The 230686-nt window shown below is 63.0% G+C and carries 206 protein-coding genes, 1 other RNA gene and 1 pseudogene (1 of these 208 cut by a window edge); 93 read left to right on the top strand and 115 right to left on the bottom strand.

The genetic code is table 11. From position 1 onward, the window contains the following. The 4 genes in view from acnD to HB675_RS08705 are tightly spaced (at most 59 nt apart) and all read right to left on the bottom strand, a layout consistent with a single transcriptional unit that may run on beyond the window. Window positions 1–1273, bottom strand: the beginning of a protein-coding gene (gene acnD, locus HB675_RS08720) for a Fe/S-dependent 2-methylisocitrate dehydratase AcnD (protein WP_213877729.1). The gene continues 1319 nt to the left of window position 1, outside the view; only the first 1273 of its 2592 coding nucleotides appear in the window; its start codon is at window positions 1271–1273; its stop codon lies beyond the left edge, outside the window. Between the two features lie 59 nt (window positions 1274–1332). Continuing rightward, complete coding sequence (prpC, locus tag HB675_RS08715) at window positions 1333–2463, bottom strand: 2-methylcitrate synthase (protein WP_213877727.1); 1131 nt, start codon at window positions 2461–2463, stop codon at window positions 1333–1335. A 54-nt stretch (window positions 2464–2517) separates the two neighbouring features. Beyond that, window positions 2518–3408, bottom strand: coding sequence for a methylisocitrate lyase (gene prpB / locus HB675_RS08710; protein ID WP_213877725.1), 891 nt, complete (start codon window positions 3406–3408; stop codon window positions 2518–2520). Then, window positions 3405–4127, bottom strand: coding sequence for a GntR family transcriptional regulator (locus HB675_RS08705; RefSeq protein WP_213877723.1), 723 nt, complete (start codon window positions 4125–4127; stop codon window positions 3405–3407). Before HB675_RS08705 ends, prpB begins: the two co-directional genes overlap by 4 nt. 208 nt (window positions 4128–4335) lie before the next feature. Between HB675_RS08705 and HB675_RS08700 the strand changes: the two genes are divergently transcribed. The 5 genes from HB675_RS08700 (at window position 4336) to HB675_RS08680 (ending at window position 9571) form a co-directional block, all read left to right on the top strand. Further along, a complete protein-coding gene (locus HB675_RS08700) occupies window positions 4336–4866 on the top strand; it encodes an ATP-dependent zinc protease (protein ID WP_213877722.1) in 531 nt (176 codons plus the stop codon). Window positions 4867–4870: 4 nt separating this feature from the next. Next, window positions 4871–6403: an inactive transglutaminase family protein gene (locus HB675_RS08695; RefSeq protein WP_213877720.1), complete on the top strand. Its 1533-nt coding sequence runs from the start codon at window positions 4871–4873 to the stop codon at window positions 6401–6403. Beyond that, entirely contained in the window at window positions 6403–7386 is a 984-nt protein-coding gene (locus HB675_RS08690) for an alpha-L-glutamate ligase-like protein (protein WP_213877718.1), read from the top strand. Before HB675_RS08695 ends, HB675_RS08690 begins: the two co-directional genes overlap by 1 nt. 23 nt (window positions 7387–7409) lie before the next feature. Further along, window positions 7410–8762, top strand: coding sequence for an aminodeoxychorismate synthase component I (gene pabB, locus HB675_RS08685; RefSeq protein WP_213877716.1), 1353 nt, complete (start codon window positions 7410–7412; stop codon window positions 8760–8762). 74 nt (window positions 8763–8836) lie between these two features. Then, on the top strand, window positions 8837–9571 hold the full coding sequence (locus HB675_RS08680; RefSeq protein ID WP_213877714.1) for a phosphoadenylyl-sulfate reductase: 735 nt from the start codon (window positions 8837–8839) through the stop codon (window positions 9569–9571). 32 nt (window positions 9572–9603) lie between these two features. Here HB675_RS08680 and cysB read toward each other — a convergent pair whose 3' ends face one another. The 3 genes from cysB to HB675_RS08665 all read right to left on the bottom strand — a co-directional run bounded on the left by cysB (window position 9604) and on the right by HB675_RS08665 (window position 12170). Beyond that, window positions 9604–10578, bottom strand: a complete 975-nt coding sequence (gene cysB, locus HB675_RS08675; RefSeq protein ID WP_213877712.1) for an HTH-type transcriptional regulator CysB — start codon at window positions 10576–10578, stop codon at window positions 9604–9606. Between the two features lie 117 nt (window positions 10579–10695). Further along, on the bottom strand, window positions 10696–11196 hold the full coding sequence (locus tag HB675_RS08670) for a universal stress protein (protein WP_213877704.1): 501 nt from the start codon (window positions 11194–11196) through the stop codon (window positions 10696–10698). Window positions 11197–11276: 80 nt separating this feature from the next. Continuing rightward, window positions 11277–12170 carry a 5'-nucleotidase gene (locus tag HB675_RS08665; RefSeq protein ID WP_213877701.1) on the bottom strand — a complete coding sequence of 298 codons (894 nt, stop codon included), beginning with the start codon at window positions 12168–12170 and terminating at the stop codon, window positions 11277–11279. A gap of 200 nt (window positions 12171–12370) precedes the next feature. On the opposite strand from HB675_RS08665, the gene HB675_RS08660 reads away from it, so the two are divergent. Beyond that, window positions 12371–13459 carry a 3-deoxy-7-phosphoheptulonate synthase gene (locus HB675_RS08660; RefSeq protein WP_213877918.1) on the top strand — a complete coding sequence of 363 codons (1089 nt, stop codon included), beginning with the start codon at window positions 12371–12373 and terminating at the stop codon, window positions 13457–13459. Window positions 13460–13524: 65 nt separating this feature from the next. Here the strand turns inward: HB675_RS08660 and HB675_RS08655 are convergent, their stop codons facing one another. After that, window positions 13525–13806, bottom strand: a complete 282-nt coding sequence (locus HB675_RS08655) for a GNAT family N-acetyltransferase (RefSeq protein ID WP_213877700.1) — start codon at window positions 13804–13806, stop codon at window positions 13525–13527. Window positions 13807–14232: 426 nt separating this feature from the next. On the opposite strand from HB675_RS08655, the gene HB675_RS08650 reads away from it, so the two are divergent. Then, window positions 14233–14484 (top strand): Lpp/OprI family alanine-zipper lipoprotein, encoded by a 252-nt coding sequence (locus HB675_RS08650; RefSeq protein ID WP_213877698.1) that lies wholly within the window; start codon window positions 14233–14235, stop codon window positions 14482–14484. Window positions 14485–14551: 67 nt separating this feature from the next. Here HB675_RS08650 and tusA read toward each other — a convergent pair whose 3' ends face one another. Next, on the bottom strand, window positions 14552–14806 hold the full coding sequence (gene tusA / locus HB675_RS08645; protein ID WP_213877696.1) for a sulfurtransferase TusA: 255 nt from the start codon (window positions 14804–14806) through the stop codon (window positions 14552–14554). A 17-nt stretch (window positions 14807–14823) separates the two neighbouring features. Beyond that, complete coding sequence (gene rlmM, locus HB675_RS08640) at window positions 14824–15888, bottom strand: 23S rRNA (cytidine(2498)-2'-O)-methyltransferase RlmM (protein ID WP_213877694.1); 1065 nt, start codon at window positions 15886–15888, stop codon at window positions 14824–14826. 133 nt (window positions 15889–16021) lie between these two features. On the opposite strand from rlmM, the gene acnA reads away from it, so the two are divergent. Together acnA and HB675_RS08630 are read left to right on the top strand one after the other, a co-directional pair. Further along, window positions 16022–18763, top strand: a complete 2742-nt coding sequence (acnA, locus tag HB675_RS08635) for an aconitate hydratase AcnA (protein ID WP_213877692.1) — start codon at window positions 16022–16024, stop codon at window positions 18761–18763. Window positions 18764–18961: 198 nt separating this feature from the next. Continuing rightward, a complete protein-coding gene (locus HB675_RS08630; RefSeq protein ID WP_213877690.1) occupies window positions 18962–20527 on the top strand; it encodes a PAS domain-containing methyl-accepting chemotaxis protein in 1566 nt (521 codons plus the stop codon). A gap of 80 nt (window positions 20528–20607) precedes the next feature. Here the strand turns inward: HB675_RS08630 and HB675_RS08625 are convergent, their stop codons facing one another. Then, the gene (locus tag HB675_RS08625; RefSeq protein WP_213877687.1) at window positions 20608–21297 is read right to left on the bottom strand and encodes an alpha/beta family hydrolase; all 690 of its coding nucleotides are present in this window, start codon (window positions 21295–21297) and stop codon (window positions 20608–20610) included. Between the two features lie 269 nt (window positions 21298–21566). Here HB675_RS08625 and ccoN point away from each other — a divergent pair, with 269 nt between their 5' ends. From ccoN to HB675_RS08570, 11 genes are all read left to right on the top strand, one after another. Next, window positions 21567–23009, top strand: coding sequence for a cytochrome-c oxidase, cbb3-type subunit I (ccoN, locus tag HB675_RS08620; RefSeq protein WP_213877685.1), 1443 nt, complete (start codon window positions 21567–21569; stop codon window positions 23007–23009). Next, complete coding sequence (ccoO, locus tag HB675_RS08615; RefSeq protein ID WP_213877916.1) at window positions 23006–23617, top strand: cytochrome-c oxidase, cbb3-type subunit II; 612 nt, start codon at window positions 23006–23008, stop codon at window positions 23615–23617. Before ccoN ends, ccoO begins: the two co-directional genes overlap by 4 nt. 5 nt (window positions 23618–23622) lie before the next feature. After that, complete coding sequence (locus HB675_RS08610) at window positions 23623–23829, top strand: cbb3-type cytochrome c oxidase subunit 3 (RefSeq protein ID WP_213877684.1); 207 nt, start codon at window positions 23623–23625, stop codon at window positions 23827–23829. Then, window positions 23826–24809: a cytochrome-c oxidase, cbb3-type subunit III gene (gene ccoP / locus HB675_RS08605; RefSeq protein WP_213877678.1), complete on the top strand. Its 984-nt coding sequence runs from the start codon at window positions 23826–23828 to the stop codon at window positions 24807–24809. Before HB675_RS08610 ends, ccoP begins: the two co-directional genes overlap by 4 nt. Window position 24810: 1 nt before the next feature. Further along, window positions 24811–26187, top strand: a complete 1377-nt coding sequence (gene ccoG / locus HB675_RS08600) for a cytochrome c oxidase accessory protein CcoG (protein WP_213877676.1) — start codon at window positions 24811–24813, stop codon at window positions 26185–26187. Between the two features lie 24 nt (window positions 26188–26211). Then, a complete protein-coding gene (locus HB675_RS08595; RefSeq protein ID WP_213877674.1) occupies window positions 26212–26745 on the top strand; it encodes a FixH family protein in 534 nt (177 codons plus the stop codon). A 2-nt stretch (window positions 26746–26747) separates the two neighbouring features. Next, on the top strand, window positions 26748–29159 hold the full coding sequence (locus HB675_RS08590; protein ID WP_213877914.1) for a heavy metal translocating P-type ATPase: 2412 nt from the start codon (window positions 26748–26750) through the stop codon (window positions 29157–29159). After that, a complete protein-coding gene (gene ccoS / locus HB675_RS08585) occupies window positions 29159–29350 on the top strand; it encodes a cbb3-type cytochrome oxidase assembly protein CcoS (RefSeq protein WP_213877672.1) in 192 nt (63 codons plus the stop codon). The genes HB675_RS08590 and ccoS overlap by 1 nt, the downstream gene beginning before the upstream one ends. Beyond that, window positions 29343–30026 carry a sulfite exporter TauE/SafE family protein gene (locus HB675_RS08580; RefSeq protein WP_213877670.1) on the top strand — a complete coding sequence of 228 codons (684 nt, stop codon included), beginning with the start codon at window positions 29343–29345 and terminating at the stop codon, window positions 30024–30026. Before ccoS ends, HB675_RS08580 begins: the two co-directional genes overlap by 8 nt. A gap of 99 nt (window positions 30027–30125) precedes the next feature. Next, the gene (gene fnr / locus HB675_RS08575) at window positions 30126–30860 is read left to right on the top strand and encodes a fumarate/nitrate reduction transcriptional regulator Fnr (protein WP_213877668.1); all 735 of its coding nucleotides are present in this window, start codon (window positions 30126–30128) and stop codon (window positions 30858–30860) included. 66 nt (window positions 30861–30926) lie between these two features. Beyond that, window positions 30927–31475, top strand: coding sequence for an adenine phosphoribosyltransferase (locus HB675_RS08570; protein ID WP_213877665.1), 549 nt, complete (start codon window positions 30927–30929; stop codon window positions 31473–31475). A gap of 80 nt (window positions 31476–31555) precedes the next feature. On the opposite strand, the gene recR is transcribed toward HB675_RS08570, so the two are convergent. From recR to dnaX, 3 genes are all read right to left on the bottom strand, one after another. Beyond that, complete coding sequence (gene recR, locus HB675_RS08565; protein ID WP_213877663.1) at window positions 31556–32158, bottom strand: recombination mediator RecR; 603 nt, start codon at window positions 32156–32158, stop codon at window positions 31556–31558. Window positions 32159–32306: 148 nt separating this feature from the next. After that, window positions 32307–32633: a YbaB/EbfC family nucleoid-associated protein gene (locus HB675_RS08560; protein WP_213877661.1), complete on the bottom strand. Its 327-nt coding sequence runs from the start codon at window positions 32631–32633 to the stop codon at window positions 32307–32309. Window positions 32634–32696: 63 nt separating this feature from the next. Continuing rightward, window positions 32697–34751 carry a DNA polymerase III subunit gamma/tau gene (gene dnaX / locus HB675_RS08555; protein ID WP_213877659.1) on the bottom strand — a complete coding sequence of 685 codons (2055 nt, stop codon included), beginning with the start codon at window positions 34749–34751 and terminating at the stop codon, window positions 32697–32699. A gap of 131 nt (window positions 34752–34882) precedes the next feature. On the opposite strand from dnaX, the gene HB675_RS08550 reads away from it, so the two are divergent. Next, window positions 34883–35638 carry a transporter substrate-binding domain-containing protein gene (locus HB675_RS08550; RefSeq protein WP_213877657.1) on the top strand — a complete coding sequence of 252 codons (756 nt, stop codon included), beginning with the start codon at window positions 34883–34885 and terminating at the stop codon, window positions 35636–35638. Window positions 35639–35642: 4 nt separating this feature from the next. Here HB675_RS08550 and HB675_RS08545 read toward each other — a convergent pair whose 3' ends face one another. Further along, complete coding sequence (locus tag HB675_RS08545) at window positions 35643–35981, bottom strand: hypothetical protein (RefSeq protein WP_213877655.1); 339 nt, start codon at window positions 35979–35981, stop codon at window positions 35643–35645. Between the two features lie 366 nt (window positions 35982–36347). Between HB675_RS08545 and HB675_RS08540 the strand changes: the two genes are divergently transcribed. Further along, window positions 36348–37190: a sugar phosphate isomerase/epimerase family protein gene (locus HB675_RS08540; RefSeq protein WP_213877653.1), complete on the top strand. Its 843-nt coding sequence runs from the start codon at window positions 36348–36350 to the stop codon at window positions 37188–37190. Window positions 37191–37193: 3 nt separating this feature from the next. Here HB675_RS08540 and aroD read toward each other — a convergent pair whose 3' ends face one another. Continuing rightward, the gene (aroD, locus tag HB675_RS08535; RefSeq protein WP_213877651.1) at window positions 37194–38078 is read right to left on the bottom strand and encodes a type I 3-dehydroquinate dehydratase; all 885 of its coding nucleotides are present in this window, start codon (window positions 38076–38078) and stop codon (window positions 37194–37196) included. Window positions 38079–38200: 122 nt separating this feature from the next. Between aroD and HB675_RS26110 the strand changes: the two genes are divergently transcribed. After that, window positions 38201–38356 carry a hypothetical protein gene (locus HB675_RS26110; protein ID WP_345945755.1) on the top strand — a complete coding sequence of 52 codons (156 nt, stop codon included), beginning with the start codon at window positions 38201–38203 and terminating at the stop codon, window positions 38354–38356. 79 nt (window positions 38357–38435) lie between these two features. On the opposite strand, the gene ffs is transcribed toward HB675_RS26110, so the two are convergent. The 6 genes from ffs to HB675_RS08505 form a co-directional block, all read right to left on the bottom strand. Continuing rightward, window positions 38436–38532: signal recognition particle sRNA small type (gene ffs, locus HB675_RS08530), an RNA gene on the bottom strand. A 144-nt stretch (window positions 38533–38676) separates the two neighbouring features. Next, complete coding sequence (locus HB675_RS08525) at window positions 38677–39843, bottom strand: putative zinc-binding metallopeptidase (protein ID WP_213877650.1); 1167 nt, start codon at window positions 39841–39843, stop codon at window positions 38677–38679. A 270-nt stretch (window positions 39844–40113) separates the two neighbouring features. Next, window positions 40114–42462 (bottom strand): NAD-dependent DNA ligase LigA, encoded by a 2349-nt coding sequence (gene ligA / locus HB675_RS08520; RefSeq protein WP_213877648.1) that lies wholly within the window; start codon window positions 42460–42462, stop codon window positions 40114–40116. Window positions 42463–42591: 129 nt separating this feature from the next. After that, window positions 42592–43467: a cell division protein ZipA gene (gene zipA, locus HB675_RS08515; RefSeq protein ID WP_213877646.1), complete on the bottom strand. Its 876-nt coding sequence runs from the start codon at window positions 43465–43467 to the stop codon at window positions 42592–42594. 206 nt (window positions 43468–43673) lie between these two features. Next, window positions 43674–47162 carry a chromosome segregation protein SMC gene (gene smc, locus HB675_RS08510; RefSeq protein WP_213877644.1) on the bottom strand — a complete coding sequence of 1163 codons (3489 nt, stop codon included), beginning with the start codon at window positions 47160–47162 and terminating at the stop codon, window positions 43674–43676. Between the two features lie 3 nt (window positions 47163–47165). Next, window positions 47166–47825, bottom strand: a complete 660-nt coding sequence (locus tag HB675_RS08505) for a GntR family transcriptional regulator (RefSeq protein ID WP_213877642.1) — start codon at window positions 47823–47825, stop codon at window positions 47166–47168. Between the two features lie 280 nt (window positions 47826–48105). Here HB675_RS08505 and xdhA point away from each other — a divergent pair, with 280 nt between their 5' ends. From xdhA to guaD, 4 genes are read left to right on the top strand one after another with little or no spacing between them, the layout of a single operon-like run. Beyond that, the gene (xdhA, locus tag HB675_RS08500; protein ID WP_213877640.1) at window positions 48106–49554 is read left to right on the top strand and encodes a xanthine dehydrogenase small subunit; all 1449 of its coding nucleotides are present in this window, start codon (window positions 48106–48108) and stop codon (window positions 49552–49554) included. Then, complete coding sequence (gene xdhB, locus HB675_RS08495; protein WP_213877638.1) at window positions 49547–51934, top strand: xanthine dehydrogenase molybdopterin binding subunit; 2388 nt, start codon at window positions 49547–49549, stop codon at window positions 51932–51934. Before xdhA ends, xdhB begins: the two co-directional genes overlap by 8 nt. 32 nt (window positions 51935–51966) lie before the next feature. Continuing rightward, window positions 51967–52809 (top strand): xanthine dehydrogenase accessory protein XdhC, encoded by an 843-nt coding sequence (gene xdhC, locus HB675_RS08490; protein WP_213877636.1) that lies wholly within the window; start codon window positions 51967–51969, stop codon window positions 52807–52809. Between the two features lie 15 nt (window positions 52810–52824). Beyond that, window positions 52825–54129 (top strand): guanine deaminase, encoded by a 1305-nt coding sequence (gene guaD / locus HB675_RS08485; protein WP_213877634.1) that lies wholly within the window; start codon window positions 52825–52827, stop codon window positions 54127–54129. 47 nt (window positions 54130–54176) lie between these two features. On the opposite strand, the gene HB675_RS08480 is transcribed toward guaD, so the two are convergent. From HB675_RS08480 to rutR, 6 genes are all read right to left on the bottom strand, one after another. Continuing rightward, a complete protein-coding gene (locus HB675_RS08480; RefSeq protein ID WP_213877632.1) occupies window positions 54177–55214 on the bottom strand; it encodes a purine nucleoside permease in 1038 nt (345 codons plus the stop codon). A gap of 30 nt (window positions 55215–55244) precedes the next feature. Next, window positions 55245–56555, bottom strand: a complete 1311-nt coding sequence (gene deoA / locus HB675_RS08475) for a thymidine phosphorylase (protein ID WP_213877630.1) — start codon at window positions 56553–56555, stop codon at window positions 55245–55247. Between the two features lie 15 nt (window positions 56556–56570). Next, complete coding sequence (locus HB675_RS08470) at window positions 56571–57836, bottom strand: NupC/NupG family nucleoside CNT transporter (RefSeq protein ID WP_213877628.1); 1266 nt, start codon at window positions 57834–57836, stop codon at window positions 56571–56573. Window positions 57837–57858: 22 nt separating this feature from the next. Next, window positions 57859–58266, bottom strand: a complete 408-nt coding sequence (locus HB675_RS08465; protein ID WP_213877626.1) for a cytidine deaminase — start codon at window positions 58264–58266, stop codon at window positions 57859–57861. A 25-nt stretch (window positions 58267–58291) separates the two neighbouring features. Next, window positions 58292–59245: a nucleoside-specific channel-forming protein Tsx gene (locus tag HB675_RS08460; protein WP_213877624.1), complete on the bottom strand. Its 954-nt coding sequence runs from the start codon at window positions 59243–59245 to the stop codon at window positions 58292–58294. Between the two features lie 337 nt (window positions 59246–59582). Next, window positions 59583–60251: an HTH-type transcriptional regulator RutR gene (rutR, locus tag HB675_RS08455; RefSeq protein WP_213877623.1), complete on the bottom strand. Its 669-nt coding sequence runs from the start codon at window positions 60249–60251 to the stop codon at window positions 59583–59585. A 226-nt stretch (window positions 60252–60477) separates the two neighbouring features. Here rutR and rutA point away from each other — a divergent pair, with 226 nt between their 5' ends. The 4 genes from rutA to rutD are packed head-to-tail and all read left to right on the top strand — an operon-like array spanning window position 60478 to window position 63477. Further along, entirely contained in the window at window positions 60478–61560 is a 1083-nt protein-coding gene (rutA, locus tag HB675_RS08450) for a pyrimidine utilization protein A (protein WP_213877621.1), read from the top strand. After that, a complete protein-coding gene (rutB, locus tag HB675_RS08445) occupies window positions 61560–62288 on the top strand; it encodes a pyrimidine utilization protein B (protein ID WP_213877619.1) in 729 nt (242 codons plus the stop codon). The genes rutA and rutB overlap by 1 nt, the downstream gene beginning before the upstream one ends. Window positions 62289–62297: 9 nt before the next feature. Further along, window positions 62298–62681, top strand: coding sequence for a pyrimidine utilization protein C (rutC, locus tag HB675_RS08440; protein ID WP_213877618.1), 384 nt, complete (start codon window positions 62298–62300; stop codon window positions 62679–62681). A gap of 16 nt (window positions 62682–62697) precedes the next feature. After that, entirely contained in the window at window positions 62698–63477 is a 780-nt protein-coding gene (rutD, locus tag HB675_RS08435) for a pyrimidine utilization protein D (RefSeq protein WP_213877616.1), read from the top strand. Window positions 63478–63540: 63 nt separating this feature from the next. On the opposite strand, the gene HB675_RS08430 is transcribed toward rutD, so the two are convergent. Beyond that, window positions 63541–64293, bottom strand: a complete 753-nt coding sequence (locus HB675_RS08430; protein WP_213877614.1) for a GntR family transcriptional regulator — start codon at window positions 64291–64293, stop codon at window positions 63541–63543. A gap of 274 nt (window positions 64294–64567) precedes the next feature. Between HB675_RS08430 and HB675_RS08425 the strand changes: the two genes are divergently transcribed. After that, window positions 64568–65914 (top strand): NCS2 family permease, encoded by a 1347-nt coding sequence (locus HB675_RS08425; protein ID WP_213877612.1) that lies wholly within the window; start codon window positions 64568–64570, stop codon window positions 65912–65914. A gap of 66 nt (window positions 65915–65980) precedes the next feature. Further along, on the top strand, window positions 65981–66607 hold the full coding sequence (locus HB675_RS08420) for a LysE family translocator (protein ID WP_213877610.1): 627 nt from the start codon (window positions 65981–65983) through the stop codon (window positions 66605–66607). 41 nt (window positions 66608–66648) lie between these two features. On the opposite strand, the gene HB675_RS08415 is transcribed toward HB675_RS08420, so the two are convergent. Beyond that, on the bottom strand, window positions 66649–68145 hold the full coding sequence (locus HB675_RS08415; protein ID WP_213877608.1) for a YdgA family protein: 1497 nt from the start codon (window positions 68143–68145) through the stop codon (window positions 66649–66651). A gap of 275 nt (window positions 68146–68420) precedes the next feature. Then, complete coding sequence (uraH, locus tag HB675_RS08410) at window positions 68421–68774, bottom strand: hydroxyisourate hydrolase (RefSeq protein WP_213877606.1); 354 nt, start codon at window positions 68772–68774, stop codon at window positions 68421–68423. A 386-nt stretch (window positions 68775–69160) separates the two neighbouring features. On the opposite strand from uraH, the gene puuE reads away from it, so the two are divergent. From puuE to HB675_RS08375, 7 genes are all read left to right on the top strand, one after another. Beyond that, complete coding sequence (puuE, locus tag HB675_RS08405) at window positions 69161–70090, top strand: allantoinase PuuE (protein ID WP_213877604.1); 930 nt, start codon at window positions 69161–69163, stop codon at window positions 70088–70090. Continuing rightward, entirely contained in the window at window positions 70087–70602 is a 516-nt protein-coding gene (gene uraD / locus HB675_RS08400) for a 2-oxo-4-hydroxy-4-carboxy-5-ureidoimidazoline decarboxylase (RefSeq protein WP_213877602.1), read from the top strand. The genes puuE and uraD overlap by 4 nt, the downstream gene beginning before the upstream one ends. 56 nt (window positions 70603–70658) lie before the next feature. Next, a complete protein-coding gene (alc, locus tag HB675_RS08395; RefSeq protein ID WP_213877600.1) occupies window positions 70659–71654 on the top strand; it encodes an allantoicase in 996 nt (331 codons plus the stop codon). Window positions 71655–71818: 164 nt separating this feature from the next. Further along, window positions 71819–72322: an ureidoglycolate lyase gene (locus HB675_RS08390; protein ID WP_213877598.1), complete on the top strand. Its 504-nt coding sequence runs from the start codon at window positions 71819–71821 to the stop codon at window positions 72320–72322. A 48-nt stretch (window positions 72323–72370) separates the two neighbouring features. Continuing rightward, the gene (locus tag HB675_RS08385) at window positions 72371–73690 is read left to right on the top strand and encodes a urate hydroxylase PuuD (protein WP_213877596.1); all 1320 of its coding nucleotides are present in this window, start codon (window positions 72371–72373) and stop codon (window positions 73688–73690) included. Between the two features lie 98 nt (window positions 73691–73788). After that, window positions 73789–75141 carry a nucleobase:cation symporter-2 family protein gene (locus HB675_RS08380; protein WP_213877594.1) on the top strand — a complete coding sequence of 451 codons (1353 nt, stop codon included), beginning with the start codon at window positions 73789–73791 and terminating at the stop codon, window positions 75139–75141. Window positions 75142–75460: 319 nt separating this feature from the next. After that, complete coding sequence (locus HB675_RS08375) at window positions 75461–76249, top strand: outer membrane protein OmpK (RefSeq protein ID WP_213877592.1); 789 nt, start codon at window positions 75461–75463, stop codon at window positions 76247–76249. 107 nt (window positions 76250–76356) lie between these two features. Here the strand turns inward: HB675_RS08375 and HB675_RS08370 are convergent, their stop codons facing one another. From HB675_RS08370 to HB675_RS08350, 5 genes are all read right to left on the bottom strand, one after another. After that, on the bottom strand, window positions 76357–77088 hold the full coding sequence (locus HB675_RS08370; protein WP_213877590.1) for a hypothetical protein: 732 nt from the start codon (window positions 77086–77088) through the stop codon (window positions 76357–76359). Further along, window positions 77085–77360 carry a type VI secretion system tube protein Hcp gene (locus HB675_RS08365; protein ID WP_213877588.1) on the bottom strand — a complete coding sequence of 92 codons (276 nt, stop codon included), beginning with the start codon at window positions 77358–77360 and terminating at the stop codon, window positions 77085–77087. Before HB675_RS08365 ends, HB675_RS08370 begins: the two co-directional genes overlap by 4 nt. A 408-nt stretch (window positions 77361–77768) precedes the next feature. Continuing rightward, entirely contained in the window at window positions 77769–78968 is a 1200-nt protein-coding gene (locus HB675_RS08360) for a PLP-dependent aminotransferase family protein (protein WP_213877586.1), read from the bottom strand. 110 nt (window positions 78969–79078) lie between these two features. Further along, window positions 79079–79258: a hypothetical protein gene (locus HB675_RS08355; protein WP_213877584.1), complete on the bottom strand. Its 180-nt coding sequence runs from the start codon at window positions 79256–79258 to the stop codon at window positions 79079–79081. Window positions 79259–79377: 119 nt separating this feature from the next. Next, window positions 79378–80154 (bottom strand): MipA/OmpV family protein, encoded by a 777-nt coding sequence (locus HB675_RS08350; RefSeq protein WP_213877582.1) that lies wholly within the window; start codon window positions 80152–80154, stop codon window positions 79378–79380. Between the two features lie 281 nt (window positions 80155–80435). Here HB675_RS08350 and HB675_RS08345 point away from each other — a divergent pair, with 281 nt between their 5' ends. From HB675_RS08345 to HB675_RS08325, 5 genes are read left to right on the top strand one after another with little or no spacing between them, the layout of a single operon-like run. Beyond that, on the top strand, window positions 80436–81134 hold the full coding sequence (locus HB675_RS08345; protein ID WP_213877580.1) for an MtnX-like HAD-IB family phosphatase: 699 nt from the start codon (window positions 80436–80438) through the stop codon (window positions 81132–81134). Then, window positions 81127–82524 carry an aminotransferase class III-fold pyridoxal phosphate-dependent enzyme gene (locus HB675_RS08340; RefSeq protein ID WP_213877578.1) on the top strand — a complete coding sequence of 466 codons (1398 nt, stop codon included), beginning with the start codon at window positions 81127–81129 and terminating at the stop codon, window positions 82522–82524. The genes HB675_RS08345 and HB675_RS08340 overlap by 8 nt, the downstream gene beginning before the upstream one ends. Then, window positions 82521–83387 (top strand): alpha/beta fold hydrolase, encoded by an 867-nt coding sequence (locus HB675_RS08335; protein WP_213877576.1) that lies wholly within the window; start codon window positions 82521–82523, stop codon window positions 83385–83387. Before HB675_RS08340 ends, HB675_RS08335 begins: the two co-directional genes overlap by 4 nt. 59 nt (window positions 83388–83446) lie before the next feature. Continuing rightward, entirely contained in the window at window positions 83447–85165 is a 1719-nt protein-coding gene (locus tag HB675_RS08330; protein ID WP_345945754.1) for an ATP-binding protein, read from the top strand. Beyond that, entirely contained in the window at window positions 85162–86559 is a 1398-nt protein-coding gene (locus HB675_RS08325; protein ID WP_213877572.1) for a sigma-54 dependent transcriptional regulator, read from the top strand. Before HB675_RS08330 ends, HB675_RS08325 begins: the two co-directional genes overlap by 4 nt. Before the next feature lie 51 nt (window positions 86560–86610). On the opposite strand, the gene HB675_RS08320 is transcribed toward HB675_RS08325, so the two are convergent. From HB675_RS08320 to HB675_RS08310, 3 genes are all read right to left on the bottom strand, one after another. Beyond that, window positions 86611–87558, bottom strand: coding sequence for a L,D-transpeptidase family protein (locus HB675_RS08320; protein WP_213877570.1), 948 nt, complete (start codon window positions 87556–87558; stop codon window positions 86611–86613). A 124-nt stretch (window positions 87559–87682) separates the two neighbouring features. Beyond that, complete coding sequence (locus HB675_RS08315; protein WP_213877568.1) at window positions 87683–87964, bottom strand: hypothetical protein; 282 nt, start codon at window positions 87962–87964, stop codon at window positions 87683–87685. A gap of 56 nt (window positions 87965–88020) precedes the next feature. Then, the gene (locus tag HB675_RS08310) at window positions 88021–88626 is read right to left on the bottom strand and encodes an arylesterase (protein ID WP_213877566.1); all 606 of its coding nucleotides are present in this window, start codon (window positions 88624–88626) and stop codon (window positions 88021–88023) included. 10 nt (window positions 88627–88636) lie between these two features. Between HB675_RS08310 and HB675_RS08305 the strand changes: the two genes are divergently transcribed. The 3 genes from HB675_RS08305 to HB675_RS08295 all read left to right on the top strand — a co-directional run bounded on the left by HB675_RS08305 (window position 88637) and on the right by HB675_RS08295 (window position 92243). Further along, window positions 88637–89320 carry an ABC transporter ATP-binding protein gene (locus HB675_RS08305; protein WP_213877564.1) on the top strand — a complete coding sequence of 228 codons (684 nt, stop codon included), beginning with the start codon at window positions 88637–88639 and terminating at the stop codon, window positions 89318–89320. Then, a complete protein-coding gene (locus HB675_RS08300; protein WP_213877562.1) occupies window positions 89320–91827 on the top strand; it encodes an ABC transporter permease in 2508 nt (835 codons plus the stop codon). Before HB675_RS08305 ends, HB675_RS08300 begins: the two co-directional genes overlap by 1 nt. Window positions 91828–91916: 89 nt before the next feature. Beyond that, window positions 91917–92243, top strand: a complete 327-nt coding sequence (locus HB675_RS08295) for a hypothetical protein (RefSeq protein WP_213877560.1) — start codon at window positions 91917–91919, stop codon at window positions 92241–92243. A gap of 15 nt (window positions 92244–92258) precedes the next feature. On the opposite strand, the gene greB is transcribed toward HB675_RS08295, so the two are convergent. The 3 genes from greB to HB675_RS08280 all read right to left on the bottom strand — a co-directional run bounded on the left by greB (window position 92259) and on the right by HB675_RS08280 (window position 94686). Then, a complete protein-coding gene (greB, locus tag HB675_RS08290) occupies window positions 92259–92732 on the bottom strand; it encodes a transcription elongation factor GreB (protein ID WP_213877912.1) in 474 nt (157 codons plus the stop codon). A gap of 49 nt (window positions 92733–92781) precedes the next feature. After that, complete coding sequence (locus HB675_RS08285) at window positions 92782–93090, bottom strand: hypothetical protein (RefSeq protein ID WP_213877558.1); 309 nt, start codon at window positions 93088–93090, stop codon at window positions 92782–92784. A 165-nt stretch (window positions 93091–93255) separates the two neighbouring features. Then, window positions 93256–94686: a transglycosylase SLT domain-containing protein gene (locus HB675_RS08280; protein WP_213877557.1), complete on the bottom strand. Its 1431-nt coding sequence runs from the start codon at window positions 94684–94686 to the stop codon at window positions 93256–93258. A 123-nt stretch (window positions 94687–94809) separates the two neighbouring features. On the opposite strand from HB675_RS08280, the gene HB675_RS08275 reads away from it, so the two are divergent. Together HB675_RS08275 and HB675_RS08270 are read left to right on the top strand one after the other, a co-directional pair. Beyond that, window positions 94810–95616, top strand: coding sequence for a TatD family hydrolase (locus HB675_RS08275; protein ID WP_213877555.1), 807 nt, complete (start codon window positions 94810–94812; stop codon window positions 95614–95616). 104 nt (window positions 95617–95720) lie between these two features. Then, window positions 95721–95936: a hypothetical protein gene (locus HB675_RS08270; protein WP_213877553.1), complete on the top strand. Its 216-nt coding sequence runs from the start codon at window positions 95721–95723 to the stop codon at window positions 95934–95936. Here the strand turns inward: HB675_RS08270 and HB675_RS08265 are convergent. The 6 genes from HB675_RS08265 to HB675_RS08240 form a co-directional block, all read right to left on the bottom strand. Beyond that, window positions 95905–96702 (bottom strand): thioesterase family protein, encoded by a 798-nt coding sequence (locus HB675_RS08265; RefSeq protein WP_213877551.1) that lies wholly within the window; start codon window positions 96700–96702, stop codon window positions 95905–95907. The genes HB675_RS08270 and HB675_RS08265 overlap by 32 nt on opposite strands. Window positions 96703–96761: 59 nt before the next feature. After that, window positions 96762–97526 carry a CHAD domain-containing protein gene (locus HB675_RS08260; RefSeq protein WP_213877549.1) on the bottom strand — a complete coding sequence of 255 codons (765 nt, stop codon included), beginning with the start codon at window positions 97524–97526 and terminating at the stop codon, window positions 96762–96764. A 5-nt stretch (window positions 97527–97531) separates the two neighbouring features. Beyond that, window positions 97532–99496, bottom strand: a complete 1965-nt coding sequence (locus HB675_RS08255; protein WP_213877547.1) for a DUF3488 and transglutaminase-like domain-containing protein — start codon at window positions 99494–99496, stop codon at window positions 97532–97534. Further along, window positions 99493–100470 (bottom strand): DUF58 domain-containing protein, encoded by a 978-nt coding sequence (locus HB675_RS08250; protein WP_213877545.1) that lies wholly within the window; start codon window positions 100468–100470, stop codon window positions 99493–99495. Before HB675_RS08250 ends, HB675_RS08255 begins: the two co-directional genes overlap by 4 nt. Beyond that, window positions 100440–101357, bottom strand: coding sequence for a MoxR family ATPase (locus HB675_RS08245; protein ID WP_213877543.1), 918 nt, complete (start codon window positions 101355–101357; stop codon window positions 100440–100442). The genes HB675_RS08250 and HB675_RS08245 overlap by 31 nt, the downstream gene beginning before the upstream one ends. Before the next feature lie 63 nt (window positions 101358–101420). Beyond that, entirely contained in the window at window positions 101421–101699 is a 279-nt protein-coding gene (locus HB675_RS08240) for a hypothetical protein (RefSeq protein ID WP_213877542.1), read from the bottom strand. 128 nt (window positions 101700–101827) lie between these two features. Between HB675_RS08240 and HB675_RS08235 the strand changes: the two genes are divergently transcribed. Beyond that, window positions 101828–102853, top strand: a complete 1026-nt coding sequence (locus HB675_RS08235) for a patatin-like phospholipase family protein (protein ID WP_213877539.1) — start codon at window positions 101828–101830, stop codon at window positions 102851–102853. A gap of 5 nt (window positions 102854–102858) precedes the next feature. On the opposite strand, the gene HB675_RS08230 is transcribed toward HB675_RS08235, so the two are convergent. Genes HB675_RS08230 through kdpF form a run of 6 tightly spaced genes read right to left on the bottom strand, consistent with a single transcriptional unit; the run spans window position 102859 to window position 110685 of the window. After that, on the bottom strand, window positions 102859–103569 hold the full coding sequence (locus HB675_RS08230; RefSeq protein WP_213877538.1) for a response regulator: 711 nt from the start codon (window positions 103567–103569) through the stop codon (window positions 102859–102861). Beyond that, window positions 103570–106221: a sensor histidine kinase KdpD gene (locus HB675_RS08225; RefSeq protein WP_213877537.1), complete on the bottom strand. Its 2652-nt coding sequence runs from the start codon at window positions 106219–106221 to the stop codon at window positions 103570–103572. Between the two features lie 45 nt (window positions 106222–106266). Further along, on the bottom strand, window positions 106267–106815 hold the full coding sequence (kdpC, locus tag HB675_RS08220; protein ID WP_213877536.1) for a potassium-transporting ATPase subunit KdpC: 549 nt from the start codon (window positions 106813–106815) through the stop codon (window positions 106267–106269). Between the two features lie 10 nt (window positions 106816–106825). Then, on the bottom strand, window positions 106826–108883 hold the full coding sequence (gene kdpB / locus HB675_RS08215) for a potassium-transporting ATPase subunit KdpB (protein WP_213877534.1): 2058 nt from the start codon (window positions 108881–108883) through the stop codon (window positions 106826–106828). 10 nt (window positions 108884–108893) lie between these two features. Next, window positions 108894–110588, bottom strand: coding sequence for a potassium-transporting ATPase subunit KdpA (gene kdpA / locus HB675_RS08210; RefSeq protein ID WP_213877532.1), 1695 nt, complete (start codon window positions 110586–110588; stop codon window positions 108894–108896). A gap of 1 nt (window position 110589) precedes the next feature. Further along, entirely contained in the window at window positions 110590–110685 is a 96-nt protein-coding gene (gene kdpF, locus HB675_RS08205; protein ID WP_213877530.1) for a K(+)-transporting ATPase subunit F, read from the bottom strand. Between the two features lie 230 nt (window positions 110686–110915). On the opposite strand from kdpF, the gene HB675_RS08200 reads away from it, so the two are divergent. The 3 genes from HB675_RS08200 (at window position 110916) to xopAW (ending at window position 113754) form a co-directional block, all read left to right on the top strand. After that, on the top strand, window positions 110916–111677 hold the full coding sequence (locus tag HB675_RS08200; RefSeq protein WP_213877528.1) for a response regulator: 762 nt from the start codon (window positions 110916–110918) through the stop codon (window positions 111675–111677). Next, on the top strand, window positions 111677–112777 hold the full coding sequence (locus HB675_RS08195) for an ATP-binding protein (protein ID WP_213877526.1): 1101 nt from the start codon (window positions 111677–111679) through the stop codon (window positions 112775–112777). The genes HB675_RS08200 and HB675_RS08195 overlap by 1 nt, the downstream gene beginning before the upstream one ends. Window positions 112778–112884: 107 nt before the next feature. After that, a complete protein-coding gene (gene xopAW / locus HB675_RS08190) occupies window positions 112885–113754 on the top strand; it encodes a XopAW family type III secretion system calcium-binding effector (protein WP_213877524.1) in 870 nt (289 codons plus the stop codon). Between the two features lie 88 nt (window positions 113755–113842). Here xopAW and HB675_RS08185 read toward each other — a convergent pair whose 3' ends face one another. The 7 genes from HB675_RS08185 to HB675_RS08155 form a co-directional block, all read right to left on the bottom strand. Beyond that, window positions 113843–114880 carry an AI-2E family transporter gene (locus HB675_RS08185; RefSeq protein WP_213877522.1) on the bottom strand — a complete coding sequence of 346 codons (1038 nt, stop codon included), beginning with the start codon at window positions 114878–114880 and terminating at the stop codon, window positions 113843–113845. 25 nt (window positions 114881–114905) lie between these two features. Then, window positions 114906–115697: a DUF4892 domain-containing protein gene (locus HB675_RS08180; RefSeq protein ID WP_213877520.1), complete on the bottom strand. Its 792-nt coding sequence runs from the start codon at window positions 115695–115697 to the stop codon at window positions 114906–114908. Window positions 115698–115787: 90 nt separating this feature from the next. Further along, window positions 115788–116642 carry an alpha/beta hydrolase gene (locus HB675_RS08175; RefSeq protein WP_213877518.1) on the bottom strand — a complete coding sequence of 285 codons (855 nt, stop codon included), beginning with the start codon at window positions 116640–116642 and terminating at the stop codon, window positions 115788–115790. After that, window positions 116642–117463 carry an alpha/beta hydrolase gene (locus HB675_RS08170; protein ID WP_213877516.1) on the bottom strand — a complete coding sequence of 274 codons (822 nt, stop codon included), beginning with the start codon at window positions 117461–117463 and terminating at the stop codon, window positions 116642–116644. Before HB675_RS08170 ends, HB675_RS08175 begins: the two co-directional genes overlap by 1 nt. Before the next feature lie 130 nt (window positions 117464–117593). Beyond that, a complete protein-coding gene (sixA, locus tag HB675_RS08165) occupies window positions 117594–118049 on the bottom strand; it encodes a phosphohistidine phosphatase SixA (RefSeq protein WP_213877514.1) in 456 nt (151 codons plus the stop codon). Beyond that, a complete protein-coding gene (locus tag HB675_RS08160) occupies window positions 118046–118393 on the bottom strand; it encodes a DUF4389 domain-containing protein (protein ID WP_213877512.1) in 348 nt (115 codons plus the stop codon). The genes sixA and HB675_RS08160 overlap by 4 nt, the downstream gene beginning before the upstream one ends. Before the next feature lie 46 nt (window positions 118394–118439). Further along, window positions 118440–119450: an NAD(P)H-dependent glycerol-3-phosphate dehydrogenase gene (locus HB675_RS08155; RefSeq protein ID WP_213877510.1), complete on the bottom strand. Its 1011-nt coding sequence runs from the start codon at window positions 119448–119450 to the stop codon at window positions 118440–118442. 183 nt (window positions 119451–119633) lie between these two features. Between HB675_RS08155 and HB675_RS08150 the strand changes: the two genes are divergently transcribed. The 5 genes from HB675_RS08150 to HB675_RS08130 all read left to right on the top strand — a co-directional run bounded on the left by HB675_RS08150 (window position 119634) and on the right by HB675_RS08130 (window position 125026). After that, on the top strand, window positions 119634–121535 hold the full coding sequence (locus HB675_RS08150) for an ATP-binding protein (protein ID WP_213877508.1): 1902 nt from the start codon (window positions 119634–119636) through the stop codon (window positions 121533–121535). A gap of 291 nt (window positions 121536–121826) precedes the next feature. Continuing rightward, window positions 121827–122342, top strand: coding sequence for a 3-hydroxyacyl-[acyl-carrier-protein] dehydratase FabA (gene fabA, locus HB675_RS08145; RefSeq protein ID WP_213877506.1), 516 nt, complete (start codon window positions 121827–121829; stop codon window positions 122340–122342). Between the two features lie 10 nt (window positions 122343–122352). Beyond that, window positions 122353–123573: a beta-ketoacyl-ACP synthase I gene (fabB, locus tag HB675_RS08140; protein WP_213877504.1), complete on the top strand. Its 1221-nt coding sequence runs from the start codon at window positions 122353–122355 to the stop codon at window positions 123571–123573. Between the two features lie 135 nt (window positions 123574–123708). After that, on the top strand, window positions 123709–124119 hold the full coding sequence (locus tag HB675_RS08135; RefSeq protein WP_213877503.1) for an OsmC family protein: 411 nt from the start codon (window positions 123709–123711) through the stop codon (window positions 124117–124119). Window positions 124120–124165: 46 nt separating this feature from the next. After that, window positions 124166–125026 (top strand): pirin family protein, encoded by an 861-nt coding sequence (locus HB675_RS08130; protein ID WP_213877501.1) that lies wholly within the window; start codon window positions 124166–124168, stop codon window positions 125024–125026. Between the two features lie 66 nt (window positions 125027–125092). On the opposite strand, the gene HB675_RS08125 is transcribed toward HB675_RS08130, so the two are convergent. Together HB675_RS08125 and htpG are read right to left on the bottom strand one after the other, a co-directional pair. Further along, window positions 125093–125818: a dienelactone hydrolase family protein gene (locus tag HB675_RS08125; RefSeq protein ID WP_213877499.1), complete on the bottom strand. Its 726-nt coding sequence runs from the start codon at window positions 125816–125818 to the stop codon at window positions 125093–125095. Window positions 125819–125892: 74 nt separating this feature from the next. Continuing rightward, the gene (htpG, locus tag HB675_RS08120) at window positions 125893–127797 is read right to left on the bottom strand and encodes a molecular chaperone HtpG (RefSeq protein WP_213877497.1); all 1905 of its coding nucleotides are present in this window, start codon (window positions 127795–127797) and stop codon (window positions 125893–125895) included. A 228-nt stretch (window positions 127798–128025) separates the two neighbouring features. Between htpG and HB675_RS08115 the strand changes: the two genes are divergently transcribed. Further along, window positions 128026–128325, top strand: coding sequence for a hypothetical protein (locus tag HB675_RS08115; RefSeq protein ID WP_213877495.1), 300 nt, complete (start codon window positions 128026–128028; stop codon window positions 128323–128325). Between the two features lie 64 nt (window positions 128326–128389). Here HB675_RS08115 and brnQ read toward each other — a convergent pair whose 3' ends face one another. Then, entirely contained in the window at window positions 128390–129703 is a 1314-nt protein-coding gene (brnQ, locus tag HB675_RS08110) for a branched-chain amino acid transport system II carrier protein (protein ID WP_213877493.1), read from the bottom strand. Between the two features lie 314 nt (window positions 129704–130017). On the opposite strand from brnQ, the gene HB675_RS08105 reads away from it, so the two are divergent. Continuing rightward, window positions 130018–130575, top strand: a complete 558-nt coding sequence (locus HB675_RS08105) for a GNAT family N-acetyltransferase (RefSeq protein ID WP_213877491.1) — start codon at window positions 130018–130020, stop codon at window positions 130573–130575. A 136-nt stretch (window positions 130576–130711) separates the two neighbouring features. On the opposite strand, the gene sucD is transcribed toward HB675_RS08105, so the two are convergent. The 9 genes from sucD to sdhC all read right to left on the bottom strand — a co-directional run bounded on the left by sucD (window position 130712) and on the right by sdhC (window position 142129). Further along, window positions 130712–131599, bottom strand: coding sequence for a succinate--CoA ligase subunit alpha (sucD, locus tag HB675_RS08100; RefSeq protein WP_213877489.1), 888 nt, complete (start codon window positions 131597–131599; stop codon window positions 130712–130714). Then, entirely contained in the window at window positions 131599–132765 is a 1167-nt protein-coding gene (gene sucC, locus HB675_RS08095; RefSeq protein WP_213877487.1) for an ADP-forming succinate--CoA ligase subunit beta, read from the bottom strand. The genes sucD and sucC overlap by 1 nt, the downstream gene beginning before the upstream one ends. Window positions 132766–132976: 211 nt before the next feature. Beyond that, a complete protein-coding gene (gene lpdA, locus HB675_RS08090) occupies window positions 132977–134413 on the bottom strand; it encodes a dihydrolipoyl dehydrogenase (protein ID WP_213877485.1) in 1437 nt (478 codons plus the stop codon). A 112-nt stretch (window positions 134414–134525) separates the two neighbouring features. Then, window positions 134526–135749 carry a 2-oxoglutarate dehydrogenase complex dihydrolipoyllysine-residue succinyltransferase gene (gene odhB / locus HB675_RS08085; RefSeq protein WP_213877483.1) on the bottom strand — a complete coding sequence of 408 codons (1224 nt, stop codon included), beginning with the start codon at window positions 135747–135749 and terminating at the stop codon, window positions 134526–134528. A gap of 42 nt (window positions 135750–135791) precedes the next feature. Beyond that, window positions 135792–138623, bottom strand: coding sequence for a 2-oxoglutarate dehydrogenase E1 component (locus tag HB675_RS08080; RefSeq protein ID WP_213877481.1), 2832 nt, complete (start codon window positions 138621–138623; stop codon window positions 135792–135794). A gap of 268 nt (window positions 138624–138891) precedes the next feature. After that, complete coding sequence (locus tag HB675_RS08075) at window positions 138892–139596, bottom strand: succinate dehydrogenase iron-sulfur subunit (protein WP_213877479.1); 705 nt, start codon at window positions 139594–139596, stop codon at window positions 138892–138894. Between the two features lie 11 nt (window positions 139597–139607). Beyond that, entirely contained in the window at window positions 139608–141377 is a 1770-nt protein-coding gene (gene sdhA, locus HB675_RS08070) for a succinate dehydrogenase flavoprotein subunit (RefSeq protein ID WP_213877477.1), read from the bottom strand. A gap of 3 nt (window positions 141378–141380) precedes the next feature. Continuing rightward, complete coding sequence (gene sdhD / locus HB675_RS08065; protein ID WP_213877475.1) at window positions 141381–141749, bottom strand: succinate dehydrogenase, hydrophobic membrane anchor protein; 369 nt, start codon at window positions 141747–141749, stop codon at window positions 141381–141383. Next, window positions 141743–142129: a succinate dehydrogenase, cytochrome b556 subunit gene (sdhC, locus tag HB675_RS08060; protein ID WP_213877473.1), complete on the bottom strand. Its 387-nt coding sequence runs from the start codon at window positions 142127–142129 to the stop codon at window positions 141743–141745. Before sdhC ends, sdhD begins: the two co-directional genes overlap by 7 nt. Before the next feature lie 361 nt (window positions 142130–142490). Here sdhC and gltA point away from each other — a divergent pair, with 361 nt between their 5' ends. Beyond that, window positions 142491–143780, top strand: coding sequence for a citrate synthase (gene gltA / locus HB675_RS08055; RefSeq protein ID WP_213877471.1), 1290 nt, complete (start codon window positions 142491–142493; stop codon window positions 143778–143780). Between the two features lie 57 nt (window positions 143781–143837). On the opposite strand, the gene HB675_RS08050 is transcribed toward gltA, so the two are convergent. The 6 genes from HB675_RS08050 to HB675_RS08025 all read right to left on the bottom strand — a co-directional run bounded on the left by HB675_RS08050 (window position 143838) and on the right by HB675_RS08025 (window position 149043). After that, window positions 143838–144449 carry an START domain-containing protein gene (locus tag HB675_RS08050; RefSeq protein ID WP_213877469.1) on the bottom strand — a complete coding sequence of 204 codons (612 nt, stop codon included), beginning with the start codon at window positions 144447–144449 and terminating at the stop codon, window positions 143838–143840. 33 nt (window positions 144450–144482) lie between these two features. Next, entirely contained in the window at window positions 144483–144734 is a 252-nt protein-coding gene (locus HB675_RS08045) for a YkgJ family cysteine cluster protein (protein WP_213877467.1), read from the bottom strand. Window positions 144735–144833: 99 nt separating this feature from the next. After that, window positions 144834–145292: a translation initiation factor 2 gene (locus tag HB675_RS08040; protein ID WP_213877465.1), complete on the bottom strand. Its 459-nt coding sequence runs from the start codon at window positions 145290–145292 to the stop codon at window positions 144834–144836. A 112-nt stretch (window positions 145293–145404) separates the two neighbouring features. Beyond that, entirely contained in the window at window positions 145405–146853 is a 1449-nt protein-coding gene (locus HB675_RS08035; RefSeq protein WP_213877463.1) for a PLP-dependent aminotransferase family protein, read from the bottom strand. 493 nt (window positions 146854–147346) lie between these two features. Continuing rightward, window positions 147347–148291: an FAD-binding protein gene (locus tag HB675_RS08030; protein ID WP_213877461.1), complete on the bottom strand. Its 945-nt coding sequence runs from the start codon at window positions 148289–148291 to the stop codon at window positions 147347–147349. A gap of 2 nt (window positions 148292–148293) precedes the next feature. After that, entirely contained in the window at window positions 148294–149043 is a 750-nt protein-coding gene (locus tag HB675_RS08025; RefSeq protein WP_213877459.1) for an electron transfer flavoprotein subunit beta/FixA family protein, read from the bottom strand. Window positions 149044–149490: 447 nt separating this feature from the next. On the opposite strand from HB675_RS08025, the gene HB675_RS08020 reads away from it, so the two are divergent. Continuing rightward, window positions 149491–151155, top strand: coding sequence for a 4Fe-4S dicluster domain-containing protein (locus HB675_RS08020; RefSeq protein WP_213877457.1), 1665 nt, complete (start codon window positions 149491–149493; stop codon window positions 151153–151155). A gap of 101 nt (window positions 151156–151256) precedes the next feature. Here the strand turns inward: HB675_RS08020 and HB675_RS08015 are convergent, their stop codons facing one another. The 6 genes from HB675_RS08015 to HB675_RS07990 form a co-directional block, all read right to left on the bottom strand. Beyond that, window positions 151257–152027 (bottom strand): IclR family transcriptional regulator, encoded by a 771-nt coding sequence (locus HB675_RS08015; RefSeq protein ID WP_213877455.1) that lies wholly within the window; start codon window positions 152025–152027, stop codon window positions 151257–151259. 44 nt (window positions 152028–152071) lie between these two features. Then, window positions 152072–153382 (bottom strand): MFS transporter, encoded by a 1311-nt coding sequence (locus HB675_RS08010; protein ID WP_213877453.1) that lies wholly within the window; start codon window positions 153380–153382, stop codon window positions 152072–152074. Window positions 153383–153428: 46 nt separating this feature from the next. After that, complete coding sequence (dgoD, locus tag HB675_RS08005; protein ID WP_213877451.1) at window positions 153429–154577, bottom strand: galactonate dehydratase; 1149 nt, start codon at window positions 154575–154577, stop codon at window positions 153429–153431. Between the two features lie 22 nt (window positions 154578–154599). Next, window positions 154600–155223, bottom strand: a complete 624-nt coding sequence (locus HB675_RS08000) for a 2-dehydro-3-deoxy-6-phosphogalactonate aldolase (RefSeq protein WP_213877449.1) — start codon at window positions 155221–155223, stop codon at window positions 154600–154602. Window positions 155224–155244: 21 nt separating this feature from the next. Beyond that, window positions 155245–156225 (bottom strand): 2-dehydro-3-deoxygalactonokinase, encoded by a 981-nt coding sequence (locus HB675_RS07995; RefSeq protein ID WP_213877447.1) that lies wholly within the window; start codon window positions 156223–156225, stop codon window positions 155245–155247. Window positions 156226–156429: 204 nt separating this feature from the next. After that, window positions 156430–157719: an MFS transporter gene (locus tag HB675_RS07990; protein WP_213877445.1), complete on the bottom strand. Its 1290-nt coding sequence runs from the start codon at window positions 157717–157719 to the stop codon at window positions 156430–156432. A gap of 109 nt (window positions 157720–157828) precedes the next feature. Between HB675_RS07990 and HB675_RS07985 the strand changes: the two genes are divergently transcribed. Further along, window positions 157829–158359, top strand: a complete 531-nt coding sequence (locus HB675_RS07985; RefSeq protein WP_213877443.1) for a PaaI family thioesterase — start codon at window positions 157829–157831, stop codon at window positions 158357–158359. A 50-nt stretch (window positions 158360–158409) separates the two neighbouring features. On the opposite strand, the gene HB675_RS07980 is transcribed toward HB675_RS07985, so the two are convergent. Continuing rightward, window positions 158410–158877, bottom strand: a complete 468-nt coding sequence (locus tag HB675_RS07980; protein WP_213877441.1) for a hypothetical protein — start codon at window positions 158875–158877, stop codon at window positions 158410–158412. A 137-nt stretch (window positions 158878–159014) separates the two neighbouring features. Next, entirely contained in the window at window positions 159015–163871 is a 4857-nt protein-coding gene (locus HB675_RS07975) for an NAD-glutamate dehydrogenase (RefSeq protein ID WP_213877440.1), read from the bottom strand. 348 nt (window positions 163872–164219) lie between these two features. On the opposite strand from HB675_RS07975, the gene HB675_RS07970 reads away from it, so the two are divergent. Continuing rightward, window positions 164220–164582 (top strand): hypothetical protein, encoded by a 363-nt coding sequence (locus tag HB675_RS07970; protein WP_213877438.1) that lies wholly within the window; start codon window positions 164220–164222, stop codon window positions 164580–164582. Between the two features lie 44 nt (window positions 164583–164626). Here the strand turns inward: HB675_RS07970 and HB675_RS07965 are convergent, their stop codons facing one another. Continuing rightward, entirely contained in the window at window positions 164627–165586 is a 960-nt protein-coding gene (locus HB675_RS07965) for a hypothetical protein (RefSeq protein WP_213877436.1), read from the bottom strand. Window positions 165587–166407: 821 nt separating this feature from the next. Here HB675_RS07965 and HB675_RS07960 point away from each other — a divergent pair. The 9 genes from HB675_RS07960 to HB675_RS07920 all read left to right on the top strand — a co-directional run bounded on the left by HB675_RS07960 (window position 166408) and on the right by HB675_RS07920 (window position 178784). Beyond that, a complete protein-coding gene (locus HB675_RS07960; protein WP_213877435.1) occupies window positions 166408–166737 on the top strand; it encodes a hypothetical protein in 330 nt (109 codons plus the stop codon). 258 nt (window positions 166738–166995) lie between these two features. Beyond that, entirely contained in the window at window positions 166996–167955 is a 960-nt protein-coding gene (locus tag HB675_RS07955) for a MoxR family ATPase (protein ID WP_213877434.1), read from the top strand. A gap of 3 nt (window positions 167956–167958) precedes the next feature. Next, window positions 167959–168909: a DUF58 domain-containing protein gene (locus HB675_RS07950; protein WP_213877433.1), complete on the top strand. Its 951-nt coding sequence runs from the start codon at window positions 167959–167961 to the stop codon at window positions 168907–168909. Continuing rightward, window positions 168906–169403: a DUF4381 domain-containing protein gene (locus HB675_RS07945; RefSeq protein WP_213877432.1), complete on the top strand. Its 498-nt coding sequence runs from the start codon at window positions 168906–168908 to the stop codon at window positions 169401–169403. Before HB675_RS07950 ends, HB675_RS07945 begins: the two co-directional genes overlap by 4 nt. Beyond that, window positions 169396–170496 carry a VWA domain-containing protein gene (locus HB675_RS07940; RefSeq protein ID WP_213877430.1) on the top strand — a complete coding sequence of 367 codons (1101 nt, stop codon included), beginning with the start codon at window positions 169396–169398 and terminating at the stop codon, window positions 170494–170496. The genes HB675_RS07945 and HB675_RS07940 overlap by 8 nt, the downstream gene beginning before the upstream one ends. Continuing rightward, complete coding sequence (locus HB675_RS07935; protein WP_213877428.1) at window positions 170493–172253, top strand: VWA domain-containing protein; 1761 nt, start codon at window positions 170493–170495, stop codon at window positions 172251–172253. The genes HB675_RS07940 and HB675_RS07935 overlap by 4 nt, the downstream gene beginning before the upstream one ends. Continuing rightward, complete coding sequence (locus HB675_RS07930) at window positions 172250–173881, top strand: BatD family protein (protein WP_213877426.1); 1632 nt, start codon at window positions 172250–172252, stop codon at window positions 173879–173881. Before HB675_RS07935 ends, HB675_RS07930 begins: the two co-directional genes overlap by 4 nt. 23 nt (window positions 173882–173904) lie before the next feature. Then, entirely contained in the window at window positions 173905–175146 is a 1242-nt protein-coding gene (locus tag HB675_RS07925) for an exonuclease SbcCD subunit D C-terminal domain-containing protein (RefSeq protein ID WP_213877424.1), read from the top strand. Beyond that, window positions 175143–178784, top strand: coding sequence for an AAA family ATPase (locus HB675_RS07920; protein ID WP_213877422.1), 3642 nt, complete (start codon window positions 175143–175145; stop codon window positions 178782–178784). The genes HB675_RS07925 and HB675_RS07920 overlap by 4 nt, the downstream gene beginning before the upstream one ends. A 116-nt stretch (window positions 178785–178900) precedes the next feature. Here the strand turns inward: HB675_RS07920 and HB675_RS07915 are convergent, their stop codons facing one another. The 5 genes from HB675_RS07915 to HB675_RS07895 all read right to left on the bottom strand — a co-directional run bounded on the left by HB675_RS07915 (window position 178901) and on the right by HB675_RS07895 (window position 183264). Continuing rightward, entirely contained in the window at window positions 178901–179080 is a 180-nt protein-coding gene (locus HB675_RS07915; protein ID WP_213877420.1) for a hypothetical protein, read from the bottom strand. 136 nt (window positions 179081–179216) lie between these two features. Next, entirely contained in the window at window positions 179217–180368 is a 1152-nt protein-coding gene (locus HB675_RS07910; RefSeq protein WP_213877418.1) for a lactonase family protein, read from the bottom strand. A gap of 60 nt (window positions 180369–180428) precedes the next feature. Further along, window positions 180429–180713, bottom strand: a complete 285-nt coding sequence (locus tag HB675_RS07905; protein ID WP_213877417.1) for a DUF5629 family protein — start codon at window positions 180711–180713, stop codon at window positions 180429–180431. A 205-nt stretch (window positions 180714–180918) separates the two neighbouring features. Further along, window positions 180919–181911: an AraD1 family protein gene (gene araD1 / locus HB675_RS07900; protein WP_213877415.1), complete on the bottom strand. Its 993-nt coding sequence runs from the start codon at window positions 181909–181911 to the stop codon at window positions 180919–180921. Window positions 181912–181926: 15 nt separating this feature from the next. Then, on the bottom strand, window positions 181927–183264 hold the full coding sequence (locus HB675_RS07895) for an MFS transporter (RefSeq protein ID WP_213877910.1): 1338 nt from the start codon (window positions 183262–183264) through the stop codon (window positions 181927–181929). A gap of 185 nt (window positions 183265–183449) precedes the next feature. Between HB675_RS07895 and HB675_RS07890 the strand changes: the two genes are divergently transcribed. Continuing rightward, on the top strand, window positions 183450–185186 hold the full coding sequence (locus HB675_RS07890) for an IlvD/Edd family dehydratase (RefSeq protein WP_213877413.1): 1737 nt from the start codon (window positions 183450–183452) through the stop codon (window positions 185184–185186). Between the two features lie 218 nt (window positions 185187–185404). Beyond that, a complete protein-coding gene (locus HB675_RS07885; protein ID WP_213877411.1) occupies window positions 185405–186127 on the top strand; it encodes a FadR/GntR family transcriptional regulator in 723 nt (240 codons plus the stop codon). Here the strand turns inward: HB675_RS07885 and pap are convergent. Further along, complete coding sequence (gene pap, locus HB675_RS07880) at window positions 186124–187620, bottom strand: polyphosphate:AMP phosphotransferase (RefSeq protein WP_213877409.1); 1497 nt, start codon at window positions 187618–187620, stop codon at window positions 186124–186126. The genes HB675_RS07885 and pap overlap by 4 nt on opposite strands. Before the next feature lie 106 nt (window positions 187621–187726). Between pap and mnmC the strand changes: the two genes are divergently transcribed. From mnmC to HB675_RS07860, 4 genes are read left to right on the top strand one after another with little or no spacing between them, the layout of a single operon-like run. Then, window positions 187727–189688, top strand: coding sequence for a bifunctional tRNA (5-methylaminomethyl-2-thiouridine)(34)-methyltransferase MnmD/FAD-dependent 5-carboxymethylaminomethyl-2-thiouridine(34) oxidoreductase MnmC (gene mnmC / locus HB675_RS07875; protein ID WP_213877407.1), 1962 nt, complete (start codon window positions 187727–187729; stop codon window positions 189686–189688). A 3-nt stretch (window positions 189689–189691) separates the two neighbouring features. Continuing rightward, window positions 189692–190360, top strand: a complete 669-nt coding sequence (locus tag HB675_RS07870; protein WP_213877405.1) for an ABC transporter ATP-binding protein — start codon at window positions 189692–189694, stop codon at window positions 190358–190360. Window position 190361: 1 nt separating this feature from the next. Further along, window positions 190362–192836, top strand: a complete 2475-nt coding sequence (locus tag HB675_RS07865) for an ABC transporter permease (RefSeq protein ID WP_213877403.1) — start codon at window positions 190362–190364, stop codon at window positions 192834–192836. Then, the gene (locus HB675_RS07860) at window positions 192826–193899 is read left to right on the top strand and encodes a lipocalin-like domain-containing protein (RefSeq protein WP_213877401.1); all 1074 of its coding nucleotides are present in this window, start codon (window positions 192826–192828) and stop codon (window positions 193897–193899) included. Before HB675_RS07865 ends, HB675_RS07860 begins: the two co-directional genes overlap by 11 nt. Before the next feature lie 9 nt (window positions 193900–193908). Here the strand turns inward: HB675_RS07860 and HB675_RS07855 are convergent, their stop codons facing one another. Beyond that, complete coding sequence (locus HB675_RS07855; protein ID WP_213877399.1) at window positions 193909–194109, bottom strand: helix-turn-helix transcriptional regulator; 201 nt, start codon at window positions 194107–194109, stop codon at window positions 193909–193911. 233 nt (window positions 194110–194342) lie between these two features. On the opposite strand from HB675_RS07855, the gene HB675_RS07850 reads away from it, so the two are divergent. Then, window positions 194343–194729, top strand: a complete 387-nt coding sequence (locus HB675_RS07850) for a VOC family protein (RefSeq protein WP_213877397.1) — start codon at window positions 194343–194345, stop codon at window positions 194727–194729. A gap of 15 nt (window positions 194730–194744) precedes the next feature. Here HB675_RS07850 and HB675_RS07845 read toward each other — a convergent pair whose 3' ends face one another. Further along, the gene (locus HB675_RS07845) at window positions 194745–195110 is read right to left on the bottom strand and encodes a hypothetical protein (protein ID WP_213877395.1); all 366 of its coding nucleotides are present in this window, start codon (window positions 195108–195110) and stop codon (window positions 194745–194747) included. A gap of 276 nt (window positions 195111–195386) precedes the next feature. On the opposite strand from HB675_RS07845, the gene HB675_RS07840 reads away from it, so the two are divergent. The 3 genes from HB675_RS07840 to HB675_RS07830 are packed head-to-tail and all read left to right on the top strand — an operon-like array spanning window position 195387 to window position 200117. Beyond that, window positions 195387–197159, top strand: coding sequence for an N-acetylglutaminylglutamine amidotransferase (locus HB675_RS07840; protein ID WP_213877393.1), 1773 nt, complete (start codon window positions 195387–195389; stop codon window positions 197157–197159). A gap of 3 nt (window positions 197160–197162) precedes the next feature. Continuing rightward, on the top strand, window positions 197163–198908 hold the full coding sequence (gene ngg / locus HB675_RS07835) for an N-acetylglutaminylglutamine synthetase (protein ID WP_213877392.1): 1746 nt from the start codon (window positions 197163–197165) through the stop codon (window positions 198906–198908). Window positions 198909–198935: 27 nt separating this feature from the next. After that, on the top strand, window positions 198936–200117 hold the full coding sequence (locus HB675_RS07830; protein ID WP_213877390.1) for an osmoprotectant NAGGN system M42 family peptidase: 1182 nt from the start codon (window positions 198936–198938) through the stop codon (window positions 200115–200117). A 53-nt stretch (window positions 200118–200170) separates the two neighbouring features. Here HB675_RS07830 and HB675_RS07825 read toward each other — a convergent pair whose 3' ends face one another. The 5 genes from HB675_RS07825 to HB675_RS07805 are packed head-to-tail and all read right to left on the bottom strand — an operon-like array spanning window position 200171 to window position 204826. Then, window positions 200171–201094 (bottom strand): tetratricopeptide repeat protein, encoded by a 924-nt coding sequence (locus tag HB675_RS07825; RefSeq protein ID WP_213877388.1) that lies wholly within the window; start codon window positions 201092–201094, stop codon window positions 200171–200173. Then, window positions 201094–201579 (bottom strand): hypothetical protein, encoded by a 486-nt coding sequence (locus tag HB675_RS07820; RefSeq protein WP_213877387.1) that lies wholly within the window; start codon window positions 201577–201579, stop codon window positions 201094–201096. The genes HB675_RS07825 and HB675_RS07820 overlap by 1 nt, the downstream gene beginning before the upstream one ends. Then, window positions 201579–202928 (bottom strand): ATP-binding protein, encoded by a 1350-nt coding sequence (locus tag HB675_RS07815; RefSeq protein WP_213877385.1) that lies wholly within the window; start codon window positions 202926–202928, stop codon window positions 201579–201581. Before HB675_RS07815 ends, HB675_RS07820 begins: the two co-directional genes overlap by 1 nt. Window positions 202929–202964: 36 nt before the next feature. Continuing rightward, window positions 202965–203936: a metallophosphoesterase gene (locus HB675_RS07810; protein ID WP_213877383.1), complete on the bottom strand. Its 972-nt coding sequence runs from the start codon at window positions 203934–203936 to the stop codon at window positions 202965–202967. Beyond that, on the bottom strand, window positions 203936–204826 hold the full coding sequence (locus tag HB675_RS07805) for an NAD(+) kinase (protein ID WP_213877381.1): 891 nt from the start codon (window positions 204824–204826) through the stop codon (window positions 203936–203938). Before HB675_RS07805 ends, HB675_RS07810 begins: the two co-directional genes overlap by 1 nt. 118 nt (window positions 204827–204944) lie before the next feature. Between HB675_RS07805 and HB675_RS07800 the strand changes: the two genes are divergently transcribed. Further along, on the top strand, window positions 204945–205916 hold the full coding sequence (locus tag HB675_RS07800; protein WP_256737501.1) for a DUF1853 family protein: 972 nt from the start codon (window positions 204945–204947) through the stop codon (window positions 205914–205916). A 48-nt stretch (window positions 205917–205964) separates the two neighbouring features. Then, on the top strand, window positions 205965–206513 hold the full coding sequence (locus HB675_RS07795) for a cytochrome b (protein WP_213877377.1): 549 nt from the start codon (window positions 205965–205967) through the stop codon (window positions 206511–206513). Between the two features lie 14 nt (window positions 206514–206527). Here the strand turns inward: HB675_RS07795 and HB675_RS07790 are convergent, their stop codons facing one another. Further along, entirely contained in the window at window positions 206528–207418 is an 891-nt protein-coding gene (locus tag HB675_RS07790) for a 1-aminocyclopropane-1-carboxylate deaminase (protein ID WP_213877375.1), read from the bottom strand. A 30-nt stretch (window positions 207419–207448) separates the two neighbouring features. Next, window positions 207449–209485, bottom strand: coding sequence for an NADPH-dependent 2,4-dienoyl-CoA reductase (locus HB675_RS07785; protein ID WP_213877373.1), 2037 nt, complete (start codon window positions 209483–209485; stop codon window positions 207449–207451). Window positions 209486–209711: 226 nt separating this feature from the next. Here HB675_RS07785 and HB675_RS07780 point away from each other — a divergent pair, with 226 nt between their 5' ends. Then, the gene (locus HB675_RS07780; RefSeq protein WP_213877372.1) at window positions 209712–210716 is read left to right on the top strand and encodes a carbon-nitrogen hydrolase family protein; all 1005 of its coding nucleotides are present in this window, start codon (window positions 209712–209714) and stop codon (window positions 210714–210716) included. After that, window positions 210713–211759, top strand: a complete 1047-nt coding sequence (locus HB675_RS07775; protein WP_213877370.1) for an AraC family transcriptional regulator ligand-binding domain-containing protein — start codon at window positions 210713–210715, stop codon at window positions 211757–211759. The genes HB675_RS07780 and HB675_RS07775 overlap by 4 nt, the downstream gene beginning before the upstream one ends. A gap of 167 nt (window positions 211760–211926) precedes the next feature. Here the strand turns inward: HB675_RS07775 and HB675_RS07770 are convergent, their stop codons facing one another. After that, window positions 211927–212736, bottom strand: a complete 810-nt coding sequence (locus HB675_RS07770) for a DUF2242 domain-containing protein (RefSeq protein ID WP_213877368.1) — start codon at window positions 212734–212736, stop codon at window positions 211927–211929. A 139-nt stretch (window positions 212737–212875) separates the two neighbouring features. On the opposite strand from HB675_RS07770, the gene HB675_RS07765 reads away from it, so the two are divergent. The 4 genes from HB675_RS07765 to HB675_RS07750 all read left to right on the top strand — a co-directional run bounded on the left by HB675_RS07765 (window position 212876) and on the right by HB675_RS07750 (window position 216683). Then, window positions 212876–213361 carry a DUF2938 family protein gene (locus tag HB675_RS07765; protein ID WP_213877366.1) on the top strand — a complete coding sequence of 162 codons (486 nt, stop codon included), beginning with the start codon at window positions 212876–212878 and terminating at the stop codon, window positions 213359–213361. Between the two features lie 131 nt (window positions 213362–213492). Further along, window positions 213493–214362, top strand: a complete 870-nt coding sequence (locus HB675_RS07760; protein ID WP_213877364.1) for an oxaloacetate decarboxylase — start codon at window positions 213493–213495, stop codon at window positions 214360–214362. Between the two features lie 24 nt (window positions 214363–214386). Further along, the gene (locus tag HB675_RS07755) at window positions 214387–215796 is read left to right on the top strand and encodes a DUF2252 domain-containing protein (protein WP_213877362.1); all 1410 of its coding nucleotides are present in this window, start codon (window positions 214387–214389) and stop codon (window positions 215794–215796) included. A 65-nt stretch (window positions 215797–215861) separates the two neighbouring features. After that, window positions 215862–216683, top strand: a complete 822-nt coding sequence (locus tag HB675_RS07750; RefSeq protein ID WP_213877360.1) for a helix-turn-helix transcriptional regulator — start codon at window positions 215862–215864, stop codon at window positions 216681–216683. 155 nt (window positions 216684–216838) lie between these two features. Here the strand turns inward: HB675_RS07750 and tssE are convergent, their stop codons facing one another. Genes tssE through HB675_RS07715 form a run of 7 tightly spaced genes read right to left on the bottom strand, consistent with a single transcriptional unit; the run spans window position 216839 to window position 226768 of the window. Further along, complete coding sequence (gene tssE, locus HB675_RS07745; RefSeq protein WP_213877358.1) at window positions 216839–217279, bottom strand: type VI secretion system baseplate subunit TssE; 441 nt, start codon at window positions 217277–217279, stop codon at window positions 216839–216841. Beyond that, complete coding sequence (gene tssJ, locus HB675_RS07740) at window positions 217276–217815, bottom strand: type VI secretion system lipoprotein TssJ (RefSeq protein ID WP_213877356.1); 540 nt, start codon at window positions 217813–217815, stop codon at window positions 217276–217278. The genes tssE and tssJ overlap by 4 nt, the downstream gene beginning before the upstream one ends. Beyond that, on the bottom strand, window positions 217796–218896 hold the full coding sequence (gene tssG / locus HB675_RS07735; RefSeq protein WP_213877354.1) for a type VI secretion system baseplate subunit TssG: 1101 nt from the start codon (window positions 218894–218896) through the stop codon (window positions 217796–217798). Before tssG ends, tssJ begins: the two co-directional genes overlap by 20 nt. After that, window positions 218860–220629 (bottom strand): type VI secretion system baseplate subunit TssF, encoded by a 1770-nt coding sequence (tssF, locus tag HB675_RS07730; protein ID WP_213877352.1) that lies wholly within the window; start codon window positions 220627–220629, stop codon window positions 218860–218862. Before tssF ends, tssG begins: the two co-directional genes overlap by 37 nt. A gap of 22 nt (window positions 220630–220651) precedes the next feature. Beyond that, window positions 220652–222211, bottom strand: a complete 1560-nt coding sequence (gene tssA / locus HB675_RS07725; protein WP_213877350.1) for a type VI secretion system protein TssA — start codon at window positions 222209–222211, stop codon at window positions 220652–220654. Beyond that, window positions 222211–225555, bottom strand: a complete 3345-nt coding sequence (locus tag HB675_RS07720) for an ImcF-related family protein (protein WP_213877343.1) — start codon at window positions 225553–225555, stop codon at window positions 222211–222213. The genes tssA and HB675_RS07720 overlap by 1 nt, the downstream gene beginning before the upstream one ends. Window positions 225556–225577: 22 nt before the next feature. Further along, window positions 225578–226768, bottom strand: coding sequence for a hypothetical protein (locus HB675_RS07715; RefSeq protein WP_213877341.1), 1191 nt, complete (start codon window positions 226766–226768; stop codon window positions 225578–225580). Between the two features lie 73 nt (window positions 226769–226841). Here HB675_RS07715 and HB675_RS07710 point away from each other — a divergent pair, with 73 nt between their 5' ends. Beyond that, a complete protein-coding gene (locus HB675_RS07710; protein WP_213877340.1) occupies window positions 226842–227063 on the top strand; it encodes a hypothetical protein in 222 nt (73 codons plus the stop codon). A gap of 265 nt (window positions 227064–227328) precedes the next feature. Here HB675_RS07710 and HB675_RS07705 read toward each other — a convergent pair whose 3' ends face one another. The 4 genes and pseudogenes from HB675_RS07705 to HB675_RS07690 all read right to left on the bottom strand — a co-directional run. Further along, window positions 227329–228189 carry a DUF6396 domain-containing protein gene (locus HB675_RS07705; RefSeq protein ID WP_213877338.1) on the bottom strand — a complete coding sequence of 287 codons (861 nt, stop codon included), beginning with the start codon at window positions 228187–228189 and terminating at the stop codon, window positions 227329–227331. Continuing rightward, complete coding sequence (locus HB675_RS07700; protein ID WP_213877336.1) at window positions 228174–228548, bottom strand: hypothetical protein; 375 nt, start codon at window positions 228546–228548, stop codon at window positions 228174–228176. Before HB675_RS07700 ends, HB675_RS07705 begins: the two co-directional genes overlap by 16 nt. Beyond that, window positions 228548–230305 (bottom strand): phospholipase D-like domain-containing protein, encoded by a 1758-nt coding sequence (locus HB675_RS07695; protein ID WP_213877334.1) that lies wholly within the window; start codon window positions 230303–230305, stop codon window positions 228548–228550. The genes HB675_RS07700 and HB675_RS07695 overlap by 1 nt, the downstream gene beginning before the upstream one ends. Further along, window positions 230302–230686, bottom strand: a pseudogene (locus HB675_RS07690) (type VI secretion system tip protein VgrG); the annotation flags it as partial. The gene HB675_RS07695 and the pseudogene HB675_RS07690, both read right to left, overlap by 4 nt.

The following is a 230686-nucleotide window of genomic DNA, read 5'->3' as shown; positions in this document are numbered from 1 at the left end:
CATTGCGTGCCAGCAGGCCAGCGGCGATGACGTTGCGCGGGTTGCTGGTGTTGGTGCAGCTGGTGATGGCCGCGATAATCACCGCGCCATCAGGCATCTGCCCCGCCACCTCGTCCCAGTGACCGGCAATGCCTTTGGCGGCGAGGTCCGCAGTGGCCAGCCGTGCATGGGGGTTGCTGGGCCCGGCCATGTTGCGCACCACCGAGGACAGATCGAAATGCAGCTCGCGCTCATACTCCACCTCGACCAGGTCATCGGCCCACAATCCGGTCAGCCGCGCGTAAGCTTCCACCAGTTGCACTTGCTGGTCTTCGCGACCGGTCAGCCTGAGGTAGTCGATGGTCTGTGCGTCGATGGCGAACATGGCAGCGGTGGCGCCGTACTCGGGTGCCATGTTGGCAATGGTGGCGCGATCGCCCAGGGTCAGGCGCGCGGCACCTTCGCCCTGGAATTCCAGCCAGGCGCCGACGACTTTCTGCTGGCGCAGGAACTGGGTCAGCGCCAGCACCATGTCGGTGGCGGTGATGCCTGGCTGCAGTCGACCACTGAGCTGGACACCGATGATGTCAGGCAGGCGCATCCACGACGCCCGGCCCAGCATCACGCTTTCGGCCTCCAGGCCGCCGACGCCGATGGCGATCACCCCAAGGGCATCGATGTGGGGGGTATGGCTGTCGGTGCCCACGCAGGTGTCAGGAAACGCCACACCCTCGCGCACCTGGATCACCGGCGACATTTTTTCCAGGTTGATCTGATGCATGATCCCGTTGCCGGGCGGAATTACATCGACATTCTTGAAAGCCTTTTTCGTCCAGTTGATGAAATGGAAACGGTCTTCGTTGCGGCGATCCTCGATAGCGCGGTTTTTCTCGAACGCCTGAGGGTCGAAGCCAGCACTTTCCACGGCCAGGGAGTGGTCGACGATCAACTGGGTCGGCACCACCGGATTGACTTGGGCCGGGTCGCCGCCTTGCAGGGCAATGGCATCACGCAGGCCTGCGAGATCCACCAGCGCGGTCTGGCCAAGGATGTCGTGGCACACCACCCGGGCCGGATACCAGGGGAAGTCGAGGTCACGCTTGCGCTGGATCAGCTGCAGCAGGCAGGCGTCGAGGCTGGCCGGGGCGCAGCGGCGAACGAGGTTTTCCGCCAGCACGCGGGAGGTGTAGGGCAATGTGGCGTAAGCGCCCGCTTCGAGGGTATCGACGGCGGCGCGGGCATCGAAATAATCCAGCGGTGTGCCCGGCAGGTTCTTGCGGTATTGACTGTTCATGGAAGGCTCGACTCGATCACGGGGGGTCGCATGAAGGCCGGGCGCACCCCGGCCTTCGTTCAGCGGCGCTCGTTTATGGGCACGAACTGGCGCTGTTCCACGCCGACGTACTCGGCACTGGGACGAATAATGCGGTTGTTGGCACGCTGCTCGAAGACATGAGCGGCCCAGCCCGTGACCCGCGAGCAGACAAATATCGGCGTGAACAGCGGTGTCGGAACGCCCATGAAGTGATAAGCCGAGGCGTGATAGAAGTCGGCGTTGGGGAACAGTTTCTTCTGCTCCCACATGGTCTTGTCGATGGCCTCGGACACAGGGTACAGCACGGTGTCGCCCACTTCATCGGCCAACTGCCTGGCCCAGCCCTTGATCACTTCGTTGCGCGGGTCGCTGTCCTTGTAGATGGCATGGCCAAACCCCATGATCTTGTCCTTGCGCGCCAGCATCGCCAGGGTGCCCTGCGCAGCCTCTTCAGCCGAGGCAAACCTCTCTATCATCGCCATGGCTGCCTCGTTGGCGCCGCCATGCAGCGGGCCGCGCAACGAGCCGATGGCCGCGGTGACGCAGGAATGCAGATCCGAGAGGGTCGAGGCGCAGACCCGTGCGGTAAAGGTCGAGGCGTTGAACTCGTGCTCGGCATAGAGGATCAGCGACACGTCCATGACCTTGCGGTGCAGTTCACTGGGCGTCTTGCCGTGGAGCAGGTGGAGAAAGTGGCCACCCAGGGAGGGCTCGGTGCTGGTGCATTCGATGCGCACGCCGTCATGGGCGAAGCGGTACCAGTAGCACATGATCGCCGGGAAAGCAGCCAGGAGCCGGTCGGTGGCATCGAGCTGCCTGGAAAAATCGGCTTCCGGCTCCAGATTGCCGAGAAACGATGCCCCGGTGCGCATCACATCCATGGGGTGCGCTGTGGCCGGAATCCGCTCCAGCACTTCCTTGAGAGGCTGGGGCAGGTCACGCAGCCCGGTGAGGCGCGCGAGATAGGCATCAAGCTGGGCCTGAGTTGGCAGTTCGCCATAAAGCAGCAGGAAGGCCACTTCCTCGAACCGGGCCTGGGCGGCCAGTTCGCGTACGTCATAGCCTCGATACGTCAGCCCGGCACCGGCCTGGCCCACGGTGGACAATGCGGTCTGCCCGGCGACCTGGCCGCGCAGGCCGGCACCGCTGAGTACTTTTGCTTCGGCCATGGTTTTTCTCCATTTGAATTTATTATTGGGTTTCAGCTGTGGCGGGCCCCAGGTTCACCCGCGCTTCTGGGCAAACAATGCATCCAGTTTCTGCTCGAACGCGTGGTAATCGATCGCCTCGTACAATTCCATGCGAGTCTGCATGGTGTCGATGACATTTTGTTGCGTGCCGTCGCGGCGGATCGCGGTGTAGACATTCTCCGCTGCCTTGTTCATCGCCCGGAAAGCCGACAGCGGATACAGCACCAGCGCCACTTCGGCGCTGCGCAGCTGGTCGACGGTGTAAAGCGGCGTGGCGCCGAACTCGGTGATGTTGGCCAGAACCGGCGCCTTGACCCGCTGGGTGAACCGTGTGTACATCTCGAGTTCGGTGATCGCTTCAGGGAAAATCATGTCGGCACCTGCCTCGATGCAAGCGGCCGCGCGCTCCAGGGCCGATTCCAGGCCCTCGACCGCCAGCGCATCGGTGCGGGCCATGATCACGAAGTGCTCATCGGTGCGGGCATCCACCGCCGCCTTGATGCGATCGACCATTTCCTGCTGGGAGACGATTTCCTTGTTCGGCCGGTGCCCACAACGCTTGGCGCCGACCTGGTCTTCAATGTGCATGGCCGCCGCACCTGCCTTGATCATCGAGCGCACGGTACGGGCCACGTTAAAGGCCGACGAGCCGAAGCCGGTGTCGACATCCACCAGCAACGGCAGGTCGCAGACGTCGGTAATGCGCCGCACATCGGTCAGCACATCATCCAGCCCCGAGATGCCCAGGTCAGGCAAGCCCAGCGAGCCCGCCGCCACACCGCCGCCAGAAAGGTAGATGGCCTTGAAGCCTGCACGCTGGGCCAGCAGGGCATGGTTGGCGTTGATCGCGCCGACCACCTGCAAGGGCTGCTCGCTGGCCACTGCCTCGCGAAAACGCTGACCTGGGCTGCTTTTCGAACTCATGACTCACCTCGTTCATTGTTGTGGGGGTGCGAAGCGTCCGCCATGTGACGCTCGACGTTGCGCCGCGAGGCGCCGATGTGGCGGCGCATCAGCAGCTCCGCCAGTTCGCCGTCGCGGTCGGCGATGGCGTCAAGAATGCGATGGTGCTCGGCAAAGGCCTGGCGCGGGCGATTGGGCGTGGCCGAGAACTGGATGCGGTACATACGCACCCGTTGGTAGAGCTCGCCGCAGAGCATCTGGGTCAGGGTGCCGTTGCCGCTGCCCTGGATGATCCGGTAGTGAAAATCGTAGTCACCTTCCTGCTGGTAATAGCCCAGACCGGCCTGAAAGGCGGCGTCCTGTTCGTGGGTGTCGAGGACCCCGCGCAGCTCGTCGATCTGCTCCACGGTCATGCGTTGCGCAGCGAGGCGACAGGCCATGCCTTCCAGGGACTCGCGAATTTCATACAGCTCGATCAGCTCGGCGTGACTCAGGGAGACCACCCGAGCGCCGACATGGGGCACCCGCACCAGCAGGCGCTGGCCTTCGAGCCGGTGGATGGCCTCGCGCAACGGACCGCGGCTGATGCCGTAGACCCGGGCCAGCTCCGGTTCGGAAATCTTGCTGCCAGGGGCGATTTCACCTTTGACGATGGCAGCCTGAATTCGACGGAAGACGTTTTCCGAAAGTGTTTCAGAATCCTCTGAAAACACCAGCTTTGGTTCGGCTGCATCTAGCATATTGTCGACACATGGTAATTATATTTGCCTTCAAAATAGCCATAAAGTCCAGTTTCGTCAAAGTGATCTGGATAACTGTCGACAATATGCAAGATTGCCACCTATCACGTCCGGGACGCTCACTGGCCCCGCAGGAACCCCATGGTAGAATGCGTGCCGCTCCAGTCACGGGCCTTGCAGCGATGCGGCAGGCCTTTACCGGGAAATCATGAACCTCAAGCCTTACCTGACAGCACTGTGCCTGTGTGTCCTGCCGGGACTGTGCCTGGCGGCCGACAAGACCGTTTACGGCCTCTCGGAGCATGTGCGGGTCAGCGACCTCGACCTGCCCGTGGAAGCCAAGCTCGACACGGGTGCCAGCACGGCATCGCTCAGCGCCCGCGACATCACCCGCTTCAGACGCCACGGGCAATCCTGGGTGCGTTTCCGCCTGGCCATCGACCAGGCCCACCAACAGTCCATCGAACGGCCACTGTTGCGGATCAGCCATATCAAGCGTCGGGCGGGGGACACCACAGGTACCGAGGGCAAGGCCGCCACCCCACGTCCGGTGGTGGCGTTGAGAGTCTGCATTGGCCGGGTGTCGCGCGTCATCGAGGTCAACCTCACCGACCGCAGTGCCTTCCAATATCCCTTGCTGATCGGCGCCCAGGCGCTGAAGGATTTTTCTGCCGTGGTCGACCCCAGCCTGGCATTCACCGCCGGCCAGCCTGCCTGCGCCCCCGTCGAACCCGAGTGATCCCATGCGCGCCCTGACCCTGCATCTGAAACTCCTGATCCTGATTCTGGTGACCTTGGGCGCGGGCATCACCGGCTATCAGATCTACGGGCTCGGCATTCCCGTGAGCGAGAACGAAACCGACGACCTGTGGAACATCGATGCCAAGGTCGAGTTTTTGGCCAACGCCAATGAATCGGTCAAGGTGCAGATGTTCGTGCCGCCCCTGGGCCAAGGCTACGTCAGCGTCAATGAAAGCTTCATCTCCAACAACTACGGGGTCAACGTCAATCGGGTGGACGCCAACCGCCGGGTCACCTGGTCCGCGCGACGGGCCAGCGGCCAGCAGACGCTCTACTACCGGCTGGTGCTGACACGGCGCTACAGCGCTGCCAAGGTCGCCGACAAAGGCCCGGTCTACCGGGACAGCCTGATCGTGCAGGGCCCGGAAAAGGTCGCCGCTGAAGCCTTGATCGCACCTATCCGCCAGCACTCGGCCGACGTGGAGACCTTCATCAGCGAAACCATCAAGCGGGTGAACAATCCCGACGACCACAACGTCAGGCTGCTGCTGGGCGGCGACCCCTCGCCGGCCAGCAAGGCGCGGGTGGTTGACCTGCTGCTTTCCATCGCCCATGTACCGATAGAGAATGTGCACACCCTGCGCCTGGTCGCTGACCAGCCGCAGCAACCGGAGCTATGGCTGCGCAGTTACAATGGCCGCAACTGGCTGTATTTCGACCCGCAGAGCGGCGCTCAAGGCCTGCCCGGTGACCGCCTGCTGTGGTGGATTGGCGATGAAAACCTGATCAGTGTCGACGGCGGGCGCAAGGCGGCGGTGACCTTCAGCCTGGACAACAGCGAAATGAACGCCCTGCGCCTGGCGCGCCTGAGCGACGAAACCTCCGACTCGGGTTTTCTGGCCTACTCGCTCTACACCTTGCCGCTGCAGACCCAGCAAACCTTCATGATCATGGTGATGATCCCCATCGGCGTGCTGGTCATCCTGGTCCTGCGCAACCTGGTGGGGCTGCAGACTCTGGGCACATTCACCCCGGTGCTGATCGCCCTGGCCTTTCGCGAAACCCGACTGGGCTTCGGCATTGCCTTGTTCGTCGTCATCACCGGCCTTGGCCTGTCGCTGCGCTCCTACCTCGAACACCTCAAGTTGCAAATGCTGCCGCGGCTGTCGGTGGTGCTGACCTTCGTCGTGGTGCTGATCGCGGTCATCAGCCTGTTCAGCCACAAGCTGGGCCTGGAACGCGGTCTTTCGGTGGCCCTGTTCCCGATGGTGATCCTGACCATGACCATCGAACGCCTGTCGGTCACCTGGGAGGAGCGCGGCGCCGGCCAGGCCTTGCAGGTCGCCGCAGGGACCCTGTTCGCCGCCACCCTCGCCCACCTGTTGATGGCGGTGCAGCCGCTGGTGTACTTCGTCTTCACCTTCCCGGCGGTATTGCTGATCCTGGTGGGCTTCATGCTGGCCATGGGGCGCTATCGGGGCTATCGCCTGAGCGAACTGATACGGTTTCGCGCCGCGCTCAAGGAAGGGCTGTAATGTTTGCCCTGATCAAGACCTGGAAAGCCTTGCAGGCCCGAGGCATCATGGGCATCAACCGGCGCAACGCCGACTATGTGCTCAAGTACAACAAGCGCAGCCTCTACCCCATCGTCGACGACAAGATCATCACCAAGGCACGGGCTCTGGCGGCCGGCATCCAGGTGCCGGAACAGTACGGCATCATCGCCACCGAAAAAGGCATCGGCCGGTTCGACGAAATAATCGATGGCCGCACGGACTTCGTCATCAAGCCCGCCCAGGGCGCGGGTGGCGACGGCATCCTGGTGGTGGCCGACCGCTTTGAAGGCGGCCGCTTTCGCACGGTATCGGGGCGCATCATCAGCCGCGCGTACCTGGACTATCAGCTGTCCAATACCCTCACTGGCCTCTACTCGCTGGGCGGCCATCGCGATCGCGCCTTGATCGAATACCGGGTCAGGCCAGATCCGGTGTTTCTGCCCATCAGTCACGAAGGCGTACCGGACATCCGCATCATCGTCCTGCTGGGGTATCCGGTCATGGCCATGCTGCGCCTGCCTACCCGTCAGTCCCAAGGCAAGGCCAACCTGCATCAGGGCGCCATTGGCGTCGGTGTCGACCTCGCCAGCGGCGTGACCTTGCGCGGCAGCTGGATGAACAGCAAGATCAGTCGCCACCCGGATACCGCCCAGCCTGTCGATGGCGTGCAATTGCCGCACTGGGACCGCTTCATGGAGTTGGCCGCGCGCTCGTTCGATCTGTGCGGGCTGGGTTATATTGGCGTGGACCTGGTGCTGGACGAGACTCGCGGGCCGCTGATGCTGGAGCTCAACGCCCGCCCTGGCCTGAATATTCAGCTGGCCAACGACCGTGGCCTTACTCATCGCACTCAGGCAGTGGAAGACCATGTGGCTACTTTGGCCGGCAGCGGGGTCAGCGAAACCCCGCCCGAGCGTGTGCGCTTTTCTCAACATCTTTTCAGGCAGGCTCCGGCCGCCTGACTCTGCCCCAAGACGATCACGCCATGACCCCCTCACCCGTCTGCACCTTGTACCCCCTGCCTTATGCAGCCGACCCGGCCGCCTACTTTGCCGCCATTCGCAGCGCCCCCGGGGCCGTGCTGCTCGACAGCGCCCGGCCGCTGGCCGAGCGCGGACGCTTCGATCTGCTCAGCGCCTGGCCATTGCGCGAACTGCAGGCCGCTGAGGGCGAGCAGGGTGAGGCCTTCCTGCAGCGCCTGCGCGACAGCCTCGCCTGGCTGGGTTCGGCCGTATTGCCCGAGGGCAATGAGCTGCCGTTTGCCGGAGGCCTGATCGGCTACCTGAGCTACGATTTTGGCCGACGCCTGGAGCGCCTGCCCGCAGGCGCCGGCGACGACCTGGGCTGGCCGGACGCTCGGCTGGGCCTGTACGCCTGGGCGCTGATCAGCGATCATCAGACACAGACCACTCAACTGATGTTCCATCCCCATTTGGAGGAGGCCGAGCAGACACGGCTGATCGAGCTGTTCAGCAGGCCGACGGCCGCCGAGCCAGGCCTCTTCAAACTGTCACGTCCCATGGCCAGCGACCTGACACCCGCCCGGTACCAGGCGGCCTTTCAGCGTGTGCAGCATTACATTGCCGCCGGCGATTGCTATCAGGTCAACCTGACCCAGCGCTTTCGCGCGCCCTGCACGGGCGACCCGTGGACCGCCTACCAGGCGCTGCGCCGGGCCTGCTCGACGCCCTTTTCCGCGTATCAGCAGTGGGCCGATGGCAGCGCGCTGCTGAGCCTGTCGCCCGAGCGTTTTGTGCGGGTGCACGATGGGATTGTCGAGACACGGCCCATCAAGGGCACGCGCGAACGGGGTGCGACCCCGGCCGAAGACGCGGCCAATGCCGAGCAACTGCTGGCCAGCCCCAAGGATCGCGCAGAAAACCTGATGATCGTCGACCTGCTGCGCAATGACCTGGGCCGCAGCTGCCGGGTCGGCTCGGTGCGCGTGCCGGAGTTGTTCGCCCTGGAAAGTTACCCCAATGTGCACCATCTGGTCAGCAGCATCACCGGCGAACTGGCCCCCGGCAAGGATTGCCTCGACCTGCTCGGCGGCAGCTTTCCCGGTGGCTCGATCACCGGCGCACCGAAGATTCGCGCCATGCAGATCATCGATGAAGTGGAGCCCAGCCGCCGAGCACTGTATTGCGGCTCGGTACTGTACCTGGACGTGCGCGGGCAGATGGATAGCTCCATCGCCATCCGCAGTCTGCTGATCAAGGATGGCCAGATCAATTGCTGGGGCGGCGGCGGGATTGTTGCCGATTCCCGGTGGGAAGCGGAATATGAAGAGTCGATCTTCAAGGTGCGGATTCTGCTGGATACGCTGGCAGGGCTGTGATGCAAGGTCGGGGTTTTTGATACCATCGCCGACCTAGAGCGCCAAGCGCCATTTTTCGACCAGGAAGCCGCCTGATGAGCCAAACCCTAGACGTCGCTGCCCTCGCCGCGACTTACGCCAACAAATCCCCCCAGGACATTCTGAAACTGGCCTTCGAGCATTTCAGTGATGACCTGTGGATTTCCTTCAGCGGCGCCGAAGACGTGGTGCTGGTGGACATGGCCTGGAAGCTGAACAAGCAGGTCAAGGTGTTCAGCCTCGACACCGGCCGTCTGCACCCGGAAACCTACCGATTCATCGATCAAGTACGCGAGCAGTACCAGATTCCCATCGAGCTGCTCTCGCCGGAACGCGAGCCGCTGGAAGCACTGGTACGGGAAAAGGGTCTGTTCAGTTTTTACCGCGATGGCCACGGCGAGTGCTGCGGCGTGCGCAAGATTGCCCCGCTGCGACGCAAGCTCTCGGGTGTCAGCGCCTGGGCTACCGGCCAGCGCCGCGACCAGAGCCCGAGCACTCGCAGTGAAGTGGCCGCACTGGAAATCGACAGCGCCTTCTCGACGCCCGAGCGCCCGCTGTACAAGTTCAACCCCTTGGCCCAGATGAGCAGCAGCGAAGTATGGGCCTACATCCGCATGCTCGAGCTGCCGTTCAATCCGCTCCATGAGCGTGGCTTCATCAGCATCGGCTGCGAGCCCTGCACTCGCCCGGTATTGCCGAACCAGCACGAGCGCGAAGGGCGCTGGTGGTGGGAGGAAGCGACCCAAAAGGAATGCGGACTGCACGCCGGGAATATCATCAGCAAGGCTTGAGCTCGTGATGCAGGTTTGCTCGGAAACAGCGATCAATGCACCGGCAGTTCCACCCCATCGAACAACGCTTCCAGCTCCTGCTTGTTATGGCACTGGATGGCCTTGGCCATGACCTCGCGGGTCAGGTGGGGGGCGAATTTCTCGATGAAGTCGCACATGAAGCCGCGCAGGAAGGTGCCGCGACGGAAACCGATCTTGGTAATGCTCGACTCGAACAGATGATCCGCATCGATCACCACCAGGTCACTGTCCAGCTTCTCGTCCACGGCCATGCGCGCGACAATACCCACGCCCAGGCCCAGTCGCACGTAGGTCTTGATGACGTCGGCGTCGGCGGCGGTGAACACCACCTTGGGTTCCAGCCCACGACGGCTGAAGGCTTCGTCCAGCTTCGAACGGCCGGTGAAACCGAACACGTAGGTCACAATCGGGTATTCGGCAAGGGTTTCCAGCGTCAGCTTGGGCACCTTGGTCAACGGGTGGCCATGGGGCACCACCACGCAGCGGTTCCAGCGGTAGCACGGCATCATGATCAAGTCGCCGAACAACTCCAGCGCCTCGGTGGCGATGGCGAAATCCACGGTACCGTCAGCGGCCATTTCAGCGATCTGCATCGGCGAGCCCTGGTGCATGTGCAGGGCCACGTCCGGGTATTGCTTGATGAAATTGCTGATCACCGGCGGTAACGCATAACGCGCCTGGGTGTGGGTAGTGGCGATGGACAACGTGCCTTTTTTCTCGTTGGAAAATTCCTGCGCGATCTGCTTGATGCTTTCGACCTTGCGCAAAATCTCGCCGGCCGTGGTGATGATGCGTTCGCCCGCGGGGGTTACGCGAGTCAGGTGCTTGCCGCTGCGGGCGAACACTTCCACACCCAGTTCGTCTTCGAGCAGGCGAATCTGCTTGCTGATCCCCGGTTGCGATGTATACAGGCTCTGTGCGGTTGCCGACACGTTGAGGTCGTGGTGCGCCACTTCCCAGATGTAGCGCAGTTGTTGAAGCTTCATAGGGTTTCCTCAAGGCAGTGGACCGCACGGATAAAAGCGAGCAGCGATATAACTATATTAAAGGTGCCTTACGGAAATCTAGAACTTTTTATAAATATTGCCATCTCGACCCCGGGGTCAATTTTTCACGGCGCCCGGCTGCTGGGACAGAGGCACCATGTAGACCGGCACCGCTGCCAGTTGGAGCACGCGAACCGCCGTACGCCCTAGTGGCACATCTTTGCCGCCGACGTGGCTGTGGCTGCCGAGCACCATCAGGTCGACCCCAAGGGTTTCGGCCTGCTCCAGAATGACCTGCCACGGATCACCCTGGCGCACCCGCAAGGCGCTGATCAAGGCGAGATCGGGATTTCCCGAGCCAAGGTCCTGGCGCAAAGTGTCGAAGACGCGATTTTCGATGGTGGCCATGACTGTATTGAGGCCTTGCTCATGCAAGGCGTCGAGGGTGGCCTGGTCCAGATAGCTTTCCAGCACTGACTGGGCCAACTGGCCCATGGGTTCGACCACATGCAGGACATACAGGTTGGCATTGAACGTGCGTGCCATGGACAGCGCGTGTTGCAACACCAATGGGGCATACAGACCGAGGTCCGTGGCATACAACATCGAACGGATCATGAGATCTCCTCGACTGCCAGAACGGCAGAGCTTGCATCAGCTTAGCAGCGCCCCAACACCGTTGCCGCCCGCCTGGCGCGTTACTGTTTCAGCTCGTTGCTGATGCCGTGGGGTACGTGCCCCGTCGCGACAAATTCCATGGCCAGCTCGCAATGCCCCGCCTGGTCGTCGAAAAAGACGTCGGCGGCAAAGGCTTCGAGAAACGCCGACTTGCGCAAGCCACCGAGAAACAACGACTCGTCCAGGCGAATATCCCACTCGCGCAGGGTGCGAATCACCCGCTCATGGGCCGGAGCCGAGCGGGCAGTAACCAAGGCGGTACGAATTGGGCACTGGCCCTCGGCAAACTCGCGCTGCAGCACATTCAAGGCCGCCAGAAACGGCTTGAACGGCCCGCCGGGCAACGGCAACCGCGCCGCCTCGCGCTCATTGGCCTGGAAGGCTGCCAACCCGCCGGCCTGATAGACCCGCTCCGACTCATCGGAAAACAGCACGGCGTCGCCGTCGAAAGCAATGCGCAGTTCATTGCTGGCTTCGCGCCGGGCTCCCCCGGAGAGAATGGTCGCCGCAGCAAACCCGGCCTCCAGCGCGTTACGCACGTCCTCGGCATGGGTGGACAGAAATAAATGGCAACCAAACGCTGCCAGATACGGATAAGGGCTGCGCCCGCCAACAAAGGCCGCACGTGAAATCGCCAGGCCATGGTGCTCGATGGAGTTGAACACCCGCAGGCCGGTGTCGGCGCTGTTACGGGAAATCAGCACCACCTCGACCCGCTCCTGCCCCAGCGCGGCATTCAGGCCCAGCAGCTTCTGCACCAGCAAAAAGGCATCGCCCGGTTCAAGGATTTCGTCTTCATGTTCAATCTGGTATTGGCGATAGGCTTCAACGCCGTCCTTCAGATACACCTGATGGCTTTCGCCCAGATCGAACAAGGCCCGCGATGAAATCGCGACCACCAGTTTCTCCTTCATGCCCCACACTCCTTCGTAAACTCGCCTTGCACCGTAACCGTAACATCAGGTCGCAGCAACCGGACGCGTTGCGGTTGTCCCGCGCGGGTGTTCGCGCTAAGGTTCCGCTCCCCGCTGCGTTGAACCAGGCCTGCATTGCCGAGCAAGTCTCGCTGGCGGGCGACAGCCGTGACCCGACCCCGCAACAAGACGAGACCAAGATGGCCGATCTACCGCTGAACGTACCGATCAACGACCTGAACGTCGCCTCCAACGAGACGCTCATCACACCTGACCAGTTGAAGCAGGATATCCCCCTGACCGACGCAGCGCTGCAGACGGTGGCCAAGGGGCGGGAAGTGGTGCGCAACATTCTCGACGGCACCGATCCCCGCCTGTTCGTGGTGATCGGCCCGTGCTCGATCCACGACATCAAGGCCGCACACGAATATGCCCAACGCCTGAAGGCATTGGCCGCCGAGGTCAGCGATACCTTGTATCTGGTGATGCGTGTGTACTTCGAAAAACCGCGCACCACCGTGGGCTGGAAGGGGCTGATCAACGACCCATACCTGGATGACTCGTTCAAGATCCAGGACGGCCTGCACATCGGTCGGCAGCTGCTGCTGGATCTGGCCGAAATGGGCCTGCCCACCGCCACCGAGGCCCTGGACCCGATCTCCCCGCAATACCTGCAGGACCTGATCAGCTGGTCGGCCATCGGCGCGCGCACCACCGAGTCCCAGACCCACCGGGAGATGGCTTCCGGGCTGTCGTCCGCCGTCGGCTTCAAGAACGGTACCGACGGCGGCCTGACCGTGGCAATCAACGCCTTGCAATCGGTGTCCAGCCCTCACCGTTTCCTGGGCATCAACCAGGAAGGTGGCGTCTCGATCGTCACCACCAAGGGCAATGCCTATGGTCATGTGGTATTGCGCGGCGGCAATGGCAAGCCCAACTATGACTCGGTCAGCGTGGCCCTCTGCGAACAGGCGCTGGCCAAGGCCGGGGTCAAGGCCAACGTGATGGTCGATTGCAGCCACGCCAACTCCAACAAGGACCCTGCCCTGCAACCTCTGGTCATGGAGAACGTCGCCAACCAGATCGTCGAAGGCAACCAGTCGATCATCGGGCTCATGGTCGAGAGCCACCTGAACTGGGGTGCCCAGGCCATCCCGAAAAATCTCGACGAGTTGCAATACGGGGTGTCAGTGACCGATGCCTGTATCGACTGGGCAACCACCGAGAAAACCTTGCGCGGCATGCACGCCAAACTCAAGGATGTACTGCCCAGACGCAAGCGCGGGTAATGGACGTGGGCAGGTGCCGCCATGCGGCGCCTGTCAACGGGAACGGTGTGGCAGTGTGCAGCGATTTACAGCTTCGCGCTGTGCCGCTGATGACGCTCCATGTAACGTTCGACATAGGAGCAGGAAGGAATAACGCTGTAGCCCATTTCTTCGGCGTATTGCAGCGCCTCTTCGGTCAATGCGGCCGCTATACCCCGACCGCGCAGAGCGTTAGGCACGAAAGTACGGTAGATATCCAGTGTCTGCTTACCCAGGTCCATGTAAGTCAGGTAGGCACGGTGGCCGTCGATATTGATTTCAAACTGATGACCGGCCTGGTCATGGTGGATGGACAACGCCTCGCTCATCACTACTCCTCGCGGGTCTTGGAATTTGACCCTTACCTTACCGATCTTTGTTCGGCGAAGGAACCTCTACGCCTCCTCGTGCCGTTTGGACACCGAGAGGAGCGCTGGCGTTCTCCAAAATGAGCACCCAACCATAGTAGGACCTCGCCTTGACCTGCTCAAGTCATCAAACGGAAAAACAACCCTGGCAACCTGAACAGACACCCCATCGGCCTTCGTGGCGATCGGTCGACTTGAGAAGGCAGACAGACCTTCGAAGTCACCACTTGTTCCCGAGAAGCCTTGCAGTTGGCGGCTTGCAGTGGATTTTCCAGTTCTTGCGCTCAGTCCGTTTACTTACTACAAGTAATGGGTACTATGTACGCCGGCTATCGTCTCACTCACGAGAGATGGTCATTAAAATTGAAAGTCCTTGAGGGGATCACGATGAACAACGCTCTGAAATTTTCTGCTCTGGCGCTGGCCGCCATCCTGGCCACCGGTTGCAGCAGCAACTCGAAAGAAAGCGACGCTCGCCTGACCGCTACCGAAGACGCCTCGGCTCGTGCCCAGGCCCGTGCTGACGAAGCCTACCGCAAAGCCGACGAAGCACTGGCTGCCGCTCAAAAAGCCCAGCAGACTGCCGACGAAGCCAACGAGCGCGCCCTGCGCATGCTCGACAAGGCAAGCCGCAAGTAAGCGTTCTTCGCAACTGTTACGCACAAAAAAGCCGACCCCATGGGGTCGGCTTTTTTGTGGGCGAGCCTTATTCCACTTTCTTGCGAATCCAGTACAGGAAGGTGCCGGCCTCTTCAGCCTTGCCCACCAGCTCATGATCGAGAAAAACACAGAATTTCGGGATGTCCCGCTGGGTCGACGGGTCGGTGGCAATCACCTTCAGCAGGCCACCGGGCACCAGGTCGCGGATGTGCTGGTGCAGCATCATCACCGGCTCCGGGCAGTTGAGTCCGGTGGCGTCGAGCACGCCGTCGACCGGCGTGGCTTGGTTGATTTCGCTCATGTTCACTCCAGGCGTATTCAGCGTTTTTTCAGGTCAAGGCGGCGCAAGTGGCAGGTCACCTCTTCGCGGTCGTGATACAGCTGCTTGCAGCCGATCGCCACCTTCACGCCCCGCACTTTGAACCCGTCTTCGATGCGCTCCAGCAAGCGCTGCACTTCGGCGTACCGCTGTTTCATCGGCAGTTTCAAGTTGACCACGGCCTCGCGGCACAAGCCCTCCCCCAGCCAGGTCTCGAGCAACGCCGCGTTGCGGGCCGGCTTTTCGACAATGTCGCAGACCATCCAGTCCACCGGTTGTTTGGGCTTGTAGGTAAAACCGTCGGCCATCAAGTGCTCGACCAACCCGGTCTCCATCAGGCTCTCGGCCATGGGCCCGTTGTCGATGGCGGTGACCAGCATGCCACGGCGGACCAGTTGATAGGTCCAGCCACCCGGGGCGGCGCCCAGGTCAACCCCGGTCATGTCGCCCGACAGGCGCTCGTCCCACTGGTCCCGGGGAATGAAGTGGTGCCAGGCCTCTTCCAGCTTCAGGGTCGAACGACTGGGCGCCTCGCGGGGAAACTTCAGGCGCGGGATACCCATGGGCCACATGGCCGAGTTGTCACTGTCCGCCAGCCCGAGAAACACCTCACGGCCGCTCCTGAAGGTCAGCAACAGGCGTGGCAGTGCCGGGTTGTCCTGCAAGCGACCGGCCTTTTCCAGGGCCTTGCGCAGCGGCGCTTCGAACTTCTTGCAGAAGTTGGACAGTTCCTTGCCATCGTTGGTGTCCATCACCTCCAGCCAGAGGCTGCCGAACACTGGGTAATCCGCCAGGTGCTCCAGCAACACGCTGATGCGATCAGTCTCGGGCAGGTCGATATGGCTGCCCCGCGCCCACTGCCGGGGGAAAATCAGCTGCTTGAAGCGCAACTCGCTCATCAACCGGGCCGGGCCCTGGGGCTCATGGCAGATGAACTCGGCACAGGCGCTGGCCGGCTTGGCCCGCGCGTAACCCGCGACGCCCAAGCGCGCCGCATGATCGGCGATTTCGGAGCAGACCTCGCCCTCGAAACCCGGTCGGCAGTGCATAAACAACGTATTCATCTAATGCTCACAGGCGTGTTGCCCAAATCGGCGCATGATAAAGGAAATCGGAACCCCAGACATGCGAGACAGTCCCTAACTACAAACACTGCAACCTGGCCCGTGCCGTGCGGGCCGATCAAGGAGCACCACGATGCCCTCCCTCGATAGCCTGAACACGCTCAAGACATTGCAAGTCGACGACCGCCAGTATCACTATTTCAGCCTGCCCGACGCCGCTCGAGCCTTGGGCGATCTGCAGAAACTGCCCATGTCCCTCAAGGTCTTGCTGGAAAACCTGCTGCGCTGGGAAGACGGACAGACGGTCACCGGCGATGACCTCAAAGCCTTGGCCGCGTGGCTGCACGAGCGCCGCTCGGACCGTGAAATCCAGTACCGCCCGGCCCGGGTGCTGATGCAGGATTTCACCGGGGTGCCCGCCGTGGTCGATCTGGCGGCCATGCGCGCCGCGGTGGCCAAGGCCGGTGGCGACCCGCAGCGGATCAACCCGCTGTCGCCAGTGGACCTGGTGATCGACCACTCGGTGATGGTCGATCACTATGGCAATGCCGATTCGTTCGGCGAAAACGTCGATATCGAGATGCAGCGCAACGGCGAGCGCTACGCCTTTCTGCGCTGGGGCCAGAGTGCCTTTGACAACTTCAGCGTCGTGCCACCGGGTACCGGTATCTGCCATCAGGTCAACCTCGAATACTTGGGCCGTACGGTCTGGACCAAAGAGGAAGACGGTCGCACCTACGCTTTTCCCGATACGTTGGTCGGCACTGACTCCCACACCACCATGATTAACGGGCTCGGCGTGCTGGGCTGGGGCGTGGGTGGCATCGAGGCGGAAGCGGCCATGCTCGGCCAACCGGTGTCGATGCTGATTCCCGAAGTGATCGGTTTCAAATTGACCGGCAAGCTGCAAGAAGGTATTACCGCCACCGACCTGGTGCTGACCGTCACACAAATGCTGCGCAAACACGGCGTGGTAGGCAAATTCGTCGAGTTCTACGGCGACGGCCTGGCCGACCTGCCGCTGGCCGACCGCGCTACCATTGCCAACATGGCCCCGGAATATGGTGCCACTTGCGGCTTTTTCCCGGTGGACGATATCACCCTGGGTTACCTGCGCTTGTCCGGCCGGCCCGACGCCACGGTGAAACTGGTGGAGGCCTACTGCAAAGCCCAGGGCCTGTGGCGCCTGCCTGGCCAGGAGCCGGAATTCACCGACACCCTGGCGCTGGACATGGACAGCGTCGAAGCCAGCCTCGCCGGCCCGAAACGCCCACAGGACCGGGTCTCGCTGGCCAAGGTGAAGCAGACCTTCGACGATTTCCGTGGCCTGCAACTGCACCCCTCGGGCCATGACGAAGGCCGTCTTGAAAGCGAGGGCGGTGGCGGCGTGGCCGTAGGCAACGCCGATCAGGCCGGGGATGTGGCCTACACCTGGGGCGGCGAAACCCATCACCTGCGTCATGGCGCCGTGGTGATTGCAGCGATCACTTCCTGTACCAACACCTCTAACCCCAGCGTGATGATGGCGGCAGGCCTGGTGGCGAAAAAAGCCATCGAGAAAGGCCTGCAACGCAAACCCTGGGTCAAGACATCGCTGGCACCGGGCTCCAAAGTGGTGACCGACTACTATAAGGCCGCCGGCCTCACCCGTTACCTGGATGAGCTGGGTTTTGACCTGGTCGGCTACGGCTGCACCACCTGTATCGGCAACTCCGGCCCGCTGGACGAGCCCATCGAAAAGGCCATCCAGAACGGCGACCTGGCCGTAGCCTCGGTGCTGTCGGGCAACCGCAACTTCGAAGGTCGAGTGCACCCGCTGGTGAAAACCAACTGGCTGGCCTCGCCGCCGCTGGTGGTGGCCTACGCCTTGGCCGGGACCGTGCGCATCGACATCAGCAGCGAGCCGCTGGGCACCGGCAGCGATGGCGAGCCGGTCTACCTGCGGGATATCTGGCCCAGCCAGCAAGAGATCGCCGACGCGGTGGCAAAGGTCGACACCGCCATGTTCCATAAGGAATACGCTGAAGTCTTCGCTGGCGATGCGCAGTGGCAGGCCATTGAAGTGCCCCAGGCCGCCACCTACGTCTGGCAGGACGACTCCACCTATATTCAGCACCCGCCATTTTTCGACGGCATCGCCGGTCCTCTGCCCGTCATCGCCGACATCACCGGTGCCCGCACCCTCGCCCTGCTGGGCGACTCGGTGACCACCGACCACATCTCTCCCGCCGGCAACATCAAGGCCGACAGCCCTGCTGGCCGCTATCTGCGGGAAAAAGGTGTGGAGCCGCGGGACTTCAACTCCTACGGCTCGCGGCGCGGCAACCATGAAGTGATGATGCGCGGCACCTTCGCCAATATCCGTATCCGCAACGAGATGCTCGGCGGCGAAGAAGGCGGCAACACGCTCTATGTGCCAACCGGCGAGAAAATGCCCATTTATGATGCGGCCATGCGCTATCAACAGGATGGCACCCCGCTGGTGGTCATCGCCGGGCAAGAGTACGGCACCGGCTCAAGCCGCGATTGGGCGGCCAAGGGCACCAATCTGCTGGGGGTCAAGGCGGTCATCGCCGAGAGCTTCGAGCGGATTCACCGCTCCAACCTGGTGGGCATGGGGGTCTTGCCCCTGCAGTTCACCGACGGGCAAAGCCGCAAGATCTTGAAGCTGACAGGCCGGGAAACCCTGGATGTGTTGGACGTAAGCGAGGCCGTGCGCCACCCCCATGCGAGCCTGAAACTGCGCATCACCCGTGAAGATGGCTCGGTGGAAACCGTATCGCTGCTGTGCCGCATCGATACCTTGAATGAAATCGAGTACTTCAAGGCCGGGGGCATCCTGCATTACGTATTACGCCAGTTGATCGCCGCCTGAGCCGCGCCGCAAGGCACCGTGAAGACAACCGCCAGCCAGCCGTTCAAGCTGCGCGGTTGTTCGACTACCCAATCACGTGTATAAAAAATCCCGGTTTTAATTGACTCGCGTCAATAAAACCCGTCAAACACAAAAATCATTCTCAACTCCAGACGCCGGGGGCCGACACTCTGTCAAAGCCTTCCGGAATCATGAGCCATGCGCAACAACCAACCCATTACCCAGCGTGAACGGACTTTCCCGGCAGAGCAGCGGTTGATCTCGACCACTGACGCCAAGGGTATGATCACTTACTGCAACGATGACTTCGTGGAGATCAGCGGGTTTACCCGTGACGAGTTGATTCATGCGCCGCACAACACTGTGCGCCACCCGGACGTGCCCCCGGCCATCTTCGAGCACATGTGGAGCACCCTCAAACAGGGCAAGGCCTGGATGGGCATCGTCAAAAACCGTTGCAAGGACGGCGGCTTTTACTGGGTAAATGCCTACGTCACGCCAATTTTCGAAAACCGTCAGGTGGTGGGTTACGAATCGGTCCGCGTCAAACCGACCGCCGAACAGGTTGCCCGCGCCCAGGCGCTGTACCAGCGCCTCAATCGCGGCAAACCGGCGATTCGCGCGTCCGATCGCTGGCTGCCAGTGGTGCAGAACTGGCTGCCATTCATTCTGGTCAGCCAGATCGGCTTTCTTATCGGGCTATGGCTCGACAGCGTCTGGGGCTTCGCCTTGGCCGCACTGCTCTCCGTGCCCTTGGGCCTGCTGGGCCTGAGCTGGCAACAACGGGGTATCAAACGCCTGCTCCTGCTGGCCGACCAGACTACGTCCGACCCGCTGCTGGCACAAATGTACACCGACAGCGGTGGTGCATTGGGGCGCCTGGAAATGTCGCTGCTCAGCCAGGAAGCCCGCATGAAAACCTGCCTGACCCGCCTGCAGGACACTGCCGAGCACTTGACCGGCCAGGCCAGGCAGTCCGACACCCTGGCCCAGAAAAGCTCGGTGGGCCTGGAACGTCAGCGCGTGGAAACCGAACAGGTCGCCGCCGCCATCAATGAAATGGCGGCTACCACCGTGGACGTGGCCAGTCACGTGCAGCGCACTGCCGAGGCGACCCAAGAGGCTAACCGCCTGACCCGTCAGGGCCGTGATATTGCCGGCGAAACCCGCACCGCCATTCAGAAGCTGTCTGACGCGGTGGGCGAAACCGGGCGCACCGTGACCCAGTTGGCCAAGGACAGCAACGAGATCGGCGGGGTGGTGGACGTGATCAAAGGGATTGCCGATCAGACCAACCTGCTGGCCCTGAACGCCGCGATCGAAGCCGCGCGCGCCGGCGAAATGGGTCGTGGCTTTGCCGTGGTGGCCGATGAGGTTCGTCAGTTGGCGCAACGCACCACCGAGTCCACCGGGCAGATCCACGGCCTGATCGCCAAACTCCAGCACACCGCCACCGCCGCCGTGCAGACCATGGACGCCGGCCACCGCCAGGCCGAAGAAGGCGTGACACGGGTACAGCAAGCCGATGAAGCCCTGCAGGGCATCAGCCAGGCCGTCGCCCATATCACCGACATGGCCACTCAGATCGCTGCCGCCACCGAACAACAAAGTGCCGTGGCCGAAGAGATCAGCCGCAATATCAGCACTATCTCGATCCTGGCCGATGAAACCAGCGAACAGGCGCAGAGCTCGGCCATGCTCAGTGAAGCGCTGACTCGCACGGCCAACAGCCAGTATTCCTTGGTGGAGCGGTTCAATCGGTAGATGAAGTTCGCCCCGTGGCAAGGCTTGCCTGCGGGCAACGGGGCCCAACGGCAGAGCGCATGGGTTTTGCGGCCTCTGCCTCAGGCCAGGAAGGCGGCGATCCGATCCACTGCCGTCTGCAGGTGATCAGCATGCCGATAACCCGAAGCCTTCAGCGGCTTGAGGTCATGGTCACCCGAGGCCAGCCAGAACACCTCGATCCCCTCGCTCAGCTCATACTGGGCGACCGCCTCGGCATTCCCCAGCGCATCCCGCTCACCCTGCACGATCAAGGCTGGGGTGCGCAGTTCAGCGAGGTGTTCGACCCGGGGTTTTTCCGGTTTGCCGACTGCGTAGAACGGGTAGCCCAGGCTCACCAGCGCATCGGCCCTTAACTCGTCGGCCACCAGACTGGCCATGCGCCCGCCCATGGATTTGCCGCCGATGGCCAGCTTGCCGCCCACCAGCGGTCGCACCAGACTGTAGACCTGCCGCCAGCTCTCCAGCAATGTGGGCTGGCGATCAGGCGGGCGCTTTCCGCCTTGCTCGCGGCGCAGCGCCATGTACGGGAACTCGAAGCGCAGTACACTCACGCCGCCCACTGCCAGGCGTTCAGCCATGGTCTGCATGAAGTCACTGTCCATGGGCGCGCCGGCGCCATGGGCGAGGATCAGGCAGGGTGGCTCGCTGCCGTCGCTGCGAGCGGGTGCCGGGTTCCAGAGCCAGCCGTTATCGGCGACACGTTGCTGCCATTGATCGTCCTGTCGGGCGGGAAGAGGATGCTGTTTCATAAGCCACTCGGTCAGCTTGAGGTAAAATTCCCGGCGTTTTTCAACCGATCTCTGGAAACATCATGAAAACATTCGCCAAGGCTCTAAATCAAGGTTCATAGAAACAGCCTGCGCAACCGAACCACCGCTATTGCTGACCACTTGGTCAGCTTTTTCTTGACAGCCCCACAGCTCCGGCGCCTATGATCGCGCGCTGCTTGTACGGGCACCGTCCCGGCGCATGGCGCCCGGCGTCAAAAAACAACAACATCTGAACCGTGGACATTAGCATGAGCACAGTAATCAGTCCGACCGCCTACAACTACAAGGTGGTGCGTCAGTTCGCCATCATGACGGTTGTGTGGGGCATTGTCGGTATGGCCGTTGGAGTGTGGATCGCCTCGCAATTGGTCTGGCCGCAGCTGAACCTCGACCTGCCCTGGACCACCTTTGGCCGCCTGCGGCCCCTGCACACCAACCTGGTGATCTTTGCCTTCGGTGGCTGCGCGCTGTTCGGCACCTCTTACTATGTGGTGCAGCGCACCTGCCAGGTGCGGCTGATCCACGACGGCCTGGCCGCCTTTACCTTCTGGGGCTGGCAGGCGGTGATCATCGGCGCGCTGATCAGCCTGCCCATGGGCTACACCACCACCAAGGAATATGCCGAACTGGAATGGCCCATCGCGATTTTGCTGGCCGTGGTGTGGGTCGCTTACGCCATGGTGTTCTTCGGCACGATCATGGCGCGCAAAACCCGCCACATCTATGTGGCCAACTGGTTTTACGGCGCCTTCATCGTGGTCACGCTGATGCTGCACATCGTCAACCATGTGTCGCTGCCGGTCAGCCTGACCAAGTCCTACTCCGCCTATGCCGGCGCCACCGACGCGATGATCGAATGGTGGTACGGTCACAACGCCGTGGGCTTTTTCCTTACCACCGGTTTTCTCGGCATGATGTATTACTTCGTGCCCAAGCAGGCCGAACGCCCGGTGTATTCCTATCGGCTGTCCATCGTGCATTTCTGGGCGCTGATCACGCTGTACATCTGGGCCGGCCCCCACCACCTGCACTACACGGCGCTGCCGGACTGGGCGCAATCACTGGGCATGGTGATGTCGATCATCCTGTTGGTGCCCAGCTGGGGCGGCATGATCAACGGCATGATGACCCTCTCCGGCGCCTGGCATAAGCTGCGCACCGACCCGATCCTGCGCTTTCTGGTGCTGTCGCTGGCGTTCTATGGCATGTCGACCTTCGAAGGCCCGATGATGGCCATCAAGACGGTGAACTCGCTGTCCCATTACACCGACTGGACCATTGGCCATGTGCATGCCGGCGCCCTGGGCTGGGTGGCGATGATCACCATCGGCTCCCTGTACCATATGATCCCGCGGCTCTGGGGTCGCGACCATATGCATAGCATCAAGCTGATCAACCTGCACTTCTGGCTGGCCACTGTCGGTACCGTGCTGTACATCTGCGCCATGTGGGTCAACGGCATCACCCAGGGCCTGATGTGGCGGGCGATCAACGAAGACGGCACCCTCACCTATTCCTTCGTCGAATCGCTGCAGGCGAGCATGCCCGGCTACATCGTGCGGGTGATCGGCGGGGCGATCTATGCCAGCGGCATGCTGGTGATGGCCTATAACGTCTGGCGCACCGTGCGCGGTGCCAACGCTGAACAGGCGCAAGCCGCCGCGCAGATTGCCGTTGCGGGGGCGCACTGATGAACCACGAGATCATTGAAAAGAACATCGGCCTGATGGCCCTGCTGATGGTGGTCGCAGTAGCCGTCGGCGGCCTGACCCAGATCGTCCCGCTGTTTTTCGAAGACGTCACCAATCAGCCTATCGTCGGCATGAAGCCGCGCCCGGCGCTGGAGGTCGAAGGCCGTGACGTGTTCATCGCCAACGGCTGCGTGCAGTGCCACTCGCAGATGATCCGACCGTTTCGCGCCGAGACCGAACGCTACGGCCATTATTCGGTGGCCGGTGAAAGCGTCTGGGACCATCCGTTTCTCTGGGGCTCCAAGCGCACCGGGCCGGACCTGGCGCGTGTCGGCGGCCGCTACTCGGATGACTGGCACCGCGCGCACCTGATGAACCCGCGCGATGTGGTGCCCGAGTCGATCATGCCGGCCTACCCCTTCCTGGCGACGACGCCGGTGGACAGCAGCCTGACCGCGAAAAAACTCAAGGTCCTGCGCGAACTGGGCGTGCCCTACACCGACGCCGACCTCACCGGCGCGGCGGCGGCCGTCCAGGGCAAGACCGAAATGGACGCACTGGTGGCCTACCTGCAAGGCCTGGGCACTCTGATCAAAAGCAAACGGTGATTGCCATGGACATCGGAACCATTCGAGGCCTGGGTACCGTGGTGGTATTCATCGCCTTCATCGGCTTGGCCCTCTGGGTTTTCAGCGGTCGACGCAAGTCGGATTTCGACGAGGCCAACCTGCTGCCGTTCGCCGACGACCCGGAGGCCATGGCCCAGATGATCAGACAAAAACAACAACAAGAAGAAGATAACAAGGGCCCCAAGCCATGAGCACTTTCTGGAGTGTGTACGTCACCGTCCTGACCTTGGGCACGCTGGTGGCCATGGTCTGGCTGCTGTTCTCCACCCGCCGCGGCCAGCGCAAGGAAACCACCGAACAGACCGTGGGCCATACCTACGATGGCATCGAGGAATATGACAACCCGCTGCCGCGCTGGTGGTTTCTGCTGTTCATCGCCACGATCATCTTTGCCCTCTGCTACCTGGCGCTGTACCCCGGCCTGGGCAATTTCAAAGGCCTGCTGCCGGGCTACGACTACCTCGACGCCGACAAGAAAATCCAGTTTGCCAACGGCAAGACCGGCTGGAGCAGCGTCCACGAGTGGGAAAAGGAAATGCATCAGGCCGACCTGCAGTACGGGCCGATCTTCGCCAAATTCGCCGCCATGCCCGTGGAAGAAGCGGCCAAGGATCCGCAGGCGTTGAAGATGGGCGGCCGCCTGTTCGCCTCCAACTGCGCCGTGTGCCACGGCAGCGATGCCCGTGGTCAGTTCGGCTACCCCGACCTCACCGATGCCGACTGGCGCTGGGGTGGGGAACCCGCAACAATCAAGACCACCCTCATGAACGGCCGACATGCCATCATGCCGGGCTGGACGGCGGTGATCGGCGAGCAAGGCGTAGCCGATGTCTCGGCCTATATCATCAAGGGGCTCAACAACCGCCCACTGCCTGCCGATATCAAGGCTGACCCGGTCAACGGCGCCAAGGTCTTCGGCACTGCCTGCGTCGCGTGCCACGGTGCAAACGGCCAAGGCAACCCCCTGATGGGCGCGCCCAACCTCGCCCACGCGGCGGCCTTCATCTATGGGTCGAGCTTTGCCCAATTGCAGCAGACCATCCGTTACGGCCGCCAAGGCGTGATGCCGGCCCAGGCACAGTTGCAAGGTAACGACCGGGTCCATCTGCTGGCGGCCTATGTGTACAGCCTGTCTCATCCCGCCGACCCCGCTACCCACGAAGCCCAGTGACATGAGCGAGCTGATCCCCCACCAGGACCTGACCGTCGAGCTGTACGCCGCACGCCGGCACGTCTACACCCGGGCTTTCACCGGCCTGTTTCGCAACGTGCGTCGGGCCGTGGGTGCGATGCTGCTGTTGCTGTTTTTCGCCACGGGCTGGCTGAACATGGACGGCCGCCAGGCGGTGTGGTGGGACCTGCCGGCGCGCAAGTTCTACGTACTCGGCGCGACCTTCTGGCCCCAGGACTTCATCCTGTTGTCAGGGCTGCTGATCGTCGGCGCCTTCGGCCTGTTCTTCGTCACGGTCTGGGCCGGGCGGTTGTGGTGCGGGTACGCCTGCCCGCAAAGCGTGTGGACCTGGATATTCATGTGGTGCGAGAAAATCACCGAAGGCGATCGCCATCAGCGCATCCGCCTGGACCAGGCGCCCATGGGCCTGGGCAAGTTCACCCGCAAGTTCATCAAGCATGGCCTGTGGCTGTTGCTGGCACTGGCGACGGCCTTGACCTTTGTGGGTTATTTCAGCCCGATACGCGCCTTGGCAGTCGAGTTTTTCCAGGGCCAGGCCGATGCCTGGGCCTACGTCTGGGTCGGTTTGCTGACCGTGGCCACCTACGGCAACGCCGGCTGGCTGCGCGAACAGGTGTGCATCTATATGTGCCCCTACGCGCGGTTCCAGAGCGTGATGCTGGACAAGGACACGCTGATCGTTTCCTACGACGCGGCGCGCGGTGAACAACGCGGCCCTCGGCGCAAGGACGCTGCCCGTGGCGCCGACGGCCTGGGCGACTGCATCGATTGCACGATGTGCGTGCAGGTCTGCCCCACCGGCATCGATATTCGCCAAGGCCTGCAGATCGAATGCATCGGCTGCGCGGCCTGTGTCGATGCCTGCGACAGTGTGATGGACAAGATGGACTACCCCCGCGGCCTGATCCGCTACACCACCGAACAGCAACTGGCCGGGCAGCCGACCCGCACCCTGCGCCCGCGCCTGCTGGGCTATGCCGCCGTGCTGGTGGTCATGCTGATGCTGCTCGCCAGCGCTTTTGTCCTGCGTCCGCTGGCCGGGCTGGACGTCAGCAAGGACCGCATGCTCTACCGCGAGAACAGCGCCGGGCGCATCGAAAACGTCTACACCCTCAAGGTCATCAACAAGGACCAGCACGCCCACACTTACACCCTGGCCGCCGAAGGCCCCGATGACTTGCAATGGCAGGGGCAGCGACAAGTGCGGCTGGCGGGCGGCGACATGGCCACGCTGGTGGTGCAGTTGTCGGTCGCGTCGGCCCCGCAGACCACCCAGAAGCTGACCTTCACCCTGCGCAACGAACAGGGTGCCACCGTCAACGCTGCCAGCCGCTTCACTGGCCCGGCCGCGCGCTGAGCATTTATTTCAGGAGTCACCGCCATGCCCGTCGCCACCGCCGACAGCCCTTGGTACCACCACCTCTGGCCCTGGATCATCATTGCCGTGCTCAGTACCTCGGTGACCTTGACGTTGATCATGGTCACCATCGCGGTGCGCAACCCCGACAACCTCGTCACCGATAACTATTACGAAGCCGGCAAGGGCATCAACCGCTCTTTGGACCGCGAGCTGCTGGCTCAGGACCTCGGCGCCCGCGCCACAGTGCGCCTGGACGAACTGAACGGTGAAGTCGACCTGCGCCTGCACGGCCGCAGCCAGCCGGACACCCTGGAGTTCAACCTGATCTCGCCGACCCAGCCGGAAAAGGACCGCAAGGTCACCCTGCGCCGCAGCGAAGCCGAGCCCGGCCGCTATGTCGGCACCCTGGTGGACATCGTCGAAGGACGCCGCTTTGTCGAGCTGCTCGGACAACAGGACGGCCAGACATGGCGCTTGTTCGAGGAAGAGCAGGTCAGCAAGGACCATCCACTGGAACTGGGCGACGAGCCGTTGCAGGGTGTGCAGAAGCCGTGAACCTGAGCGCCCTTCTACCCTGTTACCACTGCGCGCTGCCTGTGCCGGCCGGCCAGCGGTTCCGTGGGTCAGTGCTGGGCGAACAGCGCGACTTTTGCTGCCCCGGCTGCCAGGCCGTGGCCGAGGCCATCGTCAACGGCGGGCTGGATCACTACTACCGGCACCGCAGCGAGAAATCGCTCAATCCCCAGGAACTGCCGGCACAGTTGCCCGACGAACTGGCCCTCTATGACCGCGCCGACGTACAGGCGCCGTTCGTGCATCACCAGGCGCAGTCGAGCGAGATCACCCTGATGGTCGAGGGCATCAGTTGCGCCGCGTGCGGCTGGTTGATCGAAAAACACCTGCGCAGCTTGCCTGCTGTGGTCGAGGCGCGCCTGAACCTGTCCAACCATCGCTTGCTGGTGCGCTGGCAGACTGCCGAGTTGCCCTTGAGCCAGTTGCTAGGCGAGCTGCGCCAGATCGGCTATGCCGCGCACCCTTGGCAAGCCGACCGTGCGGCCCGGCAACAGGCCGCTGACAATCGTACGGCGCTGCGCCAATTGGGCGTGGCGGGGCTGCTGTGGTTTCAGGCGATGATGGCAACCATGGCCACCTGGCCCCAGTTCAATCTCGACCTCAGCCCGCAGTTGCACGAAATACTGCCCTGGGTGGCGATGTTTCTGACCACGCCGATTGTCTTCTACAGTTGCCGGCCGTTCTTCAAAGCGGCGGCCCGGGGCCTGCGTCAGGGGCAGTTGAGTATGGATCTGTCGGTGTCTCTGGCCATCGGCGGCGCATACGGCGCCGGGATCTGGACCGCCATCAGCGGCCAAGGCGACCTGTATTTCGATGCTGTGGGCATGTTTGCCCTGTTTCTGCTCAGCGGCCGCTACCTGGAGCGCCGCGCCCGCGAGCGCACAGCACAGGCCACTGCGCAACTGGTCAACGTGTTGCCCGTGTCGTGCCTGCGGCTCGACAAGCAGGACCAGGCCGAGCGGATCCTGCTCGGCGAATTGCAGCTGGGCGAACGGGTGCTGGTGCCGCCTGGCGCCGTGATCACCGTGGACGGGCGCGTTCTGAGCGGGCACTCCAGCGTCGACGAGTCGTTGCTGACCGGTGAATACCTGCCCCTCAAGCGCGGGCCGGGCGACGAGGTGACCGCCGGAACCCTCAATGTCGAAGGTCCGTTGACCCTTGAAGCGCTGGCCTTGGGCGCCGACACTCGACTGTCGGCCATCGTGCGCCTGCTGGAACGCGCCCAGGCGCAAAAGCCGGCCATGGGCCGCCTGGCTGACCGCGCCGCTCAGGCTTTTGTGCTGATCTCGCTGGTGCTGGCAGCGGTAGTCGGGCTGGTCTGGTGGCAGATGGAGCCGGGGCGGGCCTTTTGGGTGGTGCTGGCGATGCTGGTTGCCACCTGCCCTTGCGCGCTGTCCCTCGCCACCCCCACCGCGCTTACGGCCGCCACCGGCAGCCTGCACCGCCTGGGCCTGCTGTTGACCCGGGGCCATGTGTTGGAAGGGTTGCAACAGATCGACACAGTGGTGTTCGACAAGACCGGCACTTTGACCGAAGGTCGCCTGAGCCTGCGCGCCGTGCAACCTTTGGGCACACTGTCGGCAGACGCTTGCCTGATGCTCGCCGCCGCCCTGGAAAACCGTTCCGAGCACCCCATTGCCCGAGCGTTCGGCCGCGCCGAGCGGCCCGCGCAGTCGGTCCAAAGCGTCCCGGGAAGGGGCTTGCAGGGTGAGGTGGATGGCCGTCTGCTACGTATCGGTGACGCCGATTTTGTCACCGACCTGAGCGCCGGACCCGCGCCAGCCGTACCGGACAACAGCGGCTTGTGGTTGATGCTCGGAGATGCCGATGGCGCCCTCGCCTGGCTGGTGCTGGATGACCCGGTGCGCAGCGATGCCGGCCTGCTGCTGGACCGTTGCCGCGCGCGGGGCTGGCAGACGGTGTTGCTGTCCGGCGACCGCTCCGCACGGGTCGCCCAGGTGGCCATGGAATTGGGCATTGGCGACGCCCGTCGAGGCCTGAGCGCCGAGGCGAAACTGGCGGCGGTGCGCGAATTGCAGGCTCAAGGCCACAAGGTGCTGATGATCGGTGACGGGGTCAACGATGTGCCGGTGCTGGCGGCCGCCGACATCAGCGTGGCCATGGGCTCGGCCAGTGACCTGGCGCGCATCGGCGCTGACGCCGTGCTGCTGTGCAACCGCCTCGGTGCGCTGGCCCAGGCCCTGGACGTGGCTGCGCGTACGCGTCGGGTGATCCTGCAGAATCTGGTCTGGGCGGCGCTGTACAACGGCTTGATGCTACCCTTCGCGGCGCTGGGCTGGATTACCCCGATCTGGGCGGCAGCGGGCATGTCCCTCAGCTCGCTGACCGTGGTTCTCAACGCCCTGCGCCTCACGCGCCTGAAGGAAACCCGCTGATGCCTGCGCTGTACGTCATGATTCCCGCCGCGGTGCTGCTGGTGGGCATCGCCCTCTATATCTTTTTCAAGGCCGTGGACGGCGGCCAGTACGACGACCTCGACAGCCCGGCCCACAGCATCCTGTTCGATGACCAGGACCCCAACCACACCGATGCGGTGAAGCCCCCTCCCCGTGACCCCCATGATTGAATTCGCCCCCCTGCTGACGTCGGCGCTGGTCCTCGGCCTGCTGGGCGGCGGCCATTGCCTGGGCATGTGCGGCGGCCTGATGGGCGCGCTGACCTTGGCCATTCCGGCCGAGCAGCGTCAACGCCGCTGGCGGCTGCTGCTGGCCTACAACCTTGGCCGGGTCGCCAGCTACGTACTGGCCGGCCTGTTGCTGGGCAGCGCCGGCTGGGCCGTGGCCAACAGCCCGGCCGCGATGTTGTTGCGGGTTGTCGCCGCCTTGCTGCTGATCGCCATGGGCCTGTACCTGGCCGGCTGGTGGAGCGGCCTGACCCGCATCGAGTCGCTGGGCCGTGGGTTGTGGCGGCATCTGCAACCCCTGGGCCGTCGCATCCTGCCGGTCACCAGCTTGCCTCGTGCCCTGCTACTGGGCGCCCTCTGGGGCTGGCTGCCCTGCGGGCTGGTGTACAGCAGCCTGCTGTGGGCCGCCAGCCAAGGCAACGCCTGGCACAGTGCAGCGCTGATGCTCGCGTTCGGCATCGGCACCTGGCCGGTGCTGATCGCCACGGGCCTGGCCGCCGAGCGCACCCGTGCAGTGCTGCAACGCCGGGGGGTGCGCCAGGTCGGCGGCGTCCTGGTCATGCTGTTCGGCCTGTGGACGCTGCCAGGGCCCCATCAGCACTGGTTGATGGGACATTGATCTGGATCAATGTTTGGCGAACTACACCGACGGGCGCCCCTACGGTTTGATCTGCAACCAGTTAAGCTGTGCAGCAATATGTTTAAGGAAATCGATGCCATGACCGAGCCCGTCAAATCGCGCGCCAGCCATCAAACCCACTGCAAGGATTGCAGCCTCGCCCCCCTCTGCCTGCCACTGTCCCTGGAACTGGCCGACATGGACGCCCTGGACAACATCGTCAAGCGCGGCCGGCCGCTGCACAAGGGCGAGCTGTTGTTCCGTCAGGGGGATACCTTCAGTTCGGTGTACGCCGTGCGTTCCGGCGCCTTGAAGACCTTGAGCCTGAGCAACGGCGGCGAAGAGCAGATCACCGGCTTCCACCTGCCCAGCGAGCTGGTGGGATTGTCCGGCATCGACAACGAGATCTATCCGGTGTCGGCCCAGGCGCTGGAAACCACCACCGTGTGCGAGATCCCCTTCGAGCGGCTGGACGAACTGGCCGCGCAACTGCCACAGCTACGTCGACAGTTGATGCGGGTCATGAGCCGGGAGATCCGCGATGACCAGCAAATGATGCTCCTGTTATCGAAAAAGGCGGCGAACGAACGCATCGCCAGCTTTCTCGTCAACCTGTCCACGCGCTTCAGCGCACGGGGCTTTTCTTCCCAGCACTTCCGGCTGAACATGTCGCGCAATGACATCGGTAATTTCCTGGGCCTGGCGGTGGAAACCGTGTCGCGGGTATTCACGCGCTTTCAGCAAGACCAGTTGATTACCGCCGGAGGCAAGGAAGTGCACATTCTCCAGCCGGCGGCCCTGTGCGCTGTGGCCGGCGGTTCGCTGGACGGCTGATGACGGCACGGGCGTTCTGGCAGGTATAATGCCGCCCATTCAATTGCCTGCCAGGACACCCTTCGAATGGTCTTCGACGAACCGAGCTTCAAATCCCTGATCCGCCCCGTGGTGGACTTCCCCAAGCCGGGGGTGATCTTTCGCGACATCACGCCGCTGTTCCAGTCGCCCAAGGCCATGCGCCTGGTGGTCGACAGCTTCGTGCACCGCTACATCGATGCCGACTTCAGCCACATCGGCGTAATGGATGCACGGGGGTTTCTGATCGGCTCCATCGTTGCCCACGAACTGAACAAGCCGCTGATCCTGTTCCGCAAGCAAGGCAAACTGCCGGCTGACGTGCTGAGCGAAAGCTACCAGACCGAATACGGCGAAGCCTTCCTGGAAGTGCACGCCGACAGCCTCTGCGAAGGCGACGCCATGGTGCTGTTCGACGACCTGATCGCCACCGGTGGTACCCTCATCGCCGCCGCCAACCTGGCGCGCCGCATGGGCGCCCGCGTCTACGAAGCCGCCGCCATTATCGACCTGCCCGAGTTGGGCGGCTCACAGCGCCTGGTGGAGTTGGGGATTCCTGCGTTTACCTTGACGAAGTTTTCGTTGACAGAGTATTGAGGGGCTGGTGTGTGTCTTGAGATTTCATGCAGGGTGGCCAGTACTGCCGCTGGATGAGATCTCAAGCCATACACTCCCCCTCACAACGCAATCGGCTTGCGCCCCGCAAACGAATGCGCCAGCGTCCCGCCATCTACCAGCTCCAGCTCGCCGCCCAAGGGCACGCCGTGGGCGATGCGCGAGGCTATCAGGCCTTTGCTGGCCAGCAACTGGGCGATGTAATGGGCGGTGGCCTCGCCTTCGACGGTCGGGTTGGTGGCCAGGATAACTTCGGCAAAAGTGCCCTGTTCTTCGATGCGTGCCATCAGTTGCGGGATACCGATGGCGTCCGGCCCCAGGCCATCAAGCGGCGAGAGGTGGCCCTTGAGCACGAAGTAACGGCCACGGTAGCCGGTCTGTTCCACTGCGTACACATCCATCGGGCCTTCCACCACGCACAGCAGGGTGTCGTCCCGACGGGTGTCGGCGCATTGCGGGCAGAGTACTTCTTCGGTCAGGGTCCGGCACTGGCGGCAGTGGCCGACACCCTCCATGGCCTGGCCAAGCGCCTGCGCCAAGCGGCTGCCACCACTGCGGTCGCGTTCGAGCAACTGCAAGGCCATGCGCTGGGCAGTTTTCTGGCCGACGCCGGGCAGAATGCGCAGGGCGTCGATCAGTTGGCGGATCAGGGGGCTGAAACTCATGCTGCTCTCCACGGTGAAGCGTCGGCCAAGGCCCGCAAGAACGCGGTTTATACGCGCGCGACCCAACAGGGTCAAGGCACCCAGGGTCAAGGCGCTGAAAAAGCAAAAAACCGGGCGCCTGGCCCGGTTTCAACCTTGCATCACGGCCCTAGAACGGCAGCTTCATGCCCGGTGGCAATTGCATGCCGGCGGTCATGCCGGACATCTTCTCGGTGCTGCTGGCTTCGATCTTGCGCACCGCGTCGTTGACGGCTGCGGCGATCAGGTCTTCGAGCACGTCCTTGTCTTCCTGCATCAGACTGTCGTCCAGGCTCACGCGCTTGACGTCATGGCGACCGGTCATTACCACGCTGACCAGGCCTGCGCCCGATTGCCCGGTCACTTCGGCGTTGGCCAGCTCTTCCTGCGCCTTGGCCATTTTTTCCTGCATCTGCTGAGCCTGCTTCATCAGGCCGGCCATGCCACCTTTCATCATGGGGATCACCTCATCGGTTGATTGGTCTTGCACCGGGCGCGGGAATGTCCGGCGCCCGCTCGGTTATAGGGTTTGGCTGGCCATGGCTTCGACCGGTTCAATCGTGTCGTCACGAATCACGGCGCCAAATTGTTGCATCATTTGTAAGATAAAAGGATCGGCGTGGATAGAGGCCTCGGCGCCCTTCTGACGCTCGGCACGCAGCCGCGCAGCCGCCTGGGCCGGAGTTTCCTGCTCGGGACGGACCAGTTCGATATCGATGGTCAGGGTGCGCCCGAAGTGCTGGTTCAACGCATCATTCAAACGCCGCTGCTGCGTGGCGTTGAACAAGGCGCTGTGGGCCGGGTCCAGGTGCAGCAACCAGTGATCGCCCTCCATGGCCATCAGCGTGCAGTTGGCGGCGATGCTGCCGGTCATGCCGGAAATCGGCAACTTCGGGAACAGCTCCAGCCACTGCAGAGCCAGGCCGGTAGCCGGTGCGGCGGCCGGCAGCACTTCAGGTGGCGCAGCGGCCGGGGACGAGGCTTCGCTGGCCAATTCGTCCAGGTAGCTGTAACTGCCCGCGTCCAGATCCGCCTCGTAATAGTCTTCATCCAGCGGCGGCTCATCGTCGCGGTCCATGCCGGCGGGCATGGAGTCGACGGGCGCAACGCTGGCGGGCGGCAGCTCGGCGGGCAGCGGCACCTCGACCTCGGGCGCGTCCGGCACCGCGCTGGCGGGGACTGGCGTCGGCATCGGGGTCAGGGCAGGTTGTTCGGCGACCGTTCCCAGAATAGGTTCCGGGATCTCGGTCGCCGCGGGCTCGGACTCTGATTCTGCTGCTGGCGCGGCGTCATTCCAAGGCAGGTCGACAGCGTCCACCGGCGCTTTTTCGACCACGACGGCCGCAGCGGGAGCCGGCGCTACTGCTGCCATCGGTGCCGGCGCCGCAAGCACAGGTGCACTCGACGGCACCGCCACGGGGGAGGCGGAATCAGCTGTGGCCGGGCTGATCCCCTCTGTCTTTAGCACCCGCCTCGGCGCGTCGTCGGTGTCGGCCGGGCGGAAGGCGAGCATGCGCAGCATGACCATTTCAAAGCCACTGCGCGGGTCAGGCGCCAGCGGCAGGTCGCGTCGGCCGATCAGGCCCATCTGGTAGTAGAACTGCACGTCCTCCGCCGGCAACGCCTGCGCCACTGCCAACACACGGTCGCGGTCGCCCTGGCCGTTGTCCACCGCTTCCGGCAAGGCCTGAGCCACCGCCACGCGGTGCAGCACATTGAGCATTTCCGCCAGTACGCCGTTCCAATCCGGCCCTTGTTCGGCCAGGTGCCGGACCGCTTCCAGCAAACCGCGTGCATCGCCCTCGAGCAACGCCTGCAGCACGCCGTAGACCTGGCCATGATCCAGGGTCCCGAGCATGGCCCGCACATCCGCCGCCAGCACCTTGCCTTCACCAAAGGCGATGGCCTGGTCGGTCAGGCTCATGGCGTCGCGCATCGAACCATCGGCAGCGCGGCCCAGCAACCATAGGGCATCATCCTCGAACGGCACGTTTTCCACACTCAGGACGTTAGTCAGGTGTTCAACGACCCGTTCGGGTGTCATATTCTTCAAGGAGAACTGCAGGCAGCGCGACAGGATGGTCGCCGGCAACTTCTGCGGGTCGGTGGTGGCCAGAATGAATTTGACGTAGGGCGGCGGCTCTTCCAGAGTTTTCAACAGGGCGTTGAAAGAATGAGTGGAAAGCATGTGCACTTCGTCGATCAGGTAGACCTTGAAGCGCCCGCGGCTGGGGGCGTACTGCACATTGTCGAGCAATTCGCGGGTGTCTTCGACCTTGGTCCGGCTCGCGGCGTCGATCTCGATGAGGTCGACAAAACGCCCCTCGTCGATCTCGCTGCACACCGAGCACACGCCGCAGGGTGTCGAGGTGATACCGGTTTCACAATTCACGCATTTGGCGATAATACGTGCGATGGTGGTCTTGCCCACACCACGGGTGCCGGTGAACAGATAGGCGTGATGCAGGCGCTGGTTGTCCAGCGCGTTGATCAGGGCCTTGAGCACATGGGTCTGGCCAATCATTTCGCGAAACGAGCGCGGACGCCATTTACGTGCAAGAACCTGATAACTCATGAAAAACCGTCGCAACTGGGAAGCGGAAGACCGCTAATCGTAGCGGAGCAGGCGCAAAATTGCATCCGGTGGCACCGCGATATATGGCGGACCCGGATGATTACCGACAAAAACCGTCTGAGAGACCTTGCATGCGTTTAGCTTTGGGCGCTCTCGCGCTGCTGTGCATGGGCCAGGTACTGGGCGCCGAGGCCCCGCTGCGTTTTTCCATTGCGCAAAGCTGGAGCATGCCGCTGGTGCAAGTCGATAACGGCGAAACCACCGGCGGCATTCTCTACGACATGATGGCCAGCCTCGCCCGGCAGGTCGGGTTGCCGGCGCAGTTCACCCTCATCCCGCGCAAACGCCTGCAGGCGGCCATGGAAAACGGCCACATCGACGTGCGCTGCTACGCCGCACAATCCTGGCTGCCGAACCTTTCGGGCGACTACATCTGGAGCATTCCAGTGATGGAGCAGCGTGATGTGCTGGTGGCATTGTCGGATGACAGCCAACCGGTGGACCTCGGCCAACTGCGCAACGAGAAGATCGGTACCGTACTGGGGTTCGAGTATCCACTGCTGGACAAGGCATTCAACGACGGGACCTTGCAACGGGACGATGCCCGCAATCAGCAGCAGGTGCTGGAAAAACTGCTGGCCCACCGCTACCGCTATGCCGCCAGCAACGCCCTTACGGTCAACTGGCTCAACCACCAGTTGCCCGCCGACCAGCAGCTGCATGAAGTGGCCGAGATCCAGGACCTGCAACTGGGCTGCTACGTGCGCGACGACCCGGCGATCCCGGTGCAGCGTATTTTGCGCACCCTGCTGCGGATGAAGATGTCCGGGGAAGTGGACGCCCTGGTACGTAGGTATAACGGCCTGCCGGTGCGCCGGGACAAATGACCCTCTACTGAGCCTGATGCTCGGCCAACACCGCCATCAACGCCGCCACCGCCTCGTCGAACATCCCCAGCGGATGGGCCTTGCAGTACTCCTCCAGCCAGTGCTGGCGGCTGGCGGGGGTGGTATCGGCAAAATAGTCGATGCTCGTCTGGGCGCTGGCCAGGCTGGCGTAGCCGCTGAACCACATCATGAAACTGTCGACACTGGGGTTGCCACCCTGCTTGGCCTGAGCGGCGATCAGGAACAGCGCACAGCTGGCGCCGCCGTTGCCGTAGACGGTGGAAGCGGCCTGGGCGGACAGACTGAATGACAGCAGTGATATAGCCAATACACGGTGGATCATGGCGGTGTCCCGAGTGGTCCTTGATCAGCTTGCTCGATAGCGAGTCTACAGCATGCCCGCAGTCCTTCGTGCTCGCTAGGTCGCAGGGCCACCAGTCCGGGTCCCGTACGAGACAGCCTGATCAAGAAAGGCATGATCTATAGCCCGGAGTACGCACACATCGCATTCACGGTTCCTCTTTTTGATGAATTCGTCGGACGCATCCTTGCACCGCCGCCGTAAAGTTGAGCGTGACCCAAGTGCAGGCCCGCAATTATCTTGAACCCCGACTCTGGAGCGTGATCTCAATAACTTGAGCCATTTTGAGCCCGGCAGGCGGCTTCATGCGTCACCGTTGCCAAGCCTGCCTCCCTGTAGAGGTATCCCATGCACACCCTGGCCATCAGCCAAATCACCACCACCCCCCTCAGCCTCGCCGAAGACCTGGAGCTGTGCCAGCGCCTGGGCTGCGCCATGGAGATCACCGAAAAAAAACTCGCCTCGGACCGCGCGCAAGCTCGCGATCAACTGGCCATGATCCAGGACAGCGGCGTGCGCATCACCTCCATCCAGCCGCGCACCCTGACCATCTTCCCATCGGCCTCGGACCCGCACCCCGAGGCGCCGCAAGCGCGGCTGGACAACCTGATCGCCTCGGTGGACCTGTTCAGCGAATTCTGGCCGGGACTGGCGCTGGTCAGCAACACCGGCGCCGATCCCCAAGGCAATGAAGCCCGCGTCTGGGACGGCTGCGTCGAGCATTACCGCACCCTCGCCGAGCATGCCAAGGCCAAAGGCATGCGCATCGCCCTGGAGGCGCTGGGCCCATCCCTGATGAACCGCAACTCGATTCTGTTCACCTTCAGCCAGGCCCGGGAAATGGTCGCCGCCGTGGACCGGGACAGTTTCGGCCTGTGCCTGGACCTGTACAACAGCTGGCAGGACAGCTCCTTGCTATCCACCATCAGCGCCGACAAGCTGTTCATCGTGCAACTGGCCGACTGGCGCCGCCCGCAGTCGCTGCATGATCGCCGCGCTTTAGGCGAAGGCGAAATTCCTCTGGCGCCGCTGCTGGGCGACCTGGTGGACGCCGGCTACACCGGGGATTACGTGCTGGAGATCTTCTCCGACGCGGTCGCCGACTCGCTGTGGAAAGATCACGCCACCATCGTCGATACCATCGAGCGCAGCGCGACCTTCTTCAACGACCTGGTGCACAAGGTCGGCTGAACCTCACGCCTTGGCCCCTTGGTCGATCACCCCCAGCACCGAGCGCACCGCATCAGCCTTCAACTGACCCGGTGCCGAGGCGGCCCCCAGGCTGGCAAAGGTCAGCGCCGAACCGGTGAGCTGGCCGGCCAGCCGCGAGGTCACTCCCAACGGGCCCATGGACAGGGTCAGCAATGGCCGGTCGGCAAAGCGCGTGAACATCTCCTGACTCGCGGCCATCAAGGTCAGCACGTCCGCCGGCGACTGCGGCATCACCGCGATTTTCAGAACGTCCGCCCCTAGCGCTTGCTGTCGGCGCAAACGCTCGACGATCACGACTTGCTGCGGGGTGGCATGAAAGTCGTGATTGGAGAGAATCACCGCGACGTTCTTGCCATGGGCCGAATCGATCAGCGAGGTCACGCCTGCCTGGGGCTTCATCATTTCCACATCGATCAGATCCACTCCCGTGCTTTCCACCAGGGTCGTGTAGAGGCCGAAGTAATCGGCATCGGCCAGAGAGCGCTGGCCGCCCTCCTCCTGACTGCGAAAGGTCGCCAGCAAGGGCTTGCCTTGCAGGCTGTAGATAACCTGATTGACCAGATCGGCCATGGCCTTGGGCGTGGTGTCGGCAGGCAGGTGGTCCATTCGCAGCTCGCAGATGTCGACCTGGGGCGACTGGCCGATGGCGGTGGCTTGCTGCAGGGCCTGATCGGAAGTGGTGCCGGTGATCGAGGCGATGATCTTGGGGGCGCCGCTGCCGATGTGCAGGTCCTTGATCTGCAGGATGGTCGGGGTGGGTCGGGCAGGCGTCGGTGTCACCGGCTCGGTGGCAGCGTGCAGAACGTCGGACAGCGGGACGGTGGCGGCGGCGAGACCGGTCTTGATGAGGAACTCTCGGCGTTGCATGGGTAGGCTTCCAAGGCGTGGGTATGTGCAATGGAGGGGTGGCAAGTGGAGGGAGTTCAGGGATTTTGGGGTGTGTGAAGGTTGTTTAATCGGCCGTGGGCGTCGACGTGCTGCGCTCGTTCATGGAAGAGCACCCAATCACCCAAGGAGAACTGCCGGAATCGGGGAATCAATCAACGGTTTCGCAGCTTTTGGCGGGGAAACGCAAACTGAGCGTTCGACAAGTTCAGGCTCTGGCCAAACGGTTTGGCGTCTGGGCCGAAACTTCTCTCGGCTGAGATCGTGCGATTGCAACGTGGTCGGAAGATTTTGGCGCGAAAAACTCATCATGGCTTGATGAATTTGAAATGGAGGCAACCCCACCAGCCACACCCCGGCACACAATGTCCCCGCTGTGGCTGCTCCCTTCCGGGCCTGACCAGGTTAACGGGTAATCGTTGCGGGGGGACCGATGGGGTCACCATGACAACACTCGCCTGGCAGCGAGCGGGGCCATTGTACCGGTCTTGAGCGAAGATACAACCCGTTACTGAAGATAAAAAATTTGATAGGGGTCAAGCACTTGAGCCAGCGCCTTGGCTCCGACCCAGGCACCTTTTCATCCCACCTGCAACACCTCGTCGGCCCGGCCGCCCTTCTCCTGGATCACCAGATGAATGAAGTGCAGCTTGGCGATCACCGCCGGTGGCAGCACGAAGGGATAAAAATCCGGTTGCCCCATGGCCCGGGACAGTTCGTTCAACATCCCCGCCAGTTCGATCCAGGCGTTGACGAAGGCCAGGAACGCCGGCCCGCTGGCGTGTTGCGGATCGTAGAGGGTGTCCAGCGGAAATGGCGTGTAGTCAAAATCCATTTCCCGCGCGCTCATGCCAAAGCCCAAGGCAGTGTCGACGGCGTCCATCATGTGCAGGTAGTGGGCCCAGGTTTCGGCCCAGTCTTCCCAGGGGTGCATGGTGGCGTAGGCGCTGACGTGGGTCTGGTTCCAGTCCAGCGGCGCACCCTGGTCGTAGTGGCGTTGCAGGGCGTCCGCGTAGCTCTGTTGCTCGTCGCCGAACAATGCGCGAAATTCACCCAGCCAGTGGCTGTCCGCAACCAGGCGGTCCCAGTAGTAGTGGCCGACTTCGTGGCGGAAGTGGCCGAGCAAGGTGCGGTAGGGCTCGCGCATCTGCACGCGGATGCGTTCGCGGTGGGCGTCGTCGGCTTCCTTGATGTCCAGCGTGATCAGGCCGTTGGCGTGACCGGTGGTGGGCAGGTTGCCCTCAAGATCAATGCCGATGAAGTCGAAGGACAAGCCCGTCTCTTCGTTCTGCACCTTGGCGATCACCGGCAGGCCGAGGTTGATCAGTTGTGCCACCAGGCGGCGCTTGGCGGTCTCGACCTTGCGCCAGCGTTCGTGGTTTTCCTGAATACTGAGGTCGGGGATGGTGTGATTCAGGCTGCAGGCGATACACAGCTCCCCCGGCGCATCGGCAGCCAGCAGCCAGTTACAGGCCGCCGGGGTGTCGAGATTGGCGCAGCGGCGAAACAACCCGGCTTCGGGGTCCGAGTGCAGGCGCCAGGTGCCTTGCTCCGGCCCGGCATCCAGGGACGACAGCAGGTTGCGCTCGGGCCAGTAGCCCAGCACCGACTGGCAGGCCAGGCACTGGCTGTTGGCGAAGAAGATCGACTGCCCGCACTGGCATTCCCAGACTTTGCTGTGGCGGGTTTCGGGTTTGACGAAAGGCGCCGAGATCCGGCTGGTCAATTGTTCGAAGAACTTGTACATGGGCGGCCTCCCTGTGTGCTCGCCAAGACTAGATCATGGCGAGTCGAACGCAGTTCAATCGAAGTGATCGTCTGCAGCGACCGTGCGTTACGAATGAGGGGGGAGCCCTGGGCATCTCCCCAAAAAAGACGAGTAAATCCTTTATTTTCAATCACTTTTACTCTATACCGTTGGTCGCATCGATTATCGTATGGCGGCGTTCTAAAGCTTGATCGCCAGCTACGCGGCTTCCCGAGCACGCTCGGTCCTACTGGCGCCATCGGTGCTGTGTCAGAGGCCGTGACTCTGCATAAACTGCAAAAACGCCGCTTCATCCAACACCTTGAGCCCCAACTCATTGGCCTTGGCCAACTTGGACCCCGCCCCCGGCCCCGCCACCACGGTGTGGGTCTTGGCCGACACGGAGCCGGCGACCTTGGCGCCCAGGCTTTCCAGTTTGTCCTTGGCTACATCGCGGCTCATCTGTTCCAGGGAGCCGGTGAGCACCCAGGTCTGACCGGTCAGGGGCAGGCCTTCGATGACCTTTTTTTCGCTGGACCAGTGCATGCCGAAGGCTTGCAGCTGGGCTTCCACCAAACGCGCCTGAGCCGCGTTGACCGGGTCCTTGAAGTACTCGCGCACCGCATCGGCCTGCTTGGCAGCGAGGGCCTGGCGCAGGTCGATGCCGTCGGCGGCGATGATCTTGTCGAGGCTGTCGAGCTTGGCCACGAGCTTCTGCGCGCCGGTGGGACCTACCGACGGGATGTCGAGCTTGGCAATCATCCCGGCCAAGGTCGTGCTGGCCGCGTACTCGGCGTGCACACCGGCCTCGTCCTGCAATTTCAGGCCACGCTCCAGCAACTGGGCGATCACCTTCTGGTTGTGTGCGTCCTCGAAGAAGCTGTGAATCTCATAGGCCACTTCCATGCCGACGTCCGGCAGGTAAGTGAGCACCGCCGGCAGCGCTTCGCTGACCCGCTGCAAGGAGCCGAGGGAGCGCGCCAGCACCTTCGCCGTTTCCTCGCCCACATCGGGAATGCCCAGGGCAAAGATGAACCGCGCCAGGGCTGGCTGCTTGCTGTCTTCGATGGCCTGTAACAACTTGTTGCTGGACACCTCGGCAAAGCCTTCCAGCTCGACCACTTGATCGAAGCCCAGGGTGTACAGGTCCGCCGGCGAGGCCACCAGCCCTTCATCCACCAGTTGTTCGACGCTCTTCTCCCCCAGCCCTTCGATGTCCATGGCTCGGCGGGAAACGAAATGGATGATTGCCTGCTTGAGCTGCGCGCCACAGGCCAGCCGGCCGACACAGCGGTACACCGCGCCTTCGCTGACGGTTTCCTTGCCCTTGCTGCGTTTGACCAGCTGCGTGCGCTCGACATGGGAGCCGCACACCGGACAGGTTTCAGGGATCTGCACCGGACGCGCATCGGCCGGGCGACGTTCGGTGATCACCTGCATGACCTGGGGAATCACGTCGCCGGCGCGGCGAATGACCACCGTATCGCCGATCATCAGGCCCAGTCGGGCGACTTCGTCCATGTTGTGCAAGGTGGCATTGGCCACGGTGACCCCGGCCACCTTGACCGGCTTGAGCCGCGCCACCGGCGTGACAGCGCCGGTACGGCCGACCTGGAACTCTACGTCGAGCAACTCGGTGAGCTCTTCCATGGCCGGGAATTTGTGGGCGATGGCCCAACGCGGTTCGCGGGCACGGAAACCCAGTTCTCGCTGGGAAGCAGTGCTGTTGACCTTGAACACCACGCCATCGATTTCATAAGGCAAGGCATTGCGACGCTCGCCGATGTCCCGGTAGTAGTCCAGGCAATCGTCGATACTGTCGGCCACTTTCAACTCGCGACTGATGGGCAGACCCCAGGTCTTCAGTTGCTTGAGGTTGTCGATGTGGGTGCTGGCGATGTCGTGGGACACCTGACCGATGCCATAGCAGCAAAATTCCAGGGGACGGCTGGCCGTGATTTTCGAGTCCAGCTGACGCAGGCTGCCGGCAGCGGCGTTGCGGGGATTGGCGAAGGTCTTGCCGCCCGCCTCGGCCTGGGCCGCATTGAGCCGCTCGAAGCCGGCCTTGGACATGTACACCTCGCCACGCACTTCCAGGGTGGCAGGCCAGCCTTCACCGTGCAGCTTGAGGGGAATGTTGCGCACGGTGCGTACGTTGACGCTGATGTCTTCGCCGGTGCTACCGTCGCCCCGGGTGGCCCCGCGCACCAGCGCGCCGTCCTGGTACAACAGACTGACCGCGAGGCCGTCGAGTTTGGGTTCGCAGCTGTATTGCACTTTGCCGCCGTCGCCGAACAGATCGCCGGACGGCAGGTCGAGGCCTTCCACGACCCGACGACCGAATTCGCGCAGGTCGGCTTCTTCGAAGGCGTTGCCCAGGCTGAGCATCGGGATCTCGTGGCGCACCTGGCTGAAGGCGGTGAGCGCCGCGTTGCCCACGCGCTGGGTCGGCGAATCAGCGGTGACCAGCGCCGGGTGCTCGGCTTCGAGGGCCTTGAGCTCGCGGAACAAGCGGTCGTATTCGGCGTCCGGGATGCTTGGCTCGTCGAGCACGTGGTAACGGTAGTTGTGCTGGTTCAGCTCTGCGCGCAACTCAAGGATCCGGGTCTGGGCGGTCATCTTTTTTGCTCTCGTTCAATGCAAAAGAGCAGCCGGGGCTGCTCTCTGATTTTCGGCGGTGTCAGGTTCCCGAGCAAGCCAGGCCCTACACCTTCGCTGCAGGACCGAGCTTGCTCGGGAACGAGGGTGTCAACGACGCTGGGTCAAGGCCCGGCGCTCGAATTCGACGATGCGCTGGCGATAGTGTTCGATGGTCTGCGCGGTCAGCACGCTGCGCTGGTCATCCTTGAGCTCGCCGCCCAGCTCCTGAGACAGCTTGCGCGCTGCCGCGACCATGACGTCGAAGGCCTGCTTGGGGTGACGCGGGCCGGGCAGGCTGAGGAAGAAACTCACGGCCCGGGTGCTGAAGTGATCGATGTCGTCGAGGTCGAAGATCCCCGGCTTGACCGCGTTGGCCATAGAGAACAGCACCTCGCCGTTGCCAGCCATGCTTTCGTGGCGGTGGAAAATATCCATCTCGCCGAAGCGCAGGCCGCTTTCGAGGATGTTCTGCAACAAGGCCGGGCCACGGAAGCCACTTTCGTCACGGGAGATCACACTGATCACCAGCACTTCTTCGACCGGGGGCTGATCCTTGAGCTCCGGGGCACCGGTGCTGGATCCGAAGATCGGCGCCTGGCTATCGTCGGCGAAATCATCGCGGGTGCTCAGGGACGGCTCGTCAAGATCCAGCTTGAGGTTAGGGTCAGGCTTTTTCGATTCGGGCTTTTTGCTGTCGGCCTTGGCCGCCTTGCTGCCGCGCTTGGGCGCCGCTTCACGCACCGGCGCACTCATGGACGGCAGGTCGTGATCGTCCAGGGGTGACTCGTGGGCGTTTTCCAGCACCCGGGGCGGGCCTAATACTTCAGCGCTGCCAGTATCGTCCGCGACATCGCCAAAACTGCGGTCCAGACGAAACTTGAGCTTGCCCTTGCCGCCGCGCATCCGGCGCCAGCCATCAAAAAGAATACCGGCGATGACAATGATGCCGATGACGATCAGCCACTCGCGCAGACCGATTTCCATGTAATTCCTGTGCCTCTATAAAAAATGCTGAAAAATAAAGGGTTTAAACACCTTTAAGACGTGGCGCCAACTCTATGTTCTGGCAGGCGTTTTATCCACATGTAGGGAAATATGTACATTAAGCTAGCACGACCCAAGGCAACTTTACACCGCTTGTCGCAAGCACCTGCGCCAAAGGCGAATTTTCCTTGAGAAAAGTGGAAATTTTACGCATCCACCAGCTTCATCGCCTCCTCGACATCCACCGCCACCAGCCGCGAACAGCCGGGTTCATGCATGGTCACCCCCATCAACTGGTCGGCCATTTCCATGGCGATCTTGTTGTGGGTGATATAGATGAACTGCACGGTTTCTGACATTTCTTTCACCAGCCGCGCGTAACGTCCCACGTTGGCGTCATCCAATGGCGCGTCAACCTCGTCGAGCATGCAGAACGGCGCCGGGTTGAGTTTGAAGATGGCAAACACCAGCGCCAGTGCGGTCAGCGCCTTTTCGCCACCGGACAGCAAATGGATGGTGCTGTTCTTCTTCCCTGGCGGGCGCGCCATGATAGAGACCCCTGTATCGAGTAAATCTTCGCCCGTCAGTTCCAAATAAGCGCTGCCACCGCCGAAAACTTTCGGAAACAGCGCCTGCAAACCGGCGTTGATCTGATCGAAAGTGTCCTTGAAACGGTGGCGGGTTTCCTTGTCGATCTTGCGGATGACGTTTTCCAGGGTTTCCAGCGCCTCCACCAGGTCGGCATTCTGTGCATCCAGATAACGTTTGCGCTCGGACTGCTGCTGGTACTCGTCGATGGCCGCGAGATTGATTGCCCCAAGCCGCTGAATCCGCCCGTCGATACGCTCCAATTCTTCTTCGGCTTCTTTCTCGTTGGCCAAAGGATCGAGGGTGGCCAGCACACCGTGCAGGTCATAGCCGTCTTCGCGCAGTTGCTCCTGCAAGGCGGTGCGGCGCACGGTCAAGGCCTGCCACTCCATGCGGTACTGCTCCAGCTGCCCGCGCAGCATTTGCGACTGTTGCTCGGCCGAGCCACGGCGCTTTTCGGCGTCGCGCAGGTCGCGGTCGGCGTCTTCCATGGCCATGCGTGCCTGACGCATTTCCTCGTCGACCACCATGCGCCGCTCCAGCAGCTCTTCGAGCTTGAGGCGCAGCTCCTCAAGTGGCGCTTCGCCCTCTTCCAGGCCCAGGCTCAATTGCTCGCGTTTTTCCGTGAGGCGTTCGGCCTGCAGCTCCAGACGCTCCAGCGCCTGGCGAGTGGAGTCGTGCTGAGCCCGCAGCGAGCCCAGACGCACCGCAAGCTGGTGGGCCTGATCCTTGTGCTGCCGGGCGTCCTGGCGCACCCGTTCGAGGTGTTCGCGCAGGTTGTCGCGCTGGCCGGTCAGCCGTTCGCGTTGGTCATTGTCCTCGGCCATGGCGTCGAGAGCATCCTGCAGTTGCAGGCGCGATTCGCCGAGCTGTTCGTGTTCCATTTCGCGCTGCTCGGCCAGCTCCGTCAGCTCTTCGTCCAGGCGCCGGCGGCGCAGGATCAGCTGTTCGACCTTGGCCTTGCCGGCGGACAGCTGGGCCTTGAGCTCGCCCTGTTGACGGGCTTCGTCCTGAATCTGCCGGCGCAGCTGTTCGCGGGTGGCCTCCAGGTGGCCCTGCTGTTCGCGTTGCTGTTGCAACTGCTCATCCAGCGTCGCCAACGCCGTTTCACGGGCGTCGATGTCGGCCGCCAGTTGCTGCAATTCCTGCCCACGGGCCAGCACACCACCCTGGGTGTCGCTGGCGCGGCTGACCCGCAGGAAGTGTCGGCCGACCCAGTAGCCGTCCTGACTGATCAAGCTCTCGCCTTGACTCAACTGGCCACGCAAGGCCAAGGCCTGATCGAGACTGGCCACGGGCTTGACCTGGGCCAGCCAGGGGGAAAGGTCGAGGTCGCTGTGAACTTTGTCCAGCAAGCTGCCGCTGGCGGACGCGGTGGCCAGGCCCAGGCTCAGCAGGCGCAGCTCGCCCTGGCTGAAAGCGCGGTAATCGAGGCCGGCCACTTCATCCACCAGCACCGCTTGCAGGTCGGCACCGAGCACGGTCTCCACCGCCAACTCCCAACCGGCCTCGACCTGCAGGTTTTCCGCCAGGCGCGCGCGCTGGTCGAGCTGTTGCTCGCGCAACCATTGCGCGGTGCCAGTGCCCGGGTCCAGTGCGGCCTGTTGCAAGGCTTCCAACGACGCCAGGCGACCGTTGAGGCGCTGCAATTCGCCTTGGGCCTGCTGCTGGTCCTGAGTGGCCTGTTGCAGGGTTTCGCGCAGCTCGGCCAGTTGCTCGACCTGCTGTTCTTCCTCGGCTTGCAAGTCTTCAAGGGCCAGTTCGCGGATGGCCAGTTGCTCGCTCAGATCGAGAATGGCGGCGTCCTCGGGGTCGGCGGCCAACAGCTCGCGCTCTTCGCCCAACCGCCGTTGCCGCTCGCCGAGGCGCTCCATGGAGTGCTCCAGCTGCTGAATGCGCGACTGCTGCACTTCAGCCTGGCGACGCGGCTCGGCCGAGCGGGTGTTGAAAGCATCCCACTGTTCTTGCCAGCCGCGCTGGGCGGTCTCGGAATCGTCCAGCGCCGCGCCAGCCTCTTCGGCGGCGGCGGCGCGCATTTCCTGCTCGGGTTCGAGCATCTCCAGCTCTTCGCCCAGGGTCGCGAGCAGGGTGCGGTCGTGACCCAGGTGGGACTCGGTCTCCAGCCGCGAGCGCTCGGCCTCCTGCAAGTCGTCCTGCAACTGGCGCAACCGCTGTTGGCCGTGCTGGATGCTCTGTTCCACCCGGGCGATGTCGCCACCCACGGAGTAGAAACGCCCCTGCACCAGATTGAAGCGCTCGGACAAGTCATGATGGCCGTCCCGCAGGCGCTCGATGCTGGCATCGGCGCTGCGCTGCTCGGCCACCAGCGCCTCGAAACTGACCTCCTGGTTGCCGATCACCCCTTCGCGCTGGGCCACCTGTTCGTTCAGCGCTTGCCAGCGCAGGGCCGCCAGTTGCGCCTTGAGCTGGCGCTCTTCGCCCTTGTATTGCTGATACTTTTCCGCCGCCTGGGCCTGGCGATGCAAGCGCTCGAGCTGGCGTTCGAGTTCTTCGCGCAGGTCGGTCAGGCGTTCGAGGTTCTCGTGGGTACGACGGATGCGGCTTTCGGTCTCGCGGCGACGCTCCTTGTACTTGGAGATACCGGCCGCTTCCTCGATGAAGTTGCGCAGGTCTTCGGGACGGGCCTCGATCAGCTTGCTGATCATGCCCTGCTCGATGATCGAATAGCTGCGTGGTCCCAGCCCGGTGCCGAGGAAGATGTCGGTGATGTCCCGGCGCCGGCACTTGGTGCCATTGAGGTAATAGGTGTTCTGCGCGTCGCGGGTGACCTTGCGCCGAATGGAGATTTCCGCGTAAGCCGCGTACTCGCCTACCAACGTGCCATCGGAATTGTCGAACACCAGTTCGATGCTGGCCTGGCTGACCGGTTTGCGGCTGGTGGAGCCGTTGAAGATGACGTCGGTCATCGACTCGCCGCGGAGGTTCTTCGCCGAACTTTCGCCCATCACCCAGCGTACGGCGTCGATGATGTTCGATTTACCGCAGCCGTTGGGGCCGACCACGGCCGCCATGTTGCTGGGGAAATTCACCGTTGTGGGGTCGACGAACGACTTGAAGCCCGCCAGGCGGATGCACTTCAGACGCATGGCTCAGGCACTCGCCAACGCAGCCAGTACCAACTGGCAGCTACGCTGACCATAGGCACTGAGCACGCTGCGGATGCGCGCCGGATCGCGAGCGACCACCGCATCGAGCAACTGGGCAAACAAGGTGAGGTATTCGCTCATGGACGCTTTGCGTTGCTCCAGGGCCAGAAAGTAGCTGCGGCTCATGGCCGGCTGCAGGTTTTCGATGGTTTCCTGCAGATACGGGTTATCGGCAAAGGGAAACGCGGCGCGCATGACGTTGAAGCTTTCCTCGACGAATGCGGTGATGTCCTGTTGCTCGTAGCAGGCCTGCAGGCGCACCTGGATCGCCAGAAACGGCGCCAGTTGCTCGCGGGTCTGCCAGCGCTCGGCCACGGCGTGACCCAGCAGCACATACAGCTCGCTCATCAAGGCACACAGGCTGCGCACGTTGTGCTCGGTCATGCGGGTGACCTGGGCGCCACGACGCGGGAGGATTTCGATCAGATGACGCCGTTCGAGAATCAACAGCGCTTCACGCACCGAACCACGACTGACGTTCAGGGCCGCCGTGACCTTCTGTTCCTGGATGCGCTCGCCGGGCTTGAGCTCGCCACGCACGATGCGTTCGGCCAGGTAATGGGCAATTTGCTCAGAGAGGCTGTCCAGCGCCTTGAACGTCATGGTGTTCCTTGGAAATGCACAGGCGATAAAGCAGCGAATTGTACCGCAAATGCCCCGGGAAGAATTGGCATGAAATACGCAGGGATTGCAGGAAAATCGGCCTTGGGTCGAATCACGCGCATTTTCTTGACCTTTGAGTCAGGTAATCATTGACCAGCCAGTCAAGACTGACTAGATTCCCCCTCAGTCGACACCGGCGATCAATTGATCGTCCTGATCGATGACCCCCACGGTCGTCCAGTATCTGGTCAATAACAACACGTTTCAGTGAGGCCTTCCCGTGATCCAGTTTTTACTCAATCAGGAATTGCGCAGCGAGCATGCCCTGGACCCCAACCTGACCGTGCTGGACTACCTGCGCGAGCACCTTGGCAAGTCCGGTACCAAGGAAGGCTGCGCCAGTGGCGACTGTGGTGCCTGCACCGTGGTGGTTGGCGAGCTGGGTGCAGATAGCCAGAGCATTCGTTATCGCAGCCTCAATTCATGCCTGACCTTCGTCTCCTCGTTGCACGGCAAACAGCTGATCAGCGTCGAAGACCTCAAGCACAAGGGCCAATTACACAGCGTGCAGCAGGCCATGGTCGACTGCCACGGCTCGCAGTGCGGCTTCTGCACGCCAGGCTTTGTCATGTCGCTGTTCGCTCTGCAGAAGAACAGCGAAGCCCCCGACCTGCACCGTGCTCAGGAAGCCCTGGCCGGCAACCTGTGCCGCTGCACCGGCTACCGACCGATCCTCGCGGCGGCCGAGCAAGCCTGTGGCGGCGGTCGTCAGCCCGACCAGTTCGACGAGCGCAACGCCCAGACCATCGCCCGCCTGCAAGCCATCGCGCCTAGCGAAACCGGCGAGCTCAACAGCGGCGACAAACGCTGCCTGGTGCCACTGACCGTGGCCGATCTGGCCGACCTTTACAGTTCGCACCCCGAGGCGCGGCTGCTGGCTGGCGGCACTGACCTGGCGCTGGAAGTGACCCAGTTCCATCGCACGCTGCCGGTGATGATCTACGTCGGCAACGTCGCCGAACTGAAGCGCATCGAGCACTTCGACGATCGTCTGGAAATCGGCGCGGCAACGACCCTCACCGACTGCTACGCCGCGCTGGAAGCCGAATACCCGGACTTCGGTGCCCTGCTGCACCGTTTTGCGTCGTTGCAGATCCGCAACCAGGGCACCCTGGGCGGCAACATCGGCAACGCCTCGCCCATCGGCGACTCGCCGCCCCTGCTGATCGCCCTCGGCGCCAGCATCGTGCTGCGCAAGGGTGACGAGACGCGCACGCTGTTGCTGCAGGACTACTTCATCGACTACCGCATCACCGCGCGCCAGGAAAGCGAGTTCATCGAAAAGATCATCGTGCCCCGGGCCGACCCGGCGCGGCGCTTTCGTGCCTACAAGGTCTCCAAGCGCCTGGACGACGACATCTCGGCAGTGTGCGCGGCGTTCGACCTGCACATCGACCAGGGCACGGTGCTCGACGCTCGCGCCGCGTTCGGTGGCATGGCCGCCATTCCCAAACGTGCCAAGGCCTGCGAGGACGCCCTGATCGGCAAGCCGTGGAACAAGGCCACGGTGGAGGCTGCCTGCCAGGCCATGGCCGACGACTTCACCCCGCTCTCGGACTTTCGCGCGAGCAAGGAATACCGTTTGCTGAGCGCGCAGAACCTGCTGCGCAAGTACTTCATCGAGCTGCAGACGCCGCACACCGAAACCCGGGTGACTGACTATGTCTAACCATCACGCGCCAAAAAGCCAAACCGAAATGGCCGAGCTGTTCGCCCAGGGCCTGACCACCGGTGTGGGCCGCAGCGTCAAGCACGACAGCGCCGACAAGCACGTCACCGGCGAAGCCATCTACATCGATGACCGCCTGGAATTTCCCAACCAGCTGCACGTCTATGCGCGCATGTCCGACCGCGCCCATGCGCGCATCCTCAGCATCGACACCACGCCCTGCTACCACTTCCCCGGCGTGCGCATTGCCATCACCCACGAGGACGTGCCAGGCCTCAAGGACATCGGCCCGCTGTTGCCTGGCGACCCCTTGTTGGCCATTGACACCGTGCAGTTCGTCGGCCAGCCGGTGCTGGCCGTGGCGGCCAACGACCTGGCCACCGCCCGCGCCGCCGCCATGGCCGCGGTGATCGAATATGAAGACCTGGAGCCGGTGCTGGACGTGGTCGAGGCCCTGCGCAAGAAACATTTCGTGCTCGACAGCCACACCCATCAGCGCGGCGATTCGGGTTCGGCGCTGGCGACGGCCCAGCATCGTATTCAAGGCTCGCTGCACATCGGCGGCCAGGAGCATTTCTACCTGGAAACCCAGATTTCCTCGGTGATGCCCACCGAAGACGGCGGCATGGTCGTCTACTGCTCGACCCAGAACCCCACCGAAGTGCAGAAGCTGGTGGCCGAAGTGCTGGACGTGTCGATGAACAAGATCGTCGTCGACATGCGCCGCATGGGCGGCGGTTTCGGCGGCAAGGAGACCCAGGCCGCCAGCCCGGCGTGCCTGTGCGCGGTCATCGCCCACCTCACCGGGCAGCCGACCAAGATGCGTCTGCCACGGGTCGAAGACATGCTCATGACCGGCAAGCGCCACCCCTTCTATATCGAATACGACGTGGGCTTCGACGACCGTGGCCGCCTGCAAGGGATCAACCTGGAGCTGGCCGGCAACTGCGGGTGCTCCCCCGACCTGTCGGCGTCCATTGTCGACCGGGCCATGTTCCATGCCGACAACTCCTATTACCTGGGCGACGCGACGGTCAACGGCCACCGCTGCAAGACCAACACCGCGTCCAACACCGCCTACCGAGGCTTCGGCGGGCCCCAGGGCATGGTCGCCATCGAGGAGGTGATGGACGCCATCGCCCGACACCTGGGCGCCGACCCGCTGGAGGTGCGCAAGGTCAACTACTACGGCAAGACCGAGCGCAACGTGACCCACTACTACCAGACGGTGGAGCACAACATGCTCGAGGAGATGACCGCCGAGCTTGAAGCCAGCAGCGAATACCATGAGCGGCGCGAATCGATCCGTCGGTTCAACGCTCACAGCCCGATCCTGAAAAAGGGCCTGGCCCTGACCCCGGTCAAGTTCGGCATTTCCTTTACCGCCAGCTTCCTCAACCAGGCCGGCGCGCTGATCCATGTGTACACCGACGGCAGCATCCACCTGAACCACGGCGGCACCGAGATGGGCCAAGGCCTCAACGTCAAGGTGGCGCAAGTCGTGGCCGAGGTGTTCCAGGTCGACATCGACCGGGTGCAGATCACCGCGACCAATACCGACAAGGTCCCCAACACGTCGCCAACGGCGGCCTCCAGCGGCGCCGACCTCAATGGCAAGGCGGCGCAAAACGCGGCCGAGATCATCAAGCAGCGCCTGGTGGAGTTTGCCGCGCGGCATTACAACGTCAGCCCCGAGGACGTGGAATTTCGCAACGGCCATGTGCGCGTACGCGAAACCGTGTTGAGCTTCGAGCAGTTGATCCAGCAGGCGTATTTCGCCCAGGTGTCGCTGTCCAGCACCGGCTTCTACAAGACCCCGAAAATCTTCTACGACCGCTCCCAGGCGCGCGGCCGGCCGTTCTACTACTACGCCTTTGGTGCGGCCTGCTGCGAGGTGGTGATCGACACCCTGACCGGCGAATACAAGATGCTGCGCACCGACATCCTGCATGACGTGGGCGCCTCCTTGAACCCGGCCATCGATATCGGCCAGGTCGAGGGCGGCTTCGTCCAGGGCATGGGCTGGCTGACCACCGAGGAACTGGTGTGGAACGCCAAAGGCAAGCTGGTGACCAACGGCCCGGCCGGCTACAAGATCCCGGCGGTGGCCGACATGCCCATCGACCTGCGGGTCAAGCTGGTGGAAAACCGCAAGAACCCGGAAGACACGGTGTTCCATTCCAAGGCCGTGGGCGAGCCGCCGTTCATGCTCGGCATCGCGGCGTGGTGTGCGATCAAGGATGCGGTGGCCAGCCTGGCCGACTACAAGGTGCAGCCGAAGATCGATGCGCCCGCCACGCCGGAGCGGGTGTTGTGGGGGTGTGAGCAAATGCGCGAGGTGATGGCGGTGGGCGTTTCCATGGCAGAAACCACCGTTTGATGGCCCCTGAAGGCATACAAGGAATCCAAACCATGAACCACTGGATCAGCGCCCTCGCCGAACTGCATGCCCAGGGCGAGCCCTGCGTGCTCGTGACCATCATCGAGGAAAAGGGCTCCACCCCGCGCAACGCCGGCTCGAAGATGGTCGTCAGCGCCACGCAATTGTTCGACACCATCGGCGGCGGCCACCTGGAATACAAGGCGATGCACATTGCCCGCCAGATGCTTGCCAGCGGCAAGCAGGACACTCACCTGGAGCGCTTCAGCCTCGGCGCCAGCCTGGGCCAGTGCTGCGGCGGCGCCACCGTGCTGCTGTTCGAGCCCATGGGCCAGCCGCAGGCACAGATCGCCGTGTTTGGCGCCGGCCATGTCGGCCGCGCCTTGGTGCCGCTGCTGGCCAGCCTGCCGGTGCGAGTACGCTGGATCGATTCCCGCGAGGAGGAGTTCCCCCAGACGTTGCCGGCCGGGGTGCGTAAAATCATCAGCGAAGAGCCGCTGGACGAAGTCGACGAACTGCCCCCCGGCAGTTACTGCATCGTCATGACGCACAACCACCAGCTGGACCTGGAGCTGACCGCCGCCATTCTCGAACGCAACGATTTCACCTGGTTCGGCCTGATCGGCTCGAAGACCAAGCGCGCCAAATTCGAACACCGGCTGCGTGATCGCGGCTTCGATCCGGCCGTGGTCCAGCGCATGCGCTGCCCCATGGGCATCAGCGAGGTCAAGGGCAAATTACCCATCGAGATCGCCGTGTCCATCGCCGCCGAAATCATTGCCACCTACAACGCCGCGTTCGGCACCCAGACGTCCCGAGCCGAACCGGTGGCCCGCCTGCTGCCCGTGTCCCGTCGCAGCCAGGCTGTCCAATAACAGACGAGCATTTCCATGAGCCAGACCCGTAAAGCCTACCGCGCCGCCCTCCTGCACAGCCTCGCCGACCCGGCCGAAGTGGGTGTGCCGGCCTCCTATGAATACTTCGAAGACGGCCTGCTGGTGGTCGAAGCCGGCAAGATCGTCGACGTCGGCGCTGCTGCCGATTTGCTGCCGACCTTGTCCGCCGATGTGGAAGTGCTGCACTACACGGATGCGCTGATCACCCCCGGCTTCATCGACACCCACATTCACTTCCCTCAGACCGGCATGGTCGGCTCCTACGGCGAACAGCTGCTGGACTGGCTGAACAACTACACCTTTCCCTGCGAGAGCCAGTTCGCCGACAAGGCCCATGCCGATGAAGTCGCCGACCTGTTCCTCAAGGAACTGCTGCGCAACGGCACCACCACCGCGCTGGTGTTTGCCAGCGTGCACCCGCAGTCGGTGGATGCGCTGTTCGAGGCGGCCGAACGCCTGGACCTGCGCCTGATTGCCGGCAAGGTGATGATGGACCGCAACGCCCCGGACTACCTGGTGGACACCGCCGAGACCGGTTACAGCGACAGCAAGACCCTGATCGAGCGCTGGCACGGCAAGGGCCGCCTGCACTACGCCGTGACCCCGCGCTTTGCCCCCACCAGCAGCGAGGCGCAGTTGACCTTGGCCGGCCAACTGCTGGGGGAATACCCGGACGTGTACATGCAGACCCACATCAGCGAGAACCTCAAGGAAGTGGAGTGGGTCAAGGCGCTGTTCCCCGAGCGCAAAAATTACCTGGACGTGTACGACCACTATCAGCTGCTGGGCCAACGCTCGGTGCTGGCACACGGTGTGCACCTGTGTGACGAGGAGTGCGCGCGGCTGGCCGAGACTGGCTCGGCCATCGCCTTCTGCCCCACCTCCAACCTGTTTTTGGGCAGCGGCCTGTTCGACCTGGCCCAGGCCGAAAAACACAAGGTCAACGTCGGCCTGGGCACCGACGTCGGCGGCGGCACCAGCTTCTCCCTGCTGCAGACGTTGAACGAAGCCTACAAGGTCATGCAGTTGCAGGGCGAGAAGCTCAGCCCTTTCAAGTCGCTGTACCTGGCCACCCTGGGCGGCGCTCGGGCGCTGCGCCTGGAAGACCGCATCGGCACCCTGCAACCGGGCACCGACGCCGACTTCGTGGTGCTGGATTACCACGCCACGCCACTGTTGTCGTACCGGATCAAACAGTCCAAGGCGTTCGAGGAAACCTTGTTCGTGCTGATGACGCTGGGGGATGACCGCACCGTGAGCGAGACGTTTGCGGCCGGGAAGTTGGTGCATAAACGCTGAGACCGGATTGTCCGGTTCCCGAGCAAGCTCGGGAACCCCATGAGCAATCACCCCGCTGGCACACCCTTCTCCCACTCCCCCCAATGGCCGACGATGTCCTTCACCAACGGCTCGCCGGTGCGATACAGATTCTCCAGCGCTGGCACAAAGCCGCCCTGATCGGCGTACTTGAGCAGGTTATCCACCTCGCTGTAGCCCGGATACGGCCGATCGAAATCAGACCCGGCGCGCACCACGGCCAGGCGCTGGATGTCCACGCGGCCGATGCGACTGGCCCGCAACAGGGCTTCGTAGGTGGAGTTGTCTTCCTGCTGGGTGGTGCAGTACTCGCCTTTGCCATCGGTCAGCAGCCGGGTCCAGACCTCGGCCCGCTCGCTCAGGCGCGTGCCGGAAAACCAGGTGTTGCCGGCCACGGTGTCGCAGCGGGTGACCATCGGCGGCAGGTTGGCCGGCGCGTGGGGGTAGTGCTGGCGCCAGTGGCTGGATTCCTTGCTCTCGCTCAACACCACATGGCGCGACAGCTCGTAGGCCTTGGATTGCAGTGCCGGGTTGAGCTCGAAGACCTCGGTCTTGTAGTCCAGCGGCGGTTTTTCATTGGGCCCCTTGGTGTTGATGCCCAGATAGCCGGTAGGCCAGCCCTTCGGTGCATCGCGCGAGTCGATCTCCCACTGGGTGCCGAACTCCACCAGGTAATGGGCCCAGGCGGTGGTACCCAAGGTGCCGAGCTTCGGGTTGATTCCGGCGATCCCGGCCACCAGGAACCAGGTCTTGCGCAGGTCGAACTCCGAGGACAGTGCCAGCGCCAAGGTCGACGCCGTGGCGTTGGTCTGGCCCATGCCGGTGGTCATCAGGCACACCTGATCGTCGTTGCAATGGACCATGGGGTATTCGGCCGACAGCCCCGGCACGGCAATGTCACGGGTCAGTTTGAGGCGTTCGATCCACAGTTGCGACTCCGGGCCGAACATGGCGATCAGCATGACCTTGGGCTGCACCGGCGGTGCATCGGCCGCCTGGGCCGGTGCGGTCAACGAGCCGCCCAGGCAAAGCGCGGCGGCGAGGATGAAACGGTTGTGGGTCTGCATCGGTTCTCTGCTCCTTAGAGAGTGTGGTCATCAGATGAGGTGTTCATGAATCAGGGCTTCGGACACCACCGGTTCCGGGCCCAGGCGGTAGGCCGCGCGCAACTCGTTGGCAGCCTCTTCGGCATGACCCCGGGAGGACGCATGCACCCAGCCTAACGGTCTTTGTTCGCCGACCAGGTCGCCAGGCAAGGCCAGTTCGCTGAAGCCCACCGACAGGTCGACGAGGTCATCAGGCTGCTGGCGTCCACCTCCCAGGGCCACCACGGCCAGGCCAAGGTTACGGGTATCGATCCCCACTACATAGCCGCTGGCCTGCGCCCAGACGGCGAAGCGGATCGGCGCCACAGGCAAGTGATACTCAGGTCGCTCACACAGGTCCGCCGGCCCGCCCAAAGCGGTGACCATGCGCTGGAAGCGCTGCAAGGCGGCGCCGCTGCTCCAGGCCTGCAGCAGTTGCTTGCGGGCCTGGGCCGGACTCGGCGCGCGCCCGGCCATGATCAGCGCCTGCTCGGCCAGGGCCAGGGTCACCTGCCAAAGACGCTCGCTGCGCACCTCACCCTTGAGCAGGGCGATGGCTTCAGCCACTTCCAGCGCATTGCCGGCACTGCGAGCCAGCGGTTGGTTCATGTCGGTGATCAGCGCACAGGTGCGTAACCCGGCGCCGTTGGCCACTTCGACGATGCTGCGGGCCAGTTCCCGGGCCTGGTCGGCCTCGGCCATGAACGCACCGTTGCCGGTCTTGACGTCCATGACCAGCACTTGCAGGCCGGCGGCAAGTTTCTTGGCGAGGATGGACGCAGTGATCAAGTCCACGGACTCCACCGTCGCCGTGACATCGCGAATGGCGTACAGGCGCTTGTCGGCTGCGGCCAAGGTCGCCGTGGGGCCGACAATGGCGCAGCCAACCTCGCTGACCACCTCGCGCAGGCGCTCGCTGCTCGGGCTGCAATCGTAGCCGGGAATGCTCTGCAACTTGTCCAGGGTCCCGCCGGTGTGGCCCAGCCCCCGGCCGGAAATCATCGGCACATAGCAACCGCAGGCGGCCAGCAGCGGCGCCAGCAGCAAGCTCACGAAGTCCCCGACGCCGCCGGTGGAATGCTTGTCCACTACGGGACCTGGCAGCGTCCACTGCCACACCTCCCCCGAGTCGCGCATGGCGACCGTCAGGGCAATGCGTTCATTGAGCTGCAGGCCCTTGAGCCATACCGCCATGGCGAACGCCGCCACCTGGGCGTCCCCCAGGCTATGGTCGGCGATGCCCGCGACAAAGCGGCGGATGTCGTCATTGTCCAGTACCTGGCCGTCGCGTTTGCGACGGATGACTTCCTGGGCCATCCACATGGGCATGCTCCTTGTTCACAGGGAAATGAAGAAACCGACGATGGCGGCGCTCATCAGGTTGGACAAAGTGCCACCGACCATGGCCCGAAAGCCCAGTTTCGCCAGTTCATGGCGCCGCTGCGGTGCGATCCCGCTCAGGCCGGCCAGTTGAATGGCAATCGACGACAGGTTGGCGAAGCCGCACAGGGCGAAGGTCACGATCACCTGAGTATGAGCCGACAACAGCGGCACGTTGGCCTGGGCCGCACGCTCGGCGGTCAGGTAGTTGCCCAGGTCGGCGTAGGCGACAAACTCGTTGAGGATCAACTTCTGTCCGATGAAGCCGCCCGCCAGCACGCACTCGTTCCATGGCACGCCGATGATGAAGGCCACCGGGGCCAGCAGGTAGCCGAGAATCAATTGCAAGGTCAGGTGCGGGAAGCCTACCCAGCCGCCAGCCCAGCCCAGCAGGCCGTTGAGCAAGGCAATCAGGCCGATGAAGGCCAGCAGCATGGCACCGACCGCCATGGCCAGGCGCAAGCCGACCTGTGCCCCTTCGGCGGCGGCATCGACGATGTTGGCCGGCTTGCTCTCCTTGTCGTCCAGTACATCCAGCGCCTGGGCTTCCACCACCTCTTCGGTCTCGGGCTCCATCAGCTTGGCCATCAACAGTGCGCCGGGCGCCGCCATGAAACAGGCCGCGATCAGATACCGCAGGTCTACCCCGAGTCCGGCGTAGCCCAGCAGCACGGAGCCGGCCACGGCGGCGAAGCCCCCGACCATCACCGTAAACAGCTCCGAACGGGTCATCTGGGCAATGAACGGACGCACCACCAGCGGCACTTCCGACTGGCCGATGAACACGGCCGAGGTCACCGCCATGGATTCGACCCGGCTGGTGCGCAACACCACGTGCAGAAAGCCGCCGACGATGCGGATGATCCAACCCATCACGCCGATGTAGTACATCACCGAGATGAAGCTGCCGAAGAACACGATCACCGGCAGCACCTTGATGGCGAAGACGAAACCGCCGCTGCCGAAGACCTCGAACATCTTCGGCGAGCCGAGCCCGCCAAACATAAACTCGATGCCCTGGTTGGCATAGGACTGCAACGACGATACCGCGCCGGCCAGATCCGCGAGAAGGGCCTGGCCCCAAGGCACGTAGAGGGCGAAAGCGCCGATCGCCACCTGGATGATGAACGCCCCGCTCACCGTTCGCCACTGGATGGCGCGACGCCGGGTGGACAACGCCAACGCAATCAGGACGAGTACCACAATGCCAAGCAGACTGATCATAAAGTCGGTTCCATCGAAAGGATCAAAAGGCGTTGAAGGCGCCAGGCAACAACTGTTCCAGGGTCCAGGTGCGGGACTGCTCCGGGTCGCTGCCTTGGCAGAGGATCAGTGCGTCAGGGGCCATCAGTTCCAGCAGCACCTGGCGACAGGCACCGCAGGGGCTGATCAGCTCGACCTTGGGCGCGTACACCGCCATGACCTTGAAGCTGCGCGGCACCTGGCCTTGGGAAATGGCGCTGAACAGTGCGCTGCGCTCGGCGCAGTTGGTCAGGCCATAGGAAATGTTTTCGACATTGCAGCCCTTGATCACCTCACCGTTGGCGCCCAGCAGGGCCGCGCCCACCGGGAAGTGCGAATAAGGTGAATAGGTCGCCTCGGCGGCGGCTCGGGCCGCTTCGAGCAATGGCGCATGCTCACTGGAAATCGTCATGTCAGGCTCCTGGGTGTGGTCAATGTCAGAACTGGTAACCCACGCCGAAGTAATAACCCCAGCCGGTGGAGCGGGCCTCGAAATTGCCGTCGCCGAAGTTAAGCTCGGTGCCGTCCTTCCAATTGCCGCCGTTATGAAAGTAGCGCCCTACCGCCATGAAACGCAGATGGGTGAAGGAGTACAGGAACACGTTGGTGGCCACCGTGGCGTTGTCGGTGCGTGACGGACCGGACTGCTCATGCAGGTCGGAGCCGAAGTCGAAGTTGGTGAAGCCGATGTAGGTCAACGAGGCACCGTTGTTGAACTTATTGATCGGCACTACGTATTTGAGCTGTGCCCGGTAACCGTCCCAGGCATATTCGTTGGCCGCGCCATAGTTCTCGAACTGGCGCCGCGCGTAAAGATTGGCCGAGAGGTTGACCCGCGAGTGGGTCTCGATATCGGTGCCGAAGCCGCTGTACAGGGTGTTGGCCCGGCCGGCGCGATTATGACCGTTGTCGTAGATCCAGTCGAAGGCGACGTAGAACTCCTTGAATGGGCCGAAGCCCAACTTGCGACCCAACAGTTCATCGATGGATATCCGCGGTTCGTGCTCCATGAAGATGGGCGAGCCCTTGTCCCAGGCGCCGCTGTCATGGCTGTTGCCAATGCCGAGGATTTTTGGCGCGTCGATATAACCGTACAACTCGAAGGGCCCCTTGCGACCGAAATACTCGTATTCCAGGTAGATATCATCCGAGGGTCGAGGGCCGAAACTGATGTCCTTGCTGCCGATCATCGTCAGGTTCTGGTTATACCAGGGCGCGGTTTTCTTATTGTCCACGGGCGGCGCTACGTCATAACTCAACCCTTGCCCCTGGGCGCTGTCGGCGCCGTCGGCCGGGGCCTGGGCGGCCCACCCCGTGGCGGCTGCCACGCTCCAGCCCAGCCCTACGCAAACGTTTGCAACTTTGATTTTCTTGTTCACTGCCACCGCCATACTCCTTGATCCTTCAAAGTTCAGGGTTATTCAGCGCGCACACTTCTGCGTCGCCGGTCAAAACCGGTGATCGGCACATCGCGTGGTTTTACTGTTCTGCGCGAGGCAGAGAAGCATCAACTTCCAGACGCTCGACCATGACGCCGGTCGCTGAATTGATGCGCGTTGACAGGGCTGGGAGATAGCAGTTTGTGTGCCATGTTCTTATTGTCTTTGGTTTCATTGGCTTGTGCCCCGAACAATGCCAGAGTTTGACCAAACGATCTACTTCGGAGCACCTGGTTTGTGCACGCTGCGCGCTTTCGGGGCGCACAGCCTGCACTTTGGCACTAATGCCTCAAGGCCTGGGCCGAATGCCATCAATGAACAGCTTCTGCACCCCTTCCAGTACCTCATTGAAGAACACCGGGTCGTCGAGGGTCTTGCCAGTGACGGCATCGATCTGGGTGCGGAAGTCGGTGTAATGCTGGGTGGTTGCCCATAGCGAAAAGATCAGGTGGTACGGCGCCACCGGTGCCAGCTTGCCAGCGTCGATCCAGCCTTGTATCACCGCGACCTTGGCGTCGACGGTCTCGCGCAGTGGCTGCTCCAGTTCACTCAGGAGCAAGGGCGCCCCCTGGATGATCTCCAGGCAGAACAAGCGCGACTCGGCGGGATGGTCGCGGGAGAGTTCCAGCTTGATGCGGATGTAGTCGGCAATGGCGACGATGGGGTCCTGCTCCAGCGTGAACCCGCGCAGGGGCAACAACCATACCTCGAGCAACTGGCGCAGCACGCTGAGGTACAGTTCTTCTTTGCTGGCGAAGTAGTACAGCAGGTTGGTTTTCGAGACATCCGCTGCGGTGGCGACCTGATCAAGGCTGGTACCGTGCAGGCCGAAGCGAGAGAAGATCTGCAGCGCCGCGTCGAGGATGGCAGTGCGTTTTCCTTCGACCAGACGGCTGCGGCGGCTGAGGGTGGCGGCGCTGGGGGTGCGCGTGGTCTTGGCGGGTTTGGGCTCTTTCATACCGGTGAGTTCCGCGAATGCAATGGTGGCACTTTACCTTGTTTCTTCGCGAGGGCCATGCCCCATCCCCGAGCATACACGCACAAACCAAGTGCTCTTTTTCAGACCGAATGGTCTTGTGTAAGCAACCACTGATCTCAAGCCGTTGATAGAAAACACTAAAAAAAACATGGCCTGCTATATGCAGATCCCGTAGATCTCGCCCCGTACGACAGAGGTCTCGCTCATGGACATTGGTGTCTTCATCCCCATCGGCAACAACGGCTGGTTGATTTCCGAAAACGCCCCCCAATACATGCCCACCTTCGAACTCAACAAAGAGATCGTGCAACGCGCCGAGCGCCATGGTCTGGACTTTGCGCTGTCAATGATCAAGTTGCGCGGCTTCGGCGGCAAGACCGAGTTCTGGGAACACAACCTCGAATCATTTACCTTGATGGCCGGCCTGGCCGCTGTCACCAGCCGCATTCAGTTGTATGCAACGGCAGCCACCCTGACCCTGCCTCCGGCCATCGTCGCGCGCATGGCCTCGACCATCGATTCCATCTCCAACGGCCGTTTCGGCATCAACCTGGTCACCGGCTGGCAGAAGCCGGAATACGAGCAGATGGGCCTGTGGCCCGGCGACGAATTCTTCGGCACTCGCTACGAATACCTGGCCGAATATGCCCAGGTCCTGCGCGATCTCTGGGCCAGCGGCACGAGTGACCTCAAGGGCAAGCATTTCACCATGACCGACTGCCGGGTGAGCCCCATCCCCAAGGCCGATATGAAAATCATCTGCGCCGGGCAGAGCGAGGCCGGCATGGCCTTCTCATCACAGTACGCCGACTACAACTTCTGCTTCGGCAAGGGCGTGAACACCCCCACCGCGTTCGCCCCCACCGCCCAGAAGCTGATCGACGCCAACCTGAAAACCGGGCGCAACGTCACCTCGTTTCCGTTGTTCATGATCATCGCCGCCGACACCGATGCCGCTGCCCACGAGCGTTGGGAGTACTACAAGGCCGGGGTCGATCAGGAGGCCATCGCCTGGCTGGGCGAGAAAGGCGCCGCCGACCAGAGCCCCGGCTCGAACATGCGCCAAATGGCCGACCCGACCTCTGCGGTCAACATCAACATGGGCACTCTGGTGGGCTCCTGGGCCAGTGTCGCGCGCATGCTCGACGAGGTGGCAACCGTGCCCGGCGCCCAAGGCGTGATGCTGACCTTCGATGACTTCGTGCTGGGGGTAGAGAACTTTGGCCAGAAAATCCAGCCGCTGATGAACAGCCGCCGCCATATCACCGCCGTCCAGGAGTCTGCCTGATGAGCCACGTATCCGGTTACGCCCCCGCCCTGCTCGAACGGCCCACCCGCACCCTGCCCGCTCGCCCGGAAGCCTTGAACCTCAAGGCCCACGAAACCGCATTGGTGGTGGTGGACATGCAGAATGCCTACTCCACCCTCGGCGGCTACCTGGACCTGGCGGGCTTTGATGTCAGCACCACGGGCCCGGTGATCGCCAATATCCAGAAGGCCCTGACCGCCGCCCGCGCCGCCGGCATGCCGGTGGTGTTCTTCCAGAACGGCTGGGACCCGGCCTACGTCGAGGCCGGCGGCCCCGGCTCGCCGAACTGGCATAAATCCAACGCCCTGAAAACCATGCGCCAGCGGCCGGAGTTGCAAGGCACCTTACTGGCCAAGGGCGGATGGGACTATCAACTGGTGGACGAACTGACCCCGCAGCCCGGCGACATGGTGGTGCCCAAGACCCGCTACAGCGGTTTCTTCAACACCAACTTCGACAGCCTGATGCGCAGCCGCGGCATCCGCAATCTGGTGTTCACCGGCATTGCCACCAACGTCTGCGTGGAGTCGACCCTGCGCGACGGTTTCTTCCTCGAATACTTCGGCGTGGTGCTGGCCGACGCCACCCATCAGGCCGGGCCTGCCTACGCGCAACAGGCGGCGCTGTTCAACATCGAGACCTTCTTTGGCTGGGTGTCCAGCGTGGATGACTTCTGCACCACCTTCGCCGCCGACACTGATCATTAAGGAAGTGCCATGACCAAGAAAGCGATCATCCCTGCCGGCACCGGCGTGCCCATTGCCCCCTTCGTACCCGGCTCCATGGCCGATGGCGTGCTGTATGTCTCCGGCACCCTGCCCTTCGACAAGGACAACAACGTGGTCCACGTCGGCGATGCCGGCGCCCAGACCCGGCATGTGCTGGAGACCATCAAAAGCGTCATCGAAACCGCCGGCGGCACGTTGGACGACGTCACCTTCAACATGATCATGCTGCGCGACTGGGCTGACTACGCGGCGATCAACCGGGTCTACGCCGAATATTTTGCCGGGGAAAAACCAGCGCGCTATTGCATCCAGTGCGGCCTGGTCAAACCGGAGGCGCTGATCGAAATCGCCAGCATCGCTCATATCGGCTAACGAAAAGGATTGACCCATGTATCACGAAATTCTCGGACGCACCGACCCCGCTGCGCCCACGCTGGTGTTCAGCTCCGGGCTGGGCGGCTCGGCGCGTTTCTGGGGGCCGCAGTTGCCGGTGCTGCTGGAGAACTACCGTGTGGTGCTATACGACCAGAGCGGCTGCGGCCGGTCGCCGGCGACCCTGCCCGAGGGCTACAGCATCGGCGACATGGCCCGTGAAGTGCTGGCCCTGCTGGACAGTCTGAAGATCGAGCGCTGCCATTTCATTGGGCATGCGCTGGGTGGGCTGGTGGGGCTGGAGATGGCCCTGCAACGGCCGTCGCTGCTGCAAAGCCAGGTGCTGATCAACGCCTGGAGCCGTCCGAACGACCACAGCGCCCGCTGCTTCGCGGTGCGCAAGACCTTGCTGCGCGATAGCGGCCCGGCAGCTTATGTACAGGCCCAGGCGCTGTTTCTGTACCCGGCGGACTGGATCGCCGCCCACAGCGCGCAATTGGCCGAAGACGACGCCCATGCGTTGGCGCATTTCCCCGAGCCGGGCAATCTGCTCAAGCGAATCGCAGCGCTACAGGCGTTCGATGTGGATGGGCGGCTCGCGGACATCACCACACCGACGCTGGTGATCGCCAACCGCGACGACATGCTGGTGCCGTGGCAGCAATCCGAACGCCTGGCTGCGCGCATGCCGCGGGCGGAGCTGAAGGTGCTGACCTATGGCGGGCATGCGTCGAGTGTGAGTGATCCAGGGGTATTCAACGAGGTGTTGCTGGCGTTTGTGCAGGAGCAGAACTGACAACGGAGGGTGAGGCGACCGGCCTCTTCGCGGGCAAGCTTGCACGCGAAGAGGCCCGATGTTTCAACCCCTGGTCGGCTTCTTCCCCAACATCAAATGCGAAAACACCGCATGCAGATCATCCGACGCGCTCTCTTCGTCGAGGTTGAGCTTGCTGTCGATATGGTCCATGTGATGCATCATCAATTCCACCGCCAGCTTGAGGTTGCGCGCCTCGATGGCGTCGATCAGCTGGGTGTGTTCATCGTAGGAACAGTGCGAGCGGTTGCCGCCTTCGTACTGGGCGATGATCAATGAAGTCTGCGACACCAGGCTGCGCTGGAAGCTGATCAAGGGCGTGTTGCGAGCGGCCTCGGCGAGCTTGAGGTGGAACTCGCCGGACAGGCGAATGCCGGCGCCACGGTCGCCACGGGAGAAACTGTCGCGCTCGTCGCGTACCATCTGCCGCAGTTCTGCCAACTGCTCGGCACTGGCGTGTTCCACGGCCAGTTCAGTGATGGCTTTTTCCACCAGCCGCCGGGCGAAGAACACTTGCCTGGCTTCGTCCACGCTGGGGCTGGCCACCACCGCACCGCGGTTGGGGCGCAACAACACCACCCCTTCATGGGCCAGCCGCGACAATGAGCGACGGATGATGGTGCGGCTCACACCAAAGATCTCGCCCAGGGCTTCCTCGCTCAATTTGGTACCCGGTGCCAGGCGCTGCTCGAGGATCGCCTCGAAAATGTGCGCATAGACGATGTCATCCTGGGTGCCACTGCGCCCGACCTTGCTGGCACGCGACGCTTTCTTGAGGGGTTGCAGCTGTTCGTTCATGGGGACTCGGGGGCGATGGATCGGCAGTCGGGGCATTGTACACAGCGCCGTCGTGGTCTGTCAGGTCATGCGCGGGGCGATGGGCCACAGGTTTCACCCGACCGTTCGCGCACAATATTAAAAACAGTATTTGCATTCTTTGTATACAAAAGCATAATCCGCTTCGAGACAGTTCCTGACTTTATGGTCAACTCACTGCCTTCGATACCTCACGAAGCACGAACCTCGCGATGTGCTTCGCCAAAAACAAGAAAGTCTTGAGGAGTAACCCGCTGTGGAAAGCCCCAAATCCGAAGCCCCTACGCTGGATCTCGCACCCGTCGGCAACAGCTGGCTGGAGCGGATTTTCAAACTCAAGCTGCATGGCACCACCGTCAAGACCGAAATGCTGGCCGGCGTGACCACCTTCATCACCATGGCCTACATCATATTCGTCAACCCCAACATCATGGCCGATGCGGGCATCGACCATGGCGCGGCATTCGTCGCCACCTGCATTGCCGCTGCCCTGGGCTGCCTGCTCATGGGCCTCTACGCCAACTGGCCGGTGGGCCTGGCACCGGGCATGGGCCTCAACGCCTTCTTCACCTACACCGTGGTCGGCACCATGGGCTACCACTGGGAGACCGCTTTGGGTGCGGTGTTCGTCTCAGGGGTGCTGTTCATGATCCTCACCGTGTCGCGGGTCCGTGAATGGTTGCTCAACAGCATCCCCGTCAGCTTGCGCTACGCCATGGGCGCGGGGGTGGGTCTGTTCCTCGGGGTCATCGGCCTGAAAACCTCCGGCATCATCGTTGCCAGCCCCGCCACCCTGATCAAGCTCGGCTCCCTGCGTGAACCCGGCCCGCTGCTGACGGCGGTGTGCTTCCTGCTGATCGCGGTGCTCAGCTATCACCGGGTGTTTGGCGCAATCCTGATCAGCATCATTGCCGTGACCCTCGCCGGCTGGGGCCTGGGCCTGGTGCAGTACAGCGGGATCTACTCGCTGCCACCGAGCCTGGCGCCCACCTGGCTGGCCATGGACATCAAGGGCGTATTCAACGTCAGCATGATCAGCGTGGTGCTGGCGTTCCTGTTCGTGCACATGTTCGACACCGCCGGCACCCTGATGGGCGTGGCCCAGCGGGCGGGTCTGGTCAATGCCGACGGGCGCATCGAGAACCTGTCCCGGGCGCTCAAGGCCGACAGCGCGTCCAGCGTGCTCGGCGCGCTGGTGGGCGTGCCGCCCGTGACCAGCTACGTGGAAAGCGCCGCCGGTGTCGCGGCCGGGGGCCGCACCGGCCTCACGGCAGTGACCGTCGGCGTGCTGTTCATCGCCGCGATGTTCTTTGCTCCGCTGGCCGGGATGATCCCTGCCTATGCCACCGCCGGGGCGCTGATCTACGTGGCCATGCTGATGATGGGCGGTCTGGCCCATATCAACTGGGAGGAAGCCACCGACAGCATTCCGGCGATCGTCACGGCGATCATGATGCCGCTGACGTTCTCCGTGGCCGACGGCATCGCCCTGGGCTTCATCACCTACGTGGTGCTCAAGGCCGGGACCGGACGACACAGAGAAATCTCCGTGAGTCTGTGGGTCCTTTGTGCGATATTCATCGCCAAGTTTGTATACCTTTAAACACCCATACGATTAAAAAAGCCTCGCCCTTCAGGGCGGGGCTTTTGTCTGCAAGGAGAACACGCGATGAGTCTGGAAACCTGGCTGCTGTTCAGCGGCGCGGCGCTGGTGGTCATTCTGATTCCCGGTCCTTTGTCGCTGCTGATGATCGGCAATAGCCTGAATTACGGGCTGCGTCGTTCCTACCCGGCGTTTCTCGGTGGCGTCAGCGCCTCGATCTGCCTGCTCAGCGCCTCGGCGCTAGGGCTGGGGGCCTTGCTGATGGCCTCCGAGCGGGTATTTGGCGGGTTGAAAATTGTCGGCGGGCTGTACCTGTTCTATCTCGCCTGGCAAAGCTGGCAGCAATCCCGGCAACCGGCTCACGGCCAGGAGGTCCCGGGCGATCTGCCTGCGCCGCGTTTCGGTGCACTGTTCGGCCGTGCCTTTGTGCTGGGCGCGAGCAACCCCAAGGACATCCTGTTCTTTGCCGCATTTCTGCCGCAGTTTCTCAGCGCAGAGCAGCCCTTGCCCGGGCAACTGCTGGTGATGATCATCACCTGGACCTTGCTCGACCTGCTGTGCAAGCTGGCCTACGGGCTGGGTGCCCACGGCGCGGCCCGCTACCTGCGCACAGGGCGCGGGCAGAGCTGGTTCAACCGGATCAGTTGCGGGTTGTTCGGCGCGGCGGGGGTGGCGGCGGTGTTGAGCCGATAAAATCGTGTTGAGGCGAGCGGCCTCAACACATCTTTCGGACCTTAATGCGGCGCCAACTGCCCCACCTTGGCCATCATCACAGCCGCAAATTGCTCCGGCGTCATTTTCTGGCCGTTGAAGTCGACCATGCCGTCCACGTAGTGCAGCCGCGAAACAATGTTGTCACCCTCGACCTTCGCCAGCCCGAACACCTGCGCCATGCCGGCGACACCGTCCGCCGTGCCCTGAGCCTGCTTGGCCAGTGCCGCCGGATCGGTCATGCCCTGGCTTTGCGCCTGCAAGGTGACCAGATCGCCGATCATCGGCTTGGACAGGAGCACCTGGGCCTTGAACTCGGCCACCATCTTCTTGTACAGATCGTCCGCCGGCTGGTCGAAGGTCCCCGGGTTGGTCAGGTCCAGCATCAGGCTGGCCTGGCTTTCACCATGGGTGGTCTTGAGCGACAGGTTTTCCAGTTCGACATGGGGCTTGCCGGCCAGCAGCGCCGTCAATTCATTGCTCAGTTGCAACTGGTCGGCATCCGTCAGATGCAAGTCATAGGGCTGCCCCCCCGCCCGGGCGGCCTGCGCGGCCGCTGCCTGGGGCAGGACCTTGGTCTGGTAGAAATCCACCAGGGCCTGACTGGCGGTGATGTCGAAGTTGCTGAACTTGCCCGCCATGTGCGATGAGCCGACTTCCTTGCCGCCGACATTGATCATGCCGACGTCATAGTTGACCTGCCCGGCCAGATTGCCATCGACTTCCTGCAGCAGGCTGGCGCTGGTGAAATCCTTGAACTGGATGGCCGGCTGGCCTTGCACCTGACCGGACAGCAGCGCCACCTTGCCGTCGGTATGCCCCAGGTAGAACCCGGAGCGGCCCTTGGTGCCGCCCGAGCTGAAGGTGAAACCGTTGACCTGCAGGTTCATCGGACCGCCGCGGGTCGGCAAGGTCAACTGCAAGGCATCAAGGCTGCCGGTGGTGTCGAGGCGTTTGCCGTCGTCGCCGTACTTGACCTGCGCGGTGGCGCCGGAGAAATGCATCGGGTGGCCGGCGTCGTCCACGGCAAAGGGCAACAGTTTTATGTCCAGCACCGTGTTGCGGTCATAACCGACCACGGCGCGGCCCTGCAAGGGCGCTGCGTCGTGGGTGGCAGCGAACCACTTCTCGGTGGTCGGCGTGCGTACCAGGTCGAAATGGCTGGCGACCATGACCGGCACCAGGTCCAGAGCCCGGACCCGCGACCAGGGCAGCGGGCCGTGCTCCAGATGGTCGGCGAAATCCAGTTCCAGCGGTTTGCCGTCTACCCTGAAATGGGCACCTTCGAGCACCAGCTTGTAGCGGATGTCGCTGCTGAACACATGCCGGTCCACCGACACCACGTCCAGATGCGCCGGGCCGTTGTCGCCCACCATGCGCTGCGCCAACTCGTGGTTGGCCTGCTCGACCGCGTCGCGAATGACCCCCTCGACCCGGGTGCCGGTGTACCAGGCGCCGCCACTGGCAACGGCGCCGACCACGATGACGATTCCTGCGATGACCTTGACTGCTTTACTCATGATCTGACCTGGCGAGTTCCTTTCGTGCGGGCGGTGAGGCGCCCGCCATGTGAAGGGCAAGGTTACCTGTGTGCCCTGGTTAACGACAGTCCGAATAACGGCCAGGAACACGTTCTTCACTGATTGCCGGGACGCGGTGAGCAGGTGTGGCAGGAGGGCGCTTATCTTCCCCTGTGTGCAGTGGAGAACAAAAAAAAGCCCGCAGTGTGGGCGGGCGAGGTTACCAACGAAGTCGTCACACGCCTTCAGCCAGGTATAAAAAGAGACCTTTCAGGCTAACTGCCGCGATAAGTGGAGTAGCTGTAAGGCGAAAGGAGCAACGGCACATGGTAGTGGTCCTGCCCGGCATCGATGCCAAAACGCAGCACCACCACATCGAGGAAGGCCTGGCTGGACAGTTCGGTGCCCCGCGCGCGGTAGTAGTCACCGGCACTGAACTGCAACTGGTAAACCCCGGTGCGATAGGCCTCGCCCTCCAGCAGGGGCGCGTCGCAGCGCCCGTCGTTGTTGGTCAGGGCCTCGGCGACCAGCGTCAGTTCATGGCCTTGAACGCTGTACAGCTCGACCTTGATGGCGCTGCCGGGGCATCCGTGAGCGGCGTCGAGTACGTGGGTGGTCAAACGTCCCATGGGTGTGCAGTCCTCTTTGATGACGGGTGCAGGCTGCACCGAGCTGGGCCGGGCAATGGCCTGTTTGACGATTATTAAGACAGTTTAAACAAAAATTGTACACAATATTTTGATCGATATCACCGTTTTTTGCCTTCAGGCTCAGCGACAGCGCCCTGGCCTGCGCAATGCTGAAGGTGCTCTACCCGTCCCGACTCGCAGACTTTTACCTGACCTGTTAGGCAGGATTTTTGCAAGCCTGACGAGACGCGATAAAACACCGTTTTCAAGAAAATCGGGCTTACAATTTTAATCTAAAGTTGTATACAATAAATCCATCGTCGTGGCGCAGCACTGCCAGCCAGCAACCGCCACGCCACCCCCATGACGCACAAAAGGATATTGCGGTGAGCGCTGACTACCCACGCGACTTGATCGGTTACGGTCCCACCCCTCCCCACCCGCAATGGCCCGGCAATGCACGGATCGCCCTGTCGTTCGTGCTCAATTACGAAGAAGGCGGCGAACGCAACATTCTCCACGGCGACAAGGAATCCGAAGCCTTCCTCTCCGAGATGGTCGCTGCCCAGCCCCTGCAGGGCGAGCGCAACATGAGCATGGAGTCGCTGTACGAATACGGCAGCCGCGCCGGCGTCTGGCGCATTCTCAAGCTGTTCCGGGAATTCGACATCCCGCTGACCATCTTTGCCGTGGCCATGGCCGTCCAGCGCCATCCGGATGTGATCCGCGCCATGGTCCAGGCCGGCCACGAGATCTGCAGCCACGGCTACCGCTGGATCGACTACCAGTACATGGACGAGGCGCAGGAGCGCGAGCACATGCTCGAAGCCATCCGCATTCTCACCCAGATCACCGGCGAACGCCCACTGGGCTGGTACACCGGGCGCACCGGGCCGAACACCCGCCGTCTGGTGATGGAAGAAGGTGGCTTTCTCTACGACTCGGACACCTACGACGACGACCTGCCCTATTGGGAGCCGAACAACCCTACCGGCAAGCCGCACCTGGTGATCCCCTACACCCTGGACACCAATGACATGCGCTTTACCCAAGTCCAGGGCTTCAACAATGGCGACCAGTTTTTCCAGTACCTCAAGGACGCGTTCGACGTGCTCTACGCCGAGGGCAGCGAAGCGCCGAAGATGCTTTCCATCGGCCTGCACTGCCGCCTGATCGGCCGGCCGGCGCGGCTGGCGTCGCTCAAGCGCTTTCTGGCCTATGCCAAGAGCCATGAGCAAGTCTGGTTCACCCGCCGTGTCGACATCGCGCGCCACTGGCACGCCACCCACCCGTTTACCGTGCAGGATCCGCAATGAGTACTTTCCAGACCCTCAAGCCGTCCACCCTGAGCCGCCCGCAGTTCGTCGAGGCCTTCAAGGATGTCTACGAGCACTCGCCCTGGGTCGCCGAAAAGGCCTACGACCTGGGGGCGACCCGCGAGCTGGACCGGATCGAGGCCGTACATCAGCGCATGAGCGACGTGCTCTTGAGCAGTGATCACGCCGCCCAGTTGGCCTTGATCAATGCCCACCCGGACCTGGCCGGCAAAGCCGCCGTGCAGGGTGAACTGACCCTGGCCAGCACCGACGAGCAAGCCGGCGCCGGTATTCACCAGTGCAGCAAAGAAGAGTTCCAGCGCTTCACCGAGCTGAACGACGCCTACAAGGCCCGTTTCGGCTTTCCCTTCATCATGGCGGTCAAGGGCAGCAACCGGCATCAGATTCTCGCCGCCTTCGAAACGCGCATCCATCACTCGGCCGAAGCCGAATTTGCCTGCGCGCTGGCCGAGATCAACAAGATTGCGCGTTTTCGCCTCGACAACCTTTGATGACCTTTCGGCGCGTGTGACGCGCTTCCCCAGCCCCCAATTCAAGGCAGACAAGAATGAAAGCTTACGCCGTACCCTTCGAGAAGTTCGTCAACCTGGCCGACGCCCGCCTGGGCACCAAGGCCCTGTCGGTCACCGATGACTGGTTCGCCGACGTCAACCGCCTGTTCCAGCCCACCCCGGCGGTGTGGAAGGAAGGCGTGTTCGACGACAACGGCAAATGGATGGACGGCTGGGAATCGCGCCGCAAGCGCTTCGAAGGGTATGACAGCGCGGTGATCCGCCTGGGCGTGGCCGGCAGCATCAAGGGCGTGGACATCGACACCTCGTTCTTCACCGGCAACTTCCCGCCGTCGGCCTCGCTGGAGGGCTGCTACCTGGCCGAAGGCGATCCCACCGAAAGCACTGTGTGGGTCGAAGTACTGGCCGCCGTGGAGCTGCAAGGCAACAGCCATCACTACCATGAGATCAACCAGAGCCAAGCGTTCAGTCACCTGCGCTTCAACATCTACCCGGACGGCGGCGTGGCTCGCCTGCGGGTCTATGGTGTGCCCCATCGTGACTGGTCGGCCGTGGCCGACAACGAGCAGATCGACCTGGTGGCGGCCCTCAACGGCGGCCGCGCGCTGGCCTGTTCCGACGAGCATTTCGGCCGCATGAGCAACATCCTCAACCCCGGCCGTGGCGTCAACATGGGCGACGGCTGGGAAACCGCGCGGCGCCGCACCCCCGGCAACGACTGGGTGATCGTTGCCCTGGGTCACCCCGGCGTGGTGGAACAGATCGTCGTCGACACCCTGCACTTCAAAGGCAACTACCCGGACAGCTGCTCGATCCAGGGTGCCTTCGTCAAAGGCGGCACCGACAGCCAGATCGAAACCCAAAGCCTGTTCTGGCGCGAGCTGTTGCCCAGCCAGAAGCTGGAGATGCATCAGGAACACAGCTTCGCCGAACAGATCAGGGCGCTGGGGCCGATTACCCATATTCGCCTGAATGTGTTCCCCGATGGGGGCGTGAGCCGGCTGCGGGTATTGGGCAAAATTGCCAGATAGTTTATTGCGCCAACCTTGGATCAGGTGCCTGGCTCTGTGGGAACAAGGCTTGCCGGCGATGCACACGACGAGGTCTGCCTGGACTGCGTGGTGATGCTATCGCAGGCAAGCCCTGCTCCCACCGGAGATGGCCTGAGTTTCTACACAAGACAGAAGAACTCCCTATGCGCACCTTAGTGATCGAGCCCCTGACCAAAGAAGCCTTTGCCCCTTTCGGCGATGTGATCGAAACCGACGGCAGTGATCACTTCATGATCAACAACGGCTCGACCCTGCGTTTCCATCGTCTGGCCGACGTGCAACTGGGCGCACCGGACGACACGGCGATCATCAGCATCTTCCGCGCCGAGGCGCTGACGATGCCGTTGACCGTGCGCATGCTGGAGCGCCATCCGCTGGGCAGCCAGGCCTTCGTGCCACTGCTCGGCAAACCCTTTCTGATCGTGGTCGCGCCGATTGGCGACGTACCGGTATCGGAGCATGTCCGCGCCTTCATCAGCAATGGAGCGCAGGGCATCAATTACCATCGCGGCGTCTGGCACCACCCGGTGCTGACGATCGAAAAGCGGGATGACTTCCTGGTGGTTGATCGCAGTGGCACAGGCAACAACTGCGATGAGCATTTCTTCAATGAGGCAGAACACCTGATCCTCGCCCCCCACCTATAAGAGAAGGCTCGGCGACCGCCCCGCGGTCGCTGGCAAGAGGTAGTAACTGTGGAAGCACATCTGATCGAATGGCTCAATTTGAGCGTGCGCTGGGTTCACATGATTGTCGGCATCGCCTGGATCGGTGCCTCTTTCTATTTCGTCTGGCTGGAGAACAACCTCAACCGCGTCAACCCCCGCGACGGCCTGTCCGGGGATCTCTGGGCCATCCACGGTGGCGGTATCTACCACCTGGAAAAATACAAGCTGGCCCCGCCGAAAATGCCGGACAACCTGCACTGGTTCAAATGGGAAGCCTACTGGACCTGGATGTCGGGCATCGCCCTTCTCTGCGTGGTGTTCTACTCCAACCCCACCCTGTACTTGCTGCAACCGGGCAGTTCCTTGACCGGGATCGAAGGCATCGGCATCGGCCTGGGTTCACTGGCCATCGGCTGGCTGGTGTACGACGTGCTCTGCGATTCGCCGCTGGGCAAGCGCCCGGTGCTGCTGGGGGTGATCCTCTATGTGCTGATCATCGGCGCCTGCTTCGGCTACAGCCAGATCTTCAGCGGCCGTGGCACCTACCTGCACACCGGCGCGCTGATCGGCACCATCATGGTCGGCAATGTGTTCCGAATCATCATGCCGGCGCAACGGGCGCTCGTGGCCGCGATCGCCGAGAACCGCACCCCGGACCCGACCCTGCCGGCCAAGGGCCTGCTGCGCTCGCGGCATAACAACTACTTCACCTTGCCGGTGCTGTTCATCATGATCAGCAACCACTTTCCCAGCACCTACGGCAGCCAGTACAACTGGCTGATCCTGGCGGGGATCGCGGTGTGTGCGGTGCTGGTGCGGCACTATTTCAACACCCGTCACGACAGCGGAAAATATGCCTGGGCGATGCCGGCAGCGGCGCTGGGCATGATCTGCCTGGCCTATGCGACGGCACCGGCTCGCCATCCGGGTGCGGTAGCGGCCGCTCCCGCTGCGATCCAGTACCAACCGTTGCCAGAGACCGCCGTGGGCGGTGTGCGCGCCGATGAACAGCCAGCACCTGTGGCGGCGGCCGCGTCAGCGCCTGTCACCCCAGACCCTGCCCCTGCAGCACCAGCCGCAGCGGGCGGTGACGGCGCCAAGGCGGTGGCGGTGATCCACGAACGCTGCACCGTCTGCCATTCAGCCAACCCCACCAGCCCGCTGTTCAGTACGGCGCCCGCCGGGGTCATCTTCGACACACCGCAACAGATCCAGGCGCTGGCCCCGCGCATCCAGGCCCAGGCGGTGGCCAGCCAGATCATGCCGCTGGGCAACATGACCAAGATGACACAGGAAGAGCGCGACTTGATCGGGCAGTGGATTTCCAAGGGGGCTGCCGTTAACTGACCCCACACAATCGGCGCAGGCGCCGACCCTGGTCAGCGCCTGCGCCGAGTCAAGTCCGAACGTTTCACCCCAACAAAAACAAGAACCCGAGGTGTTGCATGTCCGAGTCCGACCAGGCGCGCATTCCGGCGCCGCCGCCACGACAGCCCCTGCCCCTGCTGCAATTGCTGCTGGTAGGCCTGCAACATGTTCTGTTGATGTACGGCGGCGCCATCGCGGTGCCGTTGATCGTCGGACAAGCCGCCGGCCTCTCCCGCGAAGAAATCGCCTTCCTGATCAACGCCGACCTGCTCGTGGCCGGTGCCGCCACCTTGGTGCAGTCATCAGGGATCGGCGGCATCGGCATCCGCATGCCAGTGATGATGGGCGCCAGCTTTGCCGCCGTCGGCAGCATGGTGGCCATGGCCGGCATGGACGGTGTCGGCCTCACCGGGATCTTCGGTGCGACCATCGCCGCCGGCTTCTTCGGCCTGCTGATCGCGCCCTTCATGTCGAAAATCGTGCGCTTCTTCCCGCCGCTGGTGACCGGCACGGTGATCACTTCCATCGGCCTCTCGCTGTTTCCGGTAGCGGTGAACTGGGCCGGGGGCGGCGTGCACGTCAGCGAGTTCGGCGCGCCACTGTACCTGGCGGTGGCGGCCATGGTGCTGAGCATCATTTTGCTGATCAACCGCTTCATGCGCGGCTTCTGGGTCAACATCGCGGTGCTGATCGCCATGGGCCTGGGCTATGGAGTGGCCGGACTGATCGGCATGGTCGATCTCGACGGCTTGAGCGATGCGCCCTGGCTACGGGTGGTCACGCCGCTGCATTTCGGTCTGCCCACTTTCGGCCTGGCGCCGGTGCTGTCGATGTGCCTGGTGGTGGTGATCATCTTTGTCGAATCCACCGGCATGTTCCTCGCCCTAGGCACCATCACCGAGCGTGAGGTCACGCCAGGGATGCTGCGCCGCGGTTTACTGTGCGACGCCGGCGCCTCCTTCGTGGCTGGGTTCTTCAACACCTTCACCCACTCCTCCTTCGCCCAGAACATTGGCCTGGTGCAGATGACCGGTGTGCGCTGCCGCTCGGTCACCGCCGTGGCCGGGGTACTGCTGATCAGCCTGTCGCTGCTGCCAAAGGCGGCTTTTCTGGTGGCCTCGATTCCACCCGCCGTACTCGGCGGCGCCGCCATCGCGATGTTCGGCATGGTCGCCGCCACCGGCATCAAGATTCTCCAGGAAGCCGACATCGGCGACCGTCGCAACCAACTGCTGGTGGCGGTCAGCGTGGGCATGGGGCTGATACCGGTGATGCGTCCGGAGTTTTTCGCGCACCTGCCACGCTGGATGGAGCCCATCACCCACAGCGGCATCGCCATGGCGACCCTGAGCGCAGTGCTGCTCAACGTGCTGTTCAACGTGCTGGGGGGCGCTGACCGAGCGCACCTGAGCGGCGCCCCTCTGCACTAAGCCTTTACGCTGAAAAGCTGACCAAGTGCCCCACTTTTGTCACCGACGCTCCATCGAGGAGCACGGTGACCGGAGCCCCGGCTGCCTTGCAGGAAAATGCTGACCGTTCAATCGGCTTTTTCAGGGCCATTGCTAGCACTGGTCAGGTTTTTCATGGCTTCGTTCAGGTTTGGCGCAGCTCTTGCTATAGGTCATGCGCCCCGTGCGGAAGCTGACCGTTCAGACGACTTTAAAACAGCAGTTTTACGCTCGACAAGGCGCCATCACAGAGCGCCGCCCTTAAAAAAAAACCAAAGACCGATTCTCAGGGAGCTACACAATGACGCGCACTTTCACCCGCCTGATCATGGCCGGTATACTCTTGGCTGGCGCACAGGCAGTGCAGGCAGATGATCTGTTTCAATGGCAGAGCTACAGCCTGACCTATCTCAATGGGCAGAACTTCAAGGTCAACCCGCCCAATCAACAGACGGTGACATTTGAATATGCCGACTCGTGGAAGTACGGTGACAACTTCCTGTTCGTCGACAATATCTTCTATAACGGCAAGCCCGATTCCAACGTCGGTGGCAATACCCTGTATGGCGAGTACAGCCCACGCTTGTCGCTGGCCAAGATGACCGGCCACGATTTTGCCTTCGGCCCGATCAAGGACGTGCTGCTGGCCGGCACCTACGAGTTCGGCGAAGGCGATGTGGAGTCGTGGTTGATCGGCCCGGGCTTCGACCTGAAGATTCCCGGGTTCGATTACTTCCAGCTGAACTTCTACGACCGTCATGCCCGCGGGTCGCGTGCCGGTAATAACATCTGGCAGATTACCCCGGTGTGGTCGTACACCATCCCGGTGGGCAACTCCGATATTCTCATCGACGGCTATATCGACTGGGTGGTGCAGAACGACAGTAACGCCCAGGGCGATTACCATCGTAATATTCACGTCAACCCGCAGGTCAAATATGACCTGGGCAAGGCGTTGCACATGACACCGCAGAAGTTGTACGTGGGTTTCGAATATGATTACTGGAAGAACAAATACGGGATCGAAAGTACGTCAGACTTTGATACCAACCAAAACACCGCGAGTTTATTGGTGAAAGTGTTTTGGTAACGATTCGGTGATGCCCATCGCGGGCTTCGCGCGCGCCTACGGACAACACCTGCCGCAGGAGTGCGCAAAGCCCGCGATGGCGGCGACGCGGACGGCTATTTGATGACTCACTGATCGTAGCTTTTAATGATCTGGTATTTCCCCCGCTCCTCCATTCTCGTGATGACATACATTCTTACGTTAAAATAAGTAGCCGGCGGATTAATACTGTCGATAACCTTAAGCATCGCATCCTCCACACCATCACCATTTATATCGCCACGCCCTATTGCCACGACCGTCTGTTTAGACCCGTCGAGATAAAGAGTAACGACATTATGATCAAATCTTTTAATTTTTTCGACAGGCTCTACATCCCACCAACTCGGTTCCGGGCGTTGTTTCTCGAGCCTTTCCCGGGTCTCGTTAGCGATTATCTGGCCAGGATAGTAAGGCGTATTTTTTAAGAAATCTTCTGTCACTAATTTTTCTGGCAAGTAGGTAACGTCAGAAGGTTTTGCCTTCGCTATCAGGTCAGCGGCCAGACAATTAATCAGTAACTCCCTAAATCCATTAGCCTCAGATTCGACCTTCGGCTCAAGCAAACGAACTTCGCTCGCTTGAGCCGCTGTATAATCCCTACAGGTTACCAGAGGTCGGGAATGCCCTTCGGCCAGAAACTCACCATACAGAGGGGCCTTCATGGCCGTTTCCAAGGTGGAGGCACGTTCTGCAATCTCCAGGCTTTTCATAAAGGGCTTGAGATCCAGGCCTTCTACCTTCGTCGGTATAGACGAAGCAGCCGCCAACCCTAGAGATACACCGATCGTTATTGAAGTCACCATACTCTTGATGATCATGGGTGCCTCTTTGTGGCCTGTGTCACTCCACTAACTTCAATAGCCGCTGCCTTTAAAAAAAGTTTGGCGCTGGCTTGGTCCACAAGTTTATTCAGTACAAGATCACGAATGATTGTCCGCCCAGAGGAGGCGCCTCCCGCGCTGCTTGCCGTCCTTGAGACCGGTTGCGTCGCACCAAAATGATAACCTGTGATTTCGATGCAATCCTTATATTGGGAATCCAGTGCCTCGTCGGGAATACCTTCAATTTTTACGTAAGCATCGAATGCCATTTTTATTTTTGTCCTACTGAAGAATGGAAGCGGACAAAAGATACTCATCGGCTGAACATGTAGCAATATTTTTTTGACGTCAATCGTTAGGGGGCCAGCTATAACCCCGATCTTGACGGCTTAAAAAACTTTAGAGTAAAGGTAACATCATATTTCTACCTGTGCAGATGGGCCCTCTCAACCGTAGCAAACATGCCGAATACTCTCTTCAAGTGAAGATACGTGCAAGCGCAGTCGCTCTCACCACATGAGAGGCAAGTCATTCGCCAGCGCGCGATGTCCCCCAGTTGGTTCAGGAACTCCCACACCAAAAACTTTTAATTAGTTGGTAAAAATGTTTTGGTCAGCGTTGGAATCACGTAACGCCAAATGAGGTCGTCGGCAGGAGCGCAAAGCCCGCGACGGACCTTAAACGGTCTTGAACGCCTGCGCCAACCGCTCCAACCCCACATCAATCTGCCCCACATCCGGCGCTGCGAACGACAGCCTCAAGCTGTCCATCTCCGGCGCCTCGGCGTAGAACGCCGCCCCCGGCACGAACAGCACCCGCTGTTCGATCGCCTTCTCCAGCAACACCTTGGCCGCGACTCCCCGGCGGCACTTACCCCAGACAAACATGCCCCCTGCCGGCGGGCTGACCTCGAGGTATTCCTCCAGGCCCGCGAGTCCCGTGAGCATGCGCTGGGCCTTTTCTCGATACCCCGCCACCAAGCCCGGCAGCGCCGCTTCCAGGCCTCCGGCGCGCAGGTACTCGACGGCGATCTGCTGGGCCCAGGGCGAGGTGCACAGGTCCACCGTCTGCTTGGCGATGCGACAGCGCTGCGCAATCGCCGCCGGCGCCACCATCCAGCCCAGGCGCAGGCCCGGGGCAATCACCTTGGACAGACTGGACAGATGCACCACCCGTCCCTGGGCGCCGTCAATCCGCTCACTGAGGGCCAGCAAGGACGGCAACGCCTCACCGGCAAAGCGCAAGGCCCCGTAGGGATCGTCCTCGATGATCAGCAGGTCATGCCGCGCGGCCAAGGCCAGCAGATGCTCACGGCGCTCCAGGGTCAGGCAGGCGCCGGTGGGGTTGGCGAAAGTGGGCACGCAATACAGCAGGCGTACGGTGCCTGTCGGCAGGCCGGCCAGTTGCTGCTCCAGCTGTTCGGTGTCCAGCCCGTCGCGGTCAGTGACCGCGCTCAGCACGCGCATGCCGCCCATGCGCAAGGCCTGCAACGCCGCCGGGTAGCCGGGGCGTTCGACCATGACCGTATCGCCGGGTTCGAGCAGCACCTTGATCAGCAGATCCAACCCCTGCTGGGAGCCGGTGGTCACCAGCACGTCGTCCATGGCCACCTCAGACCCGCGCCGGCCCATCAGCTTGACCAGTTCCGCGCGCAGCGCCGGAAGGCCTTCGGTGGCGCCGTATTGCAGGCAATCCAGGGGCGCCTCGGCGAAGGCGCGCTGGCTGGCCTCGGCCAGAGGCTCACGGTCGAAAAATTGCGCCGCCGGGTAGCCCCCCGCGAAGGAAATCATGCCGGGCAAGGACAGGTATTTGAACAGCTCGCGAATCACCGAACCGGTGGGAGCCTGGAAGGCGCTGGAGAAACGATAGTCGGGCATGGGGGCTCGCCGCGGATGGCCAATCGGAGTGGGCCAGTATCGACGGCGAGTCAGCAGGGGGACAAGCGAGGTTTGGGCAGGATGTCATTCCTGCCGGGCATGTGCTTGCCTCACACCACGCGCTTGACCTTGACCTTGGCCACACACAGATAAGGCGCAGCCGTCGGCTGATGGCTGAAATGCATCGCCAGCTCATCACGCTGGCCAGCCCCTGCGGTCAAATCCAGCGCCAGGAAGATCAACGCCGACAACGATAAAAACGAAGCGATCTGCAGTGCGCGTTTGTTCATGACAACCAGGTCCTCGGGATTGAGCTCCTTCATACCGTGCTTTGGTGACGGTGTGAAGAATTTCGTTCCAGGACTATCGGCCCGGGCTCGCCGTTCTTGAAGACCGGCTGTCGCCCGGCTCAGTCGAAATGATAGGCCACCGCCGTCATCACCTCGGCCTGATTCACTTCGCCGCGCGCCTTCACCAGGCTGCTATCAGCCGCCGAACCGCTCAAGTGCACCCAGCTGACATCGCCCAGCAACGACCAATGGCCGCCCAGCGGAATCTTCACGCCCTGGCTCAAGGTAATGTCCTGCAAGCCGCCGCTGGCACGGTAGGCACCCAAACCCGTGGCCTGGACCTGGTCCGGTTGCACATCGAAAAAGGTCTGCTCGAAGCGTCGATCGGCGTAGTGCGCGGTCAACTCGGTGCTGCCGAACAGCCCGCCGCCCACCGGGTAGTCGAGCTCGCCGGCAACCTTGCCGATCAGGCCGCCCTGCCCGCTGCTGCTGCCCGCCGTATGGCCGACCTGAGCCGAGAGCTCCCACCAGGGTTGCAGGCTGTAGGAGATAAAGGCACCGCCCTCGCCCATGTCCGACACATCGCGCAAACCGCGCAGCGGACCATTGGCGGTACGCCCCTGCACGTAATTGACGAAGGGCCCGACACTGATGCCGTGACCTTTGAGAAGGGTATAGGAGAGGCCGTCCTCGGAATCCAGATCGAAGTTGCCCAGTTGCAGGTCAAAATACGGCATCGGCTGAACGTCGTGGCGAGTGCCGGCGGGCTCGCGCGCCTGCCACGACAGGCCGGCGCCGGCATCACCTTGCAGGCCGTCCAGGGACAAGCCCTCGGCGCTGGCCGCGGTCGCCGCAAGTGCTGAAATAAACAGAAGAAAATATTGAACGAACTTCATCAATCACAACTCTGTGAATACAGGCGCGCATGAAGCCGTTTTCCACCTGCAGTGCGCAAGCACTCATCTTGTTTGGAGCGACCTACAAAAATTGTAGCTCGCCGTAGCATCGTCTCTGCCATTTGGCGGTCCCTGAAAATGGATCGTGCGCCTTATCTCTGATAATTTCTATTAATATCATGTAGTTATAGAAATTTTTCATAACTCCCCCGCCCACTGGCACGCCCCCTGCACTACCTTCTGCAAGCGCACATTGCGCGCCATGACACAGGTACTTGCAGATGATGCAGTGGCATATCGTGTGTGACTTCGACGGGACTATCACCCGCAGCGACGTCATCGACAACATTCTTCAACGTTTCGCCGACCCGGCCTGGGAAGTGGTGGAAGAGCAGTGGCTGGCCGGCGAGATCGGTTCTCGCGAATGCCTGAGCCGCCAGCTGTCCATGGTCAAGGCCACCCCTGCCCAGTTGCTGGAATATTTCGACAGCGTGGAAATCGATCCGGCCTTCCCCGACTTCGTCGACCTGGTCCGTGAGCGCGGCGCTTCCCTGGAAGTGGTCAGCGACGGTATCGAGCAAGCTATTGCCCGGGTGCTCTCGCGCAATTACTGCACGCTGCTGCCGATCCTGGCCAACCGTCTGCGCCAGACCGGCCCGGAAAGCTGGCGGATCGATTTCCCGCACTCCAGCGATGCCTGCCGCGCCGCCTCCGGCAACTGCAAATGCAAGTCCACCCCGAGCGACCGCCGCGTGCTGGTCATCGGTGACGGCAAGTCGGACATGTGCGTGGCGTCCGACGCCGACTTCGTCTTTGCCAAGGGCAGCCTGGCCGACTATTGCGAACGCGAGGGCATTGCCCACGCCCGTTTCGACAGTTTCGCCGAACTGCCTGCATTGCTTTCGCGTCTGCCCGCCGACCGGGCTTCGCTGACACCTCTTACCGCTTTTGAACGCCAGGAACTCTTCCACCATGTCTGAACACATCCGCATTGCCAGCGCCGAAGACCAAGTGCTGCTGGACAAGGAAGCCAAGTATTGCTCTTTCGGTGACACCGTTCACTACGTCGAGCCGCCACGTATTTTCAGCCGTTGCGAAGGCTCTTACGTGTTCGACACCGAAGACCAGGCCTACCTCGACCTGCAAATGTGGTACTCGGCGGTCAACTTCGGCTATGCCAACCCACGCCTGAACAACGCCCTCAAGCAGCAGATCGACACCCTGCCGCAGATCGCCAGCCAATACCTGCACAAAGGCAAGATCGAACTGGCCGAGCACATCGCCGTCGACGCCAAGCGCAAGTTCGGCCTGGACGGTCGCGTGCACTTCAACGTGGGCGGTTCGCAGTCCATCGAAGACTCCCTGAAAGTGGTGCGTAACGCCAGCAACGGCAAGAGCCTGATGTTCGCCTTCGAAGGCGGCTACCACGGCCGTACCCTGGGCGCGTCCTCGATCACCTCGAGCTACCGCTACCGTCGCCGCTACGGCCACTTCGGCGAGCGCGCTCAGTTCATCCCGTTCCCGTACCACTTCCGCGGCCCTAAAGGCATGACCAAGGAAGAATACGGCAGCTACTGCGTCCAGCAATTCGCCCGTCTGTTCGAAACCGAATACAACGGCGTATGGGACCCAAAGACCGGCCAGTGCGAATACGCGGCGTTCTACGTCGAGCCAATCCAGGGCACCGGCGGCTACGTCATTCCGCCGATGAACTTCTATAAAGAGCTCAAGCACGTCCTGGACCAGCACGGCATCCTGATGGTCTCCGATGAAATCCAGATGGGCTTCTACCGCACCGGCAAGCTGTGGTCGATCGAGCACTTCGACGTCCAGCCTGACATCGTGGTCTTCGGCAAGGCGCTGACCAACGGCCTGAACCCGCTGGGCGGCATCTGGGCCCGTGAAGAGCTGATCAACCCAAGCATCTTCCCGCCTGGTTCGACCCACTCGACCTTCGCCTCCAACCCATTGGGTACGGCAGTAGGTCTGGAAATGTTCAAGATGACCAGCGAAGTCGACTACGGCGCGATGGTCATGGAAAAGGGCAAGTACTTCCTGGCCGGCCTGGAAGTGCTGAAGAAGCAATACAAGATTGTCGGCGACGTCGACGGGCTGGGCCTGGCCCTGCGCATGGAAATCTGCACCGAAGACGGCTTCACCCCGGACAAGGCGAAGCTCGACGAAATGGTCGACGAAGGCATGAAGGGGGACATGGTGGTTGACGGTCGCAAACTGGGCCTGATCCTTGACGTGGGCGGTTACTACAAGAACGTGATCACCTTGGCACCGTCATTGGAAATCAGCTACCCGGAAATCGATCTGGCCCTGCGTTTGCTGGATCAACTGCTGCACCGAGTGACCACTCGGTGAACAGTGCGCAGATCGATCTGGGGGAAGGCAGCGCCGGCTTCAAGTTGGGCGATGGCCCGGTGGCCGTGCTGCTGATCCACGGCCTGACCGGCACCCCGACCGAACTGCGCAAAGTGGCACAAGGCTTGGCCAAACGTGGGTACAGCGTCTATGTCCCCACCTTGCCTGGCCATTGCGGCGACAACGCAGACCTGCAGGCCACCCGCTGGACCGACTGGTACGCGGGTGTGCAACGCACCTTCCTGGACATCCGCCAGCAACACGAGCAAGTGTTCGTCGGCGGCCTGTCCATGGGTTCGGTGATGTCCATGTACCTGGCCGCGCAATACCCCGGCCAGGTCGCAGGCCTGTTGTTGTACTCCACCACTTTGCGTTATGACGGCTGGAACATGAGCTTCTGGGCGAAATTCACCCATATCTTCATGGCCATTCCGTTCGGCGTGCACATCTGCAAGTTTGTCGAGTCTTCGCCTTATGGCATCAAGAACCCGCGCCTGCGGGCCATCATCGAAAAACAGATGAAAGAAGGCGAAAGCGATGCCGCCGGTCTGTTGATGATGTCCGGTATCAGCGTGCGCGAGCTGCACCGCCTGGTGGCCGCCACCAAGCGCGGCATGCCGTCGGTGAAGACGCCGGCCTTGGTGCTGCACTCCTCGGAAGACGACATCACCAGCCGCTGGAACGCCGACTACATCGAACGCCACCTCGGCGGGCCGGTGAACAAGGTGCTATTGGACAACTGTTACCATATGATCACGGTCGACCTGGAATACCGCAAGGTCATTGACCTGAGCGCCGACTTTGTCGATCAGCACAGCACCGCGTCGCAGCCCCTGCCGCTGGAATGCGCCCAGGCCTCATGAGTGTTCCACTGGTCGCGCTCACCCGTCCTCTGAAGACCCAACGCAAAACAGGAGCCTTCGTGATTCATTGGAGTCTGCAGCGCAAGCTGGTGTTGGCCTTCTGGTTGGTGAGCGTCATCCCGACAATGATCGCTGCCGAATTGGCGGCGTCCACCTTGTCACAGATTTTCGACAGCAACGTGCGCGTATGGCTGCAGGAATCGACCAAAATCGTCGAAGACGAGATCAGCGAGATCCTGCGGGACAATTCCCGCACTGCGCAATTGCTGCTCAACCATTCTCAGCCCCAAGTCGGCGGCAGCCTTGCCGACAACCGGCTGACCACGGACATCGCCACGGCGATGGACGCCGACGTGGTGGCGCTGATCCGTACCCGCGACCACAAGGTGATGTTCAGCACCGCTTCCGACGAGATCGTCAAGCAGATCAGCCTGGCGCCCAACGCCGTGCTGCAGACCCTGAGCAACGACGGCACGCCGACCGGTGCGGTGGTCTCGACCTTCCCCAGTCTGCAGAACGGGGAAGACTACCAGCTGATGATTGCCACTTACCTGGACGCCAGCTTCCTGACCAGTGTCGATGACGTGCACTCCCTGGACCTGCGCCTCTATCTGGCAAGCCCCCAGGGCTTTGCTCAGGTGTTCTCCAGCCAGCGCTTCGAAGACGCGCCCAACGTCATCCCGAAACGGATCGAAGACATCCTGCGTGCCACCCGGGCGCCGAGCGAGCAGTTCACCAGTCGCTTCAGCGGGCTGTACCGGCCACTTTTCAACGACAACGGGCAGTTGCAGGGCGTGGTCTATAGTGGCTTGCTGCGTCATAGCAGCCTGGTGGGGCTGGTGAACCAAAGTAACTTGTTCATCCTGATCTTCCTGCTGGGTTCGGCCTTGTCCCTGGGCGTCGGCTGGCTGGTCTCGCGGCGCATGACCCAGCCCTTGCGGGCGCTGTCGGCCGGTGTGCAGGCGATCACCGCCGGTGATTACGGCCAACGCGTGGAAGTGGCCGGGGACGACGAGATGGCCGACCTGGCGACCACCTTCAACCACATGGCGGCCGGCCTGAAGGAGCTGCAGCACCTGGAAGCGCAGCTGCGCCGTCGGGACCGCCTGCACGCCTTGGGCGAGGTGGCCATGGGCCTGGCCCACGAGATTCGCAACCCGCTGGGCATCATCAAGACCGCCACCCAACTGCTGCATCGGCGCGCTGCGTTACCGGAAACCGACATGCGCCATCTGGAATACGTGATCAGCGAAGTGACCCGCATCAACGACCTGATCACCGAGTTCCTCGACTTCGCCAAGCCCAACGCACCGCTGCGCGCGGTGATTTCGGCACGCCAGCTACTGGAGGAGCTGCTGGGCTTCTGCGCTCCGGAACTGGTCAACCAGCACATCGAGGCAGTGATCGACGATCAGGCGCCGGGGGCAACGTTGTACGCCGATGCGCGGCAGTTGCAACAGGCCTGCCTGAACCTGGTGCTCAATGCCATCGACGCCATGCCCGGTGGCGGCCACCTGCGCCTGGGTATTGCAAATGCCGAGCAAACCACCATCATCAGCATTTCCGACAGTGGCCAGGGCATCCCCCCCGACATGATCGAGCGCATCTTCAACCCCTTCGTCACCACCAAGGCCTCCGGCACCGGGCTGGGCCTGGCCAAGGTCTTTTCCATCATGGAAAACCATGATGGCCGGGTCGAGTGCGTCAACCAGCCCGGCATGGGCGCCACGTTCAACCTGTACCTGGCTGATCATCCCCCCGTACCGGTGTCGGCATGAGCCATTGTGTGCTGGTGGTGGATGACGAAGCCAAGCTGTGCGACCTGCTGGTCTCGGCGCTGGCCGGTCCTGAAATGCAAGTGTTGACCGCCGGTAACGGTTTGCAGGCACTGGCCATTCTCGAGCAGAACGCCGTCGACCTGGTCATCAGCGACTGGCGCATGCCGCAGATGGACGGCCCGCAGCTGCTGGCCGAGATCAAGCAACGCTATCCGCGCCTGCCGGTCATCGTCATGACCGCCTACAGCACGGTGAAGAATGCCGTATCGTCCATGCGCAATGGTGCCTACGACTATATTGCCAAGCCGTTCGACATCGACGAGCTGGATGTGACCGTGCACAAGGCGCTGCAATTCGGCGACATCCTGCGCGACAACCAGCGCCTGCGCGACGAGCTCCAGGCCCACCGCCACATCGACAGCCTGGTCGGCGAAAGCCCGGCCTTTTCTCGGGTGCTCACCGCCATCGACTCGGTGCGCGAGAGCAGCGCGACCATCCTGCTGACCGGCGAGAGCGGGACCGGCAAGGAAATGGTCGCCCGGGCCATTCACCAACATGGCAGCCGGGCCGACCAGCCCTTCGTGGCGGTCAATTGCGCAGCCATTCCCGAAGGCCTGCTGGAAAGCGAGATGTTCGGCCACCGCAAGGGCGCCTTCACCGGGGCCATTGCCGACCGCGTGGGGCGCTTCGCACAGGCGGACAAGGGCACGCTGTTTCTCGACGAAGTAGGCGACATGCCGCTACCGCTCCAGGCGAAGATCCTGCGCGCCTTGCAGGAACGGGTCATCGAGCCGGTGGGTGAAAGCCATGAGCGCCGCGTCGACGTACGGGTGATTGCTGCCACCAACAAAGACCTGCTCCAGGCCGTGGCCGACAAGACCTTCCGCGAAGACCTGTACTACCGTTTGAACGTCTTCCCGATCCCCCTGCCCGCCTTGCGCGAGCGGGTCGACGACATCGCTGCCCTCGCCGCCCACTTCGCCCGCACGGCGGGTGCCGACGCGGGCAAGCGCATCACCGGCTTCAGCGACGGCGCCTTGCGCGCCATGCTGCAATACCCGTGGCCGGGCAACATTCGCGAGCTGCAGAACTGCGTGGAGCGCGCGACCATCGTTGCCCGCGGCGCGCAGATTGAAGAAGCCGACCTGCCCGGCTACCTGTTCGGCTCGGCCCCCGTCGGCCAGCCCGCCGGGCTGGTGCCGAGTGCGCAGATGGGCATCCCGGAGGACCTGGACGCCACTTTGGCAGAACTGGAAAAAGGCTTCATGCTCGCGGCGTTGCAGGAGTCCCAGGGGGTGCAGACGGCGGCGGCGCAAAAGCTGGGGATCTCGGAGCGCAGCTTCTGGTACCGCTTGAAGAAGCTGGGTATCCAGGTAGACAAGATCGCCCATTGACGGCCGAGGGATCTGACCGAAACAGGCCGGTCAGTTCCCGCCAGCCACTCTTTACTGCGCAACTGCTCCCGCCACGGTCGGCGCGCCGATCTCCACGGGCAAGCCGTCCTCTGCCGTGACCACATCGCGCACCACGTCCCAGTCCATTTGCAGATGCTCGGCGAGGTCCTGACGCTTGAGCAGGGCGTTGATCACCGCCGTGTGCTTGTCTTCAGCCGAAGGGTCGCCCTGGGCGTCCAGCGGTGTGTGAGCTTCGAGGTAGACCTTGCCACCGCTGATACCGAACTTGTACGGCTCGTTCATGATCCGCACCGGAGTGCCCACCGGCACCAGCCTGGCCAGTTCCAGCACACTGTCGTTGTAAAGGCGGAAGCAGCCATGGCTGGTGCGCATGCCGATGCCGAACTTCTTGTTGGAGCCGTGGATCAGGTAGCCAGGCAGGCCAAGGGTGAATTTGAAAGGCCCCAGCGGATTGTCGGGGCCGGCCGGGACGACGTTGGGCAACGGATCGCCGTCGGCAGCATGTTCGGCCTTGATCGAGGCCGGGGGCGTCCAGGTCGGATTGGGGATCTTGCCCGTGATCTTGGTCACTGCCACCGGTGATCCCCAGCCTTCACGGCCGATGCCAATGGCGTAGGTGCGCACCACGTTCTGGCCTTTGGGGTAGTAGTACAGGCGGTATTCGGCCAGGTTGATGACAATGCCCTCCCGCGGCCCCGGCGGCAGGATGAACCGGGTGGGCAGGACGATCTCGGTGCCGGGCTTGGGCAGCCAGGGGTCGACGCCAGGGTTGGCCGCGATCAGTTCCAGGTAGCCCAGGTCGTTGGCAGTGCCGATGTCGGCAAAGGTGTCTTCGTACCTGGCGGTCAGGGTATGCACCTGCCCCACCACGTCTTCACCCGGTGGCGGCAACGGGAATTCGAGAGCGGCGGCTTGGCCGCAGGCAAACAGCGCAGCCAGCGAGAGGCCGCGGGTTACAATGGAGAAGCGCGCGAACATCCGGGAAATCCCTCGCAATCGACAAGGAGGCAAAATCGCGATTGTACATGGGATCAAGGGTGGTGGTGTTTGGCGGGTCGAACTTCATGTGACCGCGGGCAACACAAACCCCGCGGGCGAAAACTCAGAGCAGCGGCCAGACCGGGCGCGTGCCCTGCCGTTGGGCATAGACGATAGCCTTGCACAGCTGGCACAGGCGCTGGTCGCGAAAGATCGTCTTGCCCACCGGCGACCAGCGCGGTTGCGCCGGCAGCAGCGTGCCACACAGGGTGCGGTCGGCCGTGCCGCCCAGTTCCAGTTGCCGGGCGGTCAGGTGCACGCGCACTTCCTGACAGGCGAACAGATCAAGCTGCTCGTCAGGTTCAATCAATTGGTAGGCAAACAAGGACCAGGCGGGACGCGGCATTTGGGGCTCCAGAGCGGGGGCGCCACATTAGCTCAAAGCCCCGCGCGATTAAAGCCTCAAAGCAGCGGCTTGAGCGTTGGCCAGACATTATCCAGCAGCATGCCCTGAGCGTTGACCGCCGGGTGCAGGCTGTCGGCCTGCATCAAGTCAGGATGGCCGCCGATGCCTTGTAGAAAAAACGGCACCAGTGCCACTTTCTTCTGCTCGGCCAGGTCGCCGTACACCTTGGCAAAGGCCTGGGTGTAGCGCGTACCGTAGTTGGGGGGCAACTGCATGCCCAACAGCAGAACCTTGGCGCCGGCCGCCCGCGACAGGTCAATCATTGTTGCGAGATTTTGCTGAAGTTCAGCCGGCTGCAGGCCACGCAGGCCGTCATTGCCGCCCAATTCCAGCACCACCACATCGGGCTTGTGCTCCGCAAGCAGCGGCGGCAGGCGCGCGGCGCCATTGGCACTGGTGTCGCCACTGATCGACGCATTGACCACCACCTCGCTGGAACCCTCGTGCCCAAGCCGTTGCCTCAACAGTGAAACCCATCCCTTGCTGGTATCCAGGCCAAAACCGGCGCTGATACTATCGCCTACCACCAGCACGGTTCCTGCTGCCGCGCCCTGGGCCATCATCAACAGGGCCAGGCCAGTACTCATCAACCACACTCGCATCGGATTCTCCATGGGCGAAAGCATTCTCGCAGCGCGCAACCTTAGCAAAGTGGTTCCCAGCGAGGAAGGCACGCTGACGATCCTCCACGAACTGACCCTGGACCTGGCCGCCGGCGATAGCCTGGCCATTGTCGGCGCCTCCGGTTCGGGCAAATCGACGCTGTTGGGCCTGCTGGCCGGCCTTGACCTGCCCAGCGCCGGCAGTGTGATGCTGGCGGGCAAGGACCTGAGCCAGCTCGACGAAGACCAGCGTGCGCGGGTACGCGCCGAGCATGTGGGCTTTGTGTTCCAGTCGTTTCAACTGTTGGACAGCCTCAACGCCCTGGAGAACGTCATGCTGCCTTTGGAGCTCGAAGGCAACCCACAGGCTCGTGAGCGGGCGAGCGAGCTGCTGCAGCGGGTCGGTCTGGGGCACAGACTGAGCCATACTCCGCGACAACTGTCCGGCGGCGAGCAGCAGCGTGTAGCCATTGCCCGGGCCTTCGCCGCGCAGCCCGACGTGCTGTTCGCCGACGAGCCCACCGGCAACCTCGACAGCCATACTGGCGAGCGCATCAGCGACCTGCTCTTTGAACTCAATCGCGAGCGCGGCACCACGCTGGTACTGGTGACCCACGACGAACGCCTGGCACATCGCTGCCGACGCCTGATCCGCCTCGACGCCGGCCGCCTGGTCGCCCCCCTGGAGCCCTGATGGCCCGTCTGCCTTTTTCGCGCCTGTTCGGCCTCGCCGCGCGCCAACTGGCCCGCGACAGCCGCGCAGGTGAATTGCGCGTCTTGTTCTTCGCGCTGGTGGTGGCCGTGGCCGCCAGCACCGCCATCGGCTATTTCGGGGCGCGCCTCAACGCCGCAATGCAGATGCGCGCGACCGAATTCCTCGGCGCCGACCTGATTCTGCAAGGCAGCTCGCCCGCGCGTCCCGAACAGATCGACGCCGGCCTGCAACACCACCTCGATCATGCCCGCACGGTGGAGTTTTCCAGCGTGATCGCCACCGACAATGGCATTCAGCTCTCCAGCATCAAGGCGGTGGACAGCGCCTACCCGCTGCGCGGTCAGCTCAAGAGTACCGACATCCCCCAAGGCACCGAGGCCCAGGGCGGCGGCCCGCAACCGGGTGAGGCCTGGGTCGAGGCACGCCTGCTGGTGGCGCTGAATCTGAAGATCGGCGACAGCATCGACGTCGGCAACAAGACCCTTCGCATGGCCCGCGTGCTGACCTACGAGCCCGACCGGGCAGGCGACTTCTACAGCCTGACCCCACGGGTGATGATCAACCTCGCCGATCTCGACGCCACCGGCGTGGTGCAACCGGGCAGCCGGGTGAGCTATCGCGAACTCTGGCGGGGGCCGCAGCCGGCTGTAGACAACTACCGCCAGGCCATGGAACCCCATCTGGCGCCCAACCAGAAACTGCAGGACTCACGCGACAGCAACCGACAGATCGGTGGCGCCCTGGGCAAGGCCGAACGCTACCTGAACATGGCCAGCCTGGTGGCGGTGCTGCTCAGCGGCGTCGCGGTGGCCCTGTCGGCCACACGCTTTGCCGCGCGACGCCTGGACGCCAGCGCCCTGTTGCGTTGCCTGGGGCTGTCACGCCGTGAAGCGCTGCTGCTGTTCTGTGTGCAACTGGCGCTGCTGGGGTTGGCAGCCTGCATCAGCGGGGCGTTGTTGGGCTGGCTGGCGCAACTGGGTCTGTTTGCCTTGTTGCAAGGGCTGCTGCCGGCCGTAGTGCCGCCGGGCGGCGCTTTTCCGGCGTTGGCCGGTATCGCCACCGGAATGGTGGCGCTGGCCGGATTCGCCTTGCCTCCACTGGCCGCATTGGGCCGCGTGCCGCCGCTGCGGGTGCTGCGTCGCGACCTGTTGCCGGTGCCTCCCAGCAGTTGGCTGGTCTACGGCACGGCCCTGCTCGCCCTTGGCCTGATCATGTGGCGCCTGAGCCTGGACCTGGTGCTGACCTTTGCCCTGCTGGCCGGCGGCCTGGTGGCGGCGGTCATTCTTGGCGGCGTGTTGCTGCTCGTGTTGCAGGGCCTGCGCCGTGCCTTGAGCCGCGCGCCCCTGGCCTGGCGCCTGGGGCTCGGGCAACTGCTGCGTCATCCGCTGGCCGGCGCAGGCCAGGCATTGGCGTTCGGCCTGATCCTGCTGGCCATGGCACTGATCGCCCTGCTGCGCGGCGAGCTGCTGGACACTTGGCAGAACCAGTTGCCCAAGGACGCCGCCAATTACTTCGCACTGAACATCCTGCCTGACCAGCGCGACCATTTCGCCGAACAACTGAGCCACCTGACCGCTCAGGCCGCGCCCTTGTTTCCGATCATTCCGGGACGTCTGACGGACATCAACGACAAGCCGGTGCAGGGCATCGTCATGCCTGATTCACGGGGCGACCGAGCCATCCAGCGCGACCTGAGCCTGACCTGGGCAGCGGACCTGCCCGTGGGCAACCGTATCACCGCCGGTAGCTGGTGGGGGGCTACCCCCCGGAACGGTGACTTGCCCGGCGTTTCGGTGGAGGACGAAGTGGCCCAGAGCCTGACCCTCAAGCTGGGTGACACGTTGACCTTCGACATTGGCGGCGTACAGCGTCAGGTGCGGGTGACCAGCCTGCGCCACATCGACTGGGACAATTTCAAGCCCAACTTCTTCATGATCTTCGAACCAGGCACCCTCAAGGACCTGCCGGCCACCTACCTCACCAGCTTCTACCTGGCGCCGGGGCATGATGCCCAAGTGGTCGAGCTGTCGCGCACCTTTCCCGCGGTGACCTTGCTGCCGGTGGAAGCCTTGCTGCAGCAACTGCGCAGCATTCTGGCCCAGGTCACGATCGCTGTGCAGTACGTGCTGTTGTTTGTGTTGGCGGCAGGGTTGGCGGTGCTGTTCTCCGGCCTGCAATCGACCCTGGACGAACGCATCCATCAGGGCGCGCTGCTACGGGCGCTGGGGGCGCAACGCCAGCTGCTGATCAAGGCGCGACGCATCGAGTTCGGTCTGCTGGGGGCCGCCAGTGGTGTACTGGCTGCGCTGGGCACCGAAGTGGTCAGCCTGCTGCTGTACCGCTACGCGTTCAATCTGCACTGGACCCCGCACCCTTCGCTGCTGCTATTGCCGCTGGTGGGGGCGCTGCTGGTGGGGACGGCCGGCGTGTTCGGCACCCGGCGGGCCTTGAACAGCAGCCCGCTCGCGGTATTGCGCGAAGGTTGACCGACGGACCGTTCGGCGCCTCGACCGAACCTCGGCACAGGGCATTTATCCATAGTTAACTGCCCATTCGAACAACGAGGTACGCCGTCATGAATACCACTTATCGCACCTGGCTGGGTGCCGCCGGCTTGTGCGCCTTGCTGGCTGCCCAGACTGCAGTCGCCGCCACCGTCGGCACTGGCACCACCACCGGGCCGGTCACGCCCAGCACCAAGAGCGCTTCCGAGGCCCCGATGGCGCCCATGGCGCCGCGGGTCAATGGTGCCACCGGCACGACCAACTCGGCCCCTGACAGCGGCACCAGCACCGGTACGGGCAACATGGGCACGCCTGGCACATCAGGCGCCACCGATGCCCTGCAGCAACAACGCCAGCAACGCGGCGAGCAGATGCAGAAAGAACGCACGACACCTTGACGTCCGCTCTCAAGGCTACTGAGGGTATTCGATGCTCAAGACCCACCAAAGCTTCGGCCCGGTGGGCGTGAGCACCGTAGCCTCGTCGTCCACCTGCTTCTTCAACAGCGCCCGGGCCATGGGCGAATCGATGGAGATGTAATCCATCCGCCCATAGATCTCGTCATAGCCGACGATGCGAAACTTCTTGCGCTCGCCCTCTTCGTCCTCGATCTCCACCCAGGCACCGAAAAACACCCGGCCCTCTTGTTCCGGTGAATAGCTGACTACCCGCATGTCTTCCAGGCGCTTGCGCAAATAGCGCACGCGGCGGTCAATCTCGCGCAACAGTTTCTTGTTGTACTGGTAATCGGCATTTTCACTCCGATCGCCAAGGGACGCGGCCCAGGCCACCTTCTGGGTGATGTCGGGACGATGCTCACGCCACAGGTAATCCAGCTCTTTCTTGAGCGCCACATGGCCCTCGGTGGTGACGATCTTGGTGCTGATTTCACTCATCGACGCAGTTCCGCAGGCTGATGGCGTGACATGGCCCCGTTCATCGCCGGGTGATCAAGCCCTGGCGCGCGATGCGCGTCAGGTGATGGATCGCCTCCCCTGCCTGCTCGCGCGTCGGGGCCTGGAGCACCGCCAGGTCGAAGCGACCGTCGGGAAAACCGGCGAGGCAGGTCGAGTCGTCGATGAACTGCGCGACAAAGGCCACGGCCTTCCCACGCCGACGCGGCCAACCATCGAGGCAACGCAGCAAACTCGGCTGATGCGCGCCGACCAGGAGGATACGGGGATTGCGCAGGGCCGGGCTCGACGGCAGTGGAGCCAGGCAGACAGCGGGACGGGGGCAACTCATGGCAAATGTTCTCAGCCTCGACTGCTTGAGCTGGGCAGCGGTGGGAGGCGTCACCGAACCAGCGCTTTAGCGGTATTTCGAGGGCCAAGGGCCCCCTCTGGCGCCCCGCAAGTAGCTGTTTAAATCGGCGCAGAAGGGCATCCTAGAGAAGGCGCGGGGCTAATGTCAACGGATCGAGGCCAGTTGCTTGCGGCTTTGTGGCTCCAGCGAATCGCGTTCACGGTCATAGGCCAGGTAGTACTTGTTGACGCTGTTGACGTAGTTCACTGCGTTCATGCCCATCTGCTCCATGGCCACCCGCTCGACCTGGAAGAACCACTTGTTGGGGTTCAGGCCGCGGCGGCGGGCCTCGGCGCGCAGGGCCTGAACCCGCTCGGGCCCCATGTTATAGGCGGCGAGCACGAACGCCATACGCTCGCGTTCATCGAGGTTGCGGCTGGAAAAGAATTTCTGCCGGATCATTGCCAGATAACGCGCACTGGCCTGCACGTTGTTGTCGACACTCTGAATGTTGCTCACCCCCACCCGCTGCGCCGCTGCCGGCGTCATCTGCATCAGCCCGGTGGCACCACTGCCGCCCCGCGCCGTGCTGTCGAGGGCCGACTCCTTGAAAGCCAGCGCGGCCAGGTCGAGCCAGTCCATGTGCTGTTCCCGAGCGTTGCGCTGCAAGAGCGGGCGTAGCTGCTCGAGTCGCTGCCGGTCAGGCTGCCTGAGCGGATTGTGCACCTGATACAGACCACTGTAGGCACGCTTGAAAGCCGAATCGGCATCCGCCGGGGCCTTGTAGGTCAGCAGGAATTGATCGAGGTCGGCCTTGAGTTGCACAGCGTCGCTGCGCACGTACCAGTTGATCCGGGTCGGTCCCGGGAAGGACACGCGAGCGTCGATGCGCAGTTTGGGCATGATCTTGAGCCAGCGCTCGGCAATGGAGCGCTCCACGACAGTCTGCGGGTAGATGCCAGCCTGGACCATGTCCAGCACGTCTTCGGCGGCCAGGCTGGGGTCGACCCACTCGATCTTCACCGGCGCCTGCCGGTGGGCCAGCAGTTTTCCATTGAGCACCGCGATGGCTTCGCCGGCAGCGCTGCCACGGGCCAGGGTTACGGTATGGCCGGAGAGTTGTTCGACCCGGCCCAGGTGTCGGCCGCCCTTTTCGCCCACGAGCACCAACGAGGCTTCCCCCTGGACCGGCGCCGTCGCGGTGACGGTCGTGGGGGGTGTGGTTTCCATCAATTCACCGGGGGCCACCAGGTCACCCTCGCCGCGCTGCAACGCGATGAACAGCTGCTCCTTGGGCCTGGGAATGATTTTCAAGTGGATCTGGCCGGTTTTTGACTGGCCGGGACGGCTGTTGAGGTATTTTTCCAGGCCTGCAAGGCGCGGGTATTCAACGCCAATGGGCTGGCCCTTGACCTCGGCCGAACTGTTGCGGGTCTGGTTGACCAGGACCCTGAGCACATGGCTGCTGCGAATGGCCGGCAGGTCGTGAACCTTGGGGGCATGCACCACGGTGGGCGGGCCAGCCGGACGAGCGGTCGCCACCAACGGGGTCAAAAGGCCTGCGGCCCATAGCAAAACGAGAGTCGATCGAATCATACGCGCCCCGGGCATAGCCCCAATTGGCTCCAACAGACCTCCTTAAGCTGTTGAAGTTTCAGTATTTATTTTCCAATACAAAGCTCTGGTATGCTTTCGGGCCTCCCCGCCCGAGGTAGCACCATGCAACTCATCGACATTGGCGTCAACCTGACCAACCCCAGCTTTGCGCAAAATGCCGCCGACATCGTGGAACGCGCCAAGGCTGCCGGTGTCGTCCAGATGCTGGTCACCGGAACCAGTGTCGAAGGCAGCGAGCAGGGCCTTGAACTGTGCCGCCGGCTCGATCAAACCGGCCGGTATCTGTTCGCCACCACCGGCATCCACCCCCACAGTGCCAGCGATTGGAATGCCGACAGCGAGCGACAACTGCGCGCGCTGCTGCGAGAACCCGAGGTCAAGGCCGTGGGGGAATGCGGACTGGACTTCAACCGCGATTTCTCGCCTCGTCCCCAACAGGAAAAGGTCCTCGAACACCAGCTGGCACTGGCGGTGGAACTGCAATTGCCGGTATTCCTCCATGAGCGCGACGCCAACGAGCGTCTCCTGGCGATCCTCAAGGATTACCGCGACCACCTCAAAGGCGCCGTGGTCCATTGCTTTACCGGCGAGCGCAAGGCGCTGTTCAGCTACCTGGACATGGACCTGCACATCGGCATCACCGGCTGGATCTGTGACGAACGCCGTGGCACGCATCTGCACCCGCTAGTGGCGAGTATCCCGCGCGGACGGCTGATGCTGGAAAGCGATGCCCCCTACCTGCTGCCTCGCAGCCTGCGGCCCAAGCCGAAAAATGGCCGCAACGAGCCGGCGTATCTGGGAGAAGTGCTCCGCGAGCTGGCCTTGCATCGAGGCGAAACCGAGGACGACCTGGCCGCCCACAGCACGGCTTGCTCACGGTTGTTTTTCGATCTCCCCGGACTGAGCTGAGCCACATCAAGCGGCGCTATCGGTACCATAGCAACGCTTCATTCGCGGCCAGGAATCAGGCGCATTAACCTTCAGTCATGGATCACCCACTGAAGGAAAGAATCATGAACCCTCGCAGCCCCAACATCGTTCAACCTCTGATGCTGCAACCGCTGGTGGCCCCCCTTCTGGCTCTGGCCTTGCTGCTGATCGGCTCCGGCCTGTTCGACATGAGTGTGGCCCCGATCGCTGAAGGCATCATTGCCCTGGCCGTTGCCTACGCCATGCAGCGCAAGGCGCGCAACGACCTTAAGCAAACACCGTCACAGTTTGTCTGCTGATTGCCAGCAACTCACCACTGGCGCTCCACACCCCGGCGGCCGTGTGCCCATACCCATCGCGCGCATGCTCGATGACGGCGCAGTAACGGCACCAGTCCAGGGTGGTCAGGGGCGGTGCCGGATGCACGAACTCGATGGTCCACGTCAGGCTGCTGCCAGGGGCGGGAGCGGTGAGGTGCGGTAACAAAGCCGGTGGCCAGGCGTCGACCAGCACCAGAAGGTGGGCCTCGCTCAAGGGTTGCGGACCTGCTTCGTTGCGCAGGCGCATCCAGCCGCCCATGGCCGGCGACGGCGTGCCTGTGAAGGGCATGGCGCCGACGCCCCAGCGTATCGCCAGATGGCGGATGTATTGCGGGGTGACGCCGGAGATGAACGGCAACTCGGTGGCGGCTTCCAGGTCCAGCATTTCAGCCGCAGGCCGGTTGGTCAGGGCGACCGCCGAGGCTCGTGGCGCACCAAAGCTGCCTTGCATCATGGTCACGACCTGGCCGTTTTGCACGGCGCGCCCCAACAATGAGCTGACCCCTTTGCCTTCACGCAAGGTCTCGATGGCGAAAGTGATGGGCACGTCTGCCTGGGCCGGCGCCACGAAGGTGATCGCCAGCGAGCGGACTTTGCGCTCGGGGCTGATCTGCAGGCGCATCGCCTCGTAAAGAAGACCGGCCATGAGACCGCCGTAGCAGGCCCGGCCCTGGGTCCAGTCCTCGGGAATGGTGACAGTGTCGGGGTGGTTGCGAACAGCGTGAAGCAAATCGTCAAGGTCCATGGATATTCTCTGATCGATGCAAAACCTGCAGGGCCGAGTTCGCTCGGCAAGCACCTACCTCAATGGCTTTTCAGCGCCAGCAGATTATCCAGCACCTTGTCCGCCTGTTGTTCGGCCCGGTGCAACGCCAGCTGCCAGCCGGGTACACACGGTAACAAATCCTGCTCTTGCTGGGCCCGCGCCAACCATTGCCAATGGTCATGCCAGTCGCCCAGCACGCTCTGGGCCTTCTTCAACTGGGCAACGGCCTTGTCGGGCAGCCGGTCGAATTCCGGATAGGCGTCGGCCGAATAGCGCACGCGCTTGATCAGCAGGCGTAAACGATGGCGGTCATGGGCCGGGTCTTTCAAGGCGGCGCGCAGCGCGTGCCATTGTTTGCCCAGACGCCGGTGCACGGTATGACCCAGGCCCTTGAGGGCCTTCTGGCGCTGGGCACTGCGGATCAGCGAGGGAAAGGCGTCGAGCACCGCCAGCAACAGGGCCAGCTCCTGGGACTCGGCCACCTGCGGATACACGCCGCGCATCTGCCGTACGCGATGATCGGCGGCCTGACTGTGGCCACTGGCATACAAATGCGCCGCCAAGACCTCACGGTCACGCAATGGGGTGGTCAAACTGCCGACGCCTTTGGCCGCCGCTTCGAGGCGGTCTACACCAGGTACATCGCGCAATGGCCGCAACAGGCTGCGCAAGCGGCGCACGCTGATGCGCAGGTCATGCAGCGCCTCAGGATCGGTCTGCACCTGCAAGCGCGCCTGGCAGGCCATCAAGCGAATATGCAGCCCTAGCAGATGGTTGATCAACGAGTCGACATGGGCCGACATAGGCTTTACTCCCGGTGGTGAAGGCTGCGTCGCAGCGCCCGGAGGGCCCGCGCCAGATCAGCCGAATGAGGTTGCCCGGCATAACGCCGGGCGCTGAATGCGTCTGCAAACCCCTGGATGTCGGCCGCATGCCGGGGCAATGCCATGGCGGCCCGGGCCGAAAACGCCGCAGCGCCTTCGCCCTGACCTCGTACCAGACCGCGTTGGCGCAACAACCGTTCAAAGGCATGGAATTCGCGCAGCTGGGGGTCGCTCGTCAACCGCCACGGCTTAAGCAGCCACAACGACAGCAGCACCAATATCAGCACGCCGGCCACCGGCAATACCCAGGCTTGCAGGCCCGACAGCCAGCGGCTCATGAACTGCGATTGTTGCTCGCCCTGATAACCCAGCACAAAGCGCTGCCAATTGTAATTGAGGTTATCCCAGCCCAGGCGCAAGTGGTTGAGCCAGGGCGCCCCACGATAGTTGATGCCCGAAAAGGGTGAATCGGCCAACGAGTCCTCGTCGCTCTCCAGTGCCTGCTCCAGCCCTAGTTCGATCCGCTGGGGCGCCACCGCTACCGTCGGGTCGGCCACCCGCCAGCCCACCCCGGCCTGCCAGTACTCGACCCAGGCGTGGGCCTGGTACTGACGCACCGTGAGGTAGTGGCCTGCCGGGTTGACCTCGCCCCCCTGATACCCTGCGACGATACGCGCCGGCACCCCGGCAGCGCGCAACACGAAGGTCATGGCGCTGGCGTAGTGCTCACAGAAACCGCGACGGGTCACAAACAGAAAGTCATCGATGCTGTCGCTGCCCACGGGGGGTGGCTTGAGGGTGTAGTGGAAGTCCTCCTGACGAAACTGCTGCAGCAGCGCCGCAACAATGGCATCGGGCGAAGCGTCGCGAACCTTGAGCTGTTCACCCAACGCACGGGCCTGCGGATTGCCCTGGGCCGGCAACTGAAGGTCCATCTGCCGTGACTGCCCATTGATCTCCAGTTCCCGCACCGCCTGGGGCCATGAGCGCACGCTGTACAGCAGCGCTTGCTGAACCGGCTGCTGGCGTTGCAGACGGAAATCCCCCAGTTGCCGAGCCTCGCGCAGGGGCGTCTGGCCAACGTCCAGGGCAAACAGCCAAGGCGAGCCGCTGGGCTGCTGAATGATCCGGTACGCCAGCATCGGCCCCCTCGGTTGCCAGGCCGGTGCTGGACGCATCAGGTTGAAGTTGGACTGGCTCCAGCGCTGACCGTCAAAACGCTCCAGGGTCAGGCCGCGCCAATACAGTTCCCGGTTGGGCGGAATCGGCCCCTCGAAATCAGCCCGGAACGCCACTTCGGTCGAACGTCCCAATTGCGCCATATCCCCCGGCGACAAGGTGTCGGACAGGCCGGTCATGCCTTTTTTGCCGGGCATCGGCAGCGACCAAAGCGGCTCCAGTCGCGGAAAGCAGACAAACAGCAGGAGCATCAACGGCAATGCCTGGCCGATCATTCTCAGGGCCAGGCGCCAGGTGGCCCAACGCTGGCTGATGAGACGCGTCTGCTGCAGGCCGATCAGCGCAGCCAGCAGGGCGCTGATCGGCAGCAGGCTGTAGACTGCCCAGGGCAGGCTGGAATCGAAAAGGTAGCCCACCACCACGCAGAACAGGCCAAGGAAGATCAACACGCGGCCATCACGACCGGTGTGCATTTCCAGCAATTTGAGCAAAAAAGCCGCCACCAGCAGGGCTGCGGCTGCGTCCAGACCGACCATGCTGCCCCGGCTCAGGTAGACGCCGATCGCCACCAACACTACCAGCAACAACTTCAGCGCCCGCCCCGGCACCGGCGCGCGCATGCGCAGCATCTGCACCCGCCAGAGGGTGCAGCCCAGCCACAGGAACGGCAGCCACAGCGGCACGTAAAACCATAGGGGCAGCAACACCAGGGACTGCGCCAATAACAGCCACACCAGGCTGATGCGCGGGATCGCCTGGGCGGCACTCATGACCGTAGCCCGAACAGCGCCAAGGCCTGCAGGCAGGCCAGCCGATGCTCATCACCGCTGGCCAGTGGCAACACCTGCCCCGGCAGGTGAAGGGCAAACGGGGCGTTCTGCCGCGACAGCTCCAGCACCCAGTAGCACAGCCGTGACAGGCGTTGTTCGGTATCTCCGCCCAAGGCGAGAAAGTCCAGACAAAGCTGCTCGCCACGCAGATCGGCGAAATCCTTGAGCAACAAGGGCCCGCCCCGCGACCAGGCCTTCCAGTGCATGCGTCGCCACGAATCGCCCGGCTGGTACTCCTTGAGCCCCTGAAAATCATCCACACCCTGCCCGTGCATGATCACCGTATGGGCTTCCTGAGGCGCAGCGCGGCTGGGCACGGCAGGGATTTCCCCTTGCAGCGGGCGTGGATAGACCAGCGCGCGCTGGCCCGGATCGACCCAGCTCCAGGCCACCAGAATCCCCATCGGAAAGGTGCTTTCCACGCGCATGCGCGGCGCGCGCAGCCAGCCACGGCGCTCGGCAGGCAAGTGCAGTTCAAGCTGCTGGACGTGCTGACGGTCGATGTCAATGCGTTGCAGGTCTGCGGCCGACCATCCGGCGGCTATGGCTTGATGTTCCGGACCCTGGCTTTCCAGGCGCAAGACAAACCGCGCGTGCTCCCCGGCGAACACGGCGGGTGCGGCACCACCACTGAGCACCAGCCCGGCGAGGTTGCGGTAGGTGTGCAGAATCGCCACGACGAACACAGAACCCAGCAGGAAAACCAGGCCATAGGCCATGCTGTTCTGGTAGTTGATGGCCGCCAGCAGAATCAACAGCAGGACCAGGCCGAAGCCCACACCACTGCGGCTGGGCAGTATGAAGATGCGCTTGCCATCCAGCGCGATGCGCGCGGCACTGGGCAGACGCTGGTCTTGCCAACGCCGCCAGCGCTGGCGCGGGCTCACAGCGCTGGCACCTCGCGCAGCAGCCACTGCACCAAGGGGCCTGCACCCTGACCGGCGGGGTCGGCCTGTTCACGCAGACGGTGGCTGACCACTGCTGGCAATACTGCCTGGACGTCTTCGGGGATGACGTAGTCGCGTCCCACCAGCAAAGCCCAGGCCCTGGAGGCGGCCAGCAAGGCCAGACTGGCCCGAGGTGACAGGCCCCAGGCAAATTGTGGCTGGCTGCGGGTCGCTTCCACCAGCCGCAATACATAATCCACCAGCGCATCGCTGACCCGCACGGCCCGCGCCTGGGCCTGCAAGCGCGCCAGCTGGGCATGGTCGAGCACCGCCGGCATCTGCGGCAGCAATTCGCGACGTGCCTGGCCCAGCAACAGCGCCTTTTCCGCCGCCCTGGCCGGATAGCCCAAGGACAGACGCATCAGGAAACGATCCAGCTGCGATTCCGGCAAGGCAAAGGTGCCGCCCTGGGTGCTGGGGTTTTGCGTGGCAATCACGAAGAACGGCCGCGGCAACAAGCGCGTGGCGCCCTCGATGGTGACCTGGCCCTCCTCCATGGCTTCCAGCAGCGCGCTCTGACTCTTCGGCGTGGCACGGTTGATTTCATCGGCCAGCACCAGCTCGGCAAAGATCGGCCCCTGGTGGAAGACGAATTGCCCGGAGTCCTTGTCAAACACCGAGGTGCCAAGAATATCGCTGGGCAACAGATCAGAAGTGAACTGGATGCGCTGAAAGCTCAGGCCCAACACACGGGCAAAGGTGTGGCTGAGGGTGGTCTTGCCCATGCCGGGCAGATCTTCGATCAGAAGGTGGCCGTTGGCCACCAGACAGGTCAGCGCCAGGCGGACCTGCTGCTCCTTGCCCAACAGCACCCGGTTGACGGCGTCGAGGCATTCCTGCAACTGGCTGCGCATGGGACGATGCTCCCTGCAAAAGCGCCCGGCGGGGTGCCGGGCTGGAACTGCTGTTTGAACCGATCAGCGACCGGCGCGGGACTCACGAATATAAAACCGCGCCTTTTCGGCTTTGTCACTGCAGCCTTCGAACGCTTCGAATTGCTGCTGGGTCTTGGCACCGGTCAACAGCGACAGGGCCTTGGAGTAGCTGACGGTGCCGGCAAAGCCTTCCGCCTTCGCCAGATCCAGCTCATGCCAGGCGGCATCCAGCTGGGTCCCGCATGTATCCCGGTAAGCAGTCTTACCGGCACAACCTGTCAGAACCAACGCAAACAACGGCAGACAGATCCAGGCTTTCATCAATGACACCTCAAGAGTAAAGAACATCAATCAGACCCGGTCGGCACATGAAAAGTGCCGTGACACGCATTGAAGCCGACCGTCTATCGGGCGCATTGTAATGCCTATACCCTCAATGGTAAGCACAGATGAAAAAGCGAGTGGCCCTCGTGTTGGGCTCCGGCGGTGCCCGTGGCTATGCCCATATCGGCGTGATCGAGGAAATTGAACGACGCGGTTATGACATTGCCTGCATTGCCGGCTGTTCCATGGGCGCGGTGGTGGGCGGTGTGTATGCGGCGGGCAAGCTTCCCGAATATCGGCGCTGGATCGAGAGCCTCGACTATCTGGACGTGCTGCGACTGGTGGACGTGAGCTTTCGCCTGGGCGCGATTCGCGGTGAAAAAGTGTTTGGCCAGATCCGCAAGATCGTTGGCGAGATGAACATCGAGGATCTGCGCATTCCCTACACTGCCGTGGCCACCGACCTGACCCACCAGCAGGAAATCTGGTTTCAGGAGGGCGACCTGCACCAGGCAATGCGCGCCTCGGCAGCGATCCCGAGCCTGTTCACCCCGGTCATGCAAGGCAACCGCATGCTGGTGGATGGCGGGCTGTTGAATCCGCTGCCGATCGTGCCGGTGGTGTCGAGCCATTGCGACCTGATCATCGCCGTCAATCTCAATTCCACCAGCCAGACCCAGTACGCGCTGCCTGTGCTGGAGCGCCCCGCAGCCTTCAAGCAGCGTTTCAACAATGTGCTGAGTTCGCTGGGTTCGCGCCTGCCCTTTCGCCGCGCGCCCGCCGAGCAATTGCTGCGCATCGAACAGGAGACTTTGCAAGTGGCCGGCGACCCCTGGCTGGGGGAGCCGACCTCGGCCACCGCCCGCCCCGCCGCGCCAGGCGCTGCCAAGGCCAGCGCCTCGGCGACCGGTTCGGTGATCATCGACAACGTTGGACCGGCCTCGTTGCTGGACTTGATCAACCAGAGTTTCGAGGTCATGCAGACCTCGCTGGCCCAGTACAAGATTGCAGGTTACCCGCCGGACGTGTTGATCAATGTGCCCAAGCGGGTGTGTCGGTTTTTCGAATTTTACAAGGCGCCTGAGTTGATCGAGCTGGGGCGGATCATTGCGCGCGATACCCTCGATGAGTATGAGCGGGAGGCGCGGTGAGGCAGTTACGGCGGCCAGGCCCCCATAGACTGCCCCACCAAGCGATACCCCACCCCCGCCTCGGTCACGATATAGCGGGGGGCGGCCGGCTCATCTGCCAGCTTTTGCCGCAAATGCGCCACCACGATGCGCAGGTAGTGGCTGTCTTCCACATGGCTGGGGCCCCACACTTCCTTGAGTAACTGCTGCTGGGTGATCACCCGGCCTGGATGGCGTGCCAGTTGCGCCAGCACGGCGTACTCCTTGCGGGTCAGGGACACTTCGGTACCGTCCAGGGTCACCTGGCGCGCGGCCAGATCGATGCGCAGCGCACCGAGTTCCACCACCACGGGTGCTGGCTCGCCGGCCGGCGCCTGACGCAACAGGGCGCGGATCCGGGCAAGGAACTCCTGGATGCCGAAAGGTTTGGTCACGTAGTCATTGGCCCCACCATCGAGGGCCAGCACCTTGTCCGCTTCGCCGGCGCGCACCGACAACACCAGCACAGGCACCTGTGACCACTCGCGCAGGGCGTTCAACGCCTGCTGCCCGTCCATGTCCGGCAAACCAAGGTCGAGGACCACCAGGTCAGGCCGGCCCAGTGCGGCCTGGGTCAGCCCCTCACCGGCCGTGGCCGCTTCGAGCACCTTGTAGCCTTGGGAGCTGAGGCTGATGCGCAGAAACTTGCGTATCTGCGGCTCGTCATCGATGACTAGGATCGTCGTGCTCTGGCTCATTCAACGGTCTTCTTCCACGCCGGGCTGGCGTTGCAGCGGCAAGCATAGGGCGATCCGCGTGCCGCGGCCATCAATGCCATCGCCCACGACGATCTGGCCGCCGTGGGCGCCGATCATCCCTTGGCAGATGGCCAGCCCCAGCCCCGTGCCCTGCCCGCCCCGATCGCCCCGGGCGGCGGTGTAGAACATATCGAAGATCTGCGCGCGCTCGTCTTCCGGGATCCCGGGGCCCTCATCGGCAACGGTGAACTGCAATTGTTCGTCCTGCACCTGAGCCGTCACCTCGAGACGACCTTCGGGCGGGGAAAAACGTGCGGCGTTTTCCAGCACGTTGACCAGCGCCTGTTCGATCAGGGCAGCGTGCACGTACAACAGCGGCAACTCGACCGGGATGTGCACGCTGACCTGCAACGGTCCCAGCACCGCGCGCAGCCGTTGCAGGCTGCTGGCGACGATGTCGCCAGGGGCCACCCAGTCGCGGCTGAGTTTCAGCGCGCCGTGACCCAGGCGGGTCATGTCCAGCAGATTCTGGATATAGCGGTCCAGGCGCTCAGCTTCATCGCGGGTGCCTTCCAACAGCTCTTGCCGATCGGCACGGGGAATCGCTTCGCCCAGCGCGAGCAGGCTGTCGATACTGCCGCGCATGGCCGTCAGCGGTGTGCGCAGGTCATGGGATACCGACGCCAGCAAGGCGCTGCGCAGCTGTTCGGTCTCGCCATGCAGACGCGCCGCCTCCAATTGGTCGGCCAGCCGCGCCCGGGCCAAGGCTTGCGCCAGCGGCTGGCCGAGGGCAGCCAGCAGGCGGCGACGCGAATCGCTCAGGCCATGATCCGGCGCGGTGTCTTCGGCGCTTTCACGTACACCCAACAGCGCCAACGGCTGCCCTTCGAGGGCCAGCGGCCACCACCACCAGTGCCCCACCGGCAGCGTGCCGGTGCCGCGCCCGGCCGGTAATTGGTGCTGCCAGGCCCAACTGGCGGCAGCCTGTTCGGTGTCGCTCAGCTGCGCCATCGCCGGGTTCCACGCCGTGCTGCCTTGACGTTCGAGAACACACACCTGCACCCCGCGCCACTCGGCAAAGTGTTGCCGAGCGGCGTTGAGCACGGCCTGGCGATCGGTGGCGGCAGCCAGCCGACGGGAGAGGCCGAGCAACTCGTCGGTCTCTTGACGGGTGTCGCGCAAGGCTTGCAACTGGCGGCGCTGGCGGGCGGCCAGGTTGCCGGTCAGGGCCGCCATCAGCAGGAAAAATAGCAGGGTCAGCACATCCTCCTCGCGCTGGATGCTCAACGAGAAGCGCGGCGGGATGAACAGAAAGTCGTAGCTGACAAAGGACAGGCCGGCACAGGCCAACGCCGGGCCGATACTGCTACGTATCGCCACCAGCAGCACCGCAGCGAGAAACACCAGGGAGATATTGGGCAGCGCCAGCAGACTGGAAACGCCCCAGGCCAAGGCACTGGCCAATACCGTCGCCAATGCCGCCAGCCCGTAGTCGCGCCAGGGCACGTCGACCGCCGAGGCGGTCGGGCCGGATTCGGCAGCATCGACGTCGCGATCAAGGATGTTGATTTCCATGCCTTGCGCCTGGGCCAGCAGACGACTCGCGAGCCCGGCCCGCCAGCGCCGCCGACGGGACTGCCCTACCAGCACGAGGCTGGCACGGTGTTCGCGGGCATAGCGCAGCAGCAACGCCGGCGCGTCTTCACCGCGCAAGGTAATCACTTCGCCACCCAGGCGCTCGGCCAATTGCTGGGCATATTGCAGCCGGGTGCGAACGGCTTCTTCCTGGGGCTTGCCGTTGTCCACATGCAGCAGACTCCAGGGCAAGTGTCGGCGCTGGGCCACCCGACTGGCATGGCGCACCAGTCGTTCGGCCTGAAGATTGCCGCTCACCCCCACCAGCAGGCGCCCGCGCAACGGTGGCGCGGCCTGACCCCGCTGCTGGTAACCCTGGGCAAGGTCGGCGTCCACCTGGGCGGCGGCCGTCTGCAACGCCAGTTCGCGCAAGGCATTGAGATTAGTCTGGGAGAAAAACGCATCGATGGCCGCGCGGGCCTGCTCGGGGACATAGACTTTGCCGTCGCGCAGGCGCTCGAGCAATTCGCGGGCCGGCAGGTCCACCAGCACCAGTTCAAAGGCTTCCTGCACCACCCAGTCGGGCAGGGTTTCACGCACCCGCACGCCGGTGATGTCGCGCACTTGATCGTTCAGCCCTTCCAGGTGCTGGACATTGACCGTGGTGTAGACGTCGATACCCACCCCCAGCAGCTCTTGAACATCCTGCCAGCGCTTGGCATGACGACTGCCGGGGGCGTTGCTGTGGGCCAGTTCGTCGATCAGCAGCAGCTGCGGCGCGGCGGCCAGCACCGCATCCAGATCCAGCGCCTCGATCAGCACGCCACGGTGCTCTCGGCGCAACAAAGGCTGCTGAGGAAGGCCCACCAGCAGCGCTTCGGTTTCACGTCGACCGTGAGTCTCGACCACCCCTGCCAACACCCGGATGCCTTGACGCTGGCGATCGTGGGCCGCCTGCAGCATCGCGTAGGTCTTGCCCACGCCGGGCGCGGCACCGAGAAAAACCTTGAGCCGCCCCCGCCCGGGGCGCGGCAGGTCGGCCAGCAGGGCGTCGGCACGTTGGGTGTTGGTGGTCATGGTATCCATCGTAGATTCAAGTAGGCCGGACGCCAACGCATCATCCTATCGCAGTTCATCCAGCGCCACGTTCAACGCCAGCACATTCACCACTGGCGGCCCCACCCAGGGTGACTCGGTATGCGCCTGCACCAACGCCTGCAACGTCTGCACCGAGAGATGTCGCGCCGCTGCCACCCTGGGCAGTTGGTAGGCAATGGCCTCGGGGGGCAGGTGCGGGTCCAGTCCGCTGCCCGAGGTGGTCAGCATGGCCAGTGGCACCGGCCCCTCACCCGGCACCTGCACTTTGACGGCATCGGCGGCGATGCGCGTCGCCAGCGCCGGATTGCTCGGCGCCAGGTTGCTGGAACCGCTGGCCACCGTGGCGAAGGCTGCCGCCGAGGGGCGCGAGTGGAACCAGCTGTCGCCGCTGAAATCCTGGGCCAGCAGGGTCGAGCCACGCACCTTGCCGTCGGCATCGTGCAGCAGGCTGCCGTTGGCCTGGATGGGGAACGCCAGCTGCGCGACCCCGGTCACCAGCACCGGGTAAGCCACCCCGGTGAGCAATGTCATTACCACCATCAGGCTCAGGGCCGGACGCAGATAACCTGTCATGTCGTTCTCCTCAAACCAGGTGCAGTGCAGTGAGTATCAAGTCGATCACTTTGATGCCGACAAAAGGCACCACCAGCCCGCCCAGGCCGTAGATCAGCAGGTTGCGCCGCAGCAACTGCGCGGCGCTGGCCGCCTGCACCCGAACGCCGCGCAGGGCCAGGGGCACCAGCGCGATGATGATCAGGGCGTTGAACACAATGGCCGAGAGAATTGCGCTGCGCGGGCTGGTCAGGTGCATGACGTTGAGCACCCCCAGCTGCGGATAGATCGCCGCGAACAACGCCGGCAGGATGGCGAAATACTTGGCCACGTCATTGGCAATGGAAAAAGTCGTCAGGGCGCCACGGGTCACCAGCAACTCCTTGCCGATACGAACCACGTCCAGCAGCTTGGTCGGATCGCTGTCCAGGTCGACCATGTTGGCCGCCTCCCGCGCCGCCTGGGTCCCATCATTCATGGCCATGCCGACGTCCGCCTGGGCGAGTGCCGGAGCATCGTTGGCGCCGTCGCCGCACATGGCCACCAGACGGCCATCGTCCTGTTCCTGGCGAATGCGCGCGAGTTTCTTCTCCGGCGTGGCCTCGGCTATGACGTCGTCGACCCCGGCTTCGGCGGCGATGGCTGCGGCGGTCAGCGGGTTGTCGCCGGTCACCATTACTGTGCGAATGCCCAGCTTGCGCAGTTCCTCGAAGCGCTCGCGAATGCCCGGCTTGACCACGTCCTTGAGGTGAATCGCGCCCAGCAGCTGCTGATCCTTGCACACCAGCAAGGGGGTGCCGCCGCTCTGGGCAATGCGCTCGATATCCGCCGCCAGGGCTGCGGGCAGATCGCCACGCCCCTTGCCGATGAAGCTCAGCAGCGAATCCACCGCTCCCTTGCGGTAACGCTGACTGCCCAGGTCGATTCCCGACAGTCGCGTCTCGGCGCTGAAGGCCACGGTCCGGAAACTCGCCGCGTCGGGGGCTGGCCACTCATGCAGGCTGCGCACGTAATCGACAATGGATTTGCCCTCGGCCGTTTCATCACCCAAGGAGGCCAGCCAAGCGCCCTCGGCCAACTCGCCAGGGCTCACCTTCGGGGCGCCGTGCAACGCCGTGCAGCGACGGTTGCCGAAGGTAATGGTGCCGGTCTTGTCGAGCAGCAGCACATGCACATCGCCCGCCGCCTCCACCGCCCGCCCGGACCGGGCAATCACATTGAGCCGCACCAGGCGGTCCATGCCGGCAATGCCGATGGCCGAGAGCAGACCGCCGATGGTAGTGGGGATCAAGGTCACCAGCAACGCCACGAGAAACACCAGCGGCAGGTTGCCACCGGCGAAATGGGCGAAGGGTTGCAGGGTCACCACCACCAGCAGGAAGATCAGGGTCAACCCGATCAGCAGGATGTCCAGCGCCACTTCGTTGGGGGTTTTCTGTCGGCGTGCGCCCTCCACCAACGCGATCATGCGGTCCAGGGTCGACTCGCCGGGGTTGGCGGTGATCTGCACCAGCAGCCAGTCCGACACCAGCCGCGTATTGCCCGTGACTGCCGAACGATCACCGCCAGACTCGCGAATGACCGGGGCAGACTCACCGGTAATGGCCGCCTCGTTGACCGCCGCAATGCCTTGCAGAACCTCACCGTCTCCGGGGATCATCTCGCCGGCCTCGACTCGCACCACATCGCCTCGGCGCAAGTGGCTGGCCGCGACCACCTCGTACTGCTCGGCGCCTACTCGACGGCGGGCAGTCAAGCCCTGGCTGCCGGCCTTGAGGCTATCAGCCCGGGCCTTGCCACGGCCTTCCGCCAAGGCTTCGGCAAAGTTGGCGAACAGCACGGTGAACCACAGCCACAGGGCGATCTGCACGGCGATGAAGGTCGGCACCTGCGGGTCCGGGATCAGGCAAAGCACGGTGGTGAGGATGGCGGTCAGCTCCACCACCAGCATCACCGGCGCACGCTTGAGTTGGCGCGGGTCGAGCTTGACGAAGGCTTGCAGCAGCGCCGGGCGCCACAGGCTCGCCATGCCGGAGGCGGCCGCAGCTGGCTCGACGGTCATGGCGGTGGGTTGAATAGGCATGTTCATCATCGAATCCTCAGAAGGCCAGGCTCAAGTGTTCAGCGATGGGGCCCAAGGCCAGGGTCGGCAGGAACGTCAAGCCGCCCACCAGCAGGATGGTCACCCCGAGCAGGGTCACGAACAGCAGGCCGTGGGTGGGAAAGCTGTTGGCCCCCACCGGAGCGATCTTTTTCGCCGCCAGGCTACCGGCCAGTGCCAGCACTGGCAGGATGTAGCCAAAGCGCCCCAGCAACATCGCCAGCGCGAGCATCAGATTATGGAACGGAGTGTTGGCGCTGAAGCCACCGAACGCCGAACCGTTGTTGGCGGTGGCCGAGGTGTAGGCGTACAGCAACTGGCTGAAACCGTGGGGCCCGGGGTTGCTCACGGCCCCGGCCGGGCCTGGCAGGCTGGCGGCAATGGCGCCCAGCACCAGGACGCCGACGGGCATCACCAGCAAGGTCGCCACCAGCAACTGCACCTCTCGGGCCTGTAGCTTCTTGCCCAGGTATTCCGGGGTACGGCCGATCATCAGACCGGCCAGAAACACCGCGATCAACACGTTCAGCAGCATGCCGTATAGGCCCGCCCCGACGCCGCCGAAGATCACCTCGCCGACCATCATGTTGGCCAGGGCTACCAGGCCGGTGAGCGGGTTGAGGCTGTCGTGCATCGCGTTGACCGAGCCGTTCGACGCGGCTGTGGTCGCCACCGCCCACAACACGCTGCCGGTGGTGCCGAAGCGGGTTTCCTTGCCTTCCAGCGGTGCGGCCTGCTGCACCAGACTCGCATCGCTGCCCGGCACCGGCTGGTATTCGGCCCAGAGCGCCGCGCCACCGCCGATCAACAGCAACGCGAGCATGCAGCCCATGATGGCGCGGCTCTGTCGCAGGTCCTTGACGTAATGCCCAAAGGTGAACACCAGCGCGGCCGGAATCAGCAGGATGGATGCCAGCTCCAGCAGGTTGCTCCAGGCACTCGGGTTCTCGAACGGGTGCGCCGAGTTGGCCCCGAAGAAGCCGCCGCCGTTGGTGCCCAGTTGCTTGATGGCAATCTGGCTGGCCGCAGGACCGAGGGGAATGACCTGATCAGCCCCTTGCCAGGTGGTGCCGGTGACATAGTGAGCGAAGGTCTGCGGTACGCCCTGCCACACGAGTACCAGGGCCAGCAGTAGACACAGGGGCAGCAGGCCGTACAAAGTGGCACGGGTCATGTCGACCCAGAAATTGCCCAGCGAGCGCGTCGAACGCCGGCCCATCCCCCGGCACAACGCCACCAGCACAGCGAGGCCGGTGGCGGCGCTGACGAAATTCTGCACGGTCAGCCCTGCCATCTGGCTGAAATAGCTCAGCGACGCCTCGCCGCTGTAGGCCTGCCAGTTGGTGTTGGTGACGAAGCTGACCGCCGTGTTGAAAGCCAGGGTCCACTCCAGGCCGGGCAATTGTTGCGGGTTGAGGGGCAACAGGCCCTGCCCCAGCAGGATCAGCAATAGCAGGACAAAGCCGGCCAGGTTGAAGGCCAGCAACGCCAAGGTGTAACGCTGCCAGCTTTGCTCCTCGCCCGCATCGATACCGGACAGGCGATAGCAACCGCGCTCCAGCGGCCCAAGCAATGGGCTCAACCAGGTGCGCTGGCCTTCCATCACACGGTAATAGAAACGTCCAAGCATCGGCGCGGGTAAAAGCACCAAAGCAAAGAAAGCCAGAATCAGGGCATAATCGTAACTGTGCATGTCAGACCTCACCCCGGTCCGCACGCAGCAGCGCCACCAGCAGATAGATAAACAGTGCCACCGCCAGCAACAGTGATACGCCGTCCAGAACGCCCATGATGAATCTCTCCGTGTGACGGCACGCGCCGCCTGGAGCTATTCTCGAAGAGGGGGCCGTAAAGGCTCGAGAGCACGACCCGACGATCGGCATAAAGTTTCTGTAAAAAAGCCGACATTTGTATCAGCCTTGATACATTTCAGAAATGCCGCCAACACGCGTGCCCGCTACTGTCGCCGCACGCGACATCCCACCCCGCTCCGGCACCCTCTCAGGCAGACGAAACAAGCATGCAAAACATCCCGCAAACCCAGACTGACGCCAGCAAAGGGCTGATTGAAGAAGATAAACGCTGGAACACCCGCGCGTTGATCGTCGACGATGATGTGCCGATTCGCGAGCTGCTGATCGACTATCTGGCCCGTTTCGGCATTTTTGCCGTGGGCGTCAGCGATGGCGAAGGGATGCGCCAGGTGCTGGTGGACGACACCTTCGACGTGGTGGTGCTGGACCTCATGCTGCCGGGTGAGGACGGCCTGTCGCTGTGCCGCTGGCTGCGCTCGGAATCGGACATCCCGATTCTGATGCTGACCGCCCGTTGCGAACCCACCGACCGTATCATCGGCCTGGAACTGGGCGCCGACGACTACATGGCCAAGCCCTTCGAACCCCGCGAGCTGGTGGCCCGGATCCAGACCATTCTGCGCCGGGTGCGTGACGACCGCACCGAGCAGCGCGCCAATGTGCGCTTCGACAACTGGCGCCTGAACAGCGTCCTGCGTCAGCTGATCGCCGCCGATGGCCTGGTGGTGCCGCTGTCCAACGCCGAATTCCGCTTGCTGTGGGTGTTCCTCGAGCGTCCGCGCCGGGTGCTCAGCCGCGAGCAACTGCTGGATGCCGCACGGGGCCGCTCGATCGAAGCCTTCGACCGTAGCATCGACCTGCTGGTCTCGCGTCTGCGTCAGAAGCTGGGCGATGACCCGAAAGCGCCGCAATTGATCAAGACCGTACGCGGTGAGGGCTACTTGTTCGACGCGAGAGAAATTGGCTGATGAAAAGCCCTGATACGCTGTTCGCCCGGCTGTTCGGCGTGTCACTGATCGCCATTGTCTTCGCCCATATTCTGGCCTACCTGTGGTTCCAGCAATACGGCTTCCCGCCGCCGCCACCGAACAGGGTGGCGCGCATCGAGCAGCAGGAACACGCGCGTAACGCGGCGGCCGCGGCCGCTGCGGCCGACGAGAACGGAGGCGCCATCGCCGCCGAACCCTTTCCGGAACCCCAGCCGCCACCACCACGGCCGTTGTTTGGCGGTCCGATGGTGCCGTTGATGTTCCAGATGATTACCTTGGTGATCGCGGCCTGGTATGGCTCCAAATTGCTCTCGCGGCCCATTCAGCGTTTCAGCAGCGCTGCCGAGCGCTTGAGCGAGAACCTCGACAGCCCGCCGCTTGAGGAAACCGGGCCTCGGGAGGCACGGCAGGTGGCCCTCACCTTCAACCGCATGCAAAAGCGTATCCGTGAGCAGGTCCAGGCCCGCGCTCGGATGCTCGGTGCCGTGTCCCACGACCTGCGCACGCCGCTGTCACGGCTCAAGCTGCGGCTGGAAAACATCGACAACGAAAAGCTGCAGAACCAGATGCGTCAGGATCTGGACGACATGATCGGCATGCTCGACGCCACCCTGACCTACCTGCACGAACAGCGCACCAGCGAAGCCCAGCAGATGTATGACGTACAGGCCCTGGTGGAGTCCCTGTGCGAGAACGCTCAGGACCACGGCGCCGACGCCCAGTACGCCGGCCACTGTACGCCGCTGCCGGTGCAGCCCATGGCCTTGCGCTCGTGTATCAGCAACTTGCTGGACAACGCGCTGCGCTACGGGGGCGCGACCTTGCTGGACATCCGCGACAGTCGCCATGAAGTACTGATCCGAGTGATCGACCACGGGCCTGGCATCAGCGAGGAAATGCGTGAGGCGGTGTTCGAGCCGTTCTATCGCCTGGAAGGCTCGCGCAATCGCAACTCCGGCGGCGTCGGTCTGGGCATGACCATCGCCCGGGAAGCGGTACAACGCCTGGGTGGCGAACTGCGACTGGAAGAAACCCCTGGCGGCGGATTAACGGCAGTGGTGCGCCTGCCAAGGCCTTGACGCCAGTAACTCGGCCGATACACAAAACGCACACGCCTGACAAATTGTTACCAGATGCTACAGGTGTCGCCACGCAGAGGGCGATCCCCAGTATCAGGAGCAGCCACATGATCAGCAGCGTCAGTAGTAGTCTGTCGAGCTACCTCAGTTCGACCACCAGCAGCACCACCACCGACCAGGCAAAAAAATTCCAGGAGCAATTGCTGAAGAAGCTCGACACCGACGGTGACGGCAAGATCAGCAAGGCCGAGCTGCAGACGGCGGTGTCCAACAGCACCAGCAGTTCGAGTGGCAGCGATGGCTCCAGCGGTGTACTGGTCAGCCTGAGCAAGGATTTCAGCAAACTCGACAGCGATTCCGACGGCAGCCTCAGCCTCGACGAACTGGCCGCCATGAGCCCGCCGCCGATGCCGTCTCAAGACGGTAGCGGTGCGCCCAGCACCGACGCGGTCGATCAACTGATGACGGCGATCGACAGCAGCGGCGATGGCACCATCAGCAGCGATGAACTCAGCACTGCAATGACCAAGGCCGGCGATACCACGGACGACGCCAGCACCGTGTTCTCCCTGCTGGACACCAACCAGGACGGGACGGTCAGTTCCGATGAACTGGCGGCCGCCATGAGCCCTCCGCCACCGCCGCCCGCCCAGACCAACACGTCCAGCGACTCGGCCAGTGACTTGTTCAGCGCCCTGGACACCGACAGCAGCGGCAGCATCAGCGAAGCGGAACTGGCCAGTGCCTTGAGTTCCGACTCGTCGTCCAGCGACAGCTCGACGTCCAACTCAGCCTCGTCCAGTTCCAGCGACCTGAGCAGCTTGCTGAGCAGCACCTCGTCGACCACCACGACCGACAGTGAAAAAGCCAAAGCCATGGAGGCAGCCGCACTGGCCAAGATGATTGCCAACCTGACCAGCCAGTATCAGCTCAATGCCTCGCAGTCGGTGGGCAGCCAGGTGACCACGGCGGCTTGATTCAAAGCGCACCCGCGTCGCCTGCATCGCACCCAAGGGCTACTCCCGGTGGGAGCAGGGCTTGCCTGCGATCAGGGCGACGCGGACTTCAAGGCTGCTGCTTGCGTGTCCAATCCAGAAGCAAGCTATACGCCACCGCCAGCAAGGTCGGGCCGATGAACAGGCCGATGAACCCGAAGGCCAGCAAGCCGCCGAATACCCCCAGCAGCACGATCACCAACGGCAGGTTGCCTCCGCGGCTGATCAGATAGGGCTTGAGCACGTTGTCTACCCCGCTGATCACCAGCGTGCCCCAGATCGCCATGAATACCGCCATGCCATAGTGGCTCTGCCAGACCAGCCATGCTGTGACCGGAATCCAGATCAGGGGGGGCCCCATGGGGATCAGGCTCAGCACGAAGGTGCCGATGCCCAGCACGAGCGCCCCCGGAACCCCCGCGATCAGAAAACCCACCAGCGCCAGCAGGCCTTGGGCTGCTGCCGTGCCGATGACACCGTTGACCACACGCTGAACGGTGCCGGCCACCAGATCCAGATAGTAGGCGGCGCGCTCACCGATCAGCCGCTCCAGCAGCCCCAGCACGAACGCCGACAGGCGCGGGCCGTCGCGGTAGAAGAAAAACACGAAGACCAGACTCAGTGTCAGCTCCAGCAGGCCGCCACCGATCTGGGCGCTGCGCGCCAGGAGGAAATTGCCCACCTGGCCAAAGTACGGCTTGGCGCTGGCCAACAGCGCTGCGCCCTGCTCGTCCAGGCTGTTCCACAGCGCCACCAGCCGGGCGCCGACCAACGGAATCCCTGCCAGCCAGCCGGGTGCGTCCGGCAAGCCGTCGACCCGCACATCTCGGATGAACACCGTGGCGTCCCGTATATGGTCGGCCAGATTGAAACCCAGCCACACCAGCGGCAGTACCACCAGTAACATCCAGCACAGCGTCAGAATGCCCGCTGCCAGGGTTTCGTGGCCGCCGAGCCAACGCGTCAGCAGACGCATCAAGGGCCAGCTGGCATATGCCAGAATCGCCCCCCAGAGCAGAGCGGAGATGAAGGGCGCCATGACCCAGAGACAGGCGCCGAAGAGCGCCAGCAGGATAATCTGCACCAGCAGTCGGTCATTGTTGAACATGTGCGTACCCCCTGGGCTGATCAGCCTAACGGATCAATTCCAGGTGCAGGCCCTGGGTGGCTGCGGTGCCCTCTTCCAGACGCGCCCCGCGCACGCCCTGGTCGATCAGCGCCTGGCGCCAGGCCGGGGCGGTCGCGCCAGAGAGGCTGATGCGCAAGGTCACATCCTGATTGAGGCTCCGAGCCAGTAAAGCAGCCCAGGCCACGTCGGGCACACCGCTCAACGCCGGGTAGTCCAGCGCGCCAGTGCCGCGCAGCTCACGCAACACCGTGCCGGGGGTCGGCAGTAAACGACCCAGCGGCGCGTCGCTTTGCCACTGCTCGGCGTGCAGGTAGGCTCGGCGGTTGCCTCGGGTGATGCTGTATAGCGCCACCAGGCGGTTGTCGTCGGGCGTCGCCTGACGCAACAGAATGAACCCTTGCTGCTCGTCGGAACCATACAGCCGGGAGTTGCCGAGGATTTCGTTGGCCCACAGGCTGCTTTCGCCACAGTCACGGGCCTCGCACCAGAAAAGCACCTGGGCACCTTGCGCCTGCAAGGCTCTGCGCGCGGTGGTGAGGGCCTCCAGCGCGGTGCGTTCCACGGGCAGTTCCCAGGTCACGGAGGCCAGTTCGCCCTTGCCGCTCACTTGCGCCTCCATGCGCAACTGGCCGCTGATCTTGCGCACTGCGCCCATGGGATAGAGGCGTTCCTGCTGACTGGCCGGACGCTCGTCGACCACTGTCGCGTCCATGGGTGCAGGCACGCTGAACGGCGCCGCCACTGCGGTGGCGGCCCAGAGCAGGCTGAAAAAAGGCAATGACAGAAGTGCTTTCATCAACGCGCCGCGCGGGATGAAAGAAGGGGAAAAGGCATAGAAAGCGCTCCGTAGTAAACCCGCCAAGCCTCGGCACTTGCCGGTGGCAAGTCAAGAAACGTCGAAGAAGCGATTGATACATTGTGCGACAGCCTGCGCGCCCGTCTCGTCATTCAAATGCAGGTGATGGCCGCCCGGCAGACGGGTGGCGATGAAGGGCAAGGCTTCCAGCAGCTCATGGCGAGTGGCGAGAATGCCGGCCTCAGCGACGATCAGGCGGGTTGGACAGGCCACCTGGCTGACGTAGGCCAGTGCCTGCTCGTCGGTCAGTCGGGCCGCCGACGGCAGGGTCAGCCGCGGATCATGGCGCCAGCTGTAGCCACCGTGAACCGCCGCCAGGCCGCGCCGAGCCAACAGTTCGGCGGCTTCGCGACTGACCGCGACTACGCCCTTCCTGCGCGCCTCGACTGCCCGGTCCATCTCGGCGTAGACACGCTTGCGTCGGTTCGGCAGGGCCAATTGCGCCTGCAGTGCTTCGCCCAGGCGTCGAGCCGCGCCCTCCGGGGAGGCGGTAGGCGGCACCAGACCGTCGATCAGCACCAGACGTTCTATACGCTCGGGCAGTGCGGCGGCGAACATCATCGAAATGATCGCGCCCAGCGAATGCCCCATCAGCGCAAAGCGTTGCCAGCCCAACTGCTCGGCCACTTGCAGTACATCATGGGCATAGTCCCACAGCGCGTAGCCGGCACCGGCCGGGCGGTGTTCGGAATAACCGTGACCGGCCAGATCCAGGGCGACGATACGCAGCCCCGGCAGCAACGGCGCCAGACGGGCAAAGCTGTTGGCGTTGTCCAGCCAGCCGTGCAGGGCGACCACCGGCATCCCGTCGGGCGGTCCGTACAGTTGCGCGGCCAGTTCGATGTGCGGCAGGCGCAGGCGAATTTCTTCAATCGGGTCGTTCATCAGTGCTCGGGCTCTGCTGTCTTGCCCACCACCGTCCGACGCTGCCAGTTGCTGATGATGCCTTTGATCAGGTCGGCGGTTTGCTGCGGGCGCTCCAGGGGAAACATGTGTCCACCCGGCAGGGTATGGTGCTCGGCGTTGGCCAGGCGGCGCACGGCGCTGGCATGGTGACGCATGATGACATCGCTGTGGCTGCCCTGCACCATGGCCAACGGCACTGCCAACTGGCGAATGCGCCCGGGGTTCACATGGGGCACGCTGCGGTAGATGCTGATTTCCGTGGCCGGATCGAAGCATAGCTGGAACGTCTCGCCCACCGCCCGCAAACCGTGCTGGAGATAGGCTTCGAAGCAGTCTGGATCGAAGGCGCGAAACAGGCGCTTGCTGGCAAAATAACCACGAGCCGAGTCAAGGTCGGAGAACTCCTGACGCCGCCCGAGGGTGCGCCCGGCCGGCGTGATGCGATCGATGAAACCCAGGCGCTTGGCCGCGCGGATCATCAGGCGATCGGCCAGGGTCAGCACCGGCGAGTCGAGCATCACTACGCCCCGGTAGTACTGCGGGCACCGCAAAGCGGCGTGCAGATGCAACAAGCCCCCCAGGGAGTGCCCGATGCCCCAGACCGGCGCTGGTGCGAGGGCCAGATGGTGGAGCAACTCGGCCACCAGGCTGTGCCAATTGTCATCCACGGGAAAGCGCGGGTCATGGGCATGCTGTGGCAGGCGTTCGACACTGAACTCGGGCTCGAGGGCGGCGAACAACTTGCCATAGGTGCCCGACGGAAATCCGTTGGCGTGAGCAAAAAAGATCGGTTGGGACATGCTCTGCACTCCTTGCATCGACAGGCAACGAGTGTTCCCTCGACAGGTCGCTGATTGTCGGCAAGACCCTGGTTGCCGGCAATGACTGGATCGGCCATCCAAGGGGCCTTTACTGCCATGCCTTGGCCGATCAGGCGTGATGGATCTGGCCCAATGTCATCAGCCCGGCCAGTGGCCACTCACCCTGCAAGCGCACCAGGCTGGCGGTGTCCATCGGTTGCGGCTGGCGATAGTGCCCGTGCTGCAACAGGCCGATCAGAGCGCCCACCAGCGGCTGGTGACTGACCAGCAGCAGGTGCTCCCAGGACATGCCCTCCAGTTGCGTGATGACGTCAGTGGGTTCGCAGTCCGGGGTCAACCAGGGCACGGTGAGCACGTTGGGCTCGAAACCCAGGGTTTGGCGTACCAGTGCCGCCGTCTGCTGAGCACGCAGGTAAGGGCTGGCCAGGATCGCTTGCAACGGCTGGGTGGCCAGGTGAGCGGCGCTGCGCAAAACTTCTTCGCGACCACGGTCGGTCAGCTCGCGAGCCGCATCACTGGACGCGCGATTTTGTGCCTGGCCGTGGCGCAGCACCCAGAGGTTCACAGTTTCGGCTCTTCGTCACGCACCGGATGGGCCGCAGGCGCCACCTTGTGGGGGGCTTCGCCGTCTGGCTGACGGGGCTGTGGCCAATCGGCGAACGGCCAGGGCTTGGAATCGCTGTGGAAGGTGCCAAAGCGGCCGATCTGCGCCAGGTACGCGCTCAGGCTGTCGCCAAAATTCATCAGGCCGGCGTTGGGCGCCCCGTAGATCAGGCGATAGATCAACTGCACCACCACCAGTGCGCCGAGCAGAAACTGCGCCACCTGCCATACCAGCAGGAACACCAGCATCCACAGGATGCGCAGTGCAATGGACTCGTGCCGAGGCTCCAAGGGTGATTCATTCATGTCCTGCTCCTTTGCCACTGGGATGAATCGGTTGAAAAAACGGGTTTCAGGAAATGAAGTCGACGTCGGTCTTGGGCTCGGCGCGCATCAGCAACTCGATCACCTGGGCCAGCGTACGGCCCTCGAACAGGATCGCATGCAGGCCCATCACCAGCGGCATGTACACCTGCAGCTCCTGGGCCTTGGCCCTGAGCACCTTGAGGGTGTTCACACCCTCGGCCACTTCCCCCAGGCGTGTCACCGCTTCGTCCAGGCTCAGCCCTTGGCCCAGGGCGTGACCGACCTGGTAGTTGCGGCTTTTGGGCGAGGAACAGGTGACGATCAGATCGCCGACGCCCGCCAGCCCCATGAAGGTCATGGGGCTGGCGCCTTGACTGACCGCAAAGCGAGTCATTTCCGCCAGCGCCCGAGTGATCAGCATACTCTTGGTGTTCTCGCCCATGCCCAGCGCCACGGCCATGCCGGCAATGATCGCGTAGACGTTCTTCAGCGCCCCGGCCAGCTCGACCCCGTAGCGATCGCTGCTGGCATACACCCTGAAGGTACGCCCATGGAGCGCGTCCTGCACGCGCTGGCAGAGGACCTCGTCCTCACTGGCAACCACCGTGGCGGTCAGCGCATGCTCGGCGATTTCCCGAGCCAGATTGGGGCCGGACAACACGCCGATACGCGCACCCGGCGCCACTTCTTCGATGATTTCGCTCATGAGCTTGAAGGTCTGCGCCTCGATGCCCTTGGTCAGGCTGACCAGCAGTTTCCCGCTCAGGCGCTCGGCGTGGGGCGCGAGTACCGAGCGCAGCGCGCTGGAGGGCAAGGCGACGAACACCAGTTCGCAGGCCGCGAGGGTGTCGGCCAGCTCGGTGACCGGTTCCACCGCAGCGTGTACCTTGATGCCCTTGAGATAGCGGGGATTCTCGCGGTGCGTACGAATGGCCTCGGCCTGAGCGGGGTCGCGCATCCATTGCAGCACCCGTTGCCCATTGTCGGCCAGCAGGTTGGCCACGGCGGTGCCGAAGCTGCCGCCTCCCAGAACTGCCACCGGCTGCTGTTCAGTCATATCCTGTCCGTCATGATGCGCAAATGGCGTTGCCGGGCATTATACGGCCCCGCGTTGCCGCGACCAGCGCCGATTGCCCGTGACTCATCCTGTGATTGACCGCGATCAACTGTAAATGTCGCGAGAGTCGGTTAACATAGGCGGCCGAACCCGTGCTGCACTTGAAGCCCCTGAAGGCCGCCCATGCCGTTACGCCTGAGTTGGGACATCCATACCCGCACCCAGATCCTCTGCCTGGGCCCAGCCCTGCTGCTGAGCCTGCTGCTGATCTTTTTCTTCACGTTCGTCCGCATCCAGGACCTGCGCGAGGAGCTCAACCGCACCGGCCACCTGATCGCCGGGCAGTTGGCGCCGGCCGCCGAGTATGGCGTGCTGATGCACAACACCGAAGTGCTGGAAAGCCTGATGCGTGCCACGCTGGCCACGCCTCACGTGCGCTTTCTCGAGATCCAGGACCGCAGCGACCATATTCTGATGTACCTCGAACAACCCGATCAGCCCCCAATGTCCAAGCAACAGATCGAAGTGTTCCAGGCCAGCATCCGCCTGCAGGCGGCGCGGCGCAACGAAGAGCTGTTGCACCGGATCGGCGTCACCGCGACGGGCCCCCGAGACGACTATCTGGGGCGGGTCACGGTGGGCATGTCGGATGACGCCTTCAACCAGCGCCAGCAGGAAATCCTCATCAAGGCGGCCGTGCTGGCGTTGTTTGCGCTGCTCTTCACCTTCCTCCTGGCAAGGCGCCTGTCCCGTAGTCTGTCGCGCCCGATCAGCGCCATGGGCCAAGCCGTCAAGGCCATCCAGCAGGGCGATTTCGAGGCGCCGCTGCCTATCGTCGACGACTCCGAGCTGGGCAACCTCGCGCGCCACATCAACAACCTCGCCACGGGCCTGGACCAGGCCGGACGCGAGCAGCGCCTGGCCATGCAGGAGCTGATCCAGACCCGCGAGCAGGCCGAACGCGCCAACAGTGCCAAGTCGGACTTTCTGGCAATGATGAGCCATGAGTTGCGCACCCCCATGAACGGCGTGCTGGGCATGCTGCAACTGCTCGAAACCACGCAGATGACCCACGAACAACGGGAGTACGCGGCGCTTGCCAGCGAGTCCACCGAGCATCTGCTCAAGGTCATCAATGACATCCTCGATTTCTCCCGCATCGAACAGGCCGCTCTGGAACTGGAACATATCGCCTTCAATCTCGGGGACATGCTCGACAGTTGCGTCCAGTCCTTCCATCACAGCGCCCGCCAGCGCGACCTGCAACTGAGCCTGCGCAAGCCGGTGAGCGTCGACGACCTGTGGGTCGAGGGCGATCCGACGCGCATTCGCCAGGTGCTGGTCAATCTGGTTGGCAACGCGCTGAAGTTCACCGAAACCGGCAGCGTCGAGATCGAAGCCAACTGGCATGAGCTGGATCACCAGTTGATCTGGCTGACTTGCTCGGTGCGCGACAGCGGCATCGGTATCAGTGCCGATCGCCTGGAGTTGATGTTCGTCGCCTTCCAGCAGGCCGATAACTCTATTTCCCGTCGCTATGGCGGCACCGGACTGGGCCTGCCCATTGCCCGCACCTTGGCCGAGCGCATGGGCGGCACGCTGCGGGCCCAGAGCGAAGAAGGCATCGGCTCTCGATTCACGCTGGAACTGCCCTTGGCCCTGTGCCTGCAAAAGGCCCCGGCCCCGCTTGCCGGAATCGCCCCGAGCCAGGAGGGTCATGGCTTGCACGTACTGCTGGTGGAGGATAACCCGGTGAACCAGACCGTGATCGAGGCCATGCTACGCAGCTTGGGCTTCGGCGTGCAGGTGGTGGGTGACGGCGCACTGGCCATCAGCGAGGCCAGCACTCGCTCCTTTGACGCGATCCTGATGGACTGCCGGCTGCCGATCATCGACGGCTATGAAGCTTCCCGCCAGATCCGCCTGCAACCGGAGCGCGAAAGCCTGCCGATCATTGCCCTGACCGCCAACGCCTTGCACGGTGACCGGGAAGCCTGTCTGGCGGCCGGGATGAACGATTACCTGGCCAAGCCGTTCAAGCGGGCAGACCTGCAAAAGGTCCTGGCACGGTGGCTGGCCTTTTGAGCCGACGCCCTGTTCCAGGGCCTTCCAGCCTTTCAGGCCGGCGACAAGATCGTCACCGTTAGCGGCATAACTGGCGGCGAACGATAAAATGCGGCAATCTTCACCTTTGGATCTGGCCCGGAAGACGGTCGGATAATAAATTTCAGTGCACAGGTGTACATCTTCGTCCCTGGCGCTGTGACTTTCACCACAACGCAATAGTCTATGAGTAGGCTGCCGGCCAGGACGATACGTCCTGGTGCGGTCAGCACGACTTGCCCCCTGCCACACAGGGACTATTGAGGAGCTCGCATGACCAAACAACACGCCTTTACCCGGGAAGATCTGCTGCGCTGCAGTCGCGGTGAGCTGTTCGGCCCTGGTAACGCGCAACTGCCCGCCCCCAACATGCTGATGGTCGATCGCATCACGCACATCAGCGAAGAAGGCGGCAAGTACGGCAAAGGTGAATTGGTCGCCGAGCTGGATATCACCCCGGACCTGTGGTTTTTCGCTTGCCACTTCGAAGGCGACCCGGTGATGCCCGGTTGCCTGGGCCTGGATGCCATGTGGCAGCTGGTCGGTTTTTTCCTGGGCTGGCAGGACCTGCCAGGCCGTGGCCGGGCGCTGGGTTCCGGTGAAGTGAAATTCTTTGGCCAGGTTCTCCCGACCGCGAAGAAAGTCACCTATAACATCCATATCAAGCGCGTCCTCAAAGGCAAGCTGAACCTGGCCATCGCCGATGGCTCGGTCAGTGTCGACGGCCGCGAGATCTACACCGCTGACGCCCTCCGGGTCGGCGTGTTCACTTCCACTGAAAATTTCTAAGGGTATTCGCATGCGCCGCGTCGTTATCACTGGTCTGGGCATTGTTTCCTGCTTGGGCAATGACAAAGACACCGTTTCCGCAAACCTGCGTGCAAGCCGCCCTGGCATCCGTTTCAACCCGGAATATGCCGAAATGGGTTTGCGCAGCCATGTTTCCGGTTCCATCGACCTCAACCTCGAAGAGCTGATCGACCGCAAGGTGTTCCGCTTCGTTGGCCATGCTGCCGCCTACGCCTACCTGGCGATGCAGGACGCGATCAAGGATTCGGGCCTGACCGAAGACCAGGTGTCCAACCCGCGCACCGGCCTGGTGGCCGGTTCCGGTGGTGCTTCGACGCTCAACCAGATGGAAGCGCTGGACATCCTGCGCGAGAAAGGCGTCAAGCGCGTCGGTCCGTACCGCGTGACCCGCACCATGAGCAGCACCGTGTCCGCTTGCCTGGCCACCCCTTTCAAGATCAAGGGCCTGAACTACTCCATCGCTTCGGCCTGCGCCACCAGTGCCCACTGCATCGGCACGGCCATGGAACAGATCCAGATGGGCAAGCAGGACATCGTCTTCGCCGGCGGCGGCGAAGAAGAACACTGGAGCCAGTCGTTCCTGTTCGACGCCATGGGCGCACTGTCCACCCAATACAACGAAACCCCGGAAAAGGCCTCCCGCGCCTACGACGCCAAGCGTGACGGTTTCGTTATCGCCGGCGGTGGCGGCATGGTGGTGGTCGAGGAGCTGGAACACGCTCTGGCCCGTGGCGCGAAAATCTACGCCGAAGTGGTCGGCTACGGCGCAACGTCGGACGGTTACGACATGGTCGCGCCAAGCGGCGAAGGCGCCATCCGCTGCATGCAGATGGCCATGTCCACCGTGGACACCCCGATCGACTACCTCAACACTCACGGCACCTCAACGCCAGTAGGCGACGTGGCCGAAATCAAGGGCGTGCGCGAACTGTTCGGCGACAAGGCCCCGGCCATCAGCTCGACCAAGAGCCTGTCCGGTCACTCGCTGGGTGCTGCCGGCGTGCACGAAGCCATCTACTGCATGCTGATGATGGAAGGCAAGTTCATTGCCGGCTCCGCCAACATCGATGAGCTGGACCCGGCTGTGGCCGACATGCCGATCCAGACCAAGACTGTCGAAAATGTCGAGCTCAATACCGTCATGAGCAACAGCTTCGGCTTTGGTGGCACCAATGCCACGCTGGTGTTGAAGCGCTGGCAGGGCAAGTAAGCCTTTCGGCTTGACCGCAATGCCCCTGATCGAAAGATCAGGGGCTTTTTTGTGAGCACCCGCCGATGGAACGTCCCCCACTGGCCAAGGCTCTAACCTGTCAGGATCTCCCCGCCCCGCTGCAAGGAATTGCTGATGACCATTGACGTCAAGACTGAATCACTCGAAGGCTTTCGCCACAGCATCCAGATCGATAACCACCTGCTGTTCGCCGACCTGCCGCAAAGCCTGGGCGGTGCCGACTCGGCGCCCTCCCCTCACGATTATTTCGACGCTGCCCTGGGCGCCTGTAAAGCCTTGACCCTCAAGCTGTACGCGCAGAAAAAAGGCATCCCGCTGACCGGTGTACAGGTCAAGGTCACCCGAGACAACGCAGGAGAACCCACCGGCAAGTACGTGCTCAACGTCAGCCTGACCCTGGAAGGCGACCTGACCCATGCCCAGCGCAAGGAACTGGACCGCATTGCCGACCATTGCCCGGTGCACAAATTGATGACCACGGCCGAGGTCAGCATCGAGACGACATTGGTCGATAACCAGCAGTAAGAGCGTTTATGCTGTCGGGCATCCCGTCTGCGATCAGGCCGCCCCCATGCCTTTGCCCCTCCTCATCCGCCCCAAGACCGAAGACGTCGAAGGCCAGCCTATCCTGCGTCCACTGCCGTCGGCCAAGTGCCGCAGCGTAGGGCCCTTCGTGTTCTTCGACCACATGCTGCCCACCGCCTATGCCCCTGGCGAAGGCATCGATATTCGCCAGCATCCCCATATCGGTCTGTCGACCCTGACCTACCTGTTCGAAGGGCAACTGCTGCACAAGGACAGCCTGGGGTCCGAGCAAGTGGTCAGCGCAGGCGAAGTCAGCTGGATGACCGCCGGCAGCGCCATCGCCCACATCGAGCGCACGCCCGAGCCCCTCCGTCAGAGCGGTTCACGGGTTCACGGCCTGCAGGTCTGGCTGGCTTCGCCGCAAGCCGACGAGCAGGGCCCGGGGCACTACAGCTATCATCCGGCCGAGCAACTGCCGGTGTCCGAATCCCTGGGCGTGCAGATCCGCCTGATCGCCGGCAGTGGGTTCTGCCTGAAGTCCCCCGTTCCGGTGCTCTCTGGCACGCTGTACGCCGAGATCCACATGCAGGCGGGAGCAACCCTGTCGATTCCCGCAGAACACCCGCAGAGGGCCTTGTACGTCATCGACGGGAATTGCGAACTGGACGGCGATGAGGTGCCTGCCGCCAGCCTGGTGGTGCTGCCTGAAGGCGAGGTCTACACGCTGCGTGCGCTGAGCGATTGCCATGCCATGGTGATCGGAGGCAAGGCGCTGGATGGACCACGGCGGATGCGCTGGAACTGGGTGGCCAGCGATGTGACGTTGCTCGATGCGGCCCAGCAGCGCTGGGAATCCGGGGATTGGCCGGTGGTGCCAGGAGAGATCGGACGAATCGAGTGGCCGTGATGCACGTGCCGTGAACCACCACCGCCGTGGCCATCGCGACCAAGGTCGCGATGGCCGTTCGCGCTATCAGTCCTTGAACACTTCCACCAACAAGTCGTACATGTTCTTGAACGCCCGATCCGAGACCTTCTGGTTGAACATCTGCACGCCAGGGTTGTTGGCTTCCGGGTCGGTAAACGAGTGGTAGGCACCGCCGAAGGAAGTCAGCTGCCAATCGACCTTGGCGTTGTTCATTTCTTCGATGAAGGCCGGCAGTTGCTCTTTGGGCACCAGCGGGTCGGCTTCGCCGTGCAGCACCAGCACCGAGCCATCGATCTTGGTCGCGCTCGGGTTTGGCGTGTCCAGGGTACCGTGGAACGATACGGCAGCCTTGAGCGGGACACCGGTACGGGCCAGTTCCAGCGCGCAGCAACCGCCGAAGCAGAAGCCGAAAGCAGCCAGCTTGCTGGTATCAACGGCAGCAACGGTCTGGATCTTGAGCTGTTCAAGACCGGCGTTCATGCGCTTGAGCAGCAACGCACGGTCATTTTTCATCGGCATCATCGCCGCGCCGGCCTGGTCACCGTTGGCGGGACGTACGGCCTGGCCGTACAGGTCCACCAGCAGCACGACATAACCTTGAGCGGCCACGGCGTGAGCAATGCGCTCGGCACCTTCACTGACACCCATCCAGTTGGGCGCCATGATCAGGCCGGGACGAGCCGACACGATGTCGCCGTCATGGAACAGGCGGCTTTCAAAGGCCTGCCCGTCGATTTGATAGACCAGCGATTGCGCTTGTGGATTGCTCATGGATTACTCCCCAATTAAAAGACACCAACGAGAAATGCAAAAAGCCCGCCGAGGCGGGCCTTTTGTTCAACTGCTTAAACGGACAACTCGACCAGCAACTTGTTCAGGCGCCGGACGTAGGCCGCCGGGTCCTTGAGGCTGTCGCCAGCTGCCAGCGCCGCCTGGTCGAAGAGGATGTGCGAGAAGTCGGTGAAACGATCTTCGCTCTGCTCGTGATCCAGCTTCTCGATCAGCGGGTGGCTGGGGTTGAATTCGAAGATCGGCTTGGAATCCGGCACCTTCTGCCCGCTGGCTTCGAGGATCTGGCGCATCTGCAAGCCCAGGTCCTGTTCGCCAATGGCCAGAATGGCCGGCGAGTCGGTCAGACGGTGCGAAACACGCACTTCGCTGACGCTGTCGCCCAAAGCTGCTTTCAAGCGCTCGACCAGGCCTTCCTTGTCCTTGGCCACTTCTTCCTGGGCCTTCTTGTCCTCGTCGGAGTCCAGTTTGCCCAGGTCCAGGTCGCCACGGGCGACATCGACAAAGCTCTTGGAATCGAACTCGGTCAGGTAGCTCATCAGCCACTCGTCGATGCGATCGGTGAGCAGCAGCACTTCGATGCCTTTCTTGCGGAACACTTCCAGGTGCGGGCTGTTCTTGACCTGCGCATAGGACTCGCCGGTCAGGAAGTAGACCTTGTCCTGGCCTTCCTTGACCCGGGACAGGTAGTCGGCCAAGCCGACACTCTGCTCGCCGCTGTCGTCGCTGGTAGAAGCAAAGCGCAGCAGGCCGGCAATCTTCTCCTTGTTGGCGAAGTCTTCGGCCGGGCCTTCCTTCAGCACCTGGCCGAAGTTCTTCCAGAAGCCCTTGTATTGCTCCGGCTCGTTCTTCGCCAGTTTTTCCAGCATGTCCAGCACGCGCTTGGTCAGCGCCGACTTCATGGAGTCGATGATCGGGTCTTTCTGCAAAATCTCGCGCGACACGTTCAGGGAGAGGTCGTTTGAGTCCACCACACCCTTGATGAAGCGCAGGTACAGCGGCAGGAACGACTCGGCCTGGTCCATGACGAACACGCGCTGCACGTAAAGCTTCAGGCCGCGTGGTGCTTCGCGCTGGTACAGGTCGAACGGCGCACGGGCGGGCACATACAGCAGCGAGCTGTACTCCAGCTTGCCTTCGACCTTGTTGTGGCTCCAGCTCAGCGGGTTCTCGTAGTCGTGACCGATGTGCTTGTAGAATTCCTGATATTCCTCGTCCTTGATCTCGGTACGCGGACGGGTCCACAGCGCGCTGGCACGGTTGACGGTTTCCCATTCAACGGCAGGCTTGTCTTCGCCTTCAGCCGCTTCGGCTTCCTTGGGCAGCTCGATGGGCAGAGCGATGTGATCGGAGTACTTCTTGATGATGTTGCGCAGGCGATAGCCGTCGGCAAACTCGTCTTCACCGGACTTGAGGTGCAGAACAATACGGGTGCCGCGCTCGGCCTTGTCAGTATTGGCGACTTCAAACTCGCCCTCGCCCTTGGACGACCAGTGCACGCCTTCGCTGGCGGCGGTGCCGGCACGGCGGCTGAACACTTCGACCTGGTCGGCAACGATGAACGCCGAGTAGAAGCCAACGCCGAACTGGCCGATCAGGTGCGAATCTTTCTTTTGGTCGCCGCTGAGGTTTTTCATGAAGTCGGCGGTGCCGGACTTGGCGATGGTGCCAAGGTGGGCGATCACTTCTTCACGGTTCATGCCGATGCCGTTGTCTTCGAGGGTGACGGTTTTCGCGTCCTTGTCGAAGCTCACACGGATTTTCAGCTCGGCGCCGCCTTCCAGCAACTCAGGCTTGGACAGCGCTTCAAAACGCAGCTTGTCCACGGCGTCGGAAGCGTTGGAGATCAATTCGCGAAGGAAGATTTCCTTGTTGGAATACAGCGAATGGATCATGAGGTGCAGCAGCTGCTTTACCTCGGTCTGGAAGCCCAGGGTTTCCTTTTGAGTTTCCACACTCATGGTCATCAAACTCCAATCAGATGGCAGAAGCCGCGCAGCCGAAAAGCTTTGCGGCGGGATGACAAGCAGATGGGGGTGGATGAGGGGATTTCAAGGGTGGCGAGGGCCTTTTCAGATCGGACATCTCGTACGCACTTCGCCGTCTTGCCGAACCTCAATAGTCGGAACTAATGCTATTCGGCTACGCTCCAACAGCGCGTAACAGACTATAAATAAGGAGAAACACCCATGCGCACTACTCTCGCCACTGCCCTCATGCTGACCGCTGCCCTTGGCCTTGCCGCCTGCGACAAAAAATCCGAAGACAAGCAACAGGATGCCCAGGCCCACGCCGAGCAGGCCCAGAAGAAAATGGACCAGGCTCAGGACAAAGTGAACGATGCCAACAAGGAAAATGCCAAGGCTCAGGACGACGCCAACCAGGCGGCTGCCGCTCGCGCCAAAGAAGGCACCGATGCTGCCACTCCAGGCTCGACCATGACGGCTCCGGCGCCTGCGCCAGAGACTCAGGCGCCTGCCAAGAACTGAGGTTCTTGCTGGCATAAAAAAACCCGACCGTGAGGTCGGGTTTTTTGTGTCTGGCTTCAGGCCTTTATGCCGCCGCCGTCTCAGGCTTGCCCAACACCCGATCCATCACCACCGCAATCAACAACATCGCCACGCTCGGCACCAGCCACGCCAGCCCCTGACTGCTCAACGGCAGGTGATCCAGCGACGCCGGCAGCCACTCACCCAGCCCCGCGCCCTTGAGCGCATCGACCATGCCGAACAGCAACGACACTGCCATGACCGGCGCGACGATACGCGCCTGCGAGTGCCACAACGACTTGCAGAAGCTCAGGGCCACCAGCGCGATACACGGCGGGTAGATCGCGGTCAGCACCGGGATGGAGAAGTGAATCAGCTTGGTCAGGCCCAGGTTGGAAACCACCAGCGAGAACACCGCCAGCAGCAGCACCAGGGTCTTGTAGGACAATGGCAACACGCGGCTGAAGTATTCGGCGCAAGCGCAGGTCAGGCCGACGGCGGTGACCAGGCAGGCCAGCGAGATCAACACCGCGAGGAAGCCGCTGCCCAGGGAGCCGAAGGTGTGCTGGACATAGGCGTGCAGCACTTCAGCGCCGTTGGTGGCGCTCGCCGCCACGGCATGGCTGCCCGCGCCGAGGCGGAACAGGCTGACGTAGACCAGCGCCAACCCGACCCCGGCGATCAGGCCGGCAATGATCGCGTAGCGAGTGATCAGCACCGGCGACTCGACGCCACGGGAGCGGATGGCATTGACGATGACGATACCGAAGACCAGCGCCCCGAGGGTATCCATGGTCAAGTAGCCGTTGACGAAGCCTTGGGAGAACGGCGCGGCCACGTACTCGGGCGTGGCCGAACCGATGTCGCCGGCAGGCAGCATGAAGGCCGCAATGCCGAGCGCGGCCAGGGCAATGATCTTCAGGGGTGCCAGGAAGCGGCCGACCGTGTCGAGCAACTTGCCGGGGTACAGCGAGACAATGAACACCATCACGAAGTACACCGCGCTGTAGAGGAACAAGGCCAGCGGGCTGTCACCGGTCAACGGCGCCAGGCCCACTTCGAACGACACCGTGGCCGTACGCGGGGTGGCGAACAAGGGGCCCACGGCCAGATAGCACACCGCCGCCAGCACACCGCCGGCGACTTTGCCGATGGGGCTGCTCAGGGCGTCCATGGCGCCACCGACGCGGGCCAGGGCCACCACCGTGATCACCGGCAGGCCGACCGCCGTGATCAGGAAGCCCAGCGCGGCCATCCACACGTGGGGCCCCGCCTGCAGGCCGACGATGGGCGGGAAGATGATGTTCCCCGCGCCTACGAAGAGCGCAAAGGTCATGAAACCCAATGCCAGGATGTCCTGGCCTTTCAACACTTTCATCAGAAGGAAACCACACGTTCAAATCGTAATTTAGAGAGGATTTCCCGAGGGGTGAGGGAAATGTCACCGGCCTTGATGGAGGCAGGCCTTCGACGCGCGTCGGCCCTTTGTGAGGGCGGCGAACGCAAAGCGGCGCCAGAGTAACGAAATAGGCGACGAAACGCACCTTTTCAGGGCTGTCAGCCGATGGAACGCACCGATATCAGACAAATCTTGCTTGTCCGTGAGCCCGCAATTTGGGAAACGTCCGACAGACAATAAACAGACTGGGCACGCAAAATATCGTCACTTGCCAAGAAAGAGAAAAAGACGCCATGTCAGATTTGATCCCCACGCCGGTACTCTGCACCCGACGCCTGATCCTCGAGCCGCTGTGCGTCGCCGACGCCGACCGCTACCAGGCGTTGTTCAATGATTGGGAAGTCGTGCGCTACCTCACCCACCTGGTCCCCTGGCCCTACCCCGAGGGTGAAGCCTTGCGTCACATTCGCGAGGATGCGTTGCCCGCCATGGCCGATGGGGAGGAATGGCACTGGACCTTGCGCCTGCGTGCCAACCCCGAGCTCATGATCGGGGTGATCTGCGTGATGGATGAGCCCGACAATCAACGCGGCTTCTGGATTGCCCCGCCCTGGCAGGGCCAGGGCCTGATGAGCGAGGCATGCGCGGTGGTCACCCGTTTCTGGTTCGAAACCCTTGGGCAACCGAGCCTGCGCGTGGCCAAGGCCGCGGTCAACGAAGCCTCTCGGCGCCTGAGCACCCGTGAGGGCATGCGCATGGTCGACAGCCGGCCTGATGAGTTTGTCTGCGGGCAGTTGGTGGAAGAGATCTGGGAGATGACGCGCGAGGAGTGGCGACTACGCAACCGATAGAGAGCGTTACCACCATCGCGGGCTCCTACGGCGGGTGCAGGAGTCCGCGATGCGGTCGGACGACATTGCGCATATCGCTGAAACAACAAAGGCCGCCCGAAGGCAGCCTTTGCTTTACCACTCAATCAAGCCAGGCTCAGGCCTTCTTGATTTCCCAGCCGGTCAACTCGGCCAGGGCCTTGCCGATGTCGGCCAGCGAACGCACGGTTTTAACGCCGGCGTCTTGCAGGGCGGCGAACTTCTCGTCGGCCGTACCCTTGCCGCCAGAGATGATCGCGCCCGCGTGGCCCATGCGCTTGCCTGGAGGGGCAGTCACACCGGCGATGTAGGACACCACCGGCTTGGTCACGTTGGCCTTGATGTAGGCAGCCGCTTCTTCTTCAGCCGAACCGCCGATCTCGCCGATCATCACGATCGCCTCGGTCTTCGGGTCCTCCTGGAACAGCTTCAGGATGTCGATGAAGTTGGAGCCCGGGATCGGGTCGCCGCCGATGCCGACGCAGGTCGACTGGCCGAAACCGGCGTCGGTGGTCTGCTTCACGGCTTCGTAAGTCAGGGTGCCGGAACGGGACACGATACCGACCTTGCCTGGCAAGTGAATGTGACCGGGCATGATGCCGATCTTGCATTCGCCTGGGGTGATCACGCCAGGGCAGTTCGGCCCGATCAGGCGTACGCCCAGCTCGTCGCACTTCACTTTCGCGTCCAGCATGTCCAGGGTCGGAATGCCTTCAGTGATGCAGATGATCAGCTTGATGCCGCCGAATGCTGCTTCCAGGATCGAGTCCTTGCAAAAGGGAGCCGGAACGTAGATCACCGACGCGGTGGCACCGGTCTGCTCGACTGCTTCACGAACGGTGTTGAACACCGGCAGGTTCAGGTGCGTGGTGCCGCCCTTGCCCGGAGTGACGCCGCCGACCATCTTGGTGCCGTAGGCGATGGCTTGTTCGGAGTGGAAGGTACCTTGCGAGCCGGTGAAGCCCTGGCAGATGACCTTGGTGTCTTTATTGATCAGGACGCTCATTACTTGCCCTCCGCAGCTTTAACGACTTGTTGAGCAGCGTCGGTCAGGCTGGTGGCCGCGATGATGTTCAGACCGCTTTCTGCCAGTACTTTGGCGCCCAGGTCAGCGTTGTTGCCTTCAAGGCGCACAACCACCGGGATTTTCACGCCGACTTCTTTCACGGCGCCAATGATGCCTTCGGCAATCATGTCGCAACGAACGATGCCGCCGAAGATGTTGACCAGCACGGCCGCGACATTGCTGTCGGACAGAATGATCTTGAACGCTTCGGTCACGCGCTCCTTGGTGGCACCACCGCCCACGTCGAGGAAGTTGGCTGGCTTGCCACCATGCAGGTTGACGATGTCCATGGTACCCATGGCCAGACCGGCACCATTGACCATGCAGCCGATGTTGCCCTCAAGGGCCACGTAGTTCAGTTCGAACTTGGCCGCATGGGCTTCGCGCGCATCGTCCTGGGACGGGTCGTGGAAGGTCTTCAGCTTGGGCTGACGGTACATGGCGTTGGCGTCGATGTTGATCTTCGCGTCCAGGCAGTGCAGGTCGCCGTCCGCCTTGATCACCAGCGGGTTGACTTCCAGCAGGGCCAGGTCATGGTCCTTGAACAGCTTGGCCAGGCCGACGAAGATTTTCGCAAACTGAGCCACTTGCTTGCCTTCAAGACCCAGTTGGAAAGCCAGGTCACGGCCCTGGAATGGCTGAGCGCCAACCAGTGGGTCGATGGTTGCTTTCAGAATCTTTTCAGGAGTGTCGTGAGCGATCTTCTCGATGTCCACGCCACCTTCGGTGGAGGCCATGAACACGATACGGCGGCTCGAACGGTCAACGACGGCGCCCAGGTACAGCTCTTTGGCGATGTCGGTGCACGATTCAACCAGGATCTTGGTGACAGGCTGACCGTTGGCGTCAGTCTGGTAAGTCACCAGACGCTTGCCCAGCCACTGTTGGGCGAAGGCCTTGGCGTCTTCCTTGGAGCGGACCAGCTTGACGCCGCCGGCTTTACCGCGACCACCCGCGTGAACCTGAGCCTTGACGACCCATTCGGTGCCGCCGATCTTGTCGCAGGCTGCTGCAGCTTCTTCCGGGGTGTCGACTGCGAAACCCTGGGAAACTGGCAGGCCGTATTCAGCAAACAGCTGCTTACCCTGATACTCGTGAAGATTCATGCTTTTTACCGTCTTCGTTAGGTACTGCGCTTTCGGCGCTGCTCTCGGCTGCCTGGGCAGGGAGGGCCGCACCACCTGTGACTGCTGATCGCGCTTGCAGTGCGAGCCTTGACCAAGGCCACACCGTGCTGCACGAGGTTGAGTCCGGCGCTCGTTCCGCGGCAGGCGTGTGGCTGCGACGGGCGGAGTGCCGTGGTTTCTTATTGTTTGCTTAACGCTTCTTGCGATTGGCAATGTGAATGGCGCCGCCATTCACGGCCAGCGCTGCTTCGTGCAACGCTTCGGACAGGGTCGGGTGGGAGAAAACCATCATCCCGAGGTCTTCGGCGCTGGTGCCGAATTCCATACCGATTGCGCCCTGTTGAACCAATTCTGCAGCGCTCGGGCCGATCACGTGAACACCTAGTACGCGGTCGGTCTTGGCGTCGGCGATGACCTTGACGAAGCCGCCGGTGTCGTTGGCCGCCATGGCACGGCCGCTGGCAGCGAACGGGAAGGTGCCGACGTTGACTTCAACGCCTTCGGCCTTCAGGGTCTGTTCGGTCTTGCCGACCCACGCGATTTCCGGGTGAGTGTAGATCACGGACGGGATCAGGTCGTAGTTCATCTGGGTCTTGTGACCCTTGATGCGCTCGACCACCATGACGCCCTCTTCCGAGGCCTTGTGCGCCAGCATGGCGCCACGCACCACGTCACCGATGGCGTAGACGCCTGGCACGCTGGTGCTGCAATAGTCGTCGACGAAGATGAAACCACGCTCGTCCAGATCCACGCCACTGTCGGCGGCCAGCAACTCGGTGGTCACCGGACGACGGCCGACCGCAACGATCAGCTTGTCGAAGGTGATGGTCTTCTCGCCTTCGGCGTCAGTGTAGGTAACCACGACTTCTTCACCGTTGACCTTGGAACCGGTCACGCGAGCGCCCAGGGCGATCTTCAGACCTTGTTTGGTCAGGGTCTTGTAGGCTTCCTTGGACACGGCTTCGTCGGCCGCCGGGAGGAATTTCTCCAAGGCCTCGAGGACCGTCACTTCAGCCCCCAGACGCGACCATACCGAACCCAGTTCCAGGCCGATGACGCCGGCGCCGATCACGCCAAGACGCTTGGGCACGGCCTGAAATTCCAGGGCGCCGGTGGAGTCGACGATGACGTTCTGGTCCACTGGAGCCGGAGGAATGTCGATCGGACGCGAGCCCGAGGCGAGGATCACGTGGTCGGCTTCAACCACTTCAACCGAGCCGTCGGGACCGGTGACTTCGACTTTCTTGCCGGCCAGCAGCTTGCCGTGGCCTTGCAGGGTGGTCACGCCGTTGGCCTTGAACAGGGTCGAGACGCCGGAGGTCAGGTTCTTGACGATGTTCGACTTGCGACCCACCATGGCCGGCACGTCCATCTGCACGCCGCTGTGGCTGATGCCGTGAATGGCGAAACCGTCTTGTGCTTCGTGGAACTTCCAGGAGCTGTCCAGCAGCGCCTTGGAAGGAATGCAACCGACGTTCAGGCAGGTACCGCCCAGCGCCAGCTTGCCTTCCTTGTCCAGGTATTTTTCGACACAGGCGGTCTTCAGGCCCAGTTGGGCAGCCTTGATGGCCGCGACATAGCCGCCAGGGCCTGCACCGATCACTACCACGTCAAATTTTTGCGACATAACAAAGGTTCCCTATTAGCTTCGAGCTTCGAGCCGTTAGCGGCGAGGGCAAGCGGCAGGCGCTCGGTGAGAGCCTGCCGCTTGCCGCCCGCAGCGGTCAGCTGCGCCTAATTCAGATGTCGAGCAAGAGACGCGCCGGGTCTTCCAGCAGGTTCTTGATGGTCACCAGGAAGGTTACCGCTTCCTTGCCATCGATCAGGCGGTGATCGTAGGACAGTGCCAGGTACATCATCGGGCGAATGACCACTTGCCCATTGAGCGCCACGGGACGCTGGATGATGTTGTGCATGCCCAGGATGGCCGCTTGTGGCGGGTTCACGATCGGGGTCGACAGCATGGAACCGAAGGTACCACCGTTGGTGATGGTAAAGGTACCACCGGTCATGTCGTCCATGGACAGCTTGCCGTCACGGGCCTTCTTGCCGAAGGTGGCGATGCCGCCTTCGATTTCAGCCAGGCTCATGGATTCGGCGTTGCGCAGGACTGGAACCACCAGGCCGCGGTCGCTGGACACTGCGACACCGATGTCGGCGTAGCCGTGGTAGACGATGTCGGCACCGTCGATCGACGCGTTGACCGCCGGGAAGCGTTTCAGCGCTTCGGTGGCAGCCTTGACGAAGAACGACATGAAGCCCAGACGAACCCCGTTGTGGGATTTTTCGAACAGGTCCTTGTATTTCGAACGCAGTGCCATGACTTCGGTCAGGTCGACTTCGTTGAACGTGGTCAGCATGGCCATGTTCGACTGGGCTTCGACCAGACGCTCGGCCACTTTGGCACGCAGGCGGGTCATCGGCACGCGCTTCTCGGTCCGGTCGCCCGGGGCAGTGACCACCGGCGCGGCAGCGGCCGGTGCGGCAGGCTTGGCAGCCGCCGGCGCGGACTTCTTGGCTTCGATGGCGGCAACCACGTCTTCCTTGGTCACGCGGCCGTCTTTGCCAGTGCCCTTGACGTTGGCCAGGTTGATGCCGTTTTCTTCAGCCAGGCGGCGAGCCGCCGGGCCATTGGCGTCTTCTTCAGCGGAGGCGGCAGCCGGGGCAGCAGCAGGTGCTGGTGCTGCACTGGCGGCAGGTGCCGCAGCCGGTGCGGCAGCAGCGCCGCCGGCTTCGATGGAACCCAGAACTTCGTCGGACAGAACGGTGTCGCCTTCGTTCTTGACGATGGCACCCAATACGCCATCAGCCGTGGCCAGTACTTCCAGCACTACCTTGTCGGTCTCGATGTCGACGATCAGGTCGTCACGCTTGACCGCTTCGCCCGGCTTCTTGTGCCAGGTGGCAACGGTGCCATCGGCAACCGATTCCGGGAAGGTAGGGGCTTTGATCTCGATAGCCATTATCAGTGGTTCCTTAAATTCGGTTTCTTGTGCCCGATGGCATTAGACAGTGAAAGCATCGTTGAGCAGTTTTTCCTGCTGCTCGGCGTGCATCGAAGCGTAACCGCAGGCCGGCGCTGCCGACGCATCGCGACCGGCGTATTCCAGGCCCAGCCCACGCTTGTGGTTGCCGATGCTGCGACGCAGGTGGTGCTGGCTGCTGTACCAGGCGCCCTGGTTCATCGGCTCTTCCTGACACCAGGCCACGTTTTCAAGATGGGTGTAAGGCGCAATGGCCTCCATCAAGTCGTCTTCCGGGAACGGATACAGTTGCTCGATGCGCACGATGGCGATGTCATCGCGACCTTCGCTGCGGCGCTTCTCCAGCAGGTCGTAGTACACCTTGCCGCTGCACAGCACCAGGCGAGTCACCTTGGCGGCGTCGAGGGTATCGACTTCCGGAATCACGGTCTGGAACGAACCATGGGCCAGGTCTTCGAGGGTCGAAACAGCCAGCTTGTGGCGCAGCAGCGATTTAGGCGTGAGCACCACCAGCGGCTTGCGCAGCGGGCGAATCACCTGACGGCGCAGCAGATGGTAGATCTGTGCCGGGGTGGTGGGTACGCAGACCTGAATGTTGTGCTCGGCGCACAGTTGCAGGTAACGCTCCAGGCGCGCGGAGGAGTGCTCCGGCCCCTGCCCTTCATAACCGTGGGGCAGCAGCATGGTCAAACCGCACAGACGGCCCCACTTGTGCTCGCCGCTGGTAATGAACTGGTCGATCACCACTTGCGCACCGTTGGCGAAGTCGCCGAACTGGGCTTCCCAGATCACCAGCGCGTTGGGCGAGGTGGTGGAGTAGCCGTATTCGAACGCCAGCACCGCTTCTTCGGACAGGAACGAGTCATACAGGTCGAAACGTGGCTGGCCGTCGAACAGGTTCTGCAGCGGAACGTAGGTCTCGGCATCCTTCTGGTTGTGCAACACCGCATGGCGGTGCGAGAAGGTACCGCGGCCGATGTCCTGGCCGGTCATGCGGATCGGGTGGCCCTCGAACAGCAAGGTCCCGTAGGCCATGGTTTCGGCGTAGCCCCAGTTGATCGGCAAGCCACCGGCCTGCATTTTCTGCCGGTCTTCGTAGATCTTCGAGACCTGACGCTGCACCACGAAGCCTTCTGGCACGTCCAGCAACTTGGCCGACAGTTCCTGCAGGGTCTTGAGGTCGAAGCTGGTGTCGTGACGCGCCGTCCAGGCATGACCCAGATACGGACGCCAGTCTACGAACAATTCCTTGTTCGGCTCCTTGACCAGGCTCTTGACCACGTGAAGGCCGTTGTCCAGGGCGTTGCGGTACTCGTCGACCTGCGCCTGCACCCCGGCTTCGTCCAGCGCGCCGGCCTTGATCAGGCTTTCGGCGTACAATTCGCGGGTGGTGCGCTGCTTGGCGATCTGCTGGTACATCAGCGGCTGGGTGCCGCTCGGCTCGTCGGCCTCGTTGTGGCCGCGACGACGGTAGCAGACCAGATCGACGACGATGTCGCGCTTGAACTGCATCCGATAGTCGATGGCCAGCTGGGTAACGAACACCACGGCTTCCGGATCATCGCCGTTCACGTGCAGGATCGGCGCCTGGATCATCTTCGCCACGTCGGTGGCGTACTCGGTGGAGCGCGCGTCACGTGGGTTGCTGATGGTGAAGCCGACCTGGTTGTTGATCACGATATGGATCGTGCCGCCGGTCTTGAAACCGCGGGTCTGGGACATCTGGAAGGTTTCCAGCACCACACCCTGGCCGGCGAACGCGGCGTCGCCGTGGATGTTGATCGGCAGCACCTTGTCGCCGACCGCGTCGTTGCGACGGTCCTGACGGGCGCGCACGGAACCTTCCACCACGGGCGAAACGATTTCCAGGTGAGACGGGTTGAACGCCATGGCCAGGTGCACTTCGCCACCTGTGGTCATCACGTTCGAGGAGAAGCCCTGGTGGTATTTGACGTCACCGGAACCCAGCTCGACCTTCTTCTTGCCTTCAAACTCGTCGAACAGCTCGCGCGGGCTCTTGCCGAAGGTGTTGACCAGCACGTTGAGGCGGCCACGGTGGGCCATGCCGATGACGATTTCCTTGGTGCCGTACGAGCCGGAACGCTGGATGATCTCGTCGAGCATCGGAATCAGGCTCTCTCCCCCTTCCAGACCGAAGCGCTTGGTGCCCGGGTACTTGGTGCCCAGGTATTTTTCCAGGCCCTCGGCGGCGGTAACGCGCTCGAGCACATGGCTCTTCGTCTCGGCGGACAGCGAGGGACGGCCACGCACGCTTTCCAGACGCTGCTGGAACCAGCTGCGTTGCTCGGAATCGGTGATGTGGGTGAACTCCGAGCCAATGGTGCGGCAATATGTCTGCTGCAAGGCGTCGAGAATTTCGCGTAGGCTCGCCTCCTCCTTGCCGATGAACAGGTCGCCGGCACGGAAGGTCGTATCCAGATCGGCATTGGTCATGCCGTACTGGGTGATTGACAGGTCGGCCGGAACCGGTCGCTTCCAAAGTCCCAGCGGGTCCAGCTGGGCCGCTTGGTGGCCGCGCATCCGGAAGGCCTGAATCAGTCGCAACACTCCAACTTGCTTCTTTTCATGCTCGCTGCTCACGCTGCCGGCAGAAACCGGTTGCGCACGGCGCTGGTTTTTCGCCAGCAGCACGAAATGATCACGAATAGTGGAGTGCGAAACGTCGGTGGCAGAGCTCCCATCGGCGGGCAGCTTCTGAAAGTAGGTGCGCCATTCTTCTGGCACAGCGTTAGGGTCGTGCAGGTAAAGCTCATAGAGCTCTTCCACATAGGCAGCGTTACCACCTGAAAGGTAGGCGCTGTTCCACATGCGCTGCATCACGCTTTCTTGCATGCTTGGTCACCCTCGGTTAGGGGCCCACCATCCGCGCGCGTGACAGAATGGCCCGGGCAGCTTGCAAGCCGCCAATCTCCAGGTCGTTCGCCATCGTACAGACAGTCCGGGTACCAGCCCGGATGCCCCTGCTGGTCTCATTACTACAAGATAAAAGCAAAGGTCACAGGACCCCTGCTCGGGTTATCACCAAGGCACTGGCATCGATGCCAGCGCCTGGCGGCTTGCGGTACAACAGGTGTTTCTACGCTAAAGCACTAAAGCTGTATCAGGTACCGCTGGACAGCAGCATGTTACGTACGTGGCCGATTGCCTTGGTCGGGTTCAGACCCTTGGGGCAAACGTTCACGCAGTTCATGATCCCGCGGCAGCGGAACACGCTGAAGGGGTCATCCAGCGACGCCAGACGCTCATTGGTCTGGGTGTCACGGCTGTCGGCCAGGAACCGATAAGCCTGCAGCAGAGCGGCGGGGCCCAGGAACTTGTCCGGGTTCCACCAGAACGAAGGACAGGAGGTCGAGCAGCAAGCGCACAGGATGCACTCGTACAGACCGTCCAGCTTTTCCCGTTCTTCCGGGCTCTGCAGGCGTTCGATAGCCGGCGCAGGCGTATTGTTCAACAGGAACGGCTTCACCTTCTCGTACTGCTTATAGAAGATGCTCATATCGACAACCAGGTCACGAATCACTGGCAAACCCGGCAAAGGGCGCAGCACCAGTTTGTTGTTCTTGACCACGGCCGACAGCGGCGTGATGCACGCCAGGCCGTTCTTGCCGTTGATGTTCATGCCGTCGGAACCGCACACGCCTTCACGGCACGAGCGACGGTAGGAGAAGCCTTCGTCTTGTTCCTTGATCAGGGCCAATACGTCCAGCACCATGACGTCCTTGCCACCGGTGTCGACCTGGAAGTCGACCATCTTCGGTGCGCTGTCCTGGTCGGGGTTGTAGCGGTAAACACTGACTTGCAACATGGCGGCCACCCTCAGTAAGTCCGGATCATGGGTTGGAACGTCGGAACTGTCTTCGGCGAGAAGTTCACGGCACGCTTGGCCACGCGTTTTTCACCCGGGAAGTACAGGGTGTGGCACAGCCAGTTCTCGTCGTCACGGTCTTCGAAGTCTTCACGGGCGTGAGCACCGCGGGACTCCTTGCGATGCTCGGCGGCAATCGCGGTGGCTTCGGCCACTTCCAGCAGGTTCTGCAGCTCAAGCGCTTCGATACGAGCCGTGTTGAAGGCCTGGCTCTTGTCGTTGATCTTGACGCTGGCGATACGCTCGCGCAGGGTCGCCAGTTGAGCGATACCCTTCTGCATGTACTCGCCGGTGCGGAATACACCGAAGTAATTCTGCATGCAGCTTTGCAGCTCTTTGCGCAAGGAGGCAACGTCTTCACCCGTGGTGCGGGCGTTGAGGCCGTCCAGACGGGCCAGGGCCACCTCCAGGTCGGTATCGCTGGCACGACGGTAGTCGATGCCTTCGCTCAGTGCTTTCTCCAGATGCAGACCGGCCGCGCGACCGAACACCACCAGATCGAGCAGCGAGTTGCCGCCCAGACGGTTCGCACCGTGCACCGATACGCACGCCACTTCGCCAACCGCAAACAGGCCCGGGATGATGACGTCGTTGCCGTTGGCATCCTGGGTCATGGCCTGGCCGTGAATATTGGTGGCCACGCCGCCCATCATGTAGTGGCAGGTAGGGACGACCGGGATCGGCGCAACGGCGGGATCGACGTGGGCAAAGGTCTTGGACAGCTCCATGATGCCTGGCAGGCGGCTGTGCAGGACTTCTTCACCAAGGTGGTCGAGCTTGAGCATCACGTGGTCGCCATCCGGACCACAGCCGTTGCCGGCAATGATCTCTTTGACCATCGAGCGTGCGACCACGTCGCGACCGGCGAGGTCTTTGGCGTTGGGCGCATAGCGCTCCATGAAACGCTCACCGTGCTTGTTGATCAGGTAGCCACCTTCACCGCGGCAACCTTCGGTGACCAGTACACCTGCGCCGGCGATGCCGGTCGGGTGGAACTGCCACATCTCGATGTCCTGTACCGGCACGCCAGCCCGCAAGGCCATGCCGACGCCGTCACCGGTGTTGATCAGGGCGTTGGTGGTGGACGAATAGATACGGCCCGCGCCGCCGGTGGCCAGTACCGTCGCGTTGGCGCGGATGTACGAGGTCTCGCCGGTTTCGATGCAGATGGCAATCACGCCGACAATGGCGCCGTCCTGGTTTTTCACCAGATCGACTGCGTAGTATTCATTGAGGAATACAGTGCCGGCTTTCAGGTTGGCCTGGTACAAAGTGTGCAGCAGCGCATGGCCAGTACGGTCAGCCGCCGCGCAGGTACGTGCCGCCTGGCCGCCCTTGCCGAAGTCCTTGGACTGGCCACCGAACGGACGCTGGTAGATGCGGCCCTGCTCGGTACGGGAGAACGGCAGCCCCATGTGCTCGAGCTCGAACACGGCTTCCGGGCCGACGGAACACATGTACTCGATAGCGTCCTGGTCACCGATGTAGTCGGAGCCCTTGACGGTGTCGTACATGTGCCAGCGCCAGTCATCGTTCGGGTCGGCCGACGCGATGGCGCAAGTGATGCCGCCCTGGGCCGACACGGTGTGTGAACGGGTCGGGAAAACCTTGGTTACCACGGCGGTCTTGTGACCGCCTTGAGCCAGCTGCAGCGCAGCGCGCATGCCAGCACCGCCACCACCAATGATGATGGCGTCGAAAGTCATCGAATTAATTGCCATGAATCAGATACCCCAAAGAATCTGCACACCCCAGACGAAGTACACGAACATTGCAATGCCGCATACCGCCTGGAACAGGAAACGTATGACCGTGGCCGACTTGCCGAACGCCATGGGCGTGAGGTAGTCGGTCGCGATGGTCCACATGCCAACCCAGGCATGGGCGCCCAGCGCTACCAGCGCCAACAGGCTGAAAATACGCATCCACAGGGCGGAGAACAGTGCATGCCACTGAGCGTATTCCAGCCCGGGGTGCACCACGAGGTAAATGATCAGGAACAGAAAATAAGCCGCGAGAACGACCGCCGACACACGCTGCGCCATCCAGTCATACAGGCCCGAACGCGAAAGGTTCGTGACGTTGGTTACCATATCCAGACTCCTGCCAGCACAATCAGCACCAGAGAAACGACGATGACGATTTTCGAGCCCAGCTTCCCGCCTTCCAGCGTTTCACCGACACCCGTGTCCATGATCAGGTGGCGCAGGCCCGCCACCATGTGATACAGCAGGGCTGAGAGCAAGGCCCAGATCACAAGCTTGACCAGCGCGCTGGTCATAAACGCCTTCACCTCGCCGAAGCCGTCCTCGGAGCCGAGGGATTTGCCCAATGCATAAAGCATGATGGCAATGCCCACGAAGAGGATGACACCGGAAATACGATGGAGAATGGACGTGTAAGCAGTGACAGGGAGTTTGATGGTCCTTAGGTCTAGGTTTACAGGTCGTTGGCTATTCACGGCTTTTTTCACACTGAAGAGCCCCTAGCAAGCAGGGCAAGTTGTCGGGAAGTGTACTGGTCAGGTACCCACCACCCAGGAAGTGACGACCCCGTTAGGCGCTTGAAAAGCCCCTGGCGGTCGGCTGCCGAGTATAGACAGTTAGTCTACTAATGACAACGTGATCACCGAGTCATCGTACAACCAATCTGTCAACCTTGAATGCATCGGGAGGATGAAATCATCGATAGAAAAATTCATCTGAAAGCCGCGTGCCAGCCCGCCTGCACGGCAGTCCCTGCGGCAAATTGACATTCGTGTTTATCACACTATAGTGGTGCGGGCCCTGCGTGGGGGGTCTGTCTGATGATACCAAGCATTAATAGGAGGCCACATGGCTGACAAAAAAGCGCAGTTGATCATCGAGGGCGCAGCCCCCGTCGAGCTGCCGATTTTAACCGGCACCGTGGGTCCCGATGTGATCGACGTCCGGAGCCTGACCGCCACGGGCCGTTTTACCTTCGACCCTGGATTCATGTCGACCGCTTCGTGCGAGTCGAAGATCACCTACATTGACGGTGATCAAGGCATCCTGCTGCACCGCGGCTACCCTATCGAGCAACTGGCCGAACAGTCGGACTACCTCGAGACCTGCTACCTGCTGCTCAACGGCGAATTGCCCACCGCCGAGCAAAAGGCCGCCTTCGTCGTCACCATCAAGAACCACACCATGGTTCACGAACAGCTGAAGACCTTCTTCAACGGTTTCCGTCGCGACGCGCACCCGATGGCGGTGATGTGCGGCGTGGTCGGCGCCCTGTCGGCCTTCTACCACGACTCGCTGGACATCAATAACCCGCAGCACCGTGAAATCTCGGCGGTGCGTCTGGTCGCGAAAATGCCGACCCTGGCAGCGATGGTGTACAAGTACTCCATGGGCCAGCCCATGATGTACCCGCGCAACGACCTGTCGTACGCGGAAAACTTCCTGCACATGATGTTCAACACGCCGTGCGAGATCAAACCGATCAGCCCGGTGCTGGCCAAGGCCATGGACCGGATCTTCATCCTCCATGCGGACCACGAACAGAACGCCTCGACCTCCACAGTGCGCCTGGCGGGCTCTTCGGGGGCCAACCCGTTCGCCTGTATCGCTGCTGGTATCGCCGCGCTCTGGGGCCCTGCCCACGGCGGTGCGAACGAAGCCGTGCTGACCATGCTCGATGAAATTGGCGATGTCTCGAACATCGACACCTTCATTGCCAAGGCCAAGGACAAGAACGATCCGTTCAAGCTGATGGGCTTCGGTCACCGCGTCTACAAGAACCGCGACCCTCGTGCCACGGTCATGAAAAAGACCTGCGACGAAGTGCTGAAGGAACTGGGCATCAACAACGATCCGCAACTCGAACTGGCCATGCGCCTGGAAGAGATCGCCCTGACCGACCCGTACTTCATCGAGCGCTCGCTGTACCCGAACGTCGACTTCTACTCGGGGATCATCCTCAAGGCGATCGGCATTCCCACCAGCATGTTCACAGTGATCTTCGCCCTCGCCCGCACCGTCGGCTGGATCTCGCACTGGAAGGAAATGCTCTCCAGCCCGTACAAGATCGGGCGTCCGCGCCAGCTGTACACCGGATCGCCGTCACGTGACGTGAGCAAGCTGGAAGACCGTAAATAAGGGTCTGTCCGGCACAAAAAAACCCGTCAAAAATGGCGGGTTTTTTATACGCTTCAGTTATTGCTCGGCGTGTTCTTTCAGCGCTTTGAGCGTGTTGAACGGCGCGTCCACCACAAATTTGTTGGCCACGAACGACGGCACGCTGCCGCCAGGTTCGGTGTGTACCTGATACGTCACCTCGGTGCTGGCCGGCCCTTTGGGCACGAGTTTCCAAAAACCTTCCACCTGGGCGACCCGTACGAAGCCCTTCTCCTCGGGCAGATAGTTGGGTACACCCTCGAGTTTTCGTGTCACGGTGCCATCTGTACCGATCGAATTGGTCACGTGCAGCACCGAGTCACGAGGCGTCACCGGCCAGGGCGTATCGAACTGGGTATAAGTCCAGGCCTGGTCGCCTTCGGCTTTCAGCAGCTTCTGCATTTTGCATTCATGTATCCAACGGCACGCCGTCACCACGTCTTCCTGCAAGGCACGGATCTTCGCCACGCTGGCGTTGATCAGCACCACGCCGCGATACGCCTTGTATTCCGACCCCGGCACACTGCTCAGGGAGACGGTGATGCCATCGGCCTGCTTGGCGGTCTGCCAATCCTCGGCCTGAACCTGAGAAATAATACCGAGCGATGCCGCCAGCCCGCAGACAACTGCCATTCGGTGAAGCGATGCCATGATTTTATCCTTGTTGTGGTCAATCGAATCCGCTCAGGCAGTGGCCTGTTCCCACCAGGTCAGCAACTGCAGCGCCTGCTCGTCGGTCTCGCCGCACACGTCGGGCGCGGCGCTGAACACGCTGCACACCGCCGGCCGCTCGGGCTGGCCGAAAATCTGGCACAGGTTGGCGGCCGACAGCTGCACGCAACGCTGGCCCGCCGGCTTGCCTTGCGGCATGCCAGGGATCGGACTGCTGATAGAGGGCGCAATGCAGCAAGCGCCGCAGCCTTCACGGCAATTCATGGGGCAACACCCTCTGAGACAGGCAATGAACGGAGTTCGATGTTAACCGCTTAAACGCACGTTTGAAACGCAAATTACCGACCCGTGATGTCTCCGCAATCACTGCTTGAATTCGAAATCCAGCGCTGCACCGTCGATCTTGCGGTCTTCATTGCGCAATTGCAGCTGCATCTCGTTGCTCAGCAGGCGTGGGTTGATCTGGTACGAATCGTCCGGCTTCTTGTCGGGAAACAACGGCGGCAAGTAGCCATCATGTACGGGTACCGCGGCCGGTTTGCCGGGGGGATGCAAGTCCTTGACCATGGCGGCCGGCAGGCTCAGGTCCAGTTTGGCCTTGGGCACGGGTGCGGCGATGGCATCGGCTTCCTTGCGCGACTTGGTCTTGCTGGCGGACGTGGCCTTTTTCTTGTCCTTGAGGGTGGGTTTGGCCATGGGGCTCTTGTGCACCTGTGCCTTGACCGGGGCACCGGCCGAATCCACGGCCGCAGCCGACCAGACGCAGGTAAACGGCGTGGCAAGACCCAACAGCAGCACAACAACACAACGCAGGGCAGTCATAGGCAGGTGTTACAACTGAAACAGGGGGTTTATATGCTCACCGTGTGGCTAGCCATTGACAAGGGCCAACCCACACCACTGAGGTAAACAATCAGTAAATATTTATGTCGGATCAGTAGAGGCTTTGGCCTGAAGCCACTTCAAGACACAGCTGGGTGGCCAGCATGCCCAACGTCATCAGCGCTCGATCCCCCTCGCGATTCCACGGGATCCCACAATTGAGACGGATGCAGTGATTGAATTGTTCCGTGTTGCTGAAGATCAAGCCTGGGGCAATGCTGATGCCCTGCTCCAGCGCCCGCACGTGCAATTCCTGGGTGTTGACCCGCCCCGGCAGGCTTACCCACAGGATGAAACCGCCACTGGGCCGAGTGATCTGCGTGCCCTCGGGAAAGTATTGCTGCACTGCCAGTTGATAGGCGCTGAGGTTCTTGCGGTATTCCTGACGAATAAACCGCAAGTGACGGTCGTAACCGCCATTTTCCAGATAACTGGCAATGCCCATCTGGGTCACGCTGCACGCCGAATGGGTGGTGAAGGTCTGCAAGCGCTCGATCTGCGGCTGATACTTGCCGGCGATCATCCAACCCACTCGCACCCCCGGCGACAAGGTCTTGGAAAAGCTCGAACAGTAGATGACCTGTCCAAGCCGGTCATAGGCCTTGAGCGCCTTGGTCTTGCCCTGCTCGAACATCAATTCGCCATAGATGTCGTCCTCCACCACCTGAATGTCGAAGTCGGACACCAGCCGCAACAACTGCTTCATCCGCTCTTCCGGCATGGTCCCGCCCAGCGGATTGCTCAAGCGCGGGGTCAGCACCAGCGCCTTGATCGACCATTGATTGGCGGCCAGCTGCAAGGCTTCCAGGCTGATGCCGGTGGTGGGGTCACTGGGGATTTCGATGACTTTGAGGCCCAGCAGATCGGCCAGTTGCAACAGACCGTAATAGGTCGGCGATTCAGCGGCGATCAGGTCACCCGGCCGGGTCAGCACCCGCAAGGACATCTGCAAGGCATCGACGCAACCGTGGGTAATCACCACTTCCGAGGGGTCTACCACCACGCCCGCATCGCGCATGCGGATGGCGACCTGACGGCGCAAGGGCTCGAAACCTGGGCTGAACATGTAGCTGAAGGCGCGGGGGCTTTGAAAGCGGGTGACCTTGGCCAATTGCTGGTGCAGCGCGCGGACTGGCAGATAATCAACCCTTGGCGTCGCCGCCCCCAACGGAAAGACCCCGTCGCGTCGGGACTCGTCCAGTACCTGTTGGATGATGCTGCCCCGGGTCACCAACCCTGGCCGCTCGACCCGCGCGATGTCCGGGGTGGCGGCGGTCAGCGCCGGAGTCTGATGCACATAATAGCCCGACTGCGGCCGCGCGCGAATCAGCCCCTGATCCTCAAGATTCGCATAGGCCTGCAATACGGTGGCGTGGCTGACATTGAGCTGCGAGCTCATCTTGCGCACCGATGGCACTTTTTCGCCGGGCTGATAGACGCCCCGGCGGATGTCTTCGGCCAGTTGCTGGGCAATACGCTGATATAGCAGGAGGCTGGTCATGGGCGGCTCTGTCGGGGGTCGCACTGCAGGGTAAGACCCACCGGATTCATGGGATGACCGGCGGGAGTACAGTTGCCAAGTGTACGGGGACAGTTGGCACGATAGCAAAAACCGAACGGGATTGCTTGCCGTCAGTCGATGCGGTTGACGAGGTCCAGGTTTGCCTTGGAAAGGCTCGGGATCCTGCACAGGTGGCGTATTCTGGCCCCCCGACAAACGGCAGATAAATCGCCGCCAGCCCCAGTGCGACCAATACTGGCACTGCCGTCGGATGAGGTTCATTACCCTCTTCTGTTTTCCCAGGTGGGCAGGCCCCAGAGACAAGAGGGTCGGCACGGCGCCGGATGGCGCTGTTGCAGGCGTGCGCCATCAGCGCGTCTATTTGACCGTCATGAAAACACAAAACCCGCACCGGGTATCACACCGATCATTCGGGTGAACCCATTGCGGGCTTCGCGCTCCCGGAGCGCCAGGACGCTCAGGAATGGTTGAATCAGACCAGCTTTTCAAACTCAGGCACGGCTTCGAACAGATCCGCCACCAGGCCATAGTCAGCCACCTGGAAAATCGGTGCTTCTTCGTCCTTGTTGATCGCGACGATCACCTTGGAGTCCTTCATGCCGGCCAGGTGCTGGATCGCGCCGGAGATGCCGACGGCAATGTACAGCTGCGGCGCGACGATCTTGCCGGTCTGGCCGACCTGCATGTCGTTGGGCACGAAGCCGGCATCGACGGCGGCGCGCGAGGCACCCACGGCGGCGCCGAGCTTGTCGGCCAGGGCGTACAGGTGCTTGAAGTTATCACCGTTCTGCATGCCGCGGCCGCCGGAAACGACGATCTTGGCTGCGGTCAGTTCGGGACGATCGGACTTGGCCAGCTCTTCGCCGACGAAGGAAGATTTGCCTGCATCGTGGGCAGCCGACACAGCTTCGACCGCCGCCGAGCCACTTTCGGCCGAGACGGCGTCGAAGCCGGTGGCACGCACGGTGATGACCTTGATGGCCGCCGTCGATTGCACGGTGGCGATGGCGTTGCCGGCGTAGATCGGCCGCTTGAAGGTATCGGCCGACTCGACCGAAACGATTTCCGAGATCTGATCGACGTCCAGCTGTGCAGCGACGCGCGGCAGGATGTTCTTGCCGTTGGCAGTGGCAGCGGCCAGTACGTGGCTGTAGCCAGATGCCAGTTCGACGATCAGCGGCGCGACGTTTTCCGGCAGCTGATGGGCGTAGGCGGCGTTGTCGGCCACCAGCACTTTCGCCACGCCGGCGATCCTGGCAGCAGCCTGGGCCACGGCGTCCACGCCTTGACCGACGACCAGGACGTGCACATCGCCACCGATCTTGGCAGCTGCGGCCACGGTGTTGAGGGTGGAAGGCGCAACGGCGGTGTGGACCTGCCCTTCGGTGACGTAGTCAGCGATAACCAGAATAGTCATGTTCAGATCACCTTCGCTTCGTTTTTCAGTTTCTCGACCAGTTCGGCCACCGACTTGACCTTGATGCCCGCGCTGCGCACAGCCGGTGCTTCGACTTTCAAGGTCTTGTTGGTGGAGGCCACCGAAACGCCCAGGGCTTCAGGAGTGACGGTTTCCAGCGGCTTCTTCTTGGCCTTCATGATGTTGGGCAAGGAAGCATAGCGTGGCTCGTTCAGGCGCAGGTCGGTGGTGACGATGGCCGGCAGGCTCAGGGCCACGGTCTGCAGACCGTCGTCCACTTCGCGCGTGACGTTGACCTTGTCGCCGTTGACTTCGACCTTGGAGGCGAAGGTGCCCTGGGCGTAGCCGCTCAGCGCCGCCAGCATCTGCCCGGTCTGGTTGTTGTCACTGTCGATGGCCTGCTTGCCGAGGATCACCAGTTGTGGCTGTTCCTTGTCGACCACGGCCTTGAGCAGCTTGGCCACGGCCAGGGAGGTCAGGTCTTCGGCGTGTTCGATCAGAATGGCGCGGTCGGCGCCCAGTGCCAGGGCGGTGCGCAGCTGTTCCTGAGCGGTGCTCGGACCCACTGTGACCACGACGATCTCGCTGGCCACACCCTTCTCTTTCAGACGCACGGCTTCTTCTACCGCGATCTCGCAGAAGGGGTTCATCGACATCTTGACGTTAGCCAGATCGACGCCGGAGTTGTCCGCCTTGACGCGAACCTTGACGTTGTAATCAACCACTCGTTTGATAGCTACAAGAACCTTCATGGATTCCTCGTTACTCTCCGGTGAAAAGAAAGTCGCCCGCAGGCGTCGTTCATTGGCCCAAGGGCACCTGTAAAAACGCGGCAGACCGTGCGTGAAAGGGCTCTCCCCGTGTAAACTTCACGACAAATTGCTGCAAAGCGTATCGACAGAGGCTCGCGCCTGATTTTTACAGGGGCTCCTGAGGTGTCGCGAATGAGCTATGTCATACGCAAAACCGACCGTATCTTGACCGCATAGCCCCAACCGGTCAATACGCGGAACCCACCGGTCACGCCCTTGCCGGCTGCGGTTAATCTGCCCTGTAGACATTTCAAACAAACGTTTGTATTGGACCCTGCGAGTGGTGTAGATATAATGCGCCGCCCGTGGAAAAAGCGCCCTTGGCACCCGCGCGCCTGTTGACACCCATTAGAAACAAGGCCTGATGAGCCTGGTAGGAGAAAACCTGTGGAACGCGAATACATGGAATTCGACGTGGTCATTGTCGGGGCTGGCCCCGCTGGCCTGTCTGCTGCCTGCCGACTCAAGCAGAAAGCCGCCGAAGCCGGTAGCGAGATCAGCGTCTGCGTGGTCGAGAAAGGCTCCGAAGTGGGTGCTCACATCCTGTCCGGCGCGGTGTTCGAACCCCGTGCGCTGGACGAACTGTTCCCGGACTGGAAAGCCCTGGGCGCGCCTTTGAACACCCCGGTCAAGCGCGATGACATCTATGTGCTGAAAAACGCCGAGAGCGCCAGCAAGATTCCCGACGCCTTCGTACCGCACACCATGCATAACGAAGGCAACTACATCATCTCCCTGGGCAACCTGTGCCGCTGGCTGGCGCAGCAGGCCGAGAACCTCGGCGTCGAGGTTTACCCAGGCTTTGCTGCCCAGGAAGCGCTGATCGATGAAAACGGCGTGGTGCGCGGCATCCTGATCGGCGACATGGGCGTGGACCGCGAGGGCCAGCCCAAGGACGGCATGTACACCCCCGGCATGGAACTGCGCGGCAAGTACACGCTGTTTGCCGAAGGCTGCCGTGGCCACATCGGCAAGCAGCTGATCAAGCGCTACCACCTGGACAGCGACGCCGACGCCCAGCACTACGGCATCGGCCTCAAGGAAATCTGGGAAGTCGACCCAGCCAAACATCAAGCGGGCCTGGTAATGCACACCGCCGGCTGGCCGCTGGAAATCATGGGCCATGAAAACACCGGCGGCTCCTTCCTTTATCACCTGGAAAACAACCAGGTGGTGGTGGGCCTGATCGTCGACCTGTCCTACGCCAACCCGTATCTGTCACCGTTCGACGAGTTCCAGCGCCTCAAGCACCACCCGGTCTTCAAGCAGTACCTGGAAGGCGGCAAGCGCATCAGCTATGGCGCCCGCGCCATCTGCAAGGGCGGCCTCAATTCGCTGCCCAGGATGGTCTTCGCCGGCGGCGCGCTGATCGGCTGCGACCTGGGCACCTTGAACTTCTCCAAGATCAAGGGCAGCCACACCGCCATGAAGTCCGGAATGCTCGCCGCCGACGCCGTGGCCGAGGCCCTGGCAGCTGGCCGTGAAGGTGGCGACCTGCTGACCGGCTATGTCGACGCCTTCAAGGCCAGCTGGCTGTACGACGAACTGTTTGCCAGTCGCAACTTCGGCCCGGCCTTGCATAAGTGGGGCGCGCTGATCGGCGGTGCCTTCAACTATGTCGACCAGAACTGGTTCAAGGGCAAGCTGCCCTTCACCCTGCACGACACCAAGCCGGACTATGCCTGCATGAAACTGGCGGCCGAGTCGAAAAAGATCGATTACCCCAAGCCCGACGGCAAGTTGAGTTTCGACAAACTCAGCTCGGTGTTCATCTCCGGCACCAACCACGAAGAGGAACAGCCCTGCCACCTGAAGCTGACCGACCCGAACATTCCGATCGCACGCAACCTGCCGCTTTACGATGAACCGGCACAGCGCTACTGCCCGGCCGGCGTGTACGAGGTGGTGACTCGGGAAGACGGCGAAAAACGCTTCCAGATCAACGCTCAGAACTGCGTGCACTGCAAGACCTGCGACATCAAGGACCCTTCGCAGAACATCACCTGGGTGACGCCTGAAGGTTCGGGCGGGCCGACTTACCCGAATATGTAACATCGGTGTCGCCCCTATCGCGGGCAAGCACTGCTCCCACAGATTCCTCCCGCGTCTGGCCCTGTGGAAGCAGGGCTTGCCCGCGATGGACGCGACGCGGTCTACCGCTCCTTCCACCCCAATTGCGCCGACACCCCCGCCGCCGCCTTCTGCACCACGCTCACCAATCCCTGCATCTTATCCAGCGGCATATACGGCACCGTGCTGGCCACACTGATGGCTGCCACGATATGCCCGCTGGCATCACGCACCGGCGCAGCGACGCAGCGAATCGAAGGTTCGTTGTCTTCCAGGTCGAAGGCATAGCGCCCGGTCACGTAGTCGAGCATGCGCACCTGCACCGCGTCCCAACCCTGGGACGGTTGGCACAGGTCATACAAGCGCTGCCATTCAGCCACCGAGCTGTCCAGCAGCAGTGCCTTGCCAATACCGGTGCGCAACAGCGGCATGCGATGACCGACCCGCGAGCGCATTTCCGGCCCATTGCGACCCGGCAATTTGTGCAGGTAGAGCACCTCGTCGCCATCGCGCACCGCCAGGTGGATGGTGTCACCGGTCAAGGCCGACAATGTGTCGAGAAAGGGAGTGGCCAGCATCACCAGCGGGACTTCCTCCCGGGCCTGGAAGCCCAACTCGATCAGCTTGGGGCCTAGCAGGTAGCCGACCTGCGGCAGGACCCGCAGGTAACGCTCGTCCACCAGGCAACTGGCCAAGCGATGGGTGGTGCTGCGGGTGGTGCCAATGCGCCGGGCAATTTCCTTGAGGTCCCGGGCACCGGCGGCAACCGCCTGCACCACGGCCAGCCCCCGTAACAGCGTCTGGGTGCCCGTGGGCGTGGCGGCTTTTGCGGCGGTGATGGTGTCATCCTGCATGGGCAACCCTTGAATCAGTCACGGAGAAGGCGGGCATTATGCAGTCACAGCGTAATGCGCTCCACTTTGCCCACCAACAGGATGTAAGACAGCGCCCCGATCAACGCCATCACTGCAATGTAGGTAATGGCTGGCGCAAAGCTGTCACCGCTGGCCAGATAGCCGATCACCAATGGGGTGGTGATCGCCGACAGGTTGCCGATGAAATTGAACACGCCGCCGGTCAGGCCGAGCAAGCGGGCCGGGGCCAGGGTCGAGACCAGCGACCAGGTGATCGAGGCCAGGCCGTTGCCGAAAAAGGCCAGGGCCAGACAGGCAATCACCAGTCCGGTAGAGTTCACGTAGTTGGCGCCGATGATGCAGGTCGAAATCAGCAGCCCGCTGATGATCGGCAACTTGCGCGCCAGCCCTACCGTGGCGCCGCGACGAATCAGCCAATCGGAAAAGAACCCTGAACACAATACCCCGACGAAGGCGGCCAGAAAGGGCAGCGAGGCCAACAGCCCGGACTTGATGAAGTCCATGCCTCGGTACTTCACCAGGTAGGTGGGAAACCAGGTCAGGAAGAACCACAGGGTGGAGTTCAGGCAATACTGGCCCAGATAGATGCCCCACAGCTTGCGCTTGCTCAGCACGATACCCAGGTCGGTCCAGCTGAAACCCGCCTTGACCTTGCGCGCGCTGCTCTGCATGTCCACCAGGCCACCGCCCTCGCTGATCAGCTCGATCTCGCCGGCGTTGACACCCTTGAAATCCCGGGGTTCGCGGTAGACCAGGTACCAGAACAACGCCCAGAGCACGCCTACCACCCCGGTGGCGACGAACACCATGTGCCAGCCAAATTCATGTTGCAGCCAAGCCAGCACCGGGGTCAGAAACGCCAGCCCGACAAACTGCCCGGAGGTGTACACCCCTACGGCGGTGGCACGCTCGCGCTCGGGGAACCAGGTGGTCACTACCCGGCTGTTGATCGGGTAGGCCGGGGCTTCCAGCGCCCCCACCACCATGCGCAACACGAACAGGCCGACAAAACTGCCGACAAACCCCAGCATCACCGTGGCCAGCGACCACAGCAGCAAGGCCACGCTGTAGAGGATGCGTGGAGGCACCCGGTCTACCAGCCAGCCACCGGGAATCTGCATGGCCGCGTAGGTCCAGCCGAACGCGGAAAACACCAGGCCGACGTGGATCGGGTCGATGGCCAACTCGCTGGTCAAGGCCGGCGCGGCAATGGACAGATTGCTGCGATCCAGGTAGTTGATCACCACAGTGATGAACAGCAGCACCATGATGAAAAAGCGCTTGCGGCTGGGCGTCGCCATGGAGGCGGCGCCCGCCAGGGTGTGGCTAGGCATGTCAGGAGCCCTTTTATAGTTATTGAAGGCTGTCAGGGGGCGGTGCTTACCACTCGGCGAAGCTGCCGTCGGCGTGACGCCAGATCGGGTTGCGCCAGCGATGGCCGATGGCCGCGCGCTCCTTGACGTACTCCTCGTTGATCTCGATGCCCAGTCCCGGGCCGTCAGGGATCTTCACAAAGCCGTCCTGATAGTCGAACACCTCAGGCTTCTTCACGTAGTCCAGCAAATCGTTGCTTTCGTTGTAATGAATGCCCAGGCTTTGCTCCTGGATGAAGGCGTTGTAGCAGACCGCATCGAGCTGCAGGCAGGCCGCGAGGGCGATCGGACCCAACGGGCAGTGCAAGGCCAGCGCCACGTCATAGGCTTCGGCCATGTTGGCGATCTTGCGGGTTTCAGTGATGCCGCCGGCGTGGGAGGCATCCGGCTGGATGATGTCCACGTAGCCTTCACTGAGGATGCGCTTGAAATCCCAGCGCGAGTACAGGCGCTCACCCAGGGCGATCGGCGTGTTGGTCAGCGGCGCCAGTTCCTTGAGGGCTTCGTAGTTCTCGCTGAGCACCGGTTCTTCGATGAACATCAGCTTGAACTCATCCAGCTCCTTCATCAGCACCTTGGCCATGGGCTTGTGCACGCGGCCGTGGAAGTCCACGCCGATGCCGACGTGAGGGCCGACAGCCTCGCGCACGGCGGCGACGTTAGCCAGGGCCAGATCGACCTTGGCGTGACTGTCGAGAAATTGCAGTTCTTCGGTGCCGTTCATCTTCACCGCGGTGAAGCCGCGGGAGACGGCTTCCTTGGCGGCGCGAGCCGTATCGGCAGGACGGTCGCCGCCGATCCACGAATACACGCGGATGCGGTCACGGACCTGGCCACCCAGCAGGTCGCTGACCGACACGCCCAAGGCCTTGCCCTTGATGTCCCACAACGCCTGATCAATACCGGCCAGCGCGCTCATATGGATCGCCCCGCCCCGGTAGAAACCGCCGCGATAGAGCACGGTCCAGATGTCTTCGATGTTGCGTGGGTCCTTGCCGATCAGGTAATCGGACAGCTCCTCCACGGCGGCGGCCACGGTATGGGCACGGCCTTCTACCACCGGTTCGCCCCAGCCGCAGACGCCTTCGTCGGTATCAATCTTGAGGAAGCACCAGCGCGGCGGAACGATGTAGGTGGTCAGTCGAGTGATTTTCATCGCGAGATTCTCTTGTTTGAATTCAGTTCAGACGCTGCCAGGCGGCGACATAGGCCTTGGCCCGCTCGGCCACTTCAGCCACGCTCAGGCCTGGCTTGAACAGCCCGGAACCCAAGCCGAAACCGGCGACGCCAGCCTCGATGAAAGGCTGCATGTTGTCCGGGCTGATGCCACCCACCGGCACCAGCTGTGTGCCTTTGGGCAGCACCGCCAGCAGCGCCTTCACAACGCCGGGGTTGAGCATTTCGGCAGGAAACAGCTTGAGCACGTCGGCGCCTTCAGCCAAAGCGGCGAAAGCTTCGGTGGGCGTCACCACCCCTGGCGCCAGCCACAGGCCGGCCGCCTTGGCTGCGCGCAGTACCCGGGCATCACTGTGGGGCATGACGATCAACTGACCGCCAGCGGCCTTGACCTGCTCCACCTGTTCAGGGGTGAGCACGGTGCCGGCGCCGATCACGCAATCAGCCGGCAGCGCGTCGCGCAGGATGCGGATACTGTCAAAGGGTTGAGGCGAGTTGAGCGGCACTTCGATCACGCGAAAGCCGGCGGCGTACAGCACTTCGCCCATGGCCGCTGCTTCGTCGGGGCGCAGCCCCCGCAGGATGGCGATCATGCCGTTGCTGGCCAATGCTTGTTTCAGGAGCATGGAGATGTCCTTGGAAAAGGGTTATTGAGTCAACCCGGCGGCCAGCGCCAGGCTCCACAGGCCGCGCTCGGTGGCTTGAGCGGCGACGTCGACACAGGGGAAATCGCAGGCCTGCAAGGCGCGTCGATAGCGCTCGCAGAGCTGGTCGTTGCCGATCAGCACCACGTCGGGCAGCCGTGAGGATTTCATCCGTGCCCGCAGGACTTCGCCCAGGGAGCGCAGCTCATGGCCAATCAGCAGGCCGGAGAGGTAGTCGGCCTGGGCGCTGCCCGGCAACTGTCCGGTCAGGCCCAGGGTGCGGGCACTGAACAGGGTCGATAGCGGGCCGATATCGCCCTCGGTGGAGAGCGCGGTGTGCACGCCCCGGTCAAATGCGACGCCATCGAAAGGGCCGCCGAGCTCCTGAGTGCGACCCAGGATGGTGTGGGCCGACACGGCGGCGAACAGCTCGCCGGTCATGAACGTGTCGAACTGCTGGATACAGCCCTCCACCACCCGCACCCATTTGGAGTGGCTGCCAGGCAGGCCGACCAGCAGGGGCTCGTTGCGGGTATCGGCAGGCAGGCCCTGGAGCAGGCCCAGCACCTGGGTTTCTTCGCCGCGCATGACATTGGGCAGGGCACTGTTCTGGACGATGCCAGGTACCACGTGCAGGGTCACGCCGCTGCGCGTGCGAACCCGGACCATCGCCGCGCCGAGGTCTGCCACCCGTGCCGGGGTCGGGCAATAAGGTGCCTGAACCCAGCCTTGGGCACTGCCGACCATGCCGCAGGCAATGACCGGCAATGTCGGTTGCGCCCTCAGCCAGTCGCCACAAGCCTCATCGAAGGCCAACTCGAAACCGTTGTCGGCGAGTGCGCCGCTGATCGGGCGGGGGGGTGTGGGGAGTTGCATGATGCCGTAGCTCAAAGCGCGCTGTTCGAGCACCTGACCATGGCTTCCAAGCATATAGGCTCGCAGGGACGTGGTGCCCCAATCGAGCGCAATCAATTGCGCCTGCATCGCTTCACCTGTGTTGTTGTTGGCAGTGAGTAGCGTCCGAGGGTGACTATAAACCTGAAACCGTAAATATCTCAATATATAAATTGGACGATCATAATATGGGATTTAATGAATCCATTGAGGCGTGACCCCGTCCACCTGCAGACGAGGCTTATCGCGATGAGCTCTTCCCGAGCAAGCTCGGCCCTGCAGGAAGGGTCAACCTCAGATTTCAACCAGCGCGCGAACGTGGCGCCCCTGGCCAAACAACCCCCAGGTCAACACGCCGACCCCACCCATCACCGCGCAATAGCCCACGCACACCCAAGGGCTCCACGGCATCAGGCCGATCAACAGCAACGGCGTGGTGCTGGCCCACAACGCATAAGCCAGGTTGTAGGTAAAGGAAATGCCCGACACCCTGATACGCGCCGGAAACAGCCCGACCATTACCGAAGGCACCACTCCCACCACACCACAGCTCAGGCCAGCCAGGGCATAGCCCACGCCCGGCCAGCCCCAGCCACCGATCAGGTTGGCATACAACGCACCGATCCCCAGCGGCAGGAGCAGGCTATACACCAGCAGCGCCCGCCACGGGCCGATGCGGTCGACCAACAGCCCGGCCAGCACGCAGCCGAGGTTCAGGAACACGATCCCTAGACTGCTCAAGGCAAAGGTATGGCTGGCGGTCATGCCGAAACGCTGCTGCATCACCGTCGGGGTGATAACCACCAGTACCACCACCGCCGAGGTCAGCACGCAGGTCAGCAGCACCGCTGGCCACAATGACGCGCGGTGGTCACGCAGCACCGTGCGCAGGGAAAATTCCACCACCGCTTCACGGCGCTCGCGCAGGGCGAGGAACACCGGAGTCTCACTGAGCCAACGACGCAGCCACACCCCCACCAGACCAAACACACCACCGAGCAGAAACGGCAGGCGCCAGGCGTAGGCAAGGATCTCCTGGGGAGTGAATAGCTGGGCCAAAGCGGTGGCGGTCAGGGCACCGATCAGGTAGCCGAACGTCAGCCCGGCCTGGAGGAAACCCAAGGCATAGCCGCGGCGCTCGGCCGGCACGTGCTCGGCGACGAACACCCAGGCGCTGGGTACCTCTCCGCCTACGGCAGCCCCTTGCAGGATGCGCAGGGCCAACAACACCAAAGGCGCCGCGTAGCCGATCTGGGCGTAGGTGGGCATGATCCCGATAAGCAGGCACGGCAATGCCATCATCAGGATGCTCAGGCTGAAGACCTTCTTGCGCCCCAGATGATCGGCAAAATGCGCCATCAGAATGCCCCCCAGCGGCCGGGCCAGGTAACCGGTGACAAAAATGCCGAAACTCTGCAGCAGGCGCAGCCATTCGGGCATCTGCGGCGGGAAGAAGAGCTGGCTCAGGGTCAGGGCGAAGAACACGAAGATGATGAAATCGTAGATTTCCAGCGCGCCGCCCAGCGCGGCCAGGCCCAGGGTCTTGTGGTCGGGTCGCGATAGCAACAGGGGTTTGGCAGTCATGGCAGGCTCCTCACCAACGGTCGCGCAGGATAGCAAAGTCACCACAGCGTTGATTTATATTTCAGACAACATATGATGAAAGCCCCTTCCTCCCGTCGGAACCGCGCCCATGTCGACCCTCTCTCGTGAAGACACCCTCGCCCAATGGCAAACCGCCGAACAGGCCATGCGCAAGCGATTGGGGGCACCGGGCACCCTGACCCTCAGCGAGGTCAGCGCCCTGAGCCCGGCAGAATTTTTCGATGGCATTGGGCGCGGCGAGCTGCCATCGCCCCCCATCGGGGCCTTGATGGATTTTGTGCCCATCGAATGGGCCGAGGGCCTGTTCATCTTCCAGGGCAGCCCCGACCAGCGTCATTACAACCCGCTGGGCAGCGTCCACGGTGGCTATGCCGCGACCTTGCTGGATTCCTGCATGGGCTGCGCCATTCACACCCGGCTCAAGCAAGGCCAGGGCTACACCACGTTGGATCTGCGCATCAGCTACGTACGGGCATTGACCGAGTTGACCGGGCCGATCCGCGCCGAAGGCAAGGTGGTGCATCTGGGGCGTTCGACGGCGCTGGCGGAGGGGCGCATCTATGACGTGGAAGGTCGGTTGTATGCGACGGGGAGTACGACCTGCATGATTTTTTCGTGATTGATGCCGGGCAGATTTGCGGCGCCTGCAGCGCGCCGCAAATACCCCGTTCAGTCCCCCACTTCAAGCACTTCCAGCCAGAAATCCGTCAGGTACTCGGCGCCCACCGTCAGATAGGCCCCCAGGTAAATACCCACCTGATGGCCCAAGACATCGCGCAGATTGCAGCGCAATTCGCGCCCCACCTCCAGCGACCAGTGCTCCAGAGGTTCAACTTTCCAGTAATCAGAGACCACGGCCACCTCATACAACCCCAGGTAGCCGTGGCTGCTCAGGCCGACCTGACCGGCAAACGGCAGCAGCCCATGGACGTGATAGTGCAGGCGATCATGGCCGCGGCCGGTGTATTCAAAGCCCAGACGTAACGGGTGCCCCGAAGCGCGCACTGGAGAGCCATCGAGTACCAGCCAGTTCTTGTCGAGAGAAAACAGCGTGTCGCTGCTGCCAACGGCCATCTTGCGCCCGTTGTAAATGCAGTGCAGGGAGGCCACAAAACTGTTCGTGTCGTATTGTTGCATGAAAGACTCCTTGTCCCGTGTGGATGGCCGCCCAACCTAGGGAGCGCCGGTCCATGCTTCAACGGGGAAAGGTCGCCGCTGCCCGTAGAAAAAGAAAAAACCCGCCACCAGGGCGGGTTTTTCACGGGCACAGCCTGTTACAGACCGGACTGACCACTCAAGGCCAGATCCATCAACTCCCGGTTCGCCACCGCATACATTGCGTAGTCAGTCCCGGTCGCCGCCCGCAGGTCGTCGAGCATTGCACGCCAGCGCACCACCATGGCCTTGTGCTGTTCGAGCCACAGTTCCAGGCGCTCTTCGATGTCCTGCGGAGCGTCGGCCATCTTCAGCACCGAAATGGTGATGGAGCGCTGCTGCAGGTCGATGTCGTCGCGGAAAGCCTCGCGGGCCAAGGCCTGCCAGTTGTTTTCCACGGCCAGACTGCTGATCTGTTGCAGATACCATGTCAGCTCCAGCTTGCTGCCCACGGCAAAGAACGCTTTAGCCACGTCCGCCGCGTTCTGGCCGGTGACATCGGAGGCTTCGATGATCGGCAACAGCGTGTAGAGGTGACTCGTCCCGGCCACCATGCGCGCCAGCAACTCCGGCACGCCGGCGGCGACGTAACCCTGGTAGCGTTGCTGCCACAGGTCACGGGTCGGGCCTTCCAGCAGCTCGTCGAGCTTGAGCCCCAGCGCGGCGATGTGCGGACCGAAGTGCGCCACGTCACGCCCGGCATCCAGTTCGTTGCGGCGGCTGCGCAGGAACCAGCGAGTGGCCCGGCGTCCCAGCCGCATCAGCTCGTCCATCAAGGCCAGCTGAACTTCGGCCGAGACCTGATAATCCAGCGCCTCGATCTGTCGGAACCAGTGCGGCAGGTGGAAAATGTCGCGCACGATCACATAGGCACCGGCCACATTGGCCGGACTCATGCCCGTGGACTCCTTGAGCCGCTGGACGAAGGTGATGCCCATGTTGTTGACCAGATCGTTGGAGATCTGCGTGCTGACTATTTCGCGCTTGAGGCGATGGCGGCGCATGGGTTCGGCGTACTTGCTGGCCAGCGACGGCGGGAAAGCCGTCTCCATGTCGCGGGCCAGGTAATCGTCGTCGGGCACCTGGGAGGCAAGCAAGGCTTCGTTGAGGTCGATCTTGCTGTAAGAGATCAGCACCGACAATTCGGCACGGGTCAGACCCTGCCGGGCGGCAATGCGCTCGTTGAGCTGCTCCTCGCTGGGCAGGAACTCGATGGCCCGGTCCAGCTTGCCGCGGCTTTCCAGGTCCGCCATGAGGCGGCGATACTCGGCAATGCGCTCGTAGGCCCGGCGCGCCGCCAGGGACAGCGCCTGGGTCTGCTTGTAGTTGTTGCCCAGCACCAGCGCGCCGACTTCGTCGGTCATGCTGCCCAGCAGCAGGTTGCGCTGCTTCTCGGTCATGTCGCCGGCCTGCACCGCTTCGTTGAGCAGGATCTTGATGTTGACCTCGTGGTCGGAGCAGTCGACACCCGCGGCGTTGTCGATGAAGTCGGTGTTGGTCGCCCCGCCCAGCAGGCCGAACTCGACCCGGCCCAGCTGGGTCATGCCGAGGTTGCCGCCCTCGCCCACTACCTTGCAGCGCAGCTCGTTGCCGTTGACCCGCAGCGCATCGTTGGCCTTGTCGCCCACGTCACTGTGGGTCTCGTTGCTGGACTTCACGTAGGTGCCGATGCCGCCGTTCCACAGCAGGTCCACGGGCGCCTTGAGCAGCGCATTGAGCAACTCGGTGGGCGCCAGCTTGTCCGCCTGGATATCAAAGCGCGCCTTCATCTGCGGGCTGATGGCGATGCTCTTGGCGCTGCGGGAAAAGATCCCGCCGCCCGCACTCATGATCGCAGTGTTGTAGTCGCTCCATGCCGAACGCGGCAGGTCATAAAGACGCTGGCGCTCGGCAAAGCTGGCGGCCGGTTCCGGGTTGGGGTCGATGAAGATGTGCAGGTGGTTGAACGCGGCCACCAGTTGCAGCTGGTCGGACATCAGCAGGCCGTTGCCGAACACGTCGCCGGCCATGTCGCCGATGCCGACCACGGTGATGCTGTCCTGCTGCACATTGATGTCGCGCTCGCGGAAGTGGCGCTGCACGCCGACCCATGCACCCTTGGCGGTGATGCCCATCTTCTTGTGGTCGTAGCCGGCCGAACCGCCGGAAGCAAAGGCATCCCCGAGCCAGAAGCCGTAGTCGATGGCAATGCCGTTGGCGATATCGGAGAAGGTCGCGGTGCCCTTGTCAGCCGCCACCACGAGATAGGGATCATCCTGATCGTGACGGATCACGTTGGCCGGTGGCACTACGCCGCCGTCCTTGAGGTTGTCGGTGATGTCCAGCAGGCCGGAAATGAAGAGGCGGTAGCAGGCAATCGCCTCATTCTGGATATCGTCGCGGCTGCCACCCAGCGGCAAGCGGCGCGGGAGGAAGCCGCCCTTGGCGCCCACCGGCACGATCACCGAGTTCTTCACATGCTGCGCCTTGACCAGGCCCAGCACTTCGGTGCGGTAATCCTCTTCGCGATCCGACCAGCGCAGGCCCCCACGGGCGACGTTGCCGAAGCGCAGGTGCACGCCTTCGATACGCGGCGAATAGACGAAGATCTCGAACTTGGGCACCGGCTTCGGCAGCTCGGGGATCAGCCTTGGGTTGAACTTGAAGCTGAAGTACGATTTGCTCTGGCCGCCAGCGTCCGGCTGGTAGAAGTTGGTGCGCAGGGTGGCCTTGATCAGGTCCAGGTAGCGCCGCAGGATGCGGTCCTCGTTAAGCACCTGGACGTCGTCCAGGGCGCTCAGGATGGCCTGTTCAAGACGCTGTTGCATGTCACCCAGGTCATCGCCCACCAGCTTGCGCGCCAGGTAGAAACGGGTCTTGAACAGCCGCGTCAGTTCACGGGCGATGTCGGTGTGGTTGTTCAGGGTACTGGCGATGTAACCCAGGTCGAAGCCCAGACGGATCTGCTTCATGTAGCGGGCATAGGCGCGCAGCAGCGCCACGTCGCGCCACGGCAGGCCGGCGGTGAGCACCAGGCGGTTGAACGCGTCGTTCTCTGCATCGCCGTTGACGATGTGGACGAAGGCGTCCTGCAAAGTGTCGTTGAGCTGCTGGATGTCCAGCTTCAAGCCTTCGCTGTAGGTGAAGGCGAAATCATGAATCCAGAACTCGCGGCCGTCGCGATGACGCAGGCGGTACGGAAACTCGCCCAACACCCGCAGGCCGAGGTTCTCGAGGATCGGCAGCACGTCGGACAGCGCCAGCGGCGTATCGGCATGGTACAGCTTGCAGTGCAACTGGCGCTCGCCACCCTGGGCCAGCGGCTGGTAGAAGCTCATGACCAGCGGCCGGCTGGCGGACAGGTCGAGCAGGTGCTGGATGTCCACCACCGCCGAGTGCGCGGCGAAACGCTCGCGATAGCCGGCCGGGAAACCTTTCGGGAAATCGGCCAGCACGGCGGTGCCCTGGGCCTCGCCGAAACTCTCGACGGTCAGCGCGGCGTAATCATCCTTCCACGAGCGGCAGGCCTGCACGACTTCGTTTTCCAACTGCTGGGCGTCGATGTCGATGCGGTTTTTGGGGTCAACCCGCAGAATCAACTGCACACGGGCCAGCACCGACTCGGAGAAGAACGTCCAGAACTCGCAGTCGCTGGCCTTCAGGCGTTCCATCAGTACCTGCTGGATCTTCTGCCGCACTTCGGTGGAATAGACATCCCGAGGCACGTAGGCCAGGCAGTAGCAAAAACGCCCATAGGGGTCCTTGCGCAGGAACACGCGGATCTTGTTGCGTTCCTGAATCTGCACGATGGACATCACGGTGCCGAACAGCTCGTCCACCGGGGTCTGGAACAGGTCGTCGCGGGGCAATACCTCCACCACCTGAGCCAGCTCCTTGCCCAGGTGTGCCTTGGCGTCGAAGCCCGAGCGGCTTTCGATCTCGGCGACCTTGCGACGGATGTAGGGGATCTGCCGTACGCTTTCGCCGTACACCGACGAGGTGTACAGGCCCATGAAGCGGCATTCCTTGAGCACCTTGCCATCGGCATCGATCTGGCGAATGGACACGTAGTCCGGATAGGCCGGACGGTGCACGCGGCTGGGGTGGGCGGCCTTGGCGAAGGACAGCAGCAGCGGCTCCTGCAGGTACGTCACGGCATAGTCTTCGATGCGCAGGTCGTCAGCGGTCAAGCCCACCCGCAGCAGGCGGGTCAGCCCGAGGAAGGAGGTCGGGTCATATTGCAACTGCCCGCCGTCGACGGCGCTGTTGACCACGAACTCTTCGTACCCGAGGAAGGTGAAGCGGTTGTTGACCAGCCACTCGAGGAAGCTTTTCACTTCCGACTTTTCCTGCGGGTCCACCGCGTAAGGCGTCTGGTCCACCAACGCGAGCAGTTCGTGCACCTTGGCCTTCATGGGCTCGAAATCGGCCACGGCCACGCGCACTTCCACGAGCACCTGCTCCAGCTCCCGCGCCAGCACGTTGAGGTCGGCGGCGCTGGCGCAGCGGTCGATCTCCAGGTACATCAGCGATTCCTGCAGCACATCGTCGCCCGTGGCGCCCTTGGCCAGCACTTCGAGCAACTCGCCGCCGACACCGCGACGCACACTGAGTACCGTGGTCTGCAGCGTATGGATGCTGTAGCCACGACGGTTCAATTCGGTGCGCACCGAATCCACGAGAAACGGCAGGTCGTGGTGCAGGACTTCCACCGCAGTGTGGGTTGATTGCCAGCCATGCCGTTCGTAATCGGGGTTGTAGACCCGGACCTGGGGCTGGGCATGGTTGAACCGCTCCAGCAGGCGCCAGGCCGACAGGGTACAGCCGGCCAGGTCCGAGAGCCGGCGCTGGGTCAACTCGTCCAGGGAAATGATGCCGAAGAACTGATCGGCGAACAGCGCCACTTGTGGCAGTGCCTGTTCACTGATGTGCTGCGCCAGGGCCGCTTGCAGTTGGTGCTGGAAGTCGGCCTTGCTGGCTGCGGTGAAGAACGCCATCTGTGGTACTCCGCTTGAGCTTTGTCTTGGAATGAAGCGTCGCGTATGTGCGGCGAGATGGATCAACCCTAGTCCATCTGCCGTCTCATGGCGGATGGGATGCCCGAAACAGAGCGCCCGCCGGATACAGCGGGCAGTGGCAAGGGCGCCTTGGTCGTGGAAAGGTATCCCATCGGCGCCCCAGCTTAACGACAGCCGGGGGCCGCTTGCTTGCGGTGCGGCGACATATTCGGTCGAAGTGGAGTTATCGTACGAGATGTAACAAATGAGTCGCGCCGAGAGACCGTATCTTCGGCGGTGCCATCATGGCAAAATCACAGCTTCTCTCCCTCTCCCGGACCTTGCGCCATGCAACTCACCGCCGTCGAACTGATCGCCAACCCCTGTGACGACGAAGAGGACAACATGGCCCTGTTGTGCTGCCTCGGCCTGACGGGAGAGTCCCTGCTGCTGACGCGCTTCCCCGACGAGGACGAAGTGAGCCTGGCGCTGGATATAGAAGACGAGCCCTACCTGCTGCGTGATCTCAAGGTGACCTTGAGTCCCGAGCGCCTGCTCATCGAAGTGGCGACCGCCGATCGTGCAGCCCTGCGCGGCAGTTCGGTGCTGGAGGTGCTCCATGGCACCGACCCGGCGGACTTGCCGGAAGTGCTGGAGACCTTGGTGATTATTCTGAAGGGGACGGGGGAGTTGGTTAATCAGGTGGGGTGAGGGGCGGCAGATCTCATCAAGACATGCCCCCCTGAAGCACCCGATCACCCCACCTGCCGCGACCCATCCTGGCTGTACTGCACGTAGGAAGCCAGCCGCCGCGTCTGCACGAACCGGCCCACCGGGCTTTCATCGACGCCAGCCAAGGTACGGCAGCCGGCGATGCGTGCATCGCCATAGGCGAAGGTGCGGATCAGGTTGATGGACGCGCCACGGGGATCGGTCAGTTGCTCGCCCAATTCGTTCGGGAACATGGCTTGTACCACATTGACCAGCGCAGCACCGTCGAGGGCGACCTGGTCCAGGCCCGCGCTGCGATCGGCGGCCTGCAGCTGCGCGGCCACCGTTGCCGACGGCGGGATCACCCGCGCTTCAGGCTGCCCCGAGTGGCCTTGCTCTGCCACCACCAGCCATGGCCACCAGGCGCCGGCACAGGAGGCGCCGTTGCGATGGCCCGAATTCAGCCAGTCGAAGCAGACCTGCGCGGCTTCGAACGTGGGCGGTGGGTCAAGCAACGCGAACAAGCGTGCCGAATGCATGCATTCATTCATCGTCTGCTGCCAGAGCGTCAGCAGCGGCGCGATCTCGTTGTCGGCGAACAGGCTGATGTCTGGAATGGCCACCAGGGAGATGTCGGTCTGGCGGTGTATCGCGGCGAACACATCGTGACCCGACAGGCGATTGACCAATTGGGTGACCGACAGCGCATTGATCTCGCTGTACAGGCCGACACTGAGGACAAAGCAGGTCGCCCCGCCGTTGTCGAAATAACTGCGCACGCCGCGGCTCAGGGACACGTCGGCCGCGCGGCCGGTGGTGTTCCACTCGGGGGGTGGGCCGAACACCTCGACATAGGTGGCATAGTCCTTGATCGGCAGCGCCTCGAACCGTGCGCTCCCCGGCCGGGGCTGGGCCGTGAAGCCAATGAACACGGGGACGGCCGAAGGCACTTCATGCGCCAGAGCCCGAGGTAAAGTATCGTTGAAATTGAATCCGAGTAGCATTATCCACTCCTCATAAACAAGGTTGAGCGTCGCCTTGAGCGTGGCGTAATCGACTACTCGAAACGGATCGGCCAGGGTGTAGGCCGGACCTTAGGGGCCGGATCGAATGAAGTCAAGATGCCATCACTCAAGCCCTCCGGGCAAATCCGTCAATAAATCAGCTTTACCTCTAAATCGTGCATTTGCTGTTCTGAGGTGACTGTTTCAAAACAAATTTTTACCTATTGATACACAAGGATTTTGATGGATCCCGCCCGTCGCCTCCCTCCCCTCCAAACCCGTGACTGGGCAGTCACAGTTTTCATCTTCACGCTCTCATTATCGTTGAACTTCAGGGCGCACTCAGTGAGCAAGCCGCTCGGCCATGGGCAACACAGGTGACTCGGAGGTCGTAAAATCGCCGGTCACGCAGAATATGTAGTGCTTAAATATTTTCACTACATATTGCTTGACGACCGTGCAAAGCTTTTGCATGATGGCCCCGTCTCCCCGATCGGGAGCACTGGCAAAGGTATACCGGACGGGACTGGCAAATCGCTGCTCTCCTCCCGATGTGTAATGCCCACAAGGCAGATTGATGAAGCTGACCGTCACGGTCGTCTTTCGGGACGCGTCACGCGGGCGAGACCTCCTCATGCGACTTGTGGCTGTCTTTGACCGCGCCTTGTCTCGGCAACCCATGACTATGTAGTCACGTTTCATCAGCGCTACCTACATCAAGCTCCTGGCCAGATCAGCCTTCGAGCCGGCCATTTGCGGCCATCGAATGCCATGTTTGCGATGCACCACAGACAGATCAATCAACCGAAAGGGGCTTTGCGATGAACTTGAATCAACAACCGACCATTGATGAACTGGCCCGTCTTTTCGCGGCGCGCAAGGACAGCCTCGACAGCCACATCCTCTGGGTCTGCGAAACCGGCGAAGTAAAAATCGAACCGCTGACGCCCCATGCGGCCGAAAGCGAATTCGAACAAAGCCGCCCGAGCATGCGCGCTCGCCTGCGCACCTACCGGCGCGGGGCCGGGTACGTAGGGCGCAAGGCGGCAGCCGACCATGATTTCCTGGGCCAGGTGTTGCAAACATTGAAGCGCGAATGGCCTGAGGTTCGCCATGGCCGTGAAGTCCGGGTTGTGGATCAGTACTGCTGAGGCGCAGGGCTCCCACAGGCTGAACCTCGATCTCGAGTTCAACCTGTGGGAGACGGGCTTGCCTGCGATGGGGCGACGCGCACTGCCGGCAGGCCGCGTCGCCGGCATCGCCGAATACCGGGCGCTATGGGGCCGCAAAAAACCCCGCCGCCACACCCTTGCATTCCTATCCACCCCCCGAATGCATTAAAGTAATGGCCCCCCGGCCAACCACCCCCACTCCAGGTGCGCGGGCCCTCCTTTCAGGAACCGTCATCGATGGAACATCGTGAAGCGCTGATCGCGCTGCGAACCTTTCTTTCCACCCAGATCCTCGGCCAGGAAAAACTCGTCGAGCGTTTGCTCATCGTGCTGCTCGCCGACGGGCACATGCTGGTGGAAGGGGCGCCGGGGCTGGCCAAGACCAAGGCCATCAAGGAGCTGGCCGAAGGGGTGGAAGCGCAGTTCCATCGTATCCAGTTCACCCCTGACCTGCTGCCAGCCGACATCACCGGCACCGAGATCTACCGCCCGGAAACCGGCAGCTTCGTCTTCCAGCAAGGACCCATCTTCCACAACCTGGTACTGGCCGATGAAATCAACCGGGCACCGGCCAAGGTGCAATCCGCCCTGCTCGAAGCCATGGCCGAGCGCCAGGTCAGCGTCGGGCGCAGCACCTATAATCTGTCGCCGCTGTTTTTGGTGATGGCGACCCAGAACCCCATCGAGCAGGAAGGCACTTACCCGCTGCCCGAAGCCCAGCTCGACCGCTTCCTGATGCACGTCAAGATCGGCTTCCCGGACGCTGCCGTAGAACGGCGCATCCTGCAACAGGCGCGGGGCGAAGCCTTGAATGGTGAAACCAAGCCGGAGCGTCGCGTCAGCCAGCAGGCTATCTTCGCCGCCCGCAAGGAAATCCTCGGTCTGTACATGGCCGACGCGGTGGAGGAATACCTGGTGCAGTTGGTGATGGCGACTCGCACGCCGAGCAAGTTCGACCCGGAGATGGCCGAGTGGATCGCCTATGGCGCCAGCCCGCGCGGCTCCATCGCCCTGGACCGTTGCGCCCGTGCCCACGCCTGGCTGGCCGGACGCGATTTCGTCAGCCCCGAAGACATTCAGGCGGTGCTGTTCGATGTGCTGCGCCACCGCATCATTCTGTCCTTCGAGGCGGAAGCGGCAGGGGTCGACCAGGATCGCGTGCTGCAGCGGATTCTCGACGTCGTGGCCGTGGCCTGAGGCATGAGCCCCACTGAAGCACTGCCCGCCATGCCCGGCGTTCGTATCACCTTGGCCGATCTGATCGAGATGCGTCACCGCGTGCGCGAAGTGCAGCTGTTCTCGACGCCGGCTCAGCGCAGCCCGCTGATCGGCCTGCACCACTCCAAGCTGCGCGGACGCGGCGTGGACTTCGATCAGGTGCGCGTCTATCAGGCCGGCGATGACGTGCGCAGCATCGACTGGCGCGTCACCGCACGCACTCAGGAGCCCCACACCAAGCTGTTCCATGAAGAGCGCGAGCGCCCCATCTTTATTCTGGTAGAGCAGAGCCGACGCCTGTTTTTCGGCTCCGGGCAGACCTTCAAGTCGGTGCTGGCTGCCCAGGCGGCCGCACTGATCGGCTGGGCGGCCCTGGGCCACAACGACCGCATCGGTGGCCTGGTGTTCGGTGACGGCGAGCACTACGAAATCAAGCCACGGCGCAGCAAGCAAAGCCTGTTACAGCTGCTCAACCGGCTGGTGCGGGTCAATCAGAGCCTGCACAGCGAAGCCAGCCCCGACCCTGATGCCCTGGGCATGGCCTTGCGCCGGGCTCGGGAGGTGTTGCGCCCCGGCAGCCTGGCCATCGTCATCTGTGACGAGCGCGCCCTGGTGGACGCCGCCGAGCAACAGCTGAGCCTGCTGTCGCGCCACTGCGACCTGTTGCTGCTGCCCTTGTCCGACCCGCTGGACCATGCCCTGCCCGCCGCCGGCCTGCTGAATTTCGAGGAACGCCAGCACCATCTGCAACTGGATACCCTCAACAGCGAGCTGCGCCAGGCCTACCGGGCCCAGGCCGAAGCACGGATCCTGCGCTGGGAAACCCTGGCGCAAAAGCTGCGGGTACTGCTGATGCCACTGAGCACCCAGAGCCCGATGATCGAACAGCTGCGCGAGTACCTCAACCCGCAGCAGTCGAGCAAGAGCCCATGAGTTCGCTGCAGCAGTTGCAACCGTTGATTGCGCCGCCGCCGGTGAGCCTGTGGCCGCCCGCGCCGGGATGGTGGGCTTTGCCAGTGCTGCTGGCGCTGGTGGGCTGGGCCGCCTGGCACTGGCGCGGGCACCTGCGCTGGCGACGCAAGGCCGGCGAGCCCGGCGAGCAGCCATTGGACCCGGTGCGCAGCGAAGCCCTGTCCGAATTGGCTTTGCTCGAGCGCCCGTACAACGGCGCGCCCGCCGGCGCCTGGCTGCAACAGATCAACGCGCTGCTCAAGCGCCTGTGCCGCAGCCACTACCCCAACAGCCACAGCCATACCCTCAATGGCCGCCAGTGGCTGGCCTTTCTCGACAACCGTTGCCCGGCAGCGGGGCTGACCCGCTGGATGATTCTGGTGGAAGGGGTATACAAGCCCGAATGCAAGCTGGACGACAAGGCCATCGCCGGGCTCAGCCAATCGGTGGAAACCTGGATTCGCAAACATGTTTGAGTTCGCCTGGCCGTGGCTCTTCGCTCTGCTGCCGCTGCCTTGGGTGATGCGCTTGCTGCTGCCGGCCGCCGACAGCGGCGAAGCCGCGCTGAAAGTCAGTTTCCTCGCCGACCTGGAACTGCTCAGCAACCGTCGAGCCCGGGTCGGCCTCCCGGCCTGGCGCCAGCAGGCACGCTTTGCCCTGGTGTGGCTGTTGCTGCTGACCGCTGCCGCCCGCCCGCAATGGCTGGGGGAGCCGCTGCCCATCGCCGCCAGCGGCCGCGACCTGTTGGTGGCGGTGGACGTCTCTGGGTCCATGGACTACCCCGACATGCACTGGCAGGGCGATGACATCAGCCGCCTGAGCCTGGTCAAGCATTTGCTGGGCGACTTCCTCGAACAGCGCAAAGGCGACCGGGTCGGCCTGATTCTGTTTGGCAGCAAGGCCTACCTCCAGGCACCGCTGACCTTCGACCGCCACACCGTGCGCCAGTGGCTGGACGACGCCACCGTCGGCATTGCCGGCAAGAATACCGCCATTGGTGACGCCATCGGCTTGGCGGTCAAACGCCTGCGCCAGCGTCCGACGCAAAGCCGCGTGCTCATCCTCGTCACCGACGGCGCCAACAACGGCGGCCAGATCAGCCCCTTGACCGCCGCGCAACTGGCGGCCCAGGAGCACGTGCGCATCTACACCATCGGCATCGGCGCCGACCCCAAAGACAGTGGCGGTCTGGGGGTGCTGGGCATCAACCCCGACCTGGATCTGGACGAGGTCAGCCTCAAGGAGATCGCCAGTACCACCGGTGGCGGCTACTTCCGCGCCCGTGACGGCAACCAGCTGAGCAAGATCGGCGCGACCCTGGATCAACTCGAACCGGTGGCCCAGCAGCCTACCCGCGCGCGCCCCAGCCAGGAGCTGTATCACTGGCCTTTGGCACTGGCCTTGCTGATCAGCGTGCTGCTGACCTTGCGCGAGCACTGGCCGGACAACCTGCTGCGCCGTCTGGTCGAACGCTTGCCGGGGCGGCGACGTTTGCTGGGCGCCGCCCTCCTTGCCACCCCGGACTGGCGCGCGCGTCTCGAGCGCCTGCGCTTGCGGAGGCGCCGATGAGCCTGTTGTGGCCGCACTGGTACCGGCCGTGGTTCGTGCTGGCAGTGCCCCTGCTCGGCTGGCTGCTGTGGCAGCTGTGGCACCGCAAGAAACGCACCGGGCGCTGGCAGATGATCCTGCCGCCGGCTTTTCATGCCATGCTGTTGACCGGCGGCAGCGGGCGCAGCAGCCGTCTGCCCTGGCTGTTGTTGGGCGTGGCCTGGGCCTTGGCGGTGCTGGCCCTGCTGGGCCCCAGCTGGCAGCGGGTGGAACAGACTGCGCAAAAGCCCGCGGACCCGCTGGTGATCCTGGTGCAGCTGACCCCCGAGATGCTCGCCACCGACGTCCCTCCGGACCGGTTGGAGCAGGCTCGACGCAAGATTCTCGATCTGTTGCACCAGCGCCGCGATGCGCAGACTGCCATCGTGGTCTATGCCGGCAGCGCTCATGTGCTGGTGCCGTTGTCGGACGACCTGAGCACCAGCACCAACCTGCTCGCCGCGTTGAAACCGTCGATCATGCCGCTGCCTGGCCATCGCGCCGACCTTGCGCTGCGCAAGGCTCTGGCCCTGCTGGACCAGGGCGCCCTGGGCCAGGGGCGGATCCTGTGGGTCGGCTCGCAGCTCGACGATCAGGAACGTGCCGGCATTCGGCAAAGCCTGGGCAATCGCTCGCCACGCCTGCTCATGCTTGGCATCGGCAGCCGCGATGGCGCGCCGGTAAAACAGGAAAACGGCGAATTCCTTCAGGACAACCAAGGCGCCATTCTGGTGGCGCAGCTGGACAGCCCCAGCCTCGGGGCCTTCGCCGCCGACCTGAGCGGCGAATACCGGGCCGCGCGCAACGATGACATGGACTTGCGCGAGCTGGGCCTGTTCGACAACCCGCGTAGCCTGCGCGGCAACGGCCAGACCCTGGAGTTGGACAGTTGGGCCGATCAGGGTTACTGGCTGCTCCTGCCGTTGCTGTTGCTGGCGGCCTGCGCCGGGCGCCGCGGCTGGCTACTGTGCCTGCCGCTGCTGTTGATCGGCGCACCGCAGCCCAGCGATGCCGCCAGTTTCATCGACCTGTGGCTGCGCCCCGATCAACAAGGCCGACAGATGCTCGAAGAACAGCGTCCCGCCGAGGCTGCCCGGCGCTTCGCCGACCCGCAGTGGCAAGGCATGGCGCTGTATGAGGCCGGTGATTACAACGGTGCTGCCCTGCGCTTTGCTCAAGGCAATAGCGCGGCCGACCATTACAACCGCGGCAATGCCCTGGCCCGCGCGGGCCAGCTGGAAGGCGCCCTGGATGCCTATGACCAGGCCCTCGACCGGCAGCCGGACCTGCAACCGGCGTTGCAGAACAAAGCCCTGGTCGAACAACTGCTGGACGAACAACGCCGCCAGCAGCTGGCGGACGCCGCCCGGGAGGCCGAGCAGCAAGCCGCCACAGCCCCCGCCGGGACTTCAGGCAGTGGTGAAGCGGGCGCCCCGCAGGAAAGCAGACCGGCGAATCAGAGCGGCGAACAGGCCACCGCTTCCGCACAACACTCGCCGACCACCCCCAAACCCGGTGATAATCCCCCGCCGCCGCCACGCACCGGGCAAAGTCCGGGCCGCGGTGCCGATGACGACGCTACCATGCAGGCGCCGCAACGCCCGGCCGCCGGCACCCTGGACAGTGAACAGCGCCAGGCGCTGGAGCAATGGTTGCGCCAGGTGCCCGACGATCCGTCGGAGTTGCTGCGGCGCAAATTCTGGTACGAACAGCAACAAAGTCAGGACACCACCCGATGAGTCGCGTCAGCGCCTTCTTTATCTGTTGCTTGCTGGCCCTGCTGGCGTTGCCCAGCCAGGCCTCGACGCTGGTCGCCAGCGTCGATCGCACGCGGCTGGGCGCCGGCGAAACCGTGGAGCTGACCTTGCAGAGCAACGACGTGACCCAGTTCGGCAAACCCGACCTGAGCACGCTGGAGGCCGAGTTCGAAGTCCGCGACACACGTCAGGTCAACCGCCCCGCTTCGCTGGAAACCGACACCTCGGCCGCCACACGTTGGCTGATCACATTGCTGCCACGGCACACCGGCACCGTGGTAATCCCGGCGCTGCAACTGGGCGATGCCCACAGCGAGGCCATCACCCTGCAAGTGCTCGTCGGCGACGATGGAGCACTCGCCAGCCTCAAGCCCGTGTTCATCGACGCCAACCTGGACACCGACCGAGTCTACGTTCAGGCCCAGGCTGTGCTGACGGTGCGCGTGTACCACTCGGTGGCGCTGTACGACGACAGCAGGCTTTCGCCCCCGCAGATCACCGATGCCAAGGTCGAGCAGTTGGGCGATGTGCGCACCTACGAGAAAATCATCAATGGCGTGCGCCACGGTGTGATCGAAATGCGCTTTGCCATCTACCCTCAGCGCAGTGGCCAGCTGACCATCCCGGCGCTGGTGTTCAACGCCACCCTGGTGGACACCACTCACAACAGCGACGGCACGTCACGTCCCGGCGAACTGTTGCGCATCACCTCGGCGCAGATCCCCCTTGACGTGCGTCCACGCCCGGATGCGTGGCCCGCCGATGCGCCCTGGCTGCCCGCCCGCAGCGTCACCTTGAGCGAGAGCTGGAATCCGGAAACAGCGCAGAGCCAGGTGGGCGATTCCCTGACTCGTACCCTGACCCTCAAAGCTGACGGGCTCTCCAGCGCCCAACTGCCACCCTTGCCAGCCACCAACGTCAACGGCCTGCGCCGCTACCCTGACCAGCCACAACTGAACAACCAGCCCGGCGAGCAAGGCCTGGTGGGCAGCCGCGATGAGCGCGAGGCGCTGGTCCCGGCCCGCAGCGGCAACATCGAGCTGCCGCCGGTGGACGTGGTGTGGTGGAACACCCGTGAAGATCATCTGGAGCATAGCAACCTGCCGGCCCGTACCTTGCGCGTAGTGGACAACCCGACCCTCGCCGTGGAAACCCCGGTAGCCGATCATGCCGCGCCTGCCGATAATCCGGCGCTGTGGCCTTGGAAAGTGGCCACCGTGCTGTTCGCGTTCACCACTCTTCTGGGCTTCATTCTCTGGTGGCGCGCCCGTTCGCAGCCGGCCGTGCAACGCAGCGTCCAGGCCGGCCCCAGCCCGCGCAGCCTGCTGGACGACATCAAGCGCGCCTGCCAGGCCAATGACACCTACGCCACGCGCCAGGCCATCGACGCCTGGGCCCGTCAGCAACCGGAAACCCTCGCCGACATGGCCGCCCGTTTCGTGCCGCTGTCCGATGCCCTGGATGGCTTGAACGGCGCGCTGTACAGCGAGGCCGGGCAGTACTGGCAAGGCGGCGATCTGTGGCGAGCGATCAATGCGATCCCGGCGGTGGACCGCGCGGCGTTGCACGTCGGCGACAACGGTGGCCTGCCCCCGCTGTATCCCAAGTAATTGATGGCTGATCAGGAAACCCCATGCGCGTGTTCCACACCTCCGACTGGCACCTCGGCCAGACCCTCCACGGCCAGGAGCGTGACTACGAACACGCCTGCTTTCTGGAATGGCTGCTGCGCCAGCTCAAGGAGAAACAGCCCGATGTGCTGCTGATCGCCGGCGATGTGTTCGACATCGTCAACCCGCCGGTCAAGGCCCAGGAGCGGCTGTACAACTTCATCGTCGATGCCCATGAGCAGCAGCCGCAGCTGACCATCATCATGATCGCCGGCAACCACGACTCTGGCTCGCGTATCGAACTGCCGGCCACGTTGATGAAGCGCCTGCGCACCCATGCCCTGGGCCGGGTTTCGTGGCTCGACGACAGCGTACTGGACAGCGACCGCCTGCTATTGCCCTTGCCCGACAGCAGCGGCGCCATCGCCGGCTGGTGCCTGGCCCTGCCCTTCCTGCGCCCGGCCGAAGTCACCGGCCTGCACCTGGGGGACAACTACCTGCACGGCATCGGCCGGGTCCACGAAATGCTCATCGCCGCCGCCCAGGCCAAACGCCAGCCGGGTCAGGCACTGGTCGCCATCAGCCACGCGCACATGGCTGGCGGCTCGGTGTCCGAGGACTCCGAACGCAGCCTGATCATCGGCAACGCCGAAGCCCTGCCCGCCAGCCTGTTCGATGAATGCGTGAGCTACGTCGCCCTCGGCCACCTGCACAAACCGCAGCGGGTCAATGGCGAGGAACGCCTGCGCTATAGCGGCTCGCCGATCCCGCTGTCGTTTTCCGAAATCGGCTATCAGCACCAGATCCTCGATGTGCAGCTGGACGGCGAACGGCTGGTCAGCGTCGAGCCGCGGCTGATCCCCCGGGCGGTGAACCTGCAGCGTCTGGAGTCCGCGCCCCTGGCCGAGATCCTCCAGCAACTGGCCGACCTGCCGGACGTCGACCTGCTGGCCGATACCCAGCGCCAGCCCTGGCTGGAAGTGCGGGTGCGTCTCGACGAACCGCAGCCCGACCTGCGCCAGCAGGTGGAAAAAGCCCTCCAAGGCAAAGCCGTGCGGCTGGTGCGCATCGCCGCCGAATATGCCGGACGCGGGGCTCAGGATGACCGTGGGGAAGACGGACTGGTGGAGCTGGGCCAACTGACCCCGCAGGACCTGTTCAGTCGGGTGTGGCGGGAAAGTTATGGCAACGACGCCGATGAACAGACCTTGAAGGATTTCGCCGTGCTGCTCCAGGAAGTGCAACAGGAAACTGAGCAGCCATGAAAATCCTCGCCATCCGCCTGAAAAATCTCGCCTCCCTGGCCGGCCCCGTGGACATCGACTTCAGCGCAGAACCCTTGGCCAGCGCGGGCTTGTTCGCCATTACCGGCGCCACCGGGGCGGGCAAGAGCACCCTGCTCGACGCCCTGTGCCTGGCGCTGTTCGGCACCGTGCCGCGGCTGGGCGACACCGGGCAGGCGAAGATGCCGGACGCCGACACCGACATTTCCATCGGTGACCCCCGCACGCTGATCCGCCGCGGTACCGGTGGCGGTTACGCCGAAGTGGACTTCGTCGGCGTCAACGGCCGCCGCTACCGTGCCCGCTGGGAAGCCAACCGCGCCCGCGACAAGGCCAGTGGCAAGTTGCAGAACAGCCGACAAAGCCTGACCGACCTGGACAGTGAACAGGTGCTGGCCAGCCAGAAGACCGAATACAAAGCTCAGCTCGAAGCGGCCCTGGGCCTGAATTTCGAGCAGTTCACCCGCGCCGTGTTGCTGGCCCAGAGCGAGTTCAGCGCCTTTCTCAAGGCCAATGACAACGAACGCAGCGAATTGCTGGAAAAACTGACTGACACGGCCCTGTACACCCGGTTGGGCCGTCGCGCCTTCGACAAGGCCAAGGACACCCGCGAAGTCCACCGTCTGTTGCAGGAACAGGCCACGGGTGTCACCCCGCTGCCCGAGCTGGAACGGGCCGAGCTGGATCAGCAAACCCGTGAAGCCCAGCAGCAGCTCAAGCAGCATCAGGCCCACCTCAAGCGACTCGAACTTCAGCACACGTGGCTCCAGGAGCTGCGCCAGTGGCAAGACCGCCAGCAGAGTGCGGCCGAGCAATTGCAAGCTGCCCGACACCTGTGGCAGGAACAGGGCGACCAGCGCCAGGCCTTGGGCCGGCTGGAGCAACTGGCGCCGCAGCGTCATCACTTCAGCCGTCAGCAAGAAGTGAACAGCGAACTGCGCCCTCTGGCCACGCAAATCCGTCAGCAAATCGAACAACAGCACAGCCTGGACCAACGTCAGGCCCGACTGCTGGAACAACAGGCCCTGGCGCAAGCCGCCCTGGGCGCCGCCTTGACCCGGCAGACAGACGCCATCCCATTGCTGCGCCAGGCCTTTGAAGAACAGAACACGCTTGCGCGGCTGACCCGTGAAGTGGACAAGAGCACCGAAGCCAAACAACTGAGCGAGACCGCGTGCGCCGAAGGGCTGGCCAGCTTGAACGGCCTGCGCGAGCTGCAACAAAAGGTTGCCCAGCGCCTGCAGCAATTGGCCACGCAGCTGGAGCACAGCATCGCCTTTGCCCCCTTGAGCGAGTCGTGGACGGCCTACCGCGAGCGGTTGCAGCAACTGATGCTGCGCGGTAATCGTCTGAAAAAAGGCCAGGCCGAATTGCCGCAACTGGAGCAGCGCGCCCTGGCTGCCAGCGAGCAATGGACCCATCAGCGCCAGGCCCTGGAGTTGCTGTATCAGGAGGCCGGCGCCGAGCCCCATGCGGTCGCCGAACAGATCCAGTTGCTCGACAGCCTGCTCAAGGACAATCGCAAACAGCATCGTGCCTTCGAAGACCTCGCACGCCTGTACGAGCAACAACAGCAACTGGACAGTCAGAGCCGGGCGCTGGGCCAGAAGCTGACTTTGGCTCAGCAACGACGCGAGCAATTGAACCAGACCGGCTTGCAGACCAAGGCCGAGCTGACCGTTGCCGAACAGACCCTGAGCGTGACCCGCCAGCTGCTGGAACGCCAACGTGTGGCCCGCAGCGCCAGCGTCGAAGAACTGCGCGCGCAGTTGCAGGATGAACAGCCGTGCCCGGTCTGCGGCAGCCTGGAGCACCCGTACCATCAGCCCGAAGCGCTGTTGCCGCATTTGGAGCGCCACGATGAAAGTGAAGAAGCCCTGGCGGTGGCGGCGGTCGAGAAACTCAAGGAGCGGCTGACCGATCTGCGCACCGAAGTCGGTGGCCTGATTGCCCAGCAGAAAGAGTTTGTGCAACAACAGGAACAGCTCGCCAGCCAGTTGCAGGGGCTGGCCCCGGGGCTGGCCGCACACCCTTTGAACGCCGCGCTATGGCAGCAGGACGAGGGCCAGCGCGGGGTCTGGCTGAGCCAGCAGCAGCGTGCGCTTGAGCACAGCATCGCCCAGGATGAACAACGCCAGGGCGCCCTGCTCGACCTGCAACAGAACGCCGGGCGCCTGCAGCAACAGTTGCAAACCTTGCAGGAGGCCAGCCAGCTGGCACGCCAACAACTGGTCGATCAACAACGGGAGCTGGCCAGCGATCGCGAACACCTCGAAGAGGAACTCGACGGGTTCGCTCACCTGTTGCCCGAAGTCATCCTCGCCGGCTTGCGCGCGGACCCGGCCACCACCTTTCTGCACCTGGACCAGCAAATCGGCCAGCGCCTGGAACAGCTCGATCACCAGAGAGACGAGCTGGCCGAGCAGCAACAACGTCAGCAACTCATCGAGAAAGAACAGGATCGCCAGCTGCATCGCGAGCAACAACTCAAGGTTCTGCTGCAACAATTCACCGACCTTGGCGCGCGGCAACAGCACGCCAAAGACGCCTTGGCCCAGTTGCTCGGCAGCCACGGCCGTGCCGAAGACTGGCAAACACTGCTGGATCATGATGTGGAACAGGCCCGTGGCAACGAAGCCCAGGCCAGTCAGCAGTTGCAGGACACCCGCAGCGAGCTGATCCAGCTGGCGGCCGACCTCAAGGCGCGTCAACAGCGCGAGGAGACACTGGCCAGCGAACGGCAGGCAATCGCCGCGCGTATCAGCGAATGGCGAGCGCTGCACCCGGCGCTCGATGACGTGGAGCTGTCGCGCTTGCTGGCGATGAGCGACGGACAATCAGCCTTGCTGCGCCAGCAGGTACAACAGAGCGAAAAAGCCATCGAGCAAGCTCAGGTGCTGCTGGCCGAACGCGAGCAGCGGCTCAAGGAACATCAGGCGCTGCAAGAAACCGGGCTTGAAGCCAAGGCATTGGCCGGCGCGTTGCAAACCTGCGCGGAGCAATTGGCCGGCGTGGAAAAACACTGCGCCGAGCTTCGTGCGCGCCAGGCCGAAGACCTGCGCAGGCAGGAGGCCAATCAGGCACTCGCCGCACAGATCGACAACGCCTATGCCGAGTGGCAGCGCTGGGCGCGGCTCAACGCACTGATCGGCTCGGCCACCGGCGATACCTTCCGCAAGATCGCCCAGGCCTACAACCTCGACTTGCTCGTGCACCACGCCAACGTGCAGCTGCGCCAACTGGTGCGCCGCTACCGGCTCAAACGTGGCGGCAGCATGCTGGGGCTGCTGGTGCTGGACACGGAAATGGGTGACGAGTTGCGCTCGGTGCATTCGTTGTCCGGGGGCGAGACCTTTCTCGTCTCATTGGCGCTGGCGTTGGGCCTGGCGTCCATGGCGTCGAGCACGTTGAAGATCGAATCGCTGTTCATCGACGAAGGCTTCGGCAGCCTTGATCCCGAGTCCCTGCAACTGGCCATGGACGCGCTGGATGGGCTCCAGGCCCAAGGGCGCAAGGTGGCGGTGATCTCTCACGTGCAGGAAATGCACGAACGGATTCCGGTGCAGATTCAGGTCAAGCGGATGGGTAACGGCTTGAGTACGGTGGAAGTGGTGGGTTGAGCCACCGGTTTCCCCGCAAGACCAGGCTTGCTCAGCAAGATCCCGGCACACTGGATCTGACGATCTGCCGTGGATGTTGCCGAGCAAGCTCAGTCATACAGGGACAGTGACACCCCTCACAACTGAATCTTGTGATCCAGCGCGGCATAGAAGTTGGCGCTTTTTTGCAGATAGCTCTGGGTGTACGTGGCCACCTGGGATTTTTTCTCGGTGACCAGCTGATTCGCATGCGCCGGCAATGCCACGGTGGCGGAAACAGCGGAAGCGGCGATGATGGAGAAGAGATTGAAGTTCATGGTGCATTCCTCGAATTCAGGTTTGAAGTCCTGCCCGTGTGGGCCATGGGTCAAACCTACGCCTGGGTGGCGTACGAGAAAAATGCTTTGCGGCGTTATCGAATATCAACCAGATTGATAACGCCGCAGGCCCCTGTCAGCGGGCGGTGAGGAATTTCACGTCCGACGGTGCATCGATGTCGAACTTCTGCACGGTCTCGCCCAGATGACCGGTCTTGGTGTCCAGACGGACCACCACGATCTGGTTGCTCTTCTGGTTGGCGATCAGCAGGAACTTGCCCGACGGGTCGTAGGTGAATTCACGCGGCTCCGTACCTTCCACCGAACGCACCTGGATCTGCTTCAACGCACCGGTTTTCGGCGCTACCGAGTAGACGAAGATCTCGTTGCTGGTGGCACGGTTGGTCACGTACAGGAACTTGCCGTCCCTGGACAGGTGAATCGCACCGCCGCCCTTGGCCGTAGCCGGCTTGCCTGCCGCCAGGTCGAGGGTCTGGCGAATCACCAGGAAGCCGTCTTCGCGCACGTCGAAGGCCACCACCTGGGCAGCCATTTCCAGAGTCAGGTAGGCGTGCTTGCCGTCCTTGCTGAACGTCAGGTGGCGGGGGCCGCTGCCCGGGGCCAGGATGACTTCCGGCGTCTTCGCGGCGGTCAGTGGATGTGCGGCGTTTTTGGGGTCGAATTTGTACAGGAAGATGCGATCGGCACCCAGGTCTTGCAGGTACACGTCTTTGCCATTGGGCGCCGACACGATGGAATGTACGTGGGAGCTGGCCTGGCGCTCGGGGTTGACCTTGCTCGCTTCGTGAGCTTCTTGCTGCACCACGTCGCCCAGCTCGCCGTTGCCCTTGACCGGCAGCACACTCAAGTGGCCGCCCGGCTGCGGCAGCACGGAGTAGTTGGACACGAACAGAAACCCTTCACCCTTGCTCAGGCTGGAGTGGGTCGGCTCGGAGCCTTTGCTTTCGACCTGGTTGATCGGGGTGATGTCATGGGTCTTGGGGTCGATGGCAAAACTGCTGACGCGACCCACTACGTCTTTCTGACCAGGCCCGTTCTCGTTGACCGCGAACAGGTGTTTCTGGTCATGGGAGAGGGTCAGCCACGAAGGGTTTTCGGTCTTCACTGTCTGCGCAGGCTGAGCCGAGATCTGCCCGCTGCTGCTGTCGAACGCATAGCGGTAGATGCCTTGGCTGGTGCCGGCGGTGTAGGTGCCGACCAGCAGGTCGGCGTGGGCAACCGTACTGATCAGGCTGGTGACAACAAGAGGCAACAAGAGCTTTTTCATTATTTTTGAAACCCTGCGTAGTTGGCGAAAGTTGAGGAATCTGCGTAGTTCAGGCTCGCTTCAAGGTGCTTCGGTTTCATCGTCATCGTCGTTGCCGGCGTGCAAGCCGCTGAGGCAGACGATGTGATGGGAAGAGTGGTCGTTGGCCAACTGCCAAGTCTTGTTGACAGGGTCCAGATGGGCGGCGCCGAGATGGGCCGGGGTGAAGTCCCAGCGCTTGAGGTCGCGACCGTCCATGACTTCGATGTGCAGGCTGGCGTCGTCGCCGAGGCTGAATTCGGCAAACAGGTTGTCGAACAACAAGCCGTCGGTTGACCGGAGATGGTCGAGAAGGGATTCGCTCATGGGGGTCGTCCGTGGCCGAGGAAGGTTCCCATGATAGGCAGGTCAGAGCGGTTTATCGATTCTTTCAGGAAGATTTCATGTTCTGCGCACGGACATCGAGGGTTCATGGGTGGGAGCAGGGATTGCCCGCGATGGCATCACCGCGCACTGCCGACGGACCGCGTCGTCTGCGTCGCCCCCAAGGGCTGCTCCCACAGGGTTGACCTTAAAGCTTGCCGACGCTCCCCGCCTCGAATACCGCATCGGCCCGTGAAATTCCGTTCACCAAGGCTTCACCAAACTCGGTCATGCCCACCTCGAAACGGTCCCCGGGCTGGGCCTTGATGCCATCGGCAAACGACAAGGTCGCGGTGCCGAAAAAGTGAATGTGCACGTCCCCCGGCCGCAAGAACTGCGCGTATTTGAAGTGGTGATATTCCAGGTTGTCGAAGCTGTGGCACATGTTCGCTTCGCCGCTCAGGAATTCCTTTTCCCACAGCACTTCGTCACCGCGCATGATCCGGCTGGTGCCGGCCAGATGCTCGGGCAGATCGCCTACCCGCAACTCGGGGCCATAGGCGCAATTGCGCAGTTTGGAGTGGGCCAGGTACAGGTAGTTCTTGCGTTCCATGACGTGGTCGGAGAACTCGTTGCCCAAGGCAAAACCCAGGCGGTAGGGTTTGCCGTCATGGCCGATGACATACATCCCGCCCAGCTCCGGCTCCTCGCCAGCATCCTCGGCGAACGGCGGCACGGCGAAGTCACCGCCGGGGCGCACGACGATGCTGCCATCGCCTTTGTAGAACCATTCCGGCTGCACCCCGGCCTCACCCGCCGCCGGTTTGCCACCGGCCAGGCCCCACTGAAAGATACGCATACTGTCGGTCAGCTCGGCTTCCTTGCCGGCGTGCTGGTGCATCTTGTCCCGGGTGGCCGCGCTGCCCAAGTGGGTCAGGCCGGTGCCGGTCACCAGCATGTGGGCCGGGTCCGGGTGGTCAAGCGGCGGCAGAACGCGTCGCTCGTTCAGCAATTGCCGATAGTCGTGGTGAGCACCCAGGCTCAAACTGTCGACCTGTTTCGCCAGGCTCTGGCCGGCCTCGATAGCCGCCAGCGCCAGTTCCCGCACACTTTGTGCGCCTTGCACTGCGCGCACCCTGTCGCCATCGACCAAGCCGACGCGACGTTCACCCGTATTCAATTCAAATTGCACCAGACGCATGAGAAATTCCTTCTGTCAGTGAGTGCTTGTCGTGGTTTCGGCCGAGGTCCGGGCACTGGCCGCGAACTGCTCGGGCGCCAAGGCGTGACGACGCTCCAGGCGCTGGTAGACGATGGCCGTCAGCACCAGCCCGCAGAGCAATACGGCGCTCAGGAAATACAGACCGCTGGCCAGGTTGCCGGTGGACTCTTTCAAGGCGCCGATCACGAACGGCCCGAGATAGCCGCCCAGGTTGCCCACCGAATTGATCAAGGCAATCCCCGCCGCCGCACTGGCCCCGGCGAAGAACCGCCCCGGCAAGGTCCAGAACACCGCTGTGCAGGAAAACAGTGAAAATGCCACGAAGCACAGCGCCGCCAGTTGCAACACCGGCGTCTCCAGCCAGGCGCTGAGGAACATGGCCACGGCGCCCATCATATAAAGCACTGCCAAGTGGCCGTAGCGGTCGTTGAGGCGGTCAGAACTGCGCGGTACCACCAGCAGGCCTACGATGCCGAAAATGTAGGGCACCGCCGAAACAAAACCGGTGGTCAAGTCGCTGCCGCCGAACTGCTTGATCAAGGTCGGCAGCCACAACCCAAGGCCGTAGATGCTCAGGGTGACCGGCAGGTAGAACAGCGCCAGCAGCAGCACCCGTTTGTCCTTGAGGGCATGCAGCGGGTTGCCGTGGCGGGTCTGGCCATAGGCTTCCAGGTCCTTGTGCAGTTCGCCGGCCAGCCAGGCTTTTTCGCGGTCATCCAGCCAGGTCACCTGCTGCGGTTTGTCCGGCAACCAGCGCAGCACCGGCCAGGTGGCCAGCACCGCCGGAGTGCCGATGACGATGAACAACCACTGCCAGCCGTGCAGGCCGAGCACCCCGTCCATGCCCAGCAGGCCGCCGGCCACGGGCCCGGTGATCATCATGGCGATCGGTTGGGAGAGGATGAACAGGCCGAGGATTTTGCCGCGATGGCGCACCGGAAACCATTGGGTGATGTAGTACAGCACCCCGGGGAAGAACCCCGCTTCGGCCGCACCCAGCAAAAAGCGCATGACGTAGAAGCTGGTGGGTCCCTGAATGAACGCCATGCCGATGGTGATGGCGCCCCAGGTGATCATGATGCGCGCGAACCAGCGTCGCGCGCCGAAGCGTTCGAGCATCAGGTTGCTGGGGATCTCCAGCAGAAAGTAGCCAATGAAGAACAGGCCCGCGCCCATGCCGTAGGCCGCATCGCCGATGCCGACGTCGCCACCCATGTGCAGTTTGGCGAAACCCACCGCCGAACGATCGACGTAGGCAATCAGGTAGAGCAAAACCAGAAAGGGAATCAGCTTGAGGGTGATGCGCCGGATAAGCCGCAACTCCTCGCTCAGCGTGGGCTGGCGCATAGAGGGGGTCTCCACTGTGTTGTTGTTATTGGTCAGCGTCCGGATCACAGCCCGGTTGCGCCAGACTATATAGTATTACTATTTAGCCAACAACCACTTCCCATCCGCGCAGTTTTGCCTTAGCTTTGCCAACAAGCACGCCATTAAGTCTTACAATAAGAGAGCCTGTCATGTCTGATAAAAAGCCTTTGCGCTCGGCCCAGTGGTTCGGTACCGCTGACAAGAATGGCTTTATGTACCGCAGCTGGATGAAGAACCAGGGCATCGCCGACCACCAGTTTCAGGGCAAGCCGATCATCGGCATCTGCAACACCTGGTCCGAGCTGACCCCCTGCAACGCCCACTTCCGCACCATCGCCGAACACGTCAAGCGTGGCGTGATCGAGGCCGGTGGCTGGCCGGTGGAGTTCCCGGTGTTTTCCAATGGCGAATCCAACTTGCGCCCCACCGCCATGCTCACCCGCAACCTGGCGAGCATGGACGTAGAGGAAGCCATTCGCGGCAACCCCATCGACGGCGTGGTACTGCTCACCGGTTGCGACAAGACCACCCCAGCGCTGCTGATGGGCGCAGCCAGTTGCGACGTGCCGGCCATCGTGGTCACCGGCGGGCCGATGCTCAACGGCAAGCACAAGGGCAAGGACATCGGCGCCGGTACCATCGTCTGGCAGATGCACGAGTCCTATAAGGCCGGGCAGATCAGCCTTGACGAGTTCCTCTCCGCCGAGGCCGGCATGTCCCGTTCTGCCGGGACCTGTAACACCATGGGCACGGCCTCGACCATGGCCTGCATGGCCGAAGCGCTGGGCACGTCCCTGCCCCACAACGCGGCGATTCCGGCAGTGGATTCGCGCCGCTACGTGCTGGCCCACATGTCCGGCATGCGTGCGGTGCAGATGGTCCAGGAAGACCTGCGCCTGTCGAAAATCCTCACCCGCGAAGCCTTCGAAAATGCCATCCGGGTCAATGCGGCCATCGGCGGCTCGACCAACGCCGTGATCCACCTCAAGGCTATTGCCGGGCGCATCGGTGTGGACCTGGAACTGGACGACTGGACCCGTATCGGCCGAGGCACCCCGACCCTGGTGGACCTGCAACCGTCCGGCCGTTTCCTGATGGAAGAGTTCTACTACGCCGGCGGCCTGCCCGCCGTGCTGCGGCGCCTGGGGGAGAACCAGCTGATCCCCCACCCGAATGCGCTGACTGTCAACGGCAAGTCGCTGTGGGACAACGTGCAGAACTCGCCGATCTATGGCGAAGACGAAGTGATTCGCGCCATCGACAACCCCTTGGTGGCCGACGGCGGCATCTGTGTGCTGCGCGGCAACCTGGCGCCCAACGGCGCGGTGCTCAAACCTTCGGCCGCCACCCCGGCCTTGATGAAACATCGCGGACGCGCCATCGTGTTCGAGAACTTCGACATGTACAAAGCGCGCATCAACGACCCCGATCTGGACGTCGACGCCAGCTGCATTCTGGTGATGAAAAACTGCGGGCCCAAGGGTTATCCCGGCATGGCCGAAGTCGGCAACATGGGCTTGCCGGCCAAGCTGCTGGCCCAGGGCATCACCGACATGGTGCGCATCTCCGACGCGCGCATGAGCGGCACCGCCTACGGCACCGTCGTCCTGCACGTCGCCCCGGAAGCGGCAGCCGGTGGCCCACTGGCGGCGGTCCAGGAAGGGGACTACATCGAACTGGACTGCGCCACCGGCCGCCTGCACCTGGACATCAGCGACAGCGAACTGGCCGCGCGCCTGGCCGACTGGCAGCCACAACCCAACAACCTGCTGGCCGGGGGCTACCGCCAGCTGTACGTGGACCATGTGATGCAGGCCGACCAGGGCTGCGACTTCGATTTCCTGGTGGGTTGCCGAGGCTCGGAAGTGCCGCGCCATTCCCACTGAGGTCCGCAGACGCCGGCTGCTGTGGGAGCCGCCCTTGGGCGCGAGGCAGGCAGCCCGGTCGGGCGGTATTGCGCGGTGATGCATTGCGCCCTAGGGCTGCTCCCACAGGGTCAACCGCAACCTGAGCGGTTGCCCCATCAATCCCTGCCGCCAAAGCCATCCCTCGCGGATATCCGCTATGATGCCCGCTCTCCCCGGCCCGGACCTTCAGCAGCCCCATGGATTACCGCAAACCCTCCGACCGCAAGAGCATGCACACGCGCATCGTCCAGGACATCGGCCTGCAGATCGTTTCCGGCCGCTTCAAGCCGGACGACAAGCTGCCCGCCGAAGCGCTGCTGTGCGAGGAATACGCGGTCAGCCGCCCTGTGCTGCGCGAGGCGACCCGGGTGCTGGTGGCCAAGGGGCTGGTGTATTCGCGCCCCCGCGTCGGCACCGTGGTCAAGGCCCGTCGCGAATGGCACCTGCTGGACCCCGATGTGCTGCACTGGCTGATGCAAAGCTCGCCGCAGAATGAATTTTTTGCCCTGCTCACCAGCGTGCGCGCCATCATCGAACCGGCCGCCGCTGCCCTCGCCGCACAACACGCCAGCGACGCCGAGATCGCCGCCATCGGCGAAGCCTACCAACGCATGGAAGCCGCCCCGGACACCGCCGCGCTGCTGCAGCCGGACCTGGACTTTCACAGCCGTATCGCCGATGCCACGCACAACGACCTGCTTTCGCACCTGTGCAATATGCTTTCCCTGGCCCTGCGCGAAGCGTTGAAGCACTCCAACCAGCGGCCCAACCTGCACGAACTGGCCATGCCGCGACACAAGGCGATTCTCACCGCCATCGAAAACCGCGACGCCCTCGCGGCGCGGCAGGCCACGCTGGTGCAACTGGACGATGCACGCAATGCGCTGGGGGTGGTGTTGGGCGTGGATCTTGGGCTTTAACCCTTCTTGTCACTCTTCTTGAACGCCTCCTCCAACGCATCACCCAACGTGCGCAACACCTTCACCCGGGCATAGTGCTTGTCATTGGCTTCCACCAAGGTCCAGGGCGAGACCTCGGTGCTGGTGCGGTCGACCATGTCGTTTACCGCGTCCGCATACAAATCCCACTTGTCACGGTTGCGCCAGTCGTCGTCGGTGATCTTGTAGCGCTTGAAAGGGATCTTTTCCCGGGCCTTGAAGCGTTCCAGCTGGGTCTTTTGGTCGATGGACAACCAGAACTTGACCACGATCACCCCGGAGCGGCGCAGCTGTTCTTCAAAGTCGTTGATCTCGCCGTAGGCGCGCATCCAGTCGGCCTGGCTGGCAAAGCCTTCGACTCGCTCCACCAGCACCCGGCCATACCAGGAGCGGTCGAACACGGTGAACTGCCCACGCGCAGGAATCTGCCGCCAGAAGCGCCACAGGTAGGGTTGTGCCAGCTCGTCCTGGGTGGGAGCGGCAATTGGCACGATGTGGTATTGGCGCGGGTCGAGCGCAGCGGCGACGCGGCGGATGGCGCCGCCTTTGCCGGCCGCATCATTGCCTTCGAAAACCGCCACCAACGCATGGCGGCGCATGCGTTTGTCGCGCATCAGCAGGGAAAAGCGCGCCTGCTCGGCGGTGAGCTGCTTTTCGTAATCGTCTTTTTCCAGCGCCTTGGTCAGGTCCAGGCTGCGCAGCAGGCTGCGCTTGTCGAGGCTCTCGCCCAGCGGCGCCATGGCTTGATGCACCGGCGTCACCGGTTGTTTCAGGGCGGCCTGCAAGCCCTCCAGCAAGATGTTGCCCACCGCCAGGCTGCGGTAGTGGGGGTCGGCGCCTTCAATGACATGCCAGGGCGCGTAGTCGCGGCTGGTGCGCCGCAGGACCCGCTCGCCGAAACGCACGAAACGCTTGTAGGTCTTGGACTGCTGCCAGTCCAGCGGGCTGATGCGCCAGCTGTGCAGCGGGTCGTCCTTGAGGGTTTCCAGACGCTTTTTCATCTGTTTGTGGGAAAGGTGAAACCAGAACTTGAAGATCAGCGCGCCTTCGTCGCAGAGCATCTGCTCCAGGCGCTCGGCCTCGTTGATGGCCTGGTCGAGCACAGCGTCCTTGAAGCGGCCGTGGACGCGGTCCTGGATCATCTGGCTGTACCAGTTGCCAAAGAACACCGCCATGCGCCCTTTCGCGGGCAACTGACGCCAATAACGCCAGGCCGGTGGCCGCGCGAGCTCCTCGTCGGTCTGGGCGTCGAAGGTGCGCACCTCGATCAGGCGCGGGTCCATCCACTCGTTGAGCAGCTTGACCGTCTCGCCCTTGCCGGCGCCTTCGATGCCGTTGATCAGGATGATCACCGGCATGCGCGCCTGCTGTTGCAGGTCGTACTGGGCTTCGAGCAGCGCTTCGCGCAGGGCGGGAACCTGGGCCTTGTAGGTGTCCTTGTCGACGGCGTGACCGATTTCGGCGGATTCGAACATGAGGGATGGATTCCTTGATCGCGATGAGCACCCTAAGACGACCGACGGTGCAGGCTTTAGTTCTGGGAGAGTAGAATCCCGGCTCGGCCTTCATCCAGAGCGTTTCATGAGCCACTTGCCACACCACGCCCAGCTCGACTGGGACGAACAGGGCCGTCCCCGCTCGCGAGCATTCGACGACGTGTACTTTTCGCTCGAGGCCGGGCTGGCGGAAACCCGTCACGTCTTCATCGACCAGAACCGCTTGAGCGAGCGCTTTGCTGCCCTCGGCGACGGCGAACACCTGGTGATTGGCGAAACAGGCTTCGGCACCGGGCTGAACTTCCTCTGTGCCTGGCAAGTGTTCGAGACACACGCACGCGCCGGAGCGCGCCTGCACTTTGTCACGGTGGAAAAATACCCCCTCAGCCACGCCGACCTGAGCCGCGCCCTGGCACTGTGGCCGCAGCTGGTTGCCTTTGCCGAACCGCTGCTGGCGCACTACGTGGCCGTGCACCCGGGCTTTCAACGGCTGGTGTTCGCTGATGGCCGAGTGACCTTGACCCTGTTGATCGGCGACGCGCTGGAGCAGTTGCCGCAGATCGAAGGCCAGATCGACGCCTGGTTCCTCGATGGTTTCGCCCCGGCGAAGAACCCGCAGATGTGGACCCCGGAACTGTTCGCCGAGCTGGCGCGGTTGTCGGCGCCGGGGGCGACGCTGGGCACCTTCACCAGCACCGGCTGGGTGCGCCGCAGCTTGGCGGCGGCCGGGTTCAAGATGAAACGGGTGCCAGGTATCGGGCACAAATGGGAGGTGCTGCGCGGCGCCTTCATTGGCGAGCCGAGCTCGGCGCCTGCACCTTGGTTTGCGCGCCCGGCGGTCGTTGCCGGCGAGCGCCATGCGCTGGTGGTGGGGGCCGGTCTGGCCGGTTGCGCCACCGCCGCCAGTCTGGCGGCGCGGGGCTGGCGGGTCAGCTTGCTGGAGCGCCACGGCGATGTGGCCCAGGAAGCCTCGGGCAATCCTCAGGGCGTGCTCTATCTCAAGCTTTCGGCCCATGGCACGGCGTTGTCTCAATTGATTCTGAGCGGCTTCGGGCACACGCGCCGGCTGCTGGAACGCCTGCAGCGGGGACGCGACTGGGACGCTTGCGGAGTCTTGCAACTGGCCTTCGACGACAAGGAACAGGCCCGTCAGGACAAGCTCGCCAAGGCCTTCCCCGATGACCTGCTACAGCCGGTTTCCCGCGAGCAGGCTCAAGCCCTGGCCGGCGTCGAACTGGCCCAGGGCGGCCTGTTCTACCCGGAAGGGGGTTGGGTGCACCCACCGGCCCTGTGCCGCTGGCTTGCCGGCCACCCGTTGATCACCCTGCTGCCCCACCACGCCGTGCTGCAATTGCGCCGTGTCGAGCAGCACTGGCAAGCCTGGGACGATCACCAACTGCTGGCCAGCGCACCCGTGGTGGTGCTCGCCAGCGCGGCCGAGGTGACCCAGCTGCCGTTCACGGCGCACTTGCCGCTCAAGCGCATTCGCGGTCAGATCACCTGCCTGAGCCAGACCCCCGCCAGCGCGGCCTTGCACACGGTGGTCTGCGCCGAAGGCTACCTGGCGCCGGCGCGCCTGGGTCAACACACCTTGGGCGCCAGCTTCGACTTCCACAGCACCGATCTGACGCCCACCGCCGCCGAACAGGCGAGCAACCTTGCGCTGCTGGACGAGATTTCCCCGGACCTGCGCCAGCGCCTGCAGATCGATGCCCAGGCCACCCTGCCCGGCCGCGCGGCCTTCCGCTGCACCAGCCCGGACTACCTGCCCATCGTCGGTCCGGTGGCCGACGAGGGCGCTTTTGCCCTGGCCTATGCCGTATTGTCCAAGGACGCCCGCCAGGTACCGCAGACGCCTTGCCCTTGGCTCGACGGTCTGTACGTCAACAGCGGCCATGGCTCGCGGGGCTTGATCACTGCGCCCCTGGCCGGCGAGCTGATCGCTGCGTGGCTCGATAATGAGCCGCTGCCGGTGCCTCGGGACGTCGCCTATGCCTGTCACCCCAACCGTTTTGCCCTGCGCCGACTGATCCGCCAGAAAGGATGACCCATGCTGTTGATCGAAGGGCTGCACAAGCACTACGTCACGCCACAGGGGCCACTGCAGATTCTGCAAGGCATCGACCTGACCCTGGCCAGCGGCGCCAGCCTGGCATTGATGGGCGAATCGGGCAGCGGCAAGAGCACCCTGCTGCACCTGGTCGCCGGGCTCGACCGCTTTGACAGCGGCACCTTGCAAGTCGCTGGCCTGGCGCTGGAGGGCCTGGCCGAACATCAGCTGGCCGACTGGCGCCGGCGCGAAGTGGGGCTGATCTTCCAGCAATTTCATCTGGTGGGTAGCCTCACGGTCGCCGACAACCTGGCCTTTCAGGCGCGTCTGGCGCAACGCTATGACCAAGTCTGGCAGGACCAACTGATCGAACGCCTGGGCCTGGCTGATCTGCTCGGACGCTATCCGGAACAGCTCTCCGGCGGCCAACAGCAACGGGTCGCACTAGGGCGTGCTCTGGCCGGCAAACCGCGCCTGTTATTGGCCGACGAACCCACCGGCAACCTCGATGAAAGCACCAGTGCCAATGTCTTGCAGTTGTTGCTGGAGTTGCAACGCGACAGCGCCAGCACCTTGCTGATGGTGACCCACAGCCCTTTGGTGGCCAGCCAGCTGCAACGCACCGTGGTCCTGCGGGCCGGGCGCGTCCACCCGGCGGCCACCCCCTGAGATGAATACCTTGATCTGGAGCCTGCGCGCCCTGCTCAGCCACTGGCGTAAACACCCGGTGCAGTTTTTCAGCGTATTCACCGGCCTGTGGCTGGCCACCGCCCTGCTCACCGGCGTGCTGGCGCTTAACGGTCAGGCACGGCAAAGCTACGCCCAGGCCAGCCAGTTGATCGGGGGCCAGCCGCTGCCGACATTGGTGGCGCCCGAGGGTGGCCGCCTGAGCCAGGCCACGTTCGTGCAACTGCGCCTGCTGGGCTGGCCGGTCTCTCCCGCGTTGCAAGGCCGCGTGCAACTGGCCACCGGCGCGGCGAACCGCAGCCTCGATGTGCTGGGTGTCGAGCCGCTGACCTTGCCCGGCGATGCGCCGCTGGCCGGCGCCGTGCCACAGTTGGACGAACTGACCCGGTTCATCGGCACCCCCGGCCGTACCTGGATTGCCACCCAGACCCTGCACGAATGGCACTGGCAGGATGGCGAGCAACCACTGACCTCCACCGGCGAACGCCTGCCGCCCCTGCAACAAAGGGCCGGCATGGCCCCCGGCCTGCTGCTGATGGACATCGGCGCGGCCCAGCGCCTGTTGCAGGCCCCCGAACAGATTTCCCGGCTGACCCTGCCCCGGGGCTTCCACGCGCCCTTGCCGGCCGAATGGGCCACACGCCTGCAATGGCAGGCCCAGGGCGAAACCAGCGACATGGCGCGCCTGACCGAAAGCTTTCACCTGAACCTTGCCGCCCTGGGCTTGCTGGCCTTTGTGGTGGGCTTGTTCATTGTTCACGCGGCCATCGGTCTGGCGCTGGAACAGCGCCGCCCCCTGTTGCGCACCTTGCGCGCCTGTGGTGTGAGTGCTCGCGGCCTGATCGGCGTGCTGGCCCTGGAGCTGATCGGGCTGGCGATGCTCGGTGGCCTGGCCGGAGTCGTCAGTGGCTATCTGCTGGCCAGTCTCTTGCTGCCCGACGTCGCCGCCAGCCTGCGCGGCCTGTACGGCGCCCAGGTGGCGGGCGAACTGACCCTGAGCCCGGTCTGGTGGCTCGGCGGTCTGGGCCTGAGCGTGCTGGGGGCGCTGGTTGCCGGGGCCAGCAGCCTGTGGCGCGCCGCGCGCCTGCCGGTGCTGGCGCTGGCGGATAACGAAGCCTGGCATGGCGCGCACCGCAGCTACCTGCGCCGCCAGGGCGCGGTGGCCCTGGCGGCTTTGCTGGTGGCCTTGGCCGCGTGGCTGTGGGGCAACAGCCTGGGCAGCGGCTTTGCCTTGCTGGGCGCGCTGTTGCTGGCGGCGGCCGCTGGCCTGCCAGTGCTGCTGAGTCTGGCGCTGAGCGTACTGGGACAGGGCCGATATGGCCCGCTGGGACTGTGGTTTCTCGCTGACTGCCGCCAGCAGTTGCCCGGCATCAGCCTGGCATTGATGGCGCTGCTACTGGCTCTGGCCACCAACGTCGGCGCCGGCAGCATGATCAACGGCTTCCGCCAGACTTTCGACCACTGGCTGGAACAGCGCCTGAGCGCCGAACTCTACCTGCGCCCGGCCGACACCGGGCAAAGTCCGGCGCTGATCGACTGGCTGCAACAGCAACCGGTGGTCCGGCACGTGCTGCCCGCCCGTGAGCTGGACACCCGCCTGCAAGGCTGGCCGGTGGACATGGCCGGCGTGATCGACGCGCCGCTGTACCGTCAGCATTGGCCGTTGCTGGACACCCTGAATGATCACCCGTGGGACTCACTGTTTCAGGGTGACAACCTGATGCTCAGCGAACAACTGGCCCGGCGCTTGCACCTCAAGCTGGGCGACTTTCTCACCCTGCCCAGCGAACAGGGCGTGTGGCGCGCCCAGGTGCTGGCCACCTACGCCGACTACGGCAACCCTCGCGGTCACGTCCTGGTGGCATCCAATCATCTGCAGCAACACTGGCCGAAGCTGCCGATCAGCCGGGTAGCGGTGCAACTGGACCCCGCCCGGATCGACAGTCTCAGGCAACAGTTGAACGGGCGCTTCAGCCTGGACGATGGACGTATCGTCGACCAGAGCCAGCTCAAGCGCTGGGCCGAGCAAGTCTTCGAGCGCACCTTCGCCGCCACTGCCGCCCTCAACAGCCTGACCCTGGGTGTCGCCGGTGTCGCCCTGTTCATCAGCTTGCTGACCCAGAGCCAAGGGCGTCTGGGCCAACTGGCACCGCTATGGGCCATGGGCGTGCGCCGACGCCATCTGTTGCTGATCAACCTGGGCCAGACCTGGATGCTTGCCCTGCTGACCCTGGCCCTGTCTCTGCCGTTGGGCATCCTGCTGGCCTGGTGCCTGGTGGCGGTGATCAATGTACAAGCCTTCGGTTGGCGCCTGCCGTTGCAGGTGTTTCCTGGCCAGTTGCTGCAACTGCTGGGCTTGGCGGTGCTGGCCACCGGGCTGGCGTCGGCCTGGCCGATGGTGCGCCTGCTGCGCAGCCGGCCGGTGGATTTGTTGAGGGTACTGGTCGATGAAAAGTAACCTGTTGCTCTGCTGCCTGCTGCTGTGTGCCTGCGGTCCCAAGCCCCACGTCGACAGCCAGCCGGGCTTTGCCGGGCTGGGCGGCGACAGTGCGGGCTTCACCGCCGTGACCCCGGGCCATGCGCTCGTCTTCCCTCGCGACCACAGCGCCCACCCCGACTACCGCATCGAGTGGTGGTATGTGACCGCCAACCTGATGGACCCCGACGGTCAGCACTATGGCGTGCAGTGGACCTTGTTTCGCAGTGCCCTGGCCCCCGGCGCCGACCAGCCCGGCTGGGGCAATGGCAATCTGTGGCTGGGCCATGCCGGCCTGACCACCGCCACCCGGCAATACGCCGAGCAGCGCATCAGCCGAGGCGGCGTTGGCCAGGCCGGCGTCGATCCGACCCCCTGGCGTGCATGGATTGACAACTGGTCACTGCACACCACCGCCAGCATCGGCGACCCGCTGCAAAACCTGCGGGTTCAAGCCCAGGGCAAGGGCTTTGGCTACGACCTGCAACTGCACACCGAGCAGCCACTGGTGTTGCAAGGCCAGCAGGGCTACAGCCGCAAGTCCGATCAGGGTCAGGCCTCCTGGTACTACAGCCAGCCGTTTCTCAAGGCCAGCGGCCACCTGCAGATCGACGGGCACAGCGTGCCGGTTCAGGGCACGGCCTGGCTGGATCGCGAATGGAGCAGCCAGTACATGGCCGCCAACCAGCAAGGCTGGGACTGGTTTTCCCTGCACTTGCAAGGCGGTCGACAGCTGATGCTGTTCCGCTTGCGCCACGCCGACGGCCAACCGTATGTGAGTGGCACCTGGATCGAAGCCGATGGCAGCAGCGAGCCGTTGACCGCCGCTGATATCGCCTTGCAACCCTTGGCCAAGACTACGATCGACGGCCACTCGGTGCCCACCCAATGGTCGCTCAAGATCCTGCGCAAGGGCCTGGACATCCACACCCACGCGTTGAACGATCGATCCTGGATGGGCCTGGCGACACCCTATTGGGAGGGGCCGATCCGTTTTGACGGCAGTCAGCAGGGTGAGGGGTATCTGGAGATGACGGGGTATTAGGGCATGTATCTAGATCCACCCGGCGCGAATGGCGATGGCTACCGCCTCTGTCTTGTTGGCGGCACCCAGCTTGGCCACCACCTTGCTGATATGAAAATTGATGGTTCGCTCCGACAGAAACATGACGACGGCGACCTGTGCGGCGGTCTTGCCCATGGCGGTAAACGTCAGTACTTGTCGTTCGCGCGCCGCCAAAGGGTTGTCGGCCATCGGCCCATCCTTCCCGGACCGAGGGCCGCGCCCACTGTCATCAGACTCCACGGTAATCCCCGCTCCTGGCCAGAACCGTCAGACCCGGGTGAGCTGACTTGCAGCAAAGATAACCGACCGGGCAATCGTTAGGTAACTAATTGTTTCCCGAAAAGTAAAGATGAAAATAAATGTTCATAATGCCCCAGATCCATGGGCTAAAAATGCCAAAGCCCAACAATCAAGAGGCCTTCATGAAGCTGTCAGGTATCCACCACGTGGCCATCATTGCGTCCGATTACCCCCGTTCACGTCACTTCTACACGGCCATCCTGGGCCTGAACGTCGTTGCCGAGGTGTACCGTGAACAACGGGATTCCTGGAAGCTGGACCTGGGCCTGCCGGACGGCAGCCAGATCGAGTTGTTCTCCTTCCCGTCTCCCCCGCCGCGCACCAGTCGACCGGAAGCCTGCGGCTTGCGCCACCTGGCTTTGCGCGTGCCGGATCTGACGGCAGCGGTCGAGCACCTGCAGCAAAACGGGGTGGCCACCGAGCCGGTGCGGATCGACGAATACACTGGCAAACGCTTCACCTTCTTCGCCGACCCGGATGATTTGCCGCTGGAATTGTACGAGGTGTGAGCGTGCCTCATCCGGTCACTCTTCGTCTCCATCAGGCCAGTCGCTTAGATGAACCGGCCGCGCACGGTCTGCCTCTTCCGACAGGCCATGTTCGATAATTTCATCGATCAAAACGCCAAGATCGATCTCCTGTTGTGCAACCAGTTCAATGATCGCCAGTGGCAGCAAAGATTTGACGTAAGCCCGCTCAATGCCAGAGGCAGCAAGGTGAGCTTCATCCAGCGTCAGGTAGGCGGCAATCATCCGCAGATTCGTAATGATCACCCAAATGAATTCGGGGGGAAGTACCACGGCAGTATTGGTGTAAAGTGGCTCGACCGAAAACTTGAGCCAGGCCGGCAAATCATCCATGTGCATCTTCACAACGGTTGTGATGTCCACGTGGGTGCCTCATGTCGGAACTCGGGAAGCGTTCCCAGGCAACAAGTCTAGTTTATTCAGGCTTCGACTTTGCTGTGCCTGCCGCTATTCGGACCAAGGGTACAGCCTGCACCCCCGACTCTGAACCGCTCATCTTCACGCCAGGAACGAAGAAATCCGACGGCCTGCGCCAAGAGACAGCGGATCCGAACCAGGACCATTCGTAAGGTTTTATTGAACGTTCGAGCCTTTGGTGCCCTCGAAAAGGCCTGACCAATCACGCAAGGCTCACGTTCAATGTGCGGATTAGCTGGCGAATTACGCTTCGATCATCAACCGGCCGACCTGGCTGCCGTGGAACGCATCACCCATGCCTTGGCCCCTCGCGGCCCTGATGCGTGGGGCTTCCACAGCCTGGGCCCGATTGCCCTGGGCCATCGCCGCCTGAAAATCATGGACCTGTCCGATGGCTCGGCGCAGCCCATGGTCGACGCCCAATTGGGGCTGTCCCTGGCCTTCAACGGCGCCATCTATAACTTCCCCGAATTGCGTGCCGAGCTCGAAGCACTGGGTTACGCCTTTTATTCGGGCGGCGATACCGAAGTGTTGCTCAAGGGTTATCACGCCTGGGGTGAAGCGCTGCTACCCAAGCTGAACGGCATGTTTGCCTTTGCCATCTGGGAGCGCGACAGCCGCCGGCTGTTCATCGCCCGCGACCGCCTGGGGGTCAAGCCGCTGTACCTGTCGCGCAACGCCACCCGCCTGCGCTTTGCGTCGTCACTGCCAGCCTTGCTCAAGGGCGGTGACATCGACCCGGTACTCGACCCGGTGGCGCTCAATCACTACCTCAACTTTCATGCCGTGGTGCCAGCACCGCGCACCTTGCTGGCCAACATCGAAAAACTGCCCCCCGCCAGCTGGATGCGCATTGAAGAGGACGGTCGCACCGAGCAGAAAACCTGGTGGACCCTGCCCTACGGCCCCCACGCCGACGAACACAACCTGACCCTGGAGGACTGGGTCGACCGCGTGCTGCAAAGTACCCGCGACGCCGTTTCCATTCGCCAGCGTGCAGCAGTGGACGTCGGTGTCCTGCTGTCCGGTGGCGTGGATTCGAGCCTTCTGGTGGGCCTGCTGCGCGAAACCGGGGTGGAGAACCTGTCGACCTTTTCCATCGGCTTTGAAGACGCTGGTGGCGAGCGAGGTGACGAGTTCCAGTATTCCGACCTGATCGCCAGACATTACGGCACCCACCATCACCAGCTGCGCATCGACGAGCGGGAAATCATCGAGCAGTTACCTGCCGCGTTCCGGGCCATGAGCGAACCGATGGTCAGCCATGACTGCATCGCCTTTTACCTCTTGTCCCGGGAAGTGGCCAAGCACTGCAAGGTGGTGCAAAGCGGCCAGGGCGCGGACGAGCTGTTCGCCGGTTACCACTGGTACCCGCAAGTGGACGGCGCCAGCGACCCCTATGCCGCCTATCGCTCGGCCTTTTTTGACCGCAGCTACGACGACTATGCCGCCACCGTTCAACCGGCCTGGCTGACGCAGCACGACGCGGCCGGCGATTTTGTCCGCGAGCATTTCGCGATGCCCGGCGCCAGCGCGGCGGTGGACAAGGCGCTGCGACTGGACAGTACGGTGATGTTGGTGGACGACCCGGTCAAACGCGTCGACAACATGACCATGGCCTGGGGTCTGGAGGCACGCACGCCGTTCCTCGACTACCGGCTGGTGGAGCTCTCGGCCCGGGTACCCGGCAAGTTCAAGCTGCCGGACGGCGGCAAGCAGGTGCTCAAAGAGGCCGCGCGCCGGGTCATCCCCAGCGAAGTGATCGACCGCAAGAAAGGCTACTTCCCGGTGCCGGGCCTCAAGCATTTGCAGGGCAACACGCTCAACTGGGTGCGCGACCTGCTGCTCGACCCCAGCCAGGATCGCGGCGTGTTCAACCCGGTGATGCTCGACCGTCTGCTCACGGACCCGCAAGGGCAGCTCACGCCCCTGCGCGGCTCGAAACTGTGGCAACTGGCCGCGCTGAACCTGTGGCTCAGCGAACAAGGAATCTGACCGATGAAAGCCCATGCCAATGCCTTGAACCAGCGCCTGCTGCGCGGCCAGCCCCCCTCTTACGAGCGTCTGCAGGCCCGCCTGGCCGAAGACGGCGGCGTGCCCGACGACACGCCGCGCCCGCTGCATTGCGGCTGGGGGCGGCTGTTGATCGGCCATACCTATGCCAGCTCGGAAAGCCTGGCGGCCGAACTGCTGAACGAGCGCCAGGGCGAACGGGACATTGCGTTGTACGTTGCGGCGCCCCAGCAAGTGCTGGCGCAGTCGCCGCAACAGCTGTTTCTCGACCCGTCGGACACCCTGCGCCTGTGGTTCAGCGACTATCGCCCGGCCCAGCGGGTGTTTCGTGGCTTTCGCATTCGTCGGGCGCAGAACGAAGCCGATTGGGAAGCCATCAACCAGCTCTACCTCAAGCGCCGCATGCTGCCCATCGACCCTGCCCTGCTGACCCCGCGCCATCAAGGCGGCCCGGTGTACTGGCTGGCCGAGGACGAAGACAGCGGGCAGGTCATCGGCAGCGTCATGGGTTTGAACCACCTCAAGGCCTTTGCCGACCCGGAGCACGGCAGCAGCCTCTGGTGCCTGGCGGTGGACCCCCGCTGCACGCGGCCCGGTGTCGGCGAAGTGCTGGTGCGCCATCTGGTGGAGCACTTCATGAGCCGCGGCCTGGCGTATCTGGACCTATCGGTGCTGCATGACAACCGACTGGCCAAGAACCTGTACGCCAAGCTCGGCTTTCGCAACCTGCCGACCTTCGCCGTCAAGCGCAAGAACGGCATCAACCAGACCCTGTACCTCGGTCCGGGCCCTCAGGGTGACCTTAACCCCTATGCCCGCATCATTGTCGACGAGGCCCATCGGCGCGGCATCGATGTGCAGGTGGACGACGCCGAGGCCGGCCTGTTCACCCTCAGCCATGCCGGGCGCAAGGTGCGTTGCCGCGAGTCGCTGAGCGACCTCACCAGTGCCGTGGCCATGACGTTGTGCCAGGACAAGGGCTTGACCCACAAGGTGCTCACGGCCGCCGGCCTGAAATTGCCGGCCCAGCAACTGGCGGCCAGCGCTGACGACAACGAAGGCTTTCTCGAAGAACACGGCCGCGTGGTGGTCAAGCCGCTGGACGGCGAACAAGGCCATGGCGTCGCCGTAGACCTGAGCACGCTGCAAGAGGTGCAGACGGCCATCGAACAGGCCCAGGCCTTTGATAGCAGGGTGCTGCTGGAAAGCTTCCATGAAGGCGTCGACCTGCGCATCGTGGTGATCGGTTTTGAAGTGGTGGCGGCCGCCATCCGCCGGCCGGCGCAGATTACCGGCGATGGGCAGAACACCGTCAGTGCCCTGATCGAAGCTCAGAGCCGTCGTCGCCAGGCGGCCACCGGTGGTGAAAGCCGCATCCCGGTAGACGCCGAAACCCAGCGCACCCTGCGAGCGGCCGGCGTAGACTACGACACCGTGCTGCCGGCCGGCCAGGTTCTGGCGGTGCGCAAGACCGCCAACCTGCACACCGGCGGCCATCTGGAAGACGTTACCGACATCCTCCACCCGACCTTGGTCGATGCTGCGATTCGCGCCGCCCGCGCACTGGATATCCCCATGGTCGGTCTCGACCTGCTAGTGCCCGCCGCCGATCAGCCTGACTACGTATTCATCGAGGCCAACGAACGTGCCGGCCTGGCCAACCATGAACCCCGCCCGACCGCCCAGCGCTTCATCGACCTGCTGTTTCCCCACAGCCAGGCACCGTGCTGAGGTGTCTTTATCCAATCAGGAGTTTCCATGACGCGTAAAATTCCCGAACCGGATACGCAGTACATGCAGAAAGTACTGCTGGAGATGCTCGCCATCCCCAGCCCCACCGGGTTTACCGACACCATCGTGCGCTACGTCGCCGAGCGTCTGGAGGAAATCGGCATTCCTTTCGAGCTGACCCGGCGCGGCACCATCCGCGCCACCTTGAAGGGCCAGAAAAATTCACCGGACCGCGCAGTGTCTGCCCACCTGGACACCATTGGTGCCAGCGTGCGCGCCGTGCAGGAGAATGGCCGCTTGACCCTCGCGCCGGTGGGCTGCTGGTCCAGCCGTTTCGCCGAAGGCAGCCGTGTCAGCGTGTTCACCGACAATGGCGTGATTCGCGGCAGCGTCCTGCCGATCATGGCATCCGGGCATGCCTTCAACACCGCCATCGATCAGTTGCCGGTGAGCTGGGACCACATCGAGCTACGCCTGGACGCCTATTGCGCCACCCGCGCCGACTGCGAATCGCTGGGGGTGAACATTGGCGACTTTGTGGCCTTCGATCCCTTGCCGGAGTTCACCGACAGCGGCCACATCAGCGCCCGGCACCTGGACGACAAAGCCGGTGTGGCAGCGTTACTGGCGTCGCTCAAAGCCATTGTCGACAGTGGTATCGAGCCGTTGATCGACTGCCATCCGCTGTTCACCATCACCGAGGAAACCGGCTCTGGCGCCGCCGCTGCGCTGCCGTTCGACGTCAGTGAGTTCGTCGGCATCGACATCGCCCCGGTCGCGCCTGGCCAGCACTCCAGCGAACATGCGGTGAGCGTGGCCATGCTCGACTCCGGCGGACCCTACGATTACCACCTGTCGCGGCACCTGTTGCGCCTGGGCGAGGAAAACGAGTTGCCGGTGCGCCGCGACCTGTTTCGTTACTACTTCAGCGACGCCCACTCGGCGATCACCGCTGGGCACGATATCCGCATTGCCTTGCTGGCCTTCGGCTGTGACGCCACTCATGGCTACGAGCGCACCCACCTGGACAGCCTCACCGCCCTGAGCCGCATCCTGGTGGCCTACATTCTCAGCCCGCCGGTATTCGCCAGCGACGCCAAGCCCACCAACAGTTCGTTGGAGCGCTTCAGCCATCAGATCGAACATGATGCACAAATGGAGAGCGAAACCCGGGTGCCGGCGGTGGATACGCTGGTGGGGCAGAAGTAACCTCGGCCTGTGGGAGCAGGACTGCTCCCACAGGTCTCCTCAAACGCCTTCGGTCAAAACTCCTTCGACAGCCGCACCTGCACCAACTCCTTGTCCAGCGCCCGCTTGAAGATTTGCGGGGCGGCAAAGGTGTAGACGACGAACGCCAGCCAGACCCAATCGACGCCCTCGGCCAACGTCGGGTAGCCCTGTTGGTTCAACGCGATCACCATCACCCGGTACAGCACGAACATCCCCAGCAAAATGACGATGGCTCGGGTTGTGCCGCGCTCGCTCATCCATGCGTTCAGGCGCCACCAGAAGCTCAGAAACAGACTCTCCCGGGCCTTGACGGCGGTAATCAGGTGCAGCGCCGCACGGTCGTTGGCGTTTTCCTGGAGCGCCCAGATGGCGTGCTCGCGGGCGGCAGCCGTTTCGCCGCGACGCAACAGCAAGTGGCCCAGCACCACCACCCCGCCGGGATGCCCAGGGTCACTTTGCAGCGCTTGGCGGGCATAGCCTTCGGCCTGATCCCAATGCCCCTCGCTGCGATGATATTGCGCCATGGCCACCAGATTGGCGGCATCGTCGGGGCCCAGTTCCAAGGCCTTCTGCAATTGTTCCAGACGCAACGCCGAGCGCCCGGTGAGGCTGTAAAGCTCGGCCAGGGTACGGTGGTACATCGGGTTGAGCGGTTCCATGTCGAGCAACTGACGCAGGTGCTGCTCGGCCGGTTTGAACTGACGCATGGCAATCGCCACCACCGCCATGGCGTAGTGCGCCACCGGCAGCTCCGGGTCGGCGGCCAGGGCCAGGCGTGACTCGGCACGGGCAGCATGGACCCGGCGCATGTTGATCAAGCAGATGGCCAGCAAGGCGTGGGCCTCGGCGTGGTCGCTGTCTTCAGCCAGCAACTGGCGCAGGCTGTCGATCGCGCCGTCGTTGTGCCCGGCTTGCAGCCGTTGATAGGCCAGGTGCAGCAGGTAGGCGGAATTCATTATTGCATCACCAATTGCCAGAGCAGCGACGGAAGCACTTTGATCACCCTGTCCTGCACGACGAAGCTCGCCACGGCTACCACGGCAATGCCATAGCGGCTCAGCACGCCGCCGTAATACTGGTACAGCTCGATGGTGGCGCTCTGCTGGACGAACAAGGCGTAGCCGATGGCCAGCTTCCAGATCAACAGCACCAGCAGCGCATACTGGATACTGGCTTGAGTGGTGAGGTAACCACCCTCCCACAAATGCAGGACCATCATCGCCAGCACCAGGCTGCCAAGGAAGCCCACCGCCACCAGGACCAATTCGCGTGTACGGGTCGGGCTGCCCACCGCCACCGAGTTGAGGGCAAACCAAGGCAGACCCAGCCAGCTGCCGGCCAGCATCATGGCCAGCAAGGGCCAGAAGGGCGACACGGCCAACTGCGCCAGGGGGCCGGGCCGCGGTTCATCTTCCAGACGGTACATCGAACGCGTGGCCATCAGCGGTCCTTGGCGTGTTGATCGAGGAAGGCCAGCACTTCGTCGTACTGGTTGCCTTCGTTGGCGTAGCGGGCGTAGTTGCGCGCCGTGGTCAGCCACTCCAGCGTGGTGGCCCGGACTTGCTTGAGGGCGCGCTTGAGATGGCTGTCGCCAATAGGTTGCTCATTGCCGCTGGCAATGGATTCTTCGATGGCTTCATCGGCGGCGGTTTCCACCAGCTCGCTGAGGTCGGCACCGGAGAAGCCGGGGGTATTTCTGGCCAGGAACACGAAGTCGATACCCGGCGCGGTCGGGCGATCGGCCATCATCAACTTGAGCATGCTTTCCCGGGCCGCGCGATCGGGTGGCGGGACGAACAGTACCCGGTCAAAGCGGCCGGGACGGCGGAACGCCGAGTCCACCGACCAGGGCACGTTGGTGGCCGCCAGAATCAGCACGCCATGATTGTCGTGTGTAAAACCGTCCATTTCCGAAAGGAACTGGCTGACCAGCTTGGACGACGTCGCCTCCCGGGTGTTCGAGCGCTTGCCGCCCAGGGCTTCGACTTCATCGAAGAACATCACCGCCGGGGCCGCCTTGCGCGCCTGTTCGAACAGGGCGTGCAGCTTGCGCTCGGACTCACCAATGTACATGTCCAGCACATCGCTGATGGCGATATTGAAGAACGTCGCCTTGCACTCACCCGCCGTGGCCCGGGCCAGCAGGGTCTTGCCGCAGCCGGGCGGGCCATACAGCAGTACGCCCCCGCCCACGCGCTTGCGAAAGCGCTGGAAAAGGCCGGGTTTCTGATAAGGCAGGATGATTTTCTTGTGAATGGTCTTCTTCAGCTCGTCGAGGCCGCCGATATCATCGAAGGTCAGGGTCTCGGCGCTGGGCTCCAGCAGCCGGTGGCTTTCGCTGACATCGGTGTCGTCATTGGAGATGACCCGCAGCTTCGGCCGGCCTTCGCCGGAAGGAAACTCCACCACCGACACATTCAACCGGCGCAGCAACGCCATGTCTTCCAGTGCAGTATTGGCGGCAATGGCAGCGCGGTACTCGGTCAAGCCTTCCTTCAGACGCCCCAGGTCCGCGAGGGCACGGGCCCGCAGCAGGCCCAGCGCGGGGTCGGCGCCCTCGGCGAGACGCAACCCGCGCTCGGCGTCATCGGCGGCCAGACACAGCTGCACCGCCAGAGGCTTGAGGCTGGCGTTTTCAGGCGAATCGTCGAGGCTGGCAGGCAGCCGTTCGAGGCCACGCCGGGGCTCGCCGCGTTCAAGGTACGCCTTGAGCACCAGCGCGAGCAGCGCAGGGTTGCCGGGGGAAGCGCTTAGCGCGGCTTCCAGTTGCGCGAGGGTGGAGTCATCCATTGCAAGGGCCTGTGAAAGAAATAAGGGCGTCGGGCGTCATCCCTGAGCCTCGGGGCGCTGCACGTCGACCCAGACAAATTTCTGCGGGTCGACTTCGGTTTCGTGATCCAGCCGATAGGCCACCAGCTTGCCGTAGAGCACCGCGCTGTAGTCCAGGCAGGCCAGGTTGGGGCGGATCGTCATGGGGTTGCCGCTGCGCCAGTAATGGCCGACAAACAACATCGGCTCATCGGGGCCGTAGCGCAGCAGCGCACTTTTCTGGCTATCGCTGAGGGCCACGCTGGCCACCTGGTCGGGCAGTGCGTCGGGCTGGAAGACGATATCGCCATAGGTCTGCGGGTCGTCTTCCCAGAACTTGGTGCGAAAGAACGCGCGGGTCAGGCCGTCGCCGCCGGTCAGGGTCAGGCCATCGGGCAGGCGCATGTCGGTGCCGCGCAGCAGCCGGTCGAACACGCTGTTGGCAAAACTGCCCTTGACCGCCGCCTGCTGCACGAAGGGCGCATCGATGCAGGCGTCGGGGTACTGCTCCATGAAGCGAGCGATCAAGGCGTGATCCCAACAGGCGTGCACCACGCGAAACCGTCCACCGTCCATGCACATCGGCAGTTCGTGGAACCAGCCGAGAAAATCCTGCCAGTCGCCGGGGTAGTGTTCGAACTGGTCAAGGGTGGCCTGGATCAGGCGCTGATGGCGCGGGGTGTGCTCGTGGACGAATGCCTTGCCCGAGCCGGGCGGCGCCGGCGTGGTCCAGCCCAGCGCGTTGAACTCGTGATTGCCCATGATGCACAGAGCGTGGCCGGCAGCGACCATGTCGTGAACGATGTGCAGCGCCTCGCGGATGCGCGGGCCACGGTCGATGATGTCACCGAGAAACAGCGCCTGGCGGCTGGCATGGCACCACACGCCGGCCTGTTTGCGGTAGCCGAGCATGTCCAGCAAATGCTCGAGGGTATGGGCACAACCGTGCACGTCGCCGATCAGATCGAAACTGCGCGCCGGATCGAGCATCAATCGCCTCCGTTGCCGAGCCTGCTGCCCCAGCCGAGTTTGGTCCGGCAGACTTCGTAATAGTTATGGTCCAGTGGGTGAATCAGCCGCAGCTTCTGGGATTTCTTGCTCACCGTGATGGTGTCGCCCGGCGCGCAGGTGAAGTGATTCTGGCCGTCACAGGAGACCTGCGGGTAGATGGTCATGTCCTTGGACACGACGATCTTCAGCTCGCTGTTGCCATCGACCACGATCGGCCGACCAGACAAGGTATGGGGGTACATCGGCACGATCACAATGGCGTCGAGCTTGGGGTGCATGATCGGCCCGCCCGCGGAGAGTGCGTAAGCAGTGGAGCCGGTCGGTGTGGCGACGATCAGGCCATCGGCCTTCTGGCTGCAGACGAACTGGCCATCGATGTAGATCTCGAATTCGATCATGCGCGTGGATTTGCCCGGGTGCAGCACCACGTCGTTGAGGGCATCACCCTGGCCGATGGACTCGCCGTGGCGACGCACGGAAGCCTGCAGCAGGAAGCGGTTTTCCACCAGATAGTGACCGTCGAGCACCTCGGCGACTTTCACTTCCAATTCGTCCGGGCGGATGTCGGTGAGAAACCCCAGGCTGCCACGGTTGATCCCCAGCACCGGGATGTTGTGCCGAGCCAGCGCGCGGGCGGCGCCCAGCAGGCTGCCGTCACCGCCAACGACGATGACCAGGTCACAGACCTCGCCGAGCATCTTGCGCGTGGACGTCTGCAGGCCATGGCCCGGCAGGACTTCGGCGATGGTGTCCTCGAGGATCACGTGCAAGTGTCGCTCCAGCAGAAAGGTCTTCAGCCGGCGGATGGTATCCAGCACCTGCACGCTGCCGAGGCGGCCAATGATGCCGATATTGCGAAATTGCTCCATGGAGATCCTGCTTGAGTCTGACGAACGCTGGTGCCCACAGGCACAGTACCGAGGATTATGGGCGAAAGCGCCCACAGGGCAAAAGCCTTTCGGCGCGCAGGGCGCTATGCTGCGCAGCATGAACCCCTTTTCCCGCTTGTGTCACCTGCCCTCTGAACTGCGCCAGCCCGCCGTGCGCGACCTGGCCTGGGTCCTTGTCTCGCCGCCGCTCCTGCAAGACGCGCCCTGGCCACAGCGCCACCCACTGGCCGGCAGCCATTGGGCGCGCGCCCCGGAGCGCCTGGAACAGTGGCTGCGGGAACTGGACCATGACGGCCAACCCTTGCTCGACTGGCTGGCGCGCAGCAGCACGCGCCGCCTGGGGGTGTATTACGAACGGCTGTGGCAATTTGCCCTGACGCAGGCACCCGGCATCGAGCTGGTGGCCGCCAATCTGGCCATTCGCGGCGAAGGCCGCACCCTCGGCGAGCTGGATATCGTCCTGCGGGATGACAGCGGCACTTATCACCTCGAGCTGGCTATCAAGCTTTACCTGGGGCCTGCCGATAGCGTGGAAGAGCCGCCGCGCGGTGCGGACCCGTTTACCTGGCTGGGCCCGGGCTGCCACGACCGACTGGGGCGCAAGCTGACCCATCTGAGCGAGCATCAGTTGCCCATGGCGTCTCGTGAGCAGGCGCAGATGGCCTTGCGCGCATTGGGGGTAGACGGCGTCGACTCGCGGTTGTGGCTGGCGGGGTACCTGTTTTACCCGTGGGGCCGGCACGTCGAGTCCCCACGGGGTGGGCATGGCGAACATCTGCGCGGGCTGTGGGTGCATCGCCAGGACTGGCCGACGCTACGCCAGCAGGCCGGACCCGGTGTCTGGCAGCTGCTGCCACGCCCGTCCTGGCTGGCGCCCGCGCGGGTCGAGGTCAATGACGTGTGGTCCGAGGGAGATTTGCGGCTGTGGCTCGCGGAACTCGATCCACAAGCCCGTGCCCAACTGCTGGTTCGCCTGGTGCCCGGGGTGGACGGTGACTGGCATGAAGCACAGCGGGTGTTTCTGGTCAGTGATCTGTGGCCGAACGTGGCAGGCAACGATATCGATTAAGGTCAGGCGCCTGCGCGTCGGGCCACGACGCATTGGAAAAGGCAGCCCATGACCTGGAAGAACACCCTCGCCCGCTATGGCAGCCTGTCGATCACCTTGCACTGGTTGATGGTGGTGCTGCTGATCGCGGTCTACACCTGCACCGAACTGCGCAGCCACTTCGACCGAGGCACTGCCGGCCGACTGCTGTCGGGCCAGTTTCACTATATGTTCGGTCTGACGATTTTTGCGCTGGTCTGGCTGCGCCTGCTGGCCCGCGGCCTGGGGGTCACCCCGCGCATCACCCCGGCGCCGCCGCGTTGGCAACGGCGGCTGGCGTGGCTCATGCACATGGCCTTGTATGCCTTGATGATCGCCATGCCCGTGCTCGGCTGGCTGACCCTCAGCGGCGAGGGCAAGGCTATCCCCTTCTGGGGCTTGCAAATGCCCCCACTGATGGCACCGGACAAGGAGCTGGCGGCACAGATCGAGGACTGGCACATTCAGATCGGCGAGTGGGGCTACTGGCTGATCGGGCTGCACACGCTGGCGGGGTTGGCCCATCATTACTTGAAGCGGGATGACACATTGTCGAGGATGTTACCGCGGCGCAGGTAGGCGTCGGGATGTCATCAAGCCAGAGCCTGACGCCGCCCTTGCAACCCTCCGGTGTGAACAAAAACAATCCGGGTACCCCGCTTGAATAGACCTGTCTCGACCTGTGCCTGTAATGCCAGCAACGCCTTGGCCGTATACACCGGCTCCCAGGGCACCCTCGAAGCCGCTTCAGATTCGGCCAGAAATTGCTTCAACGCCTCATCCACCTTGGCAAATCCGCCCCGGCTGGCCTCGAACAACCCATAACCGCCCGTCCCGACCAACGCCTCGACGTTCTCCACTACCCCATGGCCCGGCGGCACGGCCATGGCGCCGTACACCGGATGCGCGCCGGCTTCGGCCAGCACCAGCCCGGCCAGGGTGGTGCCGGTGCCACAGGCCAGCCACCAGCCGTGGTAATCGTCCCAGCCCAGCTCGCCGAGTTGTGCACGGGCCTGAGCCACGATGGCAGCGCAGCCTTGGGCACCAGGCGCACCGCCACCGCCCTCGGGCACTGGATAAAGCTGCGGATACTGCTCCGTCCAGGTGTCCCAGAACCCTGGCGCATGTCGCTGCCGATAGCCGGCGTAGCCGAGCCAGTGCAACTGCATGCCGAAGGCTTGCAGATCCATCACCGTAGGGGTCACCTGTGGATGGCCGCGCAGCAGGCCCACTGTCTCGAAACCGAAACGCAGCCCGGCGGCGGCCAGCGCGTGCAGATGATTGGAGTACGCGCCGCCCAGGCTGATCAGGCCGCTGCGGCCTCGAGCCTGCGCCAGATGCCAATAGGGCTCAAGTTTGAACCACTTGTTGCCGCTGATCAGCGGATCGATCAAGTCCAGCCGCAGCACGGCAACCTCCACCCCCGCGTCGTCGAGCCAGTCCAGGCGCAGGGGCTGCAAGGGGGCGATGGGCAAGCAAGGCATGAACGGCTCCACAGTCGACAGCCGCGCAGTCTACAGCTCGGCCGCCAATCGCGAACCCTGGTTGATGGCGCGCTTGGCATCCAGTTCCAAGGCGACGTCGGCGCCGCCGATCAGGTGCACCGACTGCCCGGCGGCCAGCAGGCCGTCCTGCAACTCACGCAGCGGGTCCTGCCCGGCGCAGATGACGACGTTGTCCACTGCCAGCACCTGTGGCTCGGCCTCACCGATGCGGATGTGCAGTCCGGCGTCGTCTACCTTCAGGTACTCGACGCTGTTGAGCATCTGCACGTGCTTGTTCTTCAAGCCGGTGCGGTGAATCCAGCCGGTGGTCTTGCCCAGCCCGTCGCCGACCTTGCTGGCCTTGCGTTGCAGCAACCAGACCTGCCGTGCTGGCACCTGGGGTTCAGCCTGGATGCCGGCGACCCCGCCCCGGGCTTGCAGGTCGAGATCGATGCCCCACTCTTTCCAGAAAGCCTCGCGGTTCAGGCTGGTACTGACACCCTGATGCACGAGGAATTCGCTGACATCGAAGCCGATGCCGCCCGCGCCGACCACGGCGACCCGCGCGCCCACCGGTTTGCCAGCCCGCAGCACGTCAAGGTAACTCAGCACCTTGGGATGATCGATGCCGGCGATCTGCGGCGTGCGCGGGGCAATGCCGGTGGCGAGGATGACCTCGTCATAGGCGCCGGCCACCAGCGCTGCCACGTCCACCCGGGTATTAAGCTTCAGCGTGACGCCGGTGATCTCCAGCTTGCGCTGGAAATAGCGCAGGGTTTCATAGAACTCTTCCTTGCCCGGCACGCGCTTGGCGACGTTGAACTGGCCGCCAATTTCGCCATGGTCGTCGAACAGTGTGACCGCATGCCCGCGCTCGGCCGCCACCGTGGCCGCCGCCAGCCCCGCCGGCCCGGCGCCGACCACGGCAATACGCTTGCGCCGGGTCGTAGGCAGGTAGTTGAGTTCGGTTTCGTGACAAGCCCGGGGATTGACCAGACAACTGGTCAGCTTGCCGGCGAACGTGTGGTCCAGGCAGGCCTGGTTGCAACCGATGCAGGTATTGATCTCATCGGCGCGCCCGGCCGCCGCCTTGTTGACGAACTCGGGGTCGGCCAGGAACGGCCGAGCCATGGAGACCATGTCGGCGTCGCCGTCGGCCAGCACCCGCTCGGCCACTTCCGGGGTATTGATGCGGTTGGTGGTGATCAGCGGAATGCTCACCGCCCCGCGCAATTTCGCGGTGACCTTGGTGAACGCGCCGCGAGGCACCTTGGTGGCGATGGTGGGAATCCGTGCTTCGTGCCAGCCGATGCCGGTGTTGATGATCGTGGCACCGGCCTTTTCCACAGCCTGGGCCAGTTGCACCACCTCCTCCCAGACACTGCCGCCGGCAATCAGGTCGAGCATGGACAGGCGGAAGATCAGAATGAAATTCGGCCCCACCGCCGCCCGCACACGACTGACGATTGCCACCGCCAGGCGCATGCGGTTTTCATAGCTGCCGCCCCAACGGTCAGTGCGGTGGTTGGTGTGGGCGGCGAGAAACTGGTTGATGAAATAGCCTTCGGAACCCATCACCTCGACGCCGTCATATTCGGCCAACTGCGCCAGGGTCGCGCACTGCACGAAGGCCTTGATCTGGGCCTCGATGCCCGCCTCGTCCAGTTCATGGGGCTTGAACGGATTGATCGGCGCCTGGATCGCACTGGGCGCGACCAGCTGGGGACTGTAGGCGTAGCGCCCGGCATGAAGGATCTGCAAGCAGATCTTGCCGCCCTCGGCATGCACCGCGCGGGTGACGATCCGATGCTTTTCGGCCTCCTCCGGAGTACTCAGCTTGGCCGCCCCGGCGTACACACCGCCCTCGACATTGGGGCCGATGCCACCGGTGACCATCAGCCCCACCCCGCCCCGGGCACGCTCGGCAAAGTACACCGCCATGCGCTCGAAGCCGCCTTTGGTCTCTTCAAGGCCAGTGTGCATCGAGCCCATCAACGTGCGGTTGCGCAGGGTGGTGAACCCAAGGTCCAGCGGGGCCAGCAGGTGGGGATAAAGGGCGGCGGCCATGGGCAAGACTCCACATCGGTTCGATCACGGGATGCGGGGCGAATCGTCGTTTGCCCCGTCGTTGGATGAGGATGGACAGTAAAGCGCAGGCGTGCACGGCTCAATGACTTAAAATGACAGATTATTGATCGTAATGAGCACCCCAGGACTGGCCATCCCTCGACGGGGACCATGGCCATCGTCGATACTGGCGACTTGTCGTCTGCCAAAGTCCCCGCCCCTCTCCATGCGCAAATTACTCACCACCTCGCTTCTGCTCGCAGCCGCGCTGGCCGCCGGCAGCTATGGCCTGTGGTCCCGGGAGCGGCCGGCGGGGCATTACCTGTCCGATCTGCGCGTGCAACTGGCGCTCAACGAAGGCATCCCCGGCGAGCGCGGCAATCTGCTCGGCGTGCAGCCGGAGCTGTTTTCAGGGGACTACCGCAGCCGCCATCGCCTGCACCTGAAGCTGGCTGCCTACCTGCAGCAGGCACGCCAACAGGGGTTGTTGGGACCCCGTACGGTGGTGGTGTTGCCTGAGCACATCGGCACTTGGCTATGGGCAATGGGCGAGAAGCAGGAGCTGTACGACGCCAGCCAGCGCGAAGTCGCCTTGCAATGGTTGTTGCTGCGCAACCCGCTGCAGTTTGTCAGCGCCTGGGTTCAGGCCCGGGGCAGTGACCGCGTGGCCGATACCTGGCTGCGGATGAAGGCCACCAGCATGGCGGACAACTATCAGCAGCTGTTCGGCGGCCTGGCCAAGGAGTTCGGTGTGACTCTGGTGGCCGGCTCCATCGTGCTGCCGACGCCGACGGTGGAGCAAGGCCGCCTGACCATCGGCCATGGGCGGCTGTACAACACCAGCCTGGTGTTCGGTGCCGATGGTCTGGCGCTGGGCCAGCCCCAGCGCGAACTGTCGCGCTCCGAGGCCCAGGGCGCGGTGCTGGAGGGTGCCGGCGAGCAGGCGCTGCAAGTGATCGACACACCGGCCGGGCGCCTGGGCATTCTGCTGGGTGCGGACGCCGACGAGCCCAGCCACTATGACGAACTGATCCGCGCCGGCGCCCACCTGATCGTGGTCAGCGGCAATAGCCACGGCCATGTCCCCGAGACCATCAGTCATGTCGGCGTGGCCCTCGGCGGACGGCTGTGGGATGAGACCGCGACCGGCCACAACGTCGTCGGTGGAGCAGGCAACCAGGCCATCAGTGAACCGCGCAAAGGCGCGCGGCTGGTCAACCTGTGGCTGTGAATCGACGAACCCCGGTGCGTCTGGGCGACCTCTCCACCGGCTTCGTCCACAGCCTGGCCGCCGCCCTGCGCGAGGCCGGTCATGATCCTTTGCCCTTGCTGGCCCACTACGGTCTTGACCCGCAGCGGCTTGCCGAACCCGGCGGGCGCCTGTCGATCCCGCGCTACATGCGTCTGGGCCATGCCGCCATGCAACTGGCCGGCGACCCGGCGCTGGGCCTGTCCATGGGCCGCTGTTGTCGTCTGGCGCAACTGGGGCTGGCCGGCGTCACCGCCGCCCAGGCTCCTACCGTGCGCGATGCCGCGCGCATGCTGATCCGCTTCGAAGCGCTGTACGCCTCCAACTACCGCGGTCAGGGCAGCTTTCATGAAGACGCCGGCGGTGCCTGGCTGCGGCTGTACTCCCTGAGCCCGTACAACGGTTTCAACCGCTTTGTGGTCGACTCGGTGCTCGGCGGCTGGTTGCAGCAGCTGTCCCAGGTGGCCGGGCAGACACTGGTGGCCGAGCGGATCGAGATCGAGTTCGACGCTCCTGACTACACCAGTGCCTATGCAGGTCTGAGCCGGAGCACCGTGCAATTTGGCGCAGGCGCCAACCAGCTGCGCCTGGACAAGGGTACTCTGGCGCTTGCCAATCCGGCCTATTGCCCCGGGACATGGCAAGCGCTGCAGGCCCTGTGCGAACAACAGCTTGAGCAGATGACACGGACCTACAGCCTCGGCCAGCGCATCACTCGCCTGCTGGGGCCACTGCTCGGCAGTGGTCGCGAGCCGAGCCTGGAAGAGGTGGCCCTGCGTCTGAAATTGCCGGTATGGACCTTGCGCCGCAAACTCGCCGAGCAAGGCACCTCGTTCCGCACCGTGCTCAATGACGCGCGCCAGGACCTGGCCACGACCTATATCCGTGACACCGACCTGACCTTTGGCGAAATTGCGTTCGTGTTGGGTTTTGCCTCGGCCGAGGCGTTTGCCCGCGCGTTCAAGCGCTGGACCGGAGAGACCCCCGGGGCGTTTCGGCGAGGCTTGTCGGCACGGGACGATTGAAGCGGGTTACAACTCAGTGGCATCGTCCGCCGGTTCTGCCGGATCGAATTCGAACGCACGGCTTTCCAGCCATTCTTCCTGATAATCGTCCATAAGCGCCTCCTTTCAAGCGCGACTGATCTGAACCCCGAGCATAGCCGCCTGCGGTGAACAAATCATGACCGCGATCAAGGCGCCGTCGGGGTGCTGCTGACAGGCTGCTCCGGCAAGCTGACCGGTTCGGCCTGCGGGGCCGGTTGCGCTTCGATGGGCTTGTTCTCGGTCGCTGGCGCGACCGGTTCGGACTGCACGGTCGGGTCGGGCTGGGCCGCAGGGGGCGACGCCGGTGCGGTGGTGGCGCTCGGTGTCGGATCAGGGCTTGGGGCTACGGGCTTGGCGGGCTTGGACTTGGCCGGCTCCGGCACCCCGAGGTCGGTGCTGGGCTTCTCGGGGATGTGCGCGGCTTTCTTCGCTTCGGGCGGGAGGAAATTCTCCACCAGGGCAAAGTAGCGATCATAGAAGGTATCCGCCGAGACCGTCTCGCTGGCGACCTTGACCATGGAGTCGTCACTGGAGCCGATGGGCATCGACACCGAACCCAGCACACCGACCCCAAGGGTTGCCGACTGGTTGGTCTTTTTCAGGGCATAACGATCAAGCAGCGCGTTGGCGAACACCGTGGAGTTGTGATCGTTGCTGCTGTCGCTGGCGCAGACAATGTTGAAGCTGATCTCCATGTGCGTATCGCCGGTCTGCTGGAAGCTCTTGTGCCCGGCCACCAGCTTGGGATCGGTGCTGGTGATGATGTAGCCCTGGCTGAGCAATGCCCGGCGCGCCGCTTCGCAGGAAGCGAGGTCACTGACCGGGTAATTGCGCGAGAACGTGCCGGCGTCATCGAAGTTTTCATGATCGTACAAGGGCTTGGTCGTCGTGCAGCCACTCAGCACAGCCAGCAGGGCCGCCAGGCCTGCACCGGCGACGACGGTAGAGTTTGACATTACGCATCCCGTAAAAATGACCAACGCCTATTGTGCTACACATTGAGGGCGAGTGGAGTATGAAATGTGGGGTGGGTGACCCGGCAAATACCCACTCGACATGCTATTTTTCTGGCACCGACCTCTTTCAAGGGCCTCCATGCACACCTTCCTCTCCCACGCCATTCTCCTGGGCATTGGCGCTACTGCACTGCTCGACCTTTGGAACCTGCTGCTCAACCGTTTGTTCAGCCTGCCTCTGCCGCCCTGGCATCTGGTCGGACGCTGGTTCGCCGGCCTGCCCCACGGGCTGCTCGTACGCCGCGAAGGCATCCCCAACTGCACGCCGGTGTCCGGGGAGCTGGCGATCGGCTGGGTGATGCACTATGTGGTCGGCATTCTGTTCGCGGCGGCGCTGCTGCTGATCTGGGGCATGCAATGGGCCGCGACGCCGACATTCGGGGCCGCCCTGACGGTCGGGCTGGTCACCGTCGGGGCCGGCTGGTTCATTCTGCAGCCGGGCATGGGCGTCGGGGTCGCCTGCTCCAAGGCCGCCAATCCCAACCTGGCCAGGGGCTTGAACATCGCCGGGCACGTGGTGTTTGCCATCGGTTTGTACGGTACTGCCCTGCTGGCACGTGCTTGAATCATTCGACGCAGGTGATTAAACATGGAGCAAAAACGTGTCAGCAAGCGCTTTTCCTATGATAAGTTGCTGATCCGTGCCCATTGGCCCTGACGCCAGCCGCCAGATTCCGCCTGTCTTCGGAGCAATCCATGTCCAGAATTTCCCATCAAGGCCTGCGCCGCGCCTTCCGTCAATTGCTCGGCTCGACGTCCTGCTACCACACAGCTTCCGTGTTCGATCCCATGTCGGCCCGCATTGCCGCCGACCTGGGCTTTGAAGTCGGCATCCTCGGCGGCTCGGTCGCCTCGCTGCAAGTGCTGGCCGCGCCCGACTTTGCCCTGATCACCCTCACCGAATTCGCCGAACAGGCCCGACGCATCGGCCGGGTGGCGCAATTGCCTTTCATCGCCGACGCCGACCATGGCTATGGCAATGCGCTCAACGTCATGCGCACCGTGGTCGAACTGGAACACGCCGGCGTCGCCGCGCTGACCATCGAAGACACCCTGCTGCCGGCACAATTCGGCCGCAAGTCCACCGACCTGATCTCTGTGGCCGAAGGCATCGGCAAGATCCGCGCGGCCCTCGAAGCCCGGGTCGACCCGGAACTGTCGATCATCGCCCGTACTCATGCCGGCGTACTGTCCACCGAAGAAGTCATCCACCGCACCCAGGCCTATGAAAAGGCCGGGGCCGACGGGATCTGCATGGTCGGCGTGAAAGACTTCGACCACTTGGAAAAGATCGCCGAAGGCCTCAGCATCCCGCTGATGCTGGTGACCTACGGCAACCCGCAGCTCAATGACAACGAGCGCCTGGCCAGACTGGGCGTACGCATCGTCGTCGCCGGCCACGGCGCCTACTTTGCGGCGATCAAGGCCACTTACGACAGCCTGCGCGAGCAGCGCGGCCTGACCCGCAGCACCAGCAACCTGACGGCCACCGAGCTGACTCACACCTACACACTGCCGGAAACCTACACCTCCTGGGCCCGCGAGTTCATGGATGTCAAGGAGTAGCGGCGCCACGCCTCAAGGGGCCTCATGACTTCAACCCAGTCGCTCATTGCCCGCGGCAAGCACGCCCGCCGGCAATGCCCACGGGCCAGCCAGGCCGAGGTGGGCGACACCCGTCGCGACCCGCTGCCGCTGATCGAGACCTCCAGCAAGGGCCGGGTCAAGGCCTTGGTGCCGCTGCGCTACGGACGCATGCTGGTATCGCCCTTTACCTTCTATCGCGGCAACGCGCTGCTGCAGGCCCACGACTTGGCAGGCACGCCGAACATGGGCCTGGTCACGCCGATCTGCGGTGACTGCCACCTGATGAATTTCGGCGGTTTCGCCACGCCGGAGCGCAACCTGCTGTTCGGCGTCAACGACTTCGACGAAGCCCACCCTGGCCCCTGGGAATGGGACCTCAAGCGCCTGGTGGCGAGCTTCATGATTGCCGCGCGACACCTGAACCACAGCGCCAGCGTGCAGGAAGAGGTGTGCCGACAGGTGGTGGGTGCCTACCAGCAATCGGTGACCGACAGCCGCGAACTGGGCGCACTGGAAACCTGGTATCACGCCATCACCTACGATGACCTGATGAACGAACCGCTGGGCAAGGCGACCCTGGCCCACATCCAGCGCGCCATGGAGAAAGCCCAGCGCCGCACACACGCGCGCCTGCTGCCCAAGATCACCGAACGCGACCATCACGGGCATCTGCTGATTCGCGACGACCTGCCGCAGATTTTCCATCTGCACAAAAAGAGCTCGCTGCTGGATGCCAACGATGACTGGCTGCGCATGAACAACTGGCATCCGCTGTACGACGCCTTGCGCAAGGACTATCGCACCACCTTGCAGGATGACCGCCGCGCCCTGCTCGACCGCTTCCAGGTCCATGACTTGGCCTTCAAGGTGGTGGGCGTGGGCAGTGTCGGCACGCGCTGCCTGGTGGCATTGCTGACCGATGATCAGCATCACCCGCTGTTCCTGCAATTCAAGGAAGCCCGCCGCTCGGTGCTGGCCGGTTACGTGGACGCCAAATCGCCGCTGCGCCACGAAGGGCAACGGGTGGTGGAAGGCCAACGCCTGATGCAATCGGCCAGCGACCTGTTTCTGGGCTGGACCCGGGCACCCAGCGGGCGGGATTTCTACGTGCGCCAACTGCGCGACATGAAAGTCTCGGCAGAACTGGAAACCTTCGACGCCGAGACCTTCGGCGGTTATGCCCGCCTCTGCGGCCGCGCCCTGGCCCGCGCCCACGCCAAGGCCTCGGGCATGGCGGCGTGCATCAGCGGTTACATCGGCCAGAGCGATGCCTTGGCCGACGCCTTGCTGCAATACGCCCTTGGCTATGCAGCGCAGAATGAACGGGATTTCGAGATCTTCCAGAAAGCCTGTCGAGACGGGCGTTTGCGGGCACGGTCGGAGGCGGACTTTGCTGCGGATCATTTGCCCTGATGGCCCACTCATCGGGGTAAAGTCACCTGACTATTGCGGTATAAACCTCTAAAGGCTGACTCGCCATGCCCCCTGGCAATCCCCTCGGCACCTACCTCAAGAACCGCCGTACCAAGCTCGACCCCGCCTCCTTCGGGCTGGCCGGCGGTCGACGGCGTACCCCTGGGCTGCGCCGCGAAGAAGTCGCCCAGCGCGCCAACATCAGTGCCACCTGGTACACCTGGCTCGAACAGGGTCGAGGCGGCCAGCCTTCGGCTGAAGTGCTGGACCGTATCGCCGGCGCCCTGACCCTGACCGAAGTGGAGCGCGAACACCTGTTCCTGATCGGCCTGGGACGCCCGCCGCAAGTGCAGTACCGGGTCGCCGATGCCATCACCCCGCGCCTGCAACGGCTGCTGGATATACTGACCCACAGCCCGGCCGTCGTGCGCACCGCTACCTGGGATGTGGTGGCATGGAACCGCGCGGCGGCTGCGGTGCTCACCGACTACAGCCTGCTGGCCCCCAAGCAGCGCAATATTCTGCGCCTGATGTTCAGCCAGGCGCGCATTCGCGCCATGCAGACCGACTGGCAAGCAGTGGCTCGATTTGTGGTGGCCTCGTTCCGCATCGATGCAGCCCGGGCCGGCGCCGACGCCGAGATTGAACAACTGGTGGCCGAGCTCAGCGAAACCAGCCCGGAATTTGCCGCCATGTGGAACGACAACAACGTGCAGACTCACGGCGACGGCCTGAAGCAACTGCATCACCCGAAAGTCGGCTGCATCACCCTGGAGTACTCCTCGTTCGCCGTGGACGGCCGGCCAGACCTCAGCCTGCTGGTCTACAACCCGGCCAGCGAGGCCGATCGACTGCTGGTGGAGACACTGATGCAGCCGCAAGGATAATGAGAAATATTCGCGTGAATTCTCTCGCCATGAGCCTGAACCATCCCCTCACCGACCCATGGATTCTGCAAGCCGGCATGCGCGTCGGCCTGACGCCTTCATCGCCTGCAAGATGAAGCTGGAACACAGGCAGGCCTGCAAGGCCGACCACCTGCTCAGGGTGTGCGAGCCCTGTAATGCTGCCTGAGATGGCGCAGCACCAACTTGCCCTGAGGTTGGGCCAGTGTGGCAAAGGTAGCGCGCTCGCCGTCCTTCATCTCGACTTGCAAGGCATAGTCGAGATAGCCCGGCTCGCGTTGCGTCAACAACTGCACCGCCACATTGGCCACCCGCGGCTCGTGCTTGAGCAGGCACGCCCGCAAGATCTGCATCAAGCGGTGCGCGGTGCCCGGCAGGCCTTGCAGAATTTCACTCATGTCCGGCAGGCCGTAGGTCTGCAGGTGAGTCAAAGCGCCTTCACGGCTGTTAAGGATGCGCTGCATGTTGTCGAGTACGGACAAGGCAATCTGGTCGTTTTCGGCGACACGGTGCAGGTCGATCTCGCCACTGAAGTTCATCAGCAGGATTTCGTACATCGAGGGTTTGTCCAGACTCATGAGGCCTCCCGGGCTTTGGCTTGCAGACTCAATGCGCGATCGTTCAGCTCGATGACCCTGGCGCGCTCGGGTTCCAGCTCGTCGCGGGACAACAACAAGCGCCAATCGCTGCCTCGGGCGTCTCGAAACAAACCGACCACGGCGACGGCCGAAGCCTGTTCGGCCAACGGCACGCTCAACTGCGCGCCCTCCCCGGGTTTGACGATCACCTGATGCTCGGTCAGCAGCGCGGCGCCAAGCACGCTGTTGTCATCGGCCAACAGCTGCTGGTAGGCCGACTGAGTCAATGCCTGGCTGTCACGCAGCTGATAGACCCGTAGCAAGACCGGCACCGAGAGGGCCCGGACGTCGCTGCTGTCGGTGTTGAGCGCCGGGCGGGCGGTAAAGTCCAGATGCAGGGTTTTCACCTGTTTGTAGAAGATCGCACTGGCCGTGGCCTGGGCGCCGTCGCCGACCCGTTGGGCCACGCCGCAGGCGGACAGCAGGCCGGCGGCAAGTAGCAGGATGAGCCAGCGCTCAAGCGGAAAAGTCGACATGCTCTGCCTCCTTGAAGGGTTCAGGATGTGGCGTCAGTGCGTGATAGGCACCGACGTCGAGGGTGATACGTGCATTTTCCGGGGGGTGGTCATCGGTATCACTGCAGGCCATGACGGCAGTCATGCCCAACAGCAAGCCGGGCTCGCCGAGCCTGGGTGGTGGCACGCAACGTACCGGTAGCGACAAGGACAGGCGCGCCCCACAGCGCCAACCCAGATACACTCGCAACAGCACCAGCAAGTCCTGCAACAGGGGCCTGCCCGGCAGCCAGCCGTTGCCTTCGCTCATGTCATCGGTACTGAGCAGCAGGCTGATGTGGCTGTTCATGTCCACCCCGACGCCGCTCAACGGGACACCCTGGCCCAGCCGGACGGGATGTTCCGGCGACAGGCGGGGCGGCCGTTCCATCATCACCGGCACAGGGCAATGCCCCCGTACCGTGGCCCGGGTGTCGGGCGCCAGCAGACTCACCAGGGCGACCACGCCTTCAGCGTTGCGGGTCGGCAGTCTCATGATGCCGAGCAGGGCCAGGAAGCGGGACACAGGCGTGGCGATCTGCGCCGCAGTACCCGGAATGCCCAACCCCACCAGCCCCAGCAGGCAGCGTGACGTGCCATCGGTGCCGCCGGGCTCGAACGACGCCGGATAGGAGTACTTGCGCCAGATTCGATAGAACTGGGTGAAGATCCGATGGTTGAAAATATCCAGAAAGGCTTCCAGCGCCTCATGCCCCTCACGGCCCTGGGCAATGTCATCCAGGTAGACGCCGGGCATGGGAGAGTCGACCCCGTATAACCCCAGAACCCGAGTGCGTACGGTCGCCGGACGCCCGGGGTCGCGGAGATCGAACTCGATGGACTTCAGCTCGCTGGCCGCGAACCCCATGCCGGGATGCGGTCGAAAACGCACAGGGTCATCGGCCGGCGAGTCGGTACTGCCCAAAGGGGGGTTCCCCGGAAGCGCCAGTTCCAGCAACTGACAGAAGCGGTAGACATTGGCCTGACTGACGTGGTCTGCAACGATATCGAGCAATTGGCTGGCGATCAGCCGGGAGTGTGCGGACTGTGATTCTCGTTCCATCGCAGCTTTTTCCCTGAAGGTTGGAGGACCAGCGTCAGTCGGTTGAATAAATGCACGTCGGCGTAAATGTTGAAGAACTGGTGGAGCATCTCGCCGAACAGGCCGATGTCTCCCTCCCCCATGAAGCCTGTGCTGTCCAACGTGACTTCGATGTCGACCCCCCGCAGGACGTAATTCTTTTCAAAGCGCTGGATGAGCGAATGACGCACGTGGAGAATGGCCGCCAGCCGCCGGCGATTGGTCTCGCTCCCACTCCAGTCGTAGAGCGCCAGGGTCCCGCGCAGGACTTCGGCATTGTCCATCATCGACAAGTAGGTCGAGCCCAGATGACTGAGCACTCGCCAGTGAAACCGGTCACGGCTGGGCGGGTAACACGGCAAGGTCGGGGCACCGAGGTTGCGCACCTGCAAGCCGGTCGGACTGGCTTGCGCGAGGCTGTCCAGCAAGGTGCTGGTCAAGGCCCGCCTGGGTAGCTGACCGTTGGTACCGGTCAGGCGCAGCGACAGGCATTGGCGCTTGCCCGACTGGTCCTGGTCGAAAGCCTCCCCGCCCAACACCAGCCAGGTGTCGTGCAAGCCGTTGGCGCCGCGCTTGAGCCGAGTATGGAAATAGCGTTCCGGCGCCTCGTCGCGAAGCATTGCGCCCTGGTGCCGAAAACCGGTGAAGGGCACATATTCATGGCGTTGATTACCCTTGGAACCGCTGACGGCATCCACTGAAAATATCTCGGTATGGCCGTCCTGCAAGCGCATCGGACGCATCAGGTATTCACTCTGGAAAGGCACCAGCGTGAGGGGGTCCGCTTCCAGGGTAAACAGGTTGATCACCGGCACCGCGTGCAATCGCAGGTTGTCGGCCGCCAGCTTGAGCTCAGCCGGCCAGTGCTCGCTCAACACCACTTGCAACTCGAACCAGGTCTGCCGGGGAACGAGGGTGATGTGCTCAAGACCGCTTAAGGTGACGAACAGGAATTTTTCGCGAAAGGTGAAATACTCCAGCAACAACTGATAGCCGCTGAATGCACTGTTGGCACTCGGCCACAGGCGATCGGCTGTGCTGAAACCACCCGCCGAGAACACCGCCGGCAATGGTTGTCGAACGGGCTGATCAGGCATGCGTGCATAGACGGCGTCGACTTTGCGCGTCAGCGCTTGGTGCAGCGCGCTCGCCGTCGGGCCATCGGCGTCAAGATAGAGCGACAGTTCGCGCAGATCGATTCGCTCCCAGTCCGCCATGGCGCCACAGTCAAAGCGCATGCATAACAGCGAGCGGCCGTCGGCTTCGCGTTCCACCCGAAGCGCCGTCACGGCCAGAGGCCGCAACACCACATCCCGAGTCGTCTGGTATTGGCAGCGGGTGCCACTCGCCCCAATGGGGCGAGACAACACCGCCAAGCCCTTGCCGACAGGTTCCGCGTGTTTCATCAAGGCAAGGTCGGGTTGCAGCTGTACGATGCACAACGACGGGATGGCCCTCAGATAATGCGGCCACAACAGGCTGACCAACCCTTCCGTCAGCTCTGGCAAGTCATCGTCGAGCTTGGCTCGCAGCCGTCCGATGAGGAACGCAAAGCCTTCGAACAGTCGGTCGATGTAAGGATCCCGCGCACCGGCTTTGTCCATGTGCAGATAAGCGGCACGGTCCGGGTACGCCTCGCCGAACTCCTTGCCGGCTTCGCGCAAGTAGCGCATCTCGGCCTCGAAATAACGCAGGGTCGGGTTATCGTCCCCCATGGCCGTTTCCCGATCAGGAATGTCAGCCACAGAGCACCGCCGCGCGCACCGGATCGATGGCCACCAGCGAGCCCAGCAGTGAAGCCGTTCGCTGGTTCAAGGCCGGTTTGTCAGCCTCACTGCAGCGAGCTTTCTGGCGCAGCAGCCTGAGCAGGCGAGCCTGCACCTCGAAGCTTGTTGCCGGCTCCCACCCATGCAGCCCCAGACGCAGTAACGTGGCCTCGAGATCACCCAGAAGGTGAAACGCCAGGTCGGTCTTGCCGTATTGCTCGGCGACCCGAGCCATGATCAATCGCAACTGCCAACGCTCGCGACCGCCCTGGACGTCAGAGCGCTCGTGCAGCCAGGCCAGGGCGGCTTCGATCCCGTTGCTGTCGGCCAGTTCCCGCGCTTGCGTTTCCAGCGCCAGCACGTCATCCGACTGACTGGCTTCAGGTACATTCAGCCACTGCCCCGGCTGGTTGCCGCTGACTTGCCGGGCGATCCAGTCACGGGTCGCGGGCTCGGCAAAGGGTGAGCCATCGCTCCAATGCATGGCCTCCAGGCCCGGCAGGCGTTCGAGGAACATGCCCAGGTCACGCTTGACGATGTCACCCCAGGCTTTATGGGGGGCCGCAAGCCTGGACTGCGCTTCGCAGATATACCATTGCAGGTCCAGCCAGAAATGATTGGCACCTTCCAGGAACAGACGCTCGGCGGCACCGAGTAGCTCGTGCCACTGCTCAAGGGCGTGCAGATTCTTCAATTGAGCGCGGTGTTCGTTGCGTGGCGGCATCAAGTGGGTATGACCGGCGCCATTGAGCAACGGCAGTTGCTGCAGGGTATCCCAGCGCAATACCGTCATCAGTCTGTGCCCGGCGAGCCAGCCCAGGGGCTGGTCACGCAGGTACCTGGCCATGGATTTTCCCTGATCCAACACGTCGCGTCCGGACCGCGGCATGGCCTGCGCGTCAGGCAGCTGATTGACCTGCGACGGTGCGCTGGTCCGGGGCTGCACCTTGCTGTCTGACGAGCGCGCAAGGATGGCGGCGATCGCGTTGGTCAGTGGCCCGACGAGGGGGGGACGCTGGGGCTCCGGCCAGGCCTCGAAGAGCTGCTCCAGCCAGACCAGCGCCCCCAGGGCGCGTTGAATATCGACTTTGATCGCATCGGGATGCAACGCCAGGCCATTCACCACTTTGGCACCAGCCACCCATTGCAACGCCGAGCGACGGCTGGGCAATCGGACCGGGAACGCCGTATCGGGAAAGCGCGCCAGCACTCCGGCCAGCAAGATCAGACCATCCGCCAACCCGGTCAGGCCAGCCGCCTGGGTGCGCGCCCAGAGGTAATAGACGGCGACGCGCAGATCCTTGGTGCGCTGGGTGAACAGCCGCTCGGCCAGGATTTGCGCGTACTCGGCATCGATTCCGGAGGTCTTGCCGACTTCCTCGCGCAGGTATTGGTAGTCGTCCTCGCGGCTCGCGTCGCTATCCCCCTTCAGCGGCTGCAACCAGGACTCCCAGGGTTTTATCAGCTCGGCTGGCAACGGCAGATCTTCCCCCGGCGCCAGACAGGCACGGACCAGTTCTTGCAATTTCATCAGCTCTCTCCTCGCGCCGCGCCGGGTTCGGTGCTGGCGATCTGTGTCATGAAAATCTGCGACGGCAACCTGAACCCTCGCAACTGCAATAACGTCAACGGCCCACGGCCCAGCTCCGTGCGCATGAACCAGGTCAGGTCAATGCCGTCAGGTGCGGTCAGCACCAGCTGATAACGTGTGTCGCTGTCATCCAGTGGCGTGACCTGGGCCTGCTCCAGCCAGCGGATGAACCCCCAGGGCCCGTCGTAAGTGCCGAACAAGCGGTTGCTGGCTTTTACGCTGGTCCAGGTCAAATGCATGCCGGGATAGTCACTGCGTCCCGGCCATGGGAAGCGGTGCCAGCTTTCGCGCTGGTTGTAGTACGCCATCGTCTGGCCGTTGAGCACAAAGGTGGTCTGGACAACGTCGCGCACAGCTTTGGCTTGCAGCTCGAAGTGCAGGCCGAGGCTGCCATCGGTGTAGAGCACGTCGGCCAGGTGGCTGAGCTGATTCATCGACTTGATGAAGTCCGGGTGGAATTTCAGGCCCTGGCTGTGGCGGCTGTCGGCGACCCATTGGTCGCCTTCCTTTCTCAAGACGCCGCCCAAATGGCCGGCGAGGAACTGGTCGATGCGCCCGGTGCCGCTGCGGATCATCTGGCCCAGCATCGGCAGGGAGGCGTCGCTGCCGGAGCCGGCGAACGGGTAGCGGCCGCTGAAAGCGCTGTTCCAGTGGTCGACGATATGGCGCTGCCACTGGCGATTGAGACTGGCCGCCGAAGGTTGCAGCACACTTTGCCAGGCCTGATTCAACGGCTGTACGAACAGGCTCTGGCCAAAGCCGCTCCACTGTGCGCCCAGGCCGGCGGCAATCAGGCTGCCGTAGTCGCGGGTGTCGGTGAGGTCGATACCCTTGCCCTGGAAAACCGTTTGCGCCAGGGCCTGGGTCATGGCTTGCGGGTCCGGGGCGTTGCTGACTTGTTGCAGTTTCAGGCGCACGCGGGTGACACGGGTGAGGAAGGTTTGCAGGTTATGGGCGTCGGGGGATTGATCCACCAGCTTCAGCAGCGGGCCGAAGGTTTTGTCCAAGGGCTCGCGCAGGCCAAGGACGTTTTGGTCGATGGCCGGGGTTTTCTGGTTGACCCATTGTTGCGCGGACTGGATCAGCGATTCGGCCAATGCCTGGCCCTGAGCGCCGGTCTGGCCTTGGTAAGCCAGGGTGTTGACCAGAGCGATCAGTGGCGACTGACGGATGTCGCTCATCAAGGTCAACTGGTCGATCACTTCCGGCAGGCTATTGGCCGGACGCCAGCGCAGGCTGTTGAGAAAGGTCAGCCAGACGTCGCTGAAGTCGTCGAAATAGCGTTCGGTGAGTCGAGCCTTGAGGGCTTCGGGGGACATCGCGGTGTCGAGATGGCCGGACGGGTCGCCGAGGACCCAGTCGATCTGCTCGCGGCGGCCCTGGGCGACGGTGTCGATGGCAGCGCGGACGCTGCCTTCCCAGGCTTGGCGGGTGTAGAGGCCGGGGACGGTTTTTTTCGTGGCAAACAGCGCGGCTACGTCCGTGTCGCCGGTCATTTGCGACAGTTGCAGGTCGGGGTAGTGGCTGCGGGCTTGCTCCAGCACTTCCAGATAGAGGGCCGCTTCGCCGTTGCGCTGGCCCAGTTGGCCGACCATGACCTGACGAGCCTGGGCGATCAGCTGGCGGTCGGGCTGAATGGCCCATTCCGGGTGGCTGGGCAGTTGTTCGGCGTAGAAGCGCCATAGGTCGGGGGCAAGGGTCTGCCATAGGGGGTTGGGGACGCTTTCGTCAGGAGTGACGAAGGTCATCAGGGCGTTGGCGAGGAAAGCTGGATCGACTTTGTCCGGGGCGGCCAGCATCAGGTAGGCCTTGAGCGGGTCGTAGGCTGTCTGCGCGGCTGCGGCGCGTTGGGGGGTGCCGGGGGTGACGGCCAGCAGGGCTATCAGATGGCCTTCCAGCGCTGCGCGGGCCGGGTCGCGCAGCAAGGTGTTGTGGGTTTCGACGTACAGCGGCCAGAGCTTCTTGCCGAGCTCGACATTGGGGTTGAGGCCGAAGCGCTGGCGCCAGGGGGCGCCTTTGTGCTGCTGGTCAGACAAGCGCTTAAGCTCACTGGCCAACGTGTGCAGGGCTTTCAATCGGGCCGCAGCGTCGCCCTGTTCCTGCAATACTGCCAGGGGGATTTCGGCGATCTGGGCGCGGTTGCTGACGTAGGAAATCACCAGGCCGAGGGTCATCACCAGCATGGCGGCCATGGCGCCGAGGTAGAGCACGCGCAGGGGGTGGCGGCCGGTCAGACGGCTTGGCGCCTGGCGGTCGTTGAGGATACCGAGCCATGAGGGGTCGGCCAGAAGACGGTGCCGCGCTCCGGGGATCGCCACCGCCGAATGGGGCAGGCTGAACACCAGGCCACGCAAGGGCGTACCCCGCCCCAGTTCGCTCAAGATCGGCTCAAGCGCGCGACACCAGGCGGCAATACCGCTCTGCTTCAGGCTGAAAGACAGCCGCCAGAGAAAGTCATGCTTCATGCAGGCCTGAAACTGGGCCGTCCCGGCGCTGCGTAGCGGCGCGATCAGCCCCTTCAAGGCAACTTCGATCGCCAGCAACTGGGCGCTGGCTGGCAGCAGGCAACCCACCGTCTCACTGGATCGATCGCTTTGCGACCACGGGCTCTCGCATACCTGCCAGAGATAGAGGGGGGCCTTGCAGCGCAGAGTGGTCATGAACGCCTGGAGGTGAAAGGTGCCGGCGCTCACTGCGACACGATCATCACGCTGGGCCTCGTCAAGCGCCCAGACGACACCATCAATGGGACGATAGGGTCGACGCCTTTGCAATGAAGCAACAATGTTGCCCGCGATGGCATGCTGGAGACTGCCGCCCCACACCAGGATGCCACCGGGCACTTCAAGCCAGCCGTGGCTGGCGAGCCCGGGGGCAATCGCTTCGATGGACCCCGCCTCACCGACCACCAGCCAAAGACGCAGCCGAACGCGGCGGATCAAGCTGTAGTGATCGCGCAAATGAATGTGCAAACGCTCCACCCCCGCCACATCGCTGCGCAGCCGTGGCGTCTCGCTGGACACCGCAGCGAGTCCTTGAGAGGGGCCGAGCTTGCTGCGCCATTGCGCAACAAACGCGCTGACGCCCGACGTCTGTACTGCCCAGCTGCCCAATCCCTGGAGAAAGATGAACGCAAGGCAGACCAGCAGCAGGCTGACCGACCACTTGAGCTGATCGGCTTCGTCCTGACGAGTCACCAGGGGATTTTCGACCCAGATCAGTATGCCGCCGACAATCAGCAGGCAAGCGACGACCATCCAGACGCTGACGCGTTTGTTGTGCACAATGATTCCTTACTATCGAGCGTCAGGCCGGTCGAACAACGCAGGCCTGGGGGAAAGAGTCCATCAGCAAGAGCAGTTGTGCCCGTCCTTCGGTGCTCGCCTGCTCGCTGCTGACAACCAGTGCCAGATTCCCGATCGCTGCGCCGGGTGCGCCGATGCAATCGTCAAGGCCATGACAGGTATCGAGGCTCAACGGCTGGTAGGAGGCATGGGTGATCAACGCCAGCTGACGCATGAATGGTTTATCCACTTGGGAGTACCAGGTGCGAGGCAGTACGCCGGATTGCGCCCTGCCCCAGCGCAAGGCCTCTGCCAGCCCGGCAGCTTGATCGTTGATCATCACAGGTCGATGCACCCACGCGCACGGCGTCCACTGGTGCTGCCTGGCCCAACCGGAGCGCGACAGCAACACAGCCGAAACGGACTCACCCTGACCTGCCACCGGTTGCTGGAGGAGATTGACTTCGACCGACAGCACCGGGGGCCCTTCCTCGGCATCATCCATCCAGCGGTCCAGCCACAATAAACCGTGAGGGGCACTGGCGATCACGGCTTGACTGACAATCTGCAGACTCGCGCTCGCCTCCTGCCATTGGCCAAGCATGGCTTCATCACTGAGCAAGCCATCGTGTCGAAGGCGCACGTGCACCACACCACTGGTTGCAGCCCTGGCCACCGCTGGCTCAATCTTTTTCAGGACATGAGCAAAGTGCGTGCGCAACCGCCGCCGGTACTCGTCCACGTCTCGATCCGCCGCCGGCGGCTTCAACAAGCCCATACAGGTACTCGAACCGTCCGTCTCGAGAAACGCCGGCTTCATCTGCCGAGTCGCGCCGAGAATGGCCCTGGCCAAACGCTCGTCGCCAGCCGAGGTGACATAGGCAGTCGCCAGCACCGCAATGGTCCGCTGCCCCTGGCCAAGGAGCACTTGCATACGCTCGTCATGCTGGCGATTCCAGCTGCCGACGAAATCGCGGCGCCGTTCATAGGCCTGCAATCCGAACGCAAACAGGGACAACGCCCCTACCAGCGGAAACACCAGCACACAGGCCCAGAACCACCAAGACTGCCGCCAGATATTTTCCGGCCAGAACACCACGATCAAGCCGCTGACCAGCAGTGAACCGGGCAGCGCGATAGCGCCCCACAGCCCGACTCGCGGCGTGCCGGGCATGGGCAGCTTGGCGGGCACTGAATCGAGATCGACGGGCACGTCAGAGCCTCCCGGCCTTGGGCCATGAGCAAATGTACGAGCCGGTGCAGGCAAGACGTTGCTGGAGCGTGGAATGGCGATTGAACTTCTTACTTGGACTGGCGGTGATGACGGCACAGCCAGCCGTAATGTTATCGCTGGGGCGGATGACAAGTTGCATGAGCTTATAAACTCTCTTGTTAGTTATAGGGTGTTGCAGATTGCAATCGCCAGCCATCCAGCCTTTCAGCAACTCATGACAGATGACGATCAACGCCATATTAAAAAAGTAGCCTTCCGATTCCCGCCATGGTAACGAACGGGGACTCAAGCAAGACGCCGGGTGAGACCGAAAATACTACAACCCTGGAAAATATGCACAAGGGGAAACCACCCACTAACATATGACAATTTGTTTCAGAGCATCTGATCGGAAATTTCCGAAGACGTGTAGGAAATTTCCGACGGTTTAACAATTAAATGTCACACTCTGGAGTATAAGTTTCCCGTGCCCCTTACAACGAGCACTTGATGTTTCGGCCCGATGACACCTTTCGACAATCAACAACTTGCGCACCTCCTCAACTTTCAGGCTGAACCACAGTGATGCTGGCAAAGGCCTGTAGAAGTTTGACCATTCGTTCAACTGATAGAGCGCTGACCTCACGTGCGGCGCCCGACCCAGGCGGGCCGGTTTGCGGGCAGATATCGCCGCTGTAGCAGGCTTTGAGCGGGAAACCGGAGGCGTCGAAGCCGGCGGAACCGGGCATGGGTCTACCCGTGGCGGGTTCAAGCAGTTTCTCGTCGGCCAGGCGTTTGATCAGTTCTTCGCTGGGTTTTTCCGGGGGGATGTTGGCCAGGCGTTCTTCTACCCACTGCAGTTTTCCATCCCAGGCCGGCAGTGGCGCCGGTGGAAGGGGGACGATGTCGTTGATCTCGGGGACTTTGGGTTTGGCGTAGTACCAGGCGGAGAGCAGATCGCCGATTATTTTGTAGCGTTCGGCGCGTTCGGCGCGTTCGGGATCCGCTTGCTGGCCCAGAAAGTGGAGCTTGTTACTCGCAGGCGGTGCTCGAAAGCCCTCTTTCAGGAATCCTGCAGCGGTAGCGTTTCCGGCAGCCACGCCCAGTTGGAATGCGATTAGCGCCTCTTCATACCGTCCAGCTATTTTATGATGTATCCCAACCCTCAGCGCTGAGCGGCCGTGCCCCTGTTCAGCAGCACAACGCAGTAGCTGAAGGCCTACAGCGGGCATCACATCAACGGGGTAGAGCTTCTCTCCAACGTAAGCCTGAGCCTCTGCGCTACCCTCGTCTGCGGCCCTGCGATAGTATCTAAGCGCCATTTCGGAGTCCTGTTTGAGTCTCCACGACCCTTGCTGAATAGCCATTGCGGTAAAAAAATATCCCGTCGCCACGCCCGCGTCTATCAGCTCCTGAGACATCCGCCTCTGCTCAGCACCCGCAACTTTAAACGACCTCGCATGCCTCCCAACTGAAGATTTATATTGGCTTTATAGTGCTGATGATTGGTGGCAATGCGATACAATCGCTCAATTTCAGCATCAACAGAAATATCCGGAATCAGCACATTATTTTTCTGCAACCAACGGGCATACTGAAAGAGCAAATCGGCTTCTGCAGCAGGTGCCGGAATCTTCTCGTACTGACAGGAAAAAGCCAAGTCAGGCTGGACATCATTGAATGGATTCACACGCGCCTCGTTGTTGTTTGATGAACTTTCATCACTTCCGCTGTTACAGCCTGCCGCCATCAAAACCATGACAATCACTACACTACGCATCAATCCAAATCCCACTTGGTTTTTCCACCGTAATAAAACTCCACCAAAGCCCCATGAGGAGCGTTTTTTTCACCGCGAAGATCGACATTTTCTTCAAGAATATAAGTCCACGCATCAAACGCCTCCTTCGCATCATCCGGCACTTCCGCTTCCGCCTTCCCCATGTGCAACGCCCACAACCGCCTTCGCAATGCCGTCGTCACACTCACCCACTCATGCGCAATGTTCAGCTCACTGTCCACCTGCATACTGCGCGTGTTGATATTGGCCGACCCATGGGTCGTGAACACATCGTCCACAATCATCAACTTCGAGTGCACATACACCGGCGTCCAGGGCTTGCCGGCGGGCGAATCTTTAGCCACCAGCGAGCACACGTGGACTTTAAGGCCAGGTACTTCTTCCATGGTGATTGTGGATTCCTCGATTTCACGGGTCTTGCGCTCACGCTCCTCGTCATCACGCCACTGGACACTGATGTTGTCGATGCGCTGTAACTTGGTGATGTGCGGGATGGTGTCCGCACGCCCCAGACACTCCAGCATTCGCTGGGTATTCACATTGGCCTTGCCCACCCCGTCATCGGTGTCATTGGTGACCACAAACAGATACAAGTAACCATGCTTGGCCGGGTCGCGCTTTCCGGCCAGTTGATCGGCAGCCGCTTTCTTGATGGCCTCGGCCAAGGGCGGCCAGCGGAAGTACTGGTTTTCAATATAAATAAACTGCGAGGCGTTGTTGACGGCTTGCAGGTAGACCGTCTCGATATCACGCTTGCCCTCTTGTGCCTGGGTGCGCAACAGTTGTGCAACTTGCCAGGTGCCCTCGCCACATTTCAGGTCGCACGCCAGCTTTTTGGCTTGGCGCAGCTTCATCAAGTCTTCGCCCAGCACCTCTCTCCACGCCGTGGCGAAGTTATGGTGAAGATGTTCCAGGAGAGGACCGGTGACTTTGCTGGAAATATCCTGTCTGGGCAGAAGCCCCCGTGCACCTGCATCGGGGGCAGGCCAGTGATGCTGCGTTCGGTTGAGTGCTGAATGCGCGTCGGTGTCCCAATACTCGTCGAGCATGTTATGACCCATGACAAACCCAACAGCGTTCGCCGGGTCTTCGTAGTCAACCAGCACACTTTTCTGGTGATGAGTGGCGGATAACATCAATATGCCCAGGGTCTTGGCACTCAGCCCCTTGTCGCGGGCATTGACCCGCGCGTCCCAGACGATCCTGGCCCGCTCTGTGCCAGAGAAACCACGACTGACAAAGACAGGCTGAGCCCGGCCCAGGCCGTAGGCAAACTTGCCAGGATCTCCACTGTGCTGGTTGAACCACTCATGGTCGTAGGCATGTTGTTGCTTCGTAGAATTTTGCAACTTCATGTCCGCGATATAGGGAAACCTTCCTGGCAGATTGGCCTCGCCTCCAGCACCCGCAAGGTTGGCAACCAACTCCCAGCCCAATACCCGCACGCGCACACCCTCTTTCGCTTTCTGGCGCAACAACTCGCCAATACAGGGTGAGTTGTGATCGCGAATGAAGTACATCGACGGCTGGAAGCCCCAGCAGATGATGTCCACGGATCGGGTGGCCGCTGCGATGGCCAGGTGCACTTCTTTGAAGGCTTCTTCACCGTTGATCAACGGTTGGTAAGTACAGAGCACCGGGTGATACTCCGTGTTCTCTACGTACCATCTCGGCGTGCAAATCACCGTTTTCGTGTACCGGGTGCACAGCGGGAAAGTGGTTTCCAGGTGGCTCATGGTGTTTCTCCGTTTTTGTTATTGCGGCGCTCCATCGCTGCGTCATAGACCGAGCGGTGATCGGCATGGTGAGCGGGGGCCAATACCTCCGGATGGGTGTTCGAGAAGTGGTTGCGCAGCCCGATGTTGGCCAGCAGCCCTTGCTCCGGGTTGCGATAGTCATCAGGAACGGGAATCTGAAAAGTCTGCCCGTTCGCCATCTGGATGCGGTACCGACGGGTGATGGCTTGGTGGTTGACCTGCAGCTTTCCGGTTGCATCCATCACGCCCTCAGCGACAGGCCTGGCGTCGGCAAAGAGCGTGTAGGGCATACCGACCCACCCCTTGCTCGCGCCATTCCCAGCCTGGGGAAGCTCCACCTGCAGCACCTCTCGCGACACC

Source organism: Pseudomonas sp. dw_358 (assembly GCF_018449655.1).
Taxonomy (GTDB): Bacteria; Pseudomonadota; Gammaproteobacteria; order Pseudomonadales; family Pseudomonadaceae; genus Aquipseudomonas.
Note: the sequence above shows the minus strand (reverse complement) of the source record. Positions and strands in the feature narration are given on the sequence as shown.

Bases quoted from the DNA above. Each gene is read 5' to 3' on its own strand.
- HB675_RS08540 (WP_213877653.1), top strand. From the start codon at position 36,348: ATGCACACCCTGGCCATCAGCCAAATCACCACCACCCCCCTCAGCCTC.
- HB675_RS08115 (WP_213877495.1), top strand. From the start codon at position 128,026: ATGCGCACTACTCTCGCCACTGCCCTCATGCTGACCGCTGCCCTTGGC.
- HB675_RS08480 (WP_213877632.1), bottom strand. From the start codon at position 55,214: ATGCAGACCCACAACCGTTTCATCCTCGCCGCCGCGCTTTGCCTGGGC.
- HB675_RS07815 (WP_213877385.1), bottom strand. From the start codon at position 202,928: ATGGATGACTCCACCCTCGCGCAACTGGAAGCCGCGCTAAGCGCTTCC.
- smc (WP_213877644.1), bottom strand. From the start codon at position 47,162: ATGCGTCTGAAGTGCATCCGCCTGGCGGGCTTCAAGTCGTTCGTCGAC.
- HB675_RS08625 (WP_213877687.1), bottom strand. From the start codon at position 21,297: ATGAAACAGCATCCTCTTCCCGCCCGACAGGACGATCAATGGCAGCAA.
- HB675_RS07840 (WP_213877393.1), top strand. From the start codon at position 195,387: ATGTGCGGATTAGCTGGCGAATTACGCTTCGATCATCAACCGGCCGAC.
- alc (WP_213877600.1), top strand. From the start codon at position 70,659: ATGAAAGCTTACGCCGTACCCTTCGAGAAGTTCGTCAACCTGGCCGAC.
- HB675_RS08235 (WP_213877539.1), top strand. From the start codon at position 101,828: ATGAAAAAGCGAGTGGCCCTCGTGTTGGGCTCCGGCGGTGCCCGTGGC.
- HB675_RS08240 (WP_213877542.1), bottom strand. From the start codon at position 101,699: ATGAAAGCCTGGATCTGTCTGCCGTTGTTTGCGTTGGTTCTGACAGGT.
- brnQ (WP_213877493.1), bottom strand. From the start codon at position 129,703: ATGAAAGTGTTGAAAGGCCAGGACATCCTGGCATTGGGTTTCATGACC.
- HB675_RS07915 (WP_213877420.1), bottom strand. From the start codon at position 179,080: ATGAACTTCAATCTCTTCTCCATCATCGCCGCTTCCGCTGTTTCCGCC.
- HB675_RS08025 (WP_213877459.1), bottom strand. From the start codon at position 149,043: ATGAAGGTTCTTGTAGCTATCAAACGAGTGGTTGATTACAACGTCAAG.
- rutR (WP_213877623.1), bottom strand. From the start codon at position 60,251: ATGAAAGAGCCCAAACCCGCCAAGACCACGCGCACCCCCAGCGCCGCC.
- HB675_RS08420 (WP_213877610.1), top strand. From the start codon at position 65,981: ATGAGTCTGGAAACCTGGCTGCTGTTCAGCGGCGCGGCGCTGGTGGTC.
- lpdA (WP_213877485.1), bottom strand. From the start codon at position 134,413: ATGTCGCAAAAATTTGACGTGGTAGTGATCGGTGCAGGCCCTGGCGGC.
- HB675_RS07800 (WP_256737501.1), top strand. From the start codon at position 204,945: ATGAACCCCTTTTCCCGCTTGTGTCACCTGCCCTCTGAACTGCGCCAG.
- HB675_RS08270 (WP_213877553.1), top strand. From the start codon at position 95,721: ATGAACCCTCGCAGCCCCAACATCGTTCAACCTCTGATGCTGCAACCG.
- HB675_RS07770 (WP_213877368.1), bottom strand. From the start codon at position 212,736: ATGTCAAACTCTACCGTCGTCGCCGGTGCAGGCCTGGCGGCCCTGCTG.
- fabB (WP_213877504.1), top strand. From the start codon at position 122,353: ATGCGCCGCGTCGTTATCACTGGTCTGGGCATTGTTTCCTGCTTGGGC.
- gltA (WP_213877471.1), top strand. From the start codon at position 142,491: ATGGCTGACAAAAAAGCGCAGTTGATCATCGAGGGCGCAGCCCCCGTC.
- HB675_RS07785 (WP_213877373.1), bottom strand. From the start codon at position 209,485: ATGGCCGCCGCCCTTTATCCCCACCTGCTGGCCCCGCTGGACCTTGGG.
- HB675_RS07790 (WP_213877375.1), bottom strand. From the start codon at position 207,418: ATGCCTTGCTTGCCCATCGCCCCCTTGCAGCCCCTGCGCCTGGACTGG.
- ccoN (WP_213877685.1), top strand. From the start codon at position 21,567: ATGAGCACAGTAATCAGTCCGACCGCCTACAACTACAAGGTGGTGCGT.
- uraD (WP_213877602.1), top strand. From the start codon at position 70,087: ATGAGTACTTTCCAGACCCTCAAGCCGTCCACCCTGAGCCGCCCGCAG.
- uraH (WP_213877606.1), bottom strand. From the start codon at position 68,774: ATGGGACGTTTGACCACCCACGTACTCGACGCCGCTCACGGATGCCCC.
- HB675_RS08230 (WP_213877538.1), bottom strand. From the start codon at position 103,569: ATGAGCCAGAGCACGACGATCCTAGTCATCGATGACGAGCCGCAGATA.
- HB675_RS08570 (WP_213877665.1), top strand. From the start codon at position 30,927: ATGGTCTTCGACGAACCGAGCTTCAAATCCCTGATCCGCCCCGTGGTG.
- HB675_RS08320 (WP_213877570.1), bottom strand. From the start codon at position 87,558: ATGTTCGCGCGCTTCTCCATTGTAACCCGCGGCCTCTCGCTGGCTGCG.
- cysB (WP_213877712.1), bottom strand. From the start codon at position 10,578: ATGAAGCTTCAACAACTGCGCTACATCTGGGAAGTGGCGCACCACGAC.
- HB675_RS08390 (WP_213877598.1), top strand. From the start codon at position 71,819: ATGCGCACCTTAGTGATCGAGCCCCTGACCAAAGAAGCCTTTGCCCCT.
- odhB (WP_213877483.1), bottom strand. From the start codon at position 135,749: ATGGCTATCGAGATCAAAGCCCCTACCTTCCCGGAATCGGTTGCCGAT.
- HB675_RS07695 (WP_213877334.1), bottom strand. From the start codon at position 230,305: ATGAGCCACCTGGAAACCACTTTCCCGCTGTGCACCCGGTACACGAAA.
- HB675_RS08470 (WP_213877628.1), bottom strand. From the start codon at position 57,836: ATGATCAGTCTGCTTGGCATTGTGGTACTCGTCCTGATTGCGTTGGCG.
- HB675_RS08200 (WP_213877528.1), top strand. From the start codon at position 110,916: ATGCAAAACATCCCGCAAACCCAGACTGACGCCAGCAAAGGGCTGATT.
- dnaX (WP_213877659.1), bottom strand. From the start codon at position 34,751: ATGAGTTATCAGGTTCTTGCACGTAAATGGCGTCCGCGCTCGTTTCGC.
- HB675_RS08345 (WP_213877580.1), top strand. From the start codon at position 80,436: ATGATGCAGTGGCATATCGTGTGTGACTTCGACGGGACTATCACCCGC.
- recR (WP_213877663.1), bottom strand. From the start codon at position 32,158: ATGAGTTTCAGCCCCCTGATCCGCCAACTGATCGACGCCCTGCGCATT.
- tssF (WP_213877352.1), bottom strand. From the start codon at position 220,629: ATGGGGGACGATAACCCGACCCTGCGTTATTTCGAGGCCGAGATGCGC.
- HB675_RS07865 (WP_213877403.1), top strand. From the start codon at position 190,362: ATGAATACCTTGATCTGGAGCCTGCGCGCCCTGCTCAGCCACTGGCGT.
- HB675_RS08125 (WP_213877499.1), bottom strand. From the start codon at position 125,818: ATGAGCAATCCACAAGCGCAATCGCTGGTCTATCAAATCGACGGGCAG.
- HB675_RS07960 (WP_213877435.1), top strand. From the start codon at position 166,408: ATGAACTTGAATCAACAACCGACCATTGATGAACTGGCCCGTCTTTTC.
- tssE (WP_213877358.1), bottom strand. From the start codon at position 217,279: ATGAGTCTGGACAAACCCTCGATGTACGAAATCCTGCTGATGAACTTC.
- HB675_RS08505 (WP_213877642.1), bottom strand. From the start codon at position 47,825: ATGACGTTCAAGGCGCTGGACAGCCTCTCTGAGCAAATTGCCCATTAC.
- ccoP (WP_213877678.1), top strand. From the start codon at position 23,826: ATGAGCACTTTCTGGAGTGTGTACGTCACCGTCCTGACCTTGGGCACG.
- HB675_RS08295 (WP_213877560.1), top strand. From the start codon at position 91,917: ATGAATACCACTTATCGCACCTGGCTGGGTGCCGCCGGCTTGTGCGCC.
- tssJ (WP_213877356.1), bottom strand. From the start codon at position 217,815: ATGTCGACTTTTCCGCTTGAGCGCTGGCTCATCCTGCTACTTGCCGCC.
- HB675_RS07820 (WP_213877387.1), bottom strand. From the start codon at position 201,579: ATGGCCACGCGTTCGATGTACCGTCTGGAAGATGAACCGCGGCCCGGC.
- HB675_RS08525 (WP_213877650.1), bottom strand. From the start codon at position 39,843: ATGTACAAGTTCTTCGAACAATTGACCAGCCGGATCTCGGCGCCTTTC.
- fnr (WP_213877668.1), top strand. From the start codon at position 30,126: ATGACCGAGCCCGTCAAATCGCGCGCCAGCCATCAAACCCACTGCAAG.
- HB675_RS08595 (WP_213877674.1), top strand. From the start codon at position 26,212: ATGCCCGTCGCCACCGCCGACAGCCCTTGGTACCACCACCTCTGGCCC.
- HB675_RS07780 (WP_213877372.1), top strand. From the start codon at position 209,712: ATGCGCAAATTACTCACCACCTCGCTTCTGCTCGCAGCCGCGCTGGCC.
- mnmC (WP_213877407.1), top strand. From the start codon at position 187,727: ATGAGCCACTTGCCACACCACGCCCAGCTCGACTGGGACGAACAGGGC.
- HB675_RS07850 (WP_213877397.1), top strand. From the start codon at position 194,343: ATGAAGCTGTCAGGTATCCACCACGTGGCCATCATTGCGTCCGATTAC.
- HB675_RS07930 (WP_213877426.1), top strand. From the start codon at position 172,250: ATGAGTCGCGTCAGCGCCTTCTTTATCTGTTGCTTGCTGGCCCTGCTG.
- HB675_RS07825 (WP_213877388.1), bottom strand. From the start codon at position 201,094: ATGAATTCCGCCTACCTGCTGCACCTGGCCTATCAACGGCTGCAAGCC.
- HB675_RS07905 (WP_213877417.1), bottom strand. From the start codon at position 180,713: ATGAGCGAATCCCTTCTCGACCATCTCCGGTCAACCGACGGCTTGTTG.
- HB675_RS08660 (WP_213877918.1), top strand. From the start codon at position 12,371: ATGGCCGATCTACCGCTGAACGTACCGATCAACGACCTGAACGTCGCC.
- HB675_RS07925 (WP_213877424.1), top strand. From the start codon at position 173,905: ATGCGCGTGTTCCACACCTCCGACTGGCACCTCGGCCAGACCCTCCAC.
- sucD (WP_213877489.1), bottom strand. From the start codon at position 131,599: ATGAGCGTCCTGATCAATAAAGACACCAAGGTCATCTGCCAGGGCTTC.
- HB675_RS08325 (WP_213877572.1), top strand. From the start codon at position 85,162: ATGAGCCATTGTGTGCTGGTGGTGGATGACGAAGCCAAGCTGTGCGAC.
- HB675_RS07765 (WP_213877366.1), top strand. From the start codon at position 212,876: ATGCACACCTTCCTCTCCCACGCCATTCTCCTGGGCATTGGCGCTACT.
- HB675_RS08245 (WP_213877543.1), bottom strand. From the start codon at position 101,357: ATGCGCAGCCAGTTGCAGGAATGCCTCGACGCCGTCAACCGGGTGCTG.
- HB675_RS08375 (WP_213877592.1), top strand. From the start codon at position 75,461: ATGACGCGCACTTTCACCCGCCTGATCATGGCCGGTATACTCTTGGCT.
- HB675_RS07810 (WP_213877383.1), bottom strand. From the start codon at position 203,936: ATGCTCGATCCGGCGCGCAGTTTCGATCTGATCGGCGACGTGCACGGT.
- HB675_RS08650 (WP_213877698.1), top strand. From the start codon at position 14,233: ATGAACAACGCTCTGAAATTTTCTGCTCTGGCGCTGGCCGCCATCCTG.
- aroD (WP_213877651.1), bottom strand. From the start codon at position 38,078: ATGCAACGCCGAGAGTTCCTCATCAAGACCGGTCTCGCCGCCGCCACC.
- HB675_RS07970 (WP_213877438.1), top strand. From the start codon at position 164,220: ATGCAACTCACCGCCGTCGAACTGATCGCCAACCCCTGTGACGACGAA.
- HB675_RS08225 (WP_213877537.1), bottom strand. From the start codon at position 106,221: ATGACCACCAACACCCAACGTGCCGACGCCCTGCTGGCCGACCTGCCG.
- xdhC (WP_213877636.1), top strand. From the start codon at position 51,967: ATGAACCACTGGATCAGCGCCCTCGCCGAACTGCATGCCCAGGGCGAG.
- HB675_RS08655 (WP_213877700.1), bottom strand. From the start codon at position 13,806: ATGAGCGAGGCGTTGTCCATCCACCATGACCAGGCCGGTCATCAGTTT.
- htpG (WP_213877497.1), bottom strand. From the start codon at position 127,797: ATGAGTGTGGAAACTCAAAAGGAAACCCTGGGCTTCCAGACCGAGGTA.
- rutA (WP_213877621.1), top strand. From the start codon at position 60,478: ATGGACATTGGTGTCTTCATCCCCATCGGCAACAACGGCTGGTTGATT.
- HB675_RS07980 (WP_213877441.1), bottom strand. From the start codon at position 158,877: ATGCAACAATACGACACGAACAGTTTTGTGGCCTCCCTGCACTGCATT.
- HB675_RS08035 (WP_213877463.1), bottom strand. From the start codon at position 146,853: ATGACCAGCCTCCTGCTATATCAGCGTATTGCCCAGCAACTGGCCGAA.
- HB675_RS07890 (WP_213877413.1), top strand. From the start codon at position 183,450: ATGTCTGATAAAAAGCCTTTGCGCTCGGCCCAGTGGTTCGGTACCGCT.
- HB675_RS07920 (WP_213877422.1), top strand. From the start codon at position 175,143: ATGAAAATCCTCGCCATCCGCCTGAAAAATCTCGCCTCCCTGGCCGGC.
- acnA (WP_213877692.1), top strand. From the start codon at position 16,022: ATGCCCTCCCTCGATAGCCTGAACACGCTCAAGACATTGCAAGTCGAC.
- sdhD (WP_213877475.1), bottom strand. From the start codon at position 141,749: ATGGTAACCAACGTCACGAACCTTTCGCGTTCGGGCCTGTATGACTGG.
- sdhA (WP_213877477.1), bottom strand. From the start codon at position 141,377: ATGGCAATTAATTCGATGACTTTCGACGCCATCATCATTGGTGGTGGC.
- HB675_RS07860 (WP_213877401.1), top strand. From the start codon at position 192,826: ATGAAAAGTAACCTGTTGCTCTGCTGCCTGCTGCTGTGTGCCTGCGGT.
- HB675_RS08430 (WP_213877614.1), bottom strand. From the start codon at position 64,293: ATGAACGAACAGCTGCAACCCCTCAAGAAAGCGTCGCGTGCCAGCAAG.
- HB675_RS07965 (WP_213877436.1), bottom strand. From the start codon at position 165,586: ATGCTACTCGGATTCAATTTCAACGATACTTTACCTCGGGCTCTGGCG.
- HB675_RS08305 (WP_213877564.1), top strand. From the start codon at position 88,637: ATGGGCGAAAGCATTCTCGCAGCGCGCAACCTTAGCAAAGTGGTTCCC.
- HB675_RS07940 (WP_213877430.1), top strand. From the start codon at position 169,396: ATGTTTGAGTTCGCCTGGCCGTGGCTCTTCGCTCTGCTGCCGCTGCCT.
- HB675_RS07750 (WP_213877360.1), top strand. From the start codon at position 215,862: ATGCCCCCTGGCAATCCCCTCGGCACCTACCTCAAGAACCGCCGTACC.
- tssA (WP_213877350.1), bottom strand. From the start codon at position 222,211: ATGAAATTGCAAGAACTGGTCCGTGCCTGTCTGGCGCCGGGGGAAGAT.
- rlmM (WP_213877694.1), bottom strand. From the start codon at position 15,888: ATGAATACGTTGTTTATGCACTGCCGACCGGGTTTCGAGGGCGAGGTC.
- HB675_RS08045 (WP_213877467.1), bottom strand. From the start codon at position 144,734: ATGAATTGCCGTGAAGGCTGCGGCGCTTGCTGCATTGCGCCCTCTATC.
- HB675_RS07805 (WP_213877381.1), bottom strand. From the start codon at position 204,826: ATGGAGCAATTTCGCAATATCGGCATCATTGGCCGCCTCGGCAGCGTG.
- HB675_RS08610 (WP_213877684.1), top strand. From the start codon at position 23,623: ATGGACATCGGAACCATTCGAGGCCTGGGTACCGTGGTGGTATTCATC.
- tusA (WP_213877696.1), bottom strand. From the start codon at position 14,806: ATGAGCGAAATCAACCAAGCCACGCCGGTCGACGGCGTGCTCGACGCC.
- HB675_RS08265 (WP_213877551.1), bottom strand. From the start codon at position 96,702: ATGGACCTTGACGATTTGCTTCACGCTGTTCGCAACCACCCCGACACT.
- HB675_RS08700 (WP_213877722.1), top strand. From the start codon at position 4,336: ATGAACCTCAAGCCTTACCTGACAGCACTGTGCCTGTGTGTCCTGCCG.
- HB675_RS08550 (WP_213877657.1), top strand. From the start codon at position 34,883: ATGCGTTTAGCTTTGGGCGCTCTCGCGCTGCTGTGCATGGGCCAGGTA.
- HB675_RS08350 (WP_213877582.1), bottom strand. From the start codon at position 80,154: ATGAAGTTCGTTCAATATTTTCTTCTGTTTATTTCAGCACTTGCGGCG.
- HB675_RS08030 (WP_213877461.1), bottom strand. From the start codon at position 148,291: ATGACTATTCTGGTTATCGCTGACTACGTCACCGAAGGGCAGGTCCAC.
- HB675_RS08355 (WP_213877584.1), bottom strand. From the start codon at position 79,258: ATGAACAAACGCGCACTGCAGATCGCTTCGTTTTTATCGTTGTCGGCG.
- HB675_RS07975 (WP_213877440.1), bottom strand. From the start codon at position 163,871: ATGGCGTTCTTCACCGCAGCCAGCAAGGCCGACTTCCAGCACCAACTG.
- fabA (WP_213877506.1), top strand. From the start codon at position 121,827: ATGACCAAACAACACGCCTTTACCCGGGAAGATCTGCTGCGCTGCAGT.
- pap (WP_213877409.1), bottom strand. From the start codon at position 187,620: ATGTTCGAATCCGCCGAAATCGGTCACGCCGTCGACAAGGACACCTAC.
- HB675_RS08705 (WP_213877723.1), bottom strand. From the start codon at position 4,127: ATGCTAGATGCAGCCGAACCAAAGCTGGTGTTTTCAGAGGATTCTGAA.
- HB675_RS08415 (WP_213877608.1), bottom strand. From the start codon at position 68,145: ATGAGTAAAGCAGTCAAGGTCATCGCAGGAATCGTCATCGTGGTCGGC.
- guaD (WP_213877634.1), top strand. From the start codon at position 52,825: ATGAGCCAGACCCGTAAAGCCTACCGCGCCGCCCTCCTGCACAGCCTC.
- HB675_RS08150 (WP_213877508.1), top strand. From the start codon at position 119,634: ATGCCGTTACGCCTGAGTTGGGACATCCATACCCGCACCCAGATCCTC.
- HB675_RS07830 (WP_213877390.1), top strand. From the start codon at position 198,936: ATGACGCGTAAAATTCCCGAACCGGATACGCAGTACATGCAGAAAGTA.
- HB675_RS07945 (WP_213877432.1), top strand. From the start codon at position 168,906: ATGAGTTCGCTGCAGCAGTTGCAACCGTTGATTGCGCCGCCGCCGGTG.
- rutD (WP_213877616.1), top strand. From the start codon at position 62,698: ATGTATCACGAAATTCTCGGACGCACCGACCCCGCTGCGCCCACGCTG.
- ngg (WP_213877392.1), top strand. From the start codon at position 197,163: ATGAAAGCCCATGCCAATGCCTTGAACCAGCGCCTGCTGCGCGGCCAG.
- HB675_RS08010 (WP_213877453.1), bottom strand. From the start codon at position 153,382: ATGCCTAGCCACACCCTGGCGGGCGCCGCCTCCATGGCGACGCCCAGC.
- HB675_RS08370 (WP_213877590.1), bottom strand. From the start codon at position 77,088: ATGATCATCAAGAGTATGGTGACTTCAATAACGATCGGTGTATCTCTA.
- deoA (WP_213877630.1), bottom strand. From the start codon at position 56,555: ATGTGGATGGCCCAGGAAGTCATCCGTCGCAAACGCGACGGCCAGGTA.
- HB675_RS08185 (WP_213877522.1), bottom strand. From the start codon at position 114,880: ATGTTCAACAATGACCGACTGCTGGTGCAGATTATCCTGCTGGCGCTC.
- xdhB (WP_213877638.1), top strand. From the start codon at position 49,547: ATGTCTAACCATCACGCGCCAAAAAGCCAAACCGAAATGGCCGAGCTG.
- HB675_RS08015 (WP_213877455.1), bottom strand. From the start codon at position 152,027: ATGCAGGATGACACCATCACCGCCGCAAAAGCCGCCACGCCCACGGGC.
- araD1 (WP_213877415.1), bottom strand. From the start codon at position 181,911: ATGCGTCTGGTGCAATTTGAATTGAATACGGGTGAACGTCGCGTCGGC.
- HB675_RS08180 (WP_213877520.1), bottom strand. From the start codon at position 115,697: ATGAAAGCACTTCTGTCATTGCCTTTTTTCAGCCTGCTCTGGGCCGCC.
- ccoG (WP_213877676.1), top strand. From the start codon at position 24,811: ATGAGCGAGCTGATCCCCCACCAGGACCTGACCGTCGAGCTGTACGCC.
- HB675_RS08255 (WP_213877547.1), bottom strand. From the start codon at position 99,496: ATGAGTGCCGCCCAGGCGATCCCGCGCATCAGCCTGGTGTGGCTGTTA.
- HB675_RS07950 (WP_213877433.1), top strand. From the start codon at position 167,959: ATGAGCCCCACTGAAGCACTGCCCGCCATGCCCGGCGTTCGTATCACC.
- HB675_RS07885 (WP_213877411.1), top strand. From the start codon at position 185,405: ATGGATTACCGCAAACCCTCCGACCGCAAGAGCATGCACACGCGCATC.
- HB675_RS08680 (WP_213877714.1), top strand. From the start codon at position 8,837: ATGAGCCAAACCCTAGACGTCGCTGCCCTCGCCGCGACTTACGCCAAC.
- HB675_RS08280 (WP_213877557.1), bottom strand. From the start codon at position 94,686: ATGATTCGATCGACTCTCGTTTTGCTATGGGCCGCAGGCCTTTTGACC.
- kdpF (WP_213877530.1), bottom strand. From the start codon at position 110,685: ATGGGCGTTCTGGACGGCGTATCACTGTTGCTGGCGGTGGCACTGTTT.
- HB675_RS08365 (WP_213877588.1), bottom strand. From the start codon at position 77,360: ATGGCATTCGATGCTTACGTAAAAATTGAAGGTATTCCCGACGAGGCA.
- rutB (WP_213877619.1), top strand. From the start codon at position 61,560: ATGAGCCACGTATCCGGTTACGCCCCCGCCCTGCTCGAACGGCCCACC.
- kdpC (WP_213877536.1), bottom strand. From the start codon at position 106,815: ATGACAGGTTATCTGCGTCCGGCCCTGAGCCTGATGGTGGTAATGACA.
- HB675_RS08545 (WP_213877655.1), bottom strand. From the start codon at position 35,981: ATGATCCACCGTGTATTGGCTATATCACTGCTGTCATTCAGTCTGTCC.
- ligA (WP_213877648.1), bottom strand. From the start codon at position 42,462: ATGACCGCCCAGACCCGGATCCTTGAGTTGCGCGCAGAGCTGAACCAG.
- HB675_RS07935 (WP_213877428.1), top strand. From the start codon at position 170,493: ATGAGCCTGTTGTGGCCGCACTGGTACCGGCCGTGGTTCGTGCTGGCA.
- zipA (WP_213877646.1), bottom strand. From the start codon at position 43,467: ATGGAAATCGGTCTGCGCGAGTGGCTGATCGTCATCGGCATCATTGTC.
- prpC (WP_213877727.1), bottom strand. From the start codon at position 2,463: ATGGCCGAAGCAAAAGTACTCAGCGGTGCCGGCCTGCGCGGCCAGGTC.
- HB675_RS08075 (WP_213877479.1), bottom strand. From the start codon at position 139,596: ATGTTGCAAGTCAGTGTTTACCGCTACAACCCCGACCAGGACAGCGCA.
- pabB (WP_213877716.1), top strand. From the start codon at position 7,410: ATGACCCCCTCACCCGTCTGCACCTTGTACCCCCTGCCTTATGCAGCC.
- HB675_RS08160 (WP_213877512.1), bottom strand. From the start codon at position 118,393: ATGAATGAATCACCCTTGGAGCCTCGGCACGAGTCCATTGCACTGCGC.
- HB675_RS08000 (WP_213877449.1), bottom strand. From the start codon at position 155,223: ATGCTCCTGAAACAAGCATTGGCCAGCAACGGCATGATCGCCATCCTG.
- HB675_RS08665 (WP_213877701.1), bottom strand. From the start codon at position 12,170: ATGAAGGAGAAACTGGTGGTCGCGATTTCATCGCGGGCCTTGTTCGAT.
- HB675_RS07795 (WP_213877377.1), top strand. From the start codon at position 205,965: ATGACCTGGAAGAACACCCTCGCCCGCTATGGCAGCCTGTCGATCACC.
- HB675_RS07855 (WP_213877399.1), bottom strand. From the start codon at position 194,109: ATGGCCGACAACCCTTTGGCGGCGCGCGAACGACAAGTACTGACGTTT.
- HB675_RS08050 (WP_213877469.1), bottom strand. From the start codon at position 144,449: ATGGCATCGCTTCACCGAATGGCAGTTGTCTGCGGGCTGGCGGCATCG.
- HB675_RS08170 (WP_213877516.1), bottom strand. From the start codon at position 117,463: ATGTCCCAACCGATCTTTTTTGCTCACGCCAACGGATTTCCGTCGGGC.
- HB675_RS07870 (WP_213877405.1), top strand. From the start codon at position 189,692: ATGCTGTTGATCGAAGGGCTGCACAAGCACTACGTCACGCCACAGGGG.
- HB675_RS08630 (WP_213877690.1), top strand. From the start codon at position 18,962: ATGCGCAACAACCAACCCATTACCCAGCGTGAACGGACTTTCCCGGCA.
- tssG (WP_213877354.1), bottom strand. From the start codon at position 218,896: ATGGAACGAGAATCACAGTCCGCACACTCCCGGCTGATCGCCAGCCAA.
- HB675_RS08195 (WP_213877526.1), top strand. From the start codon at position 111,677: ATGAAAAGCCCTGATACGCTGTTCGCCCGGCTGTTCGGCGTGTCACTG.
- HB675_RS08105 (WP_213877491.1), top strand. From the start codon at position 130,018: ATGTCAGATTTGATCCCCACGCCGGTACTCTGCACCCGACGCCTGATC.
- HB675_RS08380 (WP_213877594.1), top strand. From the start codon at position 73,789: ATGTCCGAGTCCGACCAGGCGCGCATTCCGGCGCCGCCGCCACGACAG.
- HB675_RS07955 (WP_213877434.1), top strand. From the start codon at position 166,996: ATGGAACATCGTGAAGCGCTGATCGCGCTGCGAACCTTTCTTTCCACC.
- HB675_RS07700 (WP_213877336.1), bottom strand. From the start codon at position 228,548: ATGCGTAGTGTAGTGATTGTCATGGTTTTGATGGCGGCAGGCTGTAAC.
- HB675_RS08580 (WP_213877670.1), top strand. From the start codon at position 29,343: ATGATTGAATTCGCCCCCCTGCTGACGTCGGCGCTGGTCCTCGGCCTG.
- HB675_RS08080 (WP_213877481.1), bottom strand. From the start codon at position 138,623: ATGCAAGAAAGCGTGATGCAGCGCATGTGGAACAGCGCCTACCTTTCA.
- kdpA (WP_213877532.1), bottom strand. From the start codon at position 110,588: ATGCACAGTTACGATTATGCCCTGATTCTGGCTTTCTTTGCTTTGGTG.
- HB675_RS08135 (WP_213877503.1), top strand. From the start codon at position 123,709: ATGACCATTGACGTCAAGACTGAATCACTCGAAGGCTTTCGCCACAGC.
- HB675_RS08260 (WP_213877549.1), bottom strand. From the start codon at position 97,526: ATGTCGGCCCATGTCGACTCGTTGATCAACCATCTGCTAGGGCTGCAT.
- xopAW (WP_213877524.1), top strand. From the start codon at position 112,885: ATGATCAGCAGCGTCAGTAGTAGTCTGTCGAGCTACCTCAGTTCGACC.
- HB675_RS07990 (WP_213877445.1), bottom strand. From the start codon at position 157,719: ATGACTGCCAAACCCCTGTTGCTATCGCGACCCGACCACAAGACCCTG.
- dgoD (WP_213877451.1), bottom strand. From the start codon at position 154,577: ATGAAAATCACTCGACTGACCACCTACATCGTTCCGCCGCGCTGGTGC.
- HB675_RS08360 (WP_213877586.1), bottom strand. From the start codon at position 78,968: ATGCCCGACTATCGTTTCTCCAGCGCCTTCCAGGCTCCCACCGGTTCG.
- HB675_RS08670 (WP_213877704.1), bottom strand. From the start codon at position 11,196: ATGATCCGTTCGATGTTGTATGCCACGGACCTCGGTCTGTATGCCCCA.
- HB675_RS08175 (WP_213877518.1), bottom strand. From the start codon at position 116,642: ATGAACGACCCGATTGAAGAAATTCGCCTGCGCCTGCCGCACATCGAA.
- HB675_RS07760 (WP_213877364.1), top strand. From the start codon at position 213,493: ATGTCCAGAATTTCCCATCAAGGCCTGCGCCGCGCCTTCCGTCAATTG.
- rutC (WP_213877618.1), top strand. From the start codon at position 62,298: ATGACCAAGAAAGCGATCATCCCTGCCGGCACCGGCGTGCCCATTGCC.
- HB675_RS26110 (WP_345945755.1), top strand. From the start codon at position 38,201: ATGGAAGAGCACCCAATCACCCAAGGAGAACTGCCGGAATCGGGGAAT.
- HB675_RS08460 (WP_213877624.1), bottom strand. From the start codon at position 59,245: ATGGCGGTGGCAGTGAACAAGAAAATCAAAGTTGCAAACGTTTGCGTA.
- ccoS (WP_213877672.1), top strand. From the start codon at position 29,159: ATGCCTGCGCTGTACGTCATGATTCCCGCCGCGGTGCTGCTGGTGGGC.
- HB675_RS07705 (WP_213877338.1), bottom strand. From the start codon at position 228,189: ATGTCTCAGGAGCTGATAGACGCGGGCGTGGCGACGGGATATTTTTTT.
- HB675_RS08465 (WP_213877626.1), bottom strand. From the start codon at position 58,266: ATGACGATTTCCAGTGAGCATGCGCCATTGCTCGAAGCGGCCCGAGCC.
- HB675_RS07995 (WP_213877447.1), bottom strand. From the start codon at position 156,225: ATGCAGGCGCAATTGATTGCGCTCGATTGGGGCACCACGTCCCTGCGA.
- HB675_RS07755 (WP_213877362.1), top strand. From the start codon at position 214,387: ATGACTTCAACCCAGTCGCTCATTGCCCGCGGCAAGCACGCCCGCCGG.
- HB675_RS08315 (WP_213877568.1), bottom strand. From the start codon at position 87,964: ATGCCGCGTCCCGCCTGGTCCTTGTTTGCCTACCAATTGATTGAACCT.
- HB675_RS08155 (WP_213877510.1), bottom strand. From the start codon at position 119,450: ATGACTGAACAGCAGCCGGTGGCAGTTCTGGGAGGCGGCAGCTTCGGC.
- HB675_RS08040 (WP_213877465.1), bottom strand. From the start codon at position 145,292: ATGACTGCCCTGCGTTGTGTTGTTGTGCTGCTGTTGGGTCTTGCCACG.
- HB675_RS08690 (WP_213877718.1), top strand. From the start codon at position 6,403: ATGTTTGCCCTGATCAAGACCTGGAAAGCCTTGCAGGCCCGAGGCATC.
- sucC (WP_213877487.1), bottom strand. From the start codon at position 132,765: ATGAATCTTCACGAGTATCAGGGTAAGCAGCTGTTTGCTGAATACGGC.
- HB675_RS07710 (WP_213877340.1), top strand. From the start codon at position 226,842: ATGGCGATTGAACTTCTTACTTGGACTGGCGGTGATGACGGCACAGCC.
- HB675_RS07910 (WP_213877418.1), bottom strand. From the start codon at position 180,368: ATGAAAAAGCTCTTGTTGCCTCTTGTTGTCACCAGCCTGATCAGTACG.
- HB675_RS08275 (WP_213877555.1), top strand. From the start codon at position 94,810: ATGCAACTCATCGACATTGGCGTCAACCTGACCAACCCCAGCTTTGCG.
- HB675_RS08340 (WP_213877578.1), top strand. From the start codon at position 81,127: ATGTCTGAACACATCCGCATTGCCAGCGCCGAAGACCAAGTGCTGCTG.
- HB675_RS07985 (WP_213877443.1), top strand. From the start codon at position 157,829: ATGTCGACCCTCTCTCGTGAAGACACCCTCGCCCAATGGCAAACCGCC.
- prpB (WP_213877725.1), bottom strand. From the start codon at position 3,408: ATGAGTTCGAAAAGCAGCCCAGGTCAGCGTTTTCGCGAGGCAGTGGCC.
- kdpB (WP_213877534.1), bottom strand. From the start codon at position 108,883: ATGAACATGCCTATTCAACCCACCGCCATGACCGTCGAGCCAGCTGCG.
- HB675_RS08300 (WP_213877562.1), top strand. From the start codon at position 89,320: ATGGCCCGTCTGCCTTTTTCGCGCCTGTTCGGCCTCGCCGCGCGCCAA.
- HB675_RS08560 (WP_213877661.1), bottom strand. From the start codon at position 32,633: ATGATGAAAGGTGGCATGGCCGGCCTGATGAAGCAGGCTCAGCAGATG.
- HB675_RS08285 (WP_213877558.1), bottom strand. From the start codon at position 93,090: ATGAGTTGCCCCCGTCCCGCTGTCTGCCTGGCTCCACTGCCGTCGAGC.
- HB675_RS08695 (WP_213877720.1), top strand. From the start codon at position 4,871: ATGCGCGCCCTGACCCTGCATCTGAAACTCCTGATCCTGATTCTGGTG.
- HB675_RS08310 (WP_213877566.1), bottom strand. From the start codon at position 88,626: ATGCGAGTGTGGTTGATGAGTACTGGCCTGGCCCTGTTGATGATGGCC.
- HB675_RS08130 (WP_213877501.1), top strand. From the start codon at position 124,166: ATGCCTTTGCCCCTCCTCATCCGCCCCAAGACCGAAGACGTCGAAGGC.